The 219,641-nt window shown below is 63.2% G+C and carries 226 protein-coding genes and 4 pseudogenes (1 of these 230 running past the window's edge); 114 read left to right on the top strand and 116 right to left on the bottom strand.

Translation table 11 applies throughout. From position 1 onward, the window contains the following. Positions 1–382: the 3' portion of an Lrp/AsnC family transcriptional regulator gene (locus NKJ32_RS10510; RefSeq protein ID WP_502897310.1), read on the top strand. The gene continues 95 nt to the left of window position 1, outside the view; the window shows 382 of its 477 coding nt (coding positions 96–477); the start codon falls outside the window, past its left edge; the stop codon is at positions 380–382. Between the two features lie 5 nt (positions 383–387). Here NKJ32_RS10510 and NKJ32_RS10505 read toward each other — a convergent pair whose 3' ends face one another. Continuing rightward, complete coding sequence (locus tag NKJ32_RS10505) at positions 388–861, bottom strand: Lrp/AsnC family transcriptional regulator (protein ID WP_352453704.1); 474 nt, start codon at positions 859–861, stop codon at positions 388–390. Between the two features lie 112 nt (positions 862–973). Here NKJ32_RS10505 and NKJ32_RS10500 point away from each other — a divergent pair, with 112 nt between their 5' ends. After that, positions 974–1,540 carry an RBBP9/YdeN family alpha/beta hydrolase gene (locus tag NKJ32_RS10500; RefSeq protein WP_352571345.1) on the top strand — a complete coding sequence of 189 codons (567 nt, stop codon included), beginning with the start codon at positions 974–976 and terminating at the stop codon, positions 1,538–1,540. Between the two features lie 52 nt (positions 1,541–1,592). Here the strand turns inward: NKJ32_RS10500 and NKJ32_RS10495 are convergent, their stop codons facing one another. Beyond that, positions 1,593–2,552, bottom strand: coding sequence for a prohibitin family protein (locus NKJ32_RS10495; protein ID WP_352827513.1), 960 nt, complete (start codon positions 2,550–2,552; stop codon positions 1,593–1,595). Between the two features lie 150 nt (positions 2,553–2,702). Then, positions 2,703–3,206 carry a GIN domain-containing protein gene (locus tag NKJ32_RS10490; protein WP_352755568.1) on the bottom strand — a complete coding sequence of 168 codons (504 nt, stop codon included), beginning with the start codon at positions 3,204–3,206 and terminating at the stop codon, positions 2,703–2,705. 376 nt (positions 3,207–3,582) lie between these two features. Here NKJ32_RS10490 and NKJ32_RS10485 point away from each other — a divergent pair, with 376 nt between their 5' ends. The 5 genes from NKJ32_RS10485 (at position 3,583) to NKJ32_RS10465 (ending at position 5,492) form a co-directional block, all read left to right on the top strand. Beyond that, entirely contained in the window at positions 3,583–3,933 is a 351-nt protein-coding gene (locus NKJ32_RS10485) for a hypothetical protein (protein ID WP_352755570.1), read from the top strand. Then, positions 3,930–4,238: a hypothetical protein gene (locus NKJ32_RS10480; RefSeq protein ID WP_023675703.1), complete on the top strand. Its 309-nt coding sequence runs from the start codon at positions 3,930–3,932 to the stop codon at positions 4,236–4,238. The genes NKJ32_RS10485 and NKJ32_RS10480 overlap by 4 nt, the downstream gene beginning before the upstream one ends. Before the next feature lie 11 nt (positions 4,239–4,249). After that, positions 4,250–4,432, top strand: coding sequence for a DUF3606 domain-containing protein (locus NKJ32_RS10475; protein WP_023675702.1), 183 nt, complete (start codon positions 4,250–4,252; stop codon positions 4,430–4,432). Positions 4,433–4,653: 221 nt separating this feature from the next. Next, positions 4,654–4,836, top strand: a complete 183-nt coding sequence (locus NKJ32_RS10470) for a hypothetical protein (RefSeq protein ID WP_245274654.1) — start codon at positions 4,654–4,656, stop codon at positions 4,834–4,836. A gap of 44 nt (positions 4,837–4,880) precedes the next feature. Further along, positions 4,881–5,492, top strand: a complete 612-nt coding sequence (locus tag NKJ32_RS10465) for a hypothetical protein (protein WP_352755572.1) — start codon at positions 4,881–4,883, stop codon at positions 5,490–5,492. A gap of 15 nt (positions 5,493–5,507) precedes the next feature. Here the strand turns inward: NKJ32_RS10465 and NKJ32_RS10460 are convergent, their stop codons facing one another. Further along, positions 5,508–6,413 (bottom strand): S1C family serine protease, encoded by a 906-nt coding sequence (locus NKJ32_RS10460; protein WP_023675699.1) that lies wholly within the window; start codon positions 6,411–6,413, stop codon positions 5,508–5,510. Positions 6,414–6,662: 249 nt separating this feature from the next. On the opposite strand from NKJ32_RS10460, the gene yghU reads away from it, so the two are divergent. Further along, complete coding sequence (gene yghU / locus NKJ32_RS10455) at positions 6,663–7,550, top strand: glutathione-dependent disulfide-bond oxidoreductase (protein ID WP_352755574.1); 888 nt, start codon at positions 6,663–6,665, stop codon at positions 7,548–7,550. Here yghU and NKJ32_RS10450 read toward each other — a convergent pair. The 3 genes from NKJ32_RS10450 to NKJ32_RS10440 all read right to left on the bottom strand — a co-directional run bounded on the left by NKJ32_RS10450 (position 7,547) and on the right by NKJ32_RS10440 (position 10,248). Further along, positions 7,547–8,350 carry a hypothetical protein gene (locus NKJ32_RS10450; RefSeq protein WP_352571352.1) on the bottom strand — a complete coding sequence of 268 codons (804 nt, stop codon included), beginning with the start codon at positions 8,348–8,350 and terminating at the stop codon, positions 7,547–7,549. The two genes, yghU and NKJ32_RS10450, sit on opposite strands and share 4 nt — an antisense overlap. 329 nt (positions 8,351–8,679) lie before the next feature. Continuing rightward, positions 8,680–8,931, bottom strand: coding sequence for an exopolysaccharide production repressor protein (locus NKJ32_RS10445; RefSeq protein WP_023675695.1), 252 nt, complete (start codon positions 8,929–8,931; stop codon positions 8,680–8,682). Positions 8,932–9,081: 150 nt separating this feature from the next. After that, entirely contained in the window at positions 9,082–10,248 is a 1,167-nt protein-coding gene (locus NKJ32_RS10440) for a KamA family radical SAM protein (protein WP_502896728.1), read from the bottom strand. A 492-nt stretch (positions 10,249–10,740) separates the two neighbouring features. Between NKJ32_RS10440 and NKJ32_RS10435 the strand changes: the two genes are divergently transcribed. Next, a complete protein-coding gene (locus NKJ32_RS10435) occupies positions 10,741–11,172 on the top strand; it encodes an SAM-dependent methyltransferase (RefSeq protein WP_352755576.1) in 432 nt (143 codons plus the stop codon). A gap of 61 nt (positions 11,173–11,233) precedes the next feature. On the opposite strand, the gene NKJ32_RS10430 is transcribed toward NKJ32_RS10435, so the two are convergent. Both NKJ32_RS10430 and NKJ32_RS10425 read right to left on the bottom strand, forming a co-directional pair. Continuing rightward, complete coding sequence (locus NKJ32_RS10430; RefSeq protein WP_352797862.1) at positions 11,234–12,856, bottom strand: ABC-F family ATP-binding cassette domain-containing protein; 1,623 nt, start codon at positions 12,854–12,856, stop codon at positions 11,234–11,236. A gap of 161 nt (positions 12,857–13,017) precedes the next feature. Next, positions 13,018–13,569 carry an isochorismatase family protein gene (locus NKJ32_RS10425; RefSeq protein WP_352845716.1) on the bottom strand — a complete coding sequence of 184 codons (552 nt, stop codon included), beginning with the start codon at positions 13,567–13,569 and terminating at the stop codon, positions 13,018–13,020. 211 nt (positions 13,570–13,780) lie between these two features. On the opposite strand from NKJ32_RS10425, the gene NKJ32_RS10420 reads away from it, so the two are divergent. Then, positions 13,781–14,125 carry a hypothetical protein gene (locus NKJ32_RS10420; protein ID WP_352827506.1) on the top strand — a complete coding sequence of 115 codons (345 nt, stop codon included), beginning with the start codon at positions 13,781–13,783 and terminating at the stop codon, positions 14,123–14,125. Between the two features lie 459 nt (positions 14,126–14,584). On the opposite strand, the pseudogene NKJ32_RS10415 reads toward NKJ32_RS10420, so the two are convergent. The 5 genes and pseudogenes from NKJ32_RS10415 to ku all read right to left on the bottom strand — a co-directional run. Then, positions 14,585–14,980: pseudogene (locus tag NKJ32_RS10415) on the bottom strand (LysR substrate-binding domain-containing protein); the annotation flags it as partial. Positions 14,981–15,046: 66 nt separating this feature from the next. Next, a complete protein-coding gene (locus tag NKJ32_RS10410; RefSeq protein WP_352755584.1) occupies positions 15,047–15,817 on the bottom strand; it encodes an exodeoxyribonuclease III in 771 nt (256 codons plus the stop codon). Between the two features lie 9 nt (positions 15,818–15,826). Then, a complete protein-coding gene (locus NKJ32_RS10405) occupies positions 15,827–16,471 on the bottom strand; it encodes an alpha/beta hydrolase family protein (RefSeq protein ID WP_352571358.1) in 645 nt (214 codons plus the stop codon). 185 nt (positions 16,472–16,656) lie between these two features. Continuing rightward, complete coding sequence (locus NKJ32_RS10400) at positions 16,657–17,751, bottom strand: tetratricopeptide repeat protein (RefSeq protein ID WP_352827502.1); 1,095 nt, start codon at positions 17,749–17,751, stop codon at positions 16,657–16,659. Then, positions 17,748–18,662, bottom strand: coding sequence for a non-homologous end joining protein Ku (gene ku, locus NKJ32_RS10395; protein WP_023675684.1), 915 nt, complete (start codon positions 18,660–18,662; stop codon positions 17,748–17,750). Before ku ends, NKJ32_RS10400 begins: the two co-directional genes overlap by 4 nt. Positions 18,663–19,134: 472 nt before the next feature. Here ku and NKJ32_RS10390 point away from each other — a divergent pair, with 472 nt between their 5' ends. Further along, the gene (locus tag NKJ32_RS10390) at positions 19,135–20,322 is read left to right on the top strand and encodes a Fic family protein (RefSeq protein ID WP_352571360.1); all 1,188 of its coding nucleotides are present in this window, start codon (positions 19,135–19,137) and stop codon (positions 20,320–20,322) included. Between the two features lie 8 nt (positions 20,323–20,330). Here NKJ32_RS10390 and ligD read toward each other — a convergent pair whose 3' ends face one another. Together ligD and NKJ32_RS10380 are read right to left on the bottom strand one after the other, a co-directional pair. Continuing rightward, entirely contained in the window at positions 20,331–22,832 is a 2,502-nt protein-coding gene (gene ligD / locus NKJ32_RS10385) for a DNA ligase D (RefSeq protein ID WP_352827498.1), read from the bottom strand. A 155-nt stretch (positions 22,833–22,987) separates the two neighbouring features. Continuing rightward, a complete protein-coding gene (locus NKJ32_RS10380) occupies positions 22,988–23,212 on the bottom strand; it encodes a hypothetical protein (protein ID WP_023675682.1) in 225 nt (74 codons plus the stop codon). A 183-nt stretch (positions 23,213–23,395) separates the two neighbouring features. Here NKJ32_RS10380 and NKJ32_RS10375 point away from each other — a divergent pair, with 183 nt between their 5' ends. From NKJ32_RS10375 to NKJ32_RS10355, 5 genes are all read left to right on the top strand, one after another. Next, on the top strand, positions 23,396–24,403 hold the full coding sequence (locus NKJ32_RS10375; RefSeq protein ID WP_352571362.1) for an aldo/keto reductase: 1,008 nt from the start codon (positions 23,396–23,398) through the stop codon (positions 24,401–24,403). A gap of 227 nt (positions 24,404–24,630) precedes the next feature. Continuing rightward, positions 24,631–25,581, top strand: coding sequence for a substrate-binding domain-containing protein (locus NKJ32_RS10370; RefSeq protein ID WP_023675680.1), 951 nt, complete (start codon positions 24,631–24,633; stop codon positions 25,579–25,581). A gap of 220 nt (positions 25,582–25,801) precedes the next feature. Further along, positions 25,802–27,370 (top strand): sugar ABC transporter ATP-binding protein, encoded by a 1,569-nt coding sequence (locus NKJ32_RS10365; protein WP_502896743.1) that lies wholly within the window; start codon positions 25,802–25,804, stop codon positions 27,368–27,370. Beyond that, positions 27,367–28,383, top strand: a complete 1,017-nt coding sequence (locus NKJ32_RS10360; RefSeq protein ID WP_352571364.1) for an ABC transporter permease — start codon at positions 27,367–27,369, stop codon at positions 28,381–28,383. The genes NKJ32_RS10365 and NKJ32_RS10360 overlap by 4 nt, the downstream gene beginning before the upstream one ends. 46 nt (positions 28,384–28,429) lie before the next feature. Beyond that, positions 28,430–28,927 carry a GNAT family N-acetyltransferase gene (locus NKJ32_RS10355; protein ID WP_352571366.1) on the top strand — a complete coding sequence of 166 codons (498 nt, stop codon included), beginning with the start codon at positions 28,430–28,432 and terminating at the stop codon, positions 28,925–28,927. A 376-nt stretch (positions 28,928–29,303) separates the two neighbouring features. On the opposite strand, the gene groL is transcribed toward NKJ32_RS10355, so the two are convergent. Next, positions 29,304–30,935, bottom strand: a complete 1,632-nt coding sequence (gene groL, locus NKJ32_RS10350; protein ID WP_352569187.1) for a chaperonin GroEL — start codon at positions 30,933–30,935, stop codon at positions 29,304–29,306. Positions 30,936–30,992: 57 nt separating this feature from the next. Continuing rightward, complete coding sequence (locus NKJ32_RS10345) at positions 30,993–31,307, bottom strand: co-chaperone GroES (RefSeq protein WP_352457303.1); 315 nt, start codon at positions 31,305–31,307, stop codon at positions 30,993–30,995. 338 nt (positions 31,308–31,645) lie between these two features. Here NKJ32_RS10345 and NKJ32_RS10340 point away from each other — a divergent pair, with 338 nt between their 5' ends. Beyond that, positions 31,646–31,915, top strand: coding sequence for an usg protein (locus NKJ32_RS10340; RefSeq protein WP_023718102.1), 270 nt, complete (start codon positions 31,646–31,648; stop codon positions 31,913–31,915). A gap of 111 nt (positions 31,916–32,026) precedes the next feature. Here the strand turns inward: NKJ32_RS10340 and NKJ32_RS10335 are convergent, their stop codons facing one another. Both NKJ32_RS10335 and NKJ32_RS10330 read right to left on the bottom strand, forming a co-directional pair. Further along, a complete protein-coding gene (locus tag NKJ32_RS10335) occupies positions 32,027–32,296 on the bottom strand; it encodes a DUF982 domain-containing protein (RefSeq protein WP_352569186.1) in 270 nt (89 codons plus the stop codon). Between the two features lie 138 nt (positions 32,297–32,434). Continuing rightward, positions 32,435–32,647, bottom strand: coding sequence for a hypothetical protein (locus NKJ32_RS10330; RefSeq protein WP_245274651.1), 213 nt, complete (start codon positions 32,645–32,647; stop codon positions 32,435–32,437). A gap of 345 nt (positions 32,648–32,992) precedes the next feature. On the opposite strand from NKJ32_RS10330, the gene NKJ32_RS10325 reads away from it, so the two are divergent. From NKJ32_RS10325 to NKJ32_RS10285, 9 genes and pseudogenes are all read left to right on the top strand, one after another. After that, positions 32,993–33,460, top strand: a complete 468-nt coding sequence (locus NKJ32_RS10325; RefSeq protein WP_352569185.1) for an Hsp20 family protein — start codon at positions 32,993–32,995, stop codon at positions 33,458–33,460. 29 nt (positions 33,461–33,489) lie between these two features. Next, positions 33,490–34,009 (top strand): annotated as a pseudogene (locus NKJ32_RS10320) (Hsp20/alpha crystallin family protein). Positions 34,010–34,072: 63 nt separating this feature from the next. Beyond that, complete coding sequence (locus tag NKJ32_RS10315) at positions 34,073–34,753, top strand: hypothetical protein (protein WP_352457308.1); 681 nt, start codon at positions 34,073–34,075, stop codon at positions 34,751–34,753. 106 nt (positions 34,754–34,859) lie between these two features. Next, positions 34,860–35,462, top strand: a complete 603-nt coding sequence (locus tag NKJ32_RS10310) for a CDP-alcohol phosphatidyltransferase family protein (protein WP_352569184.1) — start codon at positions 34,860–34,862, stop codon at positions 35,460–35,462. 26 nt (positions 35,463–35,488) lie between these two features. After that, a complete protein-coding gene (locus tag NKJ32_RS10305) occupies positions 35,489–37,276 on the top strand; it encodes a bifunctional alpha/beta hydrolase/class I SAM-dependent methyltransferase (RefSeq protein ID WP_352569183.1) in 1,788 nt (595 codons plus the stop codon). 2 nt (positions 37,277–37,278) lie between these two features. Continuing rightward, positions 37,279–38,622 carry a phosphatase PAP2/dual specificity phosphatase family protein gene (locus NKJ32_RS10300; protein WP_352569182.1) on the top strand — a complete coding sequence of 448 codons (1,344 nt, stop codon included), beginning with the start codon at positions 37,279–37,281 and terminating at the stop codon, positions 38,620–38,622. Further along, complete coding sequence (locus NKJ32_RS10295) at positions 38,619–39,047, top strand: hypothetical protein (protein WP_352569181.1); 429 nt, start codon at positions 38,619–38,621, stop codon at positions 39,045–39,047. The genes NKJ32_RS10300 and NKJ32_RS10295 overlap by 4 nt, the downstream gene beginning before the upstream one ends. A gap of 8 nt (positions 39,048–39,055) precedes the next feature. Further along, a complete protein-coding gene (locus NKJ32_RS10290) occupies positions 39,056–39,718 on the top strand; it encodes a lysophospholipid acyltransferase family protein (RefSeq protein ID WP_292664595.1) in 663 nt (220 codons plus the stop codon). A 22-nt stretch (positions 39,719–39,740) separates the two neighbouring features. Then, entirely contained in the window at positions 39,741–40,676 is a 936-nt protein-coding gene (locus tag NKJ32_RS10285) for a phosphatidate cytidylyltransferase (RefSeq protein ID WP_352569180.1), read from the top strand. Between the two features lie 124 nt (positions 40,677–40,800). On the opposite strand, the gene NKJ32_RS10280 is transcribed toward NKJ32_RS10285, so the two are convergent. Next, positions 40,801–42,798 (bottom strand): AI-2E family transporter, encoded by a 1,998-nt coding sequence (locus tag NKJ32_RS10280; protein WP_023675662.1) that lies wholly within the window; start codon positions 42,796–42,798, stop codon positions 40,801–40,803. Positions 42,799–43,058: 260 nt separating this feature from the next. Between NKJ32_RS10280 and NKJ32_RS10275 the strand changes: the two genes are divergently transcribed. From NKJ32_RS10275 to NKJ32_RS10265, 3 genes are all read left to right on the top strand, one after another. Further along, on the top strand, positions 43,059–43,355 hold the full coding sequence (locus tag NKJ32_RS10275; RefSeq protein ID WP_023675661.1) for a hypothetical protein: 297 nt from the start codon (positions 43,059–43,061) through the stop codon (positions 43,353–43,355). 382 nt (positions 43,356–43,737) lie between these two features. Further along, the gene (locus NKJ32_RS10270; RefSeq protein ID WP_023675660.1) at positions 43,738–43,959 is read left to right on the top strand and encodes an alkylphosphonate utilization protein; all 222 of its coding nucleotides are present in this window, start codon (positions 43,738–43,740) and stop codon (positions 43,957–43,959) included. Positions 43,960–44,151: 192 nt separating this feature from the next. Continuing rightward, the gene (locus NKJ32_RS10265; RefSeq protein WP_352569179.1) at positions 44,152–46,122 is read left to right on the top strand and encodes an acyltransferase family protein; all 1,971 of its coding nucleotides are present in this window, start codon (positions 44,152–44,154) and stop codon (positions 46,120–46,122) included. Positions 46,123–46,344: 222 nt separating this feature from the next. Here NKJ32_RS10265 and NKJ32_RS10260 read toward each other — a convergent pair whose 3' ends face one another. Continuing rightward, on the bottom strand, positions 46,345–46,623 hold the full coding sequence (locus tag NKJ32_RS10260) for a hypothetical protein (protein ID WP_502901086.1): 279 nt from the start codon (positions 46,621–46,623) through the stop codon (positions 46,345–46,347). A gap of 274 nt (positions 46,624–46,897) precedes the next feature. Here NKJ32_RS10260 and NKJ32_RS10255 point away from each other — a divergent pair, with 274 nt between their 5' ends. Then, positions 46,898–47,161 carry a hypothetical protein gene (locus tag NKJ32_RS10255; RefSeq protein ID WP_245274650.1) on the top strand — a complete coding sequence of 88 codons (264 nt, stop codon included), beginning with the start codon at positions 46,898–46,900 and terminating at the stop codon, positions 47,159–47,161. 223 nt (positions 47,162–47,384) lie between these two features. After that, complete coding sequence (locus tag NKJ32_RS10250) at positions 47,385–47,690, top strand: hypothetical protein (RefSeq protein WP_023675656.1); 306 nt, start codon at positions 47,385–47,387, stop codon at positions 47,688–47,690. A 44-nt stretch (positions 47,691–47,734) separates the two neighbouring features. On the opposite strand, the gene NKJ32_RS10245 is transcribed toward NKJ32_RS10250, so the two are convergent. The 3 genes from NKJ32_RS10245 to NKJ32_RS10235 form a co-directional block, all read right to left on the bottom strand. Continuing rightward, the gene (locus NKJ32_RS10245) at positions 47,735–48,340 is read right to left on the bottom strand and encodes a DUF6456 domain-containing protein (RefSeq protein WP_352569177.1); all 606 of its coding nucleotides are present in this window, start codon (positions 48,338–48,340) and stop codon (positions 47,735–47,737) included. A 61-nt stretch (positions 48,341–48,401) separates the two neighbouring features. Beyond that, on the bottom strand, positions 48,402–49,037 hold the full coding sequence (locus NKJ32_RS10240) for a high mobility group family protein (protein WP_352569176.1): 636 nt from the start codon (positions 49,035–49,037) through the stop codon (positions 48,402–48,404). A 69-nt stretch (positions 49,038–49,106) separates the two neighbouring features. Continuing rightward, the gene (locus NKJ32_RS10235; RefSeq protein WP_352569175.1) at positions 49,107–49,505 is read right to left on the bottom strand and encodes a hypothetical protein; all 399 of its coding nucleotides are present in this window, start codon (positions 49,503–49,505) and stop codon (positions 49,107–49,109) included. Between the two features lie 82 nt (positions 49,506–49,587). On the opposite strand from NKJ32_RS10235, the gene NKJ32_RS10230 reads away from it, so the two are divergent. Further along, entirely contained in the window at positions 49,588–50,283 is a 696-nt protein-coding gene (locus tag NKJ32_RS10230; protein WP_352457320.1) for an XRE family transcriptional regulator, read from the top strand. Between the two features lie 221 nt (positions 50,284–50,504). On the opposite strand, the gene NKJ32_RS10225 is transcribed toward NKJ32_RS10230, so the two are convergent. Further along, positions 50,505–50,804: a hypothetical protein gene (locus tag NKJ32_RS10225; RefSeq protein WP_352569174.1), complete on the bottom strand. Its 300-nt coding sequence runs from the start codon at positions 50,802–50,804 to the stop codon at positions 50,505–50,507. Positions 50,805–50,987: 183 nt separating this feature from the next. On the opposite strand from NKJ32_RS10225, the gene NKJ32_RS10220 reads away from it, so the two are divergent. Beyond that, on the top strand, positions 50,988–51,350 hold the full coding sequence (locus NKJ32_RS10220; protein ID WP_352569173.1) for a hypothetical protein: 363 nt from the start codon (positions 50,988–50,990) through the stop codon (positions 51,348–51,350). A 27-nt stretch (positions 51,351–51,377) separates the two neighbouring features. Here the strand turns inward: NKJ32_RS10220 and NKJ32_RS10215 are convergent, their stop codons facing one another. Together NKJ32_RS10215 and NKJ32_RS10210 are read right to left on the bottom strand one after the other, a co-directional pair. Further along, positions 51,378–51,764: a hypothetical protein gene (locus NKJ32_RS10215; protein ID WP_051406100.1), complete on the bottom strand. Its 387-nt coding sequence runs from the start codon at positions 51,762–51,764 to the stop codon at positions 51,378–51,380. Positions 51,765–51,807: 43 nt separating this feature from the next. Beyond that, the gene (locus NKJ32_RS10210) at positions 51,808–52,257 is read right to left on the bottom strand and encodes a hypothetical protein (RefSeq protein WP_023675649.1); all 450 of its coding nucleotides are present in this window, start codon (positions 52,255–52,257) and stop codon (positions 51,808–51,810) included. A gap of 119 nt (positions 52,258–52,376) precedes the next feature. Between NKJ32_RS10210 and NKJ32_RS10205 the strand changes: the two genes are divergently transcribed. The 4 genes from NKJ32_RS10205 to NKJ32_RS10190 all read left to right on the top strand — a co-directional run bounded on the left by NKJ32_RS10205 (position 52,377) and on the right by NKJ32_RS10190 (position 57,035). Continuing rightward, on the top strand, positions 52,377–52,835 hold the full coding sequence (locus NKJ32_RS10205) for a GNAT family N-acetyltransferase (protein ID WP_352569172.1): 459 nt from the start codon (positions 52,377–52,379) through the stop codon (positions 52,833–52,835). A gap of 331 nt (positions 52,836–53,166) precedes the next feature. Next, positions 53,167–54,408, top strand: a complete 1,242-nt coding sequence (gene dinB, locus NKJ32_RS10200) for a DNA polymerase IV (protein ID WP_352569171.1) — start codon at positions 53,167–53,169, stop codon at positions 54,406–54,408. Between the two features lie 170 nt (positions 54,409–54,578). Further along, a complete protein-coding gene (locus NKJ32_RS10195) occupies positions 54,579–55,223 on the top strand; it encodes a hypothetical protein (protein ID WP_352569170.1) in 645 nt (214 codons plus the stop codon). Between the two features lie 654 nt (positions 55,224–55,877). Further along, entirely contained in the window at positions 55,878–57,035 is a 1,158-nt protein-coding gene (locus tag NKJ32_RS10190; protein WP_352569169.1) for a sulfite oxidase, read from the top strand. A 188-nt stretch (positions 57,036–57,223) separates the two neighbouring features. On the opposite strand, the gene NKJ32_RS10185 is transcribed toward NKJ32_RS10190, so the two are convergent. Further along, complete coding sequence (locus NKJ32_RS10185) at positions 57,224–58,099, bottom strand: sigma-70 family RNA polymerase sigma factor (RefSeq protein WP_352699785.1); 876 nt, start codon at positions 58,097–58,099, stop codon at positions 57,224–57,226. 44 nt (positions 58,100–58,143) lie between these two features. Beyond that, positions 58,144–58,455 (bottom strand): hypothetical protein, encoded by a 312-nt coding sequence (locus NKJ32_RS10180; RefSeq protein ID WP_352569167.1) that lies wholly within the window; start codon positions 58,453–58,455, stop codon positions 58,144–58,146. Between the two features lie 144 nt (positions 58,456–58,599). On the opposite strand from NKJ32_RS10180, the gene NKJ32_RS10175 reads away from it, so the two are divergent. Next, positions 58,600–58,965: a VOC family protein gene (locus NKJ32_RS10175; RefSeq protein WP_352569166.1), complete on the top strand. Its 366-nt coding sequence runs from the start codon at positions 58,600–58,602 to the stop codon at positions 58,963–58,965. A 229-nt stretch (positions 58,966–59,194) separates the two neighbouring features. Beyond that, positions 59,195–59,419 (top strand): hypothetical protein, encoded by a 225-nt coding sequence (locus NKJ32_RS10170; RefSeq protein WP_031213090.1) that lies wholly within the window; start codon positions 59,195–59,197, stop codon positions 59,417–59,419. 24 nt (positions 59,420–59,443) lie between these two features. Here NKJ32_RS10170 and NKJ32_RS10165 read toward each other — a convergent pair whose 3' ends face one another. The 7 genes from NKJ32_RS10165 to NKJ32_RS10135 form a co-directional block, all read right to left on the bottom strand. Beyond that, positions 59,444–60,667, bottom strand: coding sequence for an MFS transporter (locus NKJ32_RS10165; RefSeq protein WP_352569165.1), 1,224 nt, complete (start codon positions 60,665–60,667; stop codon positions 59,444–59,446). Continuing rightward, complete coding sequence (locus NKJ32_RS10160) at positions 60,664–62,040, bottom strand: NAD(P)-binding domain-containing protein (protein WP_502896712.1); 1,377 nt, start codon at positions 62,038–62,040, stop codon at positions 60,664–60,666. Before NKJ32_RS10160 ends, NKJ32_RS10165 begins: the two co-directional genes overlap by 4 nt. Positions 62,041–62,090: 50 nt before the next feature. Continuing rightward, positions 62,091–62,423 (bottom strand): ArsR/SmtB family transcription factor, encoded by a 333-nt coding sequence (locus NKJ32_RS10155; RefSeq protein ID WP_023680363.1) that lies wholly within the window; start codon positions 62,421–62,423, stop codon positions 62,091–62,093. 69 nt (positions 62,424–62,492) lie between these two features. Next, positions 62,493–62,915, bottom strand: a complete 423-nt coding sequence (gene arsC / locus NKJ32_RS10150) for an arsenate reductase (glutaredoxin) (RefSeq protein ID WP_352457334.1) — start codon at positions 62,913–62,915, stop codon at positions 62,493–62,495. Beyond that, positions 62,912–63,598 carry an aquaporin gene (locus tag NKJ32_RS10145; RefSeq protein ID WP_352569163.1) on the bottom strand — a complete coding sequence of 229 codons (687 nt, stop codon included), beginning with the start codon at positions 63,596–63,598 and terminating at the stop codon, positions 62,912–62,914. The genes arsC and NKJ32_RS10145 overlap by 4 nt, the downstream gene beginning before the upstream one ends. Before the next feature lie 12 nt (positions 63,599–63,610). Beyond that, positions 63,611–63,943, bottom strand: coding sequence for an ArsR/SmtB family transcription factor (locus NKJ32_RS10140; protein WP_352457336.1), 333 nt, complete (start codon positions 63,941–63,943; stop codon positions 63,611–63,613). A gap of 373 nt (positions 63,944–64,316) precedes the next feature. Beyond that, the gene (locus NKJ32_RS10135) at positions 64,317–64,940 is read right to left on the bottom strand and encodes an NAD(P)H-dependent oxidoreductase (RefSeq protein WP_352569161.1); all 624 of its coding nucleotides are present in this window, start codon (positions 64,938–64,940) and stop codon (positions 64,317–64,319) included. Between the two features lie 264 nt (positions 64,941–65,204). Here NKJ32_RS10135 and NKJ32_RS10130 point away from each other — a divergent pair, with 264 nt between their 5' ends. Further along, positions 65,205–65,948 carry an SDR family oxidoreductase gene (locus NKJ32_RS10130; protein WP_352755593.1) on the top strand — a complete coding sequence of 248 codons (744 nt, stop codon included), beginning with the start codon at positions 65,205–65,207 and terminating at the stop codon, positions 65,946–65,948. Between the two features lie 46 nt (positions 65,949–65,994). Here the strand turns inward: NKJ32_RS10130 and NKJ32_RS10125 are convergent, their stop codons facing one another. Then, a complete protein-coding gene (locus NKJ32_RS10125) occupies positions 65,995–66,585 on the bottom strand; it encodes a DUF922 domain-containing Zn-dependent protease (protein ID WP_352569159.1) in 591 nt (196 codons plus the stop codon). A 115-nt stretch (positions 66,586–66,700) separates the two neighbouring features. On the opposite strand from NKJ32_RS10125, the gene NKJ32_RS10120 reads away from it, so the two are divergent. Then, positions 66,701–67,465 (top strand): pseudouridine synthase, encoded by a 765-nt coding sequence (locus tag NKJ32_RS10120; RefSeq protein WP_352569158.1) that lies wholly within the window; start codon positions 66,701–66,703, stop codon positions 67,463–67,465. Between the two features lie 154 nt (positions 67,466–67,619). Here NKJ32_RS10120 and NKJ32_RS10115 read toward each other — a convergent pair whose 3' ends face one another. The 3 genes from NKJ32_RS10115 to NKJ32_RS10105 are packed head-to-tail and all read right to left on the bottom strand — an operon-like array spanning position 67,620 to position 70,177. After that, entirely contained in the window at positions 67,620–68,339 is a 720-nt protein-coding gene (locus tag NKJ32_RS10115) for a hypothetical protein (protein ID WP_156937484.1), read from the bottom strand. A 10-nt stretch (positions 68,340–68,349) separates the two neighbouring features. After that, a complete protein-coding gene (locus NKJ32_RS10110) occupies positions 68,350–69,678 on the bottom strand; it encodes a tetratricopeptide repeat protein (protein ID WP_023680353.1) in 1,329 nt (442 codons plus the stop codon). After that, on the bottom strand, positions 69,668–70,177 hold the full coding sequence (locus tag NKJ32_RS10105) for a hypothetical protein (protein ID WP_245274855.1): 510 nt from the start codon (positions 70,175–70,177) through the stop codon (positions 69,668–69,670). Before NKJ32_RS10105 ends, NKJ32_RS10110 begins: the two co-directional genes overlap by 11 nt. A 140-nt stretch (positions 70,178–70,317) precedes the next feature. On the opposite strand from NKJ32_RS10105, the pseudogene NKJ32_RS10100 reads away from it, so the two are divergent. The 4 genes and pseudogenes from NKJ32_RS10100 to NKJ32_RS10085 all read left to right on the top strand — a co-directional run. Next, positions 70,318–70,512: pseudogene (locus NKJ32_RS10100) on the top strand (pseudouridine synthase); the annotation flags it as partial. 157 nt (positions 70,513–70,669) lie between these two features. Continuing rightward, entirely contained in the window at positions 70,670–71,017 is a 348-nt protein-coding gene (locus NKJ32_RS10095; protein ID WP_254819704.1) for an antitoxin Xre/MbcA/ParS toxin-binding domain-containing protein, read from the top strand. Further along, the gene (locus NKJ32_RS10090) at positions 71,018–71,608 is read left to right on the top strand and encodes an RES family NAD+ phosphorylase (protein ID WP_352579470.1); all 591 of its coding nucleotides are present in this window, start codon (positions 71,018–71,020) and stop codon (positions 71,606–71,608) included. Positions 71,609–71,677: 69 nt separating this feature from the next. Next, positions 71,678–71,974, top strand: a complete 297-nt coding sequence (locus NKJ32_RS10085; protein WP_352827477.1) for a hypothetical protein — start codon at positions 71,678–71,680, stop codon at positions 71,972–71,974. Between the two features lie 74 nt (positions 71,975–72,048). On the opposite strand, the pseudogene NKJ32_RS10080 reads toward NKJ32_RS10085, so the two are convergent. Continuing rightward, positions 72,049–72,175: pseudogene (locus tag NKJ32_RS10080) on the bottom strand (HAD family hydrolase); the annotation flags it as partial. 88 nt (positions 72,176–72,263) lie between these two features. Here NKJ32_RS10080 and NKJ32_RS10075 point away from each other — a divergent pair. After that, the gene (locus NKJ32_RS10075; RefSeq protein ID WP_352451433.1) at positions 72,264–73,655 is read left to right on the top strand and encodes an NfeD family protein; all 1,392 of its coding nucleotides are present in this window, start codon (positions 72,264–72,266) and stop codon (positions 73,653–73,655) included. After that, positions 73,652–74,422 (top strand): slipin family protein, encoded by a 771-nt coding sequence (locus NKJ32_RS10070; protein ID WP_023680344.1) that lies wholly within the window; start codon positions 73,652–73,654, stop codon positions 74,420–74,422. The genes NKJ32_RS10075 and NKJ32_RS10070 overlap by 4 nt, the downstream gene beginning before the upstream one ends. Positions 74,423–74,547: 125 nt before the next feature. On the opposite strand, the gene NKJ32_RS10065 is transcribed toward NKJ32_RS10070, so the two are convergent. Further along, entirely contained in the window at positions 74,548–75,477 is a 930-nt protein-coding gene (locus NKJ32_RS10065) for a LysR family transcriptional regulator (RefSeq protein WP_352569155.1), read from the bottom strand. A gap of 105 nt (positions 75,478–75,582) precedes the next feature. Between NKJ32_RS10065 and NKJ32_RS10060 the strand changes: the two genes are divergently transcribed. Continuing rightward, on the top strand, positions 75,583–76,593 hold the full coding sequence (locus NKJ32_RS10060) for a zinc-dependent alcohol dehydrogenase family protein (protein ID WP_352827474.1): 1,011 nt from the start codon (positions 75,583–75,585) through the stop codon (positions 76,591–76,593). Positions 76,594–76,826: 233 nt separating this feature from the next. Here NKJ32_RS10060 and NKJ32_RS10055 read toward each other — a convergent pair whose 3' ends face one another. The 3 genes from NKJ32_RS10055 to NKJ32_RS10045 are packed head-to-tail and all read right to left on the bottom strand — an operon-like array spanning position 76,827 to position 80,610. Then, positions 76,827–79,148, bottom strand: a complete 2,322-nt coding sequence (locus tag NKJ32_RS10055) for a xanthine dehydrogenase family protein molybdopterin-binding subunit (protein ID WP_352827472.1) — start codon at positions 79,146–79,148, stop codon at positions 76,827–76,829. After that, on the bottom strand, positions 79,145–80,128 hold the full coding sequence (locus NKJ32_RS10050; RefSeq protein ID WP_352569152.1) for an FAD binding domain-containing protein: 984 nt from the start codon (positions 80,126–80,128) through the stop codon (positions 79,145–79,147). The genes NKJ32_RS10055 and NKJ32_RS10050 overlap by 4 nt, the downstream gene beginning before the upstream one ends. Further along, complete coding sequence (locus NKJ32_RS10045) at positions 80,125–80,610, bottom strand: (2Fe-2S)-binding protein (protein ID WP_031211962.1); 486 nt, start codon at positions 80,608–80,610, stop codon at positions 80,125–80,127. The genes NKJ32_RS10050 and NKJ32_RS10045 overlap by 4 nt, the downstream gene beginning before the upstream one ends. A gap of 721 nt (positions 80,611–81,331) precedes the next feature. Here NKJ32_RS10045 and NKJ32_RS10040 point away from each other — a divergent pair. Continuing rightward, a complete protein-coding gene (locus NKJ32_RS10040; RefSeq protein WP_023677324.1) occupies positions 81,332–81,964 on the top strand; it encodes a TetR/AcrR family transcriptional regulator in 633 nt (210 codons plus the stop codon). Between the two features lie 18 nt (positions 81,965–81,982). Here the strand turns inward: NKJ32_RS10040 and NKJ32_RS10035 are convergent, their stop codons facing one another. Then, the gene (locus NKJ32_RS10035; protein ID WP_352451439.1) at positions 81,983–82,423 is read right to left on the bottom strand and encodes a lipid-binding SYLF domain-containing protein; all 441 of its coding nucleotides are present in this window, start codon (positions 82,421–82,423) and stop codon (positions 81,983–81,985) included. A gap of 265 nt (positions 82,424–82,688) precedes the next feature. On the opposite strand from NKJ32_RS10035, the gene NKJ32_RS10030 reads away from it, so the two are divergent. Then, positions 82,689–83,630: a hypothetical protein gene (locus NKJ32_RS10030; RefSeq protein WP_352569151.1), complete on the top strand. Its 942-nt coding sequence runs from the start codon at positions 82,689–82,691 to the stop codon at positions 83,628–83,630. Positions 83,631–83,676: 46 nt separating this feature from the next. Here the strand turns inward: NKJ32_RS10030 and NKJ32_RS10025 are convergent, their stop codons facing one another. The 3 genes from NKJ32_RS10025 to NKJ32_RS10015 all read right to left on the bottom strand — a co-directional run bounded on the left by NKJ32_RS10025 (position 83,677) and on the right by NKJ32_RS10015 (position 87,376). Further along, complete coding sequence (locus NKJ32_RS10025; protein WP_352569150.1) at positions 83,677–83,997, bottom strand: hypothetical protein; 321 nt, start codon at positions 83,995–83,997, stop codon at positions 83,677–83,679. A gap of 215 nt (positions 83,998–84,212) precedes the next feature. Then, entirely contained in the window at positions 84,213–85,814 is a 1,602-nt protein-coding gene (locus NKJ32_RS10020; RefSeq protein WP_352827469.1) for a serine hydrolase, read from the bottom strand. 128 nt (positions 85,815–85,942) lie between these two features. Further along, positions 85,943–87,376: a coiled-coil domain-containing protein gene (locus tag NKJ32_RS10015; RefSeq protein WP_352587111.1), complete on the bottom strand. Its 1,434-nt coding sequence runs from the start codon at positions 87,374–87,376 to the stop codon at positions 85,943–85,945. A 443-nt stretch (positions 87,377–87,819) separates the two neighbouring features. Here NKJ32_RS10015 and NKJ32_RS10010 point away from each other — a divergent pair, with 443 nt between their 5' ends. From NKJ32_RS10010 to NKJ32_RS09985, 6 genes are all read left to right on the top strand, one after another. Then, the gene (locus NKJ32_RS10010) at positions 87,820–88,560 is read left to right on the top strand and encodes an ATP-binding cassette domain-containing protein (protein ID WP_023677318.1); all 741 of its coding nucleotides are present in this window, start codon (positions 87,820–87,822) and stop codon (positions 88,558–88,560) included. 55 nt (positions 88,561–88,615) lie between these two features. Then, positions 88,616–89,677 carry an ABC transporter permease gene (locus NKJ32_RS10005; RefSeq protein WP_023677317.1) on the top strand — a complete coding sequence of 354 codons (1,062 nt, stop codon included), beginning with the start codon at positions 88,616–88,618 and terminating at the stop codon, positions 89,675–89,677. 51 nt (positions 89,678–89,728) lie between these two features. Continuing rightward, a complete protein-coding gene (locus NKJ32_RS10000; protein ID WP_352489989.1) occupies positions 89,729–90,733 on the top strand; it encodes a sugar-binding protein in 1,005 nt (334 codons plus the stop codon). 47 nt (positions 90,734–90,780) lie between these two features. Beyond that, on the top strand, positions 90,781–91,530 hold the full coding sequence (locus tag NKJ32_RS09995) for a glucose 1-dehydrogenase (RefSeq protein WP_352451446.1): 750 nt from the start codon (positions 90,781–90,783) through the stop codon (positions 91,528–91,530). A gap of 183 nt (positions 91,531–91,713) precedes the next feature. Then, positions 91,714–92,625, top strand: a complete 912-nt coding sequence (locus NKJ32_RS09990) for a DUF930 domain-containing protein (RefSeq protein WP_352569147.1) — start codon at positions 91,714–91,716, stop codon at positions 92,623–92,625. Between the two features lie 152 nt (positions 92,626–92,777). Continuing rightward, positions 92,778–93,578 carry a class I SAM-dependent methyltransferase gene (locus NKJ32_RS09985; RefSeq protein ID WP_352827466.1) on the top strand — a complete coding sequence of 267 codons (801 nt, stop codon included), beginning with the start codon at positions 92,778–92,780 and terminating at the stop codon, positions 93,576–93,578. 64 nt (positions 93,579–93,642) lie between these two features. Here the strand turns inward: NKJ32_RS09985 and NKJ32_RS09980 are convergent, their stop codons facing one another. The 4 genes from NKJ32_RS09980 to NKJ32_RS09965 form a co-directional block, all read right to left on the bottom strand. Next, the gene (locus tag NKJ32_RS09980) at positions 93,643–94,218 is read right to left on the bottom strand and encodes a dihydrofolate reductase family protein (RefSeq protein ID WP_352569145.1); all 576 of its coding nucleotides are present in this window, start codon (positions 94,216–94,218) and stop codon (positions 93,643–93,645) included. Between the two features lie 101 nt (positions 94,219–94,319). After that, on the bottom strand, positions 94,320–94,853 hold the full coding sequence (locus NKJ32_RS09975) for an SRPBCC family protein (protein ID WP_352569144.1): 534 nt from the start codon (positions 94,851–94,853) through the stop codon (positions 94,320–94,322). Beyond that, complete coding sequence (locus NKJ32_RS09970) at positions 94,850–95,239, bottom strand: ArsR/SmtB family transcription factor (RefSeq protein ID WP_352569142.1); 390 nt, start codon at positions 95,237–95,239, stop codon at positions 94,850–94,852. Before NKJ32_RS09970 ends, NKJ32_RS09975 begins: the two co-directional genes overlap by 4 nt. Positions 95,240–95,384: 145 nt before the next feature. Then, entirely contained in the window at positions 95,385–96,020 is a 636-nt protein-coding gene (locus NKJ32_RS09965) for an ankyrin repeat domain-containing protein (RefSeq protein WP_352569141.1), read from the bottom strand. Positions 96,021–96,249: 229 nt separating this feature from the next. Here NKJ32_RS09965 and NKJ32_RS09960 point away from each other — a divergent pair, with 229 nt between their 5' ends. Further along, positions 96,250–97,104 carry an aldo/keto reductase gene (locus NKJ32_RS09960; protein WP_352569140.1) on the top strand — a complete coding sequence of 285 codons (855 nt, stop codon included), beginning with the start codon at positions 96,250–96,252 and terminating at the stop codon, positions 97,102–97,104. Positions 97,105–97,342: 238 nt separating this feature from the next. On the opposite strand, the gene NKJ32_RS09955 is transcribed toward NKJ32_RS09960, so the two are convergent. Continuing rightward, positions 97,343–97,648, bottom strand: coding sequence for a hypothetical protein (locus NKJ32_RS09955; protein WP_023677305.1), 306 nt, complete (start codon positions 97,646–97,648; stop codon positions 97,343–97,345). Positions 97,649–97,884: 236 nt separating this feature from the next. Here NKJ32_RS09955 and NKJ32_RS09950 point away from each other — a divergent pair, with 236 nt between their 5' ends. The 11 genes from NKJ32_RS09950 (at position 97,885) to NKJ32_RS09900 (ending at position 106,623) form a co-directional block, all read left to right on the top strand. Further along, positions 97,885–99,177: an Nramp family divalent metal transporter gene (locus NKJ32_RS09950; protein WP_352569139.1), complete on the top strand. Its 1,293-nt coding sequence runs from the start codon at positions 97,885–97,887 to the stop codon at positions 99,175–99,177. Between the two features lie 575 nt (positions 99,178–99,752). Beyond that, the gene (gene msuE, locus NKJ32_RS09945) at positions 99,753–100,310 is read left to right on the top strand and encodes an FMN reductase (RefSeq protein WP_352569138.1); all 558 of its coding nucleotides are present in this window, start codon (positions 99,753–99,755) and stop codon (positions 100,308–100,310) included. Between the two features lie 52 nt (positions 100,311–100,362). Beyond that, positions 100,363–101,727: an LLM class flavin-dependent oxidoreductase gene (locus NKJ32_RS09940; RefSeq protein WP_352569137.1), complete on the top strand. Its 1,365-nt coding sequence runs from the start codon at positions 100,363–100,365 to the stop codon at positions 101,725–101,727. A 40-nt stretch (positions 101,728–101,767) separates the two neighbouring features. Further along, positions 101,768–102,616, top strand: coding sequence for an ABC transporter permease (locus NKJ32_RS09935; protein ID WP_352569136.1), 849 nt, complete (start codon positions 101,768–101,770; stop codon positions 102,614–102,616). 58 nt (positions 102,617–102,674) lie between these two features. Then, positions 102,675–103,673: an ABC transporter substrate-binding protein gene (locus NKJ32_RS09930; RefSeq protein ID WP_352569135.1), complete on the top strand. Its 999-nt coding sequence runs from the start codon at positions 102,675–102,677 to the stop codon at positions 103,671–103,673. A gap of 41 nt (positions 103,674–103,714) precedes the next feature. Further along, on the top strand, positions 103,715–104,476 hold the full coding sequence (locus NKJ32_RS09925; protein WP_352458208.1) for an ABC transporter ATP-binding protein: 762 nt from the start codon (positions 103,715–103,717) through the stop codon (positions 104,474–104,476). Positions 104,477–104,637: 161 nt separating this feature from the next. Beyond that, entirely contained in the window at positions 104,638–105,273 is a 636-nt protein-coding gene (locus NKJ32_RS09920; RefSeq protein WP_352569134.1) for a BA14K family protein, read from the top strand. Positions 105,274–105,401: 128 nt separating this feature from the next. Beyond that, positions 105,402–105,731: a DUF2934 domain-containing protein gene (locus tag NKJ32_RS09915; RefSeq protein ID WP_352569133.1), complete on the top strand. Its 330-nt coding sequence runs from the start codon at positions 105,402–105,404 to the stop codon at positions 105,729–105,731. Positions 105,732–105,734: 3 nt separating this feature from the next. Further along, positions 105,735–105,884 carry a hypothetical protein gene (locus tag NKJ32_RS09910; protein ID WP_023677295.1) on the top strand — a complete coding sequence of 50 codons (150 nt, stop codon included), beginning with the start codon at positions 105,735–105,737 and terminating at the stop codon, positions 105,882–105,884. 214 nt (positions 105,885–106,098) lie between these two features. After that, a complete protein-coding gene (locus NKJ32_RS09905) occupies positions 106,099–106,359 on the top strand; it encodes a hypothetical protein (RefSeq protein WP_352569131.1) in 261 nt (86 codons plus the stop codon). A gap of 3 nt (positions 106,360–106,362) precedes the next feature. After that, positions 106,363–106,623 carry a hypothetical protein gene (locus NKJ32_RS09900; protein ID WP_023677293.1) on the top strand — a complete coding sequence of 87 codons (261 nt, stop codon included), beginning with the start codon at positions 106,363–106,365 and terminating at the stop codon, positions 106,621–106,623. Here the strand turns inward: NKJ32_RS09900 and NKJ32_RS09895 are convergent. From NKJ32_RS09895 to NKJ32_RS09865, 7 genes are all read right to left on the bottom strand, one after another. After that, the gene (locus tag NKJ32_RS09895) at positions 106,620–107,324 is read right to left on the bottom strand and encodes an SOS response-associated peptidase (protein WP_352569130.1); all 705 of its coding nucleotides are present in this window, start codon (positions 107,322–107,324) and stop codon (positions 106,620–106,622) included. The two genes, NKJ32_RS09900 and NKJ32_RS09895, sit on opposite strands and share 4 nt — an antisense overlap. A gap of 113 nt (positions 107,325–107,437) precedes the next feature. After that, positions 107,438–107,653 (bottom strand): hypothetical protein, encoded by a 216-nt coding sequence (locus NKJ32_RS09890; protein WP_023677289.1) that lies wholly within the window; start codon positions 107,651–107,653, stop codon positions 107,438–107,440. 1,085 nt (positions 107,654–108,738) lie between these two features. Further along, on the bottom strand, positions 108,739–110,523 hold the full coding sequence (locus NKJ32_RS09885) for an ABC transporter ATP-binding protein (protein ID WP_352569129.1): 1,785 nt from the start codon (positions 110,521–110,523) through the stop codon (positions 108,739–108,741). 9 nt (positions 110,524–110,532) lie between these two features. Continuing rightward, on the bottom strand, positions 110,533–111,561 hold the full coding sequence (locus NKJ32_RS09880) for a glycosyltransferase family 2 protein (protein ID WP_502896709.1): 1,029 nt from the start codon (positions 111,559–111,561) through the stop codon (positions 110,533–110,535). Between the two features lie 6 nt (positions 111,562–111,567). Further along, on the bottom strand, positions 111,568–112,671 hold the full coding sequence (locus NKJ32_RS09875) for a glycosyltransferase family 2 protein (protein WP_352755602.1): 1,104 nt from the start codon (positions 112,669–112,671) through the stop codon (positions 111,568–111,570). Positions 112,672–112,673: 2 nt separating this feature from the next. Next, positions 112,674–113,867: an acyltransferase family protein gene (locus NKJ32_RS09870; protein ID WP_352621374.1), complete on the bottom strand. Its 1,194-nt coding sequence runs from the start codon at positions 113,865–113,867 to the stop codon at positions 112,674–112,676. Positions 113,868–114,302: 435 nt separating this feature from the next. Beyond that, the gene (locus tag NKJ32_RS09865; protein ID WP_352755604.1) at positions 114,303–115,709 is read right to left on the bottom strand and encodes an MFS transporter; all 1,407 of its coding nucleotides are present in this window, start codon (positions 115,707–115,709) and stop codon (positions 114,303–114,305) included. 202 nt (positions 115,710–115,911) lie between these two features. Here NKJ32_RS09865 and NKJ32_RS09860 point away from each other — a divergent pair, with 202 nt between their 5' ends. Further along, the gene (locus NKJ32_RS09860; RefSeq protein WP_352690803.1) at positions 115,912–116,814 is read left to right on the top strand and encodes a sigma-70 family RNA polymerase sigma factor; all 903 of its coding nucleotides are present in this window, start codon (positions 115,912–115,914) and stop codon (positions 116,812–116,814) included. A gap of 97 nt (positions 116,815–116,911) precedes the next feature. Here NKJ32_RS09860 and NKJ32_RS09855 read toward each other — a convergent pair whose 3' ends face one another. Next, the gene (locus NKJ32_RS09855; RefSeq protein WP_352569124.1) at positions 116,912–118,114 is read right to left on the bottom strand and encodes an MFS transporter; all 1,203 of its coding nucleotides are present in this window, start codon (positions 118,112–118,114) and stop codon (positions 116,912–116,914) included. A 217-nt stretch (positions 118,115–118,331) separates the two neighbouring features. On the opposite strand from NKJ32_RS09855, the gene NKJ32_RS09850 reads away from it, so the two are divergent. After that, positions 118,332–118,760 (top strand): VOC family protein, encoded by a 429-nt coding sequence (locus NKJ32_RS09850; protein WP_352699487.1) that lies wholly within the window; start codon positions 118,332–118,334, stop codon positions 118,758–118,760. Between the two features lie 92 nt (positions 118,761–118,852). Here NKJ32_RS09850 and NKJ32_RS09845 read toward each other — a convergent pair whose 3' ends face one another. Then, complete coding sequence (locus NKJ32_RS09845) at positions 118,853–119,746, bottom strand: LysR family transcriptional regulator (protein WP_023677278.1); 894 nt, start codon at positions 119,744–119,746, stop codon at positions 118,853–118,855. A gap of 97 nt (positions 119,747–119,843) precedes the next feature. On the opposite strand from NKJ32_RS09845, the gene NKJ32_RS09840 reads away from it, so the two are divergent. Further along, positions 119,844–120,593, top strand: a complete 750-nt coding sequence (locus tag NKJ32_RS09840; protein ID WP_023677277.1) for an SDR family NAD(P)-dependent oxidoreductase — start codon at positions 119,844–119,846, stop codon at positions 120,591–120,593. 152 nt (positions 120,594–120,745) lie between these two features. After that, complete coding sequence (locus tag NKJ32_RS09835; protein ID WP_352699485.1) at positions 120,746–121,129, top strand: YybH family protein; 384 nt, start codon at positions 120,746–120,748, stop codon at positions 121,127–121,129. A gap of 103 nt (positions 121,130–121,232) precedes the next feature. On the opposite strand, the gene NKJ32_RS09830 is transcribed toward NKJ32_RS09835, so the two are convergent. Then, on the bottom strand, positions 121,233–121,694 hold the full coding sequence (locus NKJ32_RS09830) for an Lrp/AsnC family transcriptional regulator (protein ID WP_352455438.1): 462 nt from the start codon (positions 121,692–121,694) through the stop codon (positions 121,233–121,235). A gap of 158 nt (positions 121,695–121,852) precedes the next feature. On the opposite strand from NKJ32_RS09830, the gene NKJ32_RS09825 reads away from it, so the two are divergent. After that, on the top strand, positions 121,853–122,860 hold the full coding sequence (locus tag NKJ32_RS09825; RefSeq protein WP_352621386.1) for an ornithine cyclodeaminase family protein: 1,008 nt from the start codon (positions 121,853–121,855) through the stop codon (positions 122,858–122,860). A gap of 80 nt (positions 122,861–122,940) precedes the next feature. Here NKJ32_RS09825 and NKJ32_RS09820 read toward each other — a convergent pair whose 3' ends face one another. Both NKJ32_RS09820 and NKJ32_RS09815 read right to left on the bottom strand, forming a co-directional pair. After that, the gene (locus NKJ32_RS09820; RefSeq protein ID WP_352621388.1) at positions 122,941–123,873 is read right to left on the bottom strand and encodes a dimethylarginine dimethylaminohydrolase family protein; all 933 of its coding nucleotides are present in this window, start codon (positions 123,871–123,873) and stop codon (positions 122,941–122,943) included. Between the two features lie 33 nt (positions 123,874–123,906). Beyond that, positions 123,907–125,496: a zinc-binding metallopeptidase family protein gene (locus NKJ32_RS09815; RefSeq protein WP_352621389.1), complete on the bottom strand. Its 1,590-nt coding sequence runs from the start codon at positions 125,494–125,496 to the stop codon at positions 123,907–123,909. A 75-nt stretch (positions 125,497–125,571) separates the two neighbouring features. Between NKJ32_RS09815 and NKJ32_RS09810 the strand changes: the two genes are divergently transcribed. The 6 genes from NKJ32_RS09810 to NKJ32_RS09785 all read left to right on the top strand — a co-directional run bounded on the left by NKJ32_RS09810 (position 125,572) and on the right by NKJ32_RS09785 (position 131,028). Next, positions 125,572–126,459, top strand: coding sequence for a LysR substrate-binding domain-containing protein (locus NKJ32_RS09810; protein WP_023677271.1), 888 nt, complete (start codon positions 125,572–125,574; stop codon positions 126,457–126,459). A 252-nt stretch (positions 126,460–126,711) separates the two neighbouring features. Next, positions 126,712–127,806 carry an ABC transporter ATP-binding protein gene (locus tag NKJ32_RS09805; protein WP_352690800.1) on the top strand — a complete coding sequence of 365 codons (1,095 nt, stop codon included), beginning with the start codon at positions 126,712–126,714 and terminating at the stop codon, positions 127,804–127,806. A gap of 67 nt (positions 127,807–127,873) precedes the next feature. Next, on the top strand, positions 127,874–128,989 hold the full coding sequence (locus NKJ32_RS09800; protein WP_352690798.1) for an ABC transporter substrate-binding protein: 1,116 nt from the start codon (positions 127,874–127,876) through the stop codon (positions 128,987–128,989). 17 nt (positions 128,990–129,006) lie between these two features. After that, the gene (locus tag NKJ32_RS09795; RefSeq protein ID WP_031194462.1) at positions 129,007–129,840 is read left to right on the top strand and encodes an ABC transporter permease; all 834 of its coding nucleotides are present in this window, start codon (positions 129,007–129,009) and stop codon (positions 129,838–129,840) included. 4 nt (positions 129,841–129,844) lie between these two features. After that, positions 129,845–130,651: an ABC transporter permease gene (locus tag NKJ32_RS09790; protein ID WP_352645527.1), complete on the top strand. Its 807-nt coding sequence runs from the start codon at positions 129,845–129,847 to the stop codon at positions 130,649–130,651. A gap of 89 nt (positions 130,652–130,740) precedes the next feature. Further along, the gene (locus NKJ32_RS09785) at positions 130,741–131,028 is read left to right on the top strand and encodes a DUF982 domain-containing protein (RefSeq protein ID WP_352501284.1); all 288 of its coding nucleotides are present in this window, start codon (positions 130,741–130,743) and stop codon (positions 131,026–131,028) included. A 43-nt stretch (positions 131,029–131,071) separates the two neighbouring features. On the opposite strand, the gene NKJ32_RS09780 is transcribed toward NKJ32_RS09785, so the two are convergent. From NKJ32_RS09780 to NKJ32_RS09765, 4 genes are all read right to left on the bottom strand, one after another. Next, entirely contained in the window at positions 131,072–131,380 is a 309-nt protein-coding gene (locus tag NKJ32_RS09780; protein ID WP_352455430.1) for a HigA family addiction module antitoxin, read from the bottom strand. A gap of 25 nt (positions 131,381–131,405) precedes the next feature. Then, positions 131,406–131,684: a type II toxin-antitoxin system RelE/ParE family toxin gene (locus tag NKJ32_RS09775; protein ID WP_023677264.1), complete on the bottom strand. Its 279-nt coding sequence runs from the start codon at positions 131,682–131,684 to the stop codon at positions 131,406–131,408. 152 nt (positions 131,685–131,836) lie between these two features. Continuing rightward, positions 131,837–132,901 (bottom strand): glycosyltransferase family 2 protein, encoded by a 1,065-nt coding sequence (locus NKJ32_RS09770; protein ID WP_352621392.1) that lies wholly within the window; start codon positions 132,899–132,901, stop codon positions 131,837–131,839. Positions 132,902–133,365: 464 nt separating this feature from the next. Continuing rightward, positions 133,366–134,697 (bottom strand): dicarboxylate/amino acid:cation symporter, encoded by a 1,332-nt coding sequence (locus NKJ32_RS09765; RefSeq protein ID WP_352621394.1) that lies wholly within the window; start codon positions 134,695–134,697, stop codon positions 133,366–133,368. A gap of 223 nt (positions 134,698–134,920) precedes the next feature. Between NKJ32_RS09765 and NKJ32_RS09760 the strand changes: the two genes are divergently transcribed. Together NKJ32_RS09760 and NKJ32_RS09755 are read left to right on the top strand one after the other, a co-directional pair. Next, positions 134,921–136,795 carry a sensor histidine kinase gene (locus NKJ32_RS09760; protein ID WP_352827451.1) on the top strand — a complete coding sequence of 625 codons (1,875 nt, stop codon included), beginning with the start codon at positions 134,921–134,923 and terminating at the stop codon, positions 136,793–136,795. Between the two features lie 6 nt (positions 136,796–136,801). Beyond that, positions 136,802–138,157 (top strand): sigma-54-dependent transcriptional regulator, encoded by a 1,356-nt coding sequence (locus NKJ32_RS09755; RefSeq protein ID WP_352755607.1) that lies wholly within the window; start codon positions 136,802–136,804, stop codon positions 138,155–138,157. 30 nt (positions 138,158–138,187) lie between these two features. Here the strand turns inward: NKJ32_RS09755 and NKJ32_RS09750 are convergent, their stop codons facing one another. Then, complete coding sequence (locus NKJ32_RS09750) at positions 138,188–138,931, bottom strand: 2OG-Fe(II) oxygenase (protein ID WP_352569112.1); 744 nt, start codon at positions 138,929–138,931, stop codon at positions 138,188–138,190. Positions 138,932–139,170: 239 nt separating this feature from the next. Here NKJ32_RS09750 and NKJ32_RS09745 point away from each other — a divergent pair, with 239 nt between their 5' ends. The 10 genes from NKJ32_RS09745 to NKJ32_RS09700 all read left to right on the top strand — a co-directional run bounded on the left by NKJ32_RS09745 (position 139,171) and on the right by NKJ32_RS09700 (position 148,699). After that, positions 139,171–141,162 (top strand): tetratricopeptide repeat protein, encoded by a 1,992-nt coding sequence (locus NKJ32_RS09745; RefSeq protein WP_352569111.1) that lies wholly within the window; start codon positions 139,171–139,173, stop codon positions 141,160–141,162. A gap of 39 nt (positions 141,163–141,201) precedes the next feature. After that, positions 141,202–141,498 (top strand): hypothetical protein, encoded by a 297-nt coding sequence (locus NKJ32_RS09740; protein ID WP_352569110.1) that lies wholly within the window; start codon positions 141,202–141,204, stop codon positions 141,496–141,498. A 152-nt stretch (positions 141,499–141,650) separates the two neighbouring features. Next, a complete protein-coding gene (locus NKJ32_RS09735; protein WP_352569109.1) occupies positions 141,651–142,376 on the top strand; it encodes a 3-keto-5-aminohexanoate cleavage protein in 726 nt (241 codons plus the stop codon). Between the two features lie 203 nt (positions 142,377–142,579). Further along, positions 142,580–143,623 (top strand): acyltransferase family protein, encoded by a 1,044-nt coding sequence (locus NKJ32_RS09730; RefSeq protein ID WP_352827446.1) that lies wholly within the window; start codon positions 142,580–142,582, stop codon positions 143,621–143,623. A gap of 318 nt (positions 143,624–143,941) precedes the next feature. Continuing rightward, entirely contained in the window at positions 143,942–144,445 is a 504-nt protein-coding gene (locus NKJ32_RS09725; RefSeq protein WP_352569107.1) for an Lrp/AsnC family transcriptional regulator, read from the top strand. Then, positions 144,442–145,605: a saccharopine dehydrogenase family protein gene (locus NKJ32_RS09720; RefSeq protein WP_352569106.1), complete on the top strand. Its 1,164-nt coding sequence runs from the start codon at positions 144,442–144,444 to the stop codon at positions 145,603–145,605. The genes NKJ32_RS09725 and NKJ32_RS09720 overlap by 4 nt, the downstream gene beginning before the upstream one ends. A 121-nt stretch (positions 145,606–145,726) precedes the next feature. Beyond that, the gene (locus tag NKJ32_RS09715; RefSeq protein ID WP_352541231.1) at positions 145,727–146,515 is read left to right on the top strand and encodes an ABC transporter substrate-binding protein; all 789 of its coding nucleotides are present in this window, start codon (positions 145,727–145,729) and stop codon (positions 146,513–146,515) included. 83 nt (positions 146,516–146,598) lie between these two features. Then, complete coding sequence (locus NKJ32_RS09710) at positions 146,599–147,270, top strand: amino acid ABC transporter permease (protein WP_023720609.1); 672 nt, start codon at positions 146,599–146,601, stop codon at positions 147,268–147,270. Further along, complete coding sequence (locus NKJ32_RS09705; RefSeq protein ID WP_352587207.1) at positions 147,267–147,941, top strand: amino acid ABC transporter permease; 675 nt, start codon at positions 147,267–147,269, stop codon at positions 147,939–147,941. Before NKJ32_RS09710 ends, NKJ32_RS09705 begins: the two co-directional genes overlap by 4 nt. 29 nt (positions 147,942–147,970) lie before the next feature. Then, the gene (locus NKJ32_RS09700) at positions 147,971–148,699 is read left to right on the top strand and encodes an amino acid ABC transporter ATP-binding protein (protein WP_352744094.1); all 729 of its coding nucleotides are present in this window, start codon (positions 147,971–147,973) and stop codon (positions 148,697–148,699) included. A 637-nt stretch (positions 148,700–149,336) separates the two neighbouring features. On the opposite strand, the gene NKJ32_RS09695 is transcribed toward NKJ32_RS09700, so the two are convergent. The 3 genes from NKJ32_RS09695 to NKJ32_RS09685 form a co-directional block, all read right to left on the bottom strand. Next, on the bottom strand, positions 149,337–149,789 hold the full coding sequence (locus NKJ32_RS09695) for a nuclear transport factor 2 family protein (RefSeq protein WP_352645544.1): 453 nt from the start codon (positions 149,787–149,789) through the stop codon (positions 149,337–149,339). 14 nt (positions 149,790–149,803) lie between these two features. Next, positions 149,804–150,490 (bottom strand): hypothetical protein, encoded by a 687-nt coding sequence (locus tag NKJ32_RS09690; protein ID WP_352826568.1) that lies wholly within the window; start codon positions 150,488–150,490, stop codon positions 149,804–149,806. Positions 150,491–150,599: 109 nt separating this feature from the next. After that, positions 150,600–151,886: a LuxR C-terminal-related transcriptional regulator gene (locus NKJ32_RS09685; RefSeq protein WP_352635985.1), complete on the bottom strand. Its 1,287-nt coding sequence runs from the start codon at positions 151,884–151,886 to the stop codon at positions 150,600–150,602. On the opposite strand from NKJ32_RS09685, the gene NKJ32_RS09680 reads away from it, so the two are divergent. After that, positions 151,875–152,177, top strand: a complete 303-nt coding sequence (locus NKJ32_RS09680; RefSeq protein WP_198023562.1) for a hypothetical protein — start codon at positions 151,875–151,877, stop codon at positions 152,175–152,177. The genes NKJ32_RS09685 and NKJ32_RS09680 overlap by 12 nt on opposite strands. Positions 152,178–152,624: 447 nt before the next feature. Here the strand turns inward: NKJ32_RS09680 and NKJ32_RS09675 are convergent, their stop codons facing one another. The 6 genes from NKJ32_RS09675 to NKJ32_RS09650 form a co-directional block, all read right to left on the bottom strand. Next, positions 152,625–153,152, bottom strand: a complete 528-nt coding sequence (locus NKJ32_RS09675; protein ID WP_502901102.1) for a c-type cytochrome — start codon at positions 153,150–153,152, stop codon at positions 152,625–152,627. Positions 153,153–153,505: 353 nt separating this feature from the next. Continuing rightward, positions 153,506–153,886, bottom strand: coding sequence for a GFA family protein (locus NKJ32_RS09670; RefSeq protein WP_023677243.1), 381 nt, complete (start codon positions 153,884–153,886; stop codon positions 153,506–153,508). A 16-nt stretch (positions 153,887–153,902) separates the two neighbouring features. Next, complete coding sequence (locus NKJ32_RS09665; protein ID WP_023677242.1) at positions 153,903–154,991, bottom strand: Gfo/Idh/MocA family protein; 1,089 nt, start codon at positions 154,989–154,991, stop codon at positions 153,903–153,905. A gap of 53 nt (positions 154,992–155,044) precedes the next feature. Then, on the bottom strand, positions 155,045–155,830 hold the full coding sequence (locus tag NKJ32_RS09660; protein WP_352455411.1) for a ThuA domain-containing protein: 786 nt from the start codon (positions 155,828–155,830) through the stop codon (positions 155,045–155,047). 375 nt (positions 155,831–156,205) lie between these two features. Continuing rightward, positions 156,206–157,741 carry a DUF2778 domain-containing protein gene (locus NKJ32_RS09655; protein WP_023677239.1) on the bottom strand — a complete coding sequence of 512 codons (1,536 nt, stop codon included), beginning with the start codon at positions 157,739–157,741 and terminating at the stop codon, positions 156,206–156,208. Positions 157,742–158,310: 569 nt separating this feature from the next. After that, complete coding sequence (locus NKJ32_RS09650; protein WP_352569094.1) at positions 158,311–159,123, bottom strand: class I SAM-dependent methyltransferase; 813 nt, start codon at positions 159,121–159,123, stop codon at positions 158,311–158,313. A 191-nt stretch (positions 159,124–159,314) separates the two neighbouring features. On the opposite strand from NKJ32_RS09650, the gene NKJ32_RS09645 reads away from it, so the two are divergent. Next, complete coding sequence (locus tag NKJ32_RS09645; RefSeq protein ID WP_031211929.1) at positions 159,315–159,737, top strand: cupin domain-containing protein; 423 nt, start codon at positions 159,315–159,317, stop codon at positions 159,735–159,737. A 284-nt stretch (positions 159,738–160,021) separates the two neighbouring features. Here NKJ32_RS09645 and NKJ32_RS09640 read toward each other — a convergent pair whose 3' ends face one another. Continuing rightward, on the bottom strand, positions 160,022–160,618 hold the full coding sequence (locus tag NKJ32_RS09640; protein WP_352569092.1) for a cation efflux transmembrane domain-containing protein: 597 nt from the start codon (positions 160,616–160,618) through the stop codon (positions 160,022–160,024). A gap of 109 nt (positions 160,619–160,727) precedes the next feature. On the opposite strand from NKJ32_RS09640, the gene NKJ32_RS09635 reads away from it, so the two are divergent. From NKJ32_RS09635 to NKJ32_RS09595, 9 genes are all read left to right on the top strand, one after another. Then, a complete protein-coding gene (locus NKJ32_RS09635; protein WP_352796848.1) occupies positions 160,728–161,135 on the top strand; it encodes a hypothetical protein in 408 nt (135 codons plus the stop codon). 130 nt (positions 161,136–161,265) lie between these two features. Then, positions 161,266–162,702 carry a multicopper oxidase family protein gene (locus NKJ32_RS09630; RefSeq protein WP_352827439.1) on the top strand — a complete coding sequence of 479 codons (1,437 nt, stop codon included), beginning with the start codon at positions 161,266–161,268 and terminating at the stop codon, positions 162,700–162,702. A gap of 27 nt (positions 162,703–162,729) precedes the next feature. Beyond that, positions 162,730–163,170: a DUF411 domain-containing protein gene (locus NKJ32_RS09625; RefSeq protein ID WP_352452325.1), complete on the top strand. Its 441-nt coding sequence runs from the start codon at positions 162,730–162,732 to the stop codon at positions 163,168–163,170. 7 nt (positions 163,171–163,177) lie between these two features. Next, complete coding sequence (locus tag NKJ32_RS09620) at positions 163,178–163,705, top strand: TlpA family protein disulfide reductase (protein ID WP_352621413.1); 528 nt, start codon at positions 163,178–163,180, stop codon at positions 163,703–163,705. Between the two features lie 67 nt (positions 163,706–163,772). Continuing rightward, positions 163,773–164,456, top strand: a complete 684-nt coding sequence (locus tag NKJ32_RS09615) for an SCO family protein (protein WP_352576484.1) — start codon at positions 163,773–163,775, stop codon at positions 164,454–164,456. 53 nt (positions 164,457–164,509) lie between these two features. Then, positions 164,510–165,289, top strand: a complete 780-nt coding sequence (locus NKJ32_RS09610; protein ID WP_352755620.1) for a DsbA family protein — start codon at positions 164,510–164,512, stop codon at positions 165,287–165,289. Further along, the gene (locus NKJ32_RS09605) at positions 165,286–165,852 is read left to right on the top strand and encodes a hypothetical protein (RefSeq protein WP_352755621.1); all 567 of its coding nucleotides are present in this window, start codon (positions 165,286–165,288) and stop codon (positions 165,850–165,852) included. Before NKJ32_RS09610 ends, NKJ32_RS09605 begins: the two co-directional genes overlap by 4 nt. A gap of 140 nt (positions 165,853–165,992) precedes the next feature. Further along, the gene (locus NKJ32_RS09600) at positions 165,993–166,235 is read left to right on the top strand and encodes a hypothetical protein (RefSeq protein ID WP_352755622.1); all 243 of its coding nucleotides are present in this window, start codon (positions 165,993–165,995) and stop codon (positions 166,233–166,235) included. Positions 166,236–166,602: 367 nt separating this feature from the next. Continuing rightward, a complete protein-coding gene (locus NKJ32_RS09595; protein WP_352755623.1) occupies positions 166,603–169,137 on the top strand; it encodes an NAD-dependent epimerase/dehydratase family protein in 2,535 nt (844 codons plus the stop codon). Here NKJ32_RS09595 and NKJ32_RS09590 read toward each other — a convergent pair. Genes NKJ32_RS09590 through NKJ32_RS09580 form a run of 3 tightly spaced genes read right to left on the bottom strand, consistent with a single transcriptional unit; the run spans position 169,134 to position 172,128 of the window. Continuing rightward, entirely contained in the window at positions 169,134–170,354 is a 1,221-nt protein-coding gene (locus tag NKJ32_RS09590; protein WP_352755625.1) for an NAD(P)/FAD-dependent oxidoreductase, read from the bottom strand. The genes NKJ32_RS09595 and NKJ32_RS09590 overlap by 4 nt on opposite strands. Further along, positions 170,351–171,064, bottom strand: a complete 714-nt coding sequence (locus NKJ32_RS09585; protein WP_352755627.1) for a methyltransferase domain-containing protein — start codon at positions 171,062–171,064, stop codon at positions 170,351–170,353. The genes NKJ32_RS09590 and NKJ32_RS09585 overlap by 4 nt, the downstream gene beginning before the upstream one ends. Beyond that, entirely contained in the window at positions 171,061–172,128 is a 1,068-nt protein-coding gene (locus NKJ32_RS09580; RefSeq protein ID WP_352755630.1) for a type III polyketide synthase, read from the bottom strand. Before NKJ32_RS09580 ends, NKJ32_RS09585 begins: the two co-directional genes overlap by 4 nt. Before the next feature lie 262 nt (positions 172,129–172,390). Between NKJ32_RS09580 and cueR the strand changes: the two genes are divergently transcribed. Further along, a complete protein-coding gene (gene cueR, locus NKJ32_RS09575) occupies positions 172,391–172,789 on the top strand; it encodes a Cu(I)-responsive transcriptional regulator (protein WP_352755632.1) in 399 nt (132 codons plus the stop codon). A 42-nt stretch (positions 172,790–172,831) separates the two neighbouring features. Here the strand turns inward: cueR and NKJ32_RS09570 are convergent, their stop codons facing one another. Then, entirely contained in the window at positions 172,832–173,314 is a 483-nt protein-coding gene (locus NKJ32_RS09570) for a DUF2127 domain-containing protein (RefSeq protein ID WP_352755634.1), read from the bottom strand. On the opposite strand from NKJ32_RS09570, the gene NKJ32_RS09565 reads away from it, so the two are divergent. Both NKJ32_RS09565 and NKJ32_RS09560 read left to right on the top strand, forming a co-directional pair. Then, positions 173,304–173,894: a phosphatase PAP2 family protein gene (locus NKJ32_RS09565; protein WP_352755637.1), complete on the top strand. Its 591-nt coding sequence runs from the start codon at positions 173,304–173,306 to the stop codon at positions 173,892–173,894. The two genes, NKJ32_RS09570 and NKJ32_RS09565, sit on opposite strands and share 11 nt — an antisense overlap. 17 nt (positions 173,895–173,911) lie before the next feature. Beyond that, entirely contained in the window at positions 173,912–174,469 is a 558-nt protein-coding gene (locus tag NKJ32_RS09560) for a cytochrome c (RefSeq protein ID WP_352569080.1), read from the top strand. A gap of 5 nt (positions 174,470–174,474) precedes the next feature. Here NKJ32_RS09560 and atzF read toward each other — a convergent pair whose 3' ends face one another. The 8 genes from atzF to NKJ32_RS09520 are packed head-to-tail and all read right to left on the bottom strand — an operon-like array spanning position 174,475 to position 182,744. After that, a complete protein-coding gene (gene atzF / locus NKJ32_RS09555) occupies positions 174,475–176,280 on the bottom strand; it encodes an allophanate hydrolase (RefSeq protein WP_352827434.1) in 1,806 nt (601 codons plus the stop codon). Next, positions 176,277–176,627 carry a cupin domain-containing protein gene (locus tag NKJ32_RS09550; RefSeq protein WP_352569078.1) on the bottom strand — a complete coding sequence of 117 codons (351 nt, stop codon included), beginning with the start codon at positions 176,625–176,627 and terminating at the stop codon, positions 176,277–176,279. Before NKJ32_RS09550 ends, atzF begins: the two co-directional genes overlap by 4 nt. After that, the gene (locus NKJ32_RS09545; protein WP_352569077.1) at positions 176,620–177,288 is read right to left on the bottom strand and encodes a cysteine hydrolase family protein; all 669 of its coding nucleotides are present in this window, start codon (positions 177,286–177,288) and stop codon (positions 176,620–176,622) included. Before NKJ32_RS09545 ends, NKJ32_RS09550 begins: the two co-directional genes overlap by 8 nt. Further along, positions 177,288–178,820, bottom strand: a complete 1,533-nt coding sequence (locus NKJ32_RS09540) for an ABC transporter ATP-binding protein (protein ID WP_352569076.1) — start codon at positions 178,818–178,820, stop codon at positions 177,288–177,290. Before NKJ32_RS09540 ends, NKJ32_RS09545 begins: the two co-directional genes overlap by 1 nt. 10 nt (positions 178,821–178,830) lie before the next feature. Then, positions 178,831–179,532 carry a biuret amidohydrolase gene (gene biuH, locus NKJ32_RS09535; RefSeq protein ID WP_352569075.1) on the bottom strand — a complete coding sequence of 234 codons (702 nt, stop codon included), beginning with the start codon at positions 179,530–179,532 and terminating at the stop codon, positions 178,831–178,833. A 14-nt stretch (positions 179,533–179,546) separates the two neighbouring features. Beyond that, complete coding sequence (locus NKJ32_RS09530) at positions 179,547–180,473, bottom strand: ABC transporter permease (protein ID WP_352755643.1); 927 nt, start codon at positions 180,471–180,473, stop codon at positions 179,547–179,549. Continuing rightward, a complete protein-coding gene (locus NKJ32_RS09525) occupies positions 180,473–181,597 on the bottom strand; it encodes an ABC transporter permease (protein WP_352827430.1) in 1,125 nt (374 codons plus the stop codon). Before NKJ32_RS09525 ends, NKJ32_RS09530 begins: the two co-directional genes overlap by 1 nt. Before the next feature lie 19 nt (positions 181,598–181,616). Beyond that, positions 181,617–182,744, bottom strand: coding sequence for a BMP family ABC transporter substrate-binding protein (locus NKJ32_RS09520; RefSeq protein ID WP_352755647.1), 1,128 nt, complete (start codon positions 182,742–182,744; stop codon positions 181,617–181,619). A gap of 322 nt (positions 182,745–183,066) precedes the next feature. Between NKJ32_RS09520 and NKJ32_RS09515 the strand changes: the two genes are divergently transcribed. Further along, positions 183,067–183,726, top strand: a complete 660-nt coding sequence (locus tag NKJ32_RS09515) for a GntR family transcriptional regulator (RefSeq protein ID WP_023677208.1) — start codon at positions 183,067–183,069, stop codon at positions 183,724–183,726. 3 nt (positions 183,727–183,729) lie between these two features. On the opposite strand, the gene doeB is transcribed toward NKJ32_RS09515, so the two are convergent. The 10 genes from doeB to ehuR all read right to left on the bottom strand — a co-directional run bounded on the left by doeB (position 183,730) and on the right by ehuR (position 193,433). Continuing rightward, positions 183,730–184,731, bottom strand: a complete 1,002-nt coding sequence (gene doeB / locus NKJ32_RS09510) for a N(2)-acetyl-L-2,4-diaminobutanoate deacetylase DoeB (RefSeq protein ID WP_023677207.1) — start codon at positions 184,729–184,731, stop codon at positions 183,730–183,732. Between the two features lie 5 nt (positions 184,732–184,736). Further along, a complete protein-coding gene (gene doeA / locus NKJ32_RS09505; protein ID WP_352755649.1) occupies positions 184,737–185,915 on the bottom strand; it encodes an ectoine hydrolase DoeA in 1,179 nt (392 codons plus the stop codon). A 38-nt stretch (positions 185,916–185,953) separates the two neighbouring features. Then, positions 185,954–186,946: a cyclodeaminase gene (locus NKJ32_RS09500; RefSeq protein WP_352724536.1), complete on the bottom strand. Its 993-nt coding sequence runs from the start codon at positions 186,944–186,946 to the stop codon at positions 185,954–185,956. Next, positions 186,943–187,935 (bottom strand): hydroxyectoine utilization dehydratase EutB, encoded by a 993-nt coding sequence (gene eutB / locus NKJ32_RS09495; RefSeq protein ID WP_352455381.1) that lies wholly within the window; start codon positions 187,933–187,935, stop codon positions 186,943–186,945. Before eutB ends, NKJ32_RS09500 begins: the two co-directional genes overlap by 4 nt. Before the next feature lie 10 nt (positions 187,936–187,945). Further along, a complete protein-coding gene (gene eutA, locus NKJ32_RS09490) occupies positions 187,946–188,719 on the bottom strand; it encodes an ectoine utilization protein EutA (protein ID WP_352455380.1) in 774 nt (257 codons plus the stop codon). Continuing rightward, positions 188,716–189,375, bottom strand: a complete 660-nt coding sequence (ehuD, locus tag NKJ32_RS09485; RefSeq protein WP_023677202.1) for an ectoine/hydroxyectoine ABC transporter permease subunit EhuD — start codon at positions 189,373–189,375, stop codon at positions 188,716–188,718. The genes eutA and ehuD overlap by 4 nt, the downstream gene beginning before the upstream one ends. A 16-nt stretch (positions 189,376–189,391) precedes the next feature. Next, positions 189,392–190,051, bottom strand: coding sequence for an ectoine/hydroxyectoine ABC transporter permease subunit EhuC (gene ehuC / locus NKJ32_RS09480; protein ID WP_254819481.1), 660 nt, complete (start codon positions 190,049–190,051; stop codon positions 189,392–189,394). A 172-nt stretch (positions 190,052–190,223) separates the two neighbouring features. Continuing rightward, positions 190,224–191,075, bottom strand: a complete 852-nt coding sequence (gene ehuB / locus NKJ32_RS09475) for an ectoine/hydroxyectoine ABC transporter substrate-binding protein EhuB (RefSeq protein ID WP_023677200.1) — start codon at positions 191,073–191,075, stop codon at positions 190,224–190,226. 65 nt (positions 191,076–191,140) lie between these two features. Continuing rightward, positions 191,141–191,926 (bottom strand): ectoine/hydroxyectoine ABC transporter ATP-binding protein EhuA, encoded by a 786-nt coding sequence (gene ehuA / locus NKJ32_RS09470; RefSeq protein WP_352699431.1) that lies wholly within the window; start codon positions 191,924–191,926, stop codon positions 191,141–191,143. A gap of 121 nt (positions 191,927–192,047) precedes the next feature. Next, positions 192,048–193,433 carry a MocR-like ectoine utilization transcription factor EhuR gene (gene ehuR, locus NKJ32_RS09465; protein ID WP_352569064.1) on the bottom strand — a complete coding sequence of 462 codons (1,386 nt, stop codon included), beginning with the start codon at positions 193,431–193,433 and terminating at the stop codon, positions 192,048–192,050. A gap of 82 nt (positions 193,434–193,515) precedes the next feature. Between ehuR and NKJ32_RS09460 the strand changes: the two genes are divergently transcribed. From NKJ32_RS09460 to NKJ32_RS09440, 5 genes are all read left to right on the top strand, one after another. Continuing rightward, positions 193,516–194,007, top strand: a complete 492-nt coding sequence (locus tag NKJ32_RS09460) for an Lrp/AsnC family transcriptional regulator (RefSeq protein ID WP_352569063.1) — start codon at positions 193,516–193,518, stop codon at positions 194,005–194,007. A gap of 415 nt (positions 194,008–194,422) precedes the next feature. Further along, the gene (locus NKJ32_RS09455) at positions 194,423–195,916 is read left to right on the top strand and encodes an NAD-dependent succinate-semialdehyde dehydrogenase (RefSeq protein WP_352569062.1); all 1,494 of its coding nucleotides are present in this window, start codon (positions 194,423–194,425) and stop codon (positions 195,914–195,916) included. Between the two features lie 35 nt (positions 195,917–195,951). Further along, positions 195,952–197,331, top strand: a complete 1,380-nt coding sequence (locus NKJ32_RS09450; protein ID WP_352569061.1) for an aspartate aminotransferase family protein — start codon at positions 195,952–195,954, stop codon at positions 197,329–197,331. Between the two features lie 9 nt (positions 197,332–197,340). Then, the gene (locus NKJ32_RS09445; RefSeq protein ID WP_352569060.1) at positions 197,341–198,489 is read left to right on the top strand and encodes an alcohol dehydrogenase family protein; all 1,149 of its coding nucleotides are present in this window, start codon (positions 197,341–197,343) and stop codon (positions 198,487–198,489) included. 218 nt (positions 198,490–198,707) lie between these two features. After that, entirely contained in the window at positions 198,708–199,820 is a 1,113-nt protein-coding gene (locus NKJ32_RS09440) for a nucleotidyltransferase family protein (RefSeq protein WP_352569059.1), read from the top strand. A gap of 87 nt (positions 199,821–199,907) precedes the next feature. Here the strand turns inward: NKJ32_RS09440 and NKJ32_RS09435 are convergent, their stop codons facing one another. Continuing rightward, complete coding sequence (locus tag NKJ32_RS09435; protein ID WP_352455373.1) at positions 199,908–201,284, bottom strand: aspartate aminotransferase family protein; 1,377 nt, start codon at positions 201,282–201,284, stop codon at positions 199,908–199,910. A gap of 166 nt (positions 201,285–201,450) precedes the next feature. On the opposite strand from NKJ32_RS09435, the gene NKJ32_RS09430 reads away from it, so the two are divergent. Continuing rightward, positions 201,451–202,569 carry an NAD(P)/FAD-dependent oxidoreductase gene (locus NKJ32_RS09430; protein WP_352699427.1) on the top strand — a complete coding sequence of 373 codons (1,119 nt, stop codon included), beginning with the start codon at positions 201,451–201,453 and terminating at the stop codon, positions 202,567–202,569. A 222-nt stretch (positions 202,570–202,791) separates the two neighbouring features. Further along, complete coding sequence (ftsZ, locus tag NKJ32_RS09425; protein WP_352796875.1) at positions 202,792–203,799, top strand: cell division protein FtsZ; 1,008 nt, start codon at positions 202,792–202,794, stop codon at positions 203,797–203,799. Positions 203,800–203,842: 43 nt separating this feature from the next. On the opposite strand, the gene NKJ32_RS09420 is transcribed toward ftsZ, so the two are convergent. The 7 genes from NKJ32_RS09420 to NKJ32_RS09390 all read right to left on the bottom strand — a co-directional run bounded on the left by NKJ32_RS09420 (position 203,843) and on the right by NKJ32_RS09390 (position 212,769). Further along, entirely contained in the window at positions 203,843–204,859 is a 1,017-nt protein-coding gene (locus tag NKJ32_RS09420; protein WP_352645625.1) for a phosphotransferase family protein, read from the bottom strand. Positions 204,860–204,866: 7 nt separating this feature from the next. Then, the gene (locus tag NKJ32_RS09415; RefSeq protein WP_352827423.1) at positions 204,867–206,108 is read right to left on the bottom strand and encodes an acyl-CoA dehydrogenase family protein; all 1,242 of its coding nucleotides are present in this window, start codon (positions 206,106–206,108) and stop codon (positions 204,867–204,869) included. Between the two features lie 222 nt (positions 206,109–206,330). Continuing rightward, positions 206,331–208,472 (bottom strand): beta-galactosidase, encoded by a 2,142-nt coding sequence (locus NKJ32_RS09410; protein WP_352827422.1) that lies wholly within the window; start codon positions 208,470–208,472, stop codon positions 206,331–206,333. Then, on the bottom strand, positions 208,469–209,629 hold the full coding sequence (locus NKJ32_RS09405; protein WP_352827420.1) for an ABC transporter ATP-binding protein: 1,161 nt from the start codon (positions 209,627–209,629) through the stop codon (positions 208,469–208,471). The genes NKJ32_RS09410 and NKJ32_RS09405 overlap by 4 nt, the downstream gene beginning before the upstream one ends. Before the next feature lie 61 nt (positions 209,630–209,690). Further along, entirely contained in the window at positions 209,691–210,542 is an 852-nt protein-coding gene (locus NKJ32_RS09400) for a carbohydrate ABC transporter permease (RefSeq protein ID WP_352541684.1), read from the bottom strand. Continuing rightward, positions 210,542–211,426, bottom strand: coding sequence for a carbohydrate ABC transporter permease (locus NKJ32_RS09395; RefSeq protein ID WP_023677182.1), 885 nt, complete (start codon positions 211,424–211,426; stop codon positions 210,542–210,544). Before NKJ32_RS09395 ends, NKJ32_RS09400 begins: the two co-directional genes overlap by 1 nt. 71 nt (positions 211,427–211,497) lie before the next feature. Then, positions 211,498–212,769 carry an ABC transporter substrate-binding protein gene (locus tag NKJ32_RS09390; RefSeq protein ID WP_352827417.1) on the bottom strand — a complete coding sequence of 424 codons (1,272 nt, stop codon included), beginning with the start codon at positions 212,767–212,769 and terminating at the stop codon, positions 211,498–211,500. Positions 212,770–213,013: 244 nt separating this feature from the next. Here NKJ32_RS09390 and NKJ32_RS09385 point away from each other — a divergent pair, with 244 nt between their 5' ends. Further along, the gene (locus NKJ32_RS09385; protein ID WP_352569054.1) at positions 213,014–214,216 is read left to right on the top strand and encodes an ROK family transcriptional regulator; all 1,203 of its coding nucleotides are present in this window, start codon (positions 213,014–213,016) and stop codon (positions 214,214–214,216) included. A 26-nt stretch (positions 214,217–214,242) separates the two neighbouring features. On the opposite strand, the gene NKJ32_RS09380 is transcribed toward NKJ32_RS09385, so the two are convergent. The 4 genes from NKJ32_RS09380 to NKJ32_RS09365 are packed head-to-tail and all read right to left on the bottom strand — an operon-like array spanning position 214,243 to position 219,455. Beyond that, positions 214,243–215,613, bottom strand: coding sequence for an alpha-glucosidase/alpha-galactosidase (locus NKJ32_RS09380; RefSeq protein ID WP_352569053.1), 1,371 nt, complete (start codon positions 215,611–215,613; stop codon positions 214,243–214,245). Positions 215,614–215,634: 21 nt separating this feature from the next. Further along, a complete protein-coding gene (locus NKJ32_RS09375; RefSeq protein WP_352452369.1) occupies positions 215,635–217,302 on the bottom strand; it encodes an ABC transporter ATP-binding protein in 1,668 nt (555 codons plus the stop codon). Positions 217,303–217,312: 10 nt separating this feature from the next. Beyond that, complete coding sequence (locus NKJ32_RS09370; RefSeq protein ID WP_352699415.1) at positions 217,313–218,446, bottom strand: ABC transporter permease; 1,134 nt, start codon at positions 218,444–218,446, stop codon at positions 217,313–217,315. 1 nt (position 218,447) lies between these two features. Next, positions 218,448–219,455, bottom strand: a complete 1,008-nt coding sequence (locus tag NKJ32_RS09365) for an ABC transporter permease (RefSeq protein ID WP_352569051.1) — start codon at positions 219,453–219,455, stop codon at positions 218,448–218,450. Positions 219,456–219,641 lie beyond the last annotated feature (186 nt).

Here is a 219,641-nt window from a genome sequence, read left to right as displayed (position 1 = left end):
CAAGACGCCGTGCTGGAAGCGGGTCAAGGCGCTTGAGGACGCCGGCGTCATCCGCGGCTACTCGACCCGCATCGACCCGGCAAAACTCGGCTTCGGCATCGAAGCCTTCATCCAGGTGTCGATCGATTTTGAGCTGTCGGACGCCTTCGAGGCGGCAGTGCAGAAGCATCCGCTGATCCGCCGCTGCCACGCCACGACTGGCGAGGCCGACTATCTCCTGCAGATCGTCACCGTCGACATGATGGCGCTCGACAGGATGCTGCGCGAGGAGCTCAGCCGGCTGCCCGGCGTGCGGCGCACGATCACCTCGATGGCGATGCGCGAGATCAAGGGCGGCATCTCGTTCGCCAATGCCGTCGGGCATACGCAGACCAAGCGATAGACCGGTCAGGCCCTGGTCATCAATTCGCGTCCCAGCCGCTTCGGTTGCTCGGCGCGCAGAACCACATTTGTCGTCACTGTGCCGTAGTGGCCGATGCTGTCGACGATGCTTTCAAGATCGGGCGGTGACGGGACCACGACCTTGACCAGAAAACAATCCTCGCCGGTCACCCGCAGCACTTCGACCACCTCCGGCAATTGGGCGAACTTCTTCAGGCAGGCCTGGATATGCTCATGCGTGGTGCGCAGGCGGATGACCGCCATGGTGCCGAGCCCGAGCGCTGCCGAATTGATCACCGCCTTGTAACCGGTGATGACGCCGCGCTCCTCCAGCCGCTTCACCCGTTCCGAGGTGGCGGGCTGGGACAGTCCGACGCGGCGGCCAAGCTCGGAGATGCCGATGCGGCCATCCTCCTGCATGATCTCAATGATCGCCAGATCGGTGGGATCGAGCCTTGGCCGATAATCGCCGTTCCGCATGACCGCCCTTTAATCCATCGGATTTCGTCGCTGCTTTCCGATGATCTCTCATTCCGCCACCTGGGAGAAGACCTAGAATTGCACGCGCAGCATCAGGAAAGAAGGGCTTCGCATGACCGACTTCATCATTGTGCCGGGCATCGGCGGATCGGGCAAAGCCCACTGGCAGACACGTTGGCAGCAGGCAAACCCGGCGATGCGGCGGTTCAACCCGGCGAGTTGGGACGCGCCGGACCTCGACGACTGGGTGGCTGCGCTGGAAACCGCTGTATGCCAGGCAAGGACACCGCCGGTGCTCGTCGCCCATAGCCTCGGCTGTCTGCTCGTCGTACACTGGCAGCGGATCTCCCCCCGCTCTATCGGCGGCGCGTTGCTGGTCGCGGTTCCGGACCCTGCGTCGCCGGCCTTCCCCTCCTCCGCCCGGGCCTTCGCCGACGCACCGCAACAACGGCTTCGCTTTCCGTCGCTGATTGTCGCCAGCACCAACGATCCCTACGGCTCGCTGGACTATGCCAGGGCGAAATCCGAGCGATGGGCCAGCGATCTCCATATCGCCGGACCGCTTGGCCACATCAATGGCGACAGCGGGCTCGGCGACTGGCCGGCGGGAATGGAGCTGCTGACAGCTTTTCTAAGTCAAACGCAGGCGATCGCCCGAGGCGCCGTGCTTCAGCCGTAACCGCACCAGGACGGCTATCGCGCCGCCGCCCTGATCTGGTTTGCGCCGCGCCTCAGTTCGATGCTGCGGCAGGCGTGCTGAGTTCGAGGAACGGTACGGTCGAGCCCGGGATCATCGACTTCGGCAATTCGCCGTTCCATCTCTCCGCCTTGGTCAGTTCGACCAGCAGCGGATTGTTGGCGATTGCGGCGGCGCGAGCCTTGATGGCGCCCGCGGTCGCATCGCCTTCGACCCTGGTCTTGTAGGCGCTGGCCTCGGCTTCGGCCTTGACGCTGTCGGCGCGGCCCTTGGCCTGGGTGACGGCGATATCGGCCTTGATCTTTTCCTGCTGCAGGTTCTGTTCCTGCTTCTGCACCTCGACCTGCGCCGTCATCCTGGCTTCGACCGCCTGCTCGTAGGCGTCGGAGAAGTCGATGTTCTCGACCTGCACGCTGTCTATCATCACCGGGCCGTCGGTTACCGCCGCGATGGCGTCGGCGACGTCCTTGTTGAACTTCGCCCGGTTCTGGATAACCGACACCGCGTCGTACTGGCCGAACACCGTCTTGATCTCCTGCGGTGCTTTCCTGGCAATGACACGGTCGGCCAGTGCCTCGATCGATCCATAATTGGTGTAGACGTTGCTGACTTCGGCGGCCGGCACGTGGAAGTTGACGGTAACGCGCATGTCGGCCGGCTGCTGGTCGCGCGAATAGGCCTGCATGGCCGGCAGGCCGCTGCAATCGTTCTGGTTCTCGCAGCCCCATTTGAGCACCTGCTGGCGCAAGCTGATCTTCTCGACGCGCTGCAGCCACGGCAGCTTGAAATGCAGTCCGGCATCGACGACCGAACTCAGCGCCCCGTTGGTCAAGAGCACGCCGCGGTCGCCCTGGTCGATCGTGTACCAGGACCCCAGGAGCGCAAAGACGCCGAGCGCCACGATGACGAGTGCGATCAGGCCGGAACCGATCGACCCCGATGCCATCCCCGGCTTGCCCTGCGGACGGCTTGAATTGCCTTGCGTTTCGGTCATCACCCCACCCCAACCTGATTGCCCGTGCTGCTTTTGCCCACAATAGTGGCGGCATTGCAATCCTCTGGATATGGAAGGACCTTCGCGCCAGCCGGCCGGACCGGCGGGGTGGTTCAGGCGGTCCAGGGCAATCCCTACGCCGGAATTGCTTTACGGCACCTGTGTAATGCTGCCGCTGCCTCGGACCTCCGAACGCCGCATGGTCGGGTGCCCGTAGACGTCGAGGTCACCGCTGCCGGAAATCGTGACATCCGCATCCGCCTGTGCGGTAATCTCTGCGTCGCCGCTGCCGCGAATCTCGATCCGAGCGGATTGGGCGACAAGATTCCTGAGCCGGCCGGTGCCCGAACCGCGGATCTCCAGATCGACCGTCTGGGCGGTTCCGGTTGCGGTAACGCTGCCGCTGCCGCGGATGTTCAGCCGCAACCCGGGCTGATTGATCTGCGACAGGGCAAGGTCGCCGCTGCCGACCACTTTCCAGTCTGAAATTGCCGGCCCCGACACCCTGACATCGAGCCGGGATGCGAACCAGCCCGGTTCGCAATCCAAAGTGAGTCTGCTGCCTTCCATCCGCACATGGTCGATCAGGGTCGACTCGCCGCTGACGACGGCCCCAGCCTTGTCACCCGGCTGATAACGGACTGATGCTGGCAAAGCGATCGTGAAACTGCCGTCGTTGCGGAACGGCAGCGTAACCTCTTTTCTAGTCGATGTGGTTGCTCCGCAGGTTGATTGTCCACCAATCCATGAACCCCCGGCGTTGATCCAATCCGGCGCTTGTCTGTTTGGCGCCGTTCCGGACGGAAGACCGCCGACACTTTCCTGGAACCGCCCTGGTTTCCGGAACCGCCCTAGCGGATTTCCCCTGCAGCCGCGGCAGCGGGCTGGGACGCGTTGCCTGGCGTCTCCTTCTGCCGTTCGGCATCGGTTTTGCGCTTCGGGCAATCCTCGTAGTCGTGGTCGCGCCCGCCGCAGTAGGAGCAGCATTTTGCTGGCGCGTCGGAGCGAAGCATCGTTGGCATGCACAAGAATGCACGAAACCCGACAGATTGCGAAGGTCGATTTCGCCACGGAACCGCTGCCGCCGAATGAAAGTTATCTGCTCATTGCAACGGGAGCACAGGACATGGCCGACGACCCGAACCGCTACGAGACCGGAGCGAGGAAATATCCGGCAAAGACGAGCCCCGACGCGGCCGACGAATTTTCGCAGGATGCGGCCGGCAACAAGCCACCTCCCGGCGGCATGGGATTGACCAGGCCGGCTGACGATTTCGACGACAGGACCCTGCATTCGGAGGGCCAGAACCCGCCGCGCGCAGCGATCCGGCCAGACGGCAAGGCCACCGCCAAGAAGCCCGGCAAGGACGCAAGACGATGAACGTCGCCAATCTCCAGCTCGAAGGATTGATGATGGCGATCGCGGCCGTCAACAACGCGCTGGTCCACAAGGGCCTGCTGTCGGTCGACGAGGTCGACATGGCGTTGCGCCGCGCCGAGGCGGCGATGACCAGCGACGAGCGTCTCTATGAAGACATGTCGCCATCCAACCGCGACGCCGTCTGCTTTCCGCTCAGGCTGCTGCAGGCGGCCAACAATGCCCAGGGTGAAACCGGCGTACCGTCCTTTGCCGAACTGGCCAGGATGGTCGGCCGGACCAAGGAGCCCTATAACGACCAGATGTGATGGAGGACGCCATGGCCGACGACAAATCCAAGACCAAGCAGGATCGCAAACTGGTCTCAGGCGAAGAGCCTTACGAGGTCGCTGCCTTTGCCCGCAAATACGGCATACCGCAAAGCGAGGCCGCGACCATCATCAAGCGTTACGGCCCCTCGAGGAGGAAGCTCGACGCGCATATGGCGAGCCGCAACGCCTGATCCAATTCTGGCGGCGGCCGCCTTCATGCCGGAAGCGTCCCTGCCCTGCCGCCTTGTCGAGAGTATCGGCACCGTCAGCCGTGACCTGTCGGGTTCGCCCCTGTGGGATTCAACGCCTGGTTTTGACAGCCGCGGAATACTCGCGCGGCGCAACAACTCATTTACCTCGACGCTGTACCAGTCCGGTGAGCAAAGCCGGGGGTCGGATGCAGGAACAATTATTGCGCTACGAATGTGTCATGGAGCCGAACGGCCGTTGGATGGTGTGGGACATCGTTCACGATCTGCCGGCGCAATTTTCGGAAATCGCGCTGATCGGCCTGAGCCGTCGTGAAGCGGTTTCGCTCTGCCGGCTGCTCAACGAGACGAGCCGTTCCGAGACGCGGCAGAGCCGGGCCTCCTGAGAAGCGCGTGCGTCTCAGGCCTGCCCAGGCTAAGAGGATTTTACATGCGATCGACAATATTCGGTCTGGTCCTGCTGCTGCCGGCCGCCGCCCTGGCGGAGCCGATCGAGACCCAGAAGATCATCACGGCGGCGACCGGCGACTGGAACGGCGACGGCGCCGCCGATCTGGCGATGATCGTCGAGACCGAGCCTGGCTCTCCCATGGACCTGTATTTTTTCCTCAAAGATCGCGATGGCGATTTTCTAAAACCTGCCGGGATCGTGCATGATCAGATTGACGGGGAATGGAAGGATTACGACCGGCCGGGCCCCGCCACATCCGACACCGAGCCCGAACTCACTACGCTCCCCAACGGTTCGATCAAGCTCTATATTCCGGCGATGGAGATCGGCAGCGAGCGGACCAATAAGACGCTGACGCTCGCCTGGCGCAACGGCACGTTCGTCGTCGCCGGTTTTGCCTACGAGTATTGGGATTACATGGACGACAATGTTGCCGGCGACTGCGACTACAATGTGCTGACCGGCAAGGGCAAAAGCAGCAAGAAGCTGGCGGACGGCACCACCAGGCAAGCGACCGTATCGGTCGAAGGCAAGGTCATCCCATTCGCGGAGTGGACCCCGGGCACTGGCTTCAGCGCTTGCGGAGAGTGAGAGGTTTCGGTTGCCTCACTGCAGCGGCGGCTTCCACAGCAGGCTGTTGCGATCGGCGGACTTGACGCGCAGCCAGGTTTCGCGGCCATCGCGCAGCACCCGGAGCGGGATCTCGGCACCGGCCGGGCCGCTCTTCCAAAGCTTGCGATAAAAATCGGCAAGCCCATCGACCGCCGTGTCGCGGACATCCGAGATGACATCGCCTTGGCGAAGGCCCGCCTGGGCGGCTGGACCGCCCTCGGCGACGCTCATCACCACGACCTTGCCGTCGCTCTCGGCCGAGAAGGCGCCGAGCCACGGCCGCGGCGGCCTGGCGACCTGCCCGCGCGTCAGCAGATCGTCGAGGATGGGCGGCAGAAGATCGATCGGCACCACCATGTTGATGTCGGCGACCTCGCCGTTGCGGCTCATCTGCAGGCGCAGCGAACCGATGCCGAGCAGCCTGCCATCCGCGCCGATGAGGCCGGCGCCGCCCCATGAAGGGTGAGCCGGCGCCGTGAAGATCGCCTCGTCGAGCAGATATTCCCAATAGCCGGCGAATTCCTGCTTGGTGACGATCCGCGCCCGCACGGAGCGGCCGACGCCGTCGGCGAGCACGACGGGATCGCCGATCTTGGCCCTGGACGCATCGCCGAGCGCAATGGCGGGCAGCCCGAGCGGCGCCAGCGCCTGCACCAGGCCGAAGCCCGACTCCTGGTCGTAGGCGAGCGCATGGGCGGGAACCACGCGCCCGTCCTGGTCGGCCAGCCAGACCTCCTCGGCCTCGGTGATGAGATAGCCGATGGTGAGTACCAGCCCGTCGCCGCGGATGACCACGCCACTGCCCTCGCGGCGGGTGCCAAGTGTATTTGCCGTGAAGGCGTCCTCTGGCACGGTGGCGCGGACGGCCACGATGGATCGCAAAAGGGGTTCGATATTCATGCTTTGGTTCCTGGCAATGTTCGCAGGCTGATATGGGCTATAGGTATGGCGCAGGTGATCAGGCGCAAGAGGTGGCGCCGGCTTTGGCGTGGACCGGCGCCGCGCCGTTCGCGCCGGGGTTTTGCATCAGCGCCGGCAGCCCTATCTGTACCTACGGCTATCCCAAGCTGCCCTATGCAAAGTTCCTCCGCCATTACCCACGTTGATATCTGATATCCTCCCAACCCAACCCTTCCAAAGGCCTCCCAAATGAACGACTACGCAACGGACCAATACACGCCGCCAAAAGTCTGGACCTGGAACAAGGCAAATGGCGGCGCTTTCGCCAGCATCAACCGGCCGACCGCCGGCCCGACGCATGACAAGAAACTGCCGGTCGGCAAGCATCCGCTGCAGCTTTATTCGCTGGCGACACCGAACGGCGTCAAGGTGACGATCATGCTGGAGGAACTTCTGGCGCTCGGCCACAGCGGCGCCGAATACGACGCCTGGCTTATCAGGATCAACGACGGCGACCAGTTCGGCAGCGGCTTCGTCGAGGTCAACCCCAACTCGAAGATCCCGGCCATGATGGATCGCAGTGGGAAAAAGCCGGTCCGCATCTTCGAATCCGGCTCGATCCTGCTCTACCTCGCCGAAAAATTCGGCGAATTCCTGCCGACGGAGCAGCCGGCTCGCGCCGAGACCCTGTCATGGCTGTTCTGGCAGATGGGCTCGGCGCCCTATCTCGGTGGCGGATTCGGCCATTTCTACGCCTATGCGCCGACGAAGATCGAATATGCCATCGACCGCTTCGCCATGGAAACCAAGCGGCAGATGGATGTGCTCGACCGACGCCTCGCCGAAAGCGAGTATTTAGGCGGCAGCGACTATACGATTGCCGACATTGCGGTGTGGCCCTGGTATGGCGGGCTGGCCAAGGGCCGTATGTATGACGATTCCGGCGAGTTCCTGCAGGTGGAGCAGTACAAGAACGTGCAGCGCTGGGCCGACGCCATCGACGCGCGGCCGGCGGTCAAGCGCGGCCGCATGGTCAACCGCACCTTCGGCGAGCCTTCGATGCAACTGCACGAGCGCCATGACGCCAGCGATTTCGAGACCAAGATGCAAGACAAGCTCGCGGCGGCCAAAAGCTAAGCGGACGACGCGCCGATCTCCCGCCTTGTAGGGGAGATCGGGAGCTTCGGCCGACTGCTCAAGCTCGCCTTCACCGCCGCCATCCACAGCCGGTCGATGTTGGCCAGGAATTTCTCGTCGAGTTTGTCGAGGTGCTTCCAGTACATGCCGTCCTCGAAGAGATAGCCGAGTTCCTTCTCGATCCTGTCGGCCTCCTCCGCCTGATCGAGCCGCAGGCCGGCAAGCATCTCGGCCTTCATTTCCGAAAGCTGCGAGGAAGAAAGCGCGCCGAGTTCATCGAGCGTCAGCCGCGGGAAGATCAGCCGGCTGCGCGGCAGGTCGGATAGGTTGACGCACAGGCAGCCGCGCCGAAGCGCATGGATGAGCAGGCGGGCCGACTTCGCCTCGAGGTTGCGCAGGGTGACGTCGTTGCGCAGCGGATCGGCGCGGCCGACGCCGTAAAAATGCGTGTTGCCGGGCTGGTCGTAGATCATGTCGCAGCCAAGGAATGCCAGCACGTCCGGCTTCTGACTGTGGATCGTCCAGTAGGCCGCCGTCATCGACATGGTGCCGCCGGCATAGACGAAGCCGCCAAAGCTGTTTTGCGCCGGCACGTAATGCGAGGCGCTGAAGATCTGCGCCTGCTGCAGGGGACCGCCTTGCGGCATCCGCTCCGCCGGGAAATCGCCGGCATGGACGAGGAAATCCCAGTCGGGGCGCACGCGCCAGGCGTTGTTGATGGCGACGATCTTGCCGAAGGCCTGCTTGGGCCAGGCGGCGGAGCGCACCACATCGGGGGCGCTACCGATCAGCAAGATCACGTTTGGCGTTCCGTCGATCACCACAACCCTCTCGACCGGCCGAAATGCATCTCGATGCCGCCCGGTTGAACGGCTTTATAGCCTCAATGGCCCATCGAAAACACCAGCCGGATTTAAGCTGGCATCAACAAAAGGCAGCTTGCCAGCCGGTTGTAAAATGTGGCCTTAGGCACCGTCGTACAAGCAGCAGGCAGGTTTTCCCGCTAGCCCAAAAACGACGATATGAGTTGGGCGATATATATTAGTTGACTAAACTAGCGGAACGTCCAATGCACATTCCCAGAACCGAACATGTCCTGTCTAGACCATGATATCTATATGGGACATTACTACATAAGCTGAACGCGACCTCGACGGTTCGGCGGCACAGCCCTCAGACGCCGCGGCTTTGCCTCCGCGCTTTTCGCCCCGGATCCGTAGATCAACCGGACGACGAACAGGAAATATCCAACCTGCATGACGATCAAGGTCAAGATCGTCCAGGCCAGCGTCTTCCAGATTGAACCCGTCGCAAGGTAAGTCGAGATCGCCACGATGGACGATGTGGTGGTCAGCCCCACCAGGAACTGTGGAAAGTTCATGATTTTTCTGCGCCGCCCCGGAACTCGCTACAGCCGGGACGAACTCCCCTAACCCATTACCCCGCACCAACATTTCCACCATTTTAGCAATTGCGCAAGCACCAAATAGAACAGCAGTTAACGCATGCTTCCGTGATCAAGGGCTGCATGTCAGGTCACCAAGGTGGGCTGGCTTGGACGGCGGCTGCGCGTCCCCTCCTCCCCAACCAGCTCTCCATACCCCCTCACCGCCCCATCAAGCCCACGTATTCGCCACGTCTCCCCTTCCCGTGCCTCAAGATGGGACGGGCCGAGCGGGACTTTCCCTCCGCCGTCCGGCAGGTCCAGCACGTAGACGGGATTGCAGATGCCCGACAGGCGCGCACGCAAGGCGCTGACCAGCGCCTGGCCCTCGGCGATCGTGGTGCGCCGGTGCGCCATTCCGCGCACGAGATCGCCGTGGTGCAGGTAATAGGGTTTGACGCCAAGGCGATACATCAGCTCGCGGCACAGCTCTTCCAGCACCTCGACCGTATCGTTCACGCCTTTCAGCAGAACGCTCTGGTTCAGCAGCACGAAGCCGCCCTGCCGCAACGTGCGGCAGGCCCGCTCGGTCGCCTCCGTGATTTCGCGTGGATGGTTGAAATGGGTGACGACAGTGACCATCAGCCGGCCCTGCAAGGCTTGCATCAACCCGCCGGTGACGCGCGACGGCAGCGCGACGGGTACGCGAGTGTGGATGCGCAACAGCCGCACATGCTGGATCGCCTCGACACGGGCGCGGATTTCCGCCAGCGCCCTGTCCGGCAGCGATAGCGGGTCGCCGCCGGTCAGGATCACCTCGCGGATTTCCGGATGGGCCGCGATATAGGCGAAGGCTTCGTCGAGAGCTTCGCGCGTATAGCCGCGGCCGATCGACGTCAGCTGCTCCTTGCGAAAGCAGAACCGGCAATAGACCGCGCATTGATAGGTCGGGAACAACAGAACCCGGTCGGCATGTCGATGCGTCAATCTAGGCACGGGACTGAAGGCGTGGTCGGCGATCGGATCGTCGAGTTCGCCCTCCTGCTCTGCCAGTTCGTCGGGCGACGGGATGACCTGAAGCCGTATCGGATCGGCGGGGTCGTTCCAGTCGATCAGGTCGAGATAGGCCTTGGGAATGCGAACCTTGTGGCGCGTGGCCGCGGCTTCGGCCGCCGCCCGCTCGGCTGGCGACAGCGGCAGCGAATCCAGATCGCCTACATGCCGCACGCCCTCGCGAACATCGTCCCGCCATGCGGCATCCGCCTCGCGAGCGCGCCGGTCATCGGCTGCCACGCCGGCCGCATCGACCGCCATGCTGGCGTCGGGGATGTCGGGATGTGAGGTCATCGCAGGCTCCTTGAATTTCGGGCCGGGGTACAGCATTGGAGCCAGGACTTGAAGGCAATAAGCGGTGTTTGGCCGGGTTGGAGGGCGCGGCAGGAAGCCACAACCGGCCACTGATCAGAACAATCGTCCAACATCGCTGACGCAAAACATTAGCTTGCTCTTATATTAGCTTGAGCGTATACACATAAACGGCCGGTGATCTACCCCCCAACCGGTTAGGCTCGGCGCCAGTTCCCTCCCTACCCCTCAGGTCAACGACGCCGGGCCGCTCGGGTTCGCCCGGTCGCCCGCGGTCGAGACCGGATCGTCGACCTCTTCGATGTCGATCATGCCCCCTGCTCAAGCAGCACCCAACTGAACATACCAGCTGAACACATCGGCGATGCCCGCGTCTCTCGGCCTTCCCGTCGCCGGCCGCGGTCGCTAATCTCGGATTGCGAAAAAGCTGGAGAAGAGCGTATGGCGAACGACTTGTCGCCAAGGCTTTTGGAGATCGTCAATGCGCTGCCCTTGCGGCAGGGCATGCGAGTGCTGGAGATCGGCTGCGGACCGGGTGCTGCAGCGCGCGAGATCGCGCGCCGGATCGGCTGTGGGCACGTGCTGGCGATCGACCGCTCGGCCAAGGCCATCGCGCAGGCCGGGGCCGCCTCGCGCGCCGAGATTGCGGCAGGCCGGCTGAGCCTTCGCCAGGTCGCCATCGAGGATTTCGAGTTGGAGGCCGATGAGAAGCACTTCGACATTGCCGTTGCGGTGCGCGTCGGCGCGCTGGACGGGCGTCATCCCGAAGCAGGAAAAATTGCCCTGCGACGGCTCAAGGCGGCGTTGACCGCGCAAGGCCGGCTGTTCATCGACGGCGGCGATCCGCTGCGCGAAATTGCGATATATGGCTGAGCACCTCGTGCTTGGCCTCCGGAATCGAGCGTCTACGTGACCGTGAGCGGCAGAGCCGGCCTCAGCTCCGCAACCCCGGCGCCTCCTGCCCGGTGCGCTCGACATATTCGGTATAGCCGCCGCCATAGGTGTGGATGCCCTCGGGCGTCAGTTCCAGCACCCGGTTCGACAGCGCCGCCAGGAAATGGCGGTCATGCGAGACGAACAGCATGGTTCCCTCGTACTGCGACAGTGCCGTAATCAGCATCTCCTTGGTGGCGATGTCGAGGTGGTTGGTCGGCTCGTCCAGCACCAGCAAATTGGGCGGGTCGAACAGCATCAGCGCCATCACCAGCCGCGCCTTCTCGCCGCCCGACAGCACCCGGCATTTCTTCTCGATCTCGTCGCCGGAAAAGCCAAAGCAGCCGGCCAGCGCGCGTAGCGGCGCCTGGCCAGCCTGCGGAAAGGCGTCTTCCAGCGTCTGGAACACGGTGCGCTCGCCCTCCAGCACTTCCATGGCGTGCTGGGCGAAATAGCCCATCTTGACGCTCGGGCCGCGCGCCACCGTGCCATTGTCCGGCTCGGAAGCGCCGGCCACCAGCTTCAGCAGCGTCGACTTGCCGGCGCCATTGATGCCCATCACGCACCAGCGCTCGCGGCGGCGCACCTGGAAATCCAGCCCCTCGTAGATCGAGCGGCTGCCATAGCCCTTGTGCACGTTCTTCAGCGTCACCACGTCCTCGCCGCAGCGCGGCGCCGGCTGGAAGTCGAACGACACCTTCTGGCGGCGCTTGGGCGGCTCGACACGGTCGATCTTGTCCAGCTTCTTCACCCGGCTCTGCACCTGGGCGGCATGTGAAGCCCGCGCCTTGAAGCGCTCGATGAAGGCGATCTCCTTGGCCAGCATCGCCTGCTGGCGCTCGAACTGCGCCTGCTGCTGCCTGTCGGCAATCGCCCGCTGCTGCTGGTAGAATTCGTAGTTGCCGGAGTAGGCGGTCAGCGAACCGCCGTCGATCTCGACCACCTTGTTGACGATGCGGTTCATGAACTCGCGGTCATGCGAAGTCATCAGCAGCGCGCCGTCATAGTTCTTCAGGAACTGCTCCAGCCAGATCAGGCTTTCGAGGTCGAGATGGTTGCTCGGCTCGTCGAGCAGCATGGCATCGGGCCGCATCAAAAGGATCCTGGCCAGCGCCACGCGCATTTTCCAGCCGCCGGACAGCTTGCCGACGTCGCCGTCCATCATCTCCTGGCTGAAGCCGAGCCCGTCGAGCACCTCGCGGGCGCGCCCGTCCAGCGCGTAGCCGTCGAGCTCCTCGAAGCGGTGCTGCGCCTCGCCGTAGCGGGCGATGATCTCGTCCATCTGGTCGGCTTGGTCAGGGTCGCCCATGGCGTGCTCGAGCTCGCGCATCTCGGCCGCCACTTCGCTGACCGGCCCGGCGCCGTCCATCACTTCGGCCACCGCACTGCGGCCCTCCATGTCGCCGACATCCTGGCTGAAATAGCCGATGGTGACGCCGCGATCGACGGAGACCTGGCCCTCGTCGGGCTGCTCCTCGCCGTTGATCATGCGAAACAGCGTCGTCTTGCCGGCGCCGTTGGGGCCGACCAGCCCGACCTTCTCGCCCTTCTGCAAGGCGGCGGAGGCTTCGATGAAGACGATCTGACGGCCGTTCTGCTTGCTGATGCTTTCGAGACGAATCATGGTTTTCCGGGAAAGGCCAAAGGAGCGTTCCCGCGCCAATACGCGATAGGCCGCGCCGGCGGAAGCCCGCAGTAGTGAGGCGCCCCGCGCCAAATTGTCTGAACCCGCCAATTGCTTCCCGGCTGGATCAGGCTTTGACCACGTAGGGATGAGCCGGCGGATCAGCTATCGGTCAGGGCCTTTGTCGTCGCCAGTTTGACCCCGGCGGCGGCAAATGCCGCATTGTGCCGGGCTATGATCTCCGCGGCGGTCTCGCCAGCGGTGTCTAGCGTGCTGTGGGCGTCGGAAACCACGGTGACGCCCAGGCCCGCCGCAAAGGCGCCCTTCACCGTGGCCGCCACGCAAAAATCGGTCTGCGCGCCGATCAGAACGACCTCGCCGGCGCCCTGCCCGACTACCCATTCTGCAAGCGCGGCATTGCTGAACGCGTCGCCGACACGCTTGGCGAACGTCGGCTCGTCCCCGGCCTGGCCGAGCGCCGGCCACACCGGCCAGCCCGGCTCACCCGGCGCCAGTGGATCGCCCTGCGGCCCGTCATGCCTGATGAAGGCGACCTTGCGCCCGCTGCGCCGTGCCCACTCGATCAGCGCGCGGGTGCGGGCAACCATGCCGTCGGCATCATGGATCGGCGGTTCGGCGACGCCGTCGAACATGCCGGCCTGAAGGTCAATCACGATGAGCGGCGCAGTGGCCGCGGGGCTGGTCCCTGACATGGTTTTTTATAGCACGAGGGCGGAGCTGATCAAGGATCAGGGCCGCGATGGCGCGCACGGGCAACCGCAAGTGGCTGGAGTTCGAGATATGTGACAATCCGCTTGCAGCAGCGCTAACATAGCGCGCCATTGGGATGTGGGTCAGTTCGAAATTCTGGCTATCGGCCGTGACCGGATTGCATTCGTGGCAAGCTCCTGCGAAGAAATTACCATGACACATGCAGCCGTAGCTTTCCTTGCGATCGTGACTTCGGTGTTGGTCGCGATCCTACCCGCACAATCGCAAGAGTGGACGCCCTCGGAGGACGCGGTTCGAGATGCAACGGAAACGGTTGGTCACTATTTCCTTTCGCTCGATAATCAAGAGTATGGGCGGGCATACGAAATGAAAACTGATACCGCCAAAGCTTCGATCCCATCGAATGCCTTCGTGGAGCAAAGTAAACATTTTCATTCTCAGGCCGGCGCTGTGCGCGAGCGCCGGCTACTCAAATTCACGTGGTTGAAGGACCCAGCGAACGCTGCCTTTCCTGGCGTTTATGCCCAGTCGACATAGCGGCGAAATTTGAAAACATCGATCGTTACTGCGGCTATATTGTTCTCTATCAGCGGCCGTCAGGTGGAAATTTTCGAGTCATGCGGGTCGAAAGCAACGTCATCGACAACGCTACCGCGAAAAGCATTGAAAAGACCCAATCGAAACTTGAATTAGATCGAGCATGGGCCGAGTTGTCGGCTAACTGTCCGAATTTTCCATCGTGAAGGTGAGCGGTCCGCTTTTGTACGTTCCGCGACCATCGCTTTTCGGCTTCCCTCGCTTCGATCAGCGCAACGATGTCGGAGATCTCTTACAGATTGCCGGCCCTACGACGCGAACGCAGCGAGAGCGCAGCTTTTGTCCTCACCCAATCCGCCCGTCACGGCATAGGCGCCGGCGGTGCGCTTGTCACTAAACCCAAGCGCGATGTTTATCTCGTCCGATCGCCCTTCGCAAAGTAGCCGGCGGCCCGGACGATCACACCCGGCCCGATGCCCCATCCTCGCCAAAAATCCCGGTCACCCAGTCGATGAACACGCGTACCCGTGGCGCGAGCTGGCGGTTCTGTGGGTAGAGCGCCGACAGCGGTGTCGGCGACGGCGGGTAATCCGGCAGCACTTCGACAAGCGTGCCGCGTGCGAAATCCCCGGCGAAGCGGTAGTGCGGCGCCTGCACCAGGCCGATACCGAGACGCGCCAGCTCCGCCATCGTGTCGGAGCCGTTGACCGTCACCCGGTTGGGCAGGCTGACATAGCGCAACGCGCCGCCGACGGTGAATTCGAGCGGCATGACCTCGCCGGTCCGCGACGAGCGGAAGCCGACCATCAGATGGCCTTCGAGATCGTCGAGGGTTGCCGGCATGCCGAGGCGTTCGCCCGCGAAGCGGCGCGGCCAACCTGACTGGTTGCCGCCCGGAAAGGCGGCGCCAGCCTCCGTGCCTCACTTCAACTCCACCCAGACCGGCGCATGATCGCTGGCGCCGGTCTCGCCGCGCACGTCGCGGTCGATGCCCGCCGCTACCAGCCGGCGCGACAGCTTCTTGCTGAGCAAGATATGGTCGAGGCGCAGGCCGGCATCGCGCGGCCAGCGGTTGCGGCGATAGTCCCAGAATGTGTAGAGCGTCTCCGTCGGGTGCTTCTTGCGCAGCGCGTCAAGCCAGCCCTGGTCGAGCAGCCGCTGGAACGATGCGCGGCTTTCCGGCTGGACCAGCGCGTTGTCGTCATAGGAGCGGGTCGGGTAGATGTCGCGCGGCTCGGGCACGATGTTGTAGTCGCCGGCCAGCACCACCGGCAGGCCGGTGTCGAGCAACTGTGCCGCATGCGCCTCCAGCCTCTCGTGCCAGGCCAGCTTGTACTGGAATTTCGGGCCGGGCTGCGGATTGCCGTTCGGCGCGTAGAGGCAGGCGACGACGATGCCGTTGACCGCCGCTTCGATGTAGCGCGCCTGCTGGTCGCTATCGTCGCCGGGCAGCGCCTCGCGGGTCAGGACGGGTTCTGAGCCACGCGCGAGTATGGCGACGCCGTTCCAGGTCGGCTGCCCGACCCACACCGCGCCGTAGCCGGCCGCCGCAAGCGCAGTGCGCGGAAACTGCGTCTGCCTGGTCTTGAGCTCCTGCAGGCAGGCGATGTCGGGTTTGGCGGCAGCCAGCCATGCGAGCAGGTTCGGCAGCCGGCTGTTGATGTTGTTGACGTTGAAGGTGGCGATCTTCATCGGCCTGCTTCAGCGCACGATGCGTTCGGTCCACGCCTTCACCGCATCAGCGAGCGTCTTCAGATGATCGGCGGTGGAGAAGCCGGAGATGTTTTTGCGCGGCTTCAGATCATGGTCGCCGTCTTCCAGCCAGAAAATCTCGATTGCGTCGGACAGAGCATAGGTCGCGACCTCGTCTTTGGTCCCGAACTCGTCGCGCGTGCCTTGGAAGATCACTGTCGGCGTCTTGAGATCGGCGAGGTGCTTTGTCCGAAGCTGCGTCGGTTTGCCCGGCGGATGGAAGGGATAGCCAAGGCAAAGCAGGCCCGAGATCTCGCCCTTTGAAAACATCTCGTCGGCGATCATCGAAGCGACGCGTCCGCCCATCGACTTGCCGCCGATGATCAGCGGACCCTTCACGCCCTTCGCCCGGAGGTCGGCGATCGCCTTGACGTATTCCGGGTTAACCGTCTCGGCGCGCGGCGGCGGCTTGCGGTGGCCGTAGCGGCGAGCCGCCATGTAGTGGAATTCAAAGCGCGCGACGCGGAAGCCGGCTGCGGCCAGCGCCTTGGCGGTGGCGGTCATCGAGGGCGAGTCCATAGGAGCGCCTGCGCCATGGGCGAGCAGGATGGTGATGGCGGCGGTGTCGGGGCCGTCGAAGAGGAAGGTTGTCATGGGGACTCCAACGCTGGTGACCCCTTCTCCCCTTGTGGGAGAAGGTGGCCGAGCGAAGCTCGGTCGGATGAGGGGTGTTCCAGGGAACGCCGACGCCTCATTTCTTCCAACACCCCTCAACCGTCTCGGCGCTGCGCGCCGATCCACCTTCTCCCACAACAAGGGGAGAAGGAGGCGCTACTACCTCACCCCGCCGACATCCGCGCCAGCTGCAAATCCACGAACTGTATCCCCTTGGCGGCCGTGCGCGCCCATTCGGAGTTGGGATCGAGTTCGAGGTAGCGCACCCAGCGACGCCGCGCCTCGGCGAGATTGCCGGCGCCGAACTCCAGCCTCGCAAGGTTGAATACCGCGTCGGCATAATTGGGATCGAGTGCGATCGCCTTGAGCAAATGCCGTCGCGCCGACGCCACCCGCCCCTCTTCGCTCATCAGCCCGGCGAGATTGAACCAGGCCTCGACGAAGCCGGGATCGAGCTTTATCGCGCGGGCATAGTCGTGCGCCGCCTCGGCCGCGTGGCCGGCGGCGCGCAGGCAGTTGGCGCGGTTGAAAGCGGCGATGGCATCGCTTGGGTCGATGGCCAGGCAGCGCCGGTAGAGCGCCGCCGCCTGCTCGTGGTCTTCAGCCCCTTCCGCCGCCTCGGCATCGGCGAACAGCTCTTCCAGCGTGTCGTCATCCTGCGTTCCCAGATCGAACAGCAGCTGGCCGTCGAGTTCGCTCTGGCCGCCCTCGAGATAGATCGCATCGGCCCGCCCATGCTGTGAGCCGACGGCGAGCGACTTGGCGGTGAGCGAGGCGACCGGGCCCGACCGGTGCACCGAGCGCGCAATCGCCCCCCATGAGGCGCCGCCGGCAACCAGCCCGGCATATTTGCGGGCGAGGATCAGGTCGCGAAAGGAATACGGTTCGCAATCATGCTCGAAGGCATCGAACAGCGACAAAAGGTCGAGATCCTCGCCGGTCAGCCGCGACTGGTCGATCAGCGACTGCCGCGACAGCGCCGAAGCCTCCGGCGCTTTCATCAGGCCGAGCAGGCGCAGGAAGCCGTTCTCGCTGACCAGCTTGCGCCCGGCCGCGCGCTCGGTGACGACGCGGCGCTCAATCTCGGCATCATCGGCCCTGGCGAGCAACATGCGGCCCAACACGACATGTGTGGTGCGCCGAGTGACGCCGCGCCGCAACTCGCCGTGCTGGCGCTCGACCTCGCGCGCCGCCAACCTGAGCGGAAAGGCGGCCAGCGCGCCGACGATGCCGAAGACCGTGCCGGCGAGAGCCGTCACGCCTTGCTCTTGCCGACGGCTTTGAGAAGGTTCGCCTTGAGCGGGTTTTCCTTGGCCGCGGCGGCGCCGGCCTTGGCGGATTTCGCCGCGGGCTTGGCCGTTTCATCGGCCTTGCTCTTGGACTTGGCCGGCGGCTTGGCCGATTGCGACAGGCTCGCCTTCAGCGCATCCATGAGATTGATGACATTGCCGCGCTCAGGCGCCGCCGCGATGATCGGCTTATGGCCCTTCAGCTTCTCGCGGATCATCGCCATCAGCGCGATCTCGTAGCGGTCCTCGTAATTCTTCGGATCGAAGGTGGTTTCCTTCTGCTTGATCAGCGCCTCGGCCAATTGCAGCATTTCGGGATCGGGGGTTCCGGCCGGGATATTGCCGAAATACTCAGCCGTGCCACGCACTTCGTTCGGATTCCTCAAGGTGCAGACGAACATGCCGTTCTCGCGCGCGCCGATCGTCACCACGCGCTCGCGGCTGGACAGCACCAGGCGGGCGATCGCCAGCTTGCCGGATTTGCGCATCGCTTCGCGCAGCACGGCGAAGGTCTCCTCGGCCATTGCGCCGTCCGGCGCCAGGTAATAGGGCGCGTCCTGATAGATGACGTCGACCGAATGCTCGTCGACAAAGGCCTCTATGTTCATCGTATGATTGGATTCGATGCGTACCGCATCGAGATCGGAGTCCTCGATGATGATGTACTGCTTGTCCTCGTATTCGTAGCCCTTGACCAGGTCCGAACGCTCGACCAGCCCGAGTTCGGGGTCGACCGGCTTCATGTTGATGCGGTTGTGCGTCTTGTTGTGCAGCTGGTTGAAGCTGATGCGCTCGCTGGCGCTGGTCGCCGGATAGAGCCGGACCGGACAGCTGACCAGACTGAGCTTGAGGTAACCTTTCCAACTTGCCCTGGGCGCCATGAAATACTCCTACGCGGCCTTGTGCTGTCGAACTGTTCGCAGCGTTCATTCGTCCGGAGGACGAACGGGGCTGCCGAAATCCTACATTGCCCCTTACAATACCGGCAAATCCCTAGCGAAATCTTCCTCCGCTGAGAGCCGCCTGCAGGCAAGGGATCCGTGGCGAAGAATAATTCAAATTTTCCGGAGCGTCGATGGATTGCAGATCGGACCGGCGCACCGCCGTCACCATTCTACCGGACGGCTCTGTGCAGCGGCCAAAAGATCGGCCAAACCTGTGCCTCGACCCGCTTTGATGCTGGAGTTTCAATCTGATAACGCCGTTTGCGATCGGCCATGACCGATCGCCGGCCGGCTGGCAGACAATCGGCCAAATGATCGGCCAATTTTTCTATTAATCTAGAAAAAAACTATTTATGATTATGTACTTATTAATTCTGAAGATCGGCCAAAAATTGGAGGCAGCCGTACCATGGAAGAAAGCGTACAGCGGATCGAACCGGCCCGTCTGGAGGAAGTATCCGAGGAAATCTCGGATGCCCTGGCGGAATTGTCGGCGGCGTCCGCTACGTTGGGCGGCAGCCTTCATCCCCGTACAGCTGCCAACCTCGCCGATCTCGTGCGCATCATGAATACCTATTACAGCAACCTCATAGAGGGCCATGACACGCGTCCGCGCGACATCGAGCGCGCGCTGGCAGGAAATTTCGACAAGGATGAGGAACGGCGGAACCTGCAACTTGAAGCCGCCACTCACGTCAGGCTCCAGGCCGAGATCGACCGGATGGCTGCGCGGGGCCGATTACCTGATCCGGCTTCCCGCGCCTTCATCCTGTGGCTGCATCAGGAATTCTATCGGGATGCCGAGGAACTCATGCTGCGTGTCAAGGGTGCAGGGCGCGAATTTCTCATGGTGCCCGGGGAATGGCGATCGAAACTTGAGCACGATGTTGCGGTCGGCAGGCATCAACCGCCATCCAGCGTCCGCGTCGACGATTTCATGTGCTATTTCGAAACGCGCTACGGCTTCGCAAAGCTCGGCAAGGCAGGCCGGATACTCGCCATTCCTGCTGCGCATCATCGCTTCAATTTCATCCATCCATTTCCCGACGGCAACGGGCGCGTCAGCCGCTTGATGAGCCATGCGATGGCACATGAGGCAGGTATCGCCGCTCATGGATTGTGGTCGATTTCACGTGGACTGGCGCGAGGGCTGAAGAGTCGCAAAGACTACAAGACCATGATGGATCATGCCGACATGCCGCGCCAGGGCGATCTCGACGGCAGAGGCAATCTCTCACAGCGCGCGCTAGCGGATTTCACCCTGTGGTTCCTGCGCGTCTGTGTTGACCAAGTGACCTTCATGTCCGGCCTTTTTGATCTCGCCACGCTGGCAAAGCGTCTTCGCGCCTACGCTACAAGCAGCGAGTTGAAGCCGGAAGCCAGCCGTCTGCTGGAAGAGGCGCTGATACGCGGCGAATTCGAGCGAGGCGAAATCTCGCGCATTACCGGACTGCCCGAGCGGACCGCGCGGCGGGTTTTCAATGATGTCATTTCGCTTGGGCTGCTGGAATCCGAGACGCCCAAAGGGCCGGTATCCCTGCGCTTTCCCGCCAAGGCCTTGGACACGCTGTTCCCGAGGCTGTTTCCCGAAACATGAATCAACAGTCAGCCAGCCTCAGGTCCAACCGGCGGCAAATCCCTGGCGAAATCTTCCATGTCGGCCCAGGGATCGCCTGACGTCGCCAGCAGGCCCGGCAGCGACGAATAATTCAGATCCTGCGGAGCGTCGATGGATTCCAGATCGCTCCAGCTCACCGGCGTCGAGGCCGGCAAATTGGTGCGGGCGCGCAGCGAATAGGGAGCCGCAGAAGTGTGGCCGCGCGCATTGCGGTGATAATCGATGAAGATACGCCGCTTGCGGTTATCCTTGCCCATGGTGGTGGTGAAAGTGTCGGGCGCGGTGGCGGCAAGATGCGTCGAGATGGCGCTGGTCGCCTGGTGCAATTTCTTCCAGTTCTGCTTTTGCGTCACCGGCACTGATATGTGGATGCCGTGGCCGCCGGACGTCTTGGCGAACGGCACCAGCCCTAGCGCTTCCAGCTCGCCCTTAATGTGCACCGCCGCCTCAACCACCTCGCGCCAGGCGATCCCCTCGCCCGGGTCGAGGTCGAAAACGATCAGGTCCGGCTTGTCGAGCCGCGTGCGATGGGTGCCCCAGGTGTGGAACTCGACGACACCGAACTGCGCCAGCGCCAGATAGCCCTTGGCGTCTTCCACCGAGAGATAGGATTTGGTCTCGCCCTCCGAATTGGTCGCTTCGAAAGTCGCCACAGAGGACGGCATGCCGGTGAAGGCGTGGCGCTGGAAGAAACAGTCCTGCGGCCTGCCGGTCGGGCAGCGCACCAGCGACACCGGCCGGCCGAGAATGTGCGGCAGCATGAAATCGCCGACCAGCGCGTAATAGACGGCAATGTCGAGCTTGGTCGGGCCGGTCTTGCCGAACAGCCGTCGCGTCGGGTTGGTCACCCAGATGGTGGCGAGGTCGGCCTCGGCGATCAGCCGCTTGCGCTTGGCCGAAACCGGCGTCGACAGGCCGACGTCGCGCAGGCCGCGGAACACGGCATGGCGCAGCGCATTGTCGGTGGTCCGGTTGGCGTAGTGGATATGCGCCGAAAGCAGCGGCCGCACCCAGTTCATCTCGCGCATGATTTCGCGGGGAACCCCTTCGGGCGCGGATGCCCCGGCGCGCAACGGCTCCAGCCGCGCCAGCAACTCGCCGGCGGTGGCGGCGTCGAAGCCGGTGCCGACCTTGCCGCGATAGTGCAATTCGCCATCCTCGAATTCGCCGAGGCCGAGTGCGGCCAGCCCCTCGGCCGCATCGGAGACTGTGTAGCCGGCGATAACGAAATCGCCGGTCTGAAGCGCCTTGGTCTTGGTCCAGGTCTTGGTGCGGCCGCTCTGGTAGACCGCCGTAGCACGTTTCGAGACGACGCCCTCCAGCCCCATTTCCGATGCCTGGTCATAAAGCGCCTGGCCGTCGCCCTCGGCGTGATCGCTGTACTGGATGGCGGAGTTGGCGCCGAGACCGGACAGCAGCTGCGAAAGCAGCGTCTTGCGCCGGCGGAGCGGCACTTGCCTCAGGTCCCAGCCGTCGAGATAGAGAAGGTCGAAGGCATAGAAGTGGAGCTTGTTGCCGGCGCCTTCGGCCAGCGCATCCTGCAAAAGGGCAAAGCGGCTGATGCCCTTGGCGTCGAGCGCGACGACCTCGCCGTCGATGATCGCCTCGCGGCACGGCAGCCTGGCGAATGCAAGCGGCAGGTCGCCATAGCGCTTCGTCCAGTCGAGGCCGGCGCGGGTGATCAGCCTGACTGCGCCGTTAGCGAGATGCGCCATGGTGCGGTAGCCATCGAATTTGATCTCGTGCAGCCAGACTTCGCCCGTTCGGGCCGCTGGGTCATCGCCGCCCGGCGGTTTCGAAACCTGCGTAGTCAGCTGCGGCACGATGCGGGTGGGCGGCGGCGCCTTGACGGCGCCCGGCACAGCACCGGGTTTCAACACCACCGGCCTGGCAGGCTTGGCGGCCGGCTTCGGCGTTGCCACCAGTTCCTCGATGCGGCGTCCGGATTTGACGCTTTCCGGGCGGGCTTCCAGTATGTCGAGCTTGGCGTCGGCGGCCAGATCACGCTCCTTGAACAGCAGCCAGTTCTTCTTGCCCTCATCCTCGCCGGGCTTGGGCTTCAGCCGCGCCAGCATCCAGCCGCCATTGAGCTTCTCGCCGGCGAGCCGGAACTTGAAGGAGCCGGTGCGCAGGCTCTTCTCGACGTCATCCATCGGCGCCCAGATGCCGGTGTCCCAGACGATCATCGGCCCGCCGCCATATTCGCCCTCGGGAATGACACCTTCGAAGTCGATATATTCGAGCGGATGGTCCTCGGTCTCGACCGCCAGCCTTTTATCGGCCGGATTGAGCGACGGGCCGCGCGGCACCGCCCAGCTCTTCAGCACGTCGCCGACCTGCAGGCGAAGGTCGTAGTGGTCGGCGGTGGCGTGGTGCTTGTGAACGACGAAGCGGTTGCCTTCCCCCGCAACCAGCCCGCCGGCGGGTTCCGGCGTCCTCGTGAACTCGCGCTTGGCGCGATAGGCCTTGAGCTTCGAAGGAGCTGGCATGGACTAGGCGCGGGTGGTGGGCAAAAGCAACGAGCGCGGCATCAAAATCCCATCGCAGCGGCGCTCCAATGTCACGGCATGGATCCCAGGGTCTCCGCGACGTCGCTTAGCTCCCGCTCCGCCCTGGGATGACGAAGGATGGCAGGTCACGCCGCTCAATCGTCGGTGGCCGGCGTCAATTCGAGTTCGGCCGGCGACAGGCCCTGCTGCAGCTGGCTGAGCCGGAATTCGTCGACCCAATAGGCCTCGCCGTCGACCAGCACCCGCGCGCTGTAGCTGCCGGCCGAAAAACGCTGCGCAGTGATGTACACCTTGTGGCGGTCGAGCGCGTTCCGCACCGCGGCGCGCTTGGATTTCTGACTGGCGACGGAACTGGCCATGCTGGTTACTCACGCACAAGCCGCAAGGCGGCGTGCCTTAAGGATGGCCGAGAGCGTGTCGGCTGTCAATTTGGCAGTCGCTGCGAGCCGCGCGCGGTAGCGCCTCCGGCTCTGTGGAAACCGAGCCGGTGCGCTATATTGCCCTGGCGGCTTGGAACGCGATGCTGATCCGGAGAGCTTCACATGACATTGACGATGCGCAAACTCGGCAGCCAGGGGCTGCAAGTCTCGGCAATCGGTCTCGGCTGCATGGGCATGAGCCAGTCCTATGGCCCGGCCGACGAGGCGGAATCGACCGCCACGCTGCACCGCGCCATCGAACTCGGCTGCGCCTTCCTCGACACCGCGGAAGTGTACGGGCCGTTCACCAACGAGGAACTGCTCGGCCGCGCGCTGAAGGGCCGGCGTGATGAGGTGACGATCGCGACGAAATTCGGCTTCCGCATTGAAAACGGCAAGCAAGTCGGCACCGAGCGCGACAGCCGGCCCGAACATATCCGCGAGGCTTTGGAAGGTTCGCTGAGGAGGCTCGCCACCGACCACGTCGACCTCCTCTATCAGCACCGCGTCGATCCGGCGGTGCCGATCGAGGATGTGGCGGGCGCTGTCGGCGAGCTGATCGCTCAGGGCAAGGTCCGCTTCTTCGGCCTCTCTGAAGCCGGCGCCGCCAATATCCGCCGGGCGCATGCCGTGCATCCGGTGTCGGCCGTGCAGAGCGAATATTCGCTGTGGGAGCGCAATCTGGAGCCGGAAATCATTACGCTGCTGAAAGAGCTCGGCATCGGCCTGGTGCCGTTCTCGCCGCTCGGCCGCGGTTTTCTCACCGGCGATGTCAGGCGCGCCGAAGACTATCCGGAGGGCGATTACCGGCGCGGCGATCCGCGCTACCAGGGCGCCAACTATGACGCCAACATGCGGGCGGCGGCCACGGTACTCGACATCGCCGCGGCGAAGCCCGTCAAGCCAGGTCAGATCGCGCTGGCCTGGCTGCTCCACAAGGGGAGCGACTTCGGCATCGACATCGTCCCGATCCCCGGCACCAAGCGCAGAAAATACCTCGAGGAGAACGTCGCCGCGGCTTCGATCAGGCTCGACCCAGCCGAGATGCAAGTGCTCGACGACGCGCTGGCGCCGGGAAAGGTCGCCGGGCCGCGCTACGGCGAGCGCACCATGGTGATGATCGATCGGTAGGTCTTGCCTGCCCCCGTTCTTGCGCAAAGCTCCGGCCTTGGCTAGCATCCGCCGGCAGGCACCGAGCGGAGGAGAACGTCGCGGTGGACCGGCTGGAGCGCCGTGCGTCCCTTCAAAGCGAGTTGGGCGCTCAAAGGACACTCCATTTTTGAATCGACGCAAGGAACCTTCCGGAAAACCCATTCCGGTTTCGGGGTCATGCGCTCATCTGGGAGGAGACTAAATTGATCAACAGACGTGAATTCCTGCTGTCGTCGGCGGCGATGGGCGCCTTGGCGCTAGCCGCTCCGCGACTGGCTTTTGCGCAGGACAAGCTGACCATCCTTGGTTCGGTGCCGAGCCTCGGCTTTCCATTCTTCGTGCACATGCTGAACCAGATCAAAGCTGAGGCCCAGGCGCAAGGCGTCAACCTGGTCGAGAGCGACGGCCAGAATTCGGCGCCCAAGCAGACCGCCGATATCGAAGCGGCGCTGGTGCAGAAGGTCAACGCCATCGTCATCTCGCCGCTCGACGTCAACGCGCTGGCCCCAGCCATCGAGGAAGCGGTCAAGGCCGGCGTTCCCGTCGTCACCATCGACCGCCGCGTCGAAGGCGTCGAAGGCATCCTCGCCCATGTCGGCGCCGACAATGTCAAGGGCGGCGAGGCCGAAGCACAGGCCATGGTGGCGGCGTTCCCGAACGGCGCCAAGATCTTCCATCTGCAGGGTCAGCCCGGCGCCGGCCCGGCGATCGACCGTAACAAGGGTGTGCACAACGTCCTCGATCCCATGAAGGACAAGTACCAGATCATCTTCGAGCAGACCGCCAACTTCGCCCGCGCCGAGGCGCTGTCCGTCACCGAGGCCGGCCTTGCCGCCAACGGCAAGCCCGACGCGATCATCTGCGCCAACGACGACATGGCGCTTGGCGCGGTTGAAGCCTGCGCGGCGCGCAACTTCACCGACGTCAAAATCTATGGCTTCGACGCGCTTCCCGAAGCGCTGGTCGCCGTGCGCGACGGCAAACTGGCCGGCACGGTCGAGCAATTCCCCGGCGAACAATCGCGCACCGCCGTGCAGATCGCGGTCGCTTACGCCAGGGACAAGACCGAGCCAAAGGAAAAGCTGGTGCTTTTGACGCCGATCGTCATCGGCAAGGACAATCTCGACAAGGCGGAGAGGCTGGGCGAGACGAAGTAGGCGAAGCCGACGGGACAGCCCCCCTCTGGCCTGCCGGCCATCTCCCCCTCAAGGGGGGAGATTGGATGTCACGTCGGCTTTCGCTAGTTTTCGATCTTGCAGAAGAGGCGAAGCCAATGAAGCTGCCAATCTCCCCACTTGAGGGGAGATGGCCGGCAGGCCAGAGGGGGGCGCTGCCCCGCCAGCCTTGCGTGACAACCGAATGATCGAGGAGCAAACTTTGCCCAAGGCAGCCGCCATCGCGCCCTCTCCCGCCCTGCTCACCGTCGAGGGCGTGACCAAGCGCTTTGCCGGCGTCACCGCGCTGAACGACGTTTCGCTCGAAGTCCGCCCCGGCGAGATACTCGGCCTGCTCGGCGAGAACGGCGCCGGCAAATCGACGCTGCTCAAGATCCTGTCCGGCGTGATGCCGCCGTCCAGTGGTCGCATCGTCTTCGACGGTGTCGAATTCAATCCGCACAATCCGCAGGATGCCAAGCGCCACGGCATCGTCACCATCTACCAGGAACTGAGCCTGATCCCCACGCTGACCGTGGCGGAGAATATTTTCATCGGCCGCGCGCCGCTCGGCCGGTTCGGGCTGGTGAGTTGGCGGCGAATGGAGCAAGATTCGCGCGCGATCATCGCCCGCGTCGGTCTCGACCTCGACCCGGCGACGCCGGTTTCCGCATTGTCGGTGGCCGAGCAGCAGCTGGTCGAGATCGCCCGCGCGCTATCGCTGAAGAGCCGCTTGATCATCATGGACGAGCCGACCTCGGCGCTGACCGAAACCGAAGTGCACAGGCTGATGTCGATCATGGACCGGCTGCGCAAGGATGGCGTCGCCATCATGTTCGTCACCCACCGGCTAGAGGAGGCATCGGCGATCTGCGACCGCATGACGGTGCTGCGCGACGGCAGGCTGGCCGGCCATCTCGACCGCGAAGGCGGGCCGATCAGGTTGCCGAAGATCATCGAGAAGATGGTCGGCCGTGCCGCTTCCGAGCTCTATGCCAGGCCGACGCAGCGCGATGTCGCCGGCGACGTCCGGCTCTCGGTGCGCGGCCTGCGCACGGTGCGCGATCCGCAGGCGCCGCACGCCATCGTGCTCGAAGGCGTCGATCTCGACCTCAAGGCGGGCGAAATCCTCGGCGTCGCCGGGCTCGTCGGCTCCGGCCGCACCGAGCTCGCCCGCGCCATCTTCGGCGCCGACCGCATTGCAGCCGGCACCATCATGCTCGACGGCAAGCCGATCGCGCCCGCCTCACCCGCCGACGCCATCGAGCTCGGCATCGGGCTGGTTCCGGAAGACCGCAAGCACCAGGCAATCTTCGCAGCACTCGCCATCCTCACCAATTTCTCGATCGCCGCGCTCGACCGCTACTCCAATGTCGGCTTCATGGCCGAGCGGCGAGAGCGCGAGGCGTTGGCGAACTACAGGAAGACGCTGTCGATCCGCATGGCCTCGCCCGAGCAGGCGATCGAGGGACTGTCCGGTGGCAACCAGCAGAAGGTCATCCTTGCCCGCTGGCTGGCACGCGATCCCAAGGTGCTGATCGTCGATGAACCGACGCGTGGTGTCGATGTCGGCGCCAAGGCGGAGGTGCACCAGATCCTGGTAGAGCTCGCGGCACGCGGCATCGCCATCATGATGATCTCGTCCGAGCTGCCCGAAGTGCTTGCGGTGTCGGACAGGATCGTCACCATGCGGCGCGGGCGCATTACCGGCGAGATGCCCGGCATCGAGGCGACCGAGGAGAAACTGATGGAACTGATGGCGCTCGACCAGAAGCAGGAAGCAACGCAATGACCAGCACGACCGAACGAAGCCAGCGCGGCGGCGTCAATCTTGCGCGCCTGCTGATGAGCTTCGGCCCGCTGATGTTCCTGGCGTTGCTGATTGTCGTCTTCACCGTGCTGAAGCCGAGCTTCATCGACCCGATCAACCTGTTCAACATCATGCGCCAGATCTCGATCACCGGGCTGATCGCGCTCGGCATGACCTTCGTCATCCTGACGGCCGGTATCGATCTGTCGGTCGGCTCGCTGCTCGCCTTCTGCGGCATGGTCGCGGCGGTGGTGGCCAAAGGCGGCACCGCCAACACGCTGTCGCTGTCGACGTCTGGCACGCAAGGCTACGGCTGGTTCGCCGCCCTTCTCGCCGCCGTCGTCGTCGGCGCCATGGCCGGCGGCGTCCAGGGTTTTGCCATCACCAGGCTGAAAGTGCCGCCCTTCGTCGTCACGCTCGGCGGCCTCACCGTGTTTCGCGGCCTGACCTTGACGATTTCCAATGGCGGCCCGATCTCCGGCTTCGACGCCTCGATGCGCTGGTTCGGTACCGGCCTGATCGGCCCGGTGCCGGTGCCGGCGATCATCTTCGCGATTGCCGCGATCCTTTGCCATATCGTGCTGCGCTACACACGTTACGGCCGCGCGGTCTATGCCGTCGGCGGCAATGCCGAGGCGGCACGGCTCTCCGGCCTGCGTGTCGACCGCATCCTGATCTCGGTCTACATCATCGTCGGCTTCTTCGCCGGCCTTGCCGCCTTCGTTTTGTCGGCGCGGCTCAACTCCTCCGAAGCCGTCGCCGGCATCGGCTACGAGTTGACGGTGATCTCGGCGGTCGTTATCGGCGGCACCTCGCTGTTCGGCGGCATCGGCAGCGTCGGCGGCACGGTGGTCGGTGCAGGACTGATCGGCGTCTTGCAGAACGGGCTGCAGTTCAACAACGTCTCGTCCTACACGCAAAGCATCGTCATCGGCCTGATCCTCATCCTCGCGGTGGCCTTCGATCGCTGGCTGAAATCGCGGGTGAGGCGGTGATGGCGGAGCGAACGCTGGGATGCCGTAAACTGCCCGGGAGGTGCCAATGACCCAGATAAGAACCATGACCGAACAGGACGTTCCGGCGGTGTCGCGGCTGCTTGGAGGGTCCTGGCGCTACACCTATTCGCCGATCCTGGGTGCCGAGACCACGGCGCGGCTGTCGGATGAGAGGCACGCGCCGGAGCGGCTGGCGGCCGAGCTCAGGGACGACAGCAAGATGTCCTTCGTCGCCGAGCGGGCTGACGGCTCGCTCGCCGGTTATGCGATGGCCGCGATGGACGACAAAGGCGAGGTCATGCTCGAGCGGCTCCATATAGACAAAAGCGAGTACGGCACCGGCCTTGCCGCCGACCTGCTGCATGCCGTTCTTGCCGCGCATGCGGGTATTCCCAGCATCGCCCTGGAAGTGATCGAGGGCAACGACCGCGCAATCGCCTTCTATCGCAAGCACGGCTTCGAGGTCGTCGAGCGCCGGCCGGCTGCACACGGCGTGGGCGGCCACGCCTCGCTGATCATGCGCCGGCTGCTACCACGGGCTTAGCAAGCGAAAGCGGCTGAGCGCGTAATCTCCCCCCTTGAGGGGGAGATGTCCGGCAGGACAGAGGGGGGCGCCTCGCGTGAAGCGCCAACCTTCTCTTTCGTCCCACAGGGCGTCGCGCCAGGACGTACCGACCCTCTCTGTCGCCTTCGGCGACATCTCTCCCTCAAGGGGGAGATTGGCGACTTCTCCGACCGCTCAGACCGGCGTTGACGCGCTGTGCGCGCGTTGCCCAGTCGGCAACCGTCGCGCCAGCAACGCTCTCGCCGGCAACCATCCCGCTCGTCTGCGGCGCAAGCAGGTCGTTGCGGCGGGCGAGGGCGACGAAGGCGGACACGGTCCATCTGCCGTTTCGAAGTCGCGCTTTGGAAGCCTGGCCTTAGAAGTCCATGCCGCCACCGCCGGGCATCGGAGGCATGGGCGTTTCCTTCTTCGGCTTCTCGGCCACCATCGCCTCGGTCGTCACCAGCAGGCCGGCAACAGAGGCGGCACCCTGCAGGGCAGTGCGTACGACCTTGGCCGGGTCGATGACGCCTTGACTGTAGAGGTCGCCGAACTCGTTGGTCTGCGCGTTCCAGCCATAGCCGAAATCGGCCGTCTCGCGCAGCTTGCCGACGATGATCGAACCTTCGGCGCCGGCATTTTCGGCGATCTGGCGCACCGGGGCCTCGATCGCGCGACGCACGATCTCGACGCCGGTCTTCTGGTCCGGATTGTCGACCTCGATATTGTCGAGCGCCTTCGCCGCCCTCAGCAGCGCCACGCCACCGCCGGGCAGGATACCTTCCTCGACCGCCGCGCGTGTGGCGTGCATTGCATCGTCGACGCGATCCTTGCGCTCCTTGACCTCGATTTCGGTCGAGCCGCCGACACGGATGACGGCGACACCGCCTGCGAGCTTGGCCAACCGCTCCTGCAGCTTCTCGCGGTCGTAGTCGGAGGTGGTTTCCTCGACCTGCGCCTTGATCTGGCTGACGCGCGCCTGGATTTCATCCTTGCGGCCGGCGCCGTCGACGATGGTGGTGTTTTCCTTCTCGATCAGCACCTTCTTGGCGCGGCCGAGCATCTCCAGTGTGACGTTCTCGAGCTTGATGCCGAGGTCTTCCGAGATCGCCGTGCCGCCGGTCAGGATGGCAATGTCTTCGAGCATGGCCTTGCGGCGGTCACCAAAACCCGGCGCCTTGACAGCTGCAACCTTCAGGCCACCGCGCAGCTTGTTGACGACAAGCGTCGCCAGCGCCTCGCCTTCGACGTCCTCGGCAATGATCAGCAGCGGCTTGCCGGATTGCACGGCGGCTTCGAGCACGGGAAGCATGGCCTGGAGGTTGGAGAGCTTCTTCTCGTGGATCAGCACATAGGGTTCTTCGAGTTCGACGCGCATCTTGTCCTGGTTGGTGATGAAATAAGGCGAGAGATAGCCACGGTCGAACTGCATGCCTTCGACCACTTCCAACTCGGTCTCGGCGGTCTTGGCTTCTTCGACAGTGATGACGCCCTCATTGCCAACCCTTTCCATCGCCTCGGCGAGGAAGCGGCCGATCTCGGCATCGCCATTGGCAGAGACGGCGCCGACCTGGGCGATTTCGTCGTTCCTGGTCACCTTGCGGGCATTGGATTTCAGGTCGGCGACGACGGCGTCGACCGCCTTGTCGATGCCGCGTTTCAGGTCCATCGGGTTCATGCCGGCAGCGACGGCCTTGGCCCCTTCCCTGACGATGGCCTGAGCAAGAATCGTCGCGGTCGTGGTGCCGTCGCCGGCGGTATCGCTGGTCTTCGAGGCGACCTCGCGCACCATCTGCGCGCCCATGTTCTCGAACTTGTCCTCAAGCTCGATCTCTTTCGCCACCGTCACGCCGTCCTTGGTGATGCGCGGCGCGCCGAACGATTTGTCCAAGACAACGTTGCGGCCCTTGGGACCGAGCGTCACCTTCACCGCATTGGCAAGGATATCGACGCCGCGCAACATCTTCTCGCGGGCTTCGGTATGAAATTTCACATCTTTGGCAGCCATTGGAACACTCCTCGATAGGCAGCTTTTCGTTGACTGGAATGCTTGTTCAGGCCCCGCTCAGGCAGCCTTCTTCATTTCGCCCGTGGCTTCGATCACGCCCAGCACGTCGCTCTCTTTCATGATGAGCAGATCCTCGCCATTGAGTTTGATCTCGGTGCCGGACCATTTGCCGAACAAAATGCGGTCGCCGACCTTGACGTCGAGCGGCTGCAACTGGCCGCTGTCGTCGCGCGCGCCGGGGCCGGCGGCAATGACCTCGCCCTCCTGCGGCTTCTCCTTGGCGGTGTCGGGGATGATGATGCCGCCCGCTGTCTTTTCGTCGACCTCGATGCGGCGGACTAGGATGCGGTCATGCAATGGACGGAACGCCATGTCGTTCTCCTCTCGGGACAAACAGATTTTCGAACATCCTCCTGACCGGACCGGCAATATCGGCCCGGCACGGGGTGCGCGACCCCTTCATCAGGCATCGCGCGCATACGAACTAGTCGCGCTTTTTTCAGCTTTCAAGAGGATAATGCAAAAATTTTAGCACTCGACGCCTGAGAGTGCCAATACGCTGTAATTGTTCGCACATTCGCCGTTTCCGGCGCGATGACCCGGCCGGATTTCCAAATCTGTCCGTCTCCTGAGCCGCTTGCGGCGGCTGGAACCTATGTGGAAGGCGAGGCGTTTTGCAGACCGAGGTTCATTGGGAAAGGAAGGATTGCATGACCAGCAGGGACTTTCAGCTCCAGATGCAAGGGTTTGGCCTCACCACGGCGGAGATCCACTACCGTCTGCCCGACCATCGAAGCCTGCTTCAGCTCTATATCTGGCAGGAATACGATATCGCCCCTGATTTCCCGACGCTGAAGCATTTCCTCGATTTCTGGGAGCGCGAGATCGAAGGCCCGCTGCATTCGGTGCGCGTCGCCCATCATCACCTGATCCAGCCCTCCGAATGGCGGGCCGTAAACGGCATTATTACCGTCCACTGAGGAGCAACCCGATCAGCCGCTAGACAGCGGACAAAGTCTCCGAAGCGGGGGAGAGAGGTAGCTAACTCTCCCCCACTTGTTTTGGGTCTCACAATGTCGGAGGGGTCCGGGCTAGCCGGCGTGGTCGACAGGCTTGCGGGCCGATGCGAGCAATCCAGCCTTGCGCGCCGCCCTGACGAAGGCCTTGCGCGCATCACGCGCGGTGCGCCAGCCGTCGAGCGCGTCGCGGCAGGTCCGATAGGCGGCGCGCCAACTCCGGCCGCGTGCACGGTCCGGCCACTGCTGGCGCATGCATTCGATAGCTTCCCAACTGCTGGCGACCTTGCGCTCGCTGGATTGGAATTTCAACGTGATTGGCTCGGCAAAGCGGACGTCGTCCATCACTTCCTCCTTGTTTTCTGATCGTCTTCTTGTTTGAGCAAGCAACGTTATGCTGGCAGGCACCGGCGGCCGGCCGGCGCCGCTGAAGGACATGGTTCGTCTCTCTGCGCGGTTCAAGAGCATCGCGGCAACAGCCGGTTATTCCTCCTCGTCGGGCCCTTGCAGCAGTTCGATCAGCGTCGCTACTCTTGCCGTCGGCAGCGGTCGGCCCTCGTTCACCAACGCCTCGTCGGCGGCGATCCAGGCCAGGGCCTCGCGCAATTCCTGGACCGTCCCGTCCGTCGCCGCAATGTCGGCGATCACGGCTTCGTCGACCGGGCCCAGCACAGAAATGATCTCGTCGCGTGTCATGGTCAGCTCCATCTGCGAGTGCCGGGAACGGGCCCGGCAACACAAGAAATCTGGGTCTTGACCTGCTGCAGACAATAACCGGCCGGGGAAGTCAGCGTTGGCGATTGAAACCAAACAGGCAATCTCCTGCCGGACATCTCGCCGCAAAAAGGGGGATTGGCAGCCTCGCCGAGCCGACCGAAAACCGGCCCGAAAAACCGGCAAAGCGAAAGCCACCGGGTCTTGACTTGCGGCGGACAATAACCAGATCGAAGGCACCGGTCGCCGAAATGGGGCCGGCGAAGCCAGGGAGCGCCAGCTCTTTGGCGCTCCTCGTATCTATGTTGCTCGATGGAGGATGTAGCTATGAGAACCGCATTCGACTTTTCCCCGCTCTATCGGTCGAGCATCGGCTTCGACCGCGTCTTCAACCTGCTGGAAAATGCGCCGCAGGCTTTCGACGCCTGGCCGCCCTATGACATCGCGCGCAGCGGCGAGAACAACTACCGCATCACTATCGCCGTAGCCGGGTTTTCCGAGGACGACCTCGAAATCACCCATGAACCCAACCTCCTGATTGTCTCCGGCCAGCACAAGGAGCCGGACAACGCGGAGTATCTGCATCATGGCCTCGCCACACGGCCCTTTACCCGCCGTTTCGAGCTTGCCGATCACGTCAAGGTCGCAGGCGCCTCGCTCGACAACGGCCTGCTCAGCATCGATCTGGTACGTGAGGTGCCCGAGGAGATGAAGCCTCGGCGCATCGCCATCGCGACCGATGTCGCCTCGCCGAAGACCGGGCCGAAGGTCGCGCAGGTCGAGCAGGCTGCCTGAATGCACCAGTCGAGAAAGGAGACTATGCAATGGCTATTCGTGATCTCATTCCCTGGGGCCGGGAGAACAATCAGGCCCCAGCCTGTTCCGTGACGCCGATCGCGATCCCTTCCTGACGCTGCATCGCGAAATGAACCGCCTGTTCGACGAGGCGTTCCGCGGCTTCGACACGCGGCTGCCGTCGCTCGGTGGCCTCTCCGCGGCCAGCGCCAGCTGGCCCAGTATCGACATCGCCGATGGCGAAAAGGAGATCCGCGTCACCGCCGAGATCCCCGGCATGGACGCGAAAGATGTCGAGCTGCTGCTCGATGACGGCGTGCTGACGCTGCGCGGCGAGAAGCGCGAAGAGACCGAGGACAAGGACAGGCAGTTCTCCGACGCTTCTATGGCCGTTTCGAGCGGCGTATCCCGCTCGGCTACGAAGTCGACGAAGACAAGGTGAACGCCGCGTTCCGGAACGGTGTGCTCAGCGTGACGCTGCCCAAGACGGAGCGCGCCCAGGCCAAGGCCAAGCGTATCGCCATCAGCGGCGGCGACGGCAAGTCCTGACGGCTCGTAGGACGACACCCCCTCTGCCTGCCGGTTCCGGCGGGCAGAAGCGGGCAAATGTCGATGACCCGTTCTCCCGACGCTCCGGTTCCGCCTGACCAGGCGCAGCACGCCCTGCAGTGCCTGACGACCGAGCATTTCGTCCTGCAAAACGCTCGCGCCGCGACCATTCAGGAAGCGAACCAGAGAGCCGATCTGTTCCTGACCTCGGTCTCGAGCGCAACGATTGCCTTGTCCTTCGTCGCGCAGGTCACGGAGATGGGCAGGCCGTTCGTGTTGTTCAGCCTGATCTTGCTGCCTTGCCTTTTCTTCATCGGACTGGTCACCTTCGTGCGCGCGGTGCAGGTTGCCATCGAGGACATGGTGCATGCCCGCGGCATGGCCAGGATCCGCCACTATTTCGTCGAACTGGCGCCCGTCCTGCAAAGATACCTCGTCAATTCCACGCATGACGACCCCTCGGCGGTGCTGGTCGACAAAGGTCTCAGACCCTCGCCGCTGCAATATTTCATGACCACCGCGGGGATGGTGGGCACGATCAATGGCGCCATTGCCGGCGTCTTCACCGGCATCGTTGTAAAGTCTGCGTTTGGCGGGGGCATGACGCCCGGCGTGATTTGCGGGCTGCTGGTCTTCGCCGCATGCATTCTCATCCTGCGGCGTTACCATAGTCGCGCCTGGGCGGCGGCCGAACAAAGTTTGCCCGCCCTGTTCCCGGGCGACACGGTCAAAGCGAGGACATAGCCGTCCGGCAAGTTTGCGGAAAGTGATGGGCGCCGCCCTTGCGCCTTGCGCGCCAATTGACCATCCTCGCCAAGATCACTTTGCACCGCGGCCGGGGGGTTCGCACATGCCGACGCTTTATGCGCTGAAACCGGCCTTCCAGGCCAGGTTGCGGCCGCTTGCCGACGGACTGGCCAGAGCCGGCGTCACCGCCAACCAGATCACGTTGCTGGCCGCTGCCCTCTCGCTCGCCACCGGCCTTGTGGTGGCAGCCCTTGCCGGCCACCGCGTGGTCTTTCTGCTGATGCCGCTCGTGCTGTTTACGCGAATGGCGCTGAATGCGATCGACGGTATGCTCGCGAGGGAACATGGCCAGGCCTCGAAGCTCGGCATGTATCTCAACGAGCTCTGCGATGTTGTCTCCGATCTCGCTTTGATCCTGGCCTTTGCCGTCATTTTTCCTGCCTGGGGCGTCGTTGCATTTGCGATCGCGGCTATGATCACGGAGTTCGCCGGCGTGCTCGGCATCGCCGCAGGAACCGGGCGCAACTATGCCGGCCCGTTCGGCAAAAGCGACCGGGCGCTGGCGCTCGGCATCCTCGCCGTGCTTATCGCGTCCGGCCTGTGGGTCCCGGCGCTCACGCCGCTCGTGTTTCCGGCCATGGCTACACTCTCGCTGGCGACCGCCATCAACCGGATACACAGCGGCCTTAACGGGAGCGGCAGCTGAATTCCGGTCTCGCCAGGGAGAACAACATGCTTCACCAACAGACGGTTGCGGCAGTGGCTTCAGCCAATATCGAGCGGGTGGCGCAGGAGCGCAGCTTCAAGAGCCATGACGGCACCGAGATCTTCTATCGCTATTGGCCGGCTCTGTCGGAAAACCGCAAGGGCGCCATCCTGCTGTTCCATCGCGGCCACGAGCATGGCGGCCGCATGGCGCATCTGGTCGACGAGCTCGAGATGCCCGACCACGCCTTCTATGCCTCGGACGCGCGCGGCAATGGCCGCTCCGCCGGCGAACGCGGCTATGCGCCGTCGTTTGCCGCGCTGGTGCGCGACATCGATTGTTTTGTGCGCGAGATTGGCAGCGACGGCTTTGCCCGGCCCGACATCGCGCTGATCGCGCAATCCTTCGGCGCCGTGCTTGCCGCCGCCTGGGTGCACGATTACGCGCCCGACATTCGCGCCCTGGTGCTGGCCTCGCCGGCCTTCTCGGTCAAGCTCTACGTGCCCTTCGCGAAGCAAGGCATTGCGTTGTGGCAGAAGCTGAAGGGCCGCTTCTTCGTCAATTCCTACGTCAAGGCGAAATTCCTGACGCATGACCCCGAGCGCATCGCCTCCTTCGACGCCGACCCGCTGATCACCCGGCCGATCGCCTCCAACATCCTGGTCGAGCTCTACGACCATGCCGCGCGCATCGTCGCCGACGCCCGCGCGATCACCGTGCCGACACAGCTTCTGATCTCCGGCAGCGACTGGGTGGTGCGCCATGGACCGCAGCACGAGTTTTTCGTCAATCTGGCGAGCCCGGCCAAGGAGCGGCACGTGCTGCCCGGCTTCTTCCACGACACGCTGGGCGAGCGCGACCGCCACAAGGCACTCGACCTGATCAGGCCTTTCCTCGAAAGGCAGTTCACAGCGCCGGAAAAGCCGGTCGACCTGACCGGGGCCGACCGTGCCGGCTACACACGCGACGAGGCCGACCGACTGGCCTCGCCGCTGCCGCTGCTGTCGCCCAAAGGTCTCTACTGGGCAATCAGCCGCGCCTCGATCCGCATGGGCGCCTGGCTGTCGTCCGGCATGAAGACGGGGATCGCCACCGGCTTCGATTCCGGCTCGACGCTCGACTATGTCTACGAGAACGAGGCGCGCGGCATCAGCCCCATCGGCCGCATGATCGACCGCACCTTTCTCGATGCCATCGGCTGGCGCGGCATCCGCCAGCGCAAGCTGCATCTGGAAGAGCTGATCGGCAGCGCCGCCGCCTCGCTCAAGGCCGCCGGCCGGCCGGTCCATATCGTCGATATCGCCGCCGGCCATGGCCGCTATGTGCTCGATGCCGTGCAGAAATGCGCCGCGCCGCCGGCAAGCGTACGGCTGCAGGATTTCTCCGAGCTCAACGTCTCGCACGGCCGCAAGCTGATCGCCGAGCGCCAGCTGCCGGCGACCGTCTCGTTCCATCAAGGTGACGCCTTCGACGCCACGATGCTGGCCGGGCTCGACCCGGCGCCGGATCTCGCCATCGTCTCGGGGCTCTACGAATTGTTTTCCGACAATGCCATGATCGCCCGCTCGCTCGGTGGACTGGCCAGCGCCATGCAGCCCGGAAGCCTGCTCGTCTACACCAACCAGCCTTGGCATCCGCAGCTCGAGATGATCGCGCGCAGCCTGACCTCGCACCGCGGCGGCCAGGCCTGGGTGATGCGCCGCCGCACGCAGGCCGAGATGGACCAGCTGGTGGCGGCCGCCGGTTTCGAGAAACTCGACCAGCGCATCGACCAGTGGGGCATCTTCACCGTTTCGGTCGCGCGGCGCGTCTGAACATGGACTTGCCTGCTTCTGCCGTTCCTCGCGATGCCCCTGCCCTTCCGGCCTTGCCGCGCGAGCCGTATCCCGGGATAGTCCTGCGCGCCGCATTGTGGCTGTCATTTCTGGCGCCGTTCTTCTACGCCACCTACGGCTTCGCCAATTGGCTGGCGTCGCGGCGCGACGATATCGGCAGCATCGTCTTCGGCTGGGAGCATGGCATCCCGTTCCTTGCCTGGACGATCGTGCCCTACTGGTCGATCAACCTGTTCTATGGCTTGTCGTTGCTGTTGAACAATTCGAAGAGCGGCGTCGACCGCCTTGCCGGCCGCTATCTGACGGCGCAGATCGTCGCCGTCGCCTGCTTCATCCTGTTCCCGCTGACTGCGACGTTCGTGCGCCCGCAGACGAGCGGCCCGCCCGGCTTCATGTTCGCCGTGCTCGGCGGCTTCGACAAACCCTTCAACCAGGCGCCGTCGCTGCATATTGCGCTGCTGGTCATCATCTGGGACCATTGGCGTCACAGATTGACCGGCATCGCCGGCGTCGCCTGGCATGCCTGGTGTTTCCTGATCGGCGCCTCGGTGCTGACGACGTGGCAGCACCATTTCATCGACATTCCGACCGGCGCGCTGCTCGGCCTTTTCGCGCTGTGGCTGTTTCCGCGCGACGGCGCCTTGCCTTTCGCCGGCTTCCGCCTGACCGCGGACCCGAAAGCGCGGCTTCTGGCGCTGTTCTATGCGCTTGGCGCAGCCTTTGCGCTGGCCGGCGCCGCTGCCGGGGCATTGGTCTCGGCGCTATGGCTCATCCTGTTGTGGCCGGCACTGGCGCTGGCCATAGTCGCTTTCGCCTATGCCGGCGCCGGCGCCACGGTGTTCCAGAAAACAGCCGATGGCCGCGTGTCGCTGGCCAGCCGTCTTCTGCTGTGGCCCTACCGGGTTGCCGCCAAGGTCAATGTGTGGGCATGGACGCGAAAGCTTCCGGCGCAGATCGTCATTGCCGACGGTGTTTCCCTTGGCCGTTTTCCGACCGCCGCCGAGGCCGACGCCTTCGGCACGGTGATCGACCTTGCCGGCGAATTGGAAAGGCCGCGTGGCGCCTCGATCCACTGGTTGAGCCTGCCCATGGTCGACCTTTTGCCGCCGTCTCGCGAGGCACGTGCGCAAGCGGTGGCGGCGATCGAGACGGCGCAGAGCCAGGGCACGGTGCTGATCTGCTGTGCGCTCGGCTTCCAACGCAGCGCCGCCGTCGTCGCCGAATGGCTGGTCGCCAGCGGCCGGGCCGCCACGCCGGATCAGGCGCGAGGCCAGCTCGCCGCCGCGGGCCGGCCTGTGCATCTTGGCATGGATGCGGCGACATGACCGCCTTTCGAGATAAGGCCGAGACGTTCGCCGCCGGACTGATGGTGCAGGTGGCGTGGCCGCTGCTGTTGATTGCTGCTGCCTTGCTGGCGGCGCCGGTCATCGGCCTGGCGGCTGCGCCGCAAACATCGTCGCTGTCCGCGGCGGCCTGGCTGATCGCCGCCGCGGGTGCCATAGCCACAATTATTCTCTCGGCCCTGCTTTTGTTCGACGCGCTGCTGTTCCGGCTGATGGCCAGCCACGCCAGCGAGGCAGGCGGCGGTGCGGCGATCGACGACGTGCTGGCGCGCATGCGGCTGAAACCCACGGCGGCAGGCGGCCGCTCGCTCGACCAGCGGATGGCCGGCACGCGCCGTCTGCTCGCCAAGCAGCGTATCGCATTTGGCCTGTTCGCGGCGGCCTCGGTCGTCGCGGCATTCTTTTGAGCCCGTCCATGACAAAGCTTCGCGTCAGCACCTATACCCTGCTGCAGACGGTGACCTCGGTCGGCCTGTCGGCACTGGCCTGGGTGGTCACCGGAGTGCGGCCGATCTGGAACGGCAGCCAGCCATCGGACCGGCAGCGCATCTACTTCGCCAACCATGCCAGCCACGGCGATTTCATTCTGCTGTCGGCCTGCCTCAGCGAGAAGGAGCGCGCCCGTACCCATGCGGTGGCGGCCGCCGATTATTGGGGCAAGACGCGGCTGCGCCGTTTCATTGCGGAGGACATGCTGTCTTCCGTGCTGATCCACCGGCAGTGGACGGATGAAACGCAGCACCCGATCTCGATCATGCTGTCGGTGCTCGACCAGGGCCATTCGCTGATCCTGTTTCCCGAAGGCACGCGCAACATGACCGACGAACCGCTGCTGCCGTTCCGCTCCGGCCTCTACAATCTGTCGATGGCGCGGCCCGATGTCGAGCTCATCCCGTGCTGGATCGAGAACATGTCGCGGGTGCTGCCCAAGGGCCAATTCGTGCCGGTGCCGCTGCTTTGCCGCGTCGTCTTCGGCGCGCCGATCGCCATTCAACCGGGTGAGGAACGCCGCGCCTTTCTCGACCGCGCCCGCGAAACGCTGCTGGCGCTCAACCCCCGGCCGCAGCGAGACGATTGAGGACCAAGGCAAAATGCTACCGATGATGCACGAAACCCTCATTCTGATTGTCGGCCTGCTGGCGGTGCTGATCAGTGCCAGCGTCGTCGCCGGTGTCTTGTCATGGCGCGCGCCAAAGCCGTTGTCGCCGACGCTGGTCAACCTCACCCAGCGCATCAATGCCTGGTGGGTGATGGTGGTGGCGATCACCGTTGCCTTCTTCTTCGGCCGCCCCGGCATGACCATCCTGTTCGCGCTGATTTCGTTCGCCGCGTTGCGCGAATTCGTGACGCTGACGCACAGCCGCCGCAGCGACCACTGGGTGCTGCTCGGCATGTTCGGCATCGTCATCCCGTTCCAGTACTGGTTGGTGTGGACCGCCTGGTACGGCCTGTTCACCATCTTCATCCCGGTCTACTGCTTCCTGCTGATGCCGGCGATCACCGCGCTGCACGGCGACACCGAACGCTTTCTCGAGCGCGTCTCGGCGCAGCAATGGGCGGTGATGATTTCGGTCTACTGCGTCAGCCACGTGCCGGCGCTGCTGACGCTCGAGGTGCCAGGCTTCGAAGGCCGCAACCTGTTGCTGATCGCTTTCCTGATCATCACCGTGCAAGGCAGCGACGTGCTGCAATATATTTTCGGCAAGCTGTTCGGCCGGGATCTCCTGGCGCCGACGGTCTCGCCGTCGAAGACTTGGGAGGGGCTGGTCGGCGGGCTGGCGGCGTCGAGCCTGCTCGGCGCGCTACTGTCGTTCCTGACGCCGTTCTCGCCGCTGCAGGCAGCCGGCGTCGCCTTCATCGCCTGCCTGATGGGCTTCCTTGGCGGGCTGGTCGCCTCCGCCATCAAGCGCGATCAAGGCGTCAAGGACTGGGGCCATCTGATCGAAGGCCACGGCGGCATGATGGACCGTGCCGACAGCCTGGTCTTCGCCGCCCCGGTCTTCTTCCATACGGTGCGCTATTTCTGGACTGTATGAAGGTTGGCGCCGTTTGCCGCGGCGGACGGTTCAGCGCGACCTTGCGAAGATAACCTGATCCGTTTCGTTGTTACCACTTTCGCGAAAGCGGTAATAACCCGACCTGCCGCAGTCTTCGCCGCGCTCATTTTGCCGCGGCGAGCGGCTCTTTCTTGCGCGCCGGCGTCAGGCGGCGCATGCGGCGTTTGGCGGTGGTCTTCAGCGCCACCGGCGCAGCGCTGGACAACGCACCGAGCACCGCGCCTACCATGCCATGTGCGACGAAATCGGCGTTGATCTCGTTGGCCAATCTGGCATCTGCCTCCTGGTTGTCGCTGTCGGCTTCCGACCACAACACGATGCCCACTCGCAACCTTGGTTTGGCGCGTTTCAGCCGACGGACCAGGAACCGCCCGTGCTTGACGGAATCCCGGTTCAAAAATCCGACGACGACAGTATCGACGGCGTCGAGCTCAAGGCGGCGAATGCTCCCCGGTTCCATCTCGGCGAAGCTCGCTCTCAACACCGTAGCGCCCTGGACTTCGAGCACCTGCGCCAGCATGGCGGCAGCCGCGTCGTCGAGTTCGCCGCGCCCTCCGGCGCACAGCACCGACATGCCCGTGCCATCCGGCAGTTCGGTGTCTTCCTCGCCCTGAACCTCCCCCTGAACGTGCTTGTCCTCGCGTGAGCCGTGGTCCTCGGCCGCGGCCGTGTCGTCCGCTTCCGCCTCCTCCTGCGCGCTGTCGTCGAGGTTCGCCACCATCGTCAGCGCGCTGCCCGCGACCTGCTGTCTTTGCTCATCGCTCAACACACCACGCACCCGGTCCTGCTCGCCGAGCAGAAGTGCGGGAATCGCGACCTTGTCGTAGAACTCGACCAGATATTCTTCCTCCAGCATCTCCTCGGCATGGTCCGTCGCTTCCTCGGGATCGCCGGCCAACAGCCGCTGGTAAAGCCGGGCGTGCGGTTCGAGCACGGGTTCGTTGCCGAACAGAACGTCGAGGAATTCGAACTGCGGCACATGGCGGCCGAGCACGACGAGGCAGACCGTGAGCGGCGTCGACAGAACCAGGCCCAATGGCCCCCAAAGCCAGGTCCAGAAGATCGCCGCAACGATGATGGCCAATGGCGACAGCCCGGTGCGCGAGCCGTAGAGCCAAGGTTCGATCACGTTGCCGGTGATCAGTTCCACCACGACGAAAAGCCCTGCAGTCCAGAGCACGAGCGACCAGCCGGGCGCCACGGCCAGCGCCAGGAACAGAGGCAACAGCGTCGCTATGACCGGGCCGATATAGGGAACGAAGCGCAGCGCCAGCGCCAGCAAGCCCCACAGCAATGGATTGGGTATGCCCAGCAGCCAAAGTCCGATGGCAATCGGGACGGCATAGACGATGTTCACGACCAGTTGCATGAGCAGATAGCGGCCGACGCGCTTGCCGGCATCCTGCAGCGCCTCGGTGGTTCGATGCAGATCGCCATAGCCGACGAGGCGTATGAAGCGATCGCGCAGGTCCTCCCGCTCGAGCAGCATGAATATGACGACCACGACGATCAGTCCGGCCGATGCCAGCGGGCTCAGCAGCGGGCCGATCAGATTCTGGAGAACCTCGAGCGGTCGTTCGCGCGCGACGATTTCGACCGGGATCGGTTCCCGCGGAGGCTGATCGGCGGCGGGTTGTGCGGGCTCGGGTCTGTCGAGCTCCTGGCCGACGCGTTCGATCACCCGGCTCAATCTGGAAACGATGCCGCCGCCGACGCCGGTTTCCTTGAGCGACCGGACCTTGGTCAGGATATTCGCCTGGTAAAGCGGAATGTTCTGCGCCAGTTCACTGACCTGCGTGGCGACGATGAAGGAGAACAGAGCCAGCACCGTGAATGCGCCGAGCACACTGGCGATCACGGCAGGAAGACGCGGAATGCCGGCTCGCTTGAGTGCCGACACCATGGGCACGAGCGCAAAGGTAAGCAGCAGCGCGATTGCGATCGGCAGAAAGACCTCGCGCCCGAAATAGAGCGCCGCGACGGCCGTCACGACCGACGCTACGCTGGGCAACGATGTGCGCGGAAGCGCCCTGGCCGCGGAAACAATGCCCGCCCGCCGGGGCTCCGACAGGTGCGCGTCGTTTCGACGATTTGCCGCCACTTGATACCTCCGCCCCGCCGTCGCCATGATCGGGCATATTGAGCCGGCGTGCAACTTCGCAGCGTCTCACCCAGCTGGACGCCGATTGCCCTGGTCGGCAGCGCGGCAAATTCAGTCATGGTAGAATTTTTTGCATTAATGACGTCACGGGCAATCCTGTTCCATGTCTGCGCCAGAACGTGGAACTTTTGGGTCAAAACACCGTTCCTTCGTAGATCGCTGATGGACAACCTCAAAGCAGCAGCTCAGGAGGAATGATCATGAACATCAAGACGCTTTGCATGGGCGCGATGGCGCTTTCGATGATGACCGGCGCAGCGCTTGCCGCCGGTGCCACTGGCACTTCGGCGCTCGACGATCCGCAGAAAATGAACCCCTTCTTCACCGACGCCGGCATGAAGACCATGAAGTCGGAAGCCGAATTCAAGGCGGCATGGATGGCCATGTCCACGAGCGACCGAGCCATGATGTTGAAGGAATGCAGCGACGCAGGCATTGCCACGATGCATGCCGACTTCTGCAAGATGGCCAACCAGCTCGGTGGCGCCAACAAGTGATCGTTGCCAATTGAAATAACGCACCAAGCGAAAGGGCGGGCAGGTCTGTCACTGCGACCTTCCTGTCCGCACGGGCGGGCGCTCATCTATTTGAACTCGTGCCGGAATATCCGCGTAAAAGGCCACGACTTCGATTGCCGTGGCGCCATTGGCATGGCTTGGCCGGAGCGCATGTCGCGAAGCGGCAATGCCACTACCGCCCAGGGGGTCCCAGTCTGCTCACAATCCGGGTTTTCCGGTCGGCCGTCCGCCTGGCATTAGCGGTCGGCACGCTTGGTTACCGGCACGCTGCCCCCGGCACGCTTGACCTCGCCGCCAACCGTGGGATAGGCCGGGTAATGAGCCAACCACCTCCGCACCGGAGTCCCACGAAAGACCTGCCATGACCGACGCGATCATAAGAGACAGCAATGGCACGGCGCTGCACGAGGGCGACTCCGTGACCCTGATCAAGGATCTCAAGGTCAAAGGCACGTCGGAGACGATCAAGCGCGGCACGCTGGTGAAGAATATTCGCCTCACCGGCAATCCCGGCGAGATCGAATGCAGCACCAGGCAGGTGAAGGGCCTGGTGCTGAAGACCGAGTTTTTGAAAAAGGCGTGATCGCCTCGGCACCCTTCGCTTCGCTTCCATATCAGTCGCTCTCGAATCGCTCATGTGAGTGAATCGCCCACGCGAGGAACTGGAGGAGCCGCGCCCTCCCCCTATGTTGCACTGCGTTAGATTTGTTGCATTGCAATATCGTCGCATCGGGTCGAGCCTCTGCGAGGTGGGCATTCCTTGCATGAGGTGATTGTGTCGGCATCATTTCGGCCTGACATCGAAGGGCTGCGCGCGCTGGCGGTGGCGGGTGTCATCGCCTTCCATTTTGGTCTGTCCGGCCTGCCCGGCGGCTTTGCCGGCGTCGACATCTTCTTCGTCATCTCCGGCTATCTGATCACCCGTCACCTGGTTACGGAAATCACCGAGACCGGGCGGCTGAACCTCTGGCGCTTCTACGCCCGGCGCGCCCGGCGCCTGTTGCCGGCGGCACTGTTCGTCATCCTCGCCACGCTGTTCACGGGTTACTTCATCCTGTCGCCGGAGGAACAGGCGCTTTATTCGAAAGGCGCCATGTTCGCCTCCGCCTACATGATCAACCTTTGGCTGATCCGCTGGTCGTTCGACTATTTCGCCGCCGACGCCACCAACAACCCGTTCATCCACTTCTGGTCGCTCTCGGTCGAGGAACAGTTCTATTTGGCATGGCCGGCGCTGCTTCTCGCCGCCGCTTGGCTGCGTCCCGGCAAGCGCGCCGCTATAATCGTCATCGGCGTCGCCGGCGCGGCCTCCTTCGCCGCCTGCGCCTGGCTGACGGAAGTGTCGCAGCCCTGGGCGTTCTATTTCTCGCCGCTCAGGGCCTGGGAATTCGCCGCCGGCGGCCTCGCGACCATGGCGCCGGCAAAGATCTGGCGCGACCGGCCGCTGCTGGCCACGCTCCAGGCATGCCTCGGTCTGGCACTGATCGCCTGGGCCTATCTGATGCTGGACGAAGACTCGCCGTTTCCCGGGGTGAATGCGCTGGCGCCTGTTGCCGGCACCGTGCTGCTGCTGCTCAGCGGCAGCGGCGGCCGCAATCTGGCGAGCGCCGTGCTGGCGCTGCCGCCCATGCAATGGTTGGGCCGGCTGTCCTATTCGCTCTATCTCTGGCACTGGCCGGTCATCGTCTATGCGGCGATGGTGGTTCCCAGCCTGTCCATCCTGGACCGCCTTGCCTGCGCGGCGCTGACGCTGCTTCTATCGATGTTCACCTATCATTTCATCGAGAACCCGATCCGCCGCAACGGCTGGCTGATGGCCGGAGCAGCGCGGGCGCTGGTGCCCGCCGTCGCGCTGACCGGCGCCGGCGTGGTCGCGGCCTATGGCAATGCGCGCTTTGCCGAGCACAATCTCAGCCCCGAACAGCACGTCATCGCCGACAGCGCCGCCCAGCTCTCCACCGTGCGCGCGACCAATGGCGGCTGCGTGCTCGATTTCGAGACCGTCAAGCCGAAGCCCTGCATGTTCGGCCGCAAGGATGCCCAGCGCTCGGTCGTGCTGTTCGGCGACTCGCATGCCGACCATTGGTCGACGCCGCTGATCAAGGCGGCCGAGAAGAACAATTTTCGCGTCGTCACCTTTCTCAAATCCTCCTGCCGGGCTTCGCGGGTGACGACCTGGAACTGGCGGCTGAAGCGCGACTACACCGAATGCGATCAATGGCGCGAGCAGTCGGTCAAGGACATCATCGCGCTCCACCCGCAACTGGTGGTGATCTCGGAGTTCTCGATCGGAAATGTGATGAAAGAATCGCCCGAGGAGTTGAAGCACGCCGATTGGCAAGCGCAGTGGCGGACCGGCCTCAGCTGGACGCTTCAAGCCTTCAGCCAGGCCGGCATCAAGGTCGCGGTCATCAGGGACGTTCCCTACAATGCAAGCTACGCCGACAAATGCGTGGCGCGGGCGCTGTGGCGGGGCCAGACGCCCGCGACATGCGACACGCCGAGGATCATGGCGGCAAACGACGACATCGCCACCATCGAGCGCGATATCGTGCGCTCGACACCGAACGCTGCTTACATCGACATGACCGACCGCTTTTGCGACCAGACCACCTGCCATGTCTTCATCGACGGCAAACTAGCCTTCCGCGACCGCCACCACTTGGCGACGCCCTTCGCCGAAACGCTGGAACCGGCAGTGGAGCGGGCGCTGTTTTCGGATGTGATGGCGGCGGCCGTAAAGTAACGGTTCCGGATCTTGTCGGATCACGACCCAGCCCTCGGCAAGCAACCATGCGGGGGTCAGCTAAGGATAAGACCCGCCAGGAAAACCGTAAGGATAAGCGACAGCGGAACTGCAAGAAGGCAGCACAGCTCGAAAGCTCGCCAAGAAGTCATTGGGCGCTTTTCCATGTTGGCCTCCTCCCTCAACGGCCAGACCGAGACGGCAGTTCCGCTTAGATAGTGCTCACCCCCACCACTCATCATGCAATTGGCGCAACTCGTTCCGCTTCCTGGTCATCCATCGTGCACGCGCCAGATGTGTCGCCCACGCCCGGAAAGCCCTCTCCTGCTCCTGCTCCGGATCAATGTGCAGAACGATGCGGGCGACCTCACGCCAATCGGTCCCTTCAGCCGACGCGTCGAGCAGCCGGATATAAGTAAGCATGCGATCTTCGTCATAACCGGTCGGCACTGAAGACGTCGGCGCTGCGTTCGCGATATGAGAGTTTGGCGGCTTTGGCATTGCGACCTACCAGCAATGGCGCACCGTAGCAGCCTATAAAGAAGCCCGCGCCCTTTGATCGGAGGATGCGCCGATCGAGATTCGCCTCGACGGTCGGCAAATGGCGGCCTCAGGCGGAGTTCACCGCCCAGCTGGGCTCACGCCTCACCACGTCGTGATCGGGTCGAGGCAATCTATCTATTTTAGTGGAACCTAATTTAGTCGACGCAATTATGCGTGCGTGAGAAAGCGTGAAATCCAGACCGTCACTGAAAGCCGGCTATCGCGAGATCAGTTGGCCGATGATCCAGTGATTGCAGTCGATTTGACGGAACGGATATTACAGGCGGCCGACAACGACAGGATTGTCTGCCTCGTTGTGGCAACGGAGCAACTGGAAACCGACCGCATCGAGAAAGCGGAGCCTAAGGAGACCAGGATTGCCACAAGCTTCGTCCGGGACTTTGAGGTAATGCTGCTTGTTCTTTATGCGGCCTACGCCCTCGCTGTGCTGGGTGCGACCGCGTTCGTTTTGCTGGAATTGGGCCATGTTCTGTAGGCAGACGTCGGCAAAAGACGGGACTGACGCGCGATTGCCGCTGTTTGATGAGAGGAGCGGCCACGCTGCGTCGACGATCCGACCCCGGCGCAGCCAGCGGCGTTTTCGCGCCAGCAGGCGCTAAACTTCGGGCCCGTCCGTTCCTTACATCTTGCCAATCTATGGAACGAGGCTGCCCCTCGGGGGTTTTTCTATTAGAGGGACGTTAAAGAAGGAGGTAGCTATGAAGAAGCTCCTGCTTGCCTCGGTGATCGCCATCGCCTCGGCGGCTTCCGTGATCGGCCCGGCGAATGCCGGCGGCAGCGTCACGATCGGCATCGGCAACGGCTATGACGACGACTATTATTATCGCCACCATCGATATTCCGATTACGACGATGAGTACGTCCCCCGTTACCGCTATGATGTCTACGACGAGGACTACAGGCCGCGCTACCGGTACCACCACCGGCGCTGCCACACCGAAGTCATCAAGCACTGGCGTCATCACCACCGGATTATCGAAAGAATCCGTGTCTGCCGTCGTTGACGGATCGATCCGGCCGGTATTGCCGGCCGGATCGGCGGGGCTTCTCACCTCGGCTTGCGCATCAGCATCATGCCGTAATGCACGGCCAATATGTCGAGCCCGATCTTGAGTAGTTTCACCACCACGTCGCGCGGCTCGCCGGCCTGTTCGGCCAGGCTCTTGACCGTTGCGTCGGCACAGCAGACCTTTTGCACGATGCCGGCGATCTCCCAATGGACAAGCGCCCTGGTTGCCTCGGCATGGTCGCGGCCGGCGGACAGGATGTGTTCGGCGACGCCGCTGCCGGTACGGCCGCCGTCGACGCGCTCGGCCCAAGCCATCGGCTTGGCGGTTGCCTCGGACGAGTTGCGGAAATCCTGGCGGTAGCGCATGCCCGCCTCGCGCTGCTGGCGCGACAGCGAGGTGAGGCCGCTCAGCGGGTCGACGTTGCGCACCCGCACGATGCCGCCGGTCGCTGTGTGGCCGTCATTGGAAACCTCATAGAGGCGCGCGCCCTCCTGCGTCCCCTTGGCCAGCCGCTTGCGGCCGAACCTGTCGTCCTTCAGCGCGAAATCATGGCCGATCTCCTTGCGGATGCGCACCTGCTCGGCCTCGCCTTTCGGCAATCGCGGCGGCCTGGCTTTGATCTTCTGGACGGTTTTGGTGCTCATCGGCTCGGTCCTCCTGGGTTTTGGTCGTCGGGCTCTGGCGAACTTCCGTCATCCAACGGGCTCAAATCGCTTCGGCCGGCAGCGTGCGCAGGAAGCGCGCCGCGTGATAGGCGCAGTAGCTTTTTGATGGGTTCGTGCGCAGTCCGCAGCACAGCATGTCCAAACCGGGCCGGCTGCCGGGGGCATCGTTTTCCGCATCCTCCTGCAGCGTCGTGTCGAGCGGCGCGCGGCAGCGCTCGAACAGGCAATCGATGAAGCGCATGGCAACGAAATGCGGCTGGCGACCGCCGGCGGCGATCGGGCGCGGCGCCGGCATTTCGAGCGGCGCGCCATCAGACCCGGTGATCCGAGCCGGACCCGGCTGCCAGGCCGGCGGCGCCAGCCTGGCCGACAGCCTTGCCGGGCGGCAGCGTGGCTCGGCCTTCGGAGCCGACTCCGCTTGATCAGCAGTGCTTGATGGCTCAGGCGCCGAATTTCCGAGCCGGCCGCCAGAGCGTCGGCCACACCAGCCTTTGGATCTGGCAAGGCCGATGGCGCGCAGACGGGCGGTGCGGTGGACGATGCCGATGATGGCCGCGCGCGAGGCCGGGCGGCCGCGCAGCGCGGTCAACCGGGTGGCGATCTTCGCGGCCGACAGCCCGCTCATCAGCCAGTTCTCGATTTGTTCCAGTTCCGAGGCGGAATAGCGGGCGGCCATGATGTTTCATTTCCTGCAAAAATGGTTGTGTGCGGCGCCGGCTTCGCCGGCCTCAGGCTCGAAAGCCGGTCAGCCTTCGCGTGGTCTGCTGCGATCGAGCTTCATCTCGGCCGCCTGCCTTGTTGCGCCGGACACTGCCTTGCCCGTCCGCTCGTCGAAGGCGATGACCGCGCCGTCTTCGGTGCGGGTGCAGGAAACTGCGGCATCCGCATTGCCGGCCGGCAGGTAATTCGTGGCCGGAGCCGTGAGGGGAACGGCTCCGGCCGTTCCGGCCGCTTGCGCTGCCGGATCCGAGGCGCGAGCCTCGGGCATCGTCCCGGCCGGGGAGGAGGACAGCCGCGACGAAGGGGAAAGGTTTGGCACATGCATGGCCTTGGCGACCGGTTGTGGTACCGCCTCCAGGAGAGCGCTGCCGGCGCGCTGAAGGGCGGATTCGAGGACCGAAAGCTGGTGAAGCGACTTGTGCATGACCGTATAAGAGCATAACTCAATCAATTATGCAAGCGAGTCTTGCATAGACGAAACCGATTCTTATGCCTCAGATGGAGCCATGGCGAAAACTGCACTGTCGATCAAGGTCGGAGCGGCGATCCGCCGGGCGCGCAAGCAGCGCGGCCTGGTGATGCGCCACATTGCCGAGCACAACGACACCGACGTCGCTGCCGTCGGCAATTGGGAAACCGGGCGCAACCTGCCCAAGACCGAGAACCTTTTGAAGACCGCCGCGTTCCTGCGCGTCGACCCGGTGGCACTCGGCAAGGGCGAGGTCGTTTTCCTCGAAGATGCCGGACCGGTCGCCGATGCCGAGATCGTCACCGATCCCGGCCCCCTGCCCGCCGGGCCGATGGACATCCAGCTTCTCGGCACCGCCGTCGGCGGCGACGATGGCGACTTCACCTTCAACGGCCAGCCGGCCGGCTATGTCCAGCGGCCGCCGGGGATCCGGCATCTGCGCAACGTGTTTGCGCTGCACGTGCTGAGCGATTCGATGGTGCCGCGCTACGAGCCCGGCGAGATGATCTATTGCGGCGGCCGCGAAGCGTTGCCCGGCGACCATGTGGTGATCGAGACCCTGCCCGAGGAGAACGAGCAAAACGGCAAGGCCTTCATCAAGAAGCTGGTCAAGCGCACCGCCGCCGAGCTGATCGTCGAGCAGTACAACCCGCCCAAGACGCTGTCCTTCAACCGCTACGCCATCAAGAACGTCTTCCGCGTCATCCCGCTCAAGGAATTGCTGGGGTATTGAGGGCTTGTTGCCTTCTCCCCTTGTGGGAGAAGGTGGATCGGCGCACAGCGCCGAGCCGGATGAGGGGTGCTGGAAGGAACGCGGCGGAGGAAATGTAGAAGCGATTTTTAAGCACTTACGCCATCAAGGTAGCGATCCGTCCAACACCCCTCATCCGACCGAGCTTCGCTCGGCCACCTTCTCCCACAAGGGGAGAAGGGAAGAGCAGCACGCCCGCCCCCTCAAGCCCGCCTCGACTGCAGCTCTCGACCGTTGAGCAGGCGCGCCTCGGCGCGGGTCCGTTGCCGGTCGTCGATGAAGGCGGCCTGGATCGAGACGGCGGCGCCCGGCAGGCCGTCGGCCCGGCAGGCCTTGCAAATCAGGCGCCCCGAAAGTGCTGATAGCGGCGTCTCCGGCCTCACCCCATGCCGCTTGAGCTCGGCCGGCTTCCACCACCTGTTACGGCCGCAGTCGATGCATTCGACGGCAATCGAGACAACATCGGCGATCGTCGCTTCCTTGCCTGCCAATGCCATGGTCATCCCCATCATCGTTCCTGCTTTGTTCGCAACATTATCGGTTTTTGGAGCGGAGTCGAGTCGGTTCCGCTTACATCAACGTGAAAGTTTCACTTGTTCGATTATTTGAGTTATGCTTATACATGGTGTGGACTGGAATCGGCGCGAGCAACAGAACCGCAGCCGGCCGGCAGCAAGGGAATGACGATGGACCCAGCCCAGTTCGCCCATGCTTGCGGCTATAGCGGCGACAGCCCGGCCATGTTTGCCGCTTTCGCGGCCATCCGCCAGGACGGCATCCGCAAGGCACGCCAGGGTCATCGCCAGCGCAAGGCGGCGATCGACCGGTTGAAGCCGAGCCGCGCTCTGTTCCTGGCGGCGATCCGCCCGGCGCAGTCAGCCGAGGAGGCACTCGAGGATGCCGCCCGCTTCCTGTCGATGTTCCGCAACATGCCGTACTGGCGACAGGAAAGGCGCGCCGCCGACCTCACCCGCGCCAGGCAGCAGCGCCTGTTCGCCCGCTTCTTCCGCCGCTACGGCCACCGCCTCTGGGCGCTCGAGGCGGCGTAAGCCCGAGCGGAGCGGCCAGCCAGCCGATCAAAGCTGCTGGCTGCGAGCGAAAATGCGGCCGTAGCTGGCATCGTCGATCTCTGCGAAGTGATGGGAGCGCAGGAAACGCTGCAGCCGGGGATTCGGTGTGGCGCAGGTGGCGGCATGGACATTCCAACGGATCAGCTTGAATTGCCGATCGATGGCATAGGCCCGGACAAGCCTCCACAAGACGAGCAGGACGCCTTCGCCACCGCCGTCGATATGGGCAAAATTGACCAGAAGCGTGCCGCCATTGCGATTGAATTCGGCCAGGACGGTGGCGCTGCCCATGGCGAAGGAGATCGGCCGGCCGAAGGCCAGCAACGCATCCTGGTCCGCGCGCGACAGCGCCCTCAACGTCTCCAGGGAGACACCCTCGATTTCGATCCGCATTGAAGGGTTGACCCTCGCTAAGTTGCTCGCCTCGCCCATTGCCCTAGTCTGCTTGCCAGAAAGACAGCTGATAATCCTCCAGGTCTCTGGAGTCTGAAGCGAAAAACTCGACGACAAACCTTCGGTTCGCAAACTGCCATTGCAGTTTTGCCTCATAAATCTCCTTGAGAACCGAGCCGAGAAACACGAGTTTGTCGCGAGAGATGTCGGCGGCGCCCAAGGCGTGAATGTCGGCAATGTGCAGGTGGTTCATAACCGCTTCCACGGACTGTCGTGTGGCGTTGGGGTCTCGTTCAAAGCTTCGCAGGCCTTCCTCGCTAAACCCTTCCATCAAAACGTAGCGTTCGAACGTCACGAATTTCGGCCAGAAAATGGTGCTGTATCCCACAGCAAGCGCAAATCGGCCCTCGCACCCGACCCAGCTTTGTAGATCGATGCCGGACCCATTGTTCCAGGCTGCCAATTCAGCCTTCATGCTGGCTGGAACATCCATATCGTAGCCTCCCGATCTCGCCTGTCATAGGTCTTTCAACGGCTGCTTTCCAGTAGACCGGCAAAGTTGCATCCCTTCACGCTTGTCGTCCCCAAATCCGCGCCGTATGTCTCCACGCGATGAGCGAGATCGAATTCCGTCGCGCGCAGGCGCCCGACCTGCCGGCGATCGTTGCAATGCTTGCCGACGATGTGCTCGGCGCAGACCGGGAAGACCCGTCCACGCCGCTTGCGCCGTCCTATCTCGATGCCTTCAGCGCAATCGATACCGATCCCAACCAGTTGCTGGCCGTCGCCGTCAACGCCGGGCAAGTGGTCGGAACGCTGCAGCTCAGCTTCCTTCCAGGCATTTCGAGAAAAGGCGCCTGGCGCGGCCAGATCGAAGGCGTTCGCGTCGCCCGGCAATGGCGCTCGCGCGGCCTCGGCAAGCTGATGATCGAATGGGCGATTGAAACATGCCGTTCGCGCAATTGCAGCTTCGTCCAGCTCACCACGGACAAAGGTCGACGGGAGGCGCACGCTTTTTACGAGCGCCTCGGCTTCACCGCCAGTCATCTCGGCTACAAGATGGCGCTGTAGCGCTCGGCTGATTGCCGAAGTCGGCGCTGCCCCTCATCCGCCTGCCGGCACCTTCTCCCCGTATAGCGACGGGGAGAAGGGGCTGTCCGCAAACTCGGCACTTTCCTGCAACGTTAGTGATTGGCGAAGCCATCGACGAAAGCGTCCTTCTCCCCGTCACTATACGGGGAGAAGTGCCCGGCAGGGCGATGAGGGGCGGCGCCAACCTGAAGCGATTGCCCCTTCACCTGTCGTCCGCGCTGCTTGACAATTCACCCACAATGTTCTCTTTATGTTCTCATCACAACTCGAGACAATGCGGCGTTCGAACCGCCGCGGGCGAACGGGCCGGATGGAAGCCAACATCCTCCACGCGGATCTGGATGCCTTCTATGCCTCGGTCGAACAGTTGCTCGACCCGGCCTTGCGCGGCAAGCCGATTGCCGTCGGCGGCGGGGTAGTGCTTGCCGCATCCTATGAAGCCAAGGCGTTCGGCGTGCGCGGCGGTATGCCGGGACGGCGCGCGCGGGAACTCTGCCCGCAACTCATCTTCGTCGGCGGCCATTTCAAGGACTATCAGCGGCTGGGCGATGCGGCAATCAAGGTGCTCGGCGATTTCACGCCGGTGGTCGAGCGGATTTCGATCGACGAGGCCTTTGCCGACGTCGCCGGCTGCACCCATTTGTTCGGCTCGCCGGCCGAGATCGCCGGCAAGATCCGCGGCCGCGTGCGGGCCGAGCTCGGCCTGCCGATCTCGGTCGGCGTAGCCCGCACCAAGCATCTGGCCAAGATCGCCTCACAGGTCGCAAAACCGGACGGGCTGGTGGTGGTCGATCCGCGCCACGAGCTGGAGTTCCTGCACCACCTGCCGGTCGAGTTGATGTGGGGCGTCGGCCCGGTCACCAGGCAGCGGCTGGCCGGCATCGGCGTCAACACCATCGGCGAGCTGGCGAAGACCAATGGTGGGGCGCTTGAGCGCCTGCTCGGGCCGGCGGCGGGAGAGAAACTCAACGCGCTGGCGTGGAACCGCGATCCGCGCAAGCTCGAGACGCAGCGCCGGGCGCGCTCGGCGGGTGCGCAGTCGGCGCTTGGCCGAAAACCGGCCGAGGAGCAGGTCTTCGTGCCCGCTTTGCTGCATCTGGCCGACAGGGTCGCCACAAGATTGCGGGCGAAATCCCGGCCCGGCCGCACGGTGACGGTTCGCGTCCGCTTTGCCGATTTGCGCTCGGTGACGCGCTCGATCACGCTCGACCAGCCGATTTCGGCAACCGCCATGCTGGCCGAGATCGCCGAGGCGCTGGTGCGCAAGGTGCTCATCGACCATCCGCACGAAAAGACAATCTCGCTGCTGGCGATCGCCGTATCGCATCTGGAGCAGCATGCCGGCCTGCAACTGGAACTGCCGCTCGGGCTCGACGACGACCGCCGCCGCCCCGGCACCAGCAAGGGCGCGGCGCGCTGGACCGCGGATCGCGCCGTCGACAAGATCCGCGACCGCTTCGGCTGGGAGGCGGTCGGCTACGCCTCGGTCGCGCTCGGACTGCGGCGATCGGTTCCCGACGCATTTCGGGAGCTGGCCGAGAAGGAATTGTGAGCCTCGATTACACTTTGGTTGCCAAGTCGCCGGAATGACGTTGAAGGCTGCGGACTTGTGAATTTATCTTCGGTCCAGTTGGTCGTGCACCGGTTTGGGTATCGGCCAGACAGGGTAGCACCCGCCCGCAAATCCTTCCGCACCTTCATTTCGAACGACAGGAGATCGGCATGGGACAGAACGCCGGATATTTCGCACTCATCGTTGCCGGACTGGTGACCAATGCAACGACGCTGGCCAAGCCGCTCAACCCGGACCGGGCGATTCCATCCCTGGGCGATATCAACTCGCCGCTGGCCAGCCCGCTATTCAAGCAGGTCAAGGCTGGGCCGCTGGAGATAAAGCTTGAGGAAACCACGCTTGCCGATGTCGAAAAAGCCTTCGGCGGAGCCATGCACGATGAAGGTGACGCCGGAGATTCACGCCACTGGCTTTGCTATGCCGGCCCCGACGCCGGCGGATCGCCGTCGATCTTCTGGTTCGTATCCGGCGAGATGGGCGGCTCCGACCACGGTGTCCTGTCCGTCGCCCTGCAGCCGAACCCGGAAGGTAAGGTGCCGGAAGGATGCGCCGGCGCGCCTGCCAGCCTGACAGCTGTTGAACTCGATACGCCCGGCGTCGGAGCGCCGCTGAGCGACGTGGCCGCGAAATTTGGCGCCGCCAAGCCCGATCGTTACGGCCATTTCGGCTTCGCCGCCTCTTATCCTCCTTCGTCTCCCGACCAGAAGGACGCCACGGTCACGCAGACGCTCACCTACACAGCCGGGAACGGCAGGATAACCGGCGTGGCGGTGACGCAAGTCACCACCAATTAGGGTGTCCCCGCTCGGTTGGCGAATGGTTCACGTGTGAATGATCTGCCGCGCCCAAGCCAGGCGGCCTGGTTGCTGGCCACCTCGTAATGCAGACTGGTTCTGATGTGCCGCCCGGGCCCGCCCTCCACCTGCAAATTCCTGATCTTGAAATATTAGACCGCCATCATACACCTGCGCCGGCCGCACCGCCATCCTGTCGCGCCCACAGACGGCAGGCCAACGCAGTTTCTCGTCGAAATGGGTGAACATCCGCCCTGGAGTTGGCAAGGCCGATATCGGAACGGCAGAAATTGGGTCGGAACGGCCCTTCCGATCGCACCCGCGAAGGTCCCGAAATGACCCAGAAGCGGGCGTTCGGCAGCGATCCGAGCAGCAACCATTTTGGCAGGACAGGAAATCGGCATGGAATGCTGCAATCATCATCATGTCCCGTCCAAGTTGTGGACAGTTCCTTCTCAAAGGCGCACTCTTAGCGTGCGAAACGCGAGCTGGCGTTTCGTGCAATGCTTCACATGCTTGACTTGCGTCGGTGATTATCTGACCTACCCGGATACTTCCGGGTGGGCAGACCTCACATTGTGTCGCCTATCCGTGATCAGGCTACGGCCTAAGGCACGTTGCAGCCCGTTCCGGATCAACTGGGAGGTAAACAACATGCCTGATTTTCAGCGCAGAGAACTTCTTGTTCAAGGAAGCGCGGCTCTTGCCGCAATTGCTGCTCTCTATACCTCGCGCCGGGCTTACGCTTTTCCAACACGGCCGAACGAGGAAGTTATTCCATGGCTGGATCAGCCGACCGAAAATCCCGATCCGGCGGGTATCCAGAAGCAGCTTGTTTGGGAGGATTTGGATAGCTGGATAACGCCAAACGACAAGTTCTTCAGCATCTCGCATTTCAACCGACCAACGATCGACGAGAAGACATGGTCGATGGAGATCGGAGGCCTGGTTAAGAAGCCCCTGGAGTTAACGCTCGCCGACATCAGGGCGCGACCGCGGCAGGAGGTCGTTTTCACAGTGGAATGCTCGGGCAACCATGGGTTTCCCTTTTTCACCGGCGGCATCGGCAATGCTCGCTGGGCAGGGACGCCGCTCGCCCCGATCCTCGAGGAAGCCGGCGTTCTGGAGAAGGGCATCGAGGTCGTCTTTTTCGGTACCGACACAGGCGAGATCCCGATACGCGACGTCAAGATGCGGCAGAACTTCGCTCGCAGCATGTCGCTCGCCGACGCGATGAACCCGGACAATCTCCTCTGCTATGAAATGAACGGGGCCGCCTTGCCGGCGCCCAATGGCTTCCCGGTACGGCTCATTGCGCCAGGCTGGTACGGGATCGCCAACGTCAAGTGGCTAAAGCGCATCGAGGTTCGCGATACGCGGTTCATGAGCCTTCTGATGGCCCGCGACTATGTCACCATCCGGGAGGAGGACCACAACGGCGAGACCGTATGGGCCGAGACGTCAGTCGGGCGAGCGCTGATAAAGTCCGCGCCTGCGAAGGTTACCCGGAAAGACTCGGATTACCGCATCGTTGGGGCAGCCTGGGGGGCGCCGATCGACCGGGTCGAAGTGCAAATCGATCAAGGGCCTTGGACACCAGCGACCATTGACCACAGTGAGGAGGCAGAACACGCTTGGAAAATCTGGTCCCTGGCTTGGGCAAATCCCTCTCCTGGAGAACACACGGTGACCTCGCGCGCGGTCAGCACCACAGGACAAATTCAACCGGCGATGGACGATCCCTTGATTGCCAAGAAGCACACATACTGGGAAAGCAATGGCCAGGTGACGCGCCGCGTGCGTATCGGCTAGAGCATTTTGCAGCCAAAAGGAAGCATTTGGCGTCCGCATAGATGCGGGAAAGCAGATAGTTAGAGCGAGTTACCGGTTCCAAGAGAACCGGAACCGCTCTAAGAACGTGCTGCCATGTGGCAATTGCGTTTGGGTCACCCAGGAGGAGGCTGCCTGATCGCCATCTCCGTACCATTCCAGCCTTCTACTCACCCGTCCACCGTTTCAATCTCCGCGTCGACCAGACACCAGGGCGCATAGCGGAAATCGCGGATCTGGATGACCTGATCGTCCCTCCATTCGACCAGCATGAAGCCGCGCACAGCGCCGTCGGCCGCCTGCGGGTCGCGGATGAGGATCGCCGGCCGGCCGTCGACCACGCCGAGCGACAATGTCCAGTCGCGCAAACGATCGTAATTGCCGAAATAGGTCGAAACCTCGGCCTTGCCGCGCAGGCGGACGCGGTTGACGACGTCGAGCCGGACGTCCTCGGCGATCAGTGCCCGCACGGCGTCGAAGTCGCGCGCGTTGAACAGGTCGACATAGCGCCGCAGCCGGCGCTCGTCATCGGCGTCGAGCCTCGGCGCGAGCGCCTGCTCGGGCTGCAGCGCCAGCAGCTTGAGCTGCGCCCGCCCGCGATGCAGCGCGGCCTTGGTGGCGGCGAGCGTCGCGCCGGTCACTTCGCAGGTCTCATGCAGGCTGAGGCCGAGCACGTCGACCAGGATCACAGCGCTGCGCTGCGGCACCGAAAGCTGCATGAAGGAGCGCAGGCTGGTCTGGGCGGCGAGCCGGCTGTCGGCGCTGCCGGAGGGATCCTCGATGACGCTCATGTCGGCCTCGGTCATGCGCGACCTTTCCCGATTGCGCCGCCGCAGATGATCCTGCGCGGCATTGTGGGCGATGCGAAACAGCCATTGCTCGGGACGTTCGACGATCGCACCGCCGTCGATCGCCTGCAGCGCCTTGATCAGCACCTCCTGGACGATGTCCTCGCCGTCGATCACCGAGCCGGCCATACGCGCGCAGTAGCGATGCAGCCTTGGCCGCAACCCGACGAGCATCACCTCCAAAGTCGCCCTGTTCATTTTCGGCGTAGCGTCCCATTTCTGCGCGAGCGGCATGGCAGGCGCTACCCGGCTTTCTGATCCGCCAGCATACGGTAATTGCCGATGACTTTGACAGGCGATCGCAATGCCGGGGTCGAACGGCGCTCGGCGTGGTTTTCCGTAAACGCCTTGAAGGCCGCAAGCCCGGTCAGCGCCGACGAATCGCCGTCCTGGCCGACGATGTGGACGAACGAGCCGTCGTCCAGCTCGAGCACGAGATAACACACCGTCGGCGGTGCCGCCTCGCCCAGCGCTTCAAATACTTTTTCGACCAGCACGCGGTTATCTTCCAGGTCGGCTTGCTTCACACCGTATCGAATGAGCGCGTAGTTCATCGTCGTCTCCTGACTGGTTGGTATGAACGAAGGACGACCGGCTGCGCTGAAAAGATTCTCCTTGCCGAAGAATCTTTTCGGTTGCCCGCATCGTCTTTCCCGCGTGGGCGGCTGCGCGGCAGCCGTCAAGCAGGAGAGACGATCATGCATATCCAGTTTGCCGAGCTTCCGGTGTTCGAGCAGGACCGCGCCAAGGCGTTCTACACCAGGCATCTCGCCTGCCAGGTCATGGCCGACCAGAAAATGGGTGATGGCGGCTGGCGCTGGATCGAGCTGGCATTTCCGCATGCCGTGACGAACCTGCATTTTGTCAGGCGCGCCGACGACGCACCCGGCGCGGAGCCGGTATTGGTGCTGGTCGACGAAAATGTCGGGGCAATGATCGCAGCCATGAAAGCGGGCGGCGTCGAGATCGTCACCGAAGCGCATGAGGCGCCGTGGCAGCCGGGGCGCACGGTGGCGGAGTTTCGCGACAGCGAAGGCAACCGCATGGTCCTCGCCAGCCGATAAGGCACCGGAGCCCTCTGTCCGGCGGGGCGTCGTACCTAAGTCCTACCTCCGGCCGGACCATCGGCCGTACTTCCTTCGTATTATTATTTCGTGACCTCTGCGCGCCGGAACCTTCCCTTGCATCGGGCGTTCGGGCGCTGTATCGCGATGCCTCATATTTAGGCAGGCGGAGGAAATACGAATAGGGCGGGTGGCAAAACAAACATGGGCCGGGGAGGAGCATCTTACCATGTCGAACCGTAAAATCGGAATGTCCCACAGTTTGGGGCTGCGCGTCGCTGACCTCAAATCCAGAATGCAAAGTGCCCAGATTACCGAGCATGAGATCAAGACATTTCAAAAGGTTGCGGCCATTATGGGCGGCGCCAAAGGCTCACTGCGCCTCGATGCGGACGATCTGATCGCCGCGTCCTTCCTTGTCGATCCCTTGGAAGATCTCCCGCTCTCCAGTTGAAGGCGCTGAACGCAGGTCGAAATCCTATCGGGTTTGAACCTGCGATTGCCGCCGGCGGAGCATCCGCCAGCCCAAACCGCATGCGAGGATGACGTTGGCCAGCGCCAGACCGGAAAGCGCGGCCAACGTCCCGTGCGGGCCGAAGCGCTCCAGCAGCAATGCGCCGGCCGAGGGTGCCGCCGCCTGGGCGATCAGGCTCGGCATGGCGAGGCGGCCCATCAGCTTCGCATAGCCGTTCGAGCCGAACAGCGCGAGCGGCAGCGTTCCCCGGGCGATGGATTCGAGGCCGATGCCCGCGCCGTAGAAGCCGAGCGCCAGCGGGATGATCGGCATGCCGGCCCAGAGCGTCGAAACGCCGATCGCCACAAACGTAACCGAGGCAAACTTGGTGAAAATCGGATGGTGGTAGCGCGCGATCATCATCTCGATCGCGCGGGCCGCCACCTGGGACGGGCCAACCAGCACGCCGAGCCCGACGGCTGCGGCAAGCGCCATGCCGCTGCCTTGCAGGATGGTGAGCAGATGCACCGACAGCGTCGAGGAGATCACAGCCGCAAGTGTCAGGGTCGCGGCCAGAACGATCACGATCGACGGATCGGCTTGGTTGTCGAGAATGGGTGCCGCCTCCTTCAATCCTGGTTTGACTGCCGGTTGCGGCGGCTCCCGGGGCAGGATCACCAGATAGAGCGGAAGCGCAATTGCCAGCTGAAAGGCGGCGTAGACCAGGCAGGTGCCGCGCCAGCCGACCTCCCCCAGCAGCAAGGCTGAGATCGGCCAGCAGATGGTGCTCGCAAGGCCGCCGAACAGCGTCAGCATGGTGATGGCGGAGCGCGCGCCGTGGCCATAGTGGCGGCCAAGCGTTGCGAAAGCGGCATCGTAGAGCCCCGCCCCCATGCCCAGGCCGACGATCAGCCAGGCAGCGATATAGGCCACAAGGTTGGGGGCAACGGCCAGCCCAACCTGGCCGACCCCGATGCATCCAGCGCTGAACGCCAGGACATTGCGGCCGCCACGCCGCTCGATCGACGACCCGACGCGCGGAGAGATCAATCCGGCCACAAGCAAGCCAAGGGACAGGCCGCCGACAACCCATGCCAGCGGCCAGCCGGTATCGGAGGAGACTGCCGGCGCGATGACCGCGGGAAGATAGTAGGAAGAACCCCACGCCATGATCTGCGTCAGGCCAAGCGCGGTGATGATCGCGCCGCGGCTGCGCAGGATGGCCGGCGAAGGCGGCGAAAGACTCATGCCGCGACGCTGCAGCCACAGCCGCCTTTGCCGACCGCCTTCGCCTTGGCGTCGGCGACACAGCACGCATCCACCGCTGCCGGCGCCGGACCGCCGCAGCACCCCTTGTCGGCCACGCCGATCCGCGGCACGGTGCAGACGCCGGTCTCGGGCAGCACGAGCTGGACATTGTCGGCCGCCACCATGTCGCCGGCGATCGCCGCCGCGACCGAGCGGACCTGCTCATAACCGGTCAGCAGCAGGAAGGTCGGCGCGCGGCCATAACTCTTGATGCCGACTGTGTAGAACCCGTGCTCGGGATGGCTGAGCTCACGGTGGCCGTGCGGCGGCACGTCGCCGCAGGAGTGCTCGTTGGGATCGATCAACGGTCCCAGTGCCTTGACGCTTTCCAGCCATGGATCGAGCTCGAGCCGAAGCTCACGGGTCAGCGACAGATCCGGGCGTTGTCCGGTCGCGGCGATGATGCGGTCGACCGGGCCAAGCGCCTGCAAACCGTCCCTGGTCTGGCCTTCGACGACCAGCCGGCCGTTGGCATCGCGGATCGAAACAGCCGCAAAGCCCGTCACCAGCCTGACGCCGCCGCTCTCGGCGAGTTCGCGCACTTCGGCGCCGAGTTCGCCGCGTGCCGGCAATTGGTCGGCATCACCGCCACCATAGATGCGCACCAGGTCGGTGCCGCGCGTCGTCCAGATGAAAGCCGTGCCGGGCTCCACCTCCGCCAGCCTGGCGAGATCCAGCAAGGCATTGGCGGCCGAATGGCCGGAGCCGGCGACCAGCGTCGTCTTCCCCGCATAAAGGCTGCGGTCGCGGCCGAGAATATCGGGGATGCCGTAGGCTATGCGGTCGGCAAATTGCGCTTCGCCTACGGCATGAATTCCGCCGGCGCCGAGCGGGTTCGGCATCTGCCAGGTTCCCGACGCATCTATGACGGCGCGGGCGCTGTCGCGCCGCGTGCCGCTGGCGGTTTCGACCACCAGCATGAACGGCCGGGTTTCGCGTTCCTTGCTCGAGACCTTGTCGGCGCCCCAGCGCGAAATGCCAACGACGCGGGCGCCGGTTTCGATCGACGGCGACAATTGCGGAAGCTTTGCCAGCGGCTCGAGATAATCCGCGACGAGGTCGTTTGCGGTCGGGAATGCCTCGGGCTCCGGCATCCGCCAGCCATGCACCTCGAGCAGGTTTCTAGCCACCTGATCGACGCAATAGCGCCAGGGCGTGAACACCCGGACATGGCCCCAATCCCTGAGATTGGATGCAACCGCATTGCCGGCTTCGTAGACTTTGACAGGAATGCCCCGCGCGATGAGGTGGACCGCTGCCGCCAGGCCGACCGGCCCGGCGCCGATCACCGCAACGGGGAGCTTTTCGATCATCTCCATATCTTCTATCCTTCCGGTAGTTTCGAATTATACTGCCAAAAAAATCACGCCGCCGTCTTGGCCGTCGCTTCCGCCGATGCCGGCGCACAGGTGGCGTCGGCGCAGCATTCGTCTGCGAGGTATCCGATGAGCCCGTTCATGGCGGGATAGTTGGCCCGGCAGATCAGCGTCGTCGCCTGGCGCTCCTGTGTCACCAGGCCGGTGTCGACCAGCCGCTTTAGGTGATGCGACAGCGTCGAGGCGGCGATGCCGAGCCTGTCCTGGACGCGTCCGACCGGCAGCCCCTCATCGCCCGCCCGCACCAGCGTCCGATAGAGCTGCAACCGCGTCGGGCTGCCGAGGGCTTCAAGTTGCGAGGCTGCTTTTTCGAGTTTCATGGAAATAAGCTATTTCCAGAATCGCTGCACGTCAAGAGAATTTCGACAAAGATCGAAATAAGGCGATATCTAGACGACGCGCTTGCCGCTGGCGTCGATGACCACCTCGCCGTCCTCCTTGGTGAACGGGCCGATATCCGGATTGGGCAGGATATCGAGCACGGCTTCGGATGGTCGGGCGAGCATGGTGCCGAGCGGCGTCACCACGATCGGCCGGTTGATCAGGATCGGATGCGCCAGCATGAAATCGAGGATCTCGTCGTCGCTCCACTGCGGCTCGCCCAGGCCAGGTTCGGCATAGGGCGTGCCCTTTTCGCGCAGCAATTGGCGCGGCGTCATGCCCATCGCTGCGATCAGCTCGACGAGCTTTTCGCGCGACGGCGGATTTTTCAGATATTCGACCACCTCAGGCTCCTCGCCGGACTGCCTGATCATGGCCAGCGTGTTGCGCGAGGTGCCGCAATCGGGGTTGTGATAGATGGTGATGGTCATTGCGCAGCTTTCATCTGTCCGGCTGGTTTCGGTTGGGCGAGCAGCCACCCTGCCAATGTCATGGCGAGCAACGCGCCCAAAAGTTCGGCGCCGATGAAGCCCGGCAGATCGGCGGGGCGGATCCCGGCAAAAGTGTTGGAGAACGCACGGGCGATGGCGACGGCCGGATTGGCGAAGGATGTCGATGCGGTGAACCAGTAGGCGGCGGTGATATAGAGCCCGACCAGCCAGGGGATCGAATCCGGACGGGAACGCAGGCCGGCAAGGATGGTGAAGACCAGCCCGAATGCGGCGACCAGCTCCGCAATCCATTGCCCGCTTCCGGTCCGCACCGTCGCCGACACTTGCAGGATCGGCAGTTCGAACATCGCATGCGCGAGCAACGTTCCAGCGATGCCGCCGGCAATCTGGGCGGCGACGTAAGCCAGCGCTGCGTTCGTTTCGATCTCGCGTCGAAGCGCGAATACCAGCGTCACCGCCGGGTTGAAGTGCGCTCCGGATATCGGTCCGAATATGGTGATGAGCACGACCAGGATCGCCCCGGTCGGCAAGGTGTTGCCGAGCAAGGTGAGTGCGACCTCGTCGGTCAGCTTATCGGCCATGATACCGGAACCGACCACGGTGGCGACCAGAAGAGCCGTGCCGAGGGCTTCGGCAACAAGGCGGCGGGAGAGGTTGGCCAAGACGAACCTCCCCTAGCAGTTGCAGGTCACAGCCTGGATGACAGGCTGGCAAAGTTCCGGCGCGCCATTGCAGCAATCCTCCATGAGGTAGGCCAGCAGATCGCGAAACCTGGTCATGTCGGCGAAGTAGCGCACGCTGCGGCCCTCTCGTTCGGTCCGCACCAGGCCGGCATGCGACAGGATCTTGAGATGGGCCGACATCGTATTCGGGAACGCGGCGAGCCGTGAGGCGATCTCGCCCGCAGCCACGCCCTCGGCGCCGGCCCGCACCAAAAGGCGAAAAACGTCCAGCCGGGTCTCCTGGCCGAGCGCGGCAAGTGCCGAAAGGGCGAGCGTCTTATCCATGTTTCCAGATTTCCAGAAATGGGGAATAGAGTCAACGCGCGGTGTCGGTGGCGCAATGCAATCGCTCGAGGTTTGAAGTCGCCCTCTGCTCTGAGCGTTGGCGCTGCCCCTCACCTGCCTGCCGGCACCCTCTCCCCGTATAGTGACGGGGAGAGGGGTGCTCTCGTCGCTGCTTTCGCCAATCGCCAGCATTGCGAGAAGGGCGCCGAGGCCGCGGTCAGCCCCTTCTCCCCGTCCCTATACGGGGAGAAGTGCCCGGCAGGGCGATGAGGGGCGGCGCCGACTTCGATAATTGGCCGTCTCCAACACCAACCTGGCGCAATCGCCTGTCCAAAGCGATTGCCCCGCGCCGGCGACGGCCCACCCCGGCTGATCAGCCAGGCACTGTGGCGGCGACCGCATCAGCGCGACCAAGGCCGGCAACCGCTTTTCTGACCCGCTGCAAATGCGCCTGGCGTCCTGCGGCCGAGACGCTGTCCATCCGGTAGAGCGCCAGGAATTTGGTCCGGCACAGCGGATGGCAGACGGAGCGGAAGCCGCGCAGCAGGGTCCGCCGGCCGGGCTGTCCCATGATCCACGACATCAGCGGCGTGGCGCCACATGTGGTCATTGCGATCACCCGGCGTATGTGCCGCAATTTGGGCCGCGGGCCGCGTCGTTCCGTCGGCATCTCGAAAGCGAAGCCCGGCACCAGCACACGCTCCAGCCAGCCTTTCAGCATCGCCGGAAGGCCATACCACCAGGTCGGATAGATGAAGACGACCGCCTCCGCCCAGAGCAGCTCCTGCGCATGTTCGTGCACCGGTTGCAGGTTCGCCGCCTTGTCGTGGTAACCGCGCCATTCCCGCGTGCGCATGACTGGATCGAAGCCGGTCGCATAAAGGTCGAGCAGGTGGACCTGATGGCCGCTTTCGGCAAGCGTCTCCAGCACCGTGTCGCGCACGGCGCCGTTGAAGCTGTCGGTGCAGGGATGGCAATAAACGACGAGGACCTTCATCTTGCGCTCGGTCGCGAGAGTGCATGCAAGCGCGTCGCATGCAAACAAGCCACCCGCAGACGTAGTCGATCAGCTGTTTTCATGTGAAGCCCCGCAGCCCCGGTATCAAGACGCAACAGCTCCGGTCGCGTCAAGGCCCGTTCGTGCGCAGACGTGGGCTTGCTGGGGCCAAAACCTAACAGTGGATTCGGTTTTCGATCAGCATTGTTCCAGAAAGCCTGCGCCCTAGCTTCACGGCGTGTCCAAAGCGTCAGGAGAGAAAACATGCACGCAGGAAAACTGAGCGGCAAGATCGCCTTGGTGACGGGCGCCTCTTCCGGCATCGGCGAGGCCACCGCCTTGGCGCTGGCGGCCGAGGGCGCCACGCTGGTGATTGCCGCGCGGCGCGCCGAGCGCCTGGACGGCCTGGCGAGGCGGATCCGTGAAACCGGCAGCGCGGCACTGCCGATTGCCGTCGACGTCACCGACGAAACGCAAGCCACGGCGATGGTCGAGCGGGTCCAGCAGGAGTACGGCCGGCTCGACATGCTGCTTGCGGTTGCCGGCGTCGGCGTCGCCGCGCCGTTCCGCAACACGACGCCGGAAGAATACCGCCGGATGGTCGACGTCAACATCCTGGGCCTGCTTTATCCGATCCATGCAGCACTGCCGTCGATGCAGCGGCAAGGCGCCGGCCACATCGTCGTGGTCTCGTCCGGCACCGGCCGTTACATCCACCCTTCGGTGGTCTATTCCGGCACCAAGCACGCGGTGAGCGCGATGGCGGAATCGCTGCGTCGCGAGATCGGCAAAGATGGCATCCGCGTCACCTGCATCGAGCCCGGCGCCGTCAAGACCGAGTTCACCCAGAATATGCGCGCCGATGTGCGCCAGGCGGTCGAGCAAAGGCTGGGCGACATGGAGCAGCTGGAAAGCGAGGACATCGCCGCCGCCATCCTTTATGCGGTGAGCCAGCCGCCACGGGTCAACGTCAACATCCTGACGCTCTATCCGACCGAGCAGGCGTGAGGGCCGCAAAGGTGGTACCCTGCGCCGCCCCCGCAGCCCTGCAGCATCATCCGCCGATCATCAGCGTGAACACAAGCTGCCGCAACTTGCCGCCCGGGCCGAATTCGACCCGGTCGAAATCGCGGCTCGCCTGCCGTTGTGCCTGCGAGATTCCGGCGAGCCGTCTCGTCACTTCGATCCTGATCTTGCTGCAGCCACGGTCATCGGCGACGGTCAGGCCAATGGTGGCCGCCTCGATCTTGTGCACCATGTCGACGATGCTGGCGCCGTGCACCTTCTCGTGGGCGGCGAGGCCAGCTGCGAAAACCTCCCAGTTCTTCTGGATTGCGCCCGGCAGCCGCGCGGCCGGCTTCGGCAAGGTGTAGGTGATGATCAGCTTCGGCTGCGCCGACACCAGCACGCAGGCGTCGCCTTGCGGCTGGTAGTCCCTCACCCAGGTCAGCTTGAAATTGGTATGCGCGATGACGCGGCGTTCGCCGAGCAGCGGCCCGCGCCCGCCGATCGAGGCGTAGAGCTCCGGCCCGGATTGCCCTGAGATGGCATAGGTCTCGACCTTCTCGACCGCCTGCCAGCCGGCATGCGCCGGCGATGTCGGCAGGAAGGCGAGCAGCAGGCAAAGGCGAATGGCTGTTTTCATGCAAGTCCTCGCAGCCGCTGCGCACGACTCAAACGATATGCAGTTCCCTTCCGTGGACATAGCCGGCGGCCGGCTATAGTGGGATGCTCGTATACAAGAATCCACAGGCAACATCATGTCGCCGCGACCGAACATTGCCCGGCAACGCCCTGCCCCCCGGGCCCAGCCTCCCGGCGTCAGCCTCTGTCGCGCGCTGTCGAAGCTTGGCCTGTGCTCGCGCAAGCAGGCCGAGCTTCTGGTTGCCGAGGGGCGCGTGCGGGTTGCCGGCAAGATCGTGCGCAACGGCTCGATGCGCGTCGATCCCGGCCGCGACCGCATCGAGGTCGACGGCCGCCGCGTCGCCGCCGAGCGCAAGGTCTATCTGATGCTCAACAAGCCGCGCGGGCTGGTCACCACTCGCGACGACCCGCAGGACCGCGGCACCGTCTATGATTGCCTGGCAGGGCTCGACCTGCCTTTCGTCTCGCCGGTCGGCCGCCTCGACAAGGCCAGCGAAGGCCTGCTGTTGATCACTAACGACACGCGCTTCGCGCAGCGCCTGCTCGATCCCGCCTCGCATGTCGCCAAGACCTATCACGTGCAGATCGGCGCGCTGCCCGACGAGGCCATGCTGGCGCGGTTGCGCGCCGGCGCGACAGTCGACGGCGAATTGCTGACGGCCCGCTCGATCGAATTGCTGCGCGGCGGCACCAGCACCGCCTGGCTGGAGATCGTGCTCGACGAGGGCCGCAACCGCCATATCCGCCGGCTGCTCGCCGCCCACGATGTCGAGGTGCTGCGCCTGGTGCGGGTGGCGATCGGCCAATTGCAGCTCGGGGAGCTTGCCAAAGGCAAGGCACGCCATCTGAGCGCGGAAGAGCTGGCGATGCTTCAGGCCTAGCCGGCTGGCGGCGACTCGATAGTCAGGCAGCTGCCAGTCGAAGCCCACGTGACGCAGCAAGCAGCGCGGGCGGACAAGAGTCGCTTTCGACTCCTGGCGGATATTCCTGACCGACCGCTCACACGGGTTCGACCGATATCAATGTCTATCGGTATTACATTCCGTCAGCACACCACAGATCGCAGCCGGCGGCGTTGATTTCCTGCATAAAAATCTTGAGCGATTCTTGGGCAGGCATGGGAAGCTGGCCAACCAACGGGACAAACAAATCGATCAGGGCCTGGCGATGGTCTGGAGAGATGCTCTGCGCGAGATAGGGACCATCTGCTCTCAGCGATTCAACAAGAACTATCTTGTTTCCCTCCTTCAGAGCCGGGTCAGCCAGAAAAATCGAGGCGCCACGAAACATTTTCTCTATGCCTCCTCGAGCTTTGGCTCCGTTGGGGCGCAACATTTCGGCAGCGTTAGGTTGGTGCGCTAGGAAATCATTGAAAGCTATCTGCGAAGCGGCAGCAGCCCGAATCAAAAGCGCGAATGTCTGCGTAGCTTCATCCTGCAGAGGCAATGAGCTATTTTGGCTATAGAGCGCGAGTAGCGACCGACTTCTGTCCATTACGAAAGACAGTGCTACCAGGTCGCCCTCATCGTATGGCGGCGAACCTATCAAAGCCCCGCCGTCCCAAATCTTGTGCAGTAGATCCCGGTCCGTTGGATCTTCAAGATTTGGCAATTTGCCTTCAATCCGGCGCTGCTGCAAAAGTTCATCCAACTTGGCGAACAAATCCTTCGCATAAGCCGAGCCTGTTGGTGGAACATGGGCGTGAGCCCATGTCGAAAATAGGATGGCAAAAATCGACCACACCAAACGTTTCACGGCCGTTCCTTTACTTGACTACCTTCAGAGGGCGACGGCGTTGTGCAATCAAGGCCAAGCGATAATCGATATTGTCAATCGGAGCGCCACACTCCTTTGCTTCGAGCAGAAATTTGCGAGCCTCCTCGAACCGCAGCAAGCGCTTCTCATACAGAACCGCCAACGCCAACCGATGGCACCAGTCTGCTGGCTCCATTTCAATTGCGTGCAGCAAGGCCTTTTCTGACTCGTCGTACCGGTCTGTCAATTCGCGAAGAAAAATACCGTATTGATTATAGGTCCAAGCTGAAACACCCGAGAGTCCGAACACCTTGTCGAACGCCTTTTGAGCCTCTATGGGCGCGTCTGTTTCGAACGCCATCAGAGCGGCCAGATTCTCCCACACCTTAACATAGTCCGGCTTGAGTTTGATCGCGCGCTGATACGCCTTTTTGGCGTCGGCGAAACGGGCCAGATGATGATGATAAACAAAGCCGAGATTGAACCACGACCATGCGTGCTCCGGATCGATTTCAACGCACCGCAGCGCAAGTTTCTCAGCTTCATGGTAGCGGGCGAACCGGCGACGGAGCAGTCCCGACAACTTCCCTGTCGCCCAGCGGTAGCGTGGATCGATTTCTATTGCCCGGCGATAGGCCTTTTCAGCCGACAAATAGTTGCCGATTTCATCGAGCATTAGCCCAAACGATGCCCAGGCGACGCAGGCATCTTCTGTGGTTGCATCGAGGCGGCATTGCTTGAATGACTGATAGGTGGATTCCGCGATCTCCCACGCCGAGTTCCCAAGGCGGTGTGTGTCGGCAACGCAATCCCAGATGATCGCGTTGCGCGGGTGCGCGGCTATTCCCCGTTGCAAGGCGGCCAAAGCCAGCTGCGGCGTTTCCATTTTGTCGCGCAGGAACAAGGCAAGCAGGATATAGTCCCGCCCGGTGTGCACCTCGCCCTCTGCGCGCGTAACGTTCTCGGCACATAAGTCAGGGAGATTGAGCTTCTTGAACTGCTGAGCGAAGAAAAGGCTCGTCTGCGCGCTACGGTGCGTATCGATTTTCCACCGCTCGTAGAAGGCATGGACGCTCGCTTCGCTCAAAGCCATAGTCGGCCCTTCGGCAACTCCGCAAAACCAGACAAAATTGTCGACAAATCGCCAAAGCTGTTCCCTGTCGGATACAGCATCAATTGCCCGCAAGAGAACCGACACCGCGGTGTCCAGGCTGCTTTCCTCGGCCTCCAGTTCGACAAGCCCTGTCCAGGGATCGAGGTTAGCGGGATCACGCTCTATCTTCGCAACCAACGTCTCGCGCGATTCAAATTGAAATGTAAGGGGTTCATCAGTTGTCATTGTCGGAAGAAGCCTTGGCTTTGCCGCACTGGGCCAGCACCTTGCCGATGGCGGCGGATGAGCCGGCAAGCGGAAAGCTGTTCTCGCCATATTTGCCCGAGGCGACCGTGACCTCGCCCTTGGAGCGCAGCAGGGCCAACAGCGGGTCGGTGCTGCTCAATTCCACGGTGAAGGTGTTGTACATTTCTTCGAGTTGAAGCGTCTTGGTCACCGCCTTGCCGCCGGCCTTGAACGCGAACGAAGCGATGCCGGGTTCCAGTTGCGGACCGCTGTCGCCCAAATCATAGCTCAGCGTCGGCTTGCCGAAACAGGCCAGCGTCAGCTGGGCGCCGCCATTCGATCCGCCGCAGACCGACGCCATCAGCACTTTGCCGCCCTCCTCTTCCTCCAGTTTCGCCGTCCAGCCGCACGGCGCGGCAAACGCCGGCTGCGCCGCTTGCAGGACGACCTGAGCGGCGACGCAACCCGCCACGACGAATTTCGCCAATCCGCTTCGCATGATCTTCCCTTCCCAAGTCATCGAACCATCGTCGGCCACGTGGCATCAAGGACTATACAAAACAAATTGTCCCGTGGCATTACCGGCGACACCAGGGCGCTGTAGCAATTCAGGCGATTGATTTTCGATCGAGTGGAAGCGGCACCAGCACCGCCTGGCTGGAGATCGTGCTCGACGAGGGCGGCAACCGCCACATCCGCCGGCTGCTCGCCACCCACGATATCGAGGTGCTGCGCCTGGTACGGATCGCGATCGGATCTCTGCAACTCGGCGACCTTGCCAAGGGCAAGGCACGCCATCTGAGCGCCGAAGAGCTGGCGCTGCTTCAGGCCTGAGCGACCAGGCACTGGAGGCCCCTTGAACCGAAGCGGCAATTGACATTTGCATCTCTGTTTCATATTTTCCATTTGTGAAACTGAAATGCGCCGATGCAGTCAAAGTGTCAGGGCTGACACGCATGGGCGAAGCTGGCTTGGAAGCCGGAGAGAAAACATGGCTACTGCGTTGCGGGCGGTTCCCAGATTCCTGGACGAATTGGGTACGTTTGGCGGCCTCAAGGGAACCGATATTGCAAACATCACCGACGTGTCCAAGGCCACGGTTTCGAGGTGGAAGGCCGGCGACATCAAGCCCCAGCCGCGCAGCGAGCTCATTCTGTCGGACCTGCACTATATCGTCGGCCGACTGCAGGAATTCTACGAGCCAAGCGATATCCGCACCTGGCTTTACGCTCGCCACCCGCAATTGAACGGTGAAAGGGCGATAGATCTCATTCACGACGACCGCGCCCTCGACGTGCTCAAAGTCATCGACCGGCTTGAGAACGAGGTCTTTCTGTAATTGGCGATCGCCGGGCGGATGAGACGAGACAGTCGGCTCATCGATGCTATCGAGGAAATGGTTCCGGTCGAATACTCCGGGACGGTTTGGCGTGTGGTGCGCCAGGGCCGCAGCCCGATCCAGTGCTCGAGCTCCGGCGGCCGTTGGGACGATGGAACGTTCGACGTGCTCTACACCTCGCAAGAGCGCGAAGGTGCCTTGAGCGAGATGAGATTCCACCTGACGCGGGGGCAGCCAGTGATCCCTTCGCGCGTCAGATACAATCTCTTCGAGATCGATCTTGCTTTGGACCGGACGCTCAGACTGCTCGACCTGGCAGCCTTGCAGACCCTTGGCCTCGACACCGCGCGCTACGGGCAGCTTTCGTATCAGGAAAAGCACGCCGAATATCCGAGGTCGCAAGACATCGGCGAGGCCGCGCATTTCCTCGATTATGACGGTCTGATCGTGCCCAGCGCGCGATATGATTGCCTGAACGTCGTCGCGTTTTGTGATCGGCTGCCGGCCGGAGCGATGACGATCAGAACCGATCACGGGGAAATTGCCTGGGCTAGCGGCGGCCCCGCTGCCATCCATCCCCCGCACGGGTGATGCGGCCAACGGAAGCGGCGCGCTAACATTGCCTCCAAGTGCAGAGGTCTAACGCGCAAGGGAGGATCCATGCGTATGCTCCGACTGATACCGACGCTGCTGGCGCTGCTGGCGCTGCTGGCCGTCTTGCCATTGAACGCTGAAGCGACCACGAAGAAGTACCCTAAGGGCCACGGCACGAATTGCGCCGAGAAGGACCAGGCGTGCCAGAAGAAATGCCAGGCTGTGCCGATCGACTACAACAGCGTCAAATCCATCCAGGGGCGCAACGAATGTCTGAATAATTGCACCATCGGCTACGATCAGTGTCTCGGGGCACCCGCCCGAATCCAGGAACAGACAATCCAGGAGGACGCCGCGCAATAGAAGCCCGCCAGAGATGGCTCCAATGCGCAAAACATAGGTGTGATCGAATGACGGCGACAGCCCGCCGGTCGCCTTCATGTGCGGCCGCCGACTTCGTCGACATGGCGCAGCATGTCGTCGGGATCTTCATAGACGCGGAACGTGCCCGATTGGCGGAGCTTCTACGGTGCCGTAGCCGCCGCTGAGCAGGCCGACATCCAGTAGGACCGTGCGATGCGTCACCCGCCGCGCGCCGCGTCATGGATTTCGGCAAAATCCAGCCCATATTCCTAGATGTGGAGCTTTGAGCGTGAAACTCGCGCGTGCGGTCCTGCTTGCCGCGGCTTTCGTGGCTGTTGCGGCCGTTTGTCCCTCTTCCGCAACCGGAGAGGCGGACGGCCGGGAGAAAATTGTGTTGCGCGTCGAGATAGACGGCGCCATCGGTCCGGCGAGTGCCAGGCAGCTCGAGGAAGCACTGGCGGTGGCCGCGGACCGAAATGCCCAGGCTCTCATCCTGCAGATGGACACGCCCGGCGGGCTGGTCACCAGCATGCGCGAGATGATCGCCGGCATTCTCGCCTCGCCGGTTCCCGTCATCGGCTATGTCGCGCCCGCCGGCGGGCACGCGGCGAGCGCCGGAACCTACATCCTCTACGCCACCCATCTGGCGGCGATGGCGCCCGGCACCAATCTGGGCGCGGCAACGCCGATCGAGATGGGCGGGCCGCTGCCATCGTTTCCCGGCGGCAAGAACGATGGCCCGGAGGCGGACAAGGACAAGAAGAACGCACCCGCGGGCGATGCGATGATCGCCAAGGCGACGAACGATGCCGTTGCCCTGATCCGCAGCCTGGCTGAATTGCGCGGGCGCAATGCCGAATGGGGAGAAAAGGCCGTGCGCGAGGCGGCCAGCCTGTCGGCCGGCGCGGCGCTGCAGCAGCATGTCATCGACTTCGTCGCCCGCGACACCACCGAACTGCTTCAACTGGCCGACGGCCGGACAGTCGAGATCGTCGGCAAAAAAGAGGCAATGGCGACGAAAGGACTGCCGGTCGAAACGCTCGAGCCAGGCTGGCTCATCCGGCTTCTCGCCGTGATCACGGACCCGAACATCGCCGTCATCCTGATGCTGGTCGGCGTCTATGGCCTCGTCTTCGAATTCACGAGCCCGGGCGCGGTCGCGCCCGGCGTGATCGGCACGATTTGCCTTCTGCTCGGACTCTATGCGCTCAATCTCCTGCCGATCAGCTATGCCGGCCTTGCCTTGATGCTGCTTGGCATCATCTTCCTGGTCGTCGAAGCCTTGAACCCGACTGTGGTCCTTGGGCTGGGAGGCGTGGCTGCGTTTCTGCTGGGCGCTGCAATGTTGCTCAGGATCGAGGGGCCCGGCTTCGAGATGTCGTGGGCCGTTATCGGCACCGCCGCCGTCCTGACGCTCGGCCTGGCGCTGTTGACCGGCAGCTATCTGTGGGCGGCCCGCAAGAACGTTCCGCGTGTTGGCGCACAGGCCATGCAGGGGCTGCCGGCGGAGGTCCTCGACTGGCAGGGCAGCGAGGGCCACGTGCTCGCCCGGGGCGAGCGCTGGCGGGCAAAAGCCGACGAACCGCTTGCAGTGGGCGACAGCGTCGAGGTGGCCGATGTCAGGGATCTTGTGCTGACGATACGGCGCCGCAATGTGAGAAGCGATGGAGCAAGGCAATGATCATCGGTTATGTGGCCTATCTGGCAGCAGCGCTCGTCGTGGTCATGTTCCTATCCGCGGCCATTCGCATCCTGCGGGAATATGAGCGCGGCGTGGTCTTCACGCTCGGCCGCTTCACCGGGGTCAAGGGCCCCGGCCTTATCATCCTCATCCCCTTCGTGCAGCAGATGGTGAAGGTCGACCTGCGAGTGGTGGTCCAGGACGTCCCGCCGCAGGACGTGATCTCGCGCGACAACGTCTCGGTGAAGGTCAACGCGGTGCTGTATTTTCGTATCGTCGACGCCGAGCGGGCGGTGATCCAGGTTGAAGACTTCATGACCGCCACCAACCAGCTGGCACAGACCACGTTGCGGTCGGTGCTCGGCAAGCATGAGCTCGATGAAATGCTGGCCGAACGTGACAAGCTCAACAGCGATATCCAGGAGATTCTCGACCAGCGCACCGATGCCTGGGGCATCAAGGTCTCCGATGTCGAGATCAAGCATGTCGACCTCAACGAGAACATGGTCCGCGCCATCGCCAAGCAGGCCGAGGCGGAACGGCTGCGGCGTGCGAAAGTGATCAATGCCGACGGCGAACAGCAGGCGGCGGCAAAGCTCGTCGAGGCCGGCAAGATGCTGGCCGAAGCACCGCAGGCCATGCAGCTACGCTATTTCGAGGCTCTCCATGACATCGCCGGTGAGCGCTCGTCGACGGTCGTGTTTCCGGTGCCGATGGATCTGCTCGGTCATTTCATCAAGCAGGGTGGTGGAGGCGGAGGCGGCTGAGCGCGTAATCTCCCCCCTCGAGGGGGAGATGGCCGCGAAGCGGCCAGAGGGGTCGTCTCACATAGATCGCCGACGCCTTCCTCTACGAGAGACGGCGCTGACGCTCCACGCGCCGCGACCCACCCTCACCTCCGCCACGGCGGGACCGGCGCAAAGCGTTTGCCGATCCAGTCGGCGAAGGCACGTGTCTTGGCGGCTTGCCCCTTGGCCGAAGGCATGACGACATAGACGGCGCCTTCATCGGCGAGTGTCCAGTCCTCCAGCACTGGCACCAGCCGGCCGTCGGCGAGTTCGCGTCCGACCAGCCAATCCGTGCTCATCATCAGTCCGACGCCTTGCACGGCGGCTTCGACCAGCACCTCGGCATCGTCGGTGACCAGCGGCCCGGAGACCTCGATACTGACGCGGCGACCCGTGCTGCCTGTCATCTCCCAGGCCGGAAAGGTCTGGAAACCCGAGAAGCCCAGGCAGCTGTGTTCCAGCAGCGCCTCCGGCGCAGTCGGTGTGCCCCGGCGGGCGAGGTAGGACGGCGCGGCGCACAGCAGCCGCCGCCGTGTAGCGACCTTACGCGCCACCAGCCGCGAATCCTCCAGCGCGCCGAGACGCACGGCGACATCGAAATTCTCGGCGACGAGATCGACGAAGTGGTTGGAGAACTCGGCCTCGATACGAACGTCGGGAAATTCGGCGAGAAACTGCGGCAGCAGCGGGCCGATCCACATGCGCCCGAACGAGCCGGGCAGCGCCAGCCGCAGCACGCCGCGCGGTCCGCCGCCGGCATGCGCCGACGCGGCAGCCTCGGCCTCGTCGACCGCAGCCAGGATGGCGCGGACCCGGACGAGAAATTCCGAACCCGCCTCGGTCAGCGACACGCTTCGCGTCGTCCGGTGCAGCAGGCGCACGCCCAACCGCTCTTCCAGCGAGGCAAGGCGCCGCGACAGGATCGTCGCGTCGCGGCCGATGCGAGCAGCCGCCTTGGTGAAGGAGCGTGCTTCGGCGATTGCCGCGAAGGCGGTCATTTCGACCAATGCTGCCGGTTCGTGCGATTGCTGCATCAGGCGCAGAGCTCAAATGTAAAAGCCAAGGATTATATACCAATAACGCAGCAGCTAGTTTCACTCAATCCCGGCCCGTCAATCGGCCATCAACCGGAGTGAGACATGAAAGCGATCGAACTGGCTGCCCCGAGACTGGACGCGTTTCGCGCGGCCACCGTTCCCACGCCTGAACCGCAGCGCGGCGAAGTGCTGATCCGCCTGCGCGCCGCAAGCCTCAATTTTGTCGATGTCGCGATAGCGAGCGGCAACTATCCAAGTCCGAGCTTTCCGCTCATTCCCGTCGTCGACGGCGCCGGCGAGATCGTCGGCATCGGCGAGGGCGTGTCGAAGCTCGCCATCAACGACCGCGTCATCGCCCATGCAAAACCGCGCTGGATCGGCGGCCGTCCGCGGCCTTACGAGACCAGAGAGATGCGCGGCCTGACGCTCCCCGGCTCGCTCGCCGAGTATGTCGCGCTGCCGGCCAATGCCGTCGTGCCGATGCCTGCGCATTTGTCCTTCGAAGCGGCAGCGACGCTGCCGATCGCCGGCACCACCGCGTGGAATGCGCTTCGCGCCGCCGATGCCGGGCCGGGGTCGGTCGTCGTCCTGCTCGGTACCGGCGGTGTCTCGATCCTGACCCTGCAGCTGGCCAAGGCAGCCGGCGCCACGGTCATCATCACCTCGTCGTCGGACGAAAAGCTGGCCCGCGCCAAGGCTTTGGGTGCTGATCACCTCATCAATTACCGCGAAACAACGGACTGGGACGCCAAGGTGCTCGAATTGACCGACGGGCTCGGCGCCGACCTGATCGTCGAAACCGGCGGCGCGGCGACCTTCGCCCGCTCTATCAATGCCGCGGCGCCCGGCGGCACGGTGTTCGCCATCGGCTTCGTCACCGGCGCCGAGGCCACCACGAACCTGCTGCCGATCATCATCAAGGCACTCAAGGTTGTGGGCAACAACACCGGTTCAGTATCCGACCTGCGCGACGCGGCGCGCGCAATCGGCGCCGCCCGTATCGATCCGGTCATCGACACGGTCTACGGCCAGCACCAGGCGACCGAGGCCTACGCCCACATGGCGGCCGGCGGCCGGCATTTCGGCAAGCTCGCGTTCAGTCTGTCGTGGTGAGCCTGAAAAAGGAGCGGCGTTGAAGCTGCCGATCTCCCCCCTCGTGGGGGAGATGTCCGGCAGGACAGAGGGGGGCGCTCTCCCTCCAGCCTATCAGGCAATAGCAGTTCGCGCACCGACGTGAGGTTCTCAGCTCATCAAGTTGAACTGAACGCCGGCGATCCTTCACGCCCCCCTCTGCCCTGCCGGGCATCTCCCCCACGAGAGGGGATTGGCAGTTCTACCGCCTCCGCCTAAATCAGCTTCTCCAGCGTGATCGGCAGATCCCGCACCCGTTTCCCGGTGGCGTGGAATACCGCGTTGGCGATCGCCGGCGCCACGCCGACGATGCCCAGCTCGCCGACCCCCTTGCCGCCCAGCACCGAGGAATGCGGATCGGGAATACCGACCGAGATCACCTCGATGTCGGGAATGTCTGCATTGGTGGCGATGAGATAGTCGGCGAGGTTGTTGTTGACGATGCGGCCGTGGCGGCGGTCGACGATGCCTTCCTCGAGCAGCGCCTGGCCGATGCCCATGATGATGCCGCCCTTCCACTGGCTTTCGGCGAGCTTGGGATTGTAGAGCCGGCCCGAATCCAGCGCCGACACCACGCGGGAGACGCGAACCGTGCCAAAGTCCTCGTCGACGCGGACTTCGATGAAATGCGCGCACCAGCTGTGGCGGGAATAGTCGCCCTCGGTGTGCGGCAGCGCCATGGCTATGGTGGTGTAGTTCTTGTAGCGGTCCTCGACCGTCGAATTGGCCGGCATGGTGTCGCCCTTCGCCTCGATATGCTCGCGCCCGACGCTGCTGAGCAGTTCGGCGATGGAAACTTCAGGGCCGTTGCCGCGCGGTGAAGCGATGCGGCCATTGGCGACGACGAGCGTGTTGGCCTGCAGCGCATGGAACGGCGAAGCCGGATCGCTGATGGCGAGCCCGATCAGTTGGTCGAGCGCGGCACTCGCCGCCTTGTGGACGGCGCCGGTCATCACCCCGGCCAGCCGCGAACCGCCGGTGACGCCGGCACGGGCATAGCGGGAATCGCCAAGCTTGACGACGACGCTTTCCGCCGGCACGCCCACCACCTCGGCGGCGGTCTGCGCCAGGATCGTGTAGGTGCCCTGCCCCATGTCGATCGATGAGCTTTCGACCTCGACCGAGCCGTCGGCGAGAATGCGCACGACCGCCTCGCCATAGGCGCGCCGCACCGGGTACGTGCCTGCCGCGACACCCCAGCCGATCAACTGGTTGCCGTCGCGCATCGAACGCGGCCGGGGGTTCCGCTTCGACCAGCCAAAGGCTGCGGCGCCGGCCGCGAAGGCCTCACGCAGCTGCCGTGTCGACCACGGCTTCTTCGCATGCGGATCCTGCTCGGCATAGTTCCTGAGACGGATTTCCAGCGGGTCGATACCGACCTCATAGGCGAGCTCGTCGATGGCGCTTTCGATGCCGAAGGCGCTCGGGTTCTCGCCCGGCGCGCGCAATGCCCCCGGCACCACCGTGTTGACTCGCACGACGTTCTGCCGCGACGAGAAATTCGGCGTCGCGTACATGACCGAGGTGACCGAGCCGAGCGGCTCGACCCACATGCCGTCGACCGAGGTCTCGTTGACGCCGCGATGCACGATCGACTGGATCTGACCCTCAGCGTTGGCGCCGAGCGCCACGGTCTGGCGCGTCGCCGCCCGTCCGCCATAGGCGGTGAAGGTCTGCGGCCTGGTGACCGCCAGCTTCACCGGCCGTCCCAGCATTTTCGCGGCGACTGCCGCTACAGCGCCGTAGCCATAGGCAAACGCCTTGGAGCCGAAGCCGCCGCCAATATAGGGCGAGACCAGTCGTACATTCTCGAACGGCACGCCGAACCATTCGGCATAGGTCCGCGCCATGCCGTCGAGCCATTGGCTCGGCTCCCAGACCGTCAGCTGGTCGCCCTGCCACTTTGCGATCAGGCCATGCGGCTCCATCGGCGCCTGGTATTCGCGCGGCGTGTTGTAGGCGTTGCAGATCCTGACCGGAGCCGAGGCGAACGCTGTCTCCGCCTCGCCCCATTCCTTGGTCATCGCATCGACCGGGATGCCGTCGCCGGCCTTTGGATCGCTGAGGTCGACTATCGCCGGCGCCTCGTCATAGGCGATCTTGACCAGCGTCGCGGCGGCGACCGCCTGCTCGAAACTCTCTGCCACCACCGCCGCGACATGCTGGCCGCTGAAGGTGATGTCGCGCGCCAGCGGGCAATAGGCGACGTCCGGCGGCGGCGTGCCCAGCCAGTCCGTTGCGGTTCTCAGCGGCAGGATGTTGTCGGGCGTCAGCACCAGCAGCACGCCGGGCGACGCCTTGGCCGCGGTCGTGTCGATCGAACGCACCCGGCCGGCGGCAATGGTGCTCTCGACCAGCACCGCATGGGTAAGCCCCTCGAGCTGCTGCTCGACGGCGTATTTGGCGGCACCGGTGATCTTGGCCGGGCCGTCGACGCGCGACAGCCGGCCGCCGACCTGATCGGCGAGGACGGCACCGTCCGAAGCGTCGCCGCGTTTGGCATCGCCGGGTCTTGTTCTCAACTCGTGAACGGTCATGCCGTTTCTCCCATTTTGAGGATGGCGCGGGCGACGACGCGTGGCGCCAGTTCGATCTTGTAGTGGTTGGCGCCATGGTCGACGGCGCCCTCGACGGCGAGCAGGCTGGCTTGCCTGACGACCTCCGGCTCGAGCACTTTGCCTTTCAGCGCCTCTTCGACGGCAAGGGCGCGCCATGGCTTGGTGGCAACGCCGCCAAGCGCGACGCGCAGATCGCGAATTGTCCTTCCGTCGGCCTCGAATTCAATGCCGACCGCAGCACTTGCCGCGGCGAATTCATAGGACTGGCGGTCGCGGACCTTGAGATAGGTCGAGCCGCGGGCGGCGGCCGAAACGGGAATGCTGATCGCGGTGATCATCTCGCCGGGCTCGATCGCATGTTCCCTTTCGGGCGTGCTGCCAGGCAACAGGAAAAAATCATCGACGGCGACCTGACGGTCGCCGAGATGGACGATCGCGTCGAAGGCGACGAGTGCAACCGCCAGGTCGCCGGGATAGGTGGCGATACAGGCCTCGCTGGTGCCGAGCACGGCATGGCCGCGGGTGACGCCGCCGATCGCCGAGCAGCCGCTGCCGGGCGAGCGCTTGTTGCAAGCGGGGAAATTCGCCGGATCGCGGAAATAGGGACAGCGCGTACGCTGCATCAGATTGCCGCCGATCGTCGCCATGTTGCGCAGCTGAGCCGACGCCGCCTGCCACAATGCTTCCGAGACTGCGGGGAACCGACTCTTGATATCGGCATGGTCGGCGACGCGGCTCATCCTGGCCAGCGCGCCGATCGTGGCGCCCCGGTCATCAACGGCAATCGTGTCCAGTCCCTTGAGATGGGTGATGTCGACCACGGTCTCGGGTTCGGCAACGCCGCATTTCGCGAGATCGACAAGCGTCGTGCCGCCGGCCAGAAGCATGGCGCCGGGAAGTGCTGCTGCCTCACGGGCTGCATCGACGGAGCCGGCGCGGAGATACGAAAAGTCCCTCATGACGCGGCCTCCACGGCCGCCTGGCGCACGGCGGCGACGATATGCGGATAGGCGCCGCAGCGGCAGAGATTGCCGGCCATGTATTCGCGGATCTCCTCATCCGAGCCGGCATGGCCTTCGCGAATGCAGGCGACCGCCGACATGATCTGGCCCGGCGTGCAATAGCCGCACTGGAAGGCATCCTGTTCGAGGAAGGCGGCCTGCACCGCATGCAGCGTGCCATCCTCCCCGGCAAGCCCTTCGATGGTGGTGATGTCCCTGCTTTCAGCCTGAGTGGCAAGCGTCAGGCAGGCCAGCACGCGTTGGCCGTCGATATGAACGGTGCAGGCGCCGCACTGGCCCTGGTCGCAGCCCTTCTTGGTGCCGGTCAGGCCGAGATGGTCGCGCAAGGCGTCGAGCAGGGTAACGCGCGGTTCGACCTCCAGCTCATGTCGATGTCCGTTGATTCGAAGTTGGATTGGAGTTCGGGTTTTGCTTGTCATGGGGCGTCTGGCTCCAGTTGCTTGACGCGGGAGGGGATAATCTGGTGCCCGGCCAGCGAGCGGCAAGATCAGCTTATGGCTAGGTGAGCTAATCTCCCCCCTTGCGGGGGAGATGCCCGGCAGGGCAGAGGGGGGTCGGTTCGACTTGGCGCGAGCTCCGGGAAGGCTGCGGCTTGCGAGGTCGAAAGACGTGACATACCCGATCCCGTGATTACATGAGAAAGGCGCTCCACAATCGGAGGCGCCTCCGCTTATTACCTAAGGGCCTGCTCCGCCCTGTTCAAGCCCAGGATCGAAAATGATCAAAATTGGAGGAAATTGGCAGGGCAGCCGGCCGTCATGCCTGGAGACAAAAAAGCACCACCGGCCCAAGCCGGTGGTGCTCTCTGAACTGTCTGTAGGGGCAGGACAGTCCAATGATCCTGAGGGGATCGTGCTCAACGTGGGCTCATTTTTGCCCCACGGCATCGGCCGAACAGATGACGAGTGCCGGCCGCGAGGAAATATCCTCCGTCGTCATCCACCGGACGTCATCCACCGGCCGTGCACCGGAGGAGGGCAAGATGCCTCCGCCTGCCGGAACGCCGGCCCAGACTCGATCCTGTGATTATATTTACTTGCGATTATATTTGTCGGAGACGTAACGAAGGTGGAAGCGTCTGCGTTCTTGAAACGGGGCCTGCCTGTCCGGTTATGCTTCGGATCAACACTGGAGAAAAAATTGGCCGCGGAGCCGCCCGTCATTTCTGGAGACAAAACCGAAGCCGCCGTTGCAAAACCGCTGCGCGCCGACGCGCAGCGCAACCGCGATGCGCTGGTCGAGGTCGCGGCAAAAGCCTTTGCCGCGCAAGGCGTCGATGCCTCGCTGGAGGAGATTGCGCGCCAGGCCGGCGTCGGCATCGGCACGCTCTACCGGCATTTCCCAACCCGCGAGCACCTGGTCGAGGTGGTTTATCGGCGCGAAGTGGAAGGACTGTGCCAGGCGGCCGACGAACTCGCCCGCGATCATGCGCCCGACATGGCGCTCGAACAATGGATGCAGCGCTTCGTCGACTACATCGCCACCAAGCGCGGGCTGTCGACAAGCCTGCGCATCCTGCTCACGACCAACTCAACCCTGTTCTCCGACGTTTCCGGCAGGGTGACGCTCGCCTTGCGGCGGCTGATCGATGCCGCGGTCGCCGACGGCTCGATCCGCGGCGATGTCGATGCCTCCGACGTGCTGCATGCGCTGGGCGGCATCTATTCGGCCCCGGACACCAAGGACTGGCGCGACCGCTCGCGCCGATTGGTGTCGCTGCTGATGGATGGGCTGCGGTTTGGAGCGGCCAAATCCGGCCCATCCAAGGAATAACGAATGCAGTGACTGTCCTTATTTCAGCGAGATGCTCATACCGCTGAGATCGGCATTGACTTGCAGGCCTACCTGCCTGCCCGTGAGTTCGAGTTGGGCACCCTTGTCATTGGTCATGACGATCACCTGGGCTCCTTTGCCGAGCGCGCCGCCACCGCCCGCTGCACCGTACACCCCCGTCACATCCCGGGCGCGGCGTATGTGGCGCACGGTACCTTTGAAATAGGTCTTGGAGGCGCCGAAGGCGAGGCCGCCCGAGATGCCGCCGACCGAGATGGGATATCGGCGACCATGGAAGGTCAGTGTGCCCTCGCCTCCGGAGCCGCCGATGAAAAAGGCCGCCTTGTAGACGGCGAAGCGGATCGTACCGCTGTCGGCATGCGCGACGCTGGCAAAGCTAACTGCCGCCGCAGCGATGACGGCAACTGCGACTGAACGAAATCTGGACGAAATCTTCATGATGAGAACTCCTCAAGATCGCCGCATGCCCAGCCGGCCGGGCACGTCGGCGTCGTATCAAAGTCATAGCTGAACAGTCTCGCCCGTCATTGGTTCCAAGCACGCGGCCTGAATCCGGCTGCGAGAAGACCGCCACGAAACGAGGCGGATGGCGAGCATAGTCCTGGCTGTAAGAACAGTGGCCGAATGGTGGGGATGATCGTAGGTGTTGAGGCGGAATGGTATTAGTCTGCGCTGTCTGGGGTTTCGGGAGCGCGGCAAAGGAATGGACTTCAACTCACGACATGGCTACCTGCTGATCGGTGGCCTGATCCTGGTCGGTGCCGGGCTCCTGGTCGTTTCGCTGATCGTCAATCTTCGCGTGGCGCACAGTGTGCGTGACGACGTACGCCATCGTGAAAAGCTGCTGGAATATTATCGCAATATCTTTTCGCAGCTGGGCGTGATCCTGATCGGGATTGGCGTGTCCCTGTTCATCTTCTTTTTTCAGCAGAATTATCAGGACCAGCGCAAACGCGAAACGGAGCTCCAGCAGGTTCTCGCCAAACTGGCGGCGCGTGTTGCCCGCGGCAGCGCTGTCGTGGAGGCCCTCGGCGAATTCGACGCGCTGCTGGATGATGGCGGCGCCTATGTCAGTCCGGAACACGGCGGAAACAATGCCGCCGTCAGCGCCCACGGAACGGCGCTCGCCAAGCAGGTTTCGCAGATCCTTCTGGTCGAGCGCGACGTCGATGTTCAGGGGTTCGATATTCTCAATCTGTCACGCGATTTCGAAGCATCGTTCGTCGTCAACGAGCTCAACCCAATGCTATGGTTCAACATCGTCCGGGACGAGAGCGACATCAAATATGCCACTACCCAGATCGCCCTGGATTACAAGGACCTGCAGGATGCGATCGGCGGCGAGCCGATCGAGGTTGCGATCGCCAATCCCGAAAAGGAGCGGAAGATCAAGCGGGAGGTGCTCGACGTCTTTTATGATGCCGATCTGCTGCGCCAGCGCAGCAGGCGGTTTCTCGGCCGCGCGTGCTGGCTTTTCAGCAACGGGCGCGGCTTCGTCAAGCTTGCACCGGCCAATGAAATCGAAGCCGATGCCAGATCGCACCAGGAATGGCTCGACCGGTCGAAACCCTTCCTGACGAAGGCGACATCGGGCAGCGGCGATTGCTTCAAATTGCTTCAGTACGGCCCGGCGTCTTTGAGTTGAGAACGAGCCAAACACTCAACGACCAGGTTCGACCCATTGCGGACGATCAGTCAGGCGCCACAAACGCGTATGACTTCATCAGATCAAGTGTTGTCTCGGCGCGTACAGAAAGGTTGTCTGGCACCTCGATCCGAACGAGTAAAATGTCTGTTCCTTGATCAATTCCGAACAAAGCGGCAATCGGTCGGGGACCATCGAAATGGCACGATGCCCATCGCTGTGGAGATGCATCTGTATCGGTTTCTTTGAGCTCGTCTTCGAGAATCCTACGCAATCCGACATCAAGGGCCTCGCCAGCCATGTGACCGAGTTCATCGATCAGCGGGTTCCAATTAACTAGCCAGACCCAATTCTGCACCCAGGCCACCTGCTGGTCTCCAATTTGGGACGAAAGCCGACTGGTCTCGTTAGTCGGTCTTTGCATGATTTGTCGAATCCGCTATCGGCGATTCCTACCATAATAAGCTTGACTGCTTTTTGACCATCTCGGCTGTTGGCGGCAGCCAGCTGATTGAATTTTGACCTAAAGCGGTTCAGCTTTTGATAGTCGCTGACCCGCTCCAAATATCTGTTTTTACGCAATTATGGACGGAAAGCCGCTCCGCACTTTCCTGGAATTGCTCTAATTCCCACGCGCCGCAGCGTGCCGAGATGATTGTCGTCGAGAAATTCGACGGTCATGGCCGACGCCTTGCCGTCGGGGCCGACCGCAAAGCTGACGGCCGAGGGCCTGTCCGGCATCTCGGCATCAGGGAAGGTCACGAAGAGCTCGCGGTCGAAATGCTTCAGGGAATAGGACCGCGCACCGGCAGGCCCGACCTTGAGGACAAGAGTGTCTCCTTCGCCCGATACAATAGCTTCGCCGAAGAAGTCGTTGAAGTAACGGCCTGCATAGGCCCTGGCCGGCTCGACGGGACTTGCTGGAGAGGGCGGCGCGGCATAGGTGGCCTTGGCCGCCGCAATCACCGGGCCGAACATGCTCGCATAGATATTATTCCATGCCTTTACCTTATCCTTCCCCAGCGTTCCGTCGAAAACGAGATCGGCGAAGCTGTCGGACAGCCCCTCCGGCACGCCTGTCGGAAAGGCGTTGGCGACGACGACGATGCCAAGCTTCTCCTCGGGGAAGAGCATCACCAGGCTGCGTGCGCCGGCGCTGAAGGCGCCCGCGTGACCCCAGATCGGCCCGTGCCGGCCGAATTCGATATTCCAGCCGAGGCCGTAGAAGGCCTCGCCTCCGGAGACGGGATTCTTGCCGCGAGCCGTCAAGGGAATATGTGTCTGGTCCAGCGCATCGGCGGCAATGAGTCTCTTGCCGGCATAGACCCCGTTGCCGAGCACAAGGCGCATCCATTGCGAGAGGTCGCGTGCGGTGGAACTGACGCCGCCTGCTGGCGCCTGCGCATCCGGATAGCGCTGGACTTTCGCGGTCCAGGCGCCATCGATTTTGGCGTGAAGCTCGGCGCGGTTGGCGTGCTTGATGAAGTCCGAATGACGGGAGCTGGTCGAGGCCATTCCAAGCGGACGGTAGAGCTTCTCTTCGGCGACCTCTTCCCATGATTTGCCCGTCGGCTTCGCGGCCGCGACGGCACCCTCGGTCAGTCCGAAATTGCTGTAGGAATAGCCGGCACGAAAGCTCGATGACGGCAACACGAACCGCAGCCGGCGCAGGATCTCCGCGCGGTCATAGCCGATGTCCTCGAGGTCGTCGCCGGCGGTGCCGGGAAGCCCGCTGCGGTGCGCAAACAGGTCGCGGACCGTGAGTTCGCTGGTCGGATAGGGCTGGGCGAGCCGGAAAGCCGGATCGAGGTCGGCGATCTTGGAATCCCACGAAGCGATCCCGTCGCTGACCAGCGCCGCCACGACGGTGGCGGAGACCGGCTTGGAGAGCGAGGCGATCTGGAAGACCGTGTCGGCGTCGACGGCCTCCGGCTTACCGGCCTCGCGATGTCCGAATCCCTTGAGGAAGATCACCTCGTCGCCATGCACGACACCGATGGCGAGACCAGGTACGCTACCATCCGCGACGACGCCTTCGGCCAGCAATTCGAGCTTCGCAATGGCCGCGGCGATCCTGTCGGGTGTAATGGTGTCGGCCGACGCCGCTTTCGGCGAAAGCGTAATGAGGGCGATGAAGGCCAACATCCTCCACCGGAGGTGATTCCTGTTTGTGAATAGCCGCATGCTCAGCCCCCTCAGCCTCACCGGCGTCCACTATTGCAGCCTGACGCAGGGGAGGCCAGCCCCAACGATCGCTCCCATCGATGGATGTTCGCTTCGCACCAGTCGACCTTCAGACAGCCGCGCCTGAGCTAGGATGCAGCGCGCAGGCGGAGGCGCCGCCTGCTGGCGCGGGCCTTCTCCGCCACCGCGGCGGTGATCTCGACCACGCCGTCTTCACGCGGTCTGGCGTTGGTGACCTTGTGGAGCCGCTCATAGGGTAACAGTTCCTTGACCCGGGCTTGAAGCGACGCGACTTCGGCTCGCAGATCCTCGCATTCCTGCCTCTGGACGTCGAACTGTATCTGTTCGGAAGCCTGCTGCAGGGAAAGCTGCGAAAAATTCGCGCTGATTGCGGAAAGGTTCATCTTGTCGTTTTCGCTCTCCTTCGTGAGAGCGGACAATTTTTGCTCGACAATTTGCTTTTCGGCCACCGCGTCGCTCGCTTGGGCCTTGAGCCTGGCGATCTCGCTGGCGGCTTCGCTGTTCTGGTTGGAGGCGGCCTCCAGCCGCGATCGAAGGTCCTCGATTTCAGAACGCAAGCCGGTCATCTCCGCGACACTGCGTGAAAGCTCGGCTTCCCTGTCACCGTCCCTGAGGCGGGCCGCTTCCGTTATTTCCGATAGCTTTGCCTGCGCCATATCGAGCGATTTCTGCAGCCGCATCTCCTCTTTCTCGCTCTTGCCAAGTGCGGCCAGCAGTTCCGAAACCTGCGCGGCGTCATTGGCATGGACAGTCGAGAGTTCGTCCAGCCTGTGCCGGGCCTCGGCCTCCCGTTTCAGCGCCTTGTCGAGGTCGATCGACAGGCTGACATGTTTTTCCCGCAGCATCTCGTTCTCGCGCGAGCGTCTGTTGGCCTCGACCGCTCTGGCCGAGAGCGTTTTGACAAGCTCGCCGAACTCGGCTTCGCGTTTTGCGCTCGCATTGCCTGCCACGACGAGTTCCAGCCTTGCCGCCGCCAGCGCGCCGCGAAGTGCTTCCTTGTCCTCGACCAGGCTCGCCTCGTGCTGCTGCAGGGCCTCGATAGCGCTGTCGCGCTCGCGCTGCTTTCTGGTCGCTTCGTGGAGCTGTTCGGACAGCACTCTTTGCTGCGCGGTCAGGCCGGTATTTGCCAGCTCCAATTCGTTGGCGCGAAGAATGTCGCCGTGGAGGAGTTTTAGGAATTCGCCTGTCAGATGATGCGAGGTCGCGATCTCCGACAGTTTCGCATTGATCTCCCCCAGATACTCCTGCGCGTCGTGAAAGAGCCCATCGACCGCACTTAAGGCAGCCAGCCGGGTTTGCGTATGGGGGGACAGCCGTCGTGCGGTCTCGAAGGCGTCCGCATTGGCCTCGAGCTGCGAGCTGTCATCCGTTGCCGCGAGATTCTCATCCGACACAGTCTCATCCGGAACAGTGACGTCGTTCAACGGCGACTGATCGTCCACGTTGAGACATTCGCTAAACGCATCCGCCAAATCGGTTTCGAGCTCCTTGAACGCTCTCTCCACAGTCTCGGCACGCTTGATCAAACCTTTGAAATTCATGACCGAATATCCCTCTCGTGCAGCGCCGTTAAGGAGCGGACTTTCAACACTTGACCCTCGCCTCCCCCGAATGCGGGTTCATCTCCTGACGTGCGCTCTGGCCGACGCACGCTAGGGACAGGCTTGGCCACTGTCCTCGTGTGTTTGAATGACGTGTTCTGCCGCGCTCCATGCCCGAGGCGTTGGCACCGCTCGAAAAATGCCCACTCATTTCACCCGAAACGGATATGAACCGGCGCAAGCATGAGGATCGCCTGGTGACTGTTGTAAGGATCGGCCGAGCGCCTCGGTGCTCTGCAGCAGCTACAAGTCACACTCGGACGAGGCGCGTTACGGCCGGGAGGCCTGACCTAATAAATGATTGTGTTGAATACGTTTCGCTGATTAGCTGCTGTGCATTGACCAGGGACAAGACCGATAAATGTTGTCCCGGGAGGACCGCGATGCCGGTGCTTGAGGTTCGCCACGTCTCCAAGAATTTCGGGGCTATCCAGGCCCTGACTGACGTCAGCTTCCAGGTGGAGCGAGGCGAAGTCGTTGGTCTGATGGGGGATAACGGGGCCGGCAAGTCGACGATAGTCAAGGCTGTGGCCGGGAATTTTCCTCCGAGCGACGGCGAAATTGTAGTCGAGGGCGAGGTGTGCCACTTCCACCAGCCCGTGCAGGCCCGCGCCAAGGGGATCGAAGTTGTTTATCAGGACCTGGCGCTCGCCGATAATCTGACGGCCGCGCAGAACGTCTTTCTGGGGCGCGAGATCAAGAAAGGCTTCTGGCCGATCAGGATTCTTGACAAGCAGGCGATGATCGATCGCTCGGCAGCGCTGTTCAAGGAACTCAAATCGGAAACCCGGCCGCGCGACCTCGTCAGGAAGATGTCGGGTGGGCAGCGCCAGGCGGTCGCCATCGCGCGGACCCGGCTTTCAAATGCTAAGCTGGTGCTGATGGACGAACCAACGGCCGCCATCTCCGTGCGCCAGGTGGCGGAAGTACTCGAACTGATCCGACGCCTCAAAGCACAAGGAGTCGGCGTCATGCTGATCAGTCACCGAATGCCTGACGTGTTCGCCGTGGCAGATCGCATTATCGTCCTCAGGCGGGGCTCGAAAGTTGCCGACAAGCCAGCTGACAAAACATCGCCCGAGGAAATCACTGGACTGATAACGGGGGCCATCCGTGGCGAATAGTGTTCAGGAGTCAGTTGGCGTTCAGGGCTCAGTCGAAGAACATGGCCGGCCGGCCATGTCGGATTTCGTCCCGACCAAGGAAAAAACAGTTCTCCAACGTGTGATTTCAAGTCAGCCCTTCTGGGTGACGATCGCGCTCATCGCGCTCGTCATGTTGATGACTGCGATGGAGCCGAGCTTCGGCACCTCTGAAAACGTCGCCAATGTGACGCGCAATTTCGCACCTTTCGGCATCATGGCCCTCGGCATGACGATCGTCATCATCACCGGCGGTATCGATCTGTCGGTCGGCTCCGTCATGGGTCTCGTGGTCATCGTCGCCGGCCTGTTCCTCACCTGGCATTATCCCTGGTACGTCGCCTTCGCCATGGGCCTTTTCTCCGGTCTGGCCTGTGGCGCGGTCAACGGATTCTTTGTCGCCTATGTCGGGATGCCGTCCTTTGTGGTCACCCTCGGTATGCTGTCCGTCGCGCGCTCGCTGGCGGTCGTATTCTCGGCCAACCAGATGCTCTACCAGTTCGGGCCCGATGCTCCGATCGTGAAGGCAATCGGTCAGTGGAAATGGCCGCGGCATGGTCCGAACGACTGGGCACCGCATTGGATACCAGAACTGTCGTCACAATTCTGGACCATGGTGATCTTGGCCCTGATTGTCGGCTTCGTATTCAACTTCACAGCCTGGGCCCGGCATCTCTTCGCCATCGGCGGCAATGAGGAGGCGGCACGGCTCACCGGCGTTCCGGTCAACTGGATTAAATTCCAGGCCTATGTCTTCTCGGCTTTCACCGCCGCGCTCGCCTCGCTCCTGCTCCTCGGCTATAACGGCTCGGCCATCAATGCCATGGGCCAAGGCTACGAGCTGCGCGTTATCGCCGCGACAGTCATTGGCGGCGCCAGCCTCATGGGCGGCGCCGGCACGGCCTTCGGTGCGATCATCGGTTCGGCCTTCCTCGAGGTGATCAGGAATGCGCTGCTGATGGCCGGCATCGATTCAAACTGGCAGGGTGCCTTCGTCGGCGCCTTCATCGTTCTTGCGGTTCTTTTGGGCATGCAAACCGGCGGCAAATCGATTCTCGCCGCGTCGCTGGCAGTCTTGATGCCCAAAAAACGCCGCTAGAAACCCGCCGGCGGGAGGCTTGCGGGATCACACCCAGGAGGAGAACGTCACATGAAAAAACATCTGCTGACGGCCGCCGTGGCGCTTGGCGCAATGGTGCTCGCCGTTTCCGGCGCCCAGGCGAAATACACCTTCGCCCTGGTGCCGAAGAACATGAACAATCCTTTCTTCGACCAGGCACGCGACGGCTGCAAGAAGGCCGAAGCCGAATCCAATGGCGCCGTGGAGTGCATGTATATTGGCCCCGGCGAGCATGGCGGCGGCGACGAGCAGGTACAGATCGTACAGGATCTCGTGGCCAAGAAGGTGGACGGCATCGCCGTGTCGCCATCGAACGCCGCGGCGATGGCGGTTGCGCTGCAGGCCGCCAAGGAAGCCGGCATCCCGGTCCTCACCTGGGATTCCGACCTCCTGCCCGAAAACAAGGATCTGCGCGTCGCCTATATCGGCACGCACAATTATGAGATCGGCGAGAACCTCGCCAAGCTTGTCATGCAGATCAAGCCCAAAGGCGGCACGATCTGCATCCAGTCCGGCGGCGCCGCGGCGGCCAACCACAACGAGCGCATGCAGGGCATTCGCGATACACTTTCGGGCACCAAATCGGCGGCCTCGCCCGGGGATCGGCTGACGGGCCAGAACGGCTGGACCGAAATCGAAGGCTGTCCGCTCTACACCAACGATGATTTCCCGCTTTCGGTGCAACAGTTCGAGGATATCATGGCGAAAAACCCGAACCTCGACGCATTCGTCCCAACCGGTGGCTTCCCGCAGTTCATTCCCGACGCCAACCGCGCCGCGGTCGCACCGTACAAGGACAAGATCGCCTCGAAAGCCCTGGCCCTTGTCGTTGCCGACACGCTTCCGGTACAGATCGACCAGATGAAGGAAGGTTTCTCCCTTGGCCAGGTCGGCCAGCGGCCGTTCGAGATGGGCTACAAGACGATGATGGCGCTGAAGGACATGAAGGAGGGCAAGGCTCCGCCGGCCGACCCCACCTACACGGGCCTCGATGTCTGCACTCCGGAGACAGCCGACACCTGCGTCGCCAAATAGTGCTTTTGGGCGGGAGGAAACTCCCGCCCTTTTCATAGGGGATCTCAATGCCGGAATTGTTCTCGCTCAAGGGCCGTGTCGCATTGGTCACGGGTGCCTCGCGTGGTCTTGGTTTTGCCATGGCCAAGGCACTTGCGGAAAACGGCGCGACGGTGATCGTCAATGCGCGCGACATGGCCGCCCTTTCCGCGGCCGCCGAAAGGATCGGTGCAGAAGCCCTGCCGTTCGATGTCACCGACGCGGCGATCTCAAGGGCGTCGCTCGAAGGAATCGTCGAACGCCACGGCCGCCTCGATATTCTGGTCAACAACGCCGGCATCCAGCATCGGAAACCGCTGGTCGAATGGCAGGACGAGGATTTCAACCATGTGGTTGCCGTCAATCTGTCGGCTTGCTTCCGCATGATGCGCGACGCCGTGCGCCTGATGCTGCCAAACAAGTTCGGGCGCATAATAAACACCGGATCGGTCGCAGCGATCCTTGGCCGTCCCACCATTCACGCCTATGTGGCGGCAAAGGCGGGCCTGCACGGGCTGACACGCTCCACTGCCGCTGAGCTGGGCCGTCACGGCATCACCGTCAACGCGATCGCCCCCGGCTATTTCGCCACCGAGCTCAACACCGCACTTATGCGCGACGAGGCCTTCACCAAATGGGTCGAGGCACGAACCCCCGCGGGCCGCTGGGCCCAGCCTGAGGAGCTCGGCGGAGCCGTGGTGTTTCTCGCCTCCGACGCTGCCGCTTACGTCAACGGGCACGTGCTGGCGGTTGACGGCGGGCTATCGGTTTCCCTGTGATTTCAACCGGCGACACCGTGCCGGCAGGGCGTGCCTGCTAGCCGCCTGAAATAACGACTTGCTGCATGCGCTGCTGGCCCGGTCCCCTGCGCGGACGCCGACGCCACACGATTGGATGCCGCGCCGTGTTGCAGCCGCCGACTTTCGATTCGCAACGGGTTATTTCGACGTCCGGCGGCATCGATGCTTGATGCCGCCAATATTTCATTCCACACACCGGTTACGATGAAGGACGACATACGGGATCAGCGCCGGGTATTCGGGTGGGCCTTGCCTGCCTCCGCGGTCGTGCATTTGCTCGCCGCCGCGCTTCTTTTGTCCGCACTGCCGCTGTCGCCCCCGCAGCCGAAGAAGGAGCAGGCCATCGCAGTGGATATCGTGCCGCCGCCTAAACCGCCGGAAAAAACCAAACCTCCGTCCCCCGCTGAACCGCCCAAGCCGGAAAAGCAGCCGGAAGCCAAGGTCGAGACCCCGGCGAGCCGTGAGGTCGCCGCGCAGAGACCTGTCTTCCAATTCGGTGAGAAGGACGCCGGTCCTCGCAAGTCTCTGGACGGCAACAGTGCGGAGGATGGTTCGGAACAACCGCCAGCGCCGCAAGTTCCCAGTAACCAGGATCTTGCACAGCCACCTGCCGTGACAGCGGTCGAGGGGAAAGACCAGGCTCCGTCGCCTGGCGCATCACCGCCGCCGAAGCCCAAGCCAGCGGATGTCGCCAAAGTGCAAAGGCCCTTGAAGCTTCAGGAAGCGAAGAGATTGTTCTCGAAATCAGCAACCGGTGATCCGGTAGCGACATCCGCGATGAAAAATGTGCCGCGCGCCGTGCGGATCGGTCAGCTCTGCAACACGGAACTCGCACAGCAATTGGTGCACGCGTCGCCCCCCTATTTCCCAAACAGCCTGCTTGAGTATCGGCTGAAGGCCGGCACGGTCATGAAAGTCGCCAGTGCGCCGTTCCCTGCAAACGGGCAGTGGTACGATCTGAGCTTTCGCTGCGAGGTCGATCCGGACGCGACGAGAGTCGTGTCGTTTGCCTTTCGTGTTGGAAATCCGGTGCCGCGCAGCGAATGGAAGCGCCGCGGGTTGCCCGCCGAATAGGTGGTCGAGGCCACGGAGGCTGGCTGGCCGGCGCCATCAAATCCGGCCGGCGATGTCTTCGCGCGCTCCGGGCTGCCGAACCAACACGCGCCAAAAGTGGCTTTCGTCAGCGGCTGCCGAAGTCTAGCATACGGCTTTGGGAGGAGGCTTCGATGACTTCAAGTTTCAACGTTCACCATGCTGCCGGCTATGAGCAGCTTATGGGCCGCTGGAGCCAAAAGCTCGCGCCGCTGTTCATCGGCTTCGCGGGCCTCAAGGACGGCGAAAAGATCCTCGACGTCGGATGCGGCACCGGCAGTCTGACCTTCGCGCTCGTCAAGGCCGCTGACCTCGGTGAGGTCGCGGCGATCGACTTTTCGGCCGTTTTCGTCGAGGAGGCAATCCGGCGCAACACCGATCCGCGGATAAAAATCCGTCAGGCGGATGCCTGCGCCCTGCCCTTTGAGGATGGCGCGTTCGACCGTGCCCTGGCCCTGCTCGTGCTCCATTTCGTGCCGGAAGCCGCCAAGGCAGTCGCCGAGATGCGCCGCGTCGTGCGGCCGGGCGGCGTCGTCGCGGCGACGGTATGGGACCATCTCGGCGGCATGCCGGGGATGCGCATGATGATCGACACGGTGGCGGTGCTCAGTGAAGGCGGACGCCAGCTGCGTGCCCGCTATTGCACGCAGCCGATGATGCAGCCGGGTGAAATGAAACGGACCTTTGTCGAACAGGGTCTCCGCGACGTTACGGAAACCCAGTTGATGATCCGCATGGACTACCAAAATTTCGATGATTACTGGGCGCCGATTGCCGCCGGCGAAGGGCCGCTCGGCAAGTATGTGGCCGCGCTCGACCCGGAAGGGCGGGCGCGCACCGACGCCGCCATGCGCGACGCCTATGAGGCCGGCCGGCCCGACGGCCCGAGGTCCTTTGCCAATGTCGCCTGGGCCTGCCGCGGCGTCGTTGCCTGACCTTGGCGCTAATGCATGCCGCGCAAAAAGCGCGTCGCATGAGGCCGATCGAACGCGAAGCGCTTTAGCCGATCCCATAGACCAGCCCGACGCGGCCGTCCGAAAGCTGTTCGACCTTGCGCAGTTCGAGCCCACGACGATTTCTCGCCGTCGCAAACAGCGGCTTTCCTTCACCGGCGAGCAGCGGATAGACGATGAGCCTGAGCTCATCGACCAGCCCGGCATCGATAAGGCTCGCGGTAATTCGGGCGCCGCCCATAAGGTAGATGTCCTTGCCGGGCTGCTGTTTCAGTGCAGCGATATCCTCGAAATTCCGCACGAAGCGCGTCTTTGGCCAGGCCGCCGAAGTCATTGTGTTCGACAGCACATAATGCGGGGTCTGCGCGGCGAAGCGGGCCCATTCGAGCTCGGCCGGCTTCGGCAATTTGCCGGTCATCGGCAGCGGCTTGTCGGGCTCGTTCTGGATGGCGCTCCAGTAGCGCTCGTAGCCGGCATACATGACGCTGCCAAGCAGGCAAGCGTCGATTTGCGGCGTCAGGCCGTATTCGTCCGACCACGCGTCGACCCAATCGGCGTAACCCTCGGGTCCCTCCATCTTGCCGTCGACGGAAATCTTCATTCCAGCGATCAATTTGCGCATGACTTCCTCCATCAGGCTTGCGGGATGCAAGCACGTTTCATCGGTTCATCGTTGCTTCGTGTTGCTGGCGGCGACCTCAGGGATGGCCGCCGCGAGTTACATCAGGCCGGCAGGCGGCTGTCGTATTCTTCCCGCAGGCGGTTCCAGCCGTCCCAGAACGAGGTCGGTGTCTTGCCCGCCAGGCGGGCGGCCAGCAGGTCGAGGTGTATGTGCCAGCCGGCGGTGATGTTGAGCTGGATTGCACGTTCCGGCAGGCGGCGATGAACGACGGTGAGCAGCACATCGCTACCCTTCGCCTCCAGCAAGAAGGAGACGCCGCCGGTGTTTCCCCAGGTGATGGAAAGCTTGCGCGGCGGATCGAGTTCGGTGATCCGGCCCTCCATCCGATGCTCTTCGGGAAAGCCCGCGGGGCGCTGGCCAGGCGGGTCCGTCAGCTCGTCGTTACGCCAGACCAATTCGAACGAGTTGCCGGCCTTCATTTCCATCTGGCCCGCGGCCATCCATTGCCGGCGCAAGTCACTCTCGGTGAGATAGGCCCAGACGCGCTCGATGGGGCCGGGCAAGAGGCGCTGGATGGTGAACGTGGCGGGCTCGCTCAGCTCGCCATAGGCGTCGATGGTTCTCATCTGGTTCATTGCTCGTCTCCTTCTTTCGGGTTGGGCGATTTCCTGGACTCATCCTGGGCTTTGCGTGCGTCCTCTTCGCGAAGAAGGCGTTCGAGAACATCGAGACGACCGGTCCAGAAGCGCTCGTAGAAGCTGAGCCACTGATGGGCGCTGGCCAGCGGTCCAGGGGCTAGTCGGCACAGATGCGTGCGACCCCTCACCTCTCGACGAATAAGCCCTGCGTTCTCCAGCGCCTTGATGTGCTTGGAGGCCGCCGCGAGCGACATCGCGAAGGGTTCCGCCAGCTGGCTTACCGTTTTCTCGCCATCGGCGAGATCGCGAAGCATGTGCCGCCGGGTGGCGTCGCCAAGGGCGTGAAAAACCGCGTCCATCTGGGGTGTCTCTAATTCAACCATGTAGTTGAATATAGACGCACGCTTTGAGATAGTCAACCGTTTGGTTGAATAATTTTTGTGAAGCGCCGCGGGGCCGTTTGCGCCATCAAGCGTGTCGACGTGACGGGAGATACGGACGCGCCCCGCGACAGTAAGGGCGAGGCCCTTATTTGCCGTTGAAGAAACTGTGGATCGCGGCTTCCAGCTTTTCGATAAGCTGAGGGTTGTGGCAGCTGCCAGCCCAGATCAGGGCGTTTAGCCTCATCTCTTTGTTGATAAAGCTCACTTTCCCAGAATCCAGCAGGTATTCCGCGATCTCGTAGTGCCGCCCCTTGATAGCCTCGATGAGCGCGTTGTTTCTCCCCGTCTTGTCGGTCAGATTTACTTCCGCGCCATTCTCCACGAGCAACTTGACGACTTCGAGATGCCCGTTCTTCGCCGCCTCGATAAGAGCCGTTCGGCCGTAGTAGTCAGCTCGCGCGTTGATCTCTATTTGGGGGTGTCTCACGAGGACTGAGATACACGCGTAATGTCCCTTGGCCGACGCAAGGCTCAAGGGCGTGCTCTTCCACTTGTTTCTGGAATTCACGTCGATTTCCGGGTCTTCGATCAGGGCCTCCACCACAGCTGTGCGGTCATTGAGGGCTGAAAGGTGAAGTGCAGACCAGCCGCCGTCGTCCGACTGATTGATGTCGGCGCCAGCCGCCAATTCCGATCGAACCGCCTCCGCATCGCCTTGTTCTGCCGCGACCAGCAGGGGCGACCAGTCTCTTGCCCCTTCGGCTTCCAAGCTGTTGGTCAACGCAGTCGCCTCCTCGGATAGTCCACAGAATACCACAGAATCCGCGATAGTGGGGTCGTCCTGTATAGAGTTCCCTGGAGCCCGTGGGTCACAGAGAGCTGTCGGCCCGAAGCGGAGGATCAGCGCTTCACGTCCGTCTCCTCACATTCTCCTGATATCGACTGGCTTTGGCGGCCATTCAGACTAGATAGAGCCTGCGCCGGGCGGAGCGATGCAGAAGGACCTGAACATGCCTGAACAGATTACCCTGAATAGACCTGAACAAATCAGATTGAACGACGCCTCCGCCATTCCGCAAATCGGCCTCGGCGTGTGGCAGGTCGATCCAGCCATCACCGCCAAGGTGGTGCGCTGGGGGATCGAGGCCGGCTACAGGCTGATCGACACCGCCGAAGGCTATCAGAACGAGGAAGGTGTCGGGCAGGCGATCCGCTCGGCCGGCGTGCCGAGAAGCGAGTTGTTCATCACCTCGAAACTGCGCAACGGCGCACATCAGCGCGACGCCGCCTTGCGCGCCTTCGACGAGACGATGAGCAAGCTCGGCATCGAACAGATCGACCTGTTCCTGATCCACTGGCCGGTGCCCAGCCAGGACAGATATGTCGAGGCCTGGAAGACGCTGATCGAACTCAGGCAATCAGGCCGGATCAAGTCGATCGGCGTTTCGAACTTCAACCAGGACCACCTCGAACGGATCATCGGCGAGACCGGCGTCACGCCGACCGTCAACCAGATCGAGCTCCACCCCCGCTTCCAGCAGCGTGACAAACGTGAATTCCACGACAGGCACAACATCCGCATTGAGAGCTGGAGCCCGCTGGGCAGCGGCCGGCTGTTGAGCGATCCGACGCTTGAAAGCATCGCCAGGAAACACGGCAAGTCGGTGGCGCAGACGATCGTCAGGTGGCACCTTCAGGAAGGGCTGATCGTCATTCCAAAGTCGATCCACCAGGACCGCATCGCCGCCAATTTCGATGTCTTCGATTTCGAGTTGGAAGCGAAGGACCTCGAGCTTATCCGGGGCATGGATTCGTCCGACGGCCGCACCGGCCCGAACCCCGCCACGGCCGCATTCCTGTTCTAACGAGGCGGGCCAACCGGGACGTTGGCATTCCTTCACACCCCCCTCTGCCCTGCCGGACATCTCCTCAAGGGGGAGATTGGCAGCTTCAACGGCAGCGCCATTCTTGCAACGTTGGAGACTAGCGAAAGCCGAGATGAGGGCCAATCCCCCCCTTGTGGGGGAGATGTCCGGCAGGACAGACGGGGGCGCTGTCCGGGGCGCTGTCCCGCCAGCGATCAAAACTACCCTTCCCGCTAGCTCATATCCCGGAGCCATCCACCAGCGGCACATCTTCGCCCTCCCAGGGGCTCGGCATCGATCCCTTGCTGAGATTGGCCGACGGCAGCGGCATCCAGCACTTCAGCTCGGGTTCGGCATATTCGACGATGCGTCCTGGAGACGAGTCGGAGGCGCGCCAGCCTTCGCTGCCGAACTGATCGGCGCGGGCCCAGTAAGCCATGTCGACCTCGGCCGGACCCTGTTCGGACGGCCGAACCGTGACAAGGATTCTGCTGCCGTCCCTCGGCGCGCTCGACATGTGGCGCCACTGACCGGGCTCGTCCATTGCATTTCCTCCTGCGATCTTCGCCTCGAACGGATAGTCGCTTCGCGTTCGGAAGCGGTCAACCCGAACTTTTTTGCCTGAGCCAAAACCCCTGTCCGGTCGTCGCGGAACAAGTCATGGCACGCCGGGTTTGGGCAAGTTGTGGAAGGAAGCAAAATGAGACCAGCGCCGCGACCGATCCTTACCATTATTGCATGGCAGGCCGCGTCTTTCGTTCGCAACCCGGTCCGGTCGCAATGAGGCAGGCCGGTTCCGATCATTCCATCCCACCGAAGGAGGGCAAAGGCGGCATAGGACGAGCGCTCGGCCTCGGCCTGATAACAGGGGCGGCCGACGACGATTGTTCCGCGATAGGCACCTATGCCAGTGCCGGCGCCCGTTTCGGACCCGACCTGCTCTGGACGGCTCCGGTAACGTTGCCGATGATGTACGCGGTCGTCTACCTGTCGTCGAAGCTCGGCCAGGTGTCGGGGCGCGGATTGTTCCACGTCATCAAGGACTTCTACCCGCGGTGGCTGCTCTGGTCGGTGCTGTTGGGTGTGCTCGTCGGCAACACCATCGAGGCAGCGGCCGATCTCGGCGGAATGGCCGCGGCGATCAATATGTTCGTGCCGCTTCCCATTCCGCTGATCGTGCTGTTCGTCGCCGTCCTCATCTTCGCCCTCCAGGTCTTCGGCTCCTATACTTTGATCCGCAACATCTTTCGCTGGCTGGCGCTGGCGCTGCTCGCCTATGTCGGTGCCGCCATTCTGGCCAAGCCGGACGCCGCGGCGGTGCTGCGCGGGACGCTGCTTCCCAGGATCGAATTCAATCGCGAGTTCCTGTCGATCCTGGTCGCTATCATCGGCACGACGCTGTCCGCCTATCTCTACACGTGGCAGTCCAATGAGGAGGTCGAGGAGGAGATTGCCCAGGGGCGCACAACGCTCAGGCAAAGGAAGGGCGCCACCGCCGGCGAACTCCGTCGCTCTCGCCGGGACATCCTCATCGGCATGATGTTTTCAAATCTCATCATGTATTTCATCATCCTGTCGACGGGTGCTACGCTCTACAAGGCGGGCCACCACGATATCGACACGGCCGCGCAAGCCGCGGAGGCGCTGCGGCCGCTCGCCGGCCAGGCCGCAAGCGTCCTGTTCGCCGCAGGCGTGATCGGCGTCGGTTTCCTAGCGGTTCCTATCATGACCACCGGCGCTGCCTATGATGTGGCACAAGCCATCGGCTGGAAAAACAGCCTGCACGCCCGGGCTCGAGAGGCGCCCAAATTTTATCTCGCCATCGGATTTTTTACGGCGATCGCCGCCGGCCTCAACTTCCTCGGCTTCAATCCGATGAAGGCGCTGGTCTGGTCCGGCATCGTTCAGGGCTTCTCGACGCCGCCCTTGCTGCTGCTCATCATGCTGATGACGAACAGCCGCAGGATCATGGGGGAGCAGGTGAACAGCCGCAGCACCAACATACTCGGTTGGGCAACGACCGCCGCTATCTTCTCGGCGACGATCGGCCTGGTGGCCACCTGGTTCATGTAAATCCGGCAGGACAAGGGACGCCGCCAGTTGGACTACCCGTTCCCGCTTGCGGATTGCCCCAGCTTTGCCGGCCTTGGAAACTCCACAACATCTCCCACCGGCCGCTTGTATTGCGCTGCGACAATTGCATCGATCAGGAGATCCAGAGCCGCACGAGCCGTGCGGCTCGTCTCGTCCTCGCCGCTCAAATAGTGGCAGGCTCGTTCAAGGTGCAGGTGTGCGGCGGCAAAGTCGCTTGTCATAGGCATCTCCCTGTTGCCCGCCCGCCGGCAAGATGACCGCCTCGATTTAGCTAAAAGCAAATATCCACAGCCGGATTTGAATCAAATTGGCCTGACTCACCGTAGCCCGAGGGACAAGGTGCTGGCAGGCCTTTGCATCGCTGGTCGATGCACTGCGCCGGCGCGGTACGCCGCGTTGAATGAACCAATAACGGGCGGTGTTCCGCAAACTCAGTTCGCTCACCGCGCTGCTTTTGAAATTTTCTCGCTCTTTTAATTCTACAAACTCTCTAGACTTAAAATAGATCGCTAGAACCAAGATCTTAAAATAGAGCGCTTGAGAGGGAGCCAGGAATGTCGAAAAAGCTCGTAGTGGGGCTGTCGGGCAATTTGACCCGGCCATCGAAGACCAAGGCGTTCGTCAGCCACATTGTCGGGCAGGCCGCCGAAAGCATCGGCGCGGCCTCGGCCGTCTTCGACATCGAGGATCTCGGCGCGTCTCTGCCGCAGGCAAGGCGCCTCGGCGACCTCGACCCGGCGGCGCGCAACATCGTCGAACGGCTGCTGGGCGCCGACATCCTGGTGGCCGGCTCGCCGACTTTCAAAGGCAGCTATACCGGGCTTTTCAAGCACTTCTTCGACCTGCTCGATCCGTCATCGCTGAGGGGCAAGCCCGTCATTCTCGCCGCGACCGGCGGCGGCGAGCGCCATTCGCTGATCGTCGAGCACCAGTTGCGGCCGCTGTTCGGCTTCTTCGAGGCGCTGACCGTACCGACCGCGATCTACGCCTCCGACAAGGACTTTGCCAATGGTGTTCTGGTGTCGGAACCGATCCACGCCCGCGCCCGGCAGGCGGTCGCCGAGGCATGCCGTGTAACCGGAGTGCCCTACGGCGTCGGCCTTGCCGCCTGAACGCACCACTGACCCGAGATCCCCTTTCCGATCCGTCCAGGAGCACGCCGCGATGACCAGATCCACCAAATCCAGGCAAATCAAACTGGGCGCTTTCCTGCCCGGCGGCGGACAACATATCGCCGCCTGGCGCCACCCCGAGGCGCCGGCCGACGGCGCCACCAATTTCGAGTTCCACAAGCAGCTCGCCCTGACCGCCGAGCGCGGCCTGTTCGATGCCTATTTCCTCGCCGACAATCTGACGGTCGGGCTCGGCGCCCGCGAAGGCGGCAATGCCAAGATCGCCGGCTTCGAGCCAGTGACGCTGTTTGCAGCGCTGGCGCCGCTCACCACGCATCTCGGCTTCATCGCTACCGCCTCGACCACCTACGAGGAGCCCTACACGCTCGCCCGCAAATTCGCCTCGCTCGATCATCTGTCGAATGGCCGCGCCGGCTGGAACGTCGTCACCTCGGCCGGCGACGAAACCGCGCGCAACTTCAATCGCGAGACGCAGCCTGCCCACGCCGAGCGCTATGCCCGCGCGCATGAGCACGTCGAGACGGTCAAGGCGCTGTGGGACAGCTGGGAGGACGATGCCTTCATCCGCGACAAGAAATCGGGGCGCTTCTACGACAAGGACAAGCTCCACGACATCGACCACAAGGGCGCGCATTTCAGCGTGAAAGGGCCGCTCAACGTGCCGCGCCCGGTGCAGGGGCATCCGGTCGTGGTGCAGGCGGGGCAATCGGAAGACGGTCGCAAGCTCGCCGCCCACTCGGCGGAAGTCATCTTCACCGCCCATCAGAACCTGGCGTCGGCGCAGGAATTCTATCGCGATATCAAGGCGCGCGTGACGGCCGTCGGCCGCGATCGCGAGCAGGTGCTGATCATGCCGGGCGTGGCACCCTTCGTCGGCCGCACCGAAGAAGAAGCGCGCGCCAAGTACCAGCAGCTGAACGATCTCATCCTGCCCGAAGACGGCGTCGCCCTGCTCAACGGGCTGGCCGGCCAGACGCTCGACATCACCGGCTATCCGCTCGATGGACCGCTGCCGCCGAGCAAGGAGACCGAAGGCATGAAGAGCCGCCAAGCGCTGATCCGCCAGATTGCCGACGAGCACAACTTCACCATCCGACAGCTCTACCAATGGGTGGCAACGGCCCGCGGCCATTATACCGTCATCGGCAGCGCCACGCAGGTCGCCGATCGGCTGGAGGAATGGTTCGGCGACGAAGCCGCCGACGGCTTCAACATCCTGCCGCCCTGGCTGCCCGGCGGGCTCGACGACTTCGTCGAGCTGGTGATCCCCGAACTGCAGCGCCGAGGCCTGTTCCGCACCGCCTATGAAGGCAGGACCCTGCGCGAGAACCTCGGCCTCAGGCGGCCGGAAAACCCCTGGACCGCCGCCCGCTCGGCGGTGCTGGCCGCCGAATAATCCCGAGAAGCCCACTACCCTCGAAGCGAGAGGCAAGACGATGACCTTGCAGCACATCGAACAGGCCGCCAGCCTCGGCACGCGTGACAGCACGACGAGCCTCGGCACCGACTTCCTGCGCCTCGGTGGCCGGGCGGGCATCCGCTTCCTGTCACGCTACGGCGTCCTCATCGCTTTCCTCGCAATCTGGCAAGTGTCGAGCAGCGCCGGCTGGGTCAACGCGGCCGTGCTGCCGCCGATCGACATGATTGTCGCAGCACTTTGGAAGGGGCTGGCCGGCGGCACTCTGCTCGGCGACATCGCCATCAGCCTGCAGCGCGCCGGTCTCGCTTTCGCGGCCGCCGTGCTGGTCGCCATCCCGCTTGGCCTGTTCATGGGCCAGGTGCGCGCCGTCGAGACCGCTCTCGATCCCATCCTGCAGGTCTTCCGCCAGACCTCGGCGCTGGCGCTCTATCCGGTGTTCATCCTGCTGCTTGGGCTCGGCGAAGCCTCCAAGGTGTTCGTCATCTTCTGGGCGACGCTGTTCCCGCTGCTGCTCAACACCATCGGCGGCGTCAAGCAGGTCGATCCGAAACTGCTGGAGATGGCCCGCGTCTATGGCGCCAGGCAGCTCACCGTCTTCCGCCGCGTCGTGCTGCCCGGCGCTGTGCCCTCGATCTTCGTCGGACTGAGGCTCAGCGCCACCACGGCGCTACTGCTGTTGATCGCCTCCGAAATGATCGGCGCCAACAAGGGCATCGGCTTTCAGGTGATGAACGCGCAGTACAACTTCCAGATCCCGCTGATGTTTGCGGCAATCGTCATCCTCGCCGGTCTCGGCCTGATCGCCAACCAGGCGCTGGTCAGCCTGCAGCGCCGGCTCTGCCGCTGGAGCAATGCCGTCGACTGACCACCCGCCCTTACCAATCTCAACCAGGCCAGAACTCAAATCAGGAAAGACCCGGACCATGAAAATCACCCGCCGTTCCCTGCTTGCCGGCGCGCCCTTCGCCGCCGGCCTTCTCACCGCCGGCCTGCCGCGCTTCGCCTTTGCCGAAGCGGCACCAGTGAAGTTCCGCTCCCTCGCCAGCCGTGGCAGCATCTCTCCGCATGAGTTGGCCGGCGAGCTCGGCTATTTCAAAGGCCTCGGTATCGAGGTCGAGAATGTCGGCTATTCCGGCGGCGGCCCGGAATCATTGTTTGCGCTGGCCTCCGGCAGCGTCGATATCGGCTCGGCTGCAACCGCAGCCGTGATCAATTCGATCTCCGGCGGCAACGACTTCGTCGCCGTCTATCCGAGCAACGGCATCAACAGCAAGGTGCGCAGCGTCTTCTACGTGCTCGACGACAGCCCGATCAAATCGATCGCCGACATTGCCGGCAAGACCATCGCCGTCAACACGCTCGGCGCCCATCTCGACTACACCGTGCGCGAGGCGCTGCACAGCGTCGGCCTGTCGCCGGACGCCGCCAATCTCGTCGTCGTGCCCGGACCGCAGCTCGAGCAGACCTTGCGCTCCCGCCAGGTCGACATCGCGGCGCTGGGCTACTGGCAGGCGACGTTTGCCGGCGCCCTCGTCGACAATGGCGGTGTGCGTGGCGTGTTCAACGACACCGACGTGCTGGGCGAGCTGGCCGGCGGCTTCGTCGTGCTCAGGCGCGACTTCATCGCCGCGCATCCCGATGCCGCCCGCAATTTCGTCGAGCAATCGGCGCGCGCCTCTGACTGGTCGCTGCAGAACCCCGACGAAGCGCGCAAGGTGCTGGCAAACATCCTCGACAAGCGCGGCGAAAACGGCGAGCTGGCGCGCTACTGGACCGGCTTCGGGCTGCGCCAAGGGGCCAAGGCGACGGATCGCGACATCGACTTCTGGGTCAGCGTGCTCGAGCGCGACGGCCGCCTGCCAAAGGGTAAGCTGAAGGCAGCGGACATCCTCTACCGGCCCGGCGAAACCAAGACCAACTGACAAAGCCAACCGGCAAGACAATCAGGTGGGAGGCTAGCGCGATGAGCGGCACAAGCGGCGGTGAGGTCAGCATACGCGGCCTGTCCAAATCCTTCAGCATCGGCGGGCGCTCGCTTGCCGTGCTGAGGACCCTCAACCTCGACATCCGCTCGGGCGAATGCCTTGTCATCGTCGGCGCCAGCGGATCGGGCAAGACCACGCTGCTGCGCATACTTGCGGGGCTGGAGGCTGCCGACAGCGGCGGCGTCGCCATCGACGGCAAGCCAGTGCACGGCGTCGGTGCCGAGCGTGCGGTGATTTTCCAGGAACCGCGCCTGCTGCCCTGGCTGACGGTGCTCGGCAATGTCGCCTTCGGCCTCGAAGTGCGCGGCGTGCCCAAGGCCGAGGCCGAGGAACGGGCGCGCTTCTATATCGCGCTCGTCGGCCTCGCCGAATTCAGCGATGCGTTTCCAAGGCAGCTGTCGGGCGGCATGGCGCAGCGCGTCGGCATTGCCCGCGCGCTGACCGTGCAGCCGGAAATCCTGCTGCTTGACGAGCCGCTGGGCGCGCTCGACGCCATGACCAAGATCGGCATGCAGGAGGAACTGGCGCGCATCTGGAGCGAGGAGAACGTCACCATGGTGATGGTGACACACGACCTCGAGGAAGCGATCTACCTTGCCGACCGGGTGCTGATCCTGCCCAAGGAGAAAGGCGGCGCGGCGCGGCTGATCGACATCGACCTGCCCCGCCCGCGCGAGCGCAGCGAAAGCCGTTTCGTACGCTACCGCGAGGAACTGCTGCGCGAATTCGGCCTGCACTGAAAGCCGCCTAAGAGGCCTTGGTTCCTCGCTCCGCGAAGCGGGGAGAGGTGTCTCGGCGAAGCCGAGACGGAGAGGCTCTTTGAGTGCCCCTGCCCCGCGCTTTCCTGGAACCGGATTCCCCGCCCCCGCATTTCCTTAACCGGGAGGCGAAGGAGCGCGGCATGAAAGCTTTGTTCGCAATCTTTGGCGGCTTCGTGCTGACGCTTGCCGTATTCGCCAGCGGCCTCGCCTTCGCCACCTGGCTTCTAATAGCCAAGCCGGTACGGCCGGCCGCCCCGGTCTCCAGCGTCGCCGAACTGTGGGCCAAGGACCCGCGACCGGTGAACCCGGCCGCGCAGCGCCTCGAGCGCCTCCCGGCCCGCCCGGTCCCCGTTCGCACCTCGGAAGTTGATCGCACCGCGAAACCCGCCGACACCGCAGCAGCTTCGACACCCGACACCACCGGCTCCATCAAGCCGGTGGTGAAAGAGCAGCAGACGCTACCCGCCGCCCATGTCGAATGGTGCGCCAGCCGCTACCGCTCCTACCGGCCGGACGACAACCGCTACACGTCCTACAGCGGACAACAGCGCCCCTGCATCTCGCCCTATCTCGACACCGGCGCCGCCGATGACGGCAGCTATTTCGAGGCGAGCGATAGGTCGTCAGTGGAGGGCTACCCGCCATCGGACGAAACCGGCGCCGCCGAGCTCTCATCCGATCACGTCCAATACTGCTTCAGCCGCTACCGGTCATATCGACCGGAGGACAACAGCTATCAGCCATATTCCGGGGGGCCGCGCAGGCAGTGCGAGTAGGCAGGCCGGGGGGTGGCTGGCGGCCGCAGTGCATGGCGCCTTGTGCGACCCCACCCAACGATCACGCAGATTTCTTGGATCGTTCGGGTTGGCGCGGCGTTCATCCGATACCCAAAGGAGAAATCAACATGGGCGACGACCGGGAAGACAAGATTCGTGAGCGCGCATACCAGATCTGGGAACGCGAAGGCGGGATCCATGGCGATCCCGAGCGGCACTGGCACCAGGCCGAGGCCGAGATCGACAGGGAGGCAGCCCTGCCACTGACGGCAGGCGATGCCCTGCCGGAAACCCGCGAGGTCGCGAGCTCCGACGTTTTGACGGTGGAGGCCCTGGCGGTGCGCACCGGCATATCGGGCGAACAGGCGCAGGAGCTGATCGACAGGCCGGGAAACGACAGGGCGGCTATCGAACAAGCCGCGCGCAACCTTAAGGGGAAGCAGCGGCTCGGGGAGTGACAGATGATCAGAAAACTCAAAGACGGAAAATACCGCCTCTATTCGCGCAAGAAGGACGAAAAGACCGGCAAGCGCCGCAATCTCGGCACCTTCGATACCCGCGAGGCCGCCGAAAAGCACGAACGCGAGGTGCAGTATTTCAAGAGGCATTGAGGGGAGTGCTGTCGCTTCCCAGGCAGCCGCGCCGGAGGGCGGCCTCCTGGCGGCTGTCCAGCGTCACGATGTGGTCCTTGGCGGTGCCTCCAGCGTTCCTGTTGAAATTGAACAAAACGGGAACAAAAATGTCAAGAGCGAATTGACTCTGCGAGGAATGCCTTCCTATTTGTCAGTAGGCGGGGCGGTTGCTCACAAATCGAGGAGAGCCGCAATGGGCAGACGAAAAAGCCGGTTTGACAGGCTGTCGGCGAGGGATGCGGAGGCGATCATCAGGGACGCTTTGAGCCTGCGCAAGACGGTGCTGTCGTCGCAGCTGCATCTGAAGGCGCATGGCGAGCTGTTCTGGCAGCTTTGCGGGCTTCTCGAGAAATTGCACGGGGTGCTGGCCAGCGTCGCGGAGAAGGAGCCTGATTACCGGATGGCGGAGCTTGGCCTGCTTCCGCTGCCCGAGGATTACTCGACCCGGAAATGAGCCATGGCCGGGCCGATGGACAGCGTTGGGCGTGCCGCCAAGGCCAACATGCTGCTCATCGTGGAGTGCGGCCATTGCTACCATGTCGGACGGTTCAGGGCGAATGACGTGGCCCAGGTGGTGGGCTGGAACAAGCCGCTGGAAGCGATCAGGTTCAGGTGCAAGCGATGCAGCCGCAAGGACACGACGGTGAAGACGCAGTTCATCGACCAGGATCATCCGCCAAAGGGCTACATCTGGGTGCTGCAGAAGTTCAAGCGCTAAAATAATGAGCCTTGCACCGGCGCCTGTTGCGGAAACTTGATCTGCGTCGCCGGCTTGTCGACGATCACCAGCGCATCATCGGGCGCCGTGCGCTGCAGATGCCTTGCCTTGGACCATGGCGCCGTCAGCCAGGTCTCGGTTTCTTCCGGCGTGGCCAGGATCACCGGCATTGCCTTTTCGTGGATCGGCGCGACCAGCGCGTTGGGCTGGGTCGTCATGAAGCCATAGACCTGGTGATCGGCAGGGCGGTCCTTGACCTTGCGAAGGCCATGCCAGCGCGTCCACAGGCCGGCAAAGAAGAATAGCGGGCGGTCCTCGCCGAGTGCAAACCAGTAGTTGCGCTGAATGCCGGTCTCGGGGTCCTTGTCGCCGGGCGTCGGGCTGGGCTCGGCGAAGCTGGTGACGGGCACCACGCAGCGGTTCTCGATGCCGAGATATTGCTGCCAGTGGCCGTATTGCGGATTGCGGATATTAGTGGTGCCGTAGTCGGCCTTGCCCTTGACCCGCTCCAGTGGCGTCGGCATGCCCCACAGCAGATTGGCCAATTCGCGTTCGCCGTCCGGCGCGTTGCGCACCACCGGGCCGGGCTGGTTGGGATAGATGTCGATGGAGGGTTCGAGATTGCCGAGGATGTCGCGCAAGGCGCGGGTCCACTGGCGGATAGCCTCCTGGCTGGTCGTGATGTTGTAGAGATTGCACATTTTCAGGCCGTTCCCGGATGCTCAGGCATCTTGTTGGAAACGGCCTGGAATTTCCAGCGCTGTCCGTTGGGTTGCTGACACGGCAGGCCGTGTCAGCAATGGCTTTGTGAGACCTACCGCGCCGATTGTCTCATAGCTTGTGCGGCTACCGCCGCGAGAAAAGCCCTCGCCGCGGCATCGCAGGCCGCTCGAGACGGGCCTTTGGCGAAAAGAAGAAGCTCGGCGGCTCGAATGTTGAGCCCGTGCTTCCTTGCGAATGTGGCTAGATCGTAAGGCTTGTTGTCGTAAGGTTCGTCGTAGTCGATCGTCAGATCGTAGTTTTCTTTCATTTTCTTCCTCCCGTTAGCGATCTCCCCCCTCCTGTCGCTAACGCAAAATTAACGTCGATGGCGGCGGGCGAGTCCACCAATCAGAGATTGTGTAAAAAACGTACGAGCTCGCATGCTCGCCCTCGCAACGGGCCTGCGAGCAATCGCCGCCGACCGGACCGGTCGAAAGAGCCGATTATGATGGCAATGTTGGAAAGGCTGCCACGGCCTGGTGCTACGAGGTGTCCGCGACGCCTAGCGTGCCTAAATGGCCGGCATTTTCATCTTCCAGGCCCCGGTCCGCAGCCGGCCTCTTTGGGTCCGGCTAAAGGATAAATCCGGCTAATAACACCGTAAGGAGCAGCGACAGCGGAACGGCCGCAAGACACCAGATCTCCAACGTGTTGTTTTGCAGCGGGTCCATCATCAGCCTCACTTTTTGGTTTGTCATTGTGACACTAACGGTTGGTCGGAGGTAGCGGTTCCAAGCGACGCCGTTCATAGAGCGCTGCGTGTGCTGCATATTAGCAACAGCTTGACGACCGCTGAGCCCGTACCGCTTGGACAACTTCACTGGCGCCGGTGGATGCGTATTCCGCAGGAATGCAAGCGCCCCTCGGCATCAGTCGTGCGGGGATCGATCGCCGCCCATCATCAGCGCCGAGCCGGTCATGCCCCGGAACCCAATGGCTGCATCTATCTCCGGCCGAAGTTTCGCTACCACCGAGCCGATCCGATGTTCACTCCAGCCAGCGATGCGCGTTTACAGGGACCTAAGTCTGACCTGCCTGCGCAATGGTCTTGTGTACGGCCGGCGTCGGGAACAACTGCGCCCGTCTTCAGTTGATGGCGTCACCTCCTCGAGGAGACATCGGCGCAGAATCAGTCCCTTCATGCGCTGATTAGGGTCCGCCGCCATTGCTGGATTTGGCAGGCGGACCCTTGGTTCTGTACGCTCCAGATGAAAAGCGGGTAAGCTCGGGATCACTCATCATCCCAGAAATCCCGTAGAGACGTATGGCGGAGGTCTTCCTTGCCCCTGAGATGCTTGACCTGGCTTGACATCCGAGACGACCTCCCAGCGCGCGCACGCAGCGGGGTCGCCCTCAGCCTTCCAGCGCCTCGTGCTGGTAAAGCTCGTCCATGCTGAGCGTCGCAAGCGCGGCGAACGGCGCCTGCTTTTTCACGCGGCCGTGGCTCAGGATCACGACGTCGTCGCAGAACGAAATGGTGCTGCGATGATGGCTGATGACGATGGTGGTGCGGCGGCCGGCGCGCGACTTCAGCGTCTCGACGATTGCCGCCTCCGACAGGCCGTCCACCGCATTGGTGGCTTCGTCCAGGATGAGGATATCGGGATCGCGCACCAGCGCTCTGGCCAGCGCGATCCGCTGTCGCTGTCCCGCTGAAAGATTGACGCCGCGGTAGCCGACGACCGTCCGGTAGCCTTGCGGCAGTTGCTCGATGAAGTCATGGGCTTCGGCCAGCCTTGCGGCGCGCTCGGCGTCGTCGGCCGAGGCCGCGTCCTGGCCGTAGATGATGTTGTCGAAAATCGTGCCGTCGACCAGCTCCAGCTCCTGGCTGGCGAGCGCGATGTGCTTTCGCCATTGGCTGGGGTCGATGCGGTCCAGAGGCGATCCATCAACGAGGATCCTGCCGCTATCCGGTTCGACGAAGCGGCACAAAAGATTGACGATCGTAGTCTTGCCGGCGCCCGAGCGGCCGATCAGCGCGGTCGAGCGGCCGCTGCGGATGTCGAAGCTCGCCGCATGCAGCACCACCGCGCGCTGTTCCGAACCAGAATAGGTAAAGGTGACGTCCTCGAATTTGATGCCTTGGCTGAGCCCAGGGAACGCTGCGCTGCCTTGCGGCGGCGCGGGCTTGCCGGATGGGTCCAGCATCCACGTCACCTCTTCAAGCGATCCGCTCAGGCCCTGCAGCTGGCTCCAGGCCATTTGCAGCGACCGCATATAGGGCTGCAGCCTGTAGAGCAGGATGACGAAGGCGACGATCAGCGGGAAGGAAACATTGGCGAACCAGGCGCCGATCACCACCGCCAGGAACAGCATGGCGTGCAGAACCTCGGTCAGCGGCGGCAAAGCTCCCTGACGCGTCAAAAGCACGAACGCCGCCCGGCGCACCGCATCCGATGCCTGGTCGAATGCCGCCTTCTCGCGTTGCTCCTGGCCGAAGATGCGGATCAGCCGCCCGGCATGCACCAGATGCAGCATCTGCGATGCGAGCTGGCTGTTGCGGGAGGCGACGCTGCGGCTCGGCGCCTTCAGATTGGCCGACAGCACGGCGTGCGCGACCTGGACCAGCGCCAGGCCCAGCGTCACCAGCAGCGTCATCTGCCACGACAGGAGCAGCAGGAAGGTCAGGAGGATGATTGCGGCCGATGCGTTGACGATTGCCCCCAGCGTGATCTGGATGGCATCCGAGGCCCGCCAGGATTCGTTGGAGATGATGTTGAGCAGCCGTCCCGGGCTTTGCTGCAGGAAGAACGGATAGCCTACCCTAAGCAGCTGCTCCGACAGCGCGCTGCGGATCGAATGACTGGCCTTGCCATAGATGAAGGTGGTCAGCAGCGTATTGGCGTAGGCGAACAGGTTCTTCAGCACGATCGAGCCGAGGATGGCGACCGATATGACGATCAGCCGGTCGCGCTCGCTCAGGCTCGATCCGACATGCTGGAAGACGGCGGAGAAGCCGGCCATGCCGGTCTGCCCTTGCCCCATGATTAGTTTCAGCAACGGAATGATCAGGCCGATGCCGAAGCCTTCAAGCGCGGCGCTGAGCAGCCCGAGCACCACCACGGCAGGAAGCAGGCGCAACTGCTTTCTTCCGAGCGCGCGGCGCAGCATCGGCAGGCTGGGCGGCATCAATCGCATGGTGGCGGATCACCTCGCCTCGGCATTTGCCTGTTGCTCCTGTCGCATCTGCGCCGGCTGCGGCGATTTCGCCAGCAAAAGCACCGCGAATTTGGCTGCGCCGAGCAAATTCATGCCGACGATCGGCCAGTGCGACAGCTTGAGTTCACGGTCGAACAGAGGGCCTTTCACCAGTTCGCGCAAGGCCGCCCTCATCGACCAGTAGCAATGCCGAAGCAGCCACGGCGCGTGGCGGATATGTTTCAGGCAAAGCCCGCCATTGCCCATGCTGTAGTCGCGGTGCAGCTTTTCGATGGCCTTGCGGTCGCGCCGGCCGTGATGGTGATAGATAGTCATGTCGGGCACATATTCGACCGGAATCCCAAGCAGCACCGCCCGCACCAGATAGTCCGTATCCTCGGCGGAGCGCAGCGGGCCGCCGGCGCCGAACCGTTCGTCGAAACGGCCGATGCGGGCGGCAACATCGCGGTGCATCGTCATGTTGCAGCCAAGCACGAAGCCGCCGGGATGGACATCCGGCGTAAGCCGCGCGCGCACCGGCGACCGCTTGATGGTGAACGGCAGGTCGCGAGGATCGCCGATCTCGACGCGGCCACCGCGGATGACCCGTTCGCCGGCCGCATAGTGCCGCTGCAGATCGCGCAGATAATCCTTGTGGACAGCGCAATCATCGTCGACGAAGACCAGCACGCGTCCCCGCGCCCGCTCCAGCCCCGCGTTGCGCGCGGCCGCCAATCCGGGTCGCGGCTCGCAAATGGCCGTGAACGGGATGTCCGACAGTTCGGCGATGCTGGCCAGCCGTTTGGCTGTGCAGTCGGTCGAACCGTTGTCGACAACCACCAGTTCGGCAGAGAAGGCAGCGTAGGCGCGGCACGCGGCCTGGATCGACTTTATGCAAGGCTCGAGCACGTTGACGCGGTCGCGTGTGCAGACAATGAAGCTGACCTCCGGTGCCGGCCCGTGCTGCGGCCGGGGCGACATGGCCGCCGGCACCGTCGAGCGGCCGCGCTGCTGGAGCTGATGCGATTTGACGAACATGCGTTGCTAGCTCAACTCAAGGAAAGGCAAAACCGCCGCGGCCGGCACGGATTGCAGATACCGCGACAAGGCATCCACCTGCCTGGTGACCGACATCGAGGCGAGACTGAAGCGCGGCGCGAAGGCACCGGTGCGAAACACGTACTGCTCGCGCCGCCGGATGAGTTTCCATTTCGCCGTCCGCGTCAGGAATTCGTGCATCAGCAGCGGCTGTCTTTCCCCCGATATCAGCTGATAGAGGAAATAGAACAGGTTCAGCGTGCCAGCCTGGTAGCTCGGCCTCGTCTCGGCCGGCAGCGCGGCAATCCTTTCTTCAAGCGAAAGGATCCATTCGGCGGCACGGCGAACCGTGTCCATCGACAGGACTTCACCGATGCCGCGGAGGTCCTGCGTCTCTTGTACGAGCCCTTCGCGCTCAAGGTTCTCGGCGACGATCTTCAAATGCGTCCTGCGCATTTCGCGCTTGTGCCTGTTGGTCACGCTGTCGTCATGGATACGATAGGCGATCAGGCTTTCGGGGCTCATGGCCGCCGGGTAGCGGTCGGTCAGCCGCCTGAACAGGTCGAAATCCTCGGCATGCTTGTAGCTGGTATCGTAATATAGAACATCTTCTTCTATGACATTCCTGTTGTATACCACGGTGGAATGCATGAAGATCGTGAAGAACATCGACAATATACGCAGCGGATTGTCCTGGAATATCGGATCGGGCGAACCCCTGACGACGCGGTTGCCGAGCAAGGTATCGAAACCCGCGCCGCATAGAGCGAGGTCAGGCTGCTGGTTGAACAGCGCGACCTGCCGCGACAGGCGCTGGGGATAGGCGATGTCGTCGGCGTCCATCCTGGCGACCAGATCGCCGCGCGCCACGGCCAGGCCTTCGTTCAAAGTTGCGATCAGGCCGCGGTTTTCGCGTGAGATGATCGAGATGCGGCTGTCGGCCTGGCGGTATTTCTGCAGGATCTGCAGCGAGTTGTCGGTCGAGCCGTCATCGATGGCGATGACCTCCAGACGCTCGTAATCCTGCCGCAGGATGCTGCCCAGCGCAGCGGCGAGATAAGGTCCGGCATTGTAGATCGGCAGCACGACGGACACCAAGGGAGCAGCCATGATCAGCTCCGATCGGTTCGCTGCAGCTTGCGGGGGAAGCGTGATGCGCCATCGAGCGGCCTGCCCGGATATGCTCCCGCCGCGAGCCATCCGGCATTGCCCACGTCGATGCCTGCCGGGATGGCGCCGCGGCCCTTTCGAGCAACATAGGGGAAGTGGCGTTTGAGGCTGTTGAGCGGCTTCTCGAAAAGCAGCCACGAGACCGAGGCCAGCATGAGCGTCGCAGTTCCCGCGACCAGGAACCGTCCCGGCCCTTGTTCCGAGACGTTGAGCGGGATCCACGGCTGCGATTTGACGACCAGCGCCAGCACTATCGGATGGTAGAGATAGACGCCGTAGCTGATGCGGCCAAGGCCAAGCAGCGGCGGCAGTTCGAGAAGTTTTCCGATATAGCCGCCAACCCCTGTCGAACAGCTTGCAACGATGACCACCAGCGGTACGAGAGGCAGTATCTGCAACAGCAGCCAGAGGCCCCATTCCTGCACCGGATTTGCCGGCGCCGGCGCAAACCACTGCAGAACGAAAAACGCCACAGCGAGCCCCGGCCAGCCATTTCGAAGCCATTGCGGCAAGCCGGCTGTTCTTGACCGGTAGGCGGCAAGCAGCGCGCCTGACGCCAATGCGTCCATCGACGCCGGCGGCAGCAGGTCGCGTGCCAAACCCGGCGTTCCAGCGATCGGCCAATAAAACCGATAGGCCAGCGACAGCACGATAACGCCGATGCAGATCGATTCCAGGCGCCGGCGCGGCGCCAGCAGGACGATCAGCGGCCAGACGATATAGAACTGCTCCTCGATGCTCAGGCTCCAGAAATGGCAGAGCAGCCAGGGCGTCCATTCATTCTGCGCCGCGTACCAGAAATTCGACAGATAGAACGCATGCCAGACCAGTGATCCTCTAGACTGCTCCAGGTCCACCAGCCAGACGAAACCCAGCACGGCGAAATAGGGCGGGAATATCCGCAGCGCCCGCCTGATATAGAAGGATCTCAGCGCCGGTCCGGTTTCGAATTCGGCGGTCGAGCGGGCTTCGAGCAGCAGGCGGGTGATCAGAAAGCCGCTCAGCACGAAGAACAGACGCACGCCGATATGGCCCCAGAACGAGGACCCTCCAGCCGCGAAGAAATGGGAGTACAGCACCATCGTCACGGCGATGGCCCTCAGCGCGTCCAATTGGGTGTCGCGCGCATTTCCCATTAGCGGCGTACGCCGGCGGGACGGCGAAACTGCCAATCGGTCAACATGGCGGCGTCGTTCACGGCGCATTTCCAATCGGAAGCGCCCCCCTTGCGCAGAATAGGGCCATCATTGTGCAACGCAACACAAAAAGTTGACACATTTGAAACAGGAACGTGAGGCGCGGCTAATAAAAGCCAAAAAACCGCAGGAAACAGCCTGAATTATCCATTCTTGACGATTTTCTCGCACTCCCTTGGCCCGCCGATATCGGCGGCAGGGTGCTGCGATGCAGCATGTTCGCCGCCATCACGGGCGCGCAAGATCTGGATCTGGACACAGATGCCCCCCACAGGACCGGCCGGCAACCGACGCTCGGCGACCTTTTTGCTGCGCTGGCGCGGCTGCTGTTAACGCGACAACAGTGGGAGCAAGCGCAAGCTTCCCGCCTCCGAGTTACGCCTCCTTGCTGGCATTCGCGAGCACCACTGCGCGACGCTCCGGGAGCCCCAATCCGACGAGCGCGCCGGCGAGCGAGAGCAGAGCGGAGACGTCGATTGCCGAGGTGAAGCCATCGCTGAACGCGTCGGTGGACGAGAAGCTTCCAGTGCCGGCGAACACCGCACCGGCGATCGCGATCCCGGATACGCCGCCGAGGAAGCGGAATGTGTTGAACGTGCCGGCAGCCTTGCCGACCTCCGGCCGGGCGACCGCATTGAGAACCGCGTTCTGCGCGGCAGGCATTGCCATCGACACGCCGGCACCGGTAATGATCAGTGGGGCGACTAGCTGGACGTAGGGCAGATCAGGTGCGGCGATCTGCGCCAGCCAGGCCATTCCAGCCGCTTGCAGGATCAGTCCGGCCACGACAAGCCAGCGCTCGCCGACGCGGTTGATCAGGCTGCCGGAGATCGGTGCGACCACGAAAAGCGTCGCGGTCCAAGGCAGCAATCCCATGCCGGCGCCGAGCGGCTCACGGCTCTGGGCAAACTGCAGAAACTGCGGCAACAGGAACACGAGGCCATACATGGCGGCGCAAAGCAGGAAGTTCGCCCCTACGCCCGAGGAGAATACGCGCGCCCGAAAGAACCGCAAAGGCAGCATGGGCTCACGGGTACGCAGCTGCCAAAGGACGAACGCGATGGCGAAAAGCAGCCCGGCCGTCAGCGCCGTCAGCACTTCAGAGCTGCTCCAGCCCACAATGTTGCCGCGCATCAGACCCCAGACCACTCCAAATGCCGCCGCGGTTACCAGGACGACGCCGAGGACATCGATTGCCGTGCCCGGCCCGTGACTCTCCGGAATCCGACGCAGCACCAGCGGAATGAGAACGATACCGACCGGGACATTGAGCCAGAAGATCCAGTGCCAGGAGAGCCCTTCGGAAATCGCACCGCCCGCCATCGGGCCGATGATCAGGGCCAGGCCGGTGATGCTGCTGAAGATACCCAGCGCCTTGCCTCGCTCCTCCGGGGGAAAAGCGACGCTCAGCAGCGCCATGGCCAGCGGCATGACCATTGCGGCACCTGCGCCCTGGATCGCACGGGCCGCAATCAGCAATCCGGCATTGCCGGCGAGCGCGCAGGCAACCGACGCTGCGACGAACAACGCCAATCCGGCAACGAGCGTACGGCGGCGGCCGAACCGGTCACCGAGCGCAGCCCCGGTCATGAGCAGGACGGCAAAACTCAAATTATAGGCGTTCATCGTCCATTGCAGCGTCTCCAGCGAGGCATCGAGCTCGACCCGCATCGTGCTCAATGCCGTCGCCACAACCATCGCATCGAGAACGACCATCAAGGAGCCTATCGACGTGAGGGCGAGAACCCAGACCTTCGTTGATCCCGCACTTTGCTTGCTCATGACTATGGCGCCTCCGGCTTGAACAAAGGGCCCGCCAGGTTACGGGCCCGTGATCCAGAGACGCGTAGGAACCATCAAAGGATTCCAGCTAGAGAAAGTTTTTTCGACCGAATCCTTTTGCCATCGTCGAGCGTCTATAAGACGCTGCGCCTGATGACGGGCGCCCTGCCTGGGAGATACGCATGAAATTGATCCTTGTGCGATGACCGGATCCGCAACCGGCACCCCAGAAGGACGGGAGCCATTTGACCGGCTGCTCGGCGAATTGCGGCCGAAACTGCACCGCTATTGTGCCCGCATGACCGGTTCGGTGATCGATGCCGAGGATGTCGTCCAGGAAGCTACGGTCAAGGCGCTCGAGGCGTTCCCCGGGACCGGGCCGATAGCCAATGTCGAGGGCTGGCTGTTTCGCATCGCGCACAATGCCGCGCTCGACCACCTACGCCGTCGTGCCAGGTTGGATGCCGCGCATGTCGTTGAGGATATCGATATGATCCCTGACCCCGGTATGTCGGCCGAGGGTCGACACACTGCAGCCGCAAGCCTGCAGACTTTCATGCGCCTGCCCGCGGCGCAGCGTAGCAGCGTCATCCTCATGGATGTGCTCGGCTATACGATCGAAGAGATCGGCAACATTATCGACAGCAGCGTTCCGGCGGTGAAAGCCGCACTGCATCGCGGCCGTTTGCGCCTGCGCGAAGTCTCCGGCGAGCCTGACGATCGGCCTGTGCCGGTGTTGGCCGAGCCCGAGCGGGCGCGTCTGGCAGCCTACGTGGAGCGGTTCAACGCCCGCGACTTCGATGCGATCCGCGACATGCTGGCCGAGGACGTCCGGCTTGACCTCGTCAACCGGCTCCGGGCGAGCGGCCGCACGAAAGTGGGCCGGTACTTCCATAATTACGCGGGTATCCACGATTGGCGGCTGCTTCCAGGCCTGGTGGATCGGCAGCCAGCCATTCTTGTGATCGATCCGGACGACTCGGCCGGAGGGCTAAAATACTTTATCCTGCTGGAATGGGCCGGCGACAGATTGGCGAGAATTCGCGATTTCCGCTATGCGCGCTACACGCTTGACGGCGCCGAGGTGGTGCCTCTGCGGGCATAGCAATTCGCGTTTCATAATGCCGAACAAACACTGCCAGCTATTTTTGGATCGCGGCCGCTTGCCATCCAAGCGGCCGCCCTTTTCCGCCGATCCTGCTTTAAGCCGGTTGCAACTCCCTGCGCGGCAGCGGCGGGAAGGCGATCGCAATCGCCATCGCGCCAAGCCCGACAAGGGCCGAGCCGATGAACAGCCAGGAATAGCTGGCATAGGCATCGAACACCATGCCGCCGGCGAGCGGGCCGAAAGCCATGCCGAGGCTGGACAGCATGGTTACTGCACCGAACACCGTACCGAGGATGCGCTGGCCGAAATATTCCCGCGCCAGCACCGCATAGAGCGGCATGACGCCGCCATAGGTGGCGCCGAAGATGACGGCGAGCGTGTAGAATTGACCAAGCTCGCTGACCGCAAGATAGGCTGCGATGACCACGGCCTGTATGGCCAGCCCGGTGATCAGCACCGGCTTGACGCCCAGCCGATCGGCAAGCACGCCGTAAAGCAGCCGGCCACCCAGCCCTGCCAGGCCCTCGATGCTGTAGATGCTGACCGCCGCCATCGGCGCTATGCCGCACAGCATCGCATAGCTCACCATGTGGAAGATCGGCCCGGAATGCGCCGCGCAGCAGGCAAAGAAGGTCAGTCCCAACACGATGAATTGCGGCGAGCGCAGCGCCTGCGGAACCGTCATGCCGGCACCCTCGGCGGCAACGCTTGGGGTAGCGCTGTCGGCAGCGGGTTGGGGCGGCTGGCGCACCAGAAGCGCGGCCGGCAGTAGCAGCACCCACGCGGTTATGCCGATGTCGAACATCGCGGTGCGCCAGTCGTAGGCCGAAATCAGCCAGCGGGCGAACGGCGAGATGGTCATTGGCGCCACGCCCATGCCGGCCGAGACCAGCGAGACGGCAAGGCTGCGGTTCGTATCGAACCAGGCGGAGGTCAGCGCGATCATCGGCGCGAAGAAGGCACTTGCCGCGAGGCCGACGAGCACGCCGTAGGCCAACTGGAAAACGAGCAGCGAACCGGTGCGGCTGGCGAGGACCAGCGCCAGGCCGAGCAGCACGGCGCCGGTCATGACGACGATGCGGGCGCCGAAGCGGTCGTAAATGGCGCCCCAGGCGAAGCCGCCGAGACCCATTACCAGGAAGTTCAGCGTCATCGCGCTCGATATGCCGGCGCGCGACCATTGTGTGTCGAGCGCCATCGGTTCGAGGAAGATCGCCAGCGAGAACATCGCCCCGAGGGCGACACAGGTCATCAGCGCGCCAGCCGCGACGATAACCCAACGATAGGGAAGGCTCATTTCACTTTTCTCCCATGCCGGAAGCGTTGATACGGCACGACCTTTTTCGAGCTCCGCCGAGCCGCTTGCGTACGAAGGACGTTGGACATGTCTTGAATCCGACAATCCGGTTGCATTTTTTATCCAGTCGGCGTGATGGCGCCATTCCACGGCTTTCTGGATTGACCGCGCACCATTCGAAGCTAGATTTCCAACCGGCGATCAGGAGCTGTCAAGCATGGCAAATCAGGAACTTCATCGCGGCCGTCTCATCGACCACCTCCAGTTGGTGGTCAGGGATCTCAAGGCCAGCCGTCGTTTCTACGAGGCGGTTCTCAACGTGCTCGGCATACCGATCGGAGGCGCCGGCAATGATTATTTCTGGGCCGACGAGCTGTTCATTTCCAGCCCCGACAGCCCGGCGGCCCTGGGAAAGCTGACCGGGCGCCACCACCTGGCCTTCCAGGCAAAGGACCGCGCCATGGTCGACGCATTCTACAGGGCCGGCCTCGACGGCGGCGGCACCGACAATGGCGCGCCCGGCGAACGATCCTACCATCCCGGCTATTACGCCGCCTTCCTGCTCGACCCCGACGGCAACAACATCGAGGCCGTCCACCACGGCGCGGCCAACCGCAGCGCCGATTCAGTGAAGATCACGTTCTAGCTTCGGGTAAGGGTGATTCGCTTGCGCAAACGGCCGGCACGGTTGGTCTCCGGCAAAAGCTGGGTGTTTGCGTCATAGACCATGCGTCTGCCCTATCGCGTCAGCGCAGCCATTTGGCCTGCAAGGAAATCGACGAACAGCCGCGCCCGGACCGGCAGCTGTCGCCCGTACGCATGGACGATGTGCACCGGCATGGTTGGCATCGCCACCTCGGGCAGGATGCGGACCAGGCGACCCGTGTCGAGATCGTTCTGCACGGCAAACCGCATCAGATGCGCGATGCCGGCGCCGGCAAGTGCTGCATTGCGGATGGCGCCGCCGTCATCGGTATCGAGCCGCCCATCCGGCACGATCATCGTACCGTCGGCAAACGTGACCGGATAAGGCCGGCCAGCCATCTGGTGGCGGACGAATTCATGATCCCGTAAATCCTCGACCGATGCCGGACGGCCGCGCCGCTCGACATAGGCCGGTGAGGCCACCAGCACGATCGGCAGATTGGCGATCTTGCGGGCAACCAGCCCCGTGTCCGACAGCGCCCCCATGCGCACGGCAACATCATAGCCTTCGCGGATCAGATCGGCGTGACGGTCGGTGACGCTGAGCTCGACCTTCACTTCGCCATGCTGCGCAAGGAACGCTTGCGCCCATGCCGCGATCAGGCCGCGACCGATTTCGACCGGCGCTGTAACGCGCAGCAGGCCGCGCGCCGTATCGGCCATCTGGACGATGTCTTCGGCATCGTCCAGCGCCCTTAGCAGTGGCGCCACGCGCTCGTAGTAGGCGAGGCCTTCGCTGGTGAGCCCGAGCCGACGCGTCGAGCGCTGGATCAGCCTGACGCCGAGCCGGCGCTCGAGCCGCGCCACGCTTTTCGACACCGCCGACGGGCTGGAGCCGACCAGCCGGCTGGCGGCATGGAAAGAGCCGGCATCGACGGTTCGGACGAAGGCGACGAGACCGGCGGTCTTTTCGAGGATGGTGGTCATTCCGGAATTCCAGGCATGAAAGAATGGATCATGATGATCCTAATACGCGTTTCGATCATGATTAAATACCGCTCATCGTCAACAAAGGAGAGATTTGATGAGCAAGCTGAACGGCAAGGTCGCCATCGTCACCGGCGCCTCCAAGGGTATCGGCGCCGCCATCGCCAAGAGTCTTGCCACGGCCGGCGCCGCGGTGGTCGTCAACTACGCCTCGTCACGGGAAGGCGCCGACCGCGTCGTCGCCGAGATCGAGGACCGTGGCGGCCGCGCCGTCGCCGTCCAGGGCGACGTGTCGCAAGCGGCTGATGTGCGCCGCCTGTTCGAGGCGGCGAAATTGGAGTTTGGCGGGCTCGACATACTGGTCAACAATGCCGGAGTCTTCGCATTCGAGCCGCTGGAAGCGGTTACCGAGGCCGAGTTTCACCGCGAGTTCGACACCAATGTGTTGGGCATCATTCTGACCACGCAAGCAGCAGTGAACCATTTTGGCGCGGGCGGCGGCAGCATCATCAACATAAGCTCGGTCGCCAGCCGCAATCCGCAGCCGAACTCGCTCGTCTATGCCGCGACCAAAGGTGCGGTGGACACGATCACGCTGTCGATGTCGCGGGAGCTCGGCGCACGCAACATCCGCGTCAACGCCATCGCGCCCGGCGGCATCGATACCGAGGGCCTCGCGCGCATCGGCATCGTCGGCAGCGAATTCGAGAAGCAGATTATAGCCATGACGCCGCTCGGTCGCTTCGGCCTGCCCGACGACGTCGCCCGCGTCGCGGTGTTCCTCGCCTCCGACGAAGCGTCATGGCTGACCGGCGAGCGCATCACCGCCTCCGGTGGCTGGCGATAGGCATGGAGGGCGCGAACCTGCCGGCTCGCGGACCGTGCTACCCGCGGCGCGACGCACTGCAATCGATGACGAGAGCGATCTAAGCCCTATGTAGTAGCGAGGGAGGAGCGCCGTGCGCCATCGATGACGGCGAGATGCCAGGGAGGTAACGGATGACGGGCGACGAAAAAGCAATCCGAAAGCTGGTCGAGACGTGGATGGATGCGAGCAAGCGTGGAGACATCGCGACCGTCCTCAGCTTGATGACGGACGACGCGATCTTCATGGTTCCCGGCCGGGAACCCTTCGACAAGGAGATCTTCGCGGCAGCCGCGCGGGAGACGGCCGGCGTTCATATCGACGGCACGAGCGATATCGTGGAACTACAGCTTCTCGGCAATTGGGCCTTCATCCGCAGCCGCATCGATATGACCGCGACCCCGCCGAATGGCGAGCCGGTCCATCGATCGGGATATGCGCTGACGCTCCTGCGCAAGGAGGCGGATGGTGAGTGGCGGCTCGCGCGCGACGCAAACCTGCTGACCCAGCAAAGCTAAAGCCGGGTCTCCGGCGTCTCTGCACCGGAAGGCGCGCCAGGGGAGCGATAATCGCGACGTCGCGATACAGGTCGCCCTGAGCAGCGTCCTCCCCTCCACCTGATCACACCGGCAACAGGGCGTTCGGCTTGACATCGGCGATGGAGGCGAAAGTGTGCGTTTCGCGCACGCCAGGCAGTGGCAGGATGACCCGCTGCAGGAAATCCTGGAACACCGCCATATCGGCGATCCGCGCCTTGACCAGATAATCGAAACCACCAACCACCATATGGCACTCCAGAACCTCCGGAGCTTTCGCCACGGCTTCGGCGAAGCGGTCAAAGACATGCGGCGCCGTGTGGTCAAGCCGGACCTCGATGAACACCAGCGTTCCCCGGCCGACCTTGCGCGGATCAAGCACGGCCCTGACCGCGGTGATGAACCCGTCGCGGAACAGGCGCTTCACCCGCTGGCTGGTTCCGGTCGGCGACAACCCGACGCGCCCGGCAAGATCAAGCGTCGTCCGACGGCCGTCTTCCTGGAGCAGCCTGAGCAGGCTGCGGTCTATCTGGTCGAGATCCTCCATTCCACAATCCACGCTATCTCAGAGATTTTTGTGCTTATTTCACGCAGAGATGCCAAAAACAACGTATTTCATCACATAAAACGTCGCAATAACCTGCGCTTCCCTCTCTCACCTAAGCAAACGCGGTGAGCCGATTTCGACGACCACAGGAGTGCAGGATGACCAAACAAGCGTTCAGCCCAGCCGGCAGGAGTGCGGCGGAAATCAGCAAGGGAGCGACCGAGATCCTGGTGCTGAGCGAAGCCGACGTGATGGCATGCATCGACCTCAGCCAGCTTCTCGATGTTCTGGAAGACGGCTTCAAGGTGCTGTCACAAGGCAAGGTCGTCAATCCACCCCGACCACAACTCGACATCCCCGGGGCCGGCTACAGCCTCGCCATGCCGGCCTGGATGGAGGGCATGAACCTGACCGTCAAGATCGTCAACGTCTTCGAAGGCAACCTGGCCAAGAACCTGCCCAGCCACCTTGCCACCATCAGCCTATTCGATCCGCTGTCCGGCCTGCCGGTCTGCATCATGGACGGCACCTTCATAACCGCAGTGCGAACCTCCGGCTCCGCCGTGCTGTCGGTGCGCGCGCTTGCGCGCCGGGATGCCAGGATAGCGACCGTGGTGGGCGCCGGCGTGCAGGCCAACCAGCACCTGCATCTGTTGCCGCTGGTGCGCGACTTTGCCGAAATCCGTGTCGCTTCAAAGAGTTTCGACGATGCGGCAGCGCTTGCCCGGCTGCATCCGTCGGTGGTGGCGGTCGCCGACCTCGAGGCGGCAGTGCGCAGTTCCGACGTGGTGTGCCTGGCGACCCACTCCTACCAGCCGGTGATCGACGCAGGCTGGGTCCAGCCGGGCACGCATGTCTCGTCGGTCGGGGTGGCACCGCCCGGCGGTGAAATGCCGATCGAGCTCATCGGCAAATCCAGTCTTTTTGTCGAAACCAAGGATGCGTTCAAACCGACCCCGGTCGGCTCTTGCGAGCTTGCCGGCTTCGATCCGGCTTTCGGCACCGAGCTTGGCGCCATGCTGCTCGACCGCGCGCCGGGTCGCGTTTCGGATCAGCAGATCACCACCTACAAGGCGATGGGCATTGCCATGGAAGACATGGTCGCCGCCGACCTCGCCTATCGTTGCGCCCGGCGTCTGCGCAAGGGAAAGCTCATCGTGCTGTAGGCGCGCGCCGCGCGCCAGGCGGGATCGACGGTGCTGACAATGGCGCTTTCGCGCAAGCGGCCGGGCTAAAGGCCGGCCCCTCAGGCCGGCTCGCGCTTCAGCGCCTGCGCCATGCAGTGAATGCCGCCGCCGGTCTTCGAGATCTCGCTCATGTCGATGGCCGCCACCTCGAAGCCGCGCGCCTTGAGCTGACCGATCAGCGTCTGGCTCGAGGTCGGCGCGATCACCCGGTCCTTGCCCAGCGACATGAAGTTGCAGCCGAGCGCCATGGTATCCTGGAACGGCACGTCGATGATTTCGTGGCCCTTGCCCTTCAGCCAGTCGACGATGCCCGGCTCCGTGCAGGCGAGGCAGACAGCGGTCAGTTTTTCAGCGATCGGCACCACCATCAGGTCGATATGGACATAATATTCGTCGATGAAGGCGATGCGGGTCTCCCAGCCCTCCTTGTCGAACCAGGCCTGCACTTGGCGCGCGCCCTCCTCCTGCGTGCGGGCGCCACCGCAGCCGATCAGCACGACGCCGTCCTCGATGACGTTGAAGTCGCCGCCCTCGAACGTGCCCGCGGTGACCATGTCGTAGATCGGGATGCCGAACTTCTCATAGGTGCGGATCGCCGCGTAGTTCTCGCCGCGCCGCCACCACTGGGCCATGGCGGTGATGATGGCGCCATACGGCGTCATGACGCTGGAATCGCGCGAGTAGACCTGCATCGGCAGTTCCGGCGTCGGCTCGTGCCAGTGGATGTTGACACCGAAATGCTCATAGGCGGCGACCAGATCCTTGTGCTGCGCTTGCGCGATCTGGACGTTGCATGGCGCTTCGCGCAGATGCTTGCGCGACAGCGAGCTGGTCGAGAGATGGCGCAGGAAATTCGGCGAGCCGAGCAGCACGTCGGTCAGCACGTCGGTCTCGTTGGCGAAGCCCCAGGCGGTCAGCGGCTTGGTTCCGCCGGCCGGGTTGCGGCGCTGCAGCGAAAACGGCTCGGTGACGATGCGGTCATGGACGGTCATGGGGTTTCTCCTCGTGAAGGGCGGCTTGGTTGATCATGCGGCTTGGTTGCCTGGTATCCACCAATCCCGTCCGCGCGGGGTGGTGATGTATTCCGGCCAGCGAAATCCGATTGGCGGATCGTAGTCGCAGAGCGGCGCGATCCAGTTCGAGCCACCGATGCCGCCGCCGGTGCGGGTGACGAATTCATCCATCGCAGCGTCGCGCGCAGCCTCGTCTTCCAACAGGCGAAGTGCTGCCAGCGCGACCGTCTTTGCGGCGCAGATGACCATCGGATCGATGGTGGCAGAAATGCCGCCCAGCGCATTCATCGCCCAGGACGGAAACGCGTGGCCGTTCTCGGATCGCAGCGCCGGCCGGGCGACGTAGAATCGTGCCGTCGGCGTGTGCCACGACATGTCGGTGTAATCGTCGGAGGTCGAATTGAGCTGCGACGGCGGCAGGTCGCGGCGCAGGATCGCCTCTGCATCCTGCGGCGCAATGAGCTGCTCCAGCTCGGCGATGAACGGCTCGTCGGTCGCCGCCCCGCCGGCATTGACCTGGATCTCGCGGGCGATCGCCTTGGCCGCCTCGTCCCAACGCGGCGGCCCAACTGTCGACAGCGCTTCATAGGCGATACTTGCCATGGCATGGTTGGCCAGCCCCGGCCGCGACTTCGACACCCAGTGCCGCTCATGGCGGCAGCCGCTCATCTTGGCTGCGGCTTCCGCATTGCGGTCGAGCATGGCGGTGACCTGCTCGGCCATCGCCAGCGTCGGCACGCGGATCATGTATTGGATCTCGGCCAGCCCGGCCGGCAGATTGTCGGCGGTCGCCTGGCCCGCCGTCAGGATCGCCTCGCTGATCGACCAGCCGCCCTGATGCGGCAGCATGGAATCGCGCAGCGCCTTGGAGGCCATATACATCATCATCAGCGCGTCGTTAGCGCCGGGCGCCCTGACCGCCGAATGCGCCTGCGGGATGGGTGCTGCATCGCTTGCGCGAACCCAATTTTCGGGTTCGTCGCACACAAAGCGGTAGATCATCGCATAGGCCGCACCGCAATGCGTGTCCCAGCGCGCGGTATTGCAGAGCGGCAGCATATAAAAAGGATGGAAGGAGACCATGCCCGCCAGCCCATCGTAATAGCCCTTCGCGGCATGGATCGGCTTCGACCCGCGCACCTTCTCCGCCGGCTCGCCGGTGAAGCGCAGCGTGCCTGATATGCCGTGGCGTTCCATCGCCGCCTTGGTCGCCAGCAGCCCGCCGAGGCTGGCAATGCCGAGGCCGGAATGCGGATCGGTGTGGCCGCCGGCCTGTTCGCCGAGGCCAGGGCGCGGTCGCTTCACCGTCGCCGCATCCTGGCAATTGCCAGGCACCGCGTCGTACTCGGCATACATGCCGATGGTCGGGCCGGTCCCGTTGGTCCAGTGGGCGCAGAAGGCGGTCGGCATGCCGCCCGATCCTTCCTCGACCGAAAACCCTTCGTGCTTCAACTGCTCCACATACCAGGCCGCCGACTGGTATTCGCGCCAGGCGGTCTCGCCGAAATCGAAGATCGTCCGCGTCCACGCCGACAGCGACGGCTGGATGTCGTCCAGACAGGCAAGCGTGGTCGCTTGCGCGGAGGTCACCGGTATCTTCATCCGTCAAAGAAAGCAGTGAAGCGCCTCGCCAAAAAGTGATATGTTTTTCCGGCTCATGCAAATTCGGTTCACCTCTTGAGAATTCCCTCGACGCAGGCGCTGCGCGCCCTCGACAGTTTTGCCCGCCACGGCAGCGTCTGGCGCGCCGCCGACGAACTGCATCTGACCCGCAGCGCAGTCAGCCATCAGCTTCGCCTGCTCGAACGCGATCTCGGCTTCGACCTGCTCGAGCGCATCGGCAAGGGCGTGGCACTGACGCCGCGCGGCCAGCGCTATGCCAGCGACGTGCGCAAGGCGCTGACGGTGCTGGGCGACGCGGTGACGCGCCATGCCGGCACCGGCATCGGCGGCTCGTTCAGCGTCAGTTGTACGCCGGGTTTCGCCTCGCTGTTCCTGTGCACCCATATCGGCGAGTTCCGGCAGATGTACCCCGATGTCGCGCTGCGCATCCTGACGCCGCGCCGTCTCGACGACGTCAGCAATGCCGAGGCCGATGCCTTCATCGCCTTCGGCGTCGGCAATTGGCCGAACCGCGCGGTCGAGCTGTTGTGCGGGATCTCCTTTACGCCGCTGTGCAGCCCGACGCTGCTCAACAAGATCGGCGGCTTCTCCAAGCCGGCAGACGTGCTGCGCGCCAATCTCCTGCATCTCGGTGACACCGAGGACTGGGCGCGCTGGCTGGCGCTGTCCAAGGTCGAGAACCCCGACCCGGAAGGCGGCATCTTCTTTTCCGACATGAACCTGGTCTTTTCGGCGGCGATCGCCGGCCAAGGCATCGCTATGGGCGACGAGCTGACCAGCGGCCGGGCACTGAGCGAAGGCCGGCTGGTCCGCCCCTTCGACATAGCGATCAATTCACCGCGCTCGTATTTTCTGGTTTCCGAGCACGCCAAGGCGGCGCATCCGGTGCTGGAGGCGTTTGGGCGGTGGCTGAGGTCGAAGCTGTCGGAGAACCAGCGTTAATCTCCCCCCTCGAGGGGGAGATGGCCGCGAAGCGGCCAGAGGGGGTCGGTCCAACTGGGCTCGGCCTGCTGCTGCAGAGGAGGTTGGCACTTCAAGCGAAGCGACCCCCTCTGTCGCCTTCGGCGACATTTCCCCCTCGAGGGGGGAGATTGGCGCATAGATGAATCAAATTTGCCGATCAGGCGAAAACTATTCGGTTGCGGTGAGCCGCCGCCCTGCCTACGATTTCGCCTACGCTAAGGAAAGGGCAGGATGCAGCAACCCGGCCGGGCCGCAGAGATCAAGGCAATCGGGATCGGCAAGAGCTTCGGCTCGTTCCGTGCGCTGGACGATCTGACGCTCGATATCGGCCGTGGCGAGTTCCTCACCTTGCTCGGCCCCTCCGGTTCCGGCAAGACCACCTTCCTGATGATCCTTGCCGGCTTCATTCAGCCGACCGACGGCCGCCTTTACAGCGACGGCGTCGACATCACCGAGCGGCCGGCCGAGCAGCGTGCCGCCGGCATGGTGTTCCAGGGCTATGCGCTGTTCCCGCATATGAGCGTCGAGGCCAACATCGCCTTCCCGCTCAAGGTGCGCAAGAAACCGGCGGCCGAGATCAAACGCCGCGTCGGCGAAATGATCGAGCGCGTCGGGCTCAAGGGCCACGAGAAGAAACTGCCGTCGCAATTGTCCGGCGGCCAGCAGCAACGCGTGGCGCTGGCGCGGGCGCTGGTGTTCGAGCCGGGCGTACTTTTGCTCGATGAGCCGTTTTCGGCACTCGACAAGGGCCTGCGCGGCCAGATGCAGGCCGAGATGAAGCGGTTGCACCAGGAGACTGGCACCACCTTCGTCTTCGTCACCCATGACCAGAGCGAGGCGCTGGCGTTGTCATCTCGCGTCGCCATCTTCAACCATGGCAAATTGCTGCAGGTCGGCGCGCCGGACGAGGTCTACGACCGGCCGGACAACCGCTTCGTCGCCGAGTTCCTGGGCGAGATCAACATGCTGCCGCTGAAGGGCGTGCGCCCGGCCGACAATGGCTCGACGGGCCTCTGCGAAGACCGCGCGATCAGCATGCGCTGTAGGGCCGAGAAGGTCCGTGGCGATGCCATCCTGGCGATCCGGCCGGAATACATGTCGATCGCTCGCGAAGCCGCGGCAGGCGAGAACGGCATTGCCGCGACTGCCGTCGCCTCGACCTATCTCGGCGCTGCAACGCGGCTCGATCTGACGACGCAGCAAGGCGCCAAGGTGACGGTCTCGGTGCCGAACGAGGTCGCCGCCTCTGCCCTCAGCAAGGGCAATTCCGTCTGGCTGACCTGGCCCGCGGAGAAAGGCTTCCTCCTTCCGAACGGAGGACAATGACGATCGGCGAGGCGAAGTCGCCACGCTGACTTTCAGGAAATACCAACGACAAAAAAGGGGAACTGACATGACAAACCAAACCAAGAAAAATTCCATCGAGGCGCTATCCGCCAGGGCGGTGCGCGGCGAGATCTCGCGCCGGCAGTTCACGCAGCTGGCCGCACTGGTGCTGGCCGGCACGCCGATACTGCTGCGCTCGACCGGCGCCTTTGCCGCGGCGAAGGAACTGGTGCTGGTCAACTGGGGCGGCGATGCCATCACCGCCTACGATGCGGCTTACGGCCAGGCCTTCACCAAGGAGACCGGCATCACCGTCAAGATGGACGGCTCCGGCCCGACCGAAGGCGCGATCGCGGCGCAGTTCAAGAGCGGCGCGCCGACCTGGGATCTGGTCGACGTCGATCCGTTCTCGGCCATCACGCTCGGCGCCCAAGGCATGCTCGAGCCGATCGACTATGCGGTCGTCGACAAGAAGAAGATGCGGCCGGGATTCGGCTGGGAGTACGCTGCCTCGACCTATTTCTTCTCCTACGTCATCGCCTACGATGCCGAGAAATACGGCAGCCAGGCACCGACCGGCATGGCCGACTTCTTCGACGTGGCAAAATTCCCCGGCAAGCGCTCGCTCTACAAATGGGGCGTGTCGAGCTGGGAAGCGGCACTGCTCGCCGACGGCATCGCGCCGGCCTCGCTCTACCCGCTCGACCTCAAGCGCGCGCATGACAAGATCGCCGCCTTCAAGGAAAACGTCGTCGCCTATTGGGGTGGCGGCGCCGAAAGCCAGAGCGTGCTGCTCAATGGCGAGGCCTCGATGGCGATCGTCTGGTCGACCCGGGCTTCGCTCATCGAGCAGGATTCCGGCGGCAAGATCAAGTTCATCTGGGACCAGGGCCTGATCTCGCCCGGCGCGCTCGCCGTGCTCAAGGGCAATCCCGGCGGCAAGGACGCGGCGATGAAGTTCATCGCCAGCACCCAGGACCCGGAGAAGGAACTCATCATGTTCGACAAGCTCGGCCAGGGTCCGGCCAATCCGGCCACCGATGCGCTGATCCCCGCCGACAAGAAGCGCATCAATCCGGTCGATCCCGAGAACATGAAGAAGCAGATTCCGCTCGACATGGATTGGTACGCCAAGAACTACGGGGCGGCACTCGACGAATACACGAAGATCATCTCCGCCTGACAAGCCGGGATAATCGGATGAGAGCATACCTCTCCGACAGGATGGGCGCGGCGCTGTTGATGGCGCCGCTGCTCCTCTTTCTTGTGCTGGCCTACGCCTGGCCATTCCTTGGCGTGGTCAAATGGAGTTTTACGCTGCCCACGCCGGGGCTGGGGCAGTACAATGCGCTGCTCACGGATCAGTTGGTGCAGTCGGTCTTCATCCGCACGCTGCGCATCGCCGCGATCGTCACCATCGTTTCGGTTGCCGCCGCCTACGCCATCACCGTTGTCTGGGTACGCGGCACGCCGGTGCAGCGCGTCGTGGCCGAGTTCTGCATCCTGGTGCCGTTCTGGATCTCGGTGCTGACGCGCGCCTTCGGCTGGGTGGCGCTTTTGTCCAATCGCGGCCTGATCAACACCTGGCTGCAGGCGGTCGGCTTCATCTCGGAGCCGCTGGCGCTGGTGCGCAACGAGTTCGGCGTCATCGTCGGCATGACGCATTTCCTCATTCCCTTCGCCGTGTTTCCGTTGGCCTCATCGATGCGCAGCCTCGACGATCGCGTGCTGCTGGCGGCGCGTGGCCTCGGCTCCAGCCGTATGCGCACCTTTTGGTCGGTATTCGTGCCGATGACCCGCTCCGGCATTATCGGCTCGGCGCTGATCGTCTTCGTCTTTTCGCTCGGCTTCTTCGTCACGCCGGCGATCCTCGGCGGCGGCCGCAGCGTGATGATCGCCGAGCTGATCTATCTCCGCATCTTCCAGAGCCCGGACTGGGGCCTGGGTGCGGCAATCAGCGTGGTGCTGGTGCTGTTCGTCGGCGCGCTGATGGCGCTGCTTTTCCGCTATATCAGACCAAAGCAATTGGTGTAGCGCGATGCCGACCTACCGCCCCGGTCCCGTCTCGCTGATCCTCGCCGCCCTGGTCGCGCTCTTCCTGCTGCTGCCGCTGCTCGCCGTCATCCCGGTATCGCTGACGCCGAGCCGCATGCTGGCGATGCCGTCGGGCGAATTGTCGCTGCGCCATTACCGGGCGCTGATCGAGGATCCGCGCTGGATCAATTCGATCCTGCTCTCGATCAGGATCGGCATCGTCAGCAGCGCCTTTTCCACCGTGCTGGCGCTCTGCTTCGGCCTCGGCATCTGGATGTTCCAGCCGCGCTTCACGGCAGCATTGGTCGGTTTCGTGCTGCTGCCGATGGTGGTGCCGCCGGTGGTCTCGGCAATCACGCTCTACTTCCTGCTGACCTCGATCTCGGGTTTCTCGTCGTTCTTCGGCTATGACACCTGGCTGGGTGTCGCCATGGCGCATGCGGTGATGACGGTGCCCTTCGCCACGGTGCTGATCCTGGTGTCGCTCAGCCAGTTCGACCGCCGCATCGACCTCGCCGCCCGCGGCCTCGGCGCCACCGTGTGGGAGCGCGCCACCCGCATCATCATGCCCAATATCAAGTTCGGCATCGTCACCGCGGCGTTGTTGTCCTTCGTGCTGTCCTGGGAGGAGATCGGCGTCACCCTGTTTATCACCTCGGTCAACGCCATCACGCTGCCGCGCTTGATGTGGATGGGCCTGCGCGACAACATCGACCCGGCGATCGCCGCACTCTCGGTGATCCTGATCGTCATCACCGTGCTGGTGCTTGTGGCGCGCAGCGTCGTGGTCAGGCTGCGCGAGGCGCAGTGAGGGCCGCCTCACGCCGTGGTGACTGGCGCGAATGAAACCTTGCGCTACGATTTTCGTTATAGATGGTTCAACACGTCGAGGGCTCTGCCATGAACCAGGGATGGTTTGCCAAGCCGGTTGCGGTTGCGGTCGGCATCGTGGGAGATATCCGCAACATTTCCAACGCACGGCAGGCTGTCGAGTTGCTGACAGCCCACTGGCGTGACGCCGGCAGCGCCAAACACGGCTTGGCACTGCGCACATGCCGCCGTGCCATGAGCGACGACCGCTGGACCGAAGCCGCCAGGGACGCGTTCATCGAGGCCGCGCGGGAAGCGCATGTCCTGGTTGAGCGAGCCGTTGAACCGCAGGACCGGTCCAGGCAGGCGGGACCGTGATCGATTTGTGAGAGCCTCGGTGGTTCGGCCGATCTATTGCATCTCAGGCAGCATGCAGCCTTGGAATGGCGCTGACGTCAACCTCGCGTTCCGCGTGCCAGGCATCATAGGCGGCCTGCATCCTGAGCCAGATCGCGGCGCCGTCGCCGAACATCTTTCCAAGACGGGCAGCGACAGCCGGCGACACCGGCTTCTTTTCGCGGATGATGTCATAAAGCTGCTGGCGCGAGATTCCGAGCAGATTGGCGATCTCCACCTTGGTCTTTCCGGTTGCCGGGATAATGTCGTCAAGCAGCGCTCCAGGGTGGGATGGGCAGCGCTCCATCGGACGCATCGGCTCATACACGCTCATAATCGATTCTCCAATCTAAGCCGTCTCAATGGTACTGTTCGAAATCGACGCGGGCAGCATCATTGGCGTCGAATTCGAATGTGATGCACCACGGCCCGTTGACATGCACCGTGTAGCGGGTCGGGTTAAAGCCCTCCAAAGCGTGGAAGTCGAAGCCGGGCAGGTCCATGTCATCAGGCCTTTCCGAGACTTCCAAGCGGTCAAGACGGACAAGGATGCGCTTATGCATCTTGGCGTCGATCTTTCCGGTCTTTCCGGTTTGAAAGAGGTCCGCCAGCGCCTTGTGCTTGAACGACTTGATCATGCAACATGTAAGCATATTGCTGACGCGGGTCAAGCAGGTGTAAGCAAATGATTTACAGAATGGTCCAGCCAATCGGAGGCAATAGCTACGCCCGCTGGATGCTGAGCCGGGCCAGCCGAATACCTGGCGGACCTATGTCACGGCATTATCCGCTATCCCATGGCGTGGCGAATAGTCTTGGACAGGCGGCTCAAAAATGCCGGCCTCGACGATGCGTCGAGCTTCCACGACAGCACTGCCGTCGCCATTTTCCGCGGCAACAGCCCGACCGACAGGAACCAGGCGGCAAGGATGGCGCGCCGCCGCAAGGATGCGGTCATTTCGAGGCTGGCGACGGCGCCGGCCGCCCCGAGCGCCAGCCGGGAATCATCGGCCACGGGGTGTCGGCCGCTGTCGGCGCAGAGCGACGCCAGCCGCTCTTCCAGGTGGACCGGATCGTGGCGGACAGCATCCGACGGCACGATGGTCAGGCCGATCCCCGAGGCCTGGTCCGACAGCGCCTGCATGCGGCGGAAATCGTGGGTTACCCGCCAGCGTGCCCGCTCGGCGAGCTTTTCACCGAAGACTGAATGGTTGGCGCCGTGGATCCGGTAGGCGCCGAGGCATTCGTCGATCGATTGGACATGCCCGTACATCGGCGCCAGCGTTGCCAGATAGCCGTCGGCGCCCTGGCGGAATTCCGGCTCCGGTATCGGCATGATCGATTCGAGCGTTGCGCGGTCAAAGGCCAGCCCGCTGGTCACTGTCGTCTGATAGCGGCCCTTGTGCAGGAGTTTCGGCATGACGTCACCGCTGTCGAAAGGCAATTCGGGCGGCGGAAAGACATCCTTGATGCGTTGCCCCTCGTCGACGATATGCAGTCTGGACTGGACCTGGGCGGTTGCATCATCCCAGGTTTCGACAATGGTGGAGACGGCGGTTGGATAAAGGTAATCGTCGGCGTCGAGGAACAGGACGATCTTGCCCGAGCTCGCCGCAAAGCCGGTGTTGAACGCCGCCGCGTGTCCGCCATTTTGCGCCCGCGGGCATGCAAGGATCTCGTCGCGATAGGATTCCATGATTGTCGTGGAATTGTCCTGCGATGCATCGTCGACGACGATGACTTCGACATCCGCGTAGTCCTGCTCGAGGGCACTGTCGATGCTGCGTTTGAGGAAACGCGCGTAGTTGTAATTCGGGATGATGATGGATACCGGAATTCTCGGGACAGGCTGCATCGCGTTTGACCTCGCATCTTGCTTTGGTTCGGCAAAGGCCCTCATGGGCCTGCCCCCTCTTCAAGCGCCCTCTTGGCGCGCAACGAGTTCCCTGGGAGAAAGCCTGCGCTTTCCATCAGGAGACGGGTCACGTTTCGCTTTGCGACTTCGTATTGAGGCCGCCATTGCCTTCGAGGCTGCTGCCATGGTCAGGGTTGGCGGCAGCAAAAGCTCCGACGGTTCGGCCAAGGTGAGTCGCAACCGAGCCCGACGAAATGTCTCGCCTCGCGATCAGGTCGGGACCGAAGCGGACGGTGCCATGAAGGCATGGCGGATACTGGCCTTCAAATGCGGCTGGAACAAGCCCCGCGTCGAAAACAGGGTCACTTCAGGTTGCGTCTCAGGCGGCATACTGCGACCGCCGGCGCTTTTGCCCCGGAGCCGGCGAACCGCCTCCGGGCCTTATAGTCGTGTGGCCTAAACAGTCAGGCGGCCTGCAAACCCGGCTGCGACAGGTCGACTTCCTCCGGCAAGTCACCGGCCATAGCGGCGGCAAACTTCGTCTGGTCGAGTTCTCCCTCCCAGCGCGCCACCACCACTGTCGCCACCGCGTTGCCGATGAAGTTGGTCAGCGCTCGGCATTCCGACATGAAGCGGTCGACACCGAGGATCAGCGCCATGCCGGCGACCGGCACGGTGGGGACGACTGAAAGCGTTGCCGCCAGGGTGATGAAGCCGGCGCCGGTGATGCCGGCGGCACCCTTGGAGCTCAGCATGGCGACGGCGAGCAGCAGGATCTGGTCGCCATAGGTGAGCGGCGTGTCGGTCGCCTGCGCGATGAACAGCGCGGCAAGCGTCATATAGATGTTGGTGCCGTCGAGGTTGAAGGAATAGCCGGTCGGGATGACCAGGCCGACCACCGAGCGGTTGCAGCCGGCGCGCTCCATCTTGGCCATGAGGCCCGGCAATGCCGCTTCCGAGGACGAGGTGCCGAGCACCAGCAGCAGCTCTTCCTTGATGTAGCGGATCAGCGCCAGGATCGAGAAGCCGTTGTAGCGGGCAACCGCGCCGAGCACCACCAGCACGAACAGCAGCGCGGTCAGGTAGAATGTGCCGATCAGCATGGCGAGATTGGCGATCGAGCCGATGCCGTATTTGCCGATCGTGAAGGCCATGGCGCCAAACGCGCCGATCGGTGCGGCCTTCATCAGGATGGCGACGAGGCGGAAGATCGGCGTGGTCAGCGCCTGCAGGAAATCGACGACGGGACGGCCGCGATCGCCGACCAGTGCCAGGGCGACGCCGAACAGCACCGAGAAGAACAGCACCTGCAAAATGTCGCCCTGCGCGAAGGCGCCGGTGATGGTGTCAGGGATGATGTTCATCAGGAAGCCGACGATGGTTGTGTCGTGCGCCTTCTCGGCATAGGCCGTCACCTTGGTGGTATCGAGCGTGGCCGGATTGATGTGCATGCCGGCGCCGGGCTGGACGACATTGGAGACGACCAGGCCGACGACAAGCGCCAGCGTCGAGAACACCAGGAAATAGATCATCGCCTTGCCGGCGACGCGGCCGACCTTCTGCAGGTCGGAAACGCCGGCGATACCGGTCGCCACCGTCAGGAAGATCACCGGCGCGATCACCATCTTGACCAGCTTGATGAAGGCGTCGCCGAACGGCTTCATCGCCTCGCCGGTTTCGGGATAGAAATGGCCGAGCAGCACACCGGCGGCGATCGCCGCCAGCACCTGCACATAAAGATGCCGGTATAAGGGAAGTTTGCCGCGCGGCTCGGCGGCAGCGATTGCTGTCTGCATGACGTCCTCCATGGCGCCCCGATCGAAAGCTCGACTCCCCGGGGCAGTTGTTTTGAGACCAGCAGCCTCGCGACTGCTGAATTCGTGTCTGCAACAGCCGTGCCAGATACGCAGAAGAGTGCTTCAGCATTGATTTTATTGAGCATTCGCAAACGTCCGCACTGCCGGACGCATGGTCAAGTGCGACTCTCCGCATAGGTCGAATTGTGTTTTGTGCGAGTTCATGCACAAATGGGCGATGCTGCAACGCCCCGCCGGTGCCTTGTCTTCGACGCCCGAGCAACTCGCCAGGCGGGCGCGCCGAGCCTGGCTGCTGTTTGCGGCCGTCGCCCTGCTGATCGTCACCGCAGCGCTCTACGGCGCCGGCCTCTACGGCCGCACCGCCGAGGTCGAGACCCTGGCGGCGCAGGGGCGTACCGACGCCAATCTGAAGGTCGCGCTGCTGCGCGCCGTGCTCGAAAGCCCGCGTGCCCTGCCCCTGCTTTTGTCCGCAGACCAGCAAGTGCGTGACGCGCTGACGCAGAAAAATGCCGCGGCAATCGATGTGCTGAACCGCAAGCTCGAGGGGCTGGTCTCGGGCACCAAGGCGTCGGTACTCTATGTCATCGGCACCGATGGACTGGCGATCGCCTCCAGCAACTGGCGCGAGCCGATCAGCTTCGTCGGCAACGACTACCGTTTCCGCGATTATTTCTCCGGCGCGATGCAGGCCGGAACCGCCGAGTATTTTGCGCTCGGCAATGTCAGCAAGCGTCCCGGCCTCTACATTTCGCGGCGCGTCGGCGATGCCGCCGCACCGCTCGGCGTCGTCGTCGTCAAGATGGAGTTCGACCAGCTCGAAGCCGACTGGCGCGAGGCCAACCGCCCGGCCTATGTCAGCGACGAGAACGGCGTCGTGCTGATCACCAGCGTGCCGTCCTGGCGCTTCATGACAACCGCACCGCTGGCCGCACCCAAGCAAGCCGCGATCCGCGACAGCCAACAGTTCGGCGACGCGCCGCTTGTGCCGTTGCCGATCACGCACCCGCGGGCGCTCAGCCCGGATGTGTCGATCGTCCACGCGGTGACGCCCGGCGGCAGCGACGCGGAGTATCTCAGCCTTTCCACGACGGTTCCTTCGACCCCCTGGCGGCTCGACTATCTTGTCCCGGTCGAAGCGCCGATCGCCGCTGCCGTCCGCGAAATGCGGCTTCTTGCGCTCGGCGTCGTCGTCCCGCTGCTCGGCCTTGCCGCGTATCTGTTGTGGCGCCGGCAGTCGGCGCAGATGCAGATTGCCGCCGAACAGGCGGCCCGCACCGAACTCGAACGCCGCGTCGTCGAACGGACCGAGGATTTGAGCCGCGCCCGCGACCGGTTGCAGGCCGAGATAACAGGCCACCGCAGCACGGAAGCCAAGCTCCAAATCGTGCAGCAGGATCTGGTCCAGGCCAACCGCCTCGCCATCCTCGGCCAGGTCGCGGCCGGTGTCGCCCATGAGATCAACCAGCCGGTCGCCACCATACGCGCCTATGCCGACAATGCCCGCACCTTCCTCGACCGCAAGCAGACCGGGCCGGCCGAGGAAAACCTCGGCGCTATCGCAGCCCTTACCGAACGCATCGGCTCAATCACCGAGGAGTTGAAGGCATTTGCCCGCAAGGGCCGCACCGCCGCCGAGCCTGTCGAATTACGTGGTGTTATCGAAGGCGCCGTCATGCTGTTGAGAAGCCGCTTTGCCGGCCGGCTCGACGCATTGGCCATCGACCTGCCGCCGCCGAGCCTCAAGGTCATGGGCAATCGGGTGCGGCTCGAACAGGTGCTGATCAACCTCTTCCAGAACGCGCTCGAAGCACTCGACGGCCGCGACGACGCTCATGTGCAGGTGTCGGTCGAGGAGACCGCGGACGGCGTGACGGTCGGCGTGTCCGATAACGGACCGGGCATTCCACCCGCGATCCTCAAATCGCTGTTCACGCCGTTCAACACCTCCAAGGAAAAAGGCCTTGGCCTTGGCCTCGTCATCTCGAAGGACATTGTCGCCGATTATGGCGGCCGCATCGAAGTTTCGAGCGACGACAGCGGCACCCGCTTCACCATTCATCTCCAGACAGCAGCGTAAGCCATCATGACGAACGACAATGCCGCGCCGGTGATCCTGATCGACGACGACCGCGATCTCCTCAAGGCCACCACGCAGACGCTGGAGCTTGCCGGCTTCTCGGTCTCGGCCTTTGCGGTGGCGGCCGAGGCGCTGGCCAGGCTCGACGCCGGTTTTGTCGGCGTCGTGGTGTCCGATATCCGCATGCCTCAGATCGACGGCTTGCAGCTTTTCAATCGCATTCTGCGGCTGGATGCCGACATTCCCGTCATCCTCGTCACCGGCCACGGCGACATCGCCATGGCCGTCAAGGCGATCAAGGACGGCGCCTACGACTTCATCACAAAGCCCTTCGCCGCCGACCGGCTGGTACAGAGCGTGCGCCGCGCAGCGGAAAAGCGCCGCCTGGTGATGGAGAACCGCGCCTTGCGCGAGGCGGCCGGAGAGGCGCAGGACGGCCTGCCGCTGATCGGCCAGACGCCGGCGATGGACAGGCTGCGGCGTACACTGCGCCAGATCGCCGACACCGACGTCGATGTGCTGGTGACCGGCGAGACCGGCTCCGGTAAGGAGGTGGTGGCAAGCCTTCTGCATCGCTGGAGCCGCCGCGCCAAGGGCAACTTCGTTGCGCTGAATTGCGGCACGCTGCCGGAGACCGTCATCGAAAGCGAATTGTTCGGCCATGAGGCCGGCGCCTTCACCGGCGCGCAGAAGAAACGGATCGGCCGCATCGAGCACGCCAGCGGCGGCACGCTGTTCCTCGACGAGATCGAAAGCATGCCGGTCTCGACACAGGTGCAGATGCTGCGCGTGCTGGAGATGCGCGAGGTCACGCCGCTCGGCACCAACGAGGTGCGGCCGGTGGATCTGCGCGTCGTCGCCGCCGCCAAGGTCGATCTCGGCGATCCGCGCCAGCGCGGCGCCTTCCGCGAGGACCTCTACTACCGGCTCAACGTGGTGACGATCTCGATCCCGCCGCTGCGCGAGCGCCGCGACGATGTCGCCCTGCTGTTCTTCTATTTCGCCGAGCGCGCCGCCGCCCGTTTCCACCGCCAGGTGCCGGCAATGCCGGCTTCGGTGCATCGCCATCTGAGCGACCATGACTGGCCGGGCAATGTGCGCGAACTGGCGCATTTCGCCGAGCGGTTCGTGCTTGGGTTGGAGGAAGGCGCCGAAGCACAACCCCCTGCCCTGACCGAATCGAACGCCGCCATGAAGCTGCCGGAGCGGCTGGAGCGCTACGAGGCCGACATCATCCGCGAGACGCTTGGCAGCAACGACGGCGACGTCAGGCGCACGATCGAAGCGTTGGGGATTCCGCGCAAGACCTTCTACGACAAGCTCCAGCGCCACGGCATCGTGCGCAGCGATTTTTCCCGGTAATCGCCGCCGGGCCTCGACCGAGCGGCTCGGCTATTTGGCGTCGTGGAAGATGATGCCGACAGTGTGGCGCATGCCGGAGCGAAGCCGGCTGACGCCGTGCCTGAGATTGACGCGGTAATTGCCCTTGCTGCCCTGGACCGGTCGATTGTGGACCGCGAAAGCGACCGCATCGCCCTGGCGCAGCGGCACCACCTCGGCGCGGCTCTGCATGCGCGGACGCTGCTCGGTCAGCACGAACTCGCCGCCGGTGAAATCCTTACCTGGTTCCGACAACAGGATCGCCACCTGCAGCGGGAAGGCAAGATCGCCGTAGAGATCCTGGTGCAGGCAGTTGAAGTCGCCGGGAACATATTGCAGCAGGAGCGGCGTCGGCCGCGTCTGGCCCTGCTCGTGGCATTGCCTGAGGAACGCGGCGTGTTCGTCGGGGTAGCGCTGCGCGATACCCATGCGCTCGTTCCAGTCATTGGCGACCGCGGCCAGGCGCGGATAGAGCGCGGTGCGCAAGCCGCCGATCAAGTCGGGCAAGGGATAGCGGAAATAGCGGTACTCGCCCTTGCCGAAACCATGCCGCGCCATGTGCACATGGCTGCGGAAATGGCTCTCGTCCGGATAGAGCCCGGCGATATTCCGGCACTCCTGCGGCGTCAGCAGCTTTTCCATCACCGCGCAGCCATAGCCGCTCAGCTCATCGGCCAGCGTCCGCCAGTCATATCCGGCAACGCGCACCTCCGCCGATTTCACCGCCGCTTTCGCGCCTATCGAAAGGATGGTCATGGCTTCGCCTCCTGTGGCTTCCGTGTCATTGAGATGGGTGAAACGGCGCGCGCGGACCACCCGTTTCTTGCCGGGTGAACTCGTTAGCGATTGTCTCGGGGATTTCGTTGAATACAATGCAGCGGGGCTTGCCGCGATGGGGGGGCGATTTGATCGGACGGGTTCGACAAAGGGACAGGGCAGTCCCCCGGCAATTCCTCGTTTGCCTCGTCGTCATGCTGGTCTCGATACTCCCGGCCTTGTCCGCCAGCAGCGACTGCGTCGGCGACGACGAGGTCGAGGCAAGTACGCGGATCGCCGCCTGCACGCGCATGATCGAGGATGCGACAGAGCCTGTGGCCAACCGCGCGACTGCCTACTACAAGCGCGGCGAGGCACGGGCATCACAAGGCGACTACGACCGTGCGATTGCCGATTTGGGCCAGGCGATCGACCTCGATTCGAAATTCGCCGGTGCTTACTATGCCAGAGGCACCACAATGGTCGAAGTGGGCGAAAATGATCGCGCCATCGCCGATTTTGGCCAGGTGATCAGCCTCGACCCGACAAACCCGGAGCCGTACAACAGCCGAGGTGTCGCCTGGGAGCACAAGGGCGACTACGACCGCGCCATTGCAGACTATGATCAGGCCATCAGCCTCGATCCGAAGCATTCCGACGCCCACAGCAACCGGGGCAACGCCTGGGCAGACAAGGGCGACTACGATCGTGCCATCACCGACTACGACCAGGCAATCAGCCTCGATCCTAAAAATGCGGGTGCCTACAATAACCGTGGTGTTGCCTGGAAACAAAAGGGCGAATACGACCGAGCCATCGCCGACTATGAACAGGCGATCAGTCTGGATGCGAAAGACGCCAGACCCTACAGCAATCGTGGTGCTGTCTGGGTACACAAGGGCGACTATGACCGCGCCATTGCAGACTATGATCGGGCGATCGACCTCGACCCGAAACATGCCGACACGTATGGAGATCGTGGCATCGCCTGGGCACGCAAGGGCGATAATGATCGCGCCCTTGCCGACTACGATCAGGCAATCGGCCTGGGTCTGAAAGACGCCAGCACCTACTACAACAGAGGCCTGGCTTGGTCGCACAAGGGCGACTATGACCGTGCCATCGCCGATTATGACCAAGCGATCGGCCTCAATCCTCAGGACGCTAGTGCTTACAACAATCGAGGCGTTGCCTGGAAACACAAGGGCGATTACGACCGCGCTATCGCGGATTATGACCAAGCGATCGGCCTCGATTCCCAGGATGCCACGGCTTACAACAACCGTGGCATTGCCTGGAAGAAGAAGGGTGACGACGACCACGCTGTCGCCGACTACACCCAGGCAATCAGCCTCGATCCAAAAAACGTTGATGCCTGGTACAACCGGGGCCTCGTCTGGTCTGACAAGGGCGACTATGATGGCGCCATTGCCGACTTCAGCCAGGCAATCACGCTCGATCCTAAAGACCCAACTGCCTACGACAACAGAGGCAATGCCTGGGCACACAAGGGCGACGATGACCGCGCCATTGCCGACTATAGCCAGGCGATCATGCTCGATCCAGTACATGCGAAAGCCTTCAGGTACCGAGGCCGTATCTGGCACAAGAAGGGCCATGATGACCGCGCCATTGCCGACTACGACAAGGCGATCAGCCTCGATCCGAAAGACGCCCGTGCTTACAATGGCCGGGGCGTTGTCTGGTCGGCAAAGGGCGACTACGCCCGCGCGACCGCCGACTACGATCAGGCAATCAGCCTCGATCCGAAATATGCCTATGCCTATTTTGGCCGCGGCATTCTCGCCTTCTATTCGAGCGCGCTGGCCAAGGCGCAAGCCGATTTCGGACAGGCGGCCACGCTCAAGCCCGACAATGCCTATTTTGCGATCTGGCTGGAGATGACCGAGCGGCGCAATGGTGCGGTGGGCCACTTGCAGGAAGCGACTGAAAAGCTCGATATGACCAAATGGCCGGCGCCAGCGGTTCGCATGCTGCTTGGAGAATTGACGCCGGCCGAGGTATCGGCGGCAGCCGACGACGCCGACCCGGCCAAGAAGCGTGGCAATTTGTGCGAGGCGAACCTGTTCATCGCTGAACTCGATCGGCTGCAACGCCATGACGACGAAGCCTTGCGGCTCTACCGGGTCGCTGCCAGCGATTGCCCTGGGGACTATTACGAATACGTTGCGGCCAAGGCCGCTCTGCACGAGTTGGGCGCGGTTCCGTGAAGACAATTTCCAAGACTTTTTGATGACCCGAGGAGCGACTTGACCGGACCGGTTCGAGAACGGCACAGGTTTTTCTGGCGCACGCTGGCTGGTCTCATCCTCCTGCTTGTCACGGGGCTTCCGGCGCTGGCCGCCAGCAACGACTGCGTCAGCGATGACGAGGTCGAGGCAAGCACGCGGATCGCCGCCTGCACGCGCATGATCGAGGATGCGACAGAGCAAGGCATACCGTCAGCCATTGTCCAAAGATTTTTATCGAATACCGTGCCGCCAACGCTGCGTTACGCGAGTTGGGTGTTTCGCCGTAACTCTGCCCGACGGATGTTCGTTTGCTAAGAAGACTATGCCGAACAACACAATACAGGTGCATTCTGCCAGACTGATTCAGGCTGTGCCGCGTCCATATGTCAGGAGCCTTCGCCAGCGCGATTCCGGTTTTCACTGGCCCGCGCTAGACTGGCAGCAACCGCAACCGGACTGCCCCTGGCATGATCGTCCAGACCTGCATCAATGGCGCGCGCAGCGCCGATTTCCACCCGCAACTGCCGCTGACGGCGGAGGCCATGGCGCGTGACGGCGCGGCCTGCATCGCTGCCGGCGCCGCCGAACTGCATGTTCATGCCCGCGGGCTGGACGGTCGGGAAAGCCTGGCTCCGGCGGCGATGGATCGGACGGTGCTGGCGCTCCGCCGCGCCTGCCCGGGGACGCTGATTGGCGTGTCGACGGGTGCCTGGATCGAGAACGACGACCAGCGGACGCTGGTTGCGATCGCCGGCTGGAGCGAGCTGCCCGACTATGCCTCGGTCAATCTCAGCGAGAATGCAGCACCGGCAGTCATGGACCGTCTGCGCCAGCGCGGCATTGGCATCGAGGCCGGGCTCGCCTCCGTTGCCGACGCCGAACGCCTGGTGAGCCTCGACCATGGCAACCGCGTGCTGCGCATCCTGATCGAAATCTCCGAGCAGGAGCCGGACGCTGCGCTTGAGATCAGCGACGATATCGCCGCCGTGCTCGACGGCGCCGGAATGCGCCGGGCAATCCTGCTGCACGGCGCCGACGCCACGGTCTGGCCTTTCGTGCACCAGGCGCCGGAACGCCGTTGGTCGACGCGCGTCGGACTGGAAGACGGCAAGGAGCTTCCTGATGGAACAGTATCACCCGGTAACGCTGCGCTGACAGCGGCAGCCGTCGCTATCTTCGAGTCCAGCCGTTAGCGCGGGAACGGCCAATCTCCTCTTCACTGGGGAGATGCCAAGTTTGGCAACGAGGCAGGCCAAAGTCGGCCGAGCATAAGTGTGGCGGCACGCTATATCAATAAAACTTATCTAAACCTTCACGTGTTAATTAAACCAACAATTAATCGGCACATCAACGATCACGTATGTTAATGCTCTCCTGCACCGGGGACCATTTTTTGATGAACATCATTCCACAGAATGATCACGCTGCGCCGCGTCGGATTCAACAGTATACATCGATACAGGTACTGCGGGGGCTGGCAGCTCTCATGGTTGTTATCTATCATCTTCCGGCCGCGCTGGGCATGCTCGATCTGCGTATTCCCGTTCTAAACAGCGGCGTCGACCTGTTTTTCGTCATTAGTGGTTTTGTAATGGTTCTCTCGACAGAGAACAGACGCGCCGACCACCGTGCTTTTTTGATGCAGCGCTTCACGCGCGTCGTTCCGTTCTATTGGGTTATGACCTTCCTTATGGTCGCCGCACTTTGGTTGTTTGCCGGTCGTGCAGTGTTTCTTGAGCAGATCACCAATAGCCTGCTTTTCATAGCCTATCTCGATACGGTCACAGGCTATGTCCAACCGGTGCTTGGCGTGGGTTGGACGCTCAATCTGGAAATCCTGTTTTACATTCTGTTCGCAGCGACTATGCGTTTCGGCACGCTGACGCAAATGGCCATGGTCGGCGTTGTCTTTGCAATCGCCGTAGCGGCGCGCATCGTCTTCAAACCCGCCGCCGACACTGTGCTGTTTTTCTATACCACGCCAATCCTGTTTGAGTTCCTTGCCGGCATGGCGCTCGGCCACCTGGTCGGCAGACTGGCGCGTTTGCCGACCGTCCTGGGTGTCTCGGCGCTCGTGTTCGCCATCGTGTCCATGCTGGTGATGGTACTTGGCTTCAACTTGCCGCGAACCCTTGCTCAGGGAATCCCGGCCTTGATCCTTGTCGCCGGTTGCATCAGCCTGGAAAGCTACTTCCGGCTTTTTGCTCCTCGCCTGCTGGCAAGGTTGGGCGATGCCTCCTACTCTCTCTATCTGACGCATCCTATCGTGCTGCTTGCGACCGCTCCTGTCGTTGCAAGCGTCAGCATATCACCATGGCTTGCTGGCATGGTTATTGTCACCGCCTGCATTGCCGTCTCCCTGGCCAGCTACAGTTTTGTTGAAAAGCCGATTTTGGCCATTTCGCGGATGAGCCTTTCCGCCCGTCACGTGAAGGCATGAGTTGCGGCTGCGCCCCGCGGAACCACGCTGTCCCGCCAATCTTAGACCGGCGGCGCTGAACCTTCAAAAGATCCGGAAACAAAAACCCGCCTCGGGAGGACGGGTCGTTGGAGCCAAATTGGCACCATATCCAAATTAATAGCATAGCTGCCGGCACAAAGCAAGAACAAAATGTGGCGCACTCGACGAAAATTGCCGACAGGCACAGAGCCATGGCGGATGACATGGCTCTTGCCGTTGTTAAAAATCTCTCATAAGGTATTTTCATATCTGAAAGAAAATCCAATCGTTTCTTTCCTTTTATGAAAGCCTGAGCGTTTGCGGGAACATCTCGATCAGACCGACCGGCGACTGGTCAAGCTGCTGTCGCAGGACGCGCAGCTTGGCGTCAACCGCCTTGCTGAGAAGATGGCGATCTCGGTGCCGACGGTGCGCATGCGGCTGCGCAACCTGCTCGACCGCAACCTGCTCAAGATCGTTGGGCTGCTCAACCTGACCGAGCGCCCCGAACTGATCTCGGCCATCGTCGGCATCAACGCGCAAGGGCGCGGCCGGGCCCGGGAACTGGCGCAGCGCATCTCCGAATTGCCTTTCGTGAACTCGGCCACCGTCGTCACCGGGCGCTTCGACATCATCGTCGACGTGACCGTGGCCGGCGATGTCGCCGATCTCTACCGCGTCACCAGCGAGCTGATCCCCGGCGCCGGCGAGCCGGGCGAGGTCGTGCGCAGCGAGACTTTCGTCGTCATGGCGTCCTGCAACAAATGGGTCAGCCTGCCGGAAGGTTGCTGGTCGGACGAGACGCGGAAGGAAATGGCATGAAGATCGCGGTTCTCGGCGGGCTCGGCCTGCAAGGCCGGGCGGCTATCGCCGACCTCGTTGCCAGCGACGGCGTCGAGCAAGTGGTCTGCGTCGACACTGCAACCGGCGGCGCTGCGCGGCTCGGCGGCCTGACCGACCTTGCCCGCGTGCGTTTTGTAGTGCCGGAGGGCGCGATCGGTCCGGCGCTGGCCGAGGTGATGAAGGACGTCGGTGCGGTCATCGACCTGTTGCCGCAGCCGCTGATGCGCGACGCGGTGCAGGCGGCGATCGCGACGCGCACGCCGCTGGTCACCACCAATTACGGCAAGGCCATCGCCGATCTCGCTCCCGAGGCCGAAAAGGCCGGCGTGTCGATCGTGACCGAATGCGGGCTCGACCCCGGCATCGACCTGGTGCTCTACGCGCGCGCCGCCAGCCAGTTCGACACCATCACCGCGATCGATTCCTACTGCGGCGGCATTCCCGAGCCGAAGGCGGTGGTCGAGCCGCTGCGCTACAAGGTGAGCTGGAATTTCGACATGGTTCTGGTCAGCCAGAACCGCGACAGCGTGCTGGTCGAGGACGGCAAACGGGTCGATGTGCCGGCCGCCCGCCAGCACGACAATCGTTTCATCCACGAGATCGAGGTGGCGGGACTGGGCAGGCTCGAAGCCTTCCCCAATGGCGACGCGCCGCATTATGCCGGCATGCTCGCCGCCGCCAAGGGGCTGCAGCGCTCCGGCCGCTATTCGCTTCGCTGGCCCGGCTGGTCGGCGTTCTGGGCGCCGCTGAAGCAGCTCGGCTTCCTGTCCGAGGACAAGGTGCAAAGCACCGGTGCCAGCCCACGCGAATTCCTCGGCCGGCTGCTTGGCCCGCAACTGCAATATGGCGCCGACGAAAAGGACCTTTGCGTCATGCGCAACGTCTTTGTCGGCAGCGAAGGCGGCCGCCGCAAGACGGTGACCTCGGAGCTGGTCATCGAACGCGACCTCGCCTCCGGCCTGTTCGGCATGAGCCTTGGCGTCGGCTATCCCGCCAGCATCGTGGCGCAGATGCTGGCACGGCGCGAGATCGCCACGCCCGGCCTGCTCAACCCGCTGCTGCATGTGCCGGATGGCCGCTTCCTCGATGAGCTCGCCAGGCGTGGCATCAATGTCGCCGAAACGGTGAGCTGGGATTGAAGATTTTCGAACGGTGGTTGCCGCCGGCAACGGCGCCGCCGCTCAAAAGCGCCCCCCAACGGAAATCAAAGGGGTGAAACAACAAGTGGAACAACAAACGACAACAAGGAGGAATGCCCAAATGAAGATTGCCAAGCTTTTCATCGCCGGCCTTGCGCTCGCTGGCCTTACCGCTGCCGCCAGTGCGGGAACGCTCGACGAGATCACCAAGCGCGGTGAGTTGCGTGTCGCCGTGCAGACGCAAGGCCCGCCCTTCTCGCTGGTGGGTGCTGCCGGCGAACGCACCGGCAGTTCGGTCGAACTCGCCGAACTGATGGCCAAGGAAATGGGCGTCAAGATCACCTTCCTCGACTTCGACTGGGACGGCCTGATCCCGGCGCTGCTGTCGGGCAAGGCCGATCTTCTGGTCGCCGACATGACCCCGACACTGGCGCGTGGCATGAAGGTCGCCTTCACCAAGCCTTACATGTACACGGGCAGCACAGTCTTCACCAAGGCTGGGACCGCCTTCAAGTCCACCGAGGACTGCAAGGCCAAGGGCACCAAGATCGCGGTGCTGCTCGGCGCCACCGGCGAGAAGGAAGCCAAGGCCGCCTTCCCCGATGCCGATATCAAGAGCTACAAGGGCGGCGGCCCGCTGTTGCTCGACGCCGTCAACAACGGCCAGGCCGATTGCGGCGTCAACGACGTCTCGGCGGTCAAGGGCCAGTCAACCGCTTACCCGGCCGGCAGCTTCATCATCATGCCGGACATGCTGTCGAAGGAGCCGCTGGCCTTCGCCACGCGCTATGACGAGCAGGACCTGCTGGTCTGGATGAACCTGTTCCTCGACCAGGTCAGCCTCGACGGCCGCCTGCAGAAGAACCTCGATTACTGGGTCAATTCCGACGCCTGGAAGAAGGATCACTAAGCGGCAATAGATTTCGGGCGGTTTCGCGCGCGTTCACGAAACCGTCCGAAGTCGCTTGTCCGCTAGAGGAACCCCGCCCCACCATGCTCGAAAACTTCAGCTTCCGCACCATCGTCGAATATCTGCCCCTGTTCGGGCAGGGCCTCGTCACGACCGTGTGGCTGTCTGTCCTCTCCTTTGCCGGCGCACTCGCCGTCGGCATCGTGCTCGCCGCCATGAACCTGCAGCGCGGCCGGCTGTTCCGCGTCCCGGCCAAGGCCTATATCGACGCGGTGCGCGCCACGCCGCTGCTGGCGCAGCTTTATTTCCTCTATTTCGGCCTGCCGCGGCTCGGCTTCGTCCTGCCCGAGCTCGTCGTCGGCATCTTAGCCCTGTCGCTGAACAGCGGCGCCTACGTCGCCGAGATCATCCGCGCCGGCATCCTGTCGATCCCGCGCGGCCAGGTGGAGGCCGGCGTCGCTTCGGGCATGACCTATGTCCAGCGCATGCGCCTCGTCATCCTGCCGCAGGCGTTCAAGGTGACGATCCCGCCGCTGCTCGGCCAGGCGATCGTGCTGGTCAAGGATTCCGCCCTACTGTCGCTGATCTCGGTCGCCGAATTGACGCGCGCCGGACAATTGCTCGCCTCCGACCGCTTCATGCCGGCCGAGGGTTTCATCACCATCGCCGCCTTCTACCTGCTGCTCTATTACGGGCTGAAGGGTCTGGCGGCGCTCTCCGGGCGCTGGCTCGGCCTGGCGGGGGCACGGACATGATCTGGCAGCAGCTGCAAAGCGTCGCCGGCAGCTATCCCCTGGCGCTGCGCGGCCTCGGCATGACCGTGGTGCTGTCGCTGATCAGCCTGGTGCTGGGCACGCTGCTCGGCTTCGGCCTCGGCATCCTGCGCACCGGCGGCAACCGGCTGATCAGCGGCGCGATCGGTGCCTGGGTCGACCTGATCCGCGGCACGCCGTTCCTGGTGCAGATCTTCCTGATCTTCTTCATCCTGCCGGAACTCGGCATCGAGCTCGACGCCTTCACCGCCGGCATCATCGCGCTGACCAACCTGGCCGCCTGCTTCATCTGCGAGATCGTCGTCGCCGGCATCCGCTCGGTGCCGACCGGCCAGGTCGAGGCAGCACTTGCGTCCGGCCTGTCGCGCTGGCAGCGCATGCGCCAGGTGGTGCTGCCGCAGGCGATGCGCATCGTGCTGCCGCCGCTGGTCGGGCAATATGTGCTGCTGATCAAGGATTCCTCGGTCGTCTCGGCCATCGGCCTCACCGACCTCACCCGCGTCGGCTGGCTGGTGGTGCAGCGTGTACCCAATGGGCTGCTGGTCTTCTTCCTCGTCGGGCTCGGTTACTTCATCGTCTGCTACCCCCTGATCATGCTGGCCCGCCGGCTGGAGCAACGTATCGGCGCGGCGCATGGCGAGGTGCAATTGTGATGTCGAACCCCAGCAAAAATGGCACCGGCATGATCGAATTTCGCGGCGTCAACAAATGGTTCGGCCAGCTCAACGTGCTCAGGGATATCACGCTGAGCGTCGAGCCTCGCGAAGTGGTCGTCGTCTGCGGCCCGAGCGGCTCGGGCAAGAGCACCTTGATCCGCTGCATCAATGGGCTGGAGACGATCCGCGACGGCGACCTGACGGTCGACGGCCAGCGCCTCGGCGACCCCGCCACCAACATGACGCGGCTGCGCACCGAGATCGGCTTCGTCTTCCAGTCGTTCAACCTCTACCCGCACAAGACGGCGCTCGAGAACGTCACCCTGGCGCCGATCCATGTCCGCAAGATCCCGCGCGCTGAAGCCGAGAAGGCCGGGCGCGAATTGCTCGCCAAGGTCGGCCTCGCCGACAAGGTGAACGCCTATCCGGCGCAGCTGTCTGGTGGCCAGCAGCAGCGCGTGGCGATCGCCCGCTGCCTCGGCATGCGCCCCAAGATCATGCTGTTCGACGAGCCGACCTCGGCCCTCGATCCCGAGATGATCTCCGAAGTGCTCGACGTCATGGTCGCGGTGGCCGAGGAAGGCATGACCATGATGGTGGTGACGCACGAAATGGGCTTTGCCCGCAAGGTCGCCCAGCGCGTTGTGTTCATGGACGCCGGCGCCATTGTCGAGAGCGGCACCCCGGACGAGTTCTTCTCCAACCCGAAGACCGACCGCAGCCGCGCCTTCCTGAGCAAGATCCTGCGGCATTAGGGCTAACAACTCAATTAGCTGACTGCCGGCTGCGACCGAGATGAGTGGAAATCGACCTTAGGACTCGCGCACCGTGACCTTGGTCACAGCTCTGTCGCCACGCTCAATCTTAATGCGCTTGTCACTCGGGATAGGCGGTGGAGCTACGTTAGCAATCTTTCCATCCTCTAACCGATCCGCAGTCAAAAGCTCTTCCCCTTTCGCCGTCTTTAGGCGCTCTAATTGATTGATTACAATCCTGACATGCCGGCCTCCCAAACGAAAAAATCGGACAAGAATATTGTTAATAGCGAGCAGGCAGGCGGAAGAAGCAACTTGCGAATTAGAGAAAGCGCATCACGCTTTCAATATAGCGGCCGAGTCCCTGGCCCTCAATATCAACTAACGGACGTGGTTTACACAGCATGCCGAGAGGTCTGCAGAGGGTTCAACTCGGTCGTTCAGAATGATTGGGTTTTGACCTAAAACGTCAGCCGGCCGTGGCCGGCGTCTTCAGCCAAACGTCGCCAGAGGGTCGGCGCTGATCTCGACCCAGCCGACGGGCTGAAAGAAGCACAGTTCCGGCTCGATGGCGCCGGCAGAGCCGATGGTCCCGCCAGCGCAATTCCTCTCTTTGCCCGTTTCGGACCGACGCTTCTCAGAACGCGAAATCCGCGGACTGAACGACATCGGCTGGGAGCCAGGTTTCATGAACTTGCAAGATCTCGGGCCCCCGGCTGTAGCCGCGATCGCGGACCACCACCGTCGTGACCCGGCCATTGTTCGGTTGATCGGAGTCCTTCGCGTCGCGTTGCCATTCGTGGTAGTTCACGACCGCCAGGTCGGCGCTTTGATGGCTGATCCGGATGTCGCGTATCTTGATACGGAAGGCCGGATTCGATCCGTAGATGCTCTTCATGTAACCTGCGAAGTCTTTTTTCCCGAACGCCCTGCCGCCTGGCATGATGGCGACCAGATCTTCGCTGATCCGGTCGAGCGCGTTCTTCTTGAACGTCGCATCGTCGCCACGACATCGGCCCGTCACCCAGTCGGTGAAGAATTCGTGGATGTCGTGGATCGTCGCTTCGATTTCCTTCGTTTGAAGGGACATTTTTTCCTCCTGTCCTAAGATGATGCTGGATCAGGCGCTTTGTGCTGTGGCTTGCCCGACCGGACGCTCCTTGAGGACAGCCCGTACCACGCGAGCCACAGGCACATGAGAAGCGAGGAAATCAGCCAGATCGGACCTCCGATGCCGATCCCGAGCTGCTCACCGAGTGTCCACCCGGTTGCCGAAAGGATACCGAACGCCGAGCCGACGATCGCGGCCCATCGGGGCAGTATCCCGACGTCATCGCGGGCGTCGTGATACGCGACAAGCGCTGTCGCCAGGGCGAGCGCCCAGACTCCGTTACCCATGCCGCCGGAAAACGCCCACCAGGTCATGAAGGCGTTGGTGTCACCCCGGTCGGCCGCGACCGCGACCACCGATGCCTCGGCGACTGCGGTGGAGAACGTGGTCAGGGCGCCGAGAGCCATCACCATCCAGGCAGAACTCAGCATCGGCGAATGCCGGACCCGGGGGTTGAGCGCCAGGTTCAGGAACGAAGCGCCGGCGATCAGGAACAGCGCCGCTGCCGCCGTCCAATGGACCGTAGCCCATCGCCCATGGCCCTCGGCGATATTCTGCATCTGAACAGACAAATCCGCGTCCGGTGGCCCGTGGAAGACGAGCGCAGCCGCCAGCAGTAGCGTTCCGGTGGCGAGCCAGACACCGCCCGGCCCGCTCATGCTGTTATTATTCGTTGGCATCGGGGAAACCTCCTGTGGCCTTTACCACCCCATGAGGTTTAGACCCGCGCCACGGTTGCCCGCTTCGGCGTAAGTACCCACGCAACGAGAAATTTTGGCTTGGGTAGGATTACCCAAACACGTCCATGCCGATCAGGGCGTGCTCGACCGCATAGGCCGTGGCTGCCGCGCGCGTGCGCACGTTCAGCCGCGTCAGGATATCGCTAACGTGACGGTCTACCGTCCGCTGGCTCAGACCGAGCTCGCCGGCAACTTCCGGGTTGGTCAGGCCTGACGCGATCAGGCGCAGAACCTGCGTCTGTCTGGGGGTGAGAACTTCGCTGCCTGTCGCCGTCATAGTGACCCGCAGCTTGCCGGCAACGGCTTCGTCGGGGCGCGCGCCGAGCTCGCGGAAAAGTCTTATCGCTTCGTCCAGTTCGGTCCGCGCCGCTTCAGTATCGCCGGTTGCGAGACAGGCCCGCGCTGTCAGCACCCGCATCCGGGCAAGATGATAGGGCGCCCGAAGCTCCCAGAGGATCGCTACCGCGCGCCGGATATGGGCCAATGCCTCCGCGGCTCGACCAGCATGGATCAGCACCCGCGCGGTAGCCTCAGCGGCTGCGGCGCGGACTGCATCCGCGGAATATTGGCGCGCGCAGTCGTGCAGTGTTTCGCACAGCTCCCAAGCGTCATCGGCCGAACCGATAGCGAGAGTGATTTCCACCGCAGCCGGCAAGAGGCGGAGTTTGCCCGGCATGTCGTCGACGGACTGCAGTGCGCGGCGGATCGCCGAAAGGGCCGGCTGCTCGTGCCCCTGCTGAAATCGCATAAGCGCCAGCCCCGGCTGCGGATCGAACCCGAGCCTGCTCGCTGCGCGATAGGCGGCATCGGCCTCGTCCCATTGGCCGCGGAGGCGAAATACCTCGCCCTTCTGGTAGAATGCCGGACCGGCGTGGTGCTTCGAGGGCCCCTGCTGAAGGCGGATGCTGGCGACACCGGCCTCGCGGCCGGCCTCGTCCCAGTGGCCGTCGAGGATCAGGATTTCGGCCCGGTGGATCAGGCATCTGCCGGTGAAGGCAACGATGTCGGGCTGTCCCGCGCACCATCCGACCAGCGCCGATGTCCATTCCCTCGCCCGGCCCGTGGCATGAAATTTCTGACAGATCTCGATCACGCTGCAGTAGACCAGCCCGGTGACGATTGGTGAGAGCCGGCCCGAGGTGACCGAAACCATCACCTCGTCCAGCAGTTCGAAACCGCGCACATAGTCGCCGCGCAGGATCAATATCCGCCCCTGAAGGTGGCGCGCGATAGCCAAGAGGTCCGGATCTTCGCAGCGCTGTCCGATCTCCGCGGCACGTGTTGCGTGCGCGAATGCTTCGTCCGGACTGTCGGCGGCGAGGCTTTGTTCGACCATTGGGAGCTGAAGGTAACCGTGTTCTGCACATTCCTGCGTATGATCCTCGACCAGCCGGTTGGCGCGCGTCAGCCATCCGCTGCCTTGGGCGAATTCACCGCGAAACATCAGGGTGAGCCCGATCCAGAAGCCGCAACGCGCTGCGGATCGTTCGCGTCCGTTCCGGAGATGCTCTTCGAAGGCCCTTTCGTAGTCCCGAACGAATTCCTCCTCGCGCCCAAGCATGTAGGCGGCTTCCCCGAGGCGCTGGAGCTCGGCGCCGCCAAGTTCACTGCAGCGGTCTCTGTCTGACAGTTCGCGGTGAAGCCTGGACCAATCGCCGCGATTGGCTAGCTCCGCATACGGATCCGATGCAACTGCACCGTCTTCCGGCGACTTGTCGGGTGATCGGTCGGAGGGCGCGGGCATAGCCTCAGAATAGCACATATCTTGCTGAGGAGGTGGCGCCAGGTTACCAACGTGACAGAAGTTCGTTTCGGGCTCAATCGAGCCGTTCATCGCGTCCGCCGCCGAGGACCGGGAACGGTGGTGGAATGCTGCCATTCGTCTCGTCGACGGGAACGAGTAGGTAGCGCCAATATCGCGACATTCATGGCGCTTCTCAAAGCTCCCCTCGCGCAACGGCTCGATCGACCCATTTCTGCCGTTCCGATATCGGCCTCACCACCTCCAAGGCGGACATTCACACATTATTCGGCGAAAAATTCGGCGAAAAATCTCGTTCCGATCAAAGCCGCCCTACTTCGTTGCAGCGGCTGCGGTTTCCCCCGGCGGCATAATCCGCATCATGAAGGTCGACACCGCTTCCCCGGGTTTGAACGGGCCGGGAACCTGGTGGCTGACCGGCTTCACACTTTGGAGGAATGCCACGATCGCCATGGCGTCATCCGCGGTGAGATGCGCAAAATCGCGCCAAGGCATGATCGGCGCCAGGATGCGGCCGTCCGGCCGTTCGCCGGTCTGGATCGCGGTGACGATCTGCTCCGGGGTCCAGCTTCCGATACCGGTCTCCTTGTCAGGCGTGATATTACGGCCGACAAAGACACCAAGGCCAGGAATCTCGAAGCCCACATCTGAACCGCCAAGGAAGTGCGACATGTCGGGCTTCCCGAAGAAGTAACCGGATGTGTGACAGTCGCTGCAGCCGGCAATCGTAACCAGATATTCGCCGCGCGCGATCTGTGTGTCATCGGCCATGGCCGCGTAAGATGGCAGGGCAACAATCGACGCTGTCAAGAATGCAAGATGAACTGGTGTCCGAAACATTGCTTCCTCCCTGTGGTCTGTTCGTGGTTTGTCCGTCGACCTCCCGCGCCGTCAACCGGTCGCAATTCCCCGATTTTAACCGCGTCGGGGACGCTGAATTCTAGCATGGCCAGCACGTAGTAACTATCAGCGATCAATTGGACCGTCGGCACTTGTCGTGCCCCGTTGAGCGCAAGTGTGATGGAGCGTGCTCAGCCGACGCACAATGCCTTGTTTTGGCGCGATCGAGCCACGCACGGTGATGGATCGACTTCGTCGCCTGAAATGCCTTGTACGGTCGGACCGGGTCGAACTCGGTCGTTCAGAATGATTGGGTTTTGACCTAAAACGTCAGCCGGCTGTGGCCGGCGGCTTCAGCCGAACGTCGCCAAAGGTTCGGTTCGGACCTCGACCCACTGGCAGCGCCGGCTCTCGTGGTAGAAGGACAGGAAGGGCGGCGGGAACGCAGGGTCCGCGAAAGCGCCCACCGGGGTGGCGGTCAGACCGGGCTGGGTGTCGATCCGGTAGTGGACGGTGGTGCCGCAATCCGGGCAGAAGCTGTAGATGACGCGGCCGCCCTCGTCGCCAATGCGCGTGAACTCCGCCGAGCGGCCCTGGACAAAAACGTCACCTTCCTCAAACCACGTGTTGAAGCTGAACGCGCTGCCGGTGCGTCGCTTGCAGGCCAGGCAATGGCAGACGAGACGCGTACCGGCTCGCCCGAGCAGGTGGCTGACAGCTGAGCGCAGGAACATTCGGCGCGCCGCGTGATCATGGCTGGCTCCTCTCACGATTCCCTGAACGATATCGCTGCGTATCGGTGCTCAATTCGGCCCGCTTCTCATCCGAGACGACGGCGAGGTCCAGGACCTTCTGCAATTCGGCAGCATGCCGGAACGACGGTTCGGCCTGGACACCGCTGCGCACGGCATCGACGAAGCGCTGGTAGTTGGTCTGCACCGTTCCGGCGCCCAGAACTTGCCATTTGGCGTTCTCGACATCCTTGCCGATGCAGGCTTTCAGCTCCGAGCCGGTCAGATTGTGCACGACTTCGATGCCGCCCTTGTCGCCGTAGATGCGCAGGCGGAGTTCGTTCAAATGGCCGGTTGCCCAGCGGCTGGCATGGACGACGCCGAAAGCGCCATTGCTGAAATCGAGCGCCATAGTGAAGCTGTCGTTGGCGTCGAGCTCGTATTCGCCGATGCGGTTGCCGGGCGCCTTGTCGAAGGATCTCAGCCGGCAGAACACATGGTCGATGTCGAGCGCCGCGCCATAGCTGGCGAAATCGAGGATGTGGATGCCGACGTCGCCCAGCACGCCGTTGGAGCCGTGGCCGCGCGACAGCCGCCACAGCCATTTCGGATCGGTGCGCCAGTCGCCCCAGAATTTGGATATCAGCCAGCTCTGCAGATAGGACGCCTCGACATGCCTGACGGTGCCGATCTCGCCGGCCAGCACCATGGCGCGCGCCCTCTGCAGCGGCGCGACGTTGCGATAGGTCAGGTTGACCATGTTGATGATGCCGGCCCGCTCGGCGGCAGCGGCCATCTCACTGGCTTTCTGGTAATTTTCGGCCAGCGGTTTCTCGCACAGCACCGGCTTGCCCGCCGCGATCAGCATCATGGTGGTCGGATGGTGGATGCGATCGGGCGTCACGTTCGCCACCGCGTCGAACTTGCCCCACGCCAGCGCCTCGTCCAGCGACGCGAACCGGTTGGGGATACCGTAGATGTCCGAAAACTTGTCGACACGCGTACGGTCGAGATCGACGGCGCCGATCAGTTCGACGCCCTCGATCTTGCCGAACTGCCTGGCGTGCTCCTCCGCCATCCAACCGGTGCCGAGTATCAAGAGGCGCATGATTCTTATCCTTAGGACAGGGCTTTATCTTCTTGTTCGATCATGGATTTGGTCTAGCGAAAGCCGGCTTCGCCGGCGGAATGAAGTTTTCCGCCGCGCTCGACGATCGGCTCAAGTGCCTTTTCCACCGGCACGTTCGGCGCATCGAGGATGGCTGGATTGGAGCCTTGGGGGTTGTGCGCCCATCTCACCGCATTGCGCAGCACCTTGTGGACGTTGGCGTCGTGATAGGTCGGATAGGTCTCGTGGCCGGGCCTGAAATAGAAGATGTTGCCGGCGCCGCGGCGATAGGTCAGCCCCGACCGGAACACTTCGCCGCCCTGGAACCACGAGATGAAGACGGTCTCGAGCGGCTCCGGCACGGCGAACTGCTCGCCATACATCTCCTCGTTCTCGAGCTCGAAATACTCGCCGATCCCGGCAGCGATCGGGTGGTTGGGGCTGGTCACCCAAAGCCGTTCGCGCTCGCCCGCCTCGCGCCATTTCAGCGTGCAGGGCGTGCCCATCAGCTTCTTGAAGATTTTCGAGAAGTGGCCGGAATGGAGAACGATCAGCCCCATGCCTTCCCAGACGCGGCGCGTCACGCGCTCGACCACTTCGTCGGCGACGGCGCCATGGTCCTTGTGCCCCCACCACAGCAAGACATCGGTCTCGGCCAGACGGTCGGCCGGCAGCCCATGCTCCGGCTGCTCCAGCGTCGCCCACGACACTGATATCTCCGGGTCGAGCTTCAGTGCATTGGCGATCGTCGCATGCATGCCCTCGGGATAGATGCCCGCGACCACCTCGTTGGTCCGCTCATGAATATTCTCGCCCCAGACGACAGCGCGTATTGTCATGATGTCCTCGTGATTGTTTGAAGCTGGAGCCGCCCCTACGGGTCAGTCATAATATCCTCGGCCGGGAATGAAAACCGTTTCGCGGCCGGCTGCTGACAATCTGTTGGAAAGCGGGCGGGAAAGTCCACGCGGCAAAACCAGCGATGCCGGCGGGACAGCGCCCTGGACAGCGGCCCCTCTGTCCTGCCGGACATCTCCCCCACTTGTGGGGAGATGGCTGTCATCGGCGATTTCGCCAATCGCCAACGTTGCAGGATGGCAGCAGACAAACGCGAAGTCCGATCTCCCCCCTCGTGGGGGAGATGTCCGGCAGGACAGAGGGGGGCGCGAAGGAACGCTACAGAGCGGCTTTCATTCTCCGCCGCCGCGAGCAATCTAAGCGCCTCGCCCCTCTTGGGCGACGCGTGTCAGCGGCTTCGACAGCCGCGGCACGACTACAAGCCGCTTGATCTTGCCCTTCTTGTAGGCGGCGAGGAAGCGGGCATAGTCCTTGAAGACGACGCAGCCATTGGATTCGGCGCGCCCGCCGCGCAGCATGTAGGTGTGGGCGAGCAGGCCGTCGCGGCCATATTTGTTGCTGCCGCTGGCCGGCGTCAGACGGATCGCCTCGACACCGTGAAAGCGCGATTCCCGCATCGTCAGATTGTAGGTATCCGGCGGCGTCGGGCCGACATTCTTCTTGTGGACGTAGCGTGGCTGGTCGACCATCGCGCCCAGTCCCGAATGTGCCTCCAGCCGCGAGCCGTCGGGCATATAGACGGTCTTGGCCGAGATGTCGTAGACGGCGACGCCAGTACCCATGTTGGGCGTGGTGAACAGGTTCCTGAAGGCTCCGCCGAGACCGCCGGAAGGCATGTCGGGCTTGGCATAGGCCAGCATGTCGCCGCCCTGCGTCTTCGACCGTTTGCCCGGCTTGCCCGACACGGCCGGCACTGCCGCTTGTGACGAATTGCGAGGCGACAGGCTGCCGGGTAGCGTCTCGGCCGGCGGAGCGTCGGCCGTCTGCACCTTGCTCGCCCTGGCGGTCCTAGAGGTCTGCGCCTTGGGCGGCTCCGTTTTCGATGCTTGATCCTTTTGCGCCTGGGCCCTTGGCGCCTGGTCTTTTGGCGCCTGATCTCTTGACGCTTGAGCCCGCGGCGCCTCGGCCGGCTTATCGATGTCCGCCCGCGGACGCAGCGTCGGCAGCGGAATGCTGTCGGGCATGTCGTCTTGCGGCGGCAGCGAGGCTAGCTGGACCTCAGGTTCTTGCGGCTCTTGCGAAGCCGCGGGCTCGCTTGCCGCGATGGCTGCCGGGAGCACATCGATCATCTGCTCCGGCAATGTATTCGCCAGCGCCAGCGCCAGGCGCGACGAGCGTTCGATCTCCGCCACCTCCGGCCCGAAGCGCACCGGTGCCGGGCCGTTCGGGTCGGGTATGCGTACCGGCTCGGCGAACCGGGCGTGGGCCGGCAGGCTGGCGAGCATGACGGGAGAGCGGGCTGAGGCACGGGCAAAGGCGGCGGCAAGCTTTTGCGGCGACAGCGCGGCCTTGGCGACCACGTCGTCGAAGCTCGATTGCCGCGACGCATCGGCGACAAGCGGCACGGTGTTGCGCTTGAGGCGGGCCGATTTTCCCTGGTGGACGAAGTTCGACGCCGACCGCAGGCAGTTGGCATCGCACCCGTGCTGCAGCAGCTTGGCCGACAGCGCCGCGTTGGCCGCGGCCCATGTCGGGGCCTGCGCCTTTGCAAGGCTGCGGCGAGGATCGGCAAGCGCGATGGTGCGCGGCGCGAGCAGGCTTTGCGGGAGACCGTTGGAAGCGGCGCTGAGCGAGGTTCCCACTGAATAAAGGCCGGCCAAAGTCGCCACCGACCATAAAGCAATGGCTGCGCCGACGGCCGGAACCGCGACCCAGCGTAGGCCGGGCCTCATCGAAGTCAATCCAGTTGCAGGACTGTCACCCCGGGTTTTCGCACTTACAAACGCCATTCAACCACTCTCAATCGGCCGATGCCGGCTAGCGGATTTCGCAGCCGTGACATTCACAGTTCGCCTGGTGCCCCCAGCACGCTTTGCGTCTGTTGCCGATTGATTCAAAAGATGGACAAAGTTGGTTAACCAATCCCTCTACCGACCGCCGATTGGGCGACGGTCACACCGAAAAACGCCCTCCAAAACCTGCATAGTTGGCAAAACTGCCCTCCAATGATGACTTTGCTGCCCGTTTTTGTCGGCCGAGTCAAGAAAGCGAAATGACTAGACCTTGCTGGGCGGAGTCGGCCATGGCTGCGAAAGTGAAGCCGGGCCGACCAGAATCTCGCGGCCGGCAGCCGCCGCCATCAAGCCCCGGCGTTCGGTCAAACCGGCGATTATCGACCTGGCACTTGTCGACCTGCCACTCGGGCGAATGAACGTTAACGTCTGAGAATTCGGGATAGCGGCAAGATGTTTGCCGCACAGCAGCTGAATGTCGCCAAGTGCCGGAGCGGGATATCCAACACCTAGGCCACAGCCACCACTATGTGAGCCTGGATTTTGGCAGCAACTTCGCCGCTGCCATGCCTGTCTGCAATCGCGGCTGCGGCGTAGTCGGTTGCAGCGTCCAGTTTTCCCGCCTCTCTGGCCTCGATTTCATTGCGAAGGAGAGTGCCCTGGCAATAAGCAACGGCCGGAAGGCGCGGCGAGGAGGCACGGCTTTGTTCGGCTCTCGTCTCGATCACCACACCGGAAAAACCTGCGTCCTCCAGCTCGCTACGGATCAGTGCCGTATCGTGGTAGCCATGCGGCGTGCGTGCCAGAAAGCGCGGCGGATCGTTCGGAAAAATCCTCGCCAGGGCATTCGTCACATCGTCCGCAAATACATTCTCTTCGATGCGATCCCATACGCTGAATAGAAAATGTCCTCCGGGCTTCAGGACTCGCCGGGCTTCGCGATAGGCAGATGAGCGGTTGGGAAAGAACATCGCGCCGAACTGACAACAAACGAGATCGAAGGCCGCATTTTCAAACGGTAGCGCCAGAGCATCCGCCTGACGCCATTTGATGCGATCGTCGGGAGCTTGCCGCGAAGCGGCGTAGTCGAGCATCGGCTGGTTGAGGTCGGTTACGACATAGCTTGCATCGGCGGACAGTTTTGGCGCCAATGCGCGGGTGACAACCCCGGTGCCCGCGGCGGTTTCCAAAACGGCGCTTGGCGACAAGGACGCTGCCCGTCGTGCAAGATCTGCGGCGAACGGCTCGAAAATCAACGGCACCATATAGCGGTCGTAGTTTTCCGGAATTGAGCCGGCGAATACCTTGTCCGTTTCCAACATTGCTATCCCCCGCCGTCCGTTTGATGGCTCGTCAGCATAGCATGGAATTGTTTGCTATTCGGTCGCATTCGACCGGGAGGCGGTTCGCTCCCGGAAGCTCCGAAACGCCGTGCTGCAATTATCTGCATATGTGTTAATATATTGTGGTCATGCGCATTGGTGCGTGGCCAAACATAAAATGGGAGGATGCGATGAAAACCATAAATCGCAGGTCTGCAATCGCGCTCGGCGTGACGGCGGCAGCGGTAACGCCTTTGTTCACGCTGGCGGCTGCTGCAAAGGTCAAGAAATACGGCCCGAAGGAAGGCAAGGAGATAGCCCCCGGCGTCAGATTGGTCGAGGTCGGCACCGGCAATTCCGATATCCCCGCTTACAAGAGCATCTCAATTGTCGATATAGTCTTTCAGCCCGGAGCAGCCGCCCCTCAAATGGTGATGGACAACGACATGGTCTGCACCATTGCTGCCGGTGAATTCACGATCAAGAAGGCGGACAAGGAATTCAAGCTCAAGGAAGGTGACGTGTACACCTGCTCCAAGGGCAAGACCGACGAGGCAGCCAACACCAGCAAGGTGGTCGGCATCCACCGCATCGCCGTCTTGATACCTGCCTAGGGCATGCCGCCGAAAATCGGGCCCGCGTCCTCCATCAGGGACGCGGGCCTTTTGATGACGTGCGTGGCCTTGAGCGGTTCATCGTTTCACCGCTTCGACCCGGTCGACTTCGTCCAAGTGTGGTGAGGCTCATGCTGTTCATGGTTTTCCTCCGATTTTACTTATGAGCGGTTCTCCCTCCGCCCGCTTTGAAAGGGTGCGATTATATTAGAGATCGCGCAGGTTTCCGGCTGACTGCTGCATTGGCGGAGTGGCAATCGGCAGCGCGCTGAGCGTTTTGGAGTTCACGAAATGGCCCGGTGCTCTTCCCGAGCTGCCCCCCAGACCTCGCGCGCCGCGTCTGCATTCAGTGCCGCGATTCCCAGGCCGACGATCAGATCCGGCCACGCCGAGCGCCACAGGAAGGCCGTCACCAATCCGGCCAGTATGATCGCAACATTGGCGACCGCATCGTTGCGGGCCGAGAGGAATGCCGCCCTGGTAAGACTGCCGCTGTGATGGCGGTAGCGCGCCAACATGTAGGCGCATGACAGATTGACCGCGAGAGCGCCCAACCCCGCCAGCGTCAGAGCCGTTGGCTGCGGCGGCACCGGCATGTTGAACTTTTCCCACGCGGTCCACAGCGTCGCCAGGCCCGGCACCAGCAGGATAAGCGCCAGCGCCATGCCGACCCGCGAGCGGGCACGCAGCGACCATCCCATGGCGAGCAGTATGAGGAGATTGACCGAGGCATCTTCCAGAAAATCGACGCTGTCGGCGAACAGCGACACCGAGCCGATCGCCAGCGCGACGGCGAATTCAATGCCGAAATAACCCAGGTTCAGCAGTGCGACGACAAGCACCACCCGGCGAAGGCCGTCCGACGTGATGGCTTGCTGCATGGTCTGCCCTAACACGATGCTTCTTACTGGCTGCCCTGCCCTCGACGGTTTCGATGTCGCGTTGTCGGGGCTTGCAAAAGCGGCGCTTTGAGGCCAGCCTAGGCCGAACATGGCGCGCCTGTCACCAAAACACCTCCTGGTCATGCTTCTCGCGGTCGTCGTGACCGCCGGGTTCAGCCTGTCCGCCGCTCAAGCTGCCGTCATGTCGGCCAGGATGGCAGTCGACGGCCGCATGACCATGGCCGCAGATACCGGCACCACCGACGCCGACATGGCCAAGATGGCCGATGCCAGGGACGGTGACTGCAACGCTTGCCTCAAGGGCTCGGCCGGCAATGACAAACCGATGCAATGTGCGCCGACCTGTGTCGCACCGGTTCTGGCGGTACTGCCGGAAGCTTTCCCCGTGACGGGACTGCCGCAGCCCGAGCTGCCGTCGGCGCTTCCCGCCCCGTTCCTGCACGGGCGAAGTCTGCTGCCCGAGCCATTCCCTCCAAGACCCAGCGCTCTCGTCTGACGCCGTTTCTGCCGTTCCACGGCTGATTAGCGGCGTTTGATCGCCCGGTTGCGCGCACTGCGCAGCGGGCGCGGTAGCAATTCAATCGACGTCGCGACGTTCGCCGTCGGTTGCCGCAGGGGTCACAAGAGTGAATTCCGTTTCAAATCCGTTCATAACGCGCCGCAAATTCCTGCTTGCGGCAGCGAGCATTGCCGCCGCAGTGCCGATCCGCCCTGCGCTGGCGATGGCCACCGGCGAATACCGGATCAGGGTGGCGCCGGGCCAGGCCCGGTTCGCCGGCCCCGATGGTCCGCGCACTCCGGTATGGGCCTATGATGGCACGGTCCCCGGCCCGACACTGCGCTTACGCCAGGGGCAGCCCGCTCGGATCATCGTCGAGAACGGACTGGACGAAGACACCACGGTTCACTGGCATGGCATCCGGCTGCCGAACGCCATGGATGGCGTGCCCGGCCTGACGCAGAAGCCGATCAGGCCAGGTGAAAATTTCATCTATGAATTCACCCCGCCCGATGCCGGCACCTTCTGGTATCACCCGCACGCCAACAGCCTGGTCCAGCTCGGCCGTGGCCTTGCCGGCGCACTGGTCGTCGAGGAGGTCGGGCCGGTCGCCGTCGACCGTGACATTCTGTGGCTGCTGCAGGACTGGCGGCTTGCGGCCGATGGGCAGATCGCCGGCGGCTTCGGCAGTGCCATGGATGCATCGATGTCGGGCCGCGTCGGCAATGTCGTCACCGTCAACGGCACGGGGCCAGGCGATCGGAGCGTGAAGGCCGGCGAGCGCGTCAGGCTGCGGCTCGCCAATGCCTCGCTTGCCCGCATGATGGCGCTGCGCTTCGAAGGCCACCGTCCGGTCGTCGTCGCCATCGACGGCCAGCCCTGCGATCCGCATGAACCGGAGGGCGGTCGCCTGGTGCTGGCGCCCGCCATGCGCATCGACATCGTGCTCGACATGCAGGGTCACCCCGGCAGCCGCCACGCGGTGATCGACGATTTCTACGACGGCCTCGCCTATACGCTGACCACGCTGGCCTATGACGCAGCGCCGTCGCTGAGAACCCATCCGCTCGACACGCCTGTCGGCGTGCCGCGCAACCCCTTGCCCCAGCCCGACCTCGCTGGCGCCGAGCGCCAGGAGATCGTCCTGCAGGGCGGCATGATGGGCGGCGGCAAGCTCAAGGGCGTCGGCGGCATGATGGGCATGGGGATGACGGGCATGAACGGCGGTGCGGCCTGGGCGATCAACGGCATGTCGATGACCGGCGACGGCCATGCCGGCATGGCGCCGCAGTTCACGCTGAAACGCGGTGTGACCTGCCATCTCACCATGCGCAACGAAACCGCCTGGTGGCACCCGATGCATGTCCACGGCTTCAGCCTGTCGGTCATCTCGCGCAACGGCTCGCCGGTGCCGCACCGGCAATGGCAGGACACGGTGCTGCTCGCCCCCAAGGATACGATCGAATGCGCCTTCGTCGCCGACAATCCGGGCGACTGGATGCTGCACTGCCATGTCGCCGATCACCAGATGGCCGGCCTGATGACGGCGTTCCGCGTGACCTGAACTTTTATCCAACCAAGGAGAACTGCAATGAAACTGACCTACCGCCTCGCCGCCCTGTCCCTGCTGATCGCAACGCCGCTGCCCGCCTTCGCCGCAACGATCAACGCCGTCATGTACAAGAACCCGCAATGCAGCTGCTGCGAGTCCTACGCCAACTATCTCGAGCACAACGGCTTCAAGGTCGACATCAAGCCGGTCAACAATCTCTCCCAGATCAGCAGCGATGCCGGCGTGCCGGCCGACCTCGAAGGCTGCCACACGCTGATGGTCGACGGCTATATCGTCGACGGCCTGGTGCCGGTCGAGATCGTCAAGAAGCTTTTGACCGAGCGCCCTGCCATCACCGGCATAACGCTCGCCGGCATGCCGGCCGGCGCCCCAGGCATGGGTGGCGAGAAGCAAGGCCCCTTCGTCGTCTACGCCTTCACCAAGGACGGCAAGGCGCCCACCGTCTACGCGACCGAGTGAGGACATTGTGAGCAAACTAGCCATGGTCCTGGTTGGCATGCTGCTGGCGTTTTCGTGGCCGGTATCAGCCGCTGAGCCGCCGCAGAACTTTGCCGTTCACGAGGCGCCCGTCCCCGTGCCGGAAATCAGCTTCGAGGATGGCAATGGCAAGCCGAAAATGCTTGCGGATTTCCACGGCAAGGTCGTGCTGCTTAACGTCTGGGCGACATGGTGCGCGCCCTGCCGCAAGGAGATGCCGACGCTCGATCGCCTACAGGCCAAACTCGGCGGTCCGGATTTCGAGGTCGTCGCGCTGTCCATGGACCGCGCCGGTCCTGAGATTGTGAAGAAGTTCTTCGCCGACATCGGCATCAAGCACCTCGCCCTCAACATCGACGTCTCGGGCAGGGCCATGTTCGCCATCGGAACCGTCGGCCTTCCGGCAACCCTGCTGGTCGACCGCGACGGCAAGGAAATCGGCCGGCTGATTGGGCCGGCCGAATGGGACGCCCCCGACATGGTCGACTTCATCCGCAGCCGCATCGCCGCCAAGTGAGAAAGGGACAGATATGTTCGGGCTAAAGGCTCGCTGCGTTGCATCGGCTTTGAACGAATGGAGGTGCTTGCTGCTAAGCGTAATTGCCATTGCGGCGCTGACCGCGGGCTTTTCGTATCAGGCGCAAGCCCACTCGCTCGACGAAATCGACGCCACGCTTGAGGCCGACGAGAAATATTTCCAGCCGATCGACAAGCCGGCGCCTGATTTCACGCTGCGCACCGCCGACGGGCGTGTCGTGCGGACGGCCGATCTGCGCGGCAAGGTGGTCGTCCTCCACTTCATCTACACGTCGTGCCCGGATGTGTGCCCCCTTCATGCCGAGAAGATCGCCGAGATCCAGAAAATGGTGAACGGCACGCCGATGAAGGACCGGGTCAGCTTTGTGACCATCACCACCGACCCGACCAGGGACACGCCGGACGTGCTCAGCAAATACGGGCCGGCGCACGGGCTCGATCCCGTCAATTGGCTGTTCCTGACCACGATGGAGGATCAGCCGGAGGATGCGACCCGCAGACTGGCGGAGGCCTTCGGCCACAAGTTCACGCTGACGGATGATGGTTATCAGATGCACGGCACCATCACCCATGTGATCGACAAGGAGGGCCGCTGGCGGGCGAATTTCCATGGCCTGGATTTCGCGTCGGTCAATCTCGTCACATTCGTCAATGCGCTTACCAACAATGTCGAGCGCCCGCACCATGAGCAGGAAACGGGATGGTGGGCGAAAATCAAGGGCATGTTCTGAGGCATCATTTGCACGTGCCGGCGGTCCGGCGAAACAGAGGGAAGGAGAACCCTGTGACCCACAAGTCCAATCCATTGAGCGGAGCCGTCGGCAAAATGGCCCGTGCCGTCATGCTGGCCGGCGCGACGATCTGGCTCGCGCTCGGTCTCCACAATCAGGCGATCGCCGCGGGCGAGATGTCCCAGGACCAGTTCGACCAGCGCATTCACGACTACATTCTTGCGCATCCCGAGGTGCTCGTGCAGTCGCTGCAGAGCCTCGACGCCCGCCAGCGCGAGGCTGCCGCAAAAGAGGCGAAAGCCGCTTTGACGGACAAGGCGGACGAGATTTTCCGGGACCCGGCGAGCCCGGTCGGCGGCAACGCCGAAGGCGACGTCACCGTGGTCGAGTTCTTCGACTACAACTGCCCCTATTGCCGGCAGGTTGCGCCGATCATGGCGCAAGCAATGGCCGACGATCCGCAGCTCAAGATCGTCTACAAGGAATTCCCGATCCTCAGCACGGATTCCGTATTTGCTTCCAAGGCGGCTCTCGCCGCAGTGCGCCAGGGCAAATACATGGCATTCCACAAGGCCTTGTATGCGGTGCAGACGCGGGTGACCGAAGCGGTCGTGCTGAAGGTGGCTGCCGACGTCGGTCTCGATGTGGCTAAACTGAAGACCGACATGCAGCAGCCCGATATCCAGGCGTCGATCGACCGGAATACGCAACTGGCCCAGGCGCTGAAGATCAGCGGAACGCCAAGCTTCGTCGTTGGCGAGCAGATTTTCCCCGGCGCGACCGACCTCGCAACGATGAAGAAACTGATCGAGCAGGCGAGGACCAGCAAATGAGCCGAATATTTTGCCCAAACCGACGGACGGTTGTTCTGGGGAGCGCCTTTGGCGCCGCTGCGGTCGTGAGCCTGCTCAAGGGGCCGGATTTGGCGATCGCCGCTGAGGATCCCGATCTGGTACGCCGTTTCAGATATCTCAGCCAGAACGGCAACAGCACGTGTTCGACCAAGTTCACGGAATCGATCGCGACCATGCCGGCAACGTCGCGGATCACGGGCTCGTGCTGCAGCCCGATGGAGACGAAGCGCTATGCCGAGCAGGTGAGCGGCCTGGCCAGGTACCGCGAGATTGCGATGATCCCAAGCGATCCGTACGATATTCCGGCCGGCATCGCACAGAAGATGATGCCCTACTACGATGTGAAACTCTCCGGCGAAGAGCAGCAGGCCTACGACTATGCGATGGCCAATTCCAGCGAGAAAGGTCCATGCTGCTGCCAATGCTGGCGCTGGAAAGTGTATGGCGGGCTGGCGAAGTTCCTGATCCGCGAGCACGGTTTCACCGGCAAGCAGGTCGTCGACGTCTGGGATCTCTCAGACGGCTGCGGCGGAGGAGAGTAGAGCCGGGCGACAACTCGGCTGCGGTTCAACAAGCGCTCTCAACCTGTTCTACCTTCTTGAAAGGAGCGCTTGACCTTCCGGTGGCTGGAACCGTCAGGCTCATTGCTAACTTCCGGAGGTCGTTCTCCGGAGGTCGTCCAATGGCGGACCGAACCATGAATGTCGAAAGGCAGCTACTGGCCCTGTCAGAGAGGCATATCGGCAAGGCAGATCAGATGTCGCGGAACACTTGCTGCGGGCGCTGGAGGCGCTGGATTAAAGCCCTGCCCTTTCGGAGTTACCGCGCGGCCAGCATGTTCTGGCCGAAGCCTATTATGAACTCGTTCGTCGATAGCATTGAACGTGCCTTGATTGACCGGCAAGCCACCGCCTTCGTGGGCTGATCGAGTTCGCCTTGACGGGCGTACATGGCGAACTAGTTCCCCTCGCAATCGCCGGTGGCAGCGGCGGCGGGAGGGATGATTGTGATGATGATGGACGGTTCAATGTGGATGATGGGCGGCATGGCGCTCATTTGGGTCCTGGTGCTTGTCACCCTCGTGCTCGCGATCGCGGCGCTGGTCAAATATTTGCGAACCTGACGGCATAGGCAGTCGGGGTCAAAAGAGCAAAAAGGGCGGAAAGTTGTAGTCGTCATCGGAAGCAGCAGCGTCATCGGGTCGGCGTCGGAACTGGTCCGGCCCCTCGGCTCTTAACGTCTGTCGCCTTCGGCCCTCTCAGGAGTGGCAAATCGCCGGCTATGAGGTCTGGATGGCGAAGCGCAAAGACACGGTTATTGTTACCGGCAGCACCGGCTTCATCGGCTCGGCTCTGGTCAACAGCTTCGCCGACCGGTTTGCTCTCGTCGGCCTCGACCGGGCGGCGACGCGTCAGCCGCCGCCGGCCGCGGAGTGCGTCTGCATCGACCTGACATCGGAGGACGCCGTGGCAGCCGGCTTGGCGCGCGTGCGGACGGCCTATGGCGCCCGCCTCGCCTCGGTGATCCATCTTGCGGCCTATTTCGATCTCACAGGCGAACGGAACCCGCTCTACGAAAAGATTACGGTTGGCGGCACCGAGAAGCTCCTGCGCGCTCTGAAACAATTTGAGGTCGAGCAGTTTGTCTTCATGAGTTCGATGCTGGCGCACAAGGGTGGCCGACCGGGCGACATCATCGATGAGGATTGGCCGCTCGAATCGAACCTACCCTACCGCACCTCGAAGATCGAGACCGAGCGCCTGATCCATGAGCAGCACGGGCCTATCCCTGTCGTCTATGCCAGGCCGGCCGGCGTCTATGATGATCTCGGCCGTAACGCATTCCTCGCCAATCAGATTGCGCGTATCTACGAAGAGGATCCGACCGGGCATGTATATCCGGGTGACCTGCGCACCGGGCAGTCGTTCCTGCATCTGGAAGACCTCACCGAGGCGGTGGCGCGCCTTATAGATCGGCGCAAGAAACTTCCCACGGAGCTGGCGCTGCTTCTCGGCGAGCCTGAGGTCATGGGCTACGGCGAACTTCAAGCCGAGATTGGTCGGTTGATCCGCGGCGAGAACTGGGAGACACGGGAGGTGCCGAAGGCGCTCGCCAAGGCGGGTGCCTGGGTCCAACAGGACGTGCTGGGCGAAGAATCATTCGTTCGTCCCTGGATGGTCGATATCGCCGACGACCACTACGCGATCGATATCAGCCGTGCCCGCAATGTCCTCGGCTGGCAGCCCCGGCATTCCCTGCGCGAGACGTTGCCGCGGATCGTCGACGCGCTCAAGGCAGATCCCGCCGGCTGGTATCGGGCCAACAAGCTCAACGCGGCCAAGGTGGCCGGCAGCGGAACAAAAGCGCGAGAGAAAGACAAGGCGTTCGAGGCCAAACACGACAAGATGAAACCCGGACACATGGCCGAGATGGCGGGGATGGGCCAGCAGATGCTGTGGGCTCATTTCCTGGTCATCACGCTTGGCGTGTGGCTCCTCACCAGCCCGCTTCAGTTCGCGCTGTTCGATCCGGCGGCGGCCGGCACTGTGCGTGACGTCACGCAAGAGCGTGGACTGTGGGAACCGGTGCTGCGCAACGCGCTCACCGGCTGGAGCGACATTGTCTCGGGCTTGCTGCTGATGCTGTTTGGCGGGCTCGCACTGTCGCCGCGTTTTTCCTGGGCGCAATGGGGCACGACGATCGCCGGCCTGTGGCTGCTGTTCGCGCCGCTGTTCTTCTGGACGCCGAGCGCCGCCGCCACCATGAACGACACGATCGTCGGCGCGCTGGCCATCGCTTTCTCGGTGCTCGTCCCGATGATGCCGGGCATGAGCCACGAAGGGATGATGGACGAGAGCACCGTTCCGCCTGGCTGGACCTACTCGCCGTCATCCTGGCTGCAGCGCCTGCCGATCATCGCGCTCGGTTTCTTCGGTTTCCTCATCGCCCGCTATCTCACTGCCTACCAGCTCGGCCATGTGGGTGCTGTCTGGGAGCCATTCTTCCTCGGCGGAGACGGCAGGAACGGCACGGAATTCATCATCACATCCGACGTTTCTCGAGCCTGGCCAGTCGCTGATGCCGGGCTTGGCGCCGTGGCCTATATGATCGAAACCCTGATGGGCGCGATGGGCACGGCGACCCGCTGGCGCACCATGCCCTGGATGGTGACCTTCTTCTTCATCCTGGTGGTGCCGCTCGGCGGCGTCTCGATCTTCTTCATCATCATCCAGCCGATCATGATCGGCACCTATTGCACACTGTGCCTCATCGCGGCGGCGGCCATGCTGGTCATGATCCCGCTGACGCTGGACGAGGTGGTCGCCATGGGCCAGTACATGCTGCGCAGCGTGCGGACAGACCGTCCGTTCTGGCGCACCTTTTTCCAAGGCGGGCCGGAGCCGAACGGCGAGGCGGACAAGAACGATCCCGGCTTTTCCGCCGCGCTTGCCGCACAGTCCGCCGCAGCCATTCGCGGTGTCACGTTTCCATGGACGCTGGTCGCATGCTGTTTCGTCGGCGGTTGGCTGATGGTCTCGCGGCTGGTCTTCGGCACGGCCGGCGCCATTGCAAACAGCGATCACCTCTCGGGCGCCATGATCATCACGATCGCGGTCTGCGCCATGGCCGAGGTGGCACGGCCATTGCGTTTCCTCAACCTGCCGTTCGGGTTATGGCTGATCGCAGCGCCCTGGCTGCTCGACGGCGCGACCAGAGGTTCGACATTGAACAATGCCGTCGCAGGGCTAGTTGTGATCGGCCTCAGCCTGCCTCGGGGGCGCCGAAGCAAGGAGCACTACGGCTCATGGGACCGCTATGTCGCCTAGACGAAGCCTGGAACCGGCTTGGTCTTGCCGCTCAGTTGCGCGCCCAGCGTCAGGGCCTGCGGGAAATTCTGGACGATCGCCGCCATCAAGGTGGCGCTGCCGGGGCGAAGGGCAATTCCGGCAACGGCCGCGGCGGCGTAGACCCGTGTCGAAAACAGTCTTTTCCAGGCCGCCTCGTAGCGTCTGGCGGCAGCCTCGCGCCCTGGTCGGCCACTTGGCGCGTATGCGAGTTCGCAAGCCAGCAGCCAGCCGGACTGAAGCGCCATCGAGATGCCCTCGGCGATGACAGGATGAGACTCTCCGGCTGCATTGCCGACGCGAAAGATGTCCCCTTCGTAGCACGAGCGAATTCCCGGCCGGATCGGACCTGCGGCAAGCCACGGACCGTCGAGGAGAGCCGGTTCCAGGGCGTCCCGCACGCCCCGGCATGAATTCAGGAGATGCCGGGAGACCGCATCGGCGGCCGACACGTGGCTCCGTTGTTTGGGGCCATATTGTTTACGCAGCCGCGCGAGCATATCGCGCCGGATGCAGCACGAGATCGACAACCGGCCATGATCCGCCGAAACCATGCCGCCGTAGCCGCCGGGAAAGGCCAGCAGAGGCATCAAATCCGGCGCCAGCGACGACCCGGTGAAATGCGCCTTGAAGCCGAGCAGGTCCGACGGCCGATTGGCCTTTGCGAGCTGGCTGGGCAATGGTCCCGGTTCCCACGAGCCGTGTGCGGCGACAATCACCGGCGCTCGCAATATCGCCGCTTCATCCCCGGCCTGAATTCGCACCCTTTGCATCTCACCGTCCGGCTCGATGGCGACGGCGCGGCAGGGTTGAAAGATTTCGACACCCGCCGATCGCGCCGCTTGCAAAAGCAGAGAGTCGAGAATGTCCCGGCCGAGCGCCCGGCCGAAGCTGTCTTTCCCACGAGGCCCAGCTCCTGCACGTGGCATTGCCGCCTCGACGCAGGTCTCGCCGGAAAACAGGCCGACGCGGCGGATATCGGGGCCCGCCTTGGCACGCCAGGCATCGCCGATCTCCAGCCGGTCGAGAAGCGCAAGATTGCTTGCCGAGATGTATTCGCCGCAGACCTTGCGGCGCGGAAATGCGGTCTTTTCCACAATTGCCACGGCCCATCCGCGCCGGGCCAGCGTGAGCGCGACGGAGGTGCCCGCCGGGCCGGCACCAATGACGATCGCGTCATGGGTCGACAATCGCGTCATGGCTCGACTCTGGCACTGGCGCCGACGAAGATGTGGGAGAACAGGCCGGCGCGCCGCTCCTCGACCGGTTTGCCGTTGGCCGCAAGCCAGAGACGGGAAAGCTCGCTGCCGCGAAAGCCGGCACGCACGCTTTGCGCCGCGTCGTTTCGTGTGACGTCGTTGGCGCCGATTGCCGGCAGAAGACGGGTCGCGGCCAGCGGCAGTTTCGCCCGCAGCGGCTCTGTCGCGATGAGCAACGGGGCTTTCGGCCTGATCAGCGAAAACAGACGCACGAGCTGCGCATCGTCGAGGTGATGCAGGAACAGATTGACGGTGACGGCGTCGAACGGCGCACCCTCGATCTTTCCTGCCCAGTCGAAGACATCGGCGGTGACGCCTTCGGCCTTCCATCCCAGCCTGTCAAAATCATCGCGCAATTGCGTGGTGACGAGGTCGACGCGGTCGAGCATCACCAGTTCGACCCCGGGCCAATGCCCGGCCATGCGCCGCGCCACCGCCAGCATGAAGGAGCCATCGCCGGCGCCGATCTCCAGAATGCGGCGTGGCGGCGTTGGCACGAACCTCCTGAGCAACGACGTTATGATCGGCACCTGAAACATCAGCATATTGATGCGCCGAAGGTCGCGGCGCGCGGCCAGCGCTCGCGGATCTTCGGCCGCAAGTCCGTCGAGGATTTCCGGCGCAAGCTGCCGGTGCTCCAGGCCGCTCATGACACCGTTCGAAAGAGCATGGTTTCGGCCGTCAGCCCGGGTCCGAACGACATGCCGCAACCGAGCAGGCCGGGTGGCGCCTTCAACATCTCCTTCATCACGAACATGACGGTCGCCGACGACATGTTCCCGTATTGGCGCAACACCTCGCGCGATGGTTCCAGCGCGGTGGGCTCCAGTTTCAAGGCCCTTTCGACGGCGTCGAGCACCGAACGTCCACCCGGGTGTACGGCCCAAAGGTCGATGTCTTCCGTCGGCCGGCCGCCGAGCATGGCGGCCTGGCTGTTCCGCAACGCCTCATGAATCGCTGCCGGCACCTGGCCGGAAAGAACCATTTCGAAGCCGTGGTCGCGAATATTCCAGCGCATCAGATCCCGCCGCTTCCTCGCCACCAGACAGTGAAAGCTGTCGAGCTCGATGCCGGCCGGCTCGGCGGTGACGAGCGTGGCCGCGCAGCCGTCGCCCCAGATGCAGAACGACAGCAGTTTTTCCAGTTCGGTGGTTTCGCGCAGATGCATCGTGCAGAGCTCGATATTGACCAGCAGGATCTTGGCCTGCGGGTCCGAGCGGACGATGTGACGGGCCAGCTTGAGGCCGTTGATCGCCGCGTAGCACCCCATGAACCCGATCATCGTGCGTTCGACACTATCGGGCAGCCCGCAACGCGCGATCAGCTCCAGATCGATGCCCGGCGCCGAAAAGCCGGTGCAGGTGGTGACGATCAAATGGGTGATGCGGGAAGCGTCATCGCCAAGCTGCAATCCGTCGATGCCCTTTTGTGCCAGAACAGGTGCAGCATCGTCGAACATCGCCATTCTCATGGCCGTTCCGGGAAACGCGCCCCGGATGAAGGTCCCGGCCAGGTCGGCAGTTGGTCCTTCTGGGTCGGACGCCGGCGCAAAGCAGGAATAGCGGTGCTCGATGCCGGCAAGATCGGCCATGCGTTCGAAAATCCTCCGGCGATCGGCCGCGAGCATGGAGGCCGCGAAACGCAGGTAGAATTGATGAACCTCGTACTCCGGCACCGCTGTCGCGATCCGGTTGATATAGGCCTTGACGGGCATGTTCTGTCTCCTCGGCGTCTGCACGGTGTTGCGTCGAGCCAGCGCCGGAGGGTCTTTGCTCATCGGCACCCGGTGTCGAACACCGGGTTTTGAGCACTGTTCGGTAAAAACGTTTCCGAGGACCGATTTCTTCCCGAAGGTTCAGTGTGTGCTGGCAGGCAAACGGTTGGAGCGGGCGGGCGGTTGCGTCCAAAATCGCCACATCATGTTGACCTTCCATCTACTGGAAGGTCTATTTCCTCCAATAAAGGAGATTTCCGCCATGAACATCGGCGTCGCATCCGAAAAATCCGGCCTGCCGGCCAAGACGATCCGTTACTACGAGGATATCGGGCTCTTGCACCCGGCCCGGACGGACAATGGCTATCGCGATTACTCGACGGCCGATATTCACCGGCTGCGCTTCCTGCAGCGCTCGCGAAGCCTGGGGTTTTCGGTCGACGAATGCCGCCAGCTGCTGTCGTTGTACCAGGACAGGGAACGTGACAGCGCCGACGTGAAGGCGATCGCGAAAGCCAAGCTGGTCGAGATCGACAGGAAGATCGCCGAACTGGTCGGATTGCGCGGCTTGCTTCACCAATTGGTCAGTCACTGCCACGGCGACGAGCGGCCGGATTGCCCGATCATCGACGAGCTGGCAGGACAAGGCGTCGCCCAGTGAGGTGGATTGAAAATCGGAGCGGCTGACGTGCAAACTTCGCTGTCATGCCGGCTTGTGCTGCCGCACGACCTTCCATTCATGCCAGATCAGCACCATGACGACAGCATCGAATACGGTCAGGACAAGCAGGCCGAACGAATGGGTGTAGGAGTAGCGGTAGACTTGGTAGATCATAAATGCGCCCAGCGCCGCAAGCGATGCCGGATACGACCACAGCTTGCCTCTCAAAAGCCCGACAACGAGCAGCAGTTTTATCAGGCCGTGGCTAAGCAGGTAGAAGGCATAAAACTCCTTGCTGGCGACGGAAAAGTGGCTTGCCATCTGCGACAGATAGCCAGCTATGAAATCGTTCGGATCTTCGATCAATTCCTCTTGGGTGAATGTATTGACCCAGGAGGCAATGGCGTCGGTGGTGACGACATAAAGCAGTATCCCGCCGACGCATTCGATCAGAGCATGCAAACCCTTGAGCCAGACGCTGAGTTCGAAAATCTGATGGATGCGGCGTTCATCGATGGGCTTCAAAATCCACCTCACGTTCAATCACGGAAACCGAAGACAAATGGATGCAGCTTTAACCCACTGGATCAACACCGCGGCCGGCATTAATCCCTCTCTTGATAGAGTAATGATCGCCCTATCACAAATCGGCGTTCCGCTGATGGTGCTGGCTGTCGCTCTGCAATGGTGGGCCAAAGTCGACCGTTTTCATGTGCGTCATGCGGCCTTGTCCGCGGGCCTGGCTTTCCTGCTTGGCCTTGCGATCAATCAGTTCATTTTGCTGTTCGTCCACCGGCTGCGGCCCTACGATGCCGGCGTGACGCATCTGCTGATTGCGCCCAGCGCCGACTGGTCGTTTCCCTCCGACCACGCGACAGCGAGCTTTGCGGTTGTTGCGGCTTTTGCAATGCAAGGTCTGCCGCGCCGGACGCTGGCCCTCTCCATCATGGCATTGCTGATCTGCTGGTCGAGAATTTATATCGGCACCCACTATCTCACCGACGTGATAGGGGGTGCCATCACTGGCGTCTTAGGTGCCGTTGTGGTCCGATTGGCCTATCGCGAGAACTCCCGACTGGACAGTCTGGTCACAAGAATTCTCTAGCTCCTCATGTGCCAACGATGAGACGAGCAGCTATCATAGCGGTCCTGTCGCTTGCCTGCGCCTCTGTCGTGCTCGCCGCCGCCCATTCGGGTCGTGATGCGGTCATCCAGGCTCGCCAGGCCTCGATGAAGGAAATGGCCGCGGCGGCAAAGGCGATCGCCGGGATGTTCGACGGCAAGCAGGCGTACGACGCCGCAGCCTTCAAGGCGGCGGCCGAGACCATCCGCGCCCGCACCGGCCCTGCCCTGATTGCCGAATTCCCCAGCGCGACATTGGGCGCGCCTTCAGGCGCCAGGCCGGATATCGACCCCGCCCGCGCGGAGTTCGATGAGCTGGCTCGCCACATCGGGACGCTGGCCAGCGCCTTGGCCTCCGACGCCGAGCGGGCGCCGCCGCGCATCACCGACGACATGAGAATGGGTTCCGGCCTGGCGATGGGCGGTGGCAGCCTGCTTGGCAAGCGACCATCCCTCGCGGAAGCCGATCCCACTAAATTGCCGGCGGAGCACCTCCTGCATCTCATCTTGCAGGATTGCTCGAGCTGCCATTCGAAGTTCAGGCAAAAGGTCGAGTGATAGCGTCAGCTTCGCTGCAGCTGACCCGCCACGAAATTGCGCCAGCCGCCGAAATGCGAAATCTCCTTTGCATCGGTGAGGCCGGCACTTTCGACGAGGAAGCCTTTCGGCGAAGTTCCGTCATCGAGCAGAAGCGTGCCGATGCCGAGCGGCGGCGGGATCGCGGCAACAAAACGGCCGAAGGCTTGTGGCGAGAGCCGCCAGACTTCAACCTCGATCGCTGCGCCCTTGCCGTTGCAGATCCGTTCGAGCCCCGGTCGCGGCACCGACTGGCCGGCGAGCGCATAAAGCCGATAGAGCGGCGCCGTTCTTGCAGCCCGGGCGAACATTGCGCCGAGCTGCTGCAGCTGGCCGTTCAGCGCCATCCCCGACAGATGCGCGCCGACCACCGCCAGCTCGATCGTGCCCTCGTCCACGTCGACGCGAACATCGCCACGCGGCAGCGGCCAGCCTGTAGCGCCCAGCGCAAGGCCGCTTGCCGCATGGACATCGCGCGCAAGCGACGCCGGCAGATGGTCCTTGCCCGCCGCGGCAAGCAAGGTGACGCTCATCGGCAGACCGTCGCTGCGGGTTCCGCTCGGCACGGCAATGCCGCACATGTCGAGCAGATTGACGAAGTTGGTGTAGGTGCCGAGCCGGCTGTTGGTGACGATCGGATCGGCCAGCACCGCTTCGACTGTGTAGTGCGTCGGCGCGGTCGGCACGCAGAATAGGTCGACCGAGGCGATGACCGGCGCAAGCCTGGCCTTATAGCCTTGCAGGGCATAGAGCCCGTTGAAAGCGTCCGCGGCGGAAAGTTTTCGCGCACCGCCGATGATCTGCCGCGTCACCGGATGCATGGCGGCCTCGTTGGCATCCATGAAGTCCCTGATCGCGGCGTAACGCTCGGCTACCCAGGCGCCTTCGTAAAGCAGGTTGGCGGTGGCGTAGAAATCGGCGAACGGGATTTCCACCAGCTGGCAGCCCAGCGTCTCCAGCGAGGCAAGGGCGGCCTCGAAACCCGCCTGCATCGCCTCGTCGCCGAAGAAGGTCCAGTCGGTCTTGGCCGGCACGCCGACAGTCAGCACCGGCGGGCGCGCGGCAAGGCCCTGGACGCCGGGGTCACGCGAATAGGGGTTGGCGTCGTCCTTTGCCGCCGCCGCCTCGAACACGCGGTAGGCGTCATCGACGGTGAGCGCGAAGACCGAGATGCAGTCGAGCGTGCGGCAGGCCGGCACGACGCCGGCGGCTGATAGCGCGCCGACGCTCGGCTTCAGCCCGACGATGTTGTTGAGGCCAGCGGGTATGCGCCCCGAACCGGCGGTGTCGGTGCCGAGCGCGAAGGAGACGATGCCGCGCGCCGTCGCCACGGCCGAGCCGCACGAGGAACCGCCCGGCACCAGTTTCGGGTCGATCGCATTCCTCGGGATTGGATAGGGCGTGCGAACGCCGACCAGGCCGGTGGCGAACTGGTCGAGATTGGTCTTGCCGACAACCAGCGCGCCGGCGGCCTTGAGCCGCGCGACGACGGTGGCGTCTTTCGCCGGCAAGTAGGCATATTCCGCACAAGCCGCCGTGGTCGGCATGCCGGCGACGTCGATGTTGTCCTTGACCGCGAATGGCACGCCCCACAGCGGCTTTGCCGCGGGATCGAACGGGCCGAGCTTTTCCGCCTCGGCAAGCAACGCCGCCCTGCTCGCCAGATGGATGAAGATGCCGGGGTCATCGGCCGCCGCGAGCCGCGCATGGACCATATCGATCACCTCGCCAATGCCGACGCCGGCCTGATAGGCGGCGTGCAAGCTCGCTATATCGAAGCGGATGTCGCTCATTTGGCCTCGTCCAGAATGACTACCGGCAGGTTCCACTGGATGAGCACCACGCAGCCATCCTTCGTCCACACCGAATGCTCGGTTCCAACCGGGTTCAGGATCACGCTGCCCGCGGCATGATCGCCGTTCTCGTCGCTCTGCGTGCCTTCCAGCACGATGATCGTCTCCAGCCCGGCATGGCGATGACGCGGCACGCTGGCGCCAGCCCGGTAATTCAGGATGGCGACCGACGGTTCCGTCGGTCCGCCCTTGAGCAGCCAATGCGCCGTAATGCCATCGCGGAAAGGCTCGAACGGCAGATCGCGCCAGCCACCATTGAGGAGGCCGGCAAAGGCAAGGTTAGGCATTGGCAATCCCCTCGAGCACCTGGTCTGTCGTCGCCGTCCAGCCGACGATCGCGCCCTGTGCCCTGATCATCGCCAGGGCGGCCGCCTTGAACTCGGCAAAATAGCTCTCGGTAGCATCCTCGGCCAGCAGGCATTCATAGCCGCGGTCGTTGGCCTCGCGCATCGTCGTCTGCACGCAGACCTCCGTCGTCACTCCGGCAAAGACCAGTTGCTGTGCGCCGAGCCGCTTCAGGTCATCGCCGAAGCTGGTGGCATAGAACGCGCCCTTGCCCGGCTTTTCGATGACGATCTCGCCAGGCAGTGGCGCAAGTTCATCGAGGATCGCCGTTCCCGGCTCGCCGACGATCAGCACGCGACCCATCGGCCCGACATCGCCGATCCGGATCGACGGATTGCCGCGATTGCGCTTGGCCGGCGGCAGATCCGAAAGGTCTGCCTTGTGGCACTCCATCGTGTGGATCACCGGCAGGCCGGCGGTGCGAAACCCCTCGATCAGCCTCTTCACCGTCGGCACGATCGCCGTGACTCGGCTGACGTCATTGCCGAGGCTGGCGCCGAAGCCGCCGGGTTCGGCGAAGTCGCGCTGCATGTCGATGACGACCAGCGCCATCGCCTCAGGCTTGAAGGCGAACGGAAACGGCAGCGCCTCGATCTCCGCCATCAGTGATGTCCCGCCATGTGCTCGCCGATCGTCTGCACGCTCGCCTGCGCGATCGGCGTCTCGTAGACCAGCGCGCCGTCCGACATGACGAAGATGCGGTCCGAGAGCTCGAGCAGCTCATCAAGGTCCTCCGACATAAGGAGCACCGCGGCGCCGGCATTGCGCGCCTTCATGATGCGGGCGCGTATTTCGGCGACGGCGGAGAAGTCGAGACCGAAGCAGGGGTTCGACACGATGAGCAAATCGACCTCGCCGGTCAGTTCCCGCGCCAGCACCGCGCGCTGCACATTGCCGCCCGAGAGCGACGAAATCGGCGAAGCGAGCGAGGCCGTCTTGACCTTGAACTGTTCGACCAGACGGGCCGCGTAGTCCCTGATCGCGCTCATCCTGATCCAGCTGACCGGCTTGCCGGCCTCGTTGAGGTCGAAGGTCCGGAAGGCCATGTTTTCCGCCACCGTCATCTTCGGCGCGCAGGCATTGCGCAACGGCTCCTCCGGAATGAAGCGGACATTGAGCGTGCGCGCCTCGCTGCGGCTGGCACCATAGGGCGAGCCTTTCACCAGAATGTCGCCGCAATTGCGCGCCCGCTGTCCGGCAAGGACTTCGAGAAACTCCTTCTGGCCGTTGCCGGAGATGCCGGCAACGCCGACGATCTCGCCGGACTTCACATCGAACTCGCCGATGTCGATGGTTTTCAAGCCGGTGCGGTCGGGCGCCTTTAGCGACTTTACCGTCAGCACCTGTCTGGCGCCGGCCGGCACCGGGGCGCGGCTGTCGAGTGCGGCGATCGGTTGGTCGCCGATCATCATCGCCGCCATCTGCTTGTGGGAAAGTTCGGAGACCTTTCCGGTTCCGGTCAGCCTGCCCTTGCGCAGCACGGTGATATCGTCGGCAAAGGCCGTCACCTCGTGGAATTTATGCGAGATCATCAGCACGGTGAGGTCGCCGGTCCTGGTCATGTCGCGCACCAGGCCAAGCACTTCGTGTGCCTCGCCGGGAGTGAGCACCGAAGTCGGCTCGTCGAGCACCAGGAAACTGCGGCCGAGATAGAGCTGCTTGATGATTTCGAGCTTCTGCTTCTCGCCGGCCGCAAGTTCCGCCACCTTGACGTCGAGCGGCAGCTTGAACGGCATACGCTGCATGAATTGCGCAAGTGCGGCGCGCTCCTTGCGCCAGTCAATGACGCCGGGCACCTTCTCGCGCGAAATGACCAGGTTCTCCGCGCCGGTCAGCGACGGGACGAGCGTGAAATGCTGGTAGACCATGCCGAGCCCCAATGCCGAGGCATCCTTCGGACTGGCGATCGCGACCTCGCGGCTATCAACCAGCATGTCGCCGGCGGTCGGATGGTAAAAACCCATCATGCATTTGACCAGCGTCGATTTGCCGGCGCCGTTTTCGCCGAGCAGCGCATGGAACGATCCCGCCGGCACCTTGATCGAGACGTCGTCCAGCGCGGTGAAGGCGCCGAAGCGCATGGTCATGCCGATGGTCTCGACGCCGACGGCTTTCTTACCGATGCTTCCGCTCAAGATCGTGTCCTCACGGCAGCTGCGCGACGAAGGATGCCGAGTTCGACACCACGCCGAACACCCCGCCCTGCATCTTGATCATCTTGATCGCCGCGAGATGGTTGCCGTAGTCGGTTGCGCCGCAGCAATCCTCCAGCATCACGCATTCGAAGCCGCGATCGTTGGCCTCGCGCATCGTCGTGTGGACGCAGACATCGGTGGTGATGCCGGTCAGCACGATGTTTTCGATGCCGCGCTGGCGCAGGATCAGCTCGAGGTCGGTGGCGCAGAACGAGCCCTTGCCCGGCTTGTCGATGATCGGCTCGCCAGCCGCCGGATAGAGGTCGGGGATGATGTCCCAGCCGGGTTCGCCGCGCACCAGGATGCGCCCGCAAGGCCCGGGGTCGCCGATGCCGGCATTGATGCGGCGCGAGCGCCAGCGCTTGTTGGCCGGCAGGTCGGCGAGATCGGGCCGATGGCCCTCGCGCGTGTGGATGATGGTGTAACCCTTGGCCCGCATGGCTGAGAGCACCGACTTGATCGGCTCGATCGGCGCCCGCACCAGCGAAAGATCGTAGCCCATATGATCGACATAGCCGCCCGGCCCGCAGAAATCGGTCTGCATGTCGATGATGATCAATGCCGTATTGTCCGGCCGCAGCTCGCCATTATAGGGCCATGGATAGGGGTCGGCATCGATGTAGCGCTGGGTGATCTCGGCTCTGGCGTTCATCGAAAAAACTCCAGTCATTTGGTGATCGACAACTCGCCCGGCGCGCCGGCAAGCGAGCGGTTCGGCGACGAGGTGGCGATCATGATGATGAGCGTGAGGATGTAAGGTGCGGCGTAGAAGAGATAGTAGCCCTGCGTCACCCCGACCGACTGCAACGCCGGGCCCAGCGCGCCGGCGCCGCCGAACAATAGTGCCGCGGCAAAGCAGCCAAGCGGGTTCCAGCGCGCGAAGATGACCAGCGCCACCGCCATCAGCCCCTGCCCCGACGAGATGCGTTCGGTCCAGCTGCCGGGATAATAGAGCGACAGATAGGCGCCGCCGATGCCGGCGAGCGCACCGCCGACGCCTGTCGCAAGCAGGCGCACGGTGTTGGGATTGAGGCCCATGGCCCGCGCCGCATCGGAGCTGTCGCCGACGACGCGCACGATCAGGCCGGCGCGGGTGTTGCGGAAGGCCCACCACAGGAACAGCGCAAGTGCGGCCCCGATCAGGAACAGCACATTGACGTTGAGCGCCGCCTGCACCTGCGGGATATCCGACCAGCCACCGAAGGCGATGGCCGGCAGGTCTGGTGCCGAGGGCTGGATGAACGGCTTGCCGAAGAAGAAGGCGAGACCGGAGCCGAACAGCATCAGCGCGATACCGATGGCGATGTCATTCACCCCGCGGAATTTGCAGATCCAGCCATGGAACAGCCCGAAGCAAAGACCGGCACCTGCGGCAGCCAGCAGGCCGAGCCATGGCGAGCCGGTCATCACTGCGACCGCATAGGCGGTCATTGCGCCGAAGACCAGCGTGCCTTCGAGGCCGAGATTGATGCGGCCTGAGCGCTCCGTAATGGCTTCGCCGAGCGAGACGAAGATGAACGGCGTCGAAACGCGGATGGCGCCGCCAAGGATGGCGAGCGGCACGCCCCACAGGCCGATCTCGGTCGCGTTCATCAGGAGCCTCTCTTCCACAGATCGGGATTGAAGACCTTGAAGCGGCCGTAAAAAGTTTCGCTGAACAGGATGACCACGAAGAGCATGCCTTGCAGCACCAGCACGGTGGCGTCGGGCAGGTCCATGCGGCGCTGGATCAGCCCGCCCGAAGCGCCGATGCCACCGAGCAGGAAAGCGACCGGGATGATGGCGAGCGGATTGTGGCGGGCAAGGAAGGCGACGAGGATGCCGGTATAGCCGTAACCGGCGGCGAGCGAGGCGTTGGCGCTGCCTTGCACGGCGCCGACCTCCAGCATGCCGGCTAGCCCGGCAAAGCCGCCGGCGAGCCCGGTGAAGCCGACGATCAGCGGCCCGACGGCAAGTCCTTGTACCTGGGCTGCCCTGACATTGCCGCCGGCGACGCGGGCGGCAAACCCCCAGCGCGTCTTTTCGATCAGCAGCCAGGACAGGACGCAGGCGAGAATGCCGACGACCAGGCCCCAGTGCACGTCCATGCCTGGAATGTTGCCGATGCGGTAGGCATCCGCCAGCGGCTCGGTCGAGGGTTTGTTGAGCGAGGCCGGATCGCGCAGCGGCCCTTCGACCAGATGGTTCATCAGCGCGATGGCGATATAGGCCATCAGCAGGCTGGAGATGGTTTCGTTGACGGCGCGGTAGTGGCGGAGTGCGCCGACGGCACCGATCCAGATGCCGCCGGCGACCACGCCCGCCACGCCCATCAGCAGGATGACCAGAAAAGCCGGCGCGCCATTCGCCGCGACGCCGATGGCGGCGGCGGCAACGCCGCCCAGCACGATCGCGCCTTCGCCGCCGATGACGACAAGGCCGAGCCGGGCCGGCAGCGCCAAGCAGAGCGCTGCCAGCAAAAGCGGTGCTGCCCGCGACAGCGAGTTCTGGATCGAGAACCACGAGCCGAAGCCGCCGCGCCACATCGTCTCGTAGAGTTGCACCGGCGATTTGCCGACCAGCGCGATGAACAGGCTGAACAGCGCCATGCCGACGATCAGCGCCGCAAGCGGGATGACAAAGGCTTCCGCCCGCCGCGCCGCCCATTCGAGCGCCGCCTGATAATTCCTGGCGCCAAACAGCGCCGGTGCGCCCGCAGTGCTGACCGTGTCTGCCATGGCCCGTCTCCGATCCGGTTCAGGCGGTCGAACCGACGACGCCCTCGACCAGATAGTCCATGCTTTCGAGCTCGAGCGCGGTCTCGACGAAGGCCTGGCCTTCGGTCGCCACGACGACGCCCTTGTTGCTCTTCAGCGGACCCTTGATGACCGAAAACCCGCCTTTCATCATTTCGGCCAGCGTGCCGTCGAACTGCTTGCGGGCGGCATCGCCGACGGCGGGGCCGAGCGGGCTCATCTTGACGAAGCCGTCGGCAAGGCCGCCGCGCGTGAAGTTGGGCAGCGGCGCGCCGGCCACCAGATCGTCGACGAACATCTTGTAGACCTTGGCCCAGTTCCATTCCGCGCCGGTCAGGTATTTTTCCGGCGCCAGCGGGCTCTGGTTGGCATGATAGCCGCAGATGAAGGCGCCACGCCCGGCCGCAGTCTCGACCACCACCTTGGGGCTGTCGACATGACAGGTGATGACGTCGGCGCCCTGGTCGACCAGCGCATTGGTGGCCTCCGCCTCCTTGACCGCCAGCGACCACTCGCCGGTGAAGATCACCTGGCAGGTGATGGTCGGGTCGACCGAGCGCGCGCCGAGCAGGAAGGAATTGATGTTGAGCAGCACCTGCGGGATCGGCTTTGCCGCGACGAAGCCGAGCTTCTTGGTCTTGCTGGTGTGACCGGCGACGACGCCGTTCAGATACTGGCCCATGCCGATATAGCCGAAATAGGAACCGGCATTCATCGGATGCTTGTCCTTGTTCCACATGCCACCACAATGGCGGAACTGCACGTCGGGGAATTTCGCGCACATGGCGAGCATGTGCGGATCGAAATAGCCGAACGAGGTCGGGAAGATCAGCGACGCACCGTCGAGATTGATCATCGATTCCATCGTCTTCTGAACGTCGACCGTCTCCGGCACGTTCTCCTCCTCGACGACGGAAATTCCTTCGATCCCCTTCAGCGTGGCGGCCCCTTCGGCATGCGCCTGGTTGTAGCCGTAGTCGTCCTTTGGCCCGACATAGATGAAGCCGACGGTGGCCGTCGCGGCGAAGGCCCTGCTGATCGGAAACGATGCGGACGCAAGGCCGAGCGCCGCTCCGGCGGCGGAGGTTTTGAGCAGGTCGCGGCGGCTAAGCATGAATCTCTTGGACATTGAATGCTCCCTCTGTGGGGCCTTTGGGGCCGGTTAACATCTCAATGAAAGAAGTGTATGCAATCAGCATGCCAGTTTCAGAAATGAGATTTATTCAGTAATATCAATGAGTGTTCCGATGTGGACTGCACAAAGCCGGAGCAATTGCATACACTTTTTGCCTCCAAAATCGCCAATTTGACATGAAGGCTAAAACATAGGCATACAGAGATGCGGAGGAATCGAAGCCGGTGAGTGGCTTACGGCTCTAGCGAAAAGACTGGACGGAGGAGACGTGTCGGGAAAGCGCAATTTGATCAGGTCGGGCACGACCGTCGATCAGATGGTGAGGGCGATCAGCGACCGGATCGTCACCGGTTTCCTGCGCCCGGGCGAAAAGCTCGACGAGGCCTCGCTCGCCGCCCGCTTCGACGTCTCACGCACGCCGATCAGGGAAGCGCTCAGCCGGCTCAGCGCCATGGGGCTGGTCGAAAGGCGGCCGAACCGCGGCGCCACCGTCGCCGTGGTGACGCAGGAGCACCTCGCCTCGATGTTCGAAAGCATGGCCGAGCTTGAAGCGATCTGCGCGCGGTTCTCGGCCGAGCGCATGACCGCTGGCGAGCGCCGCACGCTGGAGGCCGAACACCAGGCCTCGGCGCGCTTCGTGCAGCTCGGTGCCGAAGAAGAGTATGAGCTTTTCAACACCGAATTCCACACCCGGCTCTATCGCGGCGCCCACAGCAAGCACATTTATGAACTGACCGTCATGACCCGCGGCCGCCTGGCGCCGTTCCGGCGCGCGCAATTCATGCTGCCCGGGCGGCTGGCCCAGTCCTGGCAAGAACATGACGCCATCGTCACCGCAATCATGCGCGGCGACAGTGCGGCGGCCGGAACAGCCGCCAAGGATCATGTCTCGATCGTCAGCGAGGCGAGCGCCGTCTTTGCGATCGGCGATCGCCCCAAAGGCAGGACCGAGCCGTTCCCGACATCGGCTTCCTAACCGTCAATCGACCAGCACGGCGACCACGGCAGCGCAGTCGCCGGCCTTGACCAGCCCCGGAAAATGCCGCGCCGCCAACAGACCGGACATTTTGGCCCGGATCTCCTGCGGAGCGCCGCCGGTGCGGCCTATGGAATGGATACGTGCCAGCACCTGGTTCTCTGCCACCGGCTCGCCGAGATCGATCATGGTTTCGATCATCCCGTCGTCCTCGGCGAACGAGAAGCAATCGCCGGACGGCATGTCGAGCCAGCGGGTTGGCTGCATCTCGACCGCGCCGGCGACGATGCCGGCATGGCGCAGCACATTGAGCACGCCGCGACGTGCGATCCGCACCGTTTCCGCGCGCGAAGTCCCGCCGCCGCCAAGCTCTGTGGTGATGAACAGCTTGCCCATCTCTTCGGCGGCAGTGTCGAACATGCCGACCGCGTCGATCTCCAGCATTTTCATCGACCATGGTGCGGAGAAGGCTTCAACCGCAGCGAAACCCTTCGCTTCCAGCACCTTGTCGGGCCGGATGTGGGCGGCGCAGAACGGCACGAAGTCGAGCGTCTTGCCGCCGGAGTGGAAGTCGAGCGCGATGTCTGTACGGGGCAGAAGCTCGCGCTGGAAATAATCAGCGATCTTCTCGGTCACCGTGCCGTCGGGCCGGCCGGGAAAGCTGCGGTTGAGATTGCCCTTGTCGATCGGCGAGGTGCGCGTGCCGGCGCGGAACGCCGGATAGTTCATCGCCGGCACGATGATGATCGTGCCGCTGACTTGCTTCGGGTCGAGCGTACGGGCGAGGTCATAGAGCGCCAGCGGCCCCTCGTACTCGTCGCCATGATTGCCGCCGGTGAGCAATGCGCTCGGCCCCTTGCCGTTGCGGATGACGCAGATCGGGATCATCACCGATCCCCAGGCGGAATCGTCGCGGCTGTAAGGCAGGCGCAGGAAACCGTGCTGCACGCCGTCGCGCTCGAAATCGACGGTCGGCGTGATCGGTGACGGGCGAAGGCTGGACATCGGGCTCAATTCTTCACCACCAGTTTGCGCGGCACATTCGCCAGGCACTCGACGCCCGTCTCGGTGATCAGGATGGATTCGGTGATTTCCAGCCCCATCGTCTCAAGCCACAAGCCGGTCATGAAATGGAAGGTCATACCGGGCTTCAACTCGGTGCGGTCGCCTGGACGCAGGCTCATCGTGCGCTCGCCCCAGTCAGGCGGATAGGAAAGCCCGATCGGGTACCCGGTGCGGTTGTCCTTGACGATGCCGTACCGCTTCAGCACCGCGAAGAAGGCGTTGGCGATGTCCTCGCATGTGTTGCCGGGCTTGGCGGCGGCAAGTCCCGCCTCCATGCCTTCCAGCGTCGCCTTTTCGGCATCGAGGAATTCCTGCGTCGGTTTACCAAGGAACACGGTCCGCGACAGCGGGCAGTGATAGCGGTTGTAGCAGCCGGCGATCTCGAAGAAGGTGCCCTCGCCCGATTTCATCGGCCGGTCGTCCCAGGTCAGATGCGGCGCCGATGCGTCGGCGCCCGACGGCAGCAGCGGCACGATCGCCGGATAGTCGCCGCCGATGCCGTCGACGCCGCGCGTGCCGGCATCGTAGATCTCGGCGACCAGGTCGCATTTGCGCATGCCGACCTCGATCTTGTCGACGATGCGCTGGTGCATCGCTTCCACGATGCGGGCGGCCTTGCGCATGTAGTCGATTTCGGTCGGGCTCTTCACCGCGCGCTGCCAGTTGACGAGTGCCGTGGCGTCGACGAAGCGGGCATTGGGTAAGTGCTTCTGCAGCGCTGCGAAGGCAGCGGCCGAGAACCAGTAATTGTCCATCTCGACGCCGATGCTGAGCTTGCCCCAGCCGCGATCGGAGAGCACGCTGGACAGAAAATCCATCGGATGGCGCTGGGTCGACTGCACATAGTGGTCGGCATAGCCGACGATGTTGTCGTGCGCGAGATAGGCGGTGCGCTTGGCGCCGTTGGCGTCCTGGCCGCGCCCGTACCACAGCGGCTCGCCCGACGGCGGCACGATGACAGCCTGATGCACATAGAACGACCAGCCGTCATAGCCGGTCAGCCAGGCCATGTTGGACGGATCGCTGACGACGAGCAGATCGACGCCCTTGGCCTCCATCGCCTTCCGCGTCTTGGCGAGGCGCTCCGCATATTCGCCGCGCGAGAATTTCAAGTTGGGCTGCATTGTTCTTGGTCCTCGTTTGTTGGGCCTTGCGGCCAGCATCAGCTTTCGAAAATCGTACCGGTCTTGGCCGCACGCGCACGGTCGCGGGCGAGCGTGGCGATCGCCGTGTCCTGCACGCCGGTGCCGGTCAGGTCGGCAATGGTGATGTCGCTGTCCGAGCGCCGGCCATGCCTTTCGCCGGCGATGATGTGGCCAAGCTCGGTGATTTCGGCATCGGACGCCATCACGCCCGCCGCGATAGCATGGTGCAGTTCGCCCAGCCGCCGCGTCTGTTTGGCGCTATCGGCGACGTAGAGATCGGCCATGCGCAGGATCGCCGGCGCGATCTCGTTCTTGTGCTCGGCATCCGAGCCCATGGCAGTGATATGCTGGCCGGCGGAAACGAAGCCGGCCTTGATCAGCGGCTCGGTCGACGGCGTCGTGGTGACGATGATGTCGGCATCGGCCGCAGCCTTTGCCGCGTCGGGCTCGGCGTGAACGGCGATGCCCAGTCTTTCGGACAATGCGTCGGCCGCGGCCTCGGCCTTGGCGGCATCCCTTGCCCAGATGCGAGCCTCGGTGATCGGCCGCACCAGCATCAGCGCTTCGAGCTGCAGTCCGGCCTGAACACCGGCGCCGAAGATCGCGGCAACGGAGGAACCCGGCCGCGACAGATGCTTGGCGGCAACCGCGCCGGCCGCCGCCGTGCGGATGTCGGTGAGATAGCCATTATCGAGCAGCAGCGCCTCGACCAATCCGGTTTTCGCCGACAGCAGCACCATCATGCCGTTGACGCTGGGCAGGCCGAGCTTGGGATTATCGAAAAAGCCGGGGCTGATCTTGATCGCAAAACCGTCGATACCCGGTACATAGGCGGTCTTGACGTCGACCTCGCCGCGATGCTCGGGAATGTCGAGCCGAAGGATCGGCGGCATCGCCACCGGCAAGGTGGCGAGCGCCCGGAACGCGTTCTCGACGCAGGCGATGGCATCAAGATCGAGCTTCACGATCTTGCGCAATTCAGCTTCGGTGAGGATCGTCATCCGGCTCATGCTGCGCTCTCCGCAATTGCTTCGCCGCAGATGATCTTGCGGTGCAGTGTCATATCGATGTTGCGGCCGGACAGCACGAGCACCGTCGGGCCGCTCGCCCTGACCTTGCCGGCAAGCACGGCTGCGATGCCGACCGCGCCGGCGCCTTCGACGATCTCGCGCTCCTGTTCATAGGCATGGCGGATGCCGGTGGCGATCTCGTCCTCGCTGAGCAGGATCACATCGTCGAGCAGGTCGCGGCACATGGAAAAGGTCAGCCGGTTGTCGAGGCCTATGCCGCCGCCGAGGGAATCGGCCAGCGTCGGCAGTTCCTCGACCAAAACCGAATGTCCGGCGTCGAGGCTCGCCTTCATCGCCGCACCGCGCGCCATTGAAACGCCCATCACCTTCGTCGCCGGGCTGACGCCCTTCACGGCAGCAGCGACGCCAGCCGCCAGCCCACCGCCGGAAAGCGGCACCAGCACCAAGGCGGCGTCCGGAACCTGTTCGATGATCTCCAGCCCGAGCGTGCCTTGCCCGGCGACAATGGCAGGATGGTCGAAGGGCGGCAGCATGATCAGCCCCTCTTCCGCGACCAGCCGTTCGACCTCCCGCTGCGCATCGTCCTGGCTGTTGCCGACGATGCGGATCTCGGCGCCGAGCCGACGGATCTCGTCCAGCTTGTTCTGCGGCACCAGCCGCGACATGCAGATCGTCGCGTGGATGCCTTGCAGTCGAGCAGCATAGGCAAGCGCCCGGCCGTGGTTGCCGGTCGAGGCAGCGACGACGCCACGCGCCCTCTCCTCGTCTGTCAGCGAAGCGATAGCGTTCGAGGCACCGCGCAGCTTGAAGGCGCCGGTGGTCTGCCGATGTTCGAGCTTGAGATAAACAGGAGCGCCCAAGTGCTGGGAAAGACTCCGGGAAGGAACGGTCGGCGTACGCTCGATCTTGCCTGCGATGCGCTCGCGCGCGGCGCGGATATCGGAGAGGCTTATCCTGGACGTGGTCATGGCTCTGCAATCAGTTCAGCGGCAGCGTCATCAGACGGCCGAATTCAGGACGCGACATCTTATCTCCGCAAAGCCGCAGGCAATTCCAGGCCGTCGCCTGGTTGCTGGTGACGACAGGGCGGCCGATGGCCTCTTCCATACCCACAACTGCCGCCGCGGACCGCAGTGCCGTGCAGGAGACAAACAGCGCGTCCGAGTGTTCGGCCGTCGCCTCGCGAGCCAGATCGACCAAGGATTTCGGCGCAATCCGCGCCATCTCGCGGTCGTCCTCGAAGCCGAGGCAAGTGAAGCTGGCGATCTCGAATCCATGCTCGCTGAAATAGGTCGCCATCGGCCGGCTGGTCTCGACCGTATAAGGGGTAAGAATGCTGATCGTCCTGGCGCCCAGCGCCTTCAGGCCGCGCACGCCGGCCATCGGCGGCGTAACCACCGGCGCGCCGGGTTTCGCGGCCTGCACCGCCGCCTCGATTTCGGCATCGCCGATCACGACGGAAGCTGAGGTGCAGGAATAGCAGATCGCATCGAGCGGCTCGTCGGGCAGGATCAGGGCCGCGGCCGCCGTCAGTGACGGCTGCATCTTGCGCAAATTGTCCGGCGTCGTCGGGTTGGCGTAGGGGATGCGCGCGACATAGATGCCGATGCGGTCGCTTGCCACCATGCGGTGAAAATCCGGTTCGCTCGTATGGTCGGTGGCAAGGATGATCAGGCCGACCCGCTTTTCCAGCGGACGCGCATCGAGCGGCGGCCGGGCCGAGTGCAGGCGGATATCGGGTGCAGCGCTCATCGTTCGATCCGCCCATAACGGTGTTCCAGCCAGCGCAGCAGCACCACCGAGAACAGGCTGATGGCGAGGAAGAAGGCGCCGACCAAGGTGATCGGTTCGATATACCGATAATAGGTATTGGCGACGCTCTTGGCCTGGTTCATCAGTTCCAGCACGGTGATCGCCGACAGCAGCGGCGTCTCTTTGAACATGGCGATGAAATAATTGGCAAGCGCCGGGATCATCGGGGGGATCGCCTGCGGAATGATGATGTGCGTCCAGGTCTGGGTGGCGTTTAGATTGCAGGCCTTGGCCGCTTCCCACTGGCCGCGGGGCACATTGTCTATGCCGGCGCGGTAGACCTCGGCCGTGTAAGTTCCGTAATGCAGCCCGAGACCGATGACGCCCGCCACCAGCGGCGGCAACAGGATGCCGAAATCCGGCAGCACGTAGAAGATGAAATAGAGCTGCACCAACAGCGGCGTGCCACGGATGAACTCGGCAAGGAAACCGACGGTGCGCGACAGAGCCCTGTTCGGCGACCGGCGCGCCAACGCGATGCCCAGCCCAACGATGGCCGCCAGCACCGAGCCGAGCAGCGTCGCCAGGATGGTGATCTTCACCCCCTCGATCAGCGTCGGCAGGATCTGCCGGACAAAATCCCAATCCCATTCCATTAGCAGGCCCGATCCATCATACGCGCACCCCGTCGAGGCCACGAGCCATGCGGCGTTCCAGCGACCGCACGCCCCAGGAGATGAGCAGCGCCAGCACGAAATAGATGACGAGGATGGTGCTGAACGGCACCAGAGTATTGCCGGTCTGCGAGCGCACCACCTGCGCCTGGAAGGTCAGGTCGGCGAGCGAGATTAGCGAAACGACGGCGGTGGCCTTGAGCAATTCAATGGCGTTGTTGCCGAAGGTTGGCAGCATCACCAGAAGCGCCTGCGGCAGGATGATATGGCGCATGGCTTGCCAGCGGCCGAGATTGAGGGCGGTGCAGGCCTCATATTGTTCGCGGCCGATAGACTTGATGGCGCCACGCACCACTTCCGCCGCATAGGCGCCGACATTGAGGCCCAGCGCCAGCACCCCGGCCTGCAGCGGCGTCAACGAAATGCCGGCAAAAGGCAGCACGAAATAAGCCCAGAACAGCTGCACGAAAATCGAGGTGCCGCGGAAGAACTCGATATAGGCGGTGGCCAGCGCGCGTAGCACGAAAAACCGCGACAGCCGCCCCAGCCCGGCAAGAAAGGCCATGACCAAGGCCAGCACCGACCCCATCAGCGTCAGCTCGATGGTGACAAGCGCTCCTTGCAATATCAGGCCGAAATAGCCGGACCATTGGGTCATTGGGGCTAAGCGTTTCCTCGCTTGGTGATCATTGCAGAACGCCGGCGCCGCCCCTCATCCGCCTGCCGGCACCTTCTCCCCGTTATAGGGACGGGGAGAAGGGTGAAGCTCCAGCGTTGACGCCCCCCTCTCCCCGTTTTTGACGGGGAGAGGCTAGGGTGAGCGGCACTTTTTACTTCGCCGAGCAGAGCTTGTCGCGGCTCGTCGACATTGCCGCCGCCGCCGAGAAGCCGTAAGGCTCGATGATCTTGGCGAACTCGCCGGACTTCTTCAGTTTCGCCAGCTCGACATCATAGGCGTCGCGCAGCGCTTCGTCGCCCTTCTTGAAGGCCGCGCCGTCGCAATAGACCGGCGCACCGACCACCGGCGCGATGACTTCGAGGTTCGGATCATTGGCTTTCTTGACCAGGTCGTTGATCGACAGCACGGGCAGCGAATAAGCATCGATGCGGCCGTCCTGCAGCATCTTCAGGCCGCTCTGGCCGTCCGGCACGACGATGACGCGCTCGCGCGGCACACCTGCGGTGAGCGCCAGCTTCTCTTCAGTGCCGCCACCCGGCGCGCCGATCGTGGCGCTCGCGTCCTTCGCGACGTCCTCGTAGCTCTTGAAACCCTTCGGGTTGCCCTTCTTCACCAGCATCGCCTCGGCGTCGCACAGCACCGGTTCCGAATAGGCGACCGCAGCACAACGTTCCGGCTTCATGAACAGGCCGGCAGTGACGACGTCGAAACGGCCGGCCTGCAGGCCGGGAATCATGGCGCCATATTCCGAGATCGAGGCGACGATATCGTTGACGCCAAGGCGCTTGAAGATTTCACGGGCAACGTCAGGCGCCGCACCCGAAACCTTGCCGTCGGCAGCGACCGCCGTATAGGGCGGCTCGTTGGCGATGGCGACGCGGGCAAAGCCTTGCGCCTTGAGCTCTTCGAGCTTGCTGTCGTCGGCCGAGCCGGCCGTCGAGGCGGCCAGCACCGCCGTCAGCGCAATACCGGCGACGCCGGCCAAAATGGCAAATTTCTTCATTGTTCCCAACTCCTTGTTTGTCTGTCTTCTTGGCTTGCTTGAGGCGTCGCCGCCTCGCATGGCAGTCAGACCCGATGTCCGGCCGCAATGATCTTCTTCAGGAAACCTTGCGTACGCTCCTGTTTGGGATGGCGGAAAATCTCGTCGGGCTTGCCCTCCTCGACTATTCTGCCGCGATCGAAGAACAGCACCCGGTCGGCGAAGTCATGGGCGAAACCCATCTCGTGGGTGACCAGCAGCATGGTCATGTCGGTCTCGGCGGCGAGCTTGCGCATGACGTTGAGCACCTCGTCGACGAGCTCAGGGTCGAGCGCCGAGGTGACCTCGTCGAACAGCATGATTTTCGGCGACAGCGCCAGCGCCCGCGCAATCGCGACGCGCTGCTTCTGGCCGCCTGAAAGCTGCGCCGGCATCGCCTTGGCCTTGTCGACCATGCCGACCATGTCGAGCAGTTCCATCGCCCGCTTTTCGGCGGCGGCCCGCGGCACGCCTTTGGTCAGCATCGGTGCCAGCGTCACATTGTCGATGACGCATTTGTGCGGAAACAGATTGAACAGTTGGAAGACCATGCCGATCTTCTGGCGCATCTTTGCCAAATGCCGTTCATCGGCCGTCAGCAGCCGGCCGTTACGCTCCATGTGGTACAACTGTTCGCCGTCGACCTGGATGTGGCCGCTGTCGATACGCTCTAGCGTCATCAGGATGCGCAGGATCGTCGTCTTGCCCGAACCCGATGGACCGATCAGTGCCAGCTTCTCGCCGGGCATGACTTGCATCGAGAGGCCGTCCAGCACCCTGAAGGTGCCGAAGCTTTTTGAAATGCCGTCGATCTTGATGATGGGAGCCGACAATGAATTTCCCGTGCTGGAGAAGCTTGCCTTTAACGATGCGGATCGCGGCAAATCATGTCAATCAAGAAAATAATATCATGACAATATTTCGGATTCCGCACAATTTCGCGCCATTTGTCGCCTAGATCGCAAGCAGGAGATGCTCGGGATCGCCGAGCAGAAGCTTGGTGACAACGCCGAGACCGGCACGCAGTTCCCCCTCCGTGGTCGAGCCCAGCGAAATCCGTACGGCTGGATGCCAAGGCATCTGCGAAATGCGAAACGACGTGCCGGGCGCGATCGCCACGCCCTGCAGGCGGGCCTGGGAAACAAAGCTTTCCTCACCGCGGTCATCGGGCAGTTGCAGCCAGATATGCAGCCCGTCGCGATGAGCCCGATAGTCCACTCCGGCGAGCACCTCGGCGGCGATGTCCAGACGCCGCCGCAAAGCCATACGCTGCCATCGAACGAGTTCCATCGCGGTGCCGTCGGTCACCCATTTGCTGGCGATCTCGGCCACCATCGGAGTCGCCATCCAGTTCGAGACCAGGTGGCGGTTGGCAACCGCGGCGACATAACGATCGGGCGCCGCGAGATAGCCGATGCGCAGGCCCGGCACCACGATTTTAGTGAAGGAGGTGACATACAGCGTGCGCTCGGGGGCAAACGCCGCGACGGGCGGCGGCCGATCCTCGACCAGCGGGCCGAGCACGTCGTTCTCGATGATGGCGATGTCGTGCCTGCGCGCCACCGCCGCGATCTGCTCGCGCCGGCCGGCATCCATCAGGGTGGCCGTAGGGTTGATCACCGACGGCTGCACGAACACGGCGCGGATGTCCGACAGCCGGCAGGCCTCGTCCAGCGCTTCCGGGATCAGCCCATTGTCGTCGATCGGCAAACCCTCGAGATTGAAGCCGAGATAACGCGCCAGCGGGATCAGCGTGTGGTGACCGATCGCCTCGGTGGCGACGGTCGAGCCGGGCGGCGCCACGCTCATCAGCGCCACTGTCATCCCTGCGGTGGCGCCGTTGGTCAGGCTGATGTTCTGCGGCGACGCGTCGAGGCCACAGAGGCGTAGCCACTCGACACCCACCGCGCGGTGGCGCGGGAACACCATGTTCGGCCTGAACGACAGTGCCGAGCTCGACGGCAGGTTTTCGGCGAGCCAGCCCAGCGCCTGCCTCAGCCGCTCCAGATGCATCGGTTCGCAGACCGGCTTCAGGATGGAGAGATCGATGACCTCGCCCAGCCGCTCCGGCAGATAGGGGGGCTCCGGCTCGCGGCGCTGTGTCTGCACGAAGCTGCCGCGGCCGACCTCGCCGGACACCAGCCCGCGGCGGATCAGCTCCTCATAGGCGCGGCTGACCGTCTGCACGGAAAGTTGCAGATCGTCAGCCAACTGCCGGTGCGTCGGCAATCGCGCACCGTTGGCCAGGCGCCCGTCATGGATGGCCCGCGCGAACTGGTCGGCGAGCGATTGATAGGCCGGCCGCCGGATAAGAGCGGGATCTGGTCGCCAAAATGTCATGACTTATTAGAGATCGAAATCAGTGCAATTGACAATCGAAATAATGCGCCGTCATGGTGTCCGGCACTGGAAGTGGGCGATCATGGCTGCAGCGAAACTCGATCCGATCGATATGAAAATCCTCGACGCCATCCAGCGCGACGGGCGCATCACCAAGCTGGCGCTGGCCGAGAAAGTCGGCCTGTCGCCGACGCCGTGCTGGATGCGGCTGCGCAAGCTGGAAAAGGCCGGCATCGTCTCGGGCTACCATGCCAGGATCGCCATGCGCGCCATCGCGCCGGTCGCTACCGTGCTGATGGAGGTGACGCTGGCTAGCCACCGCCAGGCCGACTTCGACCGTTTCGAGCGCGTCATCCGCGACATCCCCGAGATCGTCGCCTGCTGGTCTGTCGGCGGCGGCGTCGATTACCTGCTGAAGGTGATGGCGCGCGACATCGACGCCTATCAGCGGCTGGTCGACACTCTGCTCGAGCGCGAGATCGGCATCGACCGCTATTTCACCTATATCGTCACCAAGACGGTGAAGGAGGAGAGTGTGCTGCCGGTGGCGGACCTGTTGCCGGCGCAGTCGTGAGGTCGATCTGCCGGACCACACGTCTAGGAGATTGGTCGAGACATTTGTTGCTTCGTCATCCTGGGGCGAAGCAAGGAGCGAAGTGACGCGGCGCAGACCCCAGGATCCATTCCGTGACATCAGGGCGCCGCCACGGCGCAGAATTCTGCTCCGCTGCATTCCCTCTGCGAAGGTCACGGAATGGATCCCAGGGTCTCCGCGACGGAGCTTCGCTCCTGCTTCGCCCAGGGATGACGAGGCTGAGGAGGTGCAGCCAATCTCTCCACGGTTTGCTACAGTCTGACGTACGGCCGGAGAGATCGTCTGCCCGCTCGGTGCAATAGAGACAATCTCTCTACGTGCAGGCACGCAAACAGCCTCTCTGTTTGCGCGGCAGAGATAGTCTTGCGGCATCACCCGAACCGGGAGCCCGATGATGTCCGCACATTTTGCCCGCTCGCACCGCCATGAAGCGCTTGATCGCCTTGCCGACCGGCGGCTGCTGCGCGAACTCGCCTATGTCGCTGGCCACTGGACGGCGAGCGAGACCGCGGAGAGTTTCGAGGTGACCGATCCGGCCACCGGATCCACCGTCGCTTTCGTTGCCGCGCTCGATGCCCGGCAGACCACATTGGCGATCGATGCGGCATCGCGCGCCTTTCCTGCCTGGCGCGCATTGCTGCCGCAGGAACGGTCGAAAATCTTGCGAAAATGGTTCGATCTGATCGTCGCCGCCAAAAATGACCTGGCCCTGCTGATGACGCTAGAACAAGGCAAGCCGCTGAAGGAATCGCGCGGCGAGATCGACTACGCCGCCTCTTTTGTCGAATGGTATGCCGAGGAGGCCAAACGCCTCAACGCCGAAAGCGTCACCAGCCATCTGCCAAACGCCGAGATGGTGGTGCGACGCGAACCGCTTGGTGTCGTCGGCGTCGTCACCCCGTGGAATTTTCCCGCGGCCATGCTGACCCGCAAGGCGGCGGCCGCCCTCGCCGCCGGCTGCACCATCGTCGCGCATCCTTCCTCGGAAACGCCGCTGTCTGCACTGGCGTTGGCCGAGCTTGGCGAACGTGCCGGCCTGCCGGCTGGCGTGTTCAACGCCCTCACCGGCAGGGCTTCGATCATCGTCGGGCGGATGTGCGAAGACCCGCGGGTTCGCGCCATGAGCTTCACCGGCTCGACCGAGATCGGCAGGTTGATCGCCGCGCAAAGTGCGCCGACGATGAAGCGTCTGGTGATGGAGCTTGGCGGTCATGCGCCTCTGATCGTCTTCGCCGACGCCGATCTCGACAAGGCTGTGACCATCGCCGTCGACGCTAAATTCGCCACCTCCGGCCAGGACTGCCTCGCCGCCAACCGCATCTATGTCCAGCGTCCGATATACGATCGGTTCTGCGCTGCTTTCGCCAAACGCGTCGAGGCATTGCGGGCCGGCAATGGCCTCGCTGACGACACCGAAATCGGACCCTTGATGCACGAACGCGCGGTCAAGAAGGTCGAGGAGCAGGTGGCCGATGCGCTCGCCAAAGGCGCGCGTTGCCTGACCGGCGGCAAGCGCCATCCTGCCGGGCCGCTGTTCTACCAGCCGACCCTGCTGGCCGACGTTGGAGACGACGCTTTGATCATGCGCGAGGAGACCTTCGGTCCGGTTGCGGCAGTGACGCCTTTCGACAGCGAAGACGAAGTCGTCGCCCGCGCCAATGCGACAGAGTACGGCCTGGTCGCCTATGTCGTGACTGAAAACGGCGGTAGGCAATTGCGCATCGGCCGCGCGCTCGACTATGGCATGGTCGCCATCAACCGCGTCAAGATCACCGGCGCGCCGGTCCCGTTCGGCGGCGTCAAGCAGTCCGGCATCGGCCGCGAGGGCTCGCGTCACGGGCTCGAAGCCTTTACCGACTTCAAATATCTCTGCCTCGACGTGGCGTAACGCCCCGTCAGGCTTTTGCTTTCAAGGAGTAAAAAATGCTCGACCAGTCCAACGAACTCGCCGCCTGGGATCGCGATCATTTCTTCCATCCCTCGACCCATATGGGCACGCATGCGCGTGGCGAGAGCCCGACGCGTGTGATCGCCGGTGGCGAAGGCGTCACCATCTGGGACAATAACGGTCGCAAGAGCATCGATGCCTTCGCCGGACTCTACTGCGTCAATGTCGGCTATGGCCGCCAGAAGATAGCCGACGCCATCGCCGCGCAGGCCAAGAACCTCGCCTATTACCACGCCTATGTCGGCCACGGCACCGAGGCATCGATCACGCTTTCCAAGATGATCATCGACCGCGCGCCGCAGGGCATGTCGAGGGTCTATTTCGGCCTCTCCGGTTCCGATGCCAACGAAACCAACATCAAGCTGATCTGGTACTACAACAACGTGCTCGGCCGGCCGGAGAAGAAAAAAATCATCTCGCGCTGGCGCGGCTATCACGGCTCCGGCATCATGACCGGATCGCTGACCGGCCTCGACCTGTTCCACAACGCCTTCGACCTGCCCCGCGCGCCGGTCCTGCACACCGAGGCGCCCTACTATTTCCGCCGCGCCGACCGCTCGCTGAGCGAGGAGCAGTTTTCGCAATACTGTGCCGACAAGCTCGAGGAGATGATCCTCGCCGAAGGGCCGGAAACAGTCGCTGCTTTCATCGGCGAGCCGATCCTCGGCACCGGCGGCATCGTGCCGCCGCCGGCCGGCTACTGGGTAAAGATCCAGGCGGTACTGAAGAAGTACGACGTGCTGCTGGTTGCTGACGAGGTCGTCACCGGCTTTGGCCGGCTGGGCACCATGTTCGGCTCCGACCATTACGGCATCAAGCCTGACCTGATCACCATCGCCAAGGGCCTGACCTCGGCCTATGCGCCGCTCTCCGGCGTCATAGTCTCAGACAAGGTCTGGCAGGTGCTCGTCCAAGGCTCCGACAAGCTCGGCTCGCTCGGCCATGGCTGGACCTATTCGGCGCACCCGATCTGCGTCGCCGCCGGCGTCGCCAACTTGGAACTGATCGACGAGATGGACCTAGTGCGGAACGCCGGCGAGACCGGCGCCTATCTCCGCGCCGAGCTGACGAAAGCCGTCGGCGGCCACAAAAACGTCGGCGAGGTGCGCGGCGACGGCATGCTGGCGGCGATCGAGTTCGTCGCCGACAAGAACGATCGCGTGTTCTTCGACGCCACGCAAAAAATCGGGCCGCAGGTCGCGACCACCCTTGCGGCAAGCGGCGTCATCGGCCGGGCCATGCCGCAGGGCGACATTCTCGGTTTCGCGCCGCCGCTCTGCCTCACCCGCGAAGAGGCCGACATCGTCGTGTCGAAAACAGCCGATGCGGTGAAAAGCGTGTTTGCCGACATCTGAAGAACCGACATGAATGCCATGACCAAGACCCTCCCCGCCACCATGGCCGCCGTGCAGCTGATCGGTCACGGCGGACCGGAAAAGCTCGTCTACCGCACCGATGTGAAAGTGCCCTCGCCCGCCCGGGGCGAAGTGCTGATCAAGGTCACCGCTTGCGGCATGAACAACACCGACGTCTGGGTGCGCCAGGGCGCCTATGGAACGGAGGAGGATGCCGCCGCTGTGTCGACCTGGCGTCGTCAGGGCAATACGCTGAGCTTCCCGCGCATCCAGGGCACCGACACGGTCGGCAACATCGTTGCCGTCGGCGACGGCGTGTCGCCGGCCCGCATCGGCGAGCGGGTGATGGTCGATTTCTCCATCTACAATCGCGACGACGATTCACTCGCCGACATCGACTATATGGGCCACGGTCGAGACGGCGGCTATGCCGAATACCAGGCGGTGCCTGCAGAGAATGCCCATGTCGTCGATACCGATCTGAGCGACGTCGAGCTTGCCACTTTCTGCTGCGCCTATCTCACCGGCGAGCAGATGCTGGAACGCGCCGCATTGAAGGCCGGCGAGCGTGTGCTGGTCACCGGCGCCTCGGGCGGCGTCGGCTCGGGCATCGTGCAGCTGGCGCGGGCGCGCGGCGCCATTCCCTATGCGGTTGCCGGCAAGGGCAAGGAACAGGCCGTGCGTGACATCGGCGCCGAGGCGGTGATCACCCGTGGCGTTGCCGATCTGCCGGCCGCCGTCAGCGCGGCGACCGGGGGCCAGCCGATCGACGTGGTGGCCGATCTGGTCGGCGGCGCGATCTTCAACGACCTCCTGCGCATCTTGAGGCCGGAAGGCCGCTATACCACGGCTGGTGCAATTGCCGGCCCGGTCGTGCAGCTGGATCTGCGCACCATGTATCTGAAACAGCTGCAACTGCATGGCTCGAGCCAGGGCACACGGGCGGATTTCCGCCGCATCGTGCGCTACATCGAGGAGAAGAAGATCCGGCCGCTGGTCGGCGGCGTCTACAAGCTGTCCGATTTCCATCGCGCCCAGGCGGATTTCATCGCCAAGGATTTCGTTGGCAAGCTGGTCGTCGTGCCGGATGCGATCGCCAAAATAGCGCGTCGACCAAAAACGCCTATGACAGGCTCGGGCCGTTCGCGGACGCGGTGAGGTCGAGCGCCACATCCAAGCAGCGTTTTCGTGATGGCTTTGTTTGTCTGAATGAGCAAAACCCATTCTGATTTGGCTGCACGCCGGCAACAAGGATTCCTGACCCTCTCTGCGGCGTTATAAGGTTTTCGCGATTTTCTTATAACTCCCGCTTGCGTCCCTTGAGGTCATGCCGCTATAAGAGAACCGCATTTTTCTTATAACCGGAGCCGCCTGACATGAAGACGGTCGACCTCGTTTACCGCACGATGTATGCGGAACTCGTCCAGCGATCCTTGGACGCAGCCTTCGAAACGGATTTCCCTACGACGGGCAATCTCGTCAAGGTGCCCGTCAAGGGCAAGGTATACTGGTATTTCGAGGAAACGCAGCCGACGAAGACGCGACGGTATGTCGGGCCTGACAGCGATCCCGAGATTGCAAAACGCGTCGAATCCTTCCGTCAGATCAAGGACGACCTCCGCGCCCGCAGGAAGCTGGTATCCACGCTCGTGCGCGAGGCAGGGCTGACAGAACCCGAAAGGTTCACCGGGGATGTCGTCGAGGCGCTGGGGAAGGCTGGCATCTTCCGCTTGCGCGGCGTCCTGGTCGGCACAGTCGCCTTTCAGTCCTACGCGGGCTATCTGGGCGTGAAGCTGCCCGGTGCAGCGTTGCAGACGGGCGATGCAGACTTCGCCCTATTCCATTCCGTGTCGGCCGCGGTCGAGGACAGCCTGCCGCCCATCCTCGAAATCTTGAGGGAGATCGACCCAACCTTCAGGGAAATCCCTTACAGATCAGATCCCGGACACGCGACGCAATTCGAGAACGCAGTCCGATACAAGGTCGAGTTCCTTACACCGAACACGGGCAGCGATGACTACGCCGATCATGCAACCTCGATGCCGTCTTTGGGCGGTGCATCCGCGCAGCCTCTTCGGTTTCTCGATTTCCTGATCCACGAACCAATCAGAACTGTGCTGCTGCATCGATCGGGAGTGCCTGTCGTGGTACCGTCGCCCGGACGATATGCGGTTCACAAGCTGATCGTTGCCTCGCGCCGACAGAACAACGCAAACGGCGTGGGCAAGCGGGAAAAGGATGTCCACCAGGCAGCACTTCTGGTCGAGGCACTGGAAGCTACCCGTCGCCAGGACGATCTCGCCATCGCGTTTTCGGAAGCGTGGGACAGGGGGAAACATTGGCGTGAAGCGATACAAAAAGGACTTGGCTTGATTCCCCAGAAACAGCGTGGCGACGTCGAGGCGACGATCGTCAACGCACTTTCAGGAATCGGCGAGGAACTGGAAGGATTCAGCGGCTCATCTGCGAAAACAAAGCACGGAGACTAAACGGCAGCAACGGGTGTGGAGGGTAACCTTCTGCCAGCCGTCGCCGAGGCGTTTTTGTTTTCAGGTTTCAAAATCGACTTTGCCTATTCAGCTCTGCGATCGGACCTGCTTGACGGCAGCCTCGAGCGACCGTTCAAACGCGTCGATCACCTGGTCGACCTGCGGCTCGGTGATGATCAGCGGCGGGCAGAAGGCCAGCGCGTCGCCCATATTGCGCGAGATGACGCCGTTCTGCTGCATGAAGCCGTTGACGAGCCCGCCCAGTTCACCGGTCTTCCCCCACGGCGTCTTGTTTGCCTTGTCGCCGACCAGCTCGACCGCCGCGACCAGGCCGATGCCGCGCACCTCGCCGACAAGCGGGTGCGAAGCGAGCGTGCGCAGCCGCTTCTGCAAATGCGCGCCGACCGCACGCGCATTGCCGACAAGGTCGCGCTCCTCGATCAGCTTCAGGTTCTCGAGCGCGACCGCTGCCGCAACAGGATGGCCGCCGCCGGTGAAACCGTGGCCGAAGGTGCCGATACGGTTGCTCTCGTCGGCGATCGGCTCGAATACCTTGTCATTGATCAGCAGGGCTGAGATCGGCAGGTAGGACGAAGAGATCTGTTTCGACAACACCATGATGTCGGGCCTGATGCCGAAGGTCTGCGAGCCGAACATCTCACCTGTTCGGCCAAAGCCGCAGATCACCTCGTCGGCGATGAGCAGGATGTCGTATCTCGATAGCACCGCCTGTATCTTCTCCCAGTAGCCGGCCGGCGGAACGATGACGCCGCCGGCGCCCATGATCGGTTCGCCGAAAAAGGCGGCGATGGTTTCCGGTCCTTCGGCGAGGATCAGCTTTTCCAGCTCGTCGGCGAGCCGCGTCGAAAACAGCTCTTCGCTTTCACCCGGCAGCGCCTCGCGCCAATGGTGCGGCGTCGAGGTGTGCAGCACATTGGCGATCGGCAGATCGAACGAAGTGTGGTTGTTGGGCAGTCCGGTCAGGCTTGCCGAGGCGATGGTGACGCCGTGATAGCCCTTCTTGCGGCTGATGATCTTCTTGCGCGCCGGCTGGCCGAGCGCATTCGACCGGTACCAGATCATCTTCATGGCCGTATCGTTGGCCTCGGAGCCGGAATTGGTGAAATACGCCTTGCTCATCGGCACCGGCGCCATCTGCACCAGTCTCTCGGCGAGATCGATCAGCGGCGAATGCGATTTGGAGCCGAAATCGTGATAGTAAGGCAGCTTCGACATTTGCCGTACTGCCGCATCGACCAGCCGCTTCTCCGAAAAACCGACCGCGACGCTCCAGAGCCCCGCCATCGCCTCGATATAGCGGTTGCCGGCAAGGTCCTCGACATAGATGCCGTCGCCCTTCTCGATGACGAGCGGCCCCGACTCCTGATGCTTGCGCGCATTCGTATAGCCATGCATGTGAAAGCTTATGTCGCGGGCTTCGGGTGAATTCGGTCTTGCGTCCATGACGGCTCCTGTGCTGCACGCGGAACAGTCCTGCCGCCGGTCCGGCTCAGCAGGTCCCCGTGCGTTATGCCGTTTGATGCATCTTTCTCGAACGGTATAGTGTCAAGCGCTTTCGACAGGGCCAGCGGATGGATGGACGCATGCAGAACTTCGGCTTGACCTGACCGTGGACCATGTCGACTGCATTGTCGCCGGCGCCGGCGTTGTTGGCCTGGCGATCGCGCGAGAGATGGCGCAGCGCGGCATCGATACGCTGGTCCTGGAAGCCGAGAGCGCTATCGGCACCGGAACAAGTTCGCGCAATTCCGAGGTCATCCATGCCGGCCTCCACTATCCGGTTGGATCGCTGAAAGCCCGGTTCTGCGTGGCCGGCCGGGAAAGACTCTATCGCTATTGCGAGGAGCGGGCGATCCCGCACGCGCGCTGCGGGAAGCTCATCGTTGCCACAAATGCCGAACAGGAGCCGGTGCTCGCCTCAATCCGGGCCAATGCACGCGCTTGCGGCGCCGGCGACCTGGTGCCGTTGCGCGAAGCCGAGGCGCATGCGCTGGAGCCCAGCCTTAAGTGCACGGCGGCGCTGCTGTCGCCCGCCACCGGCATCATCGACAGCCATGCCCTGATGCTCGCCCTGTTGGGCGACGCCGAGGAGCACGGGGCGGCACTTAGTCTCAACACGCGCATCGCCTCCGGCCGCATCGAAGCAGGCCGCGTCGTGCTCGAGACGGTGGACGCTGCCGGCGGCGAGCGCTTCGAGATCGCCACTCCGCGTTTCGTCAATGCCGCCGGGCTTGGCGCCGCAGCACTTGCCGGTTCGCTTGAAGGGCTCAATCAGCAATTCGTGCCAAAGCTCCATTATGCCAAGGGCAATTATTTTTCGGTGGCCGGCCGGGCGCCGTTCTCGCGATTGGTCTATCCGGTGCCCGAACCCGGCGGGCTCGGTGTTCATCTGACGCTCGACCTCAATGGCGTCGCCCGCTTCGGGCCGGACGTCGAATGGACCGATCAACTCGACTACCGCGTCGACCCGGCTCGTGGCGAGCGCTTCTACAGCGAGATCCGCAAATACTGGCCGGACCTGGCCGATGGCAGCCTGCAACCCGCTTACAGCGGCATCCGGCCAAAACTGTCCGGTCCCGGTGAGGCCAATGCCGACTTCGTCGTCCAGGACGTGGCGGTGCACGGCGTGGATAGCCTGGTCAACCTGTTCGGCATCGAAAGCCCCGGCCTGACCTCCTGCCTGACGATTGCCGACCATGTCGCGCAGTGCCTCGCGCCGAAGTTGTAGCGTGCGGCGCCCCGCGCCGCGATCTGCACTGTATCAAGGCGCATTGCGTGAACTTTCAGACGCAAGTCCCCTATGAGGCACATCGCGCACTTGCAGCCCGCTCCGCGCTCTGATTCCCTGCATTCTGGGGCTGTCCTGATTCGCACTGCCCGGTTCAGAGTTTTCGCAGTGCGCCCGGGACAAGCTTCCAGCGACCACTCGGCGTATCCAGGGAGAACGGCAATGAACACCGCGACGAGGCCGGTAATCTCGGAGATGAGGCCCAAGATCACCGTCGTCGGGGTCGGCGGCGGCGGCGGCAACGCCGTCAACAACATGATCGCCGAAGGCCTGCAGGGCGCGGAATTCATCGTCGCCAACACCGATGCCCAGGCCCTTGCCATGTCGAAGGCAACGAGGCTGATCCAGTTGGGCGCTCATATCACCGAAGGTCTCGGCGCCGGGTCCCTGCCCGAGGTCGGCCGTGCTGCGGCCGTGGAATCCATCGACGAGATCATGGATCACCTTGCTGGAACGCACATGTGCTTCGTGACCGCCGGCATGGGAGGCGGAACCGGCACTGGTGCCGCGCCTGTGATAGCGCAGGCAGCGCGGGCAGCCGGAATACTGACCGTTGCCGTCGTCACCAAGCCATTCGTCTTCGAAGGCAGGCGCCGCATGTACGCTGCCGATGAGGGCATCGAGCGCCTGCGCGAAAGCGCCGATACCGTCATCGTCATTCCCAACCAGAACCTGTTCAGGATCGCCGACGCCAGAACCACGTTCGCCGACGCCTTCGCCATGGCCGACCGGGTCCTCTATGCGGGTGTCGGCTGCATCACCGATCTGATCGTCAAGGAAGGCCTGATCAATCTCGACTTCGCCGATGTGAAGTCGGTGATGCGCGACATGGGCCGCGCCATGATGGGAACCGGCGAAGCCGCCGGAGAAGGCCGCGCCAAGAAGGCAGCGGAAGCGGCAATCGCCAACCCGCTGCTCGACGAAGCTTCGATGATGGGCGCCAAGGGCGTCCTTGTCTCGATATCGGGCGGCTTGGACATGACGCTGTTCGAGGTCGACGAAGCCGCTACCCGCATCCGCGAGGAGGTCGACAACGATGCCGACATCATCGTCGGCGCCATCTTCGACAAGGCACTCGCCGGAAAATTCAGGGTGTCGGTCGTGGCGACCGGCTTGCGGCGTGGCTTGGAGATTCCACTGCTTGCCGAACCGGAAGTTCGCATGAACTGAACGCGTATCGCTGCAACTCGCTCAGCCGACTGCCAGCCTCGCGTCACCAGGGCCGCGCGCCGTCGATGACTTCCATGGCGCGTGCAGCAAAACGGCCGGCCAGCGGTGCCACATCCGCCGCATCGGCCGCAACCGCGCTGCCGGCCAGCACGCGGTCGGCGATGCCGACGAAGATCACGGCAAAGCGGAACATGGCAAACACCAGATGGAACCGCTGCAGCGGCGCCGTCGGCACGGCGTGGGCGAAGTAATGATCGAGGAATTCGCGCTGTGTCGGAATCCCGAGGGCTGCCTGATCAAGGCCGAGGATGCCGCCATATTCGTCCGATGAGGAATGCCAGGGCATCGAGCAGAAGCCGACATCGGCAAGCGGATGACCAAGCGTCGACAATTCCCAGTCGAGAATGCCGATCACCTCGGGCCGCTCGGGATGGAAGATGAGATTGCCGAGACGGAAATCGCCATGCGCGATCGAGACGCGGCCGTCATCTGGCGGAAGATGTCGCGGCAGCCATTCGGCGACGGCTTCGAGCGCGGCAATGCGCTCGCTCGGCGATTCCCGCAACTGTCTGGTCCAGCGCGCGATCTGTCGCTCAAAATAGTTCCCGGGACGGCCATAGTCGCCGAGCCCGACCTCTTCCGGCCGGACTGCGTGCAGCTTTGCCAGCGCCTCGGCCATGCCGAAATAGATGCCGCGCCGCTCGTCCGGCGCCAGTCCCGGCAACGCGCCATCGTGGAACACCCGGCCGTCGAGCCGCTGCATCAGATAGAACGGCGTGCCGAGCGGCTCGTCGCCGTCGTGATAGAGCACCGGCCGCGGCACCGGCACCTTTGTCGATGCTAGCGCCTTGATCACCCGGTACTCGCGATCGACTGCATGAGCGCTGCGCAGGATCGGTCCCGGGGGTTTCTTGCGCAGAACCATGCGGCGGCCGCCATAGTCGACGAAATAGGTCGGGTTGGATTGGCCGCCGACGATCCGCTCAAGCGACATTTGGCCATCGCCAAAATGCGCTCTCAGAAAATCCTCCAGGCGTACCGGATCGAAATCCATCCTCATTGCCGGCTCAGCGGTTCCCGCCGCGACCTGTTTCGTCTTGTCTGCCGGCTTCGACATGCCAGCGCCAGAAGCCCGCACCTTCCTTGTTGAGAAAGCGGTTGAGCACCATCTTGTGGACCTCGTCGGCGCCGTCGACCAGGCGAGCCTGGCGGGCGTAGCGGTAGATCCATTCGAGTACAGTGTCTTTCGAATAGCCGCGGGCGCCGTTGATCTGGATCGCCACGTCGGCGGCGTCATGCAGCACGTTGGCGACCTGGATCTTGGCCATGGAGACCTCCTTGCGGGCAAAGCCGCCGCGATCGAGCTCCCAGGCCGCCTTCATCACCAGCAGCCGCCCGATCTCGATGCGCATGGCAAGGTCGCCGAGCATCAGCTGGATACTCTCTCGGTCGGCCAAAAGCTGCCCGAAACCGCTACGCTCGGCGGCATAGGCGCGCGCGATCTCGATGCAGCGCTTGGCAAGCCCGAGCCAACGCATGCAATGGGTGAGCCGCGCCGGACCGAGCCGGACCTGGGTAACCATGAGGCCGCTGCCTTCGCCGGCAAGCACATCCTCGACCGGGACTTCAAGACCGTCGAATTCCAGCTCGCAATGGCCGCCATGTTCTTCCGGTCCCATGATCTCGATGCGCCGCACGATCCGCCAGCCCGGCTGGTCCTTGTGGAACAGCAAGGCCGAAAGGCCGTGACGCGGATCGTCCGAAGTGCGCGCAATGAGAATGAAGTGGCTCGCCTCTTGCGCGCCGGTGATGAACCATTTGCGGCCTTTGACGACATATCTGTCGCCACGCCGTTCGGCTCTGGTCATGATCATCGACGGGTCGGAGCCGCCGCCCGGGTGCGGTTCCGTCATTGCAAAGGCCGAACGCACCTTGCCCTCGACGATCGGCTTCAGCCATCTTTGCTTCTGCTCCGGCGTTCCCAACCGTTCCAGCATCATCATATTGCCATCGTCGGGGGCCGCGGAATTGAACACGACCGGACCGAAGATCGAGCGGTTCATCTCTTCATAGCAGACGGCCATATCCACCTTGGAAAGGCCGGCCCCGCCGGTCTCGGGTTTCAGCTGCAGGCACCACAGGCCGGCTGCTTTCGCCTTGCCCCGCAACGTTTCGAGCAGCGGCAGCGCGACATTGCCATGGCCGTCGTAGGAAGCCTTATCTGCCTCGAGCGGCAGGATTTCGCGCTCGACGAAATCGGCGATCCGGGTACGAAAGCTTTCGGTGCGGACGGGAATCTCGAAATTCATGGCGCTCACAAAAATGAAACGAAACCCGCCATCGGCTCCGATGGTCGCTCGGCTAGTGTAACTGCCGTCATTGAATGCGAGCAACAGCAGTGTGCTGACGGAGCCTTGCGCACGTCAAAGCGCCGGTTCGATATGGATCGATGCCGGCGTGCTGCCGATGGCGGTCGAATTCCAGGATCAAAGAGTACTCAGGTTTCGTATGGCTAACGTCCGCGACAATGCTCAGATCAATTCGAGGACAGCGCAGCCATAGCCGTCCAGCGTCAACACTCCGGAGACAGGTGCTTCGCCATTGAGCAGGTTGCTGCCGAAGGGAACGCCGGTTACCGCAACGGGCGTGTCTTTGATGTTTTGCACGAACAGCAGCCGACGTTCGTCATTCTCGCGCATCGTGACCTCGACGCCGTCCGGCAGATCCGGAACCAGAGGCTCCACATTCGCATCCACGAAAGTGCGCGTAGCGAGTTGAGCTGTCAGCTCCGGGGTTAGATAAGTGCCGACATAGAGCACACGGCCCTTGCCGACGGCGCGGGAGGTAATTGCAGGCGTTCCCGCCGCGTAGCGGTTCGACCAAATCCCTACAATTTCGACTTCCGGTTCGACTGCGAGGTTCTCATAGAAATAACCGGCATCGAACTCGTGGTTTCCAATGGTAAAACGACGGATACGGCGGCTGGATTCGGCCGGTCTGTCGGGAGGAATGACGAGCCCGCCGGAGCGCGACATGGTATTGAACAGGCCATTGGCCCCGGGTGCCGCCAGCCGCCCGAAATCCTCGACGCGAACGCCGGTCAGCTTCGACAGCGACTGGCCCGGCGCTATCTCGCGGATGACGTGGTTGTTTTCGTCGCGGGTTCCCGTGCGCGCGCCGATGATGACGGTACCGCCATTTTCGGCAAAGACTTGCAGCCGCTCGGTCCAGCTGTCCTTCCAGATCACCCAATGCGGCACGTAGAATACCTTGAGCTTCGACAGATCGTCTTCCGGGTGGATGAAGCCGCAGGCGATGCCGCGGTCATAGCAATACTGATGCAGCAAGATTGCATCATCCTGCGGACTTGGCAGGCCGATGGGGAAGGTCTTGTGGGCTTCCTGATTGTCGAAGTCCGAGCCGGCGATGCCGACATCCATCCGCACATGGGTGCCCAGGATCTTGTCTTTAAGCGCCGTCATCTCGGTGGCGAACTGCCTGGCTTCGTCATAGCGGCGGCGAGCGACATCATCGTGATCGATGATGCCCATCCAGTATATCTCGGCGCCGAAATGTGCGGGACGCCAGCGGAAGAACATGATCCCATCGGCGCCACGCGCAACCGACGACATCGCCATGCGTCGCATTTCGCCCGGCTCCGGCGTCAGCGTGCAGAAGCCCGGCTGGGCGCCAAAACCCGACTGTTGTTCCGGCACTATGTAGTTGCCGGAAAATCCCCTGCAGATGTCGAGATGCAGCGCCTGGATCTTGGCGTGGTTGCCTAGGCGAAAGAACTCGTCATAGAGGAACGGATAGATGTCGTAGCCGACGAAGTCGAGATCGGTAGAGAATTGGCCGCGAAAGTCGATGTCACGCAATCCGCCGAGATTGTGGAAAATGAACCAACTGGCATTCGCTTTTCTCAGGATCTCGACCTTGTCGTGCTGGAACCGTGCTGTCGAAAAGGCGAGAAAACGGTGGTAGTCCTGGAGGTGACCGGGACCGGGAAAGGACGGTGAGAATTCCAGCGGGAAGACAATTTCGCTGAAATCGCCGTAAGCCGTCGCCCAGAAATCGCCACCCCAGGCGAAGTTCAGCCTGTCTATCGTCTTGTAGGTTTCCTGGAGATAAGCCTGGAATTCCTTCAATGCCGACGGCGAATAGGATTCCGGCATGCTGGTGTTGAGTTCGTTGTCGGTCTGCCAGCCAATGACATTTGCGTTGTCGCGGTAGTGGTCCACCATCGCGTTGGTGATCTTGCGGCTATAGTCGCGAAACACCGGGCTGCTGGTGTCGGCATACTGGCGTGAGCCGTGGCTCATCGACCGGCCATTTCCATCACGCCGCAGGATTTCCGGATGTTTTGCCGTCAGCCAGCGCGGCGGAGTGGCGGTCGGCGTGCACAAGATCGTGTTGACGCCGTGACGCGCCAGGCCCTCGATTGCCCGGTCGAACAGGCTGAAATCGAAGATGCCTTCACGCGGTTCGAAAATGTGCCAGGCGAATTCGCCGAGGCGGGCGACGTTGAAGCCGGCCTCGGCCATGCGCCGGGCGTCGTTGTCCCAGTAACTCTCGTCCACATGTTCGGGGTAGTGCGGCGCGCCGACCAGAAAGCGGTCGGTCTGGATCGTGCGCCAGACCGACAGGGCGCGGCCTTTTGAAGTCTTGTTCACGAAGGATACTCCTGCAGATCAGTCGGTGATGGTGGATTGCGGGCACTGATTGTCCGCTCATCGACAGAGGAAAAGAGATAGACGTCACGCGGCTCGACCTTGAAGCCGACGGTCGCGTCGGCAGCGACGGCACTCGCATGGCCGATCTGGACGGTGACGTTGCCGCTGCCGCTTTCAGAACTGACGCATTGCAGCGGGCCCGCGTCGGCATAGAGGATGGTCTCGCGGCCGAGATGCTCGACCAGCCGCACCCGTCCTGCAAAACTCGCTGTCCCTTCCGCGGCCAAGCTGATGCTCTCCGGCCGAATCCCCATCGTCACCCTATCGCCGACCTGTACGGATGCCGCTTCCGTCAGTTCGACAGTCAAAGGAGAAAGACCGGCGGTCGACAGCGTGGCGGCGCCGCCGGAGACAGCGGCGACGGTCACTTCGAAGAAATTCATCCGGGGTGCGCCGAGGAAGCCCGCGACGAAGAGATTGGCCGGATTGCGGTAGAGTTCGAGCGGAGCGCCCACCTGCTCGACCGAGCCGCGATTGAGCACGACGATACGGCTCGCCATTGTCATCGCCTCGGTCTGGTCGTGCGTGACATAGACCATGGTGGCGCCGAGCCTGGCGTGCAGATCGGAAAGCTCGACGCGCATCTGCGTGCGCAGCGCTGCGTCAAGGTTGGATAGCGGTTCGTCGAACAGGAACACGTCGGGCGAGCGGGTTATGGCACGGCCGATCGCCACACGCTGACGCTGGCCACCGGAAAGCTGTTTCGGCCGCTTGTCGAGCTGGTCAGTAATGCGAAGGATCTTGGCGGCTCGCAGCACGGCGGCATCGATCTCGGCCTTGGGGCGATGCGCCATGCGCAGGCCGAAACCCATGTTCTCGGCGACAGTCATATGCGGGTAAAGCGCATAGGACTGGAAGACCATGGCAATGCCGCGCTCACCCGGCTCGGTGGTGGTGACATCACGGCCGTTGATCAGAATCTTACCGGTCGAGACGATTTCAAGCCCGGCGATGATCTTCAACAGCGTTGACTTGCCACAGCCGGACGGCCCGACGGTGACAATGAACTCGCCCTGTTCGACGCTGAGATCGATGCCGCGCAGCGCGTGGTAGCTGCCATAATTCTTTTGTATCTGCCGGAGTTCAAGACTGGTCATGGAGCCCTGCTTGCGAAATCAGTTTCGGATCGGGTGGGCGACGCCTTGAAGCCATGGTCGCTCATCCCTTGACCGCTCCCATGGTGAGGCCGGTGATGAAGTGCTTCTGCATTAGGAAGAACATGGCAACCGGCGGCAAAGCCACGACGATGGTGCCGGCCGAGATCAGGTTCCAGGCCGAGACCCATTCGCCGCGCAGGTTGGCGAGGCCGGCGGTTACCGGTTTGACGGTATCGCTGATGGTGAGGACGACCGCCCAGAAATAATCGTTCCAGATAAAGGTGAAGAGCAGGATGGCCAGCGCCGCGAGAGCCGGCCGCACCAATGGGACCACGACATGTACCAATGTCTGAAACGGCGTCGCGCCCTCGGCCCTGGCGGCCTGAAACAGTTCTCCCGGCAAGGCGGCGATGAAGTTGCGCATGAACAGTGTCGCAAACCCGGTCTGGAAGGCGATGTGGAAGATGATCAGGGCGGCCATCGTGTCGTAGAGGTTGAGCCGCACCATGAGATCGCGCACCGGGATCATCATGATCTGGTGCGGCAGGAAGTTTCCGCCGACGAACAGGGCGAAGACGAGCATGTTGCCGCGAAAACGGTAACGGGCGAGCACGAACCCGGCGAGCGTGCTCAAGATGAGAACGCCGATCACCGAGGGGATGGTGATCGTCAGGCTGTTGAGGAAGTAGCGGGCCATCGGCGTCTGGGTGAAGACCGCCGTGTAGTTGTCGACCAGGCCGAATTGGGTCGGCCAGCCCCACAGATTGCCGCCCATGACATCCTGCGTAGAGCGGAACGAGGTAAGGATGATGGCAAAGAGCGGCGCCAGCCAGACAATCAGGATGCCGACCACCAGCACGACATAGAGGCCACGCTGCCAAATAGCAGTCTCGGGAATCGGGCGGGGAAACATCAGCCGCCTCTTTCATCGGCGCGGATCATCCGCGTCAGGTACCAGGCGATGAAGACCGCCATGATCACGAACAGCACCGAGGCAATGGCCGCGCCATAGCCGAAGCGGTAGGAAAATATGGACTGCTCGAACATCTGATAGGCAAGCACCTCGGACGAACCGAAGGGGCCGCCGCTGGTCATCACCGAGACCATGTCGAAGGAACGCAGTGCGCCGACGACGGTGACGGCGATGGCGATAAAGGTGACCTGCGTCAGCTGCGGCAACACGATGTGGCGCAGCATGTTCCAGCCCCTGGCGCCGTCGACCCGCCCGGCGCCGATCAGGTCCTCGCTGAGATTGTTGAGGCCGGCGAGATAGAGCACCATGCAGAAGGCGATCTGCGGCCACAACGCTGCGATCACGACGGCGAAGGTGACGAAGTTTTCATCCGACAGTACTGCCGGGGCGGTCGCGCCGAAGGTGCGGAAGATCAGGGCGAGAAGTCCGAATTCCGGCGTATAGACCCAGGTGAAGACAACGCCGACGGCAACCGAAGCCAGCACCAGCGGAATGAAGAACAGCGATTTGAGCAGGCGCATGCCGCGGATTTTCTGGTTGACGAGCAGCGCGATGGCGAGGCCGAGCGGCGGCGCCAGCATGAACATCACCAACCAGATCAGATTGTTCTTCAGCGAAACATAGAACTGCGGGTCGGCGAACAGTTCGCGGTAGTTGCCGAGGCCGATCCAGACCATCGGGCTGAAGCCGTCCCATTCGTGCAGGCTGATCCATAGGCTCTCGACCGCAGATGCCAGAATGACGACGGAAAACAGCACAGCGGCGGGCAGAATCAGAAGTGTCGGTGTCAGCCACCAGCGATGGCGGCGCCAAAGCTTCGTCATTTTGGGAGACCTCATTCACGGAAAGCATCGGGGAGCAGAGCACGAACCCCGCTCCCCTCCGCTGGGAGGCGCTAGATCTTGAAGATCCGGCGACGAGTTCCCTCGAGACGCTGAAGAATGGCGTCCCGGCGCTCCGGCTTGGCCATGAATTCCTGGAAGCCGACCAGGCCGGCCTGGGCCATGTCGGGATCGGTGTCACGGTCGTAATATTGCGACGTGCCGGCCACCGTCTTGAGGCTTTCCACAGCCGCGTTGACCAGCGGATCCTTGCTGGCCGGAAGGTCGTTGCGCGGCGGAACGTTGCCGCCAGGTTCCAGATAAGGGCCGAAATTTTCCGGCTGGTAGAAGAAGGCGAGGAACTCGCGGGCACCCGCCTTGTTCTTGGCGTTGGCCGGGATGTGGACCGAATTGACCGAGAATTCTTCGTAGCGGTCGAGGGCGCCGTCAATCTTCGGGAAAGGCGCGAATGTCAGCTGCTCGAGATCCTGCTCAGGGAAAGTAGCCTTCACGAAGGCACCGAGGTTCATCATGCCGGCCTTCTTCTGGGCGAGGAAGGCGCCGGCCTCCTGCCAGCCGAACGAGGTTTGATCCGGGGTGAAGAAACCCTGCTTGATAAGCTCTTCCCAGTCGTCGAAAACAGGCGTCAGCGCCGGGTCGGTGTAAGCCATCTTGCCGTTCATCAAGGCAAAGTGCTTGTCCAGACCATTGATCCGCAAGTTCATCTGGTCGAACCATCCGGCCGCTGGCCAGAGTTCCTTGGTGCCGATGCTGACGGGGATTAGGCCTGCGGTCTTGGACTTCTGGCCGTAAGCCAGGAATTCGTCCCAGGTCGCCGGTACCGTAAGTCCGTGCTCGGCAAAGACGTCCTTGCGATAGAACATGCCCCACATCGTGCCGCCAGTCGGCAGGCCATACTGCTTGCCGTCGACAGTGACGGCACCGGTCATGGCACCCAGCACGTCCTTGTACTTTTCCTTCTCGAACAGATCCGAAATGTCGTCGAACAGGCCGCGGGTGACGAAGGCGCGCATGCGGTTTCCGGAGAACCAGAAGCAGACATCCGGCGCCCCGGCGACAAGGTAGTTGCGGATCGCGGTCTTGTGGGCCTCGTGATCCATATTGTTGATCACAACCTTGGTGCCGGACTGCTTCTCGAAGTCGGCCGCAATGCGCCGCAAGATCCGCAGGGCATCGGCATTGTTTTCGTCTGAAATGATGGTGACTTCGCTCGACTGGCTGAGTGCCGGCATCGGGAAGCCCGCGAGGGCTCCAGCGGAAATGCCCCCAGCTCCCTTCAGGAAATTGCGCCGCGTCGACGGCTTTTCAATCCACTTGAACGTCATTGTTACTCCTCCCGTGTTGTCAATTTCTCTACTGGCACACCGGCCGGCGCGGTTGTTCTTCTCACCGGCACCGCTCACCTCCCGGGCAAGGGAATATGCTTGCCCGCTCCTTCAGAGCGCGGTGATATTGCTAACCGGATTAATTTCGCTGACCCCAGGTTCGGGTGTTGAACAGTCGGGCAAACTTATGCATACGTTTTCTCGAGAGGCAATAATTAATTTACAAAATTAAGAAAGCGGATCCGTGAAGCTCAAGGGTGACCCGAGCACGACTCGGGCGATGAACCGCAGACTGATCCTCAATCTCTTGCGGCAGGAAGGAGCGCGCAGCCGGGCCGACATAGCGTCAGTTACCGGCCTTAGTCCGGCAGCGGTCACCTTCGTCGTGGCCGACCTCATCGAGGATGGCCTGCTGATCGAAGGCAAGACAGTCGTGGGCTCGGCTGGGCGCCGCCCTATCCCGGTGGATATCAACTATGCCAACGGCCTTGCCATAGGTTTCAAGCTGATGGTCGGATCGGTCGAATGCGTGGTCACCGATCTTGCGACCAATCCGCTGGGCTCTCTGCGCGTCAAGCTCTCGGACAGCGATCCCGACCATATCATAGCGACCTTGGCCAAGGCGGTGCCGGAGCTGATTTCGATTGTCGATCGGCCCGCTGCCAAGCTTGCCGGGATCGGCATTTCAATGCCTGGCGTCATAGACAACCAGAAGGCTGTGTGTATCCGCAGCAATCGCTACAACTGGGACAACGTTCCCCTTGGCCCGATGCTGGCCGAACTGGTAGACGTCCCCGTGTGGCTTGAGGACGACACCAATGCCTATGCCATTGCCCAGCAACTCTTCGGCCTCGGACGCCAGCACCGCAATATGGCCGTGCTGGCGATCGGCGTCGGAATCGGCTGCGCGCTCGTCTTCGATGGCAAACTCTATCGCGGCGCGAACGGTGCCGCCGGCAAGTTCGGCCACAGCTCTTATGAGGAGAACGGCCGCCTTTGCGAGTGCGGAAAACGCGGCTGCTTGATGGCCTATTACGCCGAGCCGGCGATCCTGCGCACCTGGCGCGAAGCCACCGGGCACAACGAAACGGATAGCAAAGTCAGCCTTATGGCAGCCTTGGCAGACCGCGAACCGCGAGCCGTCGCCATTCTCGAAGAAGCCGGACATGGCATCGGCCGGCATCTCGCCAATCTTGTCAACATCACCGACCCGGAGGTCATTGTCGTCGGCGGTGAAGCCGTGTCGTTTGGCGATGCGCTGTTTGGCCCAATGCGGCTGACGCTTGGGAAAAATACCTTTCGCGCGGCACCACCAATGCTGCTGGACTGGGAGGACAATTCCTGGGCAAGGGGAGCGGCTGCTCTCGTAACGCAGAAACTCTTTGATTTCGAAACATCTGCCGGCAACGCCGCTCCGCTTTCAAAGCCGGCCCTATGGTCGGCATAGGTGAGTGAAACAGACAGCCCTGCGCCTCAGGCCGCCCGAACGCTGCGCGCTCCACGCGCCCAGGCCGGCAGCCAATCGCCATGCGCAACCAGCAAATCATCGACCAGCGACCATATCTGGTCGAGGTCGAGCTCGGCCGCCGTGTGCGGGTCCATCATCGCCGCGTGATAGATGTGCTCGCGGTTCTCGGTCATCAGCGCTTGGACCGTCAGCTCCTGGACGTTGATATTGGTGCGGATCAGCGCGGTGAGCTGCACCGGCAGGTCGCCAATGAACGTGGGTTGAATGCCGGAGGCGTCGACGAGGCATGGCACCTCGGCCGCGCAATTATACGGCAATGTCGTGATGCAGCCATTGTTGCGGACGTTGCCGTAGATCACCGACGGCTCGCCGGTCCAGACCGAGTTCATGATCGAGGACGCATATTCCTTCGACTGCTCCACTTCGATCTTGTCAGCCGAGCGATAGGCTTCCGCTTGCCCCTTCCAGCGTTCGATCTGCTCGATGCAGCGCTTCGGGTATTCGTCGAGCGGGATACCGAATTTCTCGATCAGATCCTCGCGCCCGTCCTTGATGAAATAGGGCGTGTATTCCGCGAAATGTTCGGAGCTCTCGGTGACGAAGTAACCGAGGCGCTTCAGCATCTCGTAGCGCACCTTGTTCGGGCAGCGCGGATTCCATCCAGGCTTCGGCGCCCGCCCTTCGCTGTAGGCGCGCAGCAGATCCGGATAGAGATTGCGGTAGGAGCCGTCCGGCTGGCGATGCTCGAACTTCAGGTAGAAGGCCATGTGATTGATGCCGGCCGAGCGGTAGCGAATCTCCTCGCAGGGAATGTCGAGATCATGCGCCAGCTCCATTGCCGTGCCTTGCACCGAATGGCAGAGGCCGACCTGCTTGATGTCGGGGTATTTCTCCGCGATCGCCCAGGTGTTGATCGCCATCGGGTTGACATATTGCAGCATGATCGCCTGCGGGCAGACCGCGAGCATGTCCTCGCAGATCTTCCAGAGATGCGGCACGGTTCTCAACCCTCGCATGATACCGCCGACACCGAGCGTATCGGCGATGGTCTGGCGCAGCCCGTATTTCTTCGGAATTTCGAAATCGGTCACCGTGCAGGGCTCGTAGCCGCCGATCTGGAAGGCGACGACGACGAAATCGGCGCCCGCCAGCGCCTTGCGCTGGTCCGAATAGGTTTCGGCTTTGGCCTTTACGCCAAGCGTCGAGATCAGCTTGCCGACGACGATTGCGCTTTCCTCGAGCCGTTGCGGATTGATGTCCATCAGCGCGATCGTCGCGCCGGATAAAGCCGGACGCTGCAATATGTCGCCGACGATGTTCCTCATGAACACCGTCGAGCCAGCTCCGATGAAAGCGACCTTGGGATTTCTTGCCACAACAACCTCCGGCATAAGCAATTAGGCTACCTCGAAAGCGGCTTTGACCAGCCGTTCGGTGTAAGCGGTCTTGGGATGGGACAGGACTTCGTCGACCGGCCCCTCTTCGACGATCTTGCCGTGCTGCATGACGATGACGCGGTGGCACAGCGCCCGCACGACCTTGAGGTCGTGCGAGATGAAGATGTAGCTCAGGCCCCGTTCGCGCTGCAGCTTGCGCAGCAATTCGATGATCTGCGCCTGGACCGAGAGATCCAGCGCCGATGTTGGCTCGTCGAGTACGATGAATTCCGGTTCGAGCGCGACGGCGCGGGCAATCGCAATACGCTGGCGCTGGCCGCCGGAAAACTCGTGCGGGAAGCGCGAGAGGATATCGCCGGGCATGCCGGCGCTGATCAGCGCCTCGCGCACCCGCTCGATCCGATCGTTCCTGGTGGCGCCCATGCGGTTGACGACCAGCCCTTCCTCGATGATCTGGCCGATCGTCATGCGCGGGTTGAGCGACGAGAACGGATCCTGGAAGACGACCTGCATGCGCGACCGCAACGGCCGCATCTGCGCCCGCGAACAGCCATGGATCGGCCGGCCATCGAAATAGATCTCGCCGCTGTCCGTGGTGTTGAGCCTGAGCAACGCCTCGCCGAAGGTGGTCTTGCCCGATCCGGATTCGCCAACGAGACCCAGCGTCTCGTGCCGCCGAAGGGTCAGGCTGAGGCTGTCGACGGCGACGAGTTCGCGCAGGTCCGGCCTCATGAACGTGCCATGCCGCAGCATGAAGGAGACGCGCACATTCCTAGCTTCAAGAATAACGTCGGCGCCTTCCGGCAACGGATTTGCCTGGCCGCGCGGCTCGGAGGCAAGCAGGTGACAGGTGTAGGGATGCTGTGGATTGGCGAACAGCTTCTCCGTCACATTGTGCTCGCGCATCTCCCCATGCTGCATGACGTAGACATAGTCGGAGAACTGCCGCACCACGGTCAGGTCATGCGTGATCAGGATCACCGCCATGCGCAGTTTCTTCTGCAGGTTTCGGATGAGATTGAGGATCTGCGCCTGAACCGTGACGTCGAGCGCCGTCGTCGGCTCATCGGCGATCAGCACATCGGGATCGTTGGCCAGCGCCATGGCGATCATCACACGCTGGCGTTGGCCGCCGGAAAGCTGGTGCGGGTATTGTTTCAGCCGCGCATGGGGCTCAGGAATCTGTACCTGCTGCAGCAGCTCGAGCGCTCTTGCTTCGGCCTGCCTGCGGCTCATCTTGCGATGCACCCGTATCGCCTCGACGATCTGGCTGCCGATCGTGTAGATCGGGTTAAGCGAACTCATCGGCTCCTGAAAGATCATCGAGATGCGGTCGCCGCGCAGTTTGCGCCGCGCACGCTCGGAAAATTTCAGGATGTTGGCCCCGTTGTATTCGACAGTCGATTTCGGCGACACGACTGCGCGCTTCGACAACAGTCCCATGACGGTGCGCGCCGTCACCGACTTGCCCGATCCCGACTCGCCGACAATGGCGATCGTCTCGCCGCGATAGAGCTGGAAGGAGATGTCCTTGACGGCTTCGATCATGCCGTGTTCGACCTTGAAATCGACGGCGATGTTGCGGGCATCAATGACCGGGTTTTCCGAACGGCCGTCATGGTCGAGCCGGACAGGCGGTGCGAAGGATTTGACGAGCGCGTGTTGCATCATGTCATGCTCAATAAGGATCGACCGCATCGCGCAGTCCATCCCCAAGCGCGTTGAACGCGAAGACGGTGACAAGCACGAAGCCGACCGGCGAAAGGATCCAGGGATAAGTGCCGATGACCGAATAGGTCGCGGTGTCTTGCAGCATCAGGCCCCAGGAGATCAGCGGCGGCTTCACCGCGAAGCCGAGAAAACCGAGGAAGGATTCGAGCAGGACCACGCTGGGGATTGCCAACGTGACCGCAACGATCACGTGGCTCATCACGTTCGGAAAAATGTGTTGCATGATGATGCGGCCATCTGTGGCGCCGACCGCCATCGCCGCACGAACGTAGTCGATCCGCGCCAGTGCCAGGGTCTTGCCGCGCACTTCGCGCGACATCTGCGCCCAGCCGAGTGCCGACATGACAACGATCACGAAGGCCAGGAAGACATTCGTCGGCGCCGTCACCGGAACCAGCGAGGTCAGCGCCAGATAAAGCGGCAATTGCGGAAACGCGAGCACCAGTTCGACGAAGCGCTGGACCCAGACATCGAATGTGCCGCCGAAATAGCCCGACACCATGCCGACCGTCGTGCCGATCACGGTGACGATGAAGACCACGGTCAATGCGATCATCAACGAGATGCGCGAACCATAGATCGCACGAGCCAGCACATCGCGACCGAATTTGTCGGTGCCAAGGAAGTGCACCGGCTGGCCGTCGGTCGAGCCGAAGAAGTGCCGGTTCGCGGGAAGCAGGCCGAGCAGTCTGTACTCCGCTCCCTTGATGAAGAAGCCGAGCAGCCGCGGATGGTCGTAGTCCGGCCCGACGACGGGTTGGAAGGTAACCGGGTCGAGGTCTTCCGAATCCGCCAGGGCATAGACGCGTGGCTGGAAGACGAAGTTGCCGTCCTTGTCATGGAAGCTCATCATCTGCGGCGGGGCGAAGCCGACATCGGTCACCTTGGGATCCATCGGTGCGAAGAAGTCGGCAAACACCGCCAGCAGCACCAGAAACGCGACCAGGATGAGCCCGGCCATGCCGGTCCAGGACCGTTTCAGGCGGCGCCAGACGAGTGCGATGTAACTCTCATTGCCGCGCGGCTTGATCTTGGCCGGTTCCTCGGCAAGTGGCGGCAGCGAGGGCTCGAAAGCAAGCATCTCAGGACCCTGCATATTGGCGCACACGCGGATCGAGCATGACGAGCAGCATGTCGGCGATGATGTTGCCGACGATCAGCGTCGCCGACAGCACCATCATGAATGTCGCCGTGACATAGACGTCGCCCACCGCCATCGAGCCAACGATCGCCGGGCCGACGGTCGGCAGGGCAAAGATGATCGCGGTCTCGATCTCGCCGGTCAGCATATAGGGCAGCACCACGCCCTGATACATGACCAGCGGATGCAGCGCATTGGGCACCGCATGGCGCATCACGACCGCACCGCCGCTAAGGCCCTTGGCGCGAGCGGTTTCGACATATTGCGCATTCAGCGTGTCGAGCAGATTGCCGCGCATCACCCGCATGTTGTAGGCGAGCCCGCCGAAGGTGGCGATGGCGACAACCGGCCAGACATGCCGGACGAGATCGACGAACTTCGCCCAGGACCACGGCGCCCCGCCAAATTGCGGCGAGAAGAAGCTGCCGATCTCGGAGACGTTGAACTGGAAGACCAGCAGATAGACGATGATCAGCGCCATCAGGAAGCGCGGCACCGTCATGCCGAGGAAGGAAATCGCTGACAGCGCACTGTCGATCCAGCTGTACTGCCTAGTCGCCGCCCATATGCCGAAGGTGATACCGAGGACCGAGGCCAGCAGATGGCACACCAGCGCCAGGAGCAGCGTGCGCGGCAGGCGCTCGCCCACCACATCGGCCACCGGCTTATTGTAATAGAGGCTGTAGCCGAAATCGCCGCGGGTGATGATGCCGCCGATCCAGTTGAGATACTGGACGGGCAGCGGCTTATCGAGACCGTGTTCTATCCGATAGGCCTTGGCCTGCGCGTCGGCCTCGGCGAATGAGGCCCCGCCCTGATTGATCAACTGCGAGCGGATGTAGTCGGCATAGTCGCCCGGCGGCGCCTGGATGATGGCGAAGGTGACCAGGCTCAGAATGGCGAGGACCGGGATCGCCGACGCTATGCGCGTGAGCAGGAATCGCAACATCGGTCGGTCCGCTTCCTTGTCTAGCCGGTCGCTCTCTTTGAGCGTACGGAGGTTTGCTTTGTCCGGCCGCCGCAACCGGGGCCGGCGGGGGTGGCCGGCCGGGGTGGTATACCGAGTTGATGGGGGCCGTTTGGGCGGGGGTGCGCGGCAGCGGATCCGGGGCCCGAGGCTATTTGGGCTGGGTTT

Source organism: Mesorhizobium sp. M0159, from assembly GCF_040322295.1.
GTDB lineage: Bacteria > Pseudomonadota > Alphaproteobacteria > Rhizobiales > Rhizobiaceae > Mesorhizobium.
The sequence above is the reverse complement of the archived record's forward strand: the minus strand, read 5'-3'. Positions and strand labels throughout refer to the sequence as shown.

Excerpts from the sequence above, each read along its gene's own strand:
- NKJ32_RS10505 (WP_352453704.1), bottom strand. The coding sequence starts at position 861 with ATGCGGAACGGCGATTATCGGCCAAGGCTCGATCCCACCGATCTGGCG.
- NKJ32_RS10500 (WP_352571345.1), top strand. The coding sequence starts at position 974 with ATGACCGACTTCATCATTGTGCCGGGCATCGGCGGATCGGGCAAAGCC.
- NKJ32_RS10495 (WP_352827513.1), bottom strand. The coding sequence starts at position 2,552 with ATGACCGAAACGCAAGGCAATTCAAGCCGTCCGCAGGGCAAGCCGGGG.
- NKJ32_RS10485 (WP_352755570.1), top strand. The coding sequence starts at position 3,583 with ATGCACGAAACCCGACAGATTGCGAAGGTCGATTTCGCCACGGAACCG.
- NKJ32_RS10480 (WP_023675703.1), top strand. The coding sequence starts at position 3,930 with ATGAACGTCGCCAATCTCCAGCTCGAAGGATTGATGATGGCGATCGCG.
- NKJ32_RS10475 (WP_023675702.1), top strand. The coding sequence starts at position 4,250 with ATGGCCGACGACAAATCCAAGACCAAGCAGGATCGCAAACTGGTCTCA.
- NKJ32_RS10465 (WP_352755572.1), top strand. The coding sequence starts at position 4,881 with ATGCGATCGACAATATTCGGTCTGGTCCTGCTGCTGCCGGCCGCCGCC.
- NKJ32_RS10460 (WP_023675699.1), bottom strand. The coding sequence starts at position 6,413 with ATGAATATCGAACCCCTTTTGCGATCCATCGTGGCCGTCCGCGCCACC.
- yghU (WP_352755574.1), top strand. The coding sequence starts at position 6,663 with ATGAACGACTACGCAACGGACCAATACACGCCGCCAAAAGTCTGGACC.
- NKJ32_RS10445 (WP_023675695.1), bottom strand. The coding sequence starts at position 8,931 with ATGAACTTTCCACAGTTCCTGGTGGGGCTGACCACCACATCGTCCATC.
- NKJ32_RS10440 (WP_502896728.1), bottom strand. The coding sequence starts at position 10,248 with ATGGCGGTCGATGCGGCCGGCGTGGCAGCCGATGACCGGCGCGCTCGC.
- NKJ32_RS10435 (WP_352755576.1), top strand. The coding sequence starts at position 10,741 with ATGGCGAACGACTTGTCGCCAAGGCTTTTGGAGATCGTCAATGCGCTG.
- NKJ32_RS10430 (WP_352797862.1), bottom strand. The coding sequence starts at position 12,856 with ATGATTCGTCTCGAAAGCATCAGCAAGCAGAACGGCCGTCAGATCGTC.
- NKJ32_RS10425 (WP_352845716.1), bottom strand. The coding sequence starts at position 13,569 with ATGTCAGGGACCAGCCCCGCGGCCACTGCGCCGCTCATCGTGATTGAC.
- NKJ32_RS10420 (WP_352827506.1), top strand. The coding sequence starts at position 13,781 with ATGACACATGCAGCCGTAGCTTTCCTTGCGATCGTGACTTCGGTGTTG.
- NKJ32_RS10410 (WP_352755584.1), bottom strand. The coding sequence starts at position 15,817 with ATGAAGATCGCCACCTTCAACGTCAACAACATCAACAGCCGGCTGCCG.
- NKJ32_RS10405 (WP_352571358.1), bottom strand. The coding sequence starts at position 16,471 with ATGACAACCTTCCTCTTCGACGGCCCCGACACCGCCGCCATCACCATC.
- ku (WP_023675684.1), bottom strand. The coding sequence starts at position 18,662 with ATGGCGCCCAGGGCAAGTTGGAAAGGTTACCTCAAGCTCAGTCTGGTC.
- NKJ32_RS10390 (WP_352571360.1), top strand. The coding sequence starts at position 19,135 with ATGGAAGAAAGCGTACAGCGGATCGAACCGGCCCGTCTGGAGGAAGTA.
- ligD (WP_352827498.1), bottom strand. The coding sequence starts at position 22,832 with ATGCCAGCTCCTTCGAAGCTCAAGGCCTATCGCGCCAAGCGCGAGTTC.
- NKJ32_RS10380 (WP_023675682.1), bottom strand. The coding sequence starts at position 23,212 with ATGGCCAGTTCCGTCGCCAGTCAGAAATCCAAGCGCGCCGCGGTGCGG.
- NKJ32_RS10375 (WP_352571362.1), top strand. The coding sequence starts at position 23,396 with ATGACATTGACGATGCGCAAACTCGGCAGCCAGGGGCTGCAAGTCTCG.
- NKJ32_RS10360 (WP_352571364.1), top strand. The coding sequence starts at position 27,367 with ATGACCAGCACGACCGAACGAAGCCAGCGCGGCGGCGTCAATCTTGCG.
- NKJ32_RS10355 (WP_352571366.1), top strand. The coding sequence starts at position 28,430 with ATGACCCAGATAAGAACCATGACCGAACAGGACGTTCCGGCGGTGTCG.
- groL (WP_352569187.1), bottom strand. The coding sequence starts at position 30,935 with ATGGCTGCCAAAGATGTGAAATTTCATACCGAAGCCCGCGAGAAGATG.
- NKJ32_RS10345 (WP_352457303.1), bottom strand. The coding sequence starts at position 31,307 with ATGGCGTTCCGTCCATTGCATGACCGCATCCTAGTCCGCCGCATCGAG.
- NKJ32_RS10340 (WP_023718102.1), top strand. The coding sequence starts at position 31,646 with ATGACCAGCAGGGACTTTCAGCTCCAGATGCAAGGGTTTGGCCTCACC.
- NKJ32_RS10335 (WP_352569186.1), bottom strand. The coding sequence starts at position 32,296 with ATGGACGACGTCCGCTTTGCCGAGCCAATCACGTTGAAATTCCAATCC.
- NKJ32_RS10330 (WP_245274651.1), bottom strand. The coding sequence starts at position 32,647 with ATGACACGCGACGAGATCATTTCTGTGCTGGGCCCGGTCGACGAAGCC.
- NKJ32_RS10325 (WP_352569185.1), top strand. The coding sequence starts at position 32,993 with ATGAGAACCGCATTCGACTTTTCCCCGCTCTATCGGTCGAGCATCGGC.
- NKJ32_RS10315 (WP_352457308.1), top strand. The coding sequence starts at position 34,073 with ATGACCCGTTCTCCCGACGCTCCGGTTCCGCCTGACCAGGCGCAGCAC.
- NKJ32_RS10310 (WP_352569184.1), top strand. The coding sequence starts at position 34,860 with ATGCCGACGCTTTATGCGCTGAAACCGGCCTTCCAGGCCAGGTTGCGG.
- NKJ32_RS10305 (WP_352569183.1), top strand. The coding sequence starts at position 35,489 with ATGCTTCACCAACAGACGGTTGCGGCAGTGGCTTCAGCCAATATCGAG.
- NKJ32_RS10300 (WP_352569182.1), top strand. The coding sequence starts at position 37,279 with ATGGACTTGCCTGCTTCTGCCGTTCCTCGCGATGCCCCTGCCCTTCCG.
- NKJ32_RS10295 (WP_352569181.1), top strand. The coding sequence starts at position 38,619 with ATGACCGCCTTTCGAGATAAGGCCGAGACGTTCGCCGCCGGACTGATG.
- NKJ32_RS10290 (WP_292664595.1), top strand. The coding sequence starts at position 39,056 with ATGACAAAGCTTCGCGTCAGCACCTATACCCTGCTGCAGACGGTGACC.
- NKJ32_RS10285 (WP_352569180.1), top strand. The coding sequence starts at position 39,741 with ATGATGCACGAAACCCTCATTCTGATTGTCGGCCTGCTGGCGGTGCTG.
- NKJ32_RS10275 (WP_023675661.1), top strand. The coding sequence starts at position 43,059 with ATGAACATCAAGACGCTTTGCATGGGCGCGATGGCGCTTTCGATGATG.
- NKJ32_RS10270 (WP_023675660.1), top strand. The coding sequence starts at position 43,738 with ATGACCGACGCGATCATAAGAGACAGCAATGGCACGGCGCTGCACGAG.
- NKJ32_RS10260 (WP_502901086.1), bottom strand. The coding sequence starts at position 46,623 with ATGCCAAAGCCGCCAAACTCTCATATCGCGAACGCAGCGCCGACGTCT.
- NKJ32_RS10250 (WP_023675656.1), top strand. The coding sequence starts at position 47,385 with ATGAAGAAGCTCCTGCTTGCCTCGGTGATCGCCATCGCCTCGGCGGCT.
- NKJ32_RS10245 (WP_352569177.1), bottom strand. The coding sequence starts at position 48,340 with ATGAGCACCAAAACCGTCCAGAAGATCAAAGCCAGGCCGCCGCGATTG.
- NKJ32_RS10240 (WP_352569176.1), bottom strand. The coding sequence starts at position 49,037 with ATGGCCGCCCGCTATTCCGCCTCGGAACTGGAACAAATCGAGAACTGG.
- NKJ32_RS10235 (WP_352569175.1), bottom strand. The coding sequence starts at position 49,505 with ATGCACAAGTCGCTTCACCAGCTTTCGGTCCTCGAATCCGCCCTTCAG.
- NKJ32_RS10230 (WP_352457320.1), top strand. The coding sequence starts at position 49,588 with ATGGCGAAAACTGCACTGTCGATCAAGGTCGGAGCGGCGATCCGCCGG.
- NKJ32_RS10225 (WP_352569174.1), bottom strand. The coding sequence starts at position 50,804 with ATGACCATGGCATTGGCAGGCAAGGAAGCGACGATCGCCGATGTTGTC.
- NKJ32_RS10220 (WP_352569173.1), top strand. The coding sequence starts at position 50,988 with ATGGACCCAGCCCAGTTCGCCCATGCTTGCGGCTATAGCGGCGACAGC.
- NKJ32_RS10215 (WP_051406100.1), bottom strand. The coding sequence starts at position 51,764 with ATGCGGATCGAAATCGAGGGTGTCTCCCTGGAGACGTTGAGGGCGCTG.
- NKJ32_RS10210 (WP_023675649.1), bottom strand. The coding sequence starts at position 52,257 with ATGGATGTTCCAGCCAGCATGAAGGCTGAATTGGCAGCCTGGAACAAT.
- NKJ32_RS10205 (WP_352569172.1), top strand. The coding sequence starts at position 52,377 with ATGAGCGAGATCGAATTCCGTCGCGCGCAGGCGCCCGACCTGCCGGCG.
- dinB (WP_352569171.1), top strand. The coding sequence starts at position 53,167 with ATGGAAGCCAACATCCTCCACGCGGATCTGGATGCCTTCTATGCCTCG.
- NKJ32_RS10195 (WP_352569170.1), top strand. The coding sequence starts at position 54,579 with ATGGGACAGAACGCCGGATATTTCGCACTCATCGTTGCCGGACTGGTG.
- NKJ32_RS10190 (WP_352569169.1), top strand. The coding sequence starts at position 55,878 with ATGCCTGATTTTCAGCGCAGAGAACTTCTTGTTCAAGGAAGCGCGGCT.
- NKJ32_RS10185 (WP_352699785.1), bottom strand. The coding sequence starts at position 58,099 with ATGAACAGGGCGACTTTGGAGGTGATGCTCGTCGGGTTGCGGCCAAGG.
- NKJ32_RS10180 (WP_352569167.1), bottom strand. The coding sequence starts at position 58,455 with ATGAACTACGCGCTCATTCGATACGGTGTGAAGCAAGCCGACCTGGAA.
- NKJ32_RS10175 (WP_352569166.1), top strand. The coding sequence starts at position 58,600 with ATGCATATCCAGTTTGCCGAGCTTCCGGTGTTCGAGCAGGACCGCGCC.
- NKJ32_RS10170 (WP_031213090.1), top strand. The coding sequence starts at position 59,195 with ATGTCGAACCGTAAAATCGGAATGTCCCACAGTTTGGGGCTGCGCGTC.
- NKJ32_RS10165 (WP_352569165.1), bottom strand. The coding sequence starts at position 60,667 with ATGAGTCTTTCGCCGCCTTCGCCGGCCATCCTGCGCAGCCGCGGCGCG.
- NKJ32_RS10160 (WP_502896712.1), bottom strand. The coding sequence starts at position 62,040 with ATGATCGAAAAGCTCCCCGTTGCGGTGATCGGCGCCGGGCCGGTCGGC.
- NKJ32_RS10155 (WP_023680363.1), bottom strand. The coding sequence starts at position 62,423 with ATGAAACTCGAAAAAGCAGCCTCGCAACTTGAAGCCCTCGGCAGCCCG.
- arsC (WP_352457334.1), bottom strand. The coding sequence starts at position 62,915 with ATGACCATCACCATCTATCACAACCCCGATTGCGGCACCTCGCGCAAC.
- NKJ32_RS10140 (WP_352457336.1), bottom strand. The coding sequence starts at position 63,943 with ATGGATAAGACGCTCGCCCTTTCGGCACTTGCCGCGCTCGGCCAGGAG.
- NKJ32_RS10135 (WP_352569161.1), bottom strand. The coding sequence starts at position 64,940 with ATGAAGGTCCTCGTCGTTTATTGCCATCCCTGCACCGACAGCTTCAAC.
- NKJ32_RS10130 (WP_352755593.1), top strand. The coding sequence starts at position 65,205 with ATGCACGCAGGAAAACTGAGCGGCAAGATCGCCTTGGTGACGGGCGCC.
- NKJ32_RS10125 (WP_352569159.1), bottom strand. The coding sequence starts at position 66,585 with ATGAAAACAGCCATTCGCCTTTGCCTGCTGCTCGCCTTCCTGCCGACA.
- NKJ32_RS10120 (WP_352569158.1), top strand. The coding sequence starts at position 66,701 with ATGTCGCCGCGACCGAACATTGCCCGGCAACGCCCTGCCCCCCGGGCC.
- NKJ32_RS10110 (WP_023680353.1), bottom strand. The coding sequence starts at position 69,678 with ATGACAACTGATGAACCCCTTACATTTCAATTTGAATCGCGCGAGACG.
- NKJ32_RS10105 (WP_245274855.1), bottom strand. The coding sequence starts at position 70,177 with ATGCGAAGCGGATTGGCGAAATTCGTCGTGGCGGGTTGCGTCGCCGCT.
- NKJ32_RS10095 (WP_254819704.1), top strand. The coding sequence starts at position 70,670 with ATGGCTACTGCGTTGCGGGCGGTTCCCAGATTCCTGGACGAATTGGGT.
- NKJ32_RS10085 (WP_352827477.1), top strand. The coding sequence starts at position 71,678 with ATGCGTATGCTCCGACTGATACCGACGCTGCTGGCGCTGCTGGCGCTG.
- NKJ32_RS10070 (WP_023680344.1), top strand. The coding sequence starts at position 73,652 with ATGATCATCGGTTATGTGGCCTATCTGGCAGCAGCGCTCGTCGTGGTC.
- NKJ32_RS10065 (WP_352569155.1), bottom strand. The coding sequence starts at position 75,477 with ATGCAGCAATCGCACGAACCGGCAGCATTGGTCGAAATGACCGCCTTC.
- NKJ32_RS10060 (WP_352827474.1), top strand. The coding sequence starts at position 75,583 with ATGAAAGCGATCGAACTGGCTGCCCCGAGACTGGACGCGTTTCGCGCG.
- NKJ32_RS10055 (WP_352827472.1), bottom strand. The coding sequence starts at position 79,148 with ATGACCGTTCACGAGTTGAGAACAAGACCCGGCGATGCCAAACGCGGC.
- NKJ32_RS10050 (WP_352569152.1), bottom strand. The coding sequence starts at position 80,128 with ATGAGGGACTTTTCGTATCTCCGCGCCGGCTCCGTCGATGCAGCCCGT.
- NKJ32_RS10045 (WP_031211962.1), bottom strand. The coding sequence starts at position 80,610 with ATGACAAGCAAAACCCGAACTCCAATCCAACTTCGAATCAACGGACAT.
- NKJ32_RS10035 (WP_352451439.1), bottom strand. The coding sequence starts at position 82,423 with ATGAAGATTTCGTCCAGATTTCGTTCAGTCGCAGTTGCCGTCATCGCT.
- NKJ32_RS10030 (WP_352569151.1), top strand. The coding sequence starts at position 82,689 with ATGGACTTCAACTCACGACATGGCTACCTGCTGATCGGTGGCCTGATC.
- NKJ32_RS10020 (WP_352827469.1), bottom strand. The coding sequence starts at position 85,814 with ATGCGGCTATTCACAAACAGGAATCACCTCCGGTGGAGGATGTTGGCC.
- NKJ32_RS10015 (WP_352587111.1), bottom strand. The coding sequence starts at position 87,376 with ATGAATTTCAAAGGTTTGATCAAGCGTGCCGAGACTGTGGAGAGAGCG.
- NKJ32_RS10010 (WP_023677318.1), top strand. The coding sequence starts at position 87,820 with ATGCCGGTGCTTGAGGTTCGCCACGTCTCCAAGAATTTCGGGGCTATC.
- NKJ32_RS10005 (WP_023677317.1), top strand. The coding sequence starts at position 88,616 with ATGTCGGATTTCGTCCCGACCAAGGAAAAAACAGTTCTCCAACGTGTG.
- NKJ32_RS10000 (WP_352489989.1), top strand. The coding sequence starts at position 89,729 with ATGAAAAAACATCTGCTGACGGCCGCCGTGGCGCTTGGCGCAATGGTG.
- NKJ32_RS09995 (WP_352451446.1), top strand. The coding sequence starts at position 90,781 with ATGCCGGAATTGTTCTCGCTCAAGGGCCGTGTCGCATTGGTCACGGGT.
- NKJ32_RS09990 (WP_352569147.1), top strand. The coding sequence starts at position 91,714 with ATGCTTGATGCCGCCAATATTTCATTCCACACACCGGTTACGATGAAG.
- NKJ32_RS09985 (WP_352827466.1), top strand. The coding sequence starts at position 92,778 with ATGACTTCAAGTTTCAACGTTCACCATGCTGCCGGCTATGAGCAGCTT.
- NKJ32_RS09980 (WP_352569145.1), bottom strand. The coding sequence starts at position 94,218 with ATGCGCAAATTGATCGCTGGAATGAAGATTTCCGTCGACGGCAAGATG.
- NKJ32_RS09975 (WP_352569144.1), bottom strand. The coding sequence starts at position 94,853 with ATGAACCAGATGAGAACCATCGACGCCTATGGCGAGCTGAGCGAGCCC.
- NKJ32_RS09970 (WP_352569142.1), bottom strand. The coding sequence starts at position 95,239 with ATGGTTGAATTAGAGACACCCCAGATGGACGCGGTTTTTCACGCCCTT.
- NKJ32_RS09960 (WP_352569140.1), top strand. The coding sequence starts at position 96,250 with ATGCCTGAACAGATTACCCTGAATAGACCTGAACAAATCAGATTGAAC.
- NKJ32_RS09955 (WP_023677305.1), bottom strand. The coding sequence starts at position 97,648 with ATGGACGAGCCCGGTCAGTGGCGCCACATGTCGAGCGCGCCGAGGGAC.
- NKJ32_RS09950 (WP_352569139.1), top strand. The coding sequence starts at position 97,885 with ATGAGGCAGGCCGGTTCCGATCATTCCATCCCACCGAAGGAGGGCAAA.
- msuE (WP_352569138.1), top strand. The coding sequence starts at position 99,753 with ATGTCGAAAAAGCTCGTAGTGGGGCTGTCGGGCAATTTGACCCGGCCA.
- NKJ32_RS09940 (WP_352569137.1), top strand. The coding sequence starts at position 100,363 with ATGACCAGATCCACCAAATCCAGGCAAATCAAACTGGGCGCTTTCCTG.
- NKJ32_RS09935 (WP_352569136.1), top strand. The coding sequence starts at position 101,768 with ATGACCTTGCAGCACATCGAACAGGCCGCCAGCCTCGGCACGCGTGAC.
- NKJ32_RS09930 (WP_352569135.1), top strand. The coding sequence starts at position 102,675 with ATGAAAATCACCCGCCGTTCCCTGCTTGCCGGCGCGCCCTTCGCCGCC.
- NKJ32_RS09925 (WP_352458208.1), top strand. The coding sequence starts at position 103,715 with ATGAGCGGCACAAGCGGCGGTGAGGTCAGCATACGCGGCCTGTCCAAA.
- NKJ32_RS09920 (WP_352569134.1), top strand. The coding sequence starts at position 104,638 with ATGAAAGCTTTGTTCGCAATCTTTGGCGGCTTCGTGCTGACGCTTGCC.
- NKJ32_RS09915 (WP_352569133.1), top strand. The coding sequence starts at position 105,402 with ATGGGCGACGACCGGGAAGACAAGATTCGTGAGCGCGCATACCAGATC.
- NKJ32_RS09910 (WP_023677295.1), top strand. The coding sequence starts at position 105,735 with ATGATCAGAAAACTCAAAGACGGAAAATACCGCCTCTATTCGCGCAAG.
- NKJ32_RS09905 (WP_352569131.1), top strand. The coding sequence starts at position 106,099 with ATGGGCAGACGAAAAAGCCGGTTTGACAGGCTGTCGGCGAGGGATGCG.
- NKJ32_RS09900 (WP_023677293.1), top strand. The coding sequence starts at position 106,363 with ATGGCCGGGCCGATGGACAGCGTTGGGCGTGCCGCCAAGGCCAACATG.
- NKJ32_RS09895 (WP_352569130.1), bottom strand. The coding sequence starts at position 107,324 with ATGTGCAATCTCTACAACATCACGACCAGCCAGGAGGCTATCCGCCAG.
- NKJ32_RS09890 (WP_023677289.1), bottom strand. The coding sequence starts at position 107,653 with ATGAAAGAAAACTACGATCTGACGATCGACTACGACGAACCTTACGAC.
- NKJ32_RS09885 (WP_352569129.1), bottom strand. The coding sequence starts at position 110,523 with ATGCGATTGATGCCGCCCAGCCTGCCGATGCTGCGCCGCGCGCTCGGA.
- NKJ32_RS09880 (WP_502896709.1), bottom strand. The coding sequence starts at position 111,561 with ATGTTCGTCAAATCGCATCAGCTCCAGCAGCGCGGCCGCTCGACGGTG.
- NKJ32_RS09875 (WP_352755602.1), bottom strand. The coding sequence starts at position 112,671 with ATGGCTGCTCCCTTGGTGTCCGTCGTGCTGCCGATCTACAATGCCGGA.
- NKJ32_RS09870 (WP_352621374.1), bottom strand. The coding sequence starts at position 113,867 with ATGGGAAATGCGCGCGACACCCAATTGGACGCGCTGAGGGCCATCGCC.
- NKJ32_RS09865 (WP_352755604.1), bottom strand. The coding sequence starts at position 115,709 with ATGAGCAAGCAAAGTGCGGGATCAACGAAGGTCTGGGTTCTCGCCCTC.
- NKJ32_RS09860 (WP_352690803.1), top strand. The coding sequence starts at position 115,912 with ATGACCGGATCCGCAACCGGCACCCCAGAAGGACGGGAGCCATTTGAC.
- NKJ32_RS09855 (WP_352569124.1), bottom strand. The coding sequence starts at position 118,114 with ATGAGCCTTCCCTATCGTTGGGTTATCGTCGCGGCTGGCGCGCTGATG.
- NKJ32_RS09850 (WP_352699487.1), top strand. The coding sequence starts at position 118,332 with ATGGCAAATCAGGAACTTCATCGCGGCCGTCTCATCGACCACCTCCAG.
- NKJ32_RS09845 (WP_023677278.1), bottom strand. The coding sequence starts at position 119,746 with ATGACCACCATCCTCGAAAAGACCGCCGGTCTCGTCGCCTTCGTCCGA.
- NKJ32_RS09840 (WP_023677277.1), top strand. The coding sequence starts at position 119,844 with ATGAGCAAGCTGAACGGCAAGGTCGCCATCGTCACCGGCGCCTCCAAG.
- NKJ32_RS09835 (WP_352699485.1), top strand. The coding sequence starts at position 120,746 with ATGACGGGCGACGAAAAAGCAATCCGAAAGCTGGTCGAGACGTGGATG.
- NKJ32_RS09830 (WP_352455438.1), bottom strand. The coding sequence starts at position 121,694 with ATGGAGGATCTCGACCAGATAGACCGCAGCCTGCTCAGGCTGCTCCAG.
- NKJ32_RS09825 (WP_352621386.1), top strand. The coding sequence starts at position 121,853 with ATGACCAAACAAGCGTTCAGCCCAGCCGGCAGGAGTGCGGCGGAAATC.
- NKJ32_RS09820 (WP_352621388.1), bottom strand. The coding sequence starts at position 123,873 with ATGACCGTCCATGACCGCATCGTCACCGAGCCGTTTTCGCTGCAGCGC.
- NKJ32_RS09815 (WP_352621389.1), bottom strand. The coding sequence starts at position 125,496 with ATGAAGATACCGGTGACCTCCGCGCAAGCGACCACGCTTGCCTGTCTG.
- NKJ32_RS09805 (WP_352690800.1), top strand. The coding sequence starts at position 126,712 with ATGCAGCAACCCGGCCGGGCCGCAGAGATCAAGGCAATCGGGATCGGC.
- NKJ32_RS09800 (WP_352690798.1), top strand. The coding sequence starts at position 127,874 with ATGACAAACCAAACCAAGAAAAATTCCATCGAGGCGCTATCCGCCAGG.
- NKJ32_RS09795 (WP_031194462.1), top strand. The coding sequence starts at position 129,007 with ATGAGAGCATACCTCTCCGACAGGATGGGCGCGGCGCTGTTGATGGCG.
- NKJ32_RS09790 (WP_352645527.1), top strand. The coding sequence starts at position 129,845 with ATGCCGACCTACCGCCCCGGTCCCGTCTCGCTGATCCTCGCCGCCCTG.
- NKJ32_RS09785 (WP_352501284.1), top strand. The coding sequence starts at position 130,741 with ATGAACCAGGGATGGTTTGCCAAGCCGGTTGCGGTTGCGGTCGGCATC.
- NKJ32_RS09780 (WP_352455430.1), bottom strand. The coding sequence starts at position 131,380 with ATGAGCGTGTATGAGCCGATGCGTCCGATGGAGCGCTGCCCATCCCAC.
- NKJ32_RS09775 (WP_023677264.1), bottom strand. The coding sequence starts at position 131,684 with ATGATCAAGTCGTTCAAGCACAAGGCGCTGGCGGACCTCTTTCAAACC.
- NKJ32_RS09770 (WP_352621392.1), bottom strand. The coding sequence starts at position 132,901 with ATGCAGCCTGTCCCGAGAATTCCGGTATCCATCATCATCCCGAATTAC.
- NKJ32_RS09765 (WP_352621394.1), bottom strand. The coding sequence starts at position 134,697 with ATGCAGACAGCAATCGCTGCCGCCGAGCCGCGCGGCAAACTTCCCTTA.
- NKJ32_RS09760 (WP_352827451.1), top strand. The coding sequence starts at position 134,921 with ATGCACAAATGGGCGATGCTGCAACGCCCCGCCGGTGCCTTGTCTTCG.
- NKJ32_RS09755 (WP_352755607.1), top strand. The coding sequence starts at position 136,802 with ATGACGAACGACAATGCCGCGCCGGTGATCCTGATCGACGACGACCGC.
- NKJ32_RS09750 (WP_352569112.1), bottom strand. The coding sequence starts at position 138,931 with ATGACCATCCTTTCGATAGGCGCGAAAGCGGCGGTGAAATCGGCGGAG.
- NKJ32_RS09735 (WP_352569109.1), top strand. The coding sequence starts at position 141,651 with ATGATCGTCCAGACCTGCATCAATGGCGCGCGCAGCGCCGATTTCCAC.
- NKJ32_RS09730 (WP_352827446.1), top strand. The coding sequence starts at position 142,580 with ATGAACATCATTCCACAGAATGATCACGCTGCGCCGCGTCGGATTCAA.
- NKJ32_RS09720 (WP_352569106.1), top strand. The coding sequence starts at position 144,442 with ATGAAGATCGCGGTTCTCGGCGGGCTCGGCCTGCAAGGCCGGGCGGCT.
- NKJ32_RS09715 (WP_352541231.1), top strand. The coding sequence starts at position 145,727 with ATGAAGATTGCCAAGCTTTTCATCGCCGGCCTTGCGCTCGCTGGCCTT.
- NKJ32_RS09710 (WP_023720609.1), top strand. The coding sequence starts at position 146,599 with ATGCTCGAAAACTTCAGCTTCCGCACCATCGTCGAATATCTGCCCCTG.
- NKJ32_RS09705 (WP_352587207.1), top strand. The coding sequence starts at position 147,267 with ATGATCTGGCAGCAGCTGCAAAGCGTCGCCGGCAGCTATCCCCTGGCG.
- NKJ32_RS09700 (WP_352744094.1), top strand. The coding sequence starts at position 147,971 with ATGATCGAATTTCGCGGCGTCAACAAATGGTTCGGCCAGCTCAACGTG.
- NKJ32_RS09695 (WP_352645544.1), bottom strand. The coding sequence starts at position 149,789 with ATGTCCCTTCAAACGAAGGAAATCGAAGCGACGATCCACGACATCCAC.
- NKJ32_RS09690 (WP_352826568.1), bottom strand. The coding sequence starts at position 150,490 with ATGCCAACGAATAATAACAGCATGAGCGGGCCGGGCGGTGTCTGGCTC.
- NKJ32_RS09685 (WP_352635985.1), bottom strand. The coding sequence starts at position 151,886 with ATGGTCGAACAAAGCCTCGCCGCCGACAGTCCGGACGAAGCATTCGCG.
- NKJ32_RS09675 (WP_502901102.1), bottom strand. The coding sequence starts at position 153,152 with ATGTTTCGGACACCAGTTCATCTTGCATTCTTGACAGCGTCGATTGTT.
- NKJ32_RS09670 (WP_023677243.1), bottom strand. The coding sequence starts at position 153,886 with ATGTTCCTGCGCTCAGCTGTCAGCCACCTGCTCGGGCGAGCCGGTACG.
- NKJ32_RS09665 (WP_023677242.1), bottom strand. The coding sequence starts at position 154,991 with ATGCGCCTCTTGATACTCGGCACCGGTTGGATGGCGGAGGAGCACGCC.
- NKJ32_RS09660 (WP_352455411.1), bottom strand. The coding sequence starts at position 155,830 with ATGACAATACGCGCTGTCGTCTGGGGCGAGAATATTCATGAGCGGACC.
- NKJ32_RS09655 (WP_023677239.1), bottom strand. The coding sequence starts at position 157,741 with ATGAGGCCCGGCCTACGCTGGGTCGCGGTTCCGGCCGTCGGCGCAGCC.
- NKJ32_RS09650 (WP_352569094.1), bottom strand. The coding sequence starts at position 159,123 with ATGTTGGAAACGGACAAGGTATTCGCCGGCTCAATTCCGGAAAACTAC.
- NKJ32_RS09645 (WP_031211929.1), top strand. The coding sequence starts at position 159,315 with ATGAAAACCATAAATCGCAGGTCTGCAATCGCGCTCGGCGTGACGGCG.
- NKJ32_RS09640 (WP_352569092.1), bottom strand. The coding sequence starts at position 160,618 with ATGCAGCAAGCCATCACGTCGGACGGCCTTCGCCGGGTGGTGCTTGTC.
- NKJ32_RS09635 (WP_352796848.1), top strand. The coding sequence starts at position 160,728 with ATGGCGCGCCTGTCACCAAAACACCTCCTGGTCATGCTTCTCGCGGTC.
- NKJ32_RS09625 (WP_352452325.1), top strand. The coding sequence starts at position 162,730 with ATGAAACTGACCTACCGCCTCGCCGCCCTGTCCCTGCTGATCGCAACG.
- NKJ32_RS09605 (WP_352755621.1), top strand. The coding sequence starts at position 165,286 with ATGAGCCGAATATTTTGCCCAAACCGACGGACGGTTGTTCTGGGGAGC.
- NKJ32_RS09600 (WP_352755622.1), top strand. The coding sequence starts at position 165,993 with ATGGCGGACCGAACCATGAATGTCGAAAGGCAGCTACTGGCCCTGTCA.
- NKJ32_RS09595 (WP_352755623.1), top strand. The coding sequence starts at position 166,603 with ATGGCGAAGCGCAAAGACACGGTTATTGTTACCGGCAGCACCGGCTTC.
- NKJ32_RS09590 (WP_352755625.1), bottom strand. The coding sequence starts at position 170,354 with ATGACGCGATTGTCGACCCATGACGCGATCGTCATTGGTGCCGGCCCG.
- NKJ32_RS09585 (WP_352755627.1), bottom strand. The coding sequence starts at position 171,064 with ATGAGCGGCCTGGAGCACCGGCAGCTTGCGCCGGAAATCCTCGACGGA.
- NKJ32_RS09580 (WP_352755630.1), bottom strand. The coding sequence starts at position 172,128 with ATGCCCGTCAAGGCCTATATCAACCGGATCGCGACAGCGGTGCCGGAG.
- cueR (WP_352755632.1), top strand. The coding sequence starts at position 172,391 with ATGAACATCGGCGTCGCATCCGAAAAATCCGGCCTGCCGGCCAAGACG.
- NKJ32_RS09565 (WP_352755637.1), top strand. The coding sequence starts at position 173,304 with ATGGGCTTCAAAATCCACCTCACGTTCAATCACGGAAACCGAAGACAA.
- NKJ32_RS09560 (WP_352569080.1), top strand. The coding sequence starts at position 173,912 with ATGAGACGAGCAGCTATCATAGCGGTCCTGTCGCTTGCCTGCGCCTCT.
- atzF (WP_352827434.1), bottom strand. The coding sequence starts at position 176,280 with ATGAGCGACATCCGCTTCGATATAGCGAGCTTGCACGCCGCCTATCAG.
- NKJ32_RS09550 (WP_352569078.1), bottom strand. The coding sequence starts at position 176,627 with ATGCCTAACCTTGCCTTTGCCGGCCTCCTCAATGGTGGCTGGCGCGAT.
- NKJ32_RS09545 (WP_352569077.1), bottom strand. The coding sequence starts at position 177,288 with ATGGCGGAGATCGAGGCGCTGCCGTTTCCGTTCGCCTTCAAGCCTGAG.
- biuH (WP_352569075.1), bottom strand. The coding sequence starts at position 179,532 with ATGAACGCCAGAGCCGAGATCACCCAGCGCTACATCGATGCCGACCCC.
- NKJ32_RS09530 (WP_352755643.1), bottom strand. The coding sequence starts at position 180,473 with ATGAACGCGACCGAGATCGGCCTGTGGGGCGTGCCGCTCGCCATCCTT.
- NKJ32_RS09525 (WP_352827430.1), bottom strand. The coding sequence starts at position 181,597 with ATGGCAGACACGGTCAGCACTGCGGGCGCACCGGCGCTGTTTGGCGCC.
- NKJ32_RS09520 (WP_352755647.1), bottom strand. The coding sequence starts at position 182,744 with ATGTCCAAGAGATTCATGCTTAGCCGCCGCGACCTGCTCAAAACCTCC.
- NKJ32_RS09515 (WP_023677208.1), top strand. The coding sequence starts at position 183,067 with ATGGTGAGGGCGATCAGCGACCGGATCGTCACCGGTTTCCTGCGCCCG.
- doeB (WP_023677207.1), bottom strand. The coding sequence starts at position 184,731 with ATGTCCAGCCTTCGCCCGTCACCGATCACGCCGACCGTCGATTTCGAG.
- doeA (WP_352755649.1), bottom strand. The coding sequence starts at position 185,915 with ATGCAGCCCAACTTGAAATTCTCGCGCGGCGAATATGCGGAGCGCCTC.
- NKJ32_RS09500 (WP_352724536.1), bottom strand. The coding sequence starts at position 186,946 with ATGAGCCGGATGACGATCCTCACCGAAGCTGAATTGCGCAAGATCGTG.
- eutB (WP_352455381.1), bottom strand. The coding sequence starts at position 187,935 with ATGACCACGTCCAGGATAAGCCTCTCCGATATCCGCGCCGCGCGCGAG.
- eutA (WP_352455380.1), bottom strand. The coding sequence starts at position 188,719 with ATGAGCGCTGCACCCGATATCCGCCTGCACTCGGCCCGGCCGCCGCTC.
- ehuD (WP_023677202.1), bottom strand. The coding sequence starts at position 189,375 with ATGGAATGGGATTGGGATTTTGTCCGGCAGATCCTGCCGACGCTGATC.
- ehuC (WP_254819481.1), bottom strand. The coding sequence starts at position 190,051 with ATGACCCAATGGTCCGGCTATTTCGGCCTGATATTGCAAGGAGCGCTT.
- ehuB (WP_023677200.1), bottom strand. The coding sequence starts at position 191,075 with ATGAAGAAATTTGCCATTTTGGCCGGCGTCGCCGGTATTGCGCTGACG.
- ehuR (WP_352569064.1), bottom strand. The coding sequence starts at position 193,433 with ATGACATTTTGGCGACCAGATCCCGCTCTTATCCGGCGGCCGGCCTAT.
- NKJ32_RS09460 (WP_352569063.1), top strand. The coding sequence starts at position 193,516 with ATGGCTGCAGCGAAACTCGATCCGATCGATATGAAAATCCTCGACGCC.
- NKJ32_RS09455 (WP_352569062.1), top strand. The coding sequence starts at position 194,423 with ATGTCCGCACATTTTGCCCGCTCGCACCGCCATGAAGCGCTTGATCGC.
- NKJ32_RS09450 (WP_352569061.1), top strand. The coding sequence starts at position 195,952 with ATGCTCGACCAGTCCAACGAACTCGCCGCCTGGGATCGCGATCATTTC.
- NKJ32_RS09445 (WP_352569060.1), top strand. The coding sequence starts at position 197,341 with ATGAATGCCATGACCAAGACCCTCCCCGCCACCATGGCCGCCGTGCAG.
- NKJ32_RS09440 (WP_352569059.1), top strand. The coding sequence starts at position 198,708 with ATGAAGACGGTCGACCTCGTTTACCGCACGATGTATGCGGAACTCGTC.
- NKJ32_RS09435 (WP_352455373.1), bottom strand. The coding sequence starts at position 201,284 with ATGGACGCAAGACCGAATTCACCCGAAGCCCGCGACATAAGCTTTCAC.
- ftsZ (WP_352796875.1), top strand. The coding sequence starts at position 202,792 with ATGAACACCGCGACGAGGCCGGTAATCTCGGAGATGAGGCCCAAGATC.
- NKJ32_RS09420 (WP_352645625.1), bottom strand. The coding sequence starts at position 204,859 with ATGAGGATGGATTTCGATCCGGTACGCCTGGAGGATTTTCTGAGAGCG.
- NKJ32_RS09415 (WP_352827423.1), bottom strand. The coding sequence starts at position 206,108 with ATGAATTTCGAGATTCCCGTCCGCACCGAAAGCTTTCGTACCCGGATC.
- NKJ32_RS09405 (WP_352827420.1), bottom strand. The coding sequence starts at position 209,629 with ATGACCAGTCTTGAACTCCGGCAGATACAAAAGAATTATGGCAGCTAC.
- NKJ32_RS09400 (WP_352541684.1), bottom strand. The coding sequence starts at position 210,542 with ATGTTTCCCCGCCCGATTCCCGAGACTGCTATTTGGCAGCGTGGCCTC.
- NKJ32_RS09395 (WP_023677182.1), bottom strand. The coding sequence starts at position 211,426 with ATGACGAAGCTTTGGCGCCGCCATCGCTGGTGGCTGACACCGACACTT.
- NKJ32_RS09390 (WP_352827417.1), bottom strand. The coding sequence starts at position 212,769 with ATGACGTTCAAGTGGATTGAAAAGCCGTCGACGCGGCGCAATTTCCTG.
- NKJ32_RS09375 (WP_352452369.1), bottom strand. The coding sequence starts at position 217,302 with ATGCAACACGCGCTCGTCAAATCCTTCGCACCGCCTGTCCGGCTCGAC.
- NKJ32_RS09370 (WP_352699415.1), bottom strand. The coding sequence starts at position 218,446 with ATGCTTGCTTTCGAGCCCTCGCTGCCGCCACTTGCCGAGGAACCGGCC.
- NKJ32_RS09365 (WP_352569051.1), bottom strand. The coding sequence starts at position 219,455 with ATGTTGCGATTCCTGCTCACGCGCATAGCGTCGGCGATCCCGGTCCTC.